Source organism: Winogradskyella sp. A2 (assembly GCF_046762865.1).
Taxonomy (GTDB): Bacteria; Bacteroidota; Bacteroidia; order Flavobacteriales; family Flavobacteriaceae; genus Winogradskyella.
The window spans coordinates 57,547-243,806 of the sequence record NZ_JBKQXM010000006.1 but is presented as its reverse complement, the minus strand read 5'-3'; the positions used below and the strand labels follow the sequence as shown (position 1 = coordinate 243,806).

Genomic DNA, 186,260 nt, shown 5'->3' with positions numbered 1-186,260 from the left:
GACGTTGATGAAACAGACTTAACTATCACTGGTGACGTAACTGACGAGGCTGACAACTGTTCGGCTGGATTGGATGCAATATATGTTGACACTGTAGCTTCTGGATCTTGTGATAACGAATCTATTATAACTCGTACTTGGTCGTTGACTGATGCTTGTGACAATACAACTTCGCTTGTTCAGACTATTACCGTTGTTGATACGACGGCACCAACGTTTACGGTTCCTGCAGATATCACGATTGAATGTGACGTTGATGAAACAGACTTAACTATCACTGGTGACGTAACTGACGAGGCTGACAACTGTTCGGCTGGATTGGATGCAGTATATGTTGACACTGTAGCTTCTGGATCTTGTGATAACGAATCTATTATAACCCGTACTTGGTCGTTGACTGATGCTTGTGACAATACAACTTCGCTTGTTCAGACTATTACGGTAGTTGATACAACAGCACCTACGTTTACGGTTCCTGCAGATATCACGATTGAATGTGACGTTGATGAAACAGACTTAACTATCACTGGTGACGTAACTGACGAGGCTGACAACTGTTCGGCTGGATTGGATGCAGTATATGTTGACGCTGTAGCTTCTGGATCTTGTGATAACGAATCTATTATAACTCGTACTTGGTCGTTGACTGATGCTTGTGACAATACAACTTCGCTTGTTCAGACTATTACCGTTGTTGATACGACAGCACCTACTTTCACAACAACTCTTCCTACAGATATAGATGTAGAATGTGATGAAATTCCAGATGCGGAAGAAATACTAGCTACAGATAATTGTGGTGATGCTAACGTTACATTTGTAGAAGAAATTGTAGATGGAGCATGTATTGGAGATTATATAATAACAAGAACTTGGACAGCTACAGATACATGCGAAAATTCAACTGTACATACACAGATAATTACTGTTCAAGACACTACGCCTCCAGCTTTGGTTACACCATTTGATGAAAATGTAACCGTGGCATGTGACGATATACCAGAAATTCCAGAATTAGTATTTGAAGATGCTTGTTCTAATAATATTGAAGTTTCTTTTGAAGAAGTTTCTACTCAGGCTAATGATTTTGAAGACTATGAAATAATAAGAACTTGGACTGTTGTTGATGATTGTGGAAATGATGCTATTTTCACTCAAAATATAACAGTAGAAATAAGCAATGTTATTAACGCTTTCGATAGCTCAAGATGTGTTTTAGATGCTGAATTTGATTTATTCGATTTATTATCGGGTGATTTCAATATGAATGGTACGTGGAGTGTGGTTTCTGGAAATGCAACAATTAATGGATCTTTATTTGATCCTTCATCAGTTGAAGTTGGTATGTACACATTTATGTATTCAATAACTGAAGGACCATGTCCTAAGGAAGTAGAAGTAAATGTAACCATTGATGATGACTGTGTGGTCTTAGCTTGTGGTAAGGATAATGTTTTGATTTCTAAAACAGTAACAGCTAATGGCGATAATTACAATGAGTTCTTTACTTTAACAGGTGTTGAAGAATGCGGATTCGTAATAGAATTACAAATTTTCAATAGATGGGGAGCAAAAATATTTGAATCTAATAATTACCAAAATGATTGGAATGGTTATTCTCATAACTCATCAGTAGGAAGTTCTGGTAAAGTCCCAACAGGTACTTACTACTACGTAATTAATTTAAGAAATAGTGGATTAGAACCATTTGCTGGTCCTATCTACGTTGCAACAGATAAATAAACTTAACCGATGAAACTGAATAGATTTTTAAGTGTTGTAGTTTTTATACTAGGAATTTCTGCCTCTTTTGGACAGCAGTTACCTCAGTTTACACAATACATGTTTAATACCATCTCCATAAATCCAGCTTATGCCGGAAGTAGAGAAACTTTTAGTGCAGTAGGTTTGCACAGAAGTCAATGGGTTGGTTTAGAAGGTGGTCCTGAGACACAAACGCTTTCCTTACATACGCCATTACGCAATGAACAGGTCGGTTTAGGGCTTTCCTTTATCAATGATAAACTGGGTTATGAAAACTTTTCATATATCTATGGTGATTTTTCATACACTATTCCTACTGGTGTAAATTCTAAATTAGCATTTGGTATTAAAGGTGGGTTTACGCATTATAGCTTGGATGAAGAACTATTAAATGATCCTTCAGTAGTGAATGACCCATTTTTTAACGACGTATCTAATCGTTGGAGTCCTAATGTAGGTGCTGGTATCTACTGGCATTCACAACGTTGGTATCTTGGACTTTCAGCGCCTAGAATCCTGAATACAGACTATAATAATGGTGGAAGTGGTAATATTGATTATGTCGCTTTAGAGCGTATCAGTTATTATTTTACTGGAGGTTATGTTTTTAATCTTAGTGAAACAACTAAATTAAAACCATCGGTATTATTAAAGGCAACAAACGGTGCGCCATTATCTTTTGATATTTCGGCAAACTTTTTGTTTAACGAAACGTTTTGGATAGGTGGAGGTTATAGAATTAACCAATCTGCAGCGGCAATTGGTGGAATCGCTGATTTCCAGGTATCTAAACAATTAAGAATTGGTTACGCCTATGAATATCCAATATCAGACATTAGACCCTATACAAGTGGAACACACGAAGTTCTACTCATGTTTGAGGTCTTTAAGAGTAAACGTATTAAATCACCTAGATACTTCTAAAAGAAACGCATTATGAAAACAAGAATATTAGTTCTCATACTTACAATAAGTTGTTCGTTATCTTTTGCACAAAAGAAGTTAGCAGACAAGTTTTTTGAGAATTTCAATTATTATAAGGCTATTGAATTATATGAAAAAGCCGTTGAAAAAGGCGACATGAGCGCACAGGTCTTAACTAGACTTGGTGATTCATACTATAATAATTCAATATCAGATAAAGCAGCCTATTGGTATGGTGAAGCTTTAAAAGAGCACAAAACCATTGCCCCTGAGTATTTATACAAATATATTCAGTCTTTAAGAAGTATCGGTAATTACGAAGAAGCCGATAAATGGTTTAAAGAATTGAGCGCTGCTCAAAAAGGAGATAGTAGACTAAAAGGTTATAATCCTGACGAAGTTGATATTTATAATATGCTAACTTCTAAATATGAGGTTATCGTTAATGTTGAAAATGTACCGTTTAATTCTGAAAACTCAGATTTTGGTTCATTTATTTATAATGACAAACTTTACTTTGCATCTGCTCGAGATATTGAAAATGAAGTTTACAACTGGAACAAAGAACCATTTTTAGATTTATATCAATTGTCCATAACTGACACTGCTAACGTTAAAACATACGGTTCTGTATCAAAGATATCCTCCATTGATATCAATACAGACTTTCACGAGGCTTCTATCGCTATAACCAATGACGGAAAAACCATTTATTTTACAAGGGATAACGTTACAAAAAGAAATAAACTAGCTTACGATAAAAAAGGAACTGCCCATTTAAAAATATACAAGGCAACACTTGTTGATGAGCAATGGACAGATATTCAAGAGCTTCCTTTTAACGATAAAATTTATTCAACAGGTCATCCTGCTTTGAGTGCAGATAACAAAATATTATATTTTGTCTCTGATCGTGAAGGTGGAATTGGTCAAACAGATATTTATTCTGTTAGCATCAATGAGGACGGAACCTATGGCGAACCAGAAAACTTAGGTGAGATGGTTAACACTGAAGGACGTGAAATGTTCCCTTTTATTGCAAAGGATAATACCTTATACTTCTCATCCGATGGATATTTAAACTTAGGGTTGTTGGATATTTTTAAGTCTAACAAGCTTAAAGGAGACCGTGAAGAACCAGAAAATCTTGGTGCACCATATAATAGTGGTTATGATGATTTTGCATTCTTCATTGATTCTGATACAGAACAAGGTTACTTCTCCTCTAACAGACCAGATGGTAAGGGCGGTGATGATATCTATAGCTTTAATATTACTCAATGTAAACAAGAAATTACAGGTACTGTTTCGGATAGCGATACCGGTACTTTACTTAACGGTGTTAATGTTAGGCTAATAGATGAAACAGGTAAAGTCATTGAAGAATTAAATACTGAAGCAGGTAGTGATTTTACGTTTACCGTGGAGTGTGATCAGTCCTATACTGTTGTTGCCAATAAATTAGACTACAAAGAGGATAAACAAACTATAGCGGTTGATAATACTAATGAAAAAGTAAATCAAGCTGATTTAAAATTAGTGCCTCTTATTATAGATAATCAGATTGTGATCAATCCGATATTCTTTGATTTTGATAAGTGGAATATTAGAACAGATGCACAATATGAACTGGAAAATATTGTTGATGTCCTGAGAAAACACCCAGATATGGTTATTAAGATTGAATCCCACACGGATAGCCGTGGTGGTGACAGATATAACATGAAGCTGTCTGACAGGCGTGCCAAGGCAACCAGAGATTATATTATTTCCAGGGGAATAGGTAAAGATAAGATAGAAAGCGCCATAGGATATGGTGAAACACAATTGCTAAATAAATGTGCTAACAAGGTTGATTGTACCGAAGAAGAACATCAGATTAACAGACGTTCGTACTTTTATATTATAAAAGAATAATTCAACCCTCAAATTATGTTGAAAGAGTAGGCTATATGCCTACTCTTTTTTTTTGTTCAATAGGTACTCAGCTAAAACTTTATACATATATCGATACGACAATTCTCATAACAAAAAAGACAATATTAAACATATATAAGTACGTTCTATAAAGTCTATTAATTAAGATTTAGATCGTCATAATATTGATATACAAATTACTTAACTAGTATAAAGCTACATTAGATTACTAGGAAGTGATAAAATGGATATATTTCTTCAGTTAAAACTATAATCGACTATTATAAATTCAACAAGAGTTTATTCATTATAACTGTTAAGAATAAAAAAAGCCACATTACTGTGGCTTTTAATCTTGCTATTAATCAACTTTTTGAGCGGTTTAGCGCTTTATGAAGATATTAGTAAAATACCATTTACCTTCACTGTTCTTTTCAGCTGAAATATCAAAATCTGTGAAATCTCCTTCTATATTGTCTTTATGACTTGGGCTATTTAACCAAGCACCAACTACTGATTCTGCATTACTAAAACCATATGCAACATTCTCTGAAACTATTGCCGCAGAGGCATTAGCCTGCAAACTTTGTTTTCTTTGAAAAAAGTTATCATGAGACACATTATCAACCTCTATCATATAATCAGTGTGAGTATATGCAACAGCCTTAACTGTTCTATGATCGTTTAATGGATTTAATCCTTCTAATATCCTATGCTGATTAATTAATTCCATTATCTCAATTTCAATCTGCTTTGCTTGTGGTGCTACTGGCACCTCAATAGAATTAATTGTGTCTTCTGCTATATTCTCAGTAGAACATGATGTAAAGCCTAAAAATGTTATTAGAGCCAAGAAAGGCAAGATTTTAGATACTTTCATAAGTAGGTTATTTTAGTTTGGGATTACTAATGTATAAGCCTACTTAGCTAATTTCCGTTAAACAAATGTTAAAATCGACGAATAACATGCATTTCATCGATTTTTATTGCAAAACATCGATGAAACGCATTTAAAATTTGATTTTTTGTGTATTACAGCGAATTTTTAATGCCGTTTATCGATTTTAAAATACGGTTAAGGGCAAAGTCGCTCTATCTTCCAATTGTAGTCTTTTTGGAGTTTATATCTTATCCTATCATGAAGTCGGTTTGGTCTACCTTGCCAAAATTCTAGCTCAATAGGTTTAACAATATAACCACCCCAAAAATCAGGTCGTTCTATTTCCTTGCCTTCATATTGCTCTTCGAGTACCTTTAACTTTTGATCTAACGTATCTCTACTATCTATAGGTTCACTTTGATTGGAAACTATAGCACCTAACTGACTACCACGAGGACGAGATTCAAAATAACCATCACTTAAATTTTCAGAAATCTTTTCTGCCTTTCCCTTAATAATTATTTGGCGTTCTGCTGCATGCCAAAAAAAGGATAAACATACATTAGGATTATTTTTTATCGCCTGTCCTTTTTCGCTATTGTAATTGGTGTAAAAAATAAAACCTTCATAGGTGTATTTTTTTAATAGTACTACTCTACTCTTTGGATATTCATCTAAGCCAATTGTGGAAATTGTCATGGCATTAGCTTCGTCTACATTAAAATGAGTGTCTACTTCAATAAACCAATCTCTAAATAGCTCTAAAGGGTTTTCAGGTACATTTCCTAGTAACAATTCTCCTTTCTCGTAAGATTTTCTGTAGTCGCTTAAGTCTTTTTCCATAGTAATACTAAGATACTTCAATTTTTTATTTCAATAAAACAGATTTGAAGAATGTAAAAATGATTAATTAACATTTCCAAACTCAAAGCAAATTCCATCTTTGGCTAATAATACATTATCAAATACTTCTTCCGCTTCTTTTTTAAACAAAACGTAACCGTTATACCTAGTTGAGTAATGACCTAAAATCAAAGTTTTAACTGATGCCTTTTTAGCAATGGTAGCAGCCTGTTTTGCTGTACTGTGTTTAGTGAGTTCACAAAGATCCTCGTTCTTGTTTAAAAATGTTGATTCGTGATATAAAATATCTGCATTCTTAATTATCGGAATTACATCTTCACTATACTTAGTATCACTGCAATAAGCATAGCTTTTAGGTAGCTTTGGATCTAAAGTAACGGTATTATTTTTAATCAGTTTACCATCTTCATTAATCACATCTGCACCTTGTTTTAATTTTCTATAGTAGGCCTTATCAATTTTTGCTTTTAATGCGGCATCCTTATCTAGTTTACGTTCATTAGGTTTTTCTTTAAATAGAAAACCGTTGGTATAAATACGATGAACGAGTGGAATTGTAAAAACCTCTACTTTATCATCTTCATAGATTAATTCAGATTGTTTTGAACTTAACTCATGAAATATTAATGGATAATTAGTCCAAGAATCTGAAAGTTTCATTTGGAGTGTAATAACTTCTTTTAATCCCTTAGGTGCATAAATATGCAACTCAGTTTCACGGGTTAAAAGTCTGAATGTACTAATAAGCCCTATCAAACCAAAATAGTGATCGCCATGGAGGTGTGAAATAAAAATATGTTTAATTCTGGAAAACTTAATCTTATGTCGTCTCAGTTCTACCTGTGTACCTTCACCACAATCAATAAGAAACATGTGGTTTTTAATTTCCAATACCTGTGAAGTAGGATTTGTATCAGTTCTTGGTGTAGCGCTATGACAACCTAATATGGTGAGTTTCATTAATTAAAATCCTAAATCGCGCTCAATATCCTCCATTTCCATAATGTCGTAAGCCTCTTGCATGGTAGGTACAACAACAATTTCGTCTGGCATTTCATCCAAATCAACTTTATCTGTTACCACAACAAAAGATTTTTTATCACCTCTATGTTGATTGCTTAACCGTAAAAATTCAATAATATCTTCAAGTTCAATTTTTTCAATACTAGAAAGACTGACTATTAAGTGATAATTTTTAAATTTATTATAGCCTTGTTCAATATTATTAACAAGAGTTTTTACTGAAGCTTTTTCTTGAGTTATAATAGTAACATTACCATCTCTATCAATTATCATAATTTACTGCTTAATTTTTGATGCTAACAAATAAATAACTGCCATTCTAATTGCAACTCCATTTTCTACTTGATCCAAGATAATGGCCTGCTTAGAATCTGCAACATCGCTTGTAATCTCTACTCCTCTATTTATTGGACCTGGATGCATAATCACGATATCCTTATTCAAACTATCGAGCAAATCTTTATTTATACCATACTGCTGGGTGTACTCTCTGGTAGAAGGAAAATAACTTATATCCATTCGTTCATTTTGAACTCTTAACATATTGGCAACATCACACCATTCTAGAGCCTTTATTAGGTTTGTTTCAACTATCACTCCAAGCTCATTAATATACTTAGGAATTAAAGTTTTTGGTCCGCAAACCATAACATTGGCACCTTGCAGTTGTAATGCATAAATATTAGACAGTGCTACTCTACTATGCAATATATCACCAACAATTACCACATTCTTACCTCTCACAGCACCAAGTTTTTCTCTTATAGAATACGAATCTAGTAAAGCCTGTGTTGGATGCTCATGTGCTCCATCTCCTGCATTTACGATGCTTGCTTTAACATGCTTTGATAAAAATACACCTGCACCAGGACTAGGATGACGCATTACAACCATATCTACTTTCATGGATAATATGTTGTTAACTGTATCAACCAGGGTTTCTCCTTTTTTAACTGAAGATTGCGATGCTGAAAAATTAATTACATCTGCAGATAGTCTTTTTTCGGCAAGTTCAAACGATAATTTTGTTCGAGTAGAATTTTCAAAGAAAAGATTAGCAATGGTAATATCTCTAAGTGACGGAACTTTTTTAATGGGTCTATTAATAACTTCCTTAAACTGATCTGCAGTCTCAAAAATAAGTTCTATATCCTCTTTGTTGAGATACTTAATGCCTAATAAGTGGTTAACACTTAATTCACTCATAATTTATTTATTAATCAAATACACTGCATCCTCACCCTCATTTTCTACCCAATTCACCTTTACTTTTTGATCATCAATCGCATCAACTTGTCTTCCTTTATAATTAGGTTGTATCGGCAGATGACGGCTAAACCTTCTATCAATAAGGGTAAGTAATTCTATATTGTTTGGTCTACCAAAAGATTGAATGGCCGTTAATGCTGATCTTATACTTCTACCCGTATATAGTACATCATCAACAAAAACCACATTCTTATTTTCAACAATAAAATCTATTTCGGTAGTATTTGCTTCAAGTGGCTTGTCACCTCTTCTAAAGTCATCACGGAAAAATGTAATATCCAAATGACCAAGCTTTATATCCTTAATTTTATAATCTTCCTTTAGCATTTTCGCTAAACGGTCAGCTAAATATTTTCCTCGTGGCTGAATACCTATTAGTACAGTATCAGTAAAATCATTATGGTTTTCAATGAGTTGACAAGCCAATCGGTGTAGTGTAATGCTGACTTCTTTAGAGTTAAGTAAAACTTTTTGACTCATATAATATGCAATCAATGCTGGGATGCAAAGTTAAGTTAAATAATTTGAGAATCAAATTAATGAATCCTCATTAAACAAGATGTAAATTTAGTAGATTAATAATTTTAATCGAATCATAACTTTAATGACATTTATCACAATAAAAGTGCACATCTTATTCTTATATTTAGCGCTTTAAAAACCAAACTAAAATCTACATGAATAGTAAGTATAGTAAATGGCATCATCCCTATAAAATTGATAAGAAGTACGATAAAAAAGTTGCTTATTTTAGTATGGAATTTGGGATACACCAAGCGTTAAAAATTTACTCAGGTGGCCTCGGGTTTTTGGCTGGGTCTCATATGCGTTCAGCAAATGAATTAAAACAAAATGTTATTGGCGTTGGAATGCTCTGGAAATATGGATATTATGACCAATCTCGGAACAAAGACAAAACTCTAAGACCTGATTTTGTTGAAAAAACCTATAATTTTTTAGAAGACACAGGTATTGAGGTATCAATTGAGTTACATGACAATCCAAATGTAAAAGTTAAGGCCTATGTGCTAAAACCAGAAATATTTGGAAGTGTTCCAATCTATCTTCTCAGTACTGACGTTGAAGGTAACGACTTTTTATCAAGGACTATTACCAATAATTTATATGATGCAAATGAAGCAACGCGAATATCTCAAAGTATTGTACTGGGTATAGGAGGCGCCAAGGTTGTGGAAGCTTTAGGTGGAGCTAACATTTATCACCTAAATGAAGGCCATGCCCTACCGGCTTTTTACTATTTAAGAGATAAAGGTGTAAAGAAGAATAGATTTGTATTTACAACGCATACACCAGAAAAAGCAGGCAATGAGGAACGTGATGCAAACTATTTGAATCAATGTGGATTTTTTGGACGAACACTTTCAGCTGAAGAACTTGCAAAAGAGTCTGTTAATGGTGGGAAGATTAATTATACGGTCTCAGCGTTACGTATGGCAAAAAAGGCAAATGCTGTTTCAAAGCTACACGCCAAGGTGTCTCAGGAAATGTGGAAAGGTTTTGACAAAACATGCAAAATCATTCCGATAACCAATGCTCAAAATCAAAACTTTTGGCAAGATAAAAAGCTTAAAAAGGCATGGGAAAACAAAAAAGAAAGTGCTTTTAACAAACGAAAACTAGAACTTAAATCAGAACTTTTTGATGAAGTTTTAAATCAAACGGAAAAGATTTTTGATCCAAAAGTTTTAACTTTAGTTTGGGCTAGACGATTTGCGGGTTATAAACGTGCAGATTTGTTGCTTTACGATATTGAACGTTTTGAGCGATTAATTTCTAATGAGAAATATCCCGTACAAATTATTTGGGCTGGTAAGCCATATCCATTAGATTATTCTGGTATTGAAATCTTTAACAAACTAGTACATTATACTAAGTATAAGCCAAATCTTGCTGTATTAACCGGTTACGAAATGGATTTGTCCAGAAAACTTAAGGAAGGATCTGATGTATGGCTGAATACTCCTAGAATTACCCGTGAAGCTTCTGGCACTAGTGGTATGACAGCTGCCATGAATGGTTCTGTAAATGTTTCTATAAATGATGGATGGATACCTGAGTTCGAAAAGAATAACAAGAACAGTTTTATTTTACCAGAGCAAGACTATAAAATGCCAGTTCATGAACAAGATAAATTAGATGCAGAAAATCTTTATGATATATTAGAAAACAAAGTTATTCCAACCTATTATAGTCAACCTAAAAAGTGGCAGGAAATAGTGTTTAAAGGAATTGATGATGTATTACCAGAGTTTTCTAGCCATCGCATGGCAGATCAGTATTACAAGGAATTATTCAACTAGATTGATCTATAGTTATCAAAATAAAAAAGCCTCTCTTAACGAAAGGCTTTTTTTATGTGATATAAATGTAAGGAATTATTTCTTCCCGTCCATTTTATCTTTAAGTGCTTGTAAAGCGTCGTTTGCATCACCTAAAGTTGGCTTAGCTTCTGCTGCTTGAGCTTCAGCTCTTTTAACAGCCTTCTTAACTATTTTCGCTTCTTCTTCTCTAAATACTGCTGTATGAGAAGCTACAACACGTTTGAATTCTTTATTAAATTCAATGATCTTAAATTCTGCCTCTTCACCTTTTTTAAGTTTAGATCCATCTTCTTTTTCTAAATGACGAGATGGTACAAAGGCAACAATATCTTCATTAAACTTAACAGTAGCACCTTTATCAACAATTTCAGTTAATTCTGATTTGTGAGATGTACCTAAAGCAAATTCTTTTTCGTATTTATCCCAAGGGTTTTCAGTAGTTTGCTTATGACCTAGAGATAATTTACGACCTTCTACGTCTAATTCTAAAACAACAACATCTAAATTATCACCTACATTACAGAATTCTGATGGATGCTTAATTTTCTTAGTCCAAGATAAATCAGAAATGTAAATTAATCCATCAATACCTTCTTCTAATTCAACAAAAACACCAAAGTTTGTAAAGTTACGTACAATACCTGAGTGCTTAGAACCAACAGGATATTTAGTAGTAATGTCTGTCCATGGATCTGGTGTTAATTGCTTAATACCAAGAGACATTTTTCTGTCTTCTCTATCCATTGTTAGGATAACTGCATCGATTTCATCACCTACTGCAACAAAATCTTGAGCTGAACGTAAATGTGTTGACCAAGACATTTCACTAACGTGAACTAATCCCTCTACACCGTCAGCAACCTCAACAAAAGCACCGTAATCTGCAATTACAACAACTTTACCTTTTACTTTGTCACCTACTTTTACTTCTTCTCCTAGAGCTTCCCAAGGATGTTTAGATAATTGCTTAAGACCTAGCTGAATTCTTGATTTGTTTTCATCAAAATCTAAGATTACAACATTAAGTTTTTGGTCTAATTCTACAATTTCATTTGGATGATTTATTCTAGACCACGATAAATCTGTAATGTGGACCAATCCGTCAACTCCACCAAGATCAATAAATACACCATAAGATGTAATGTTTTTCACAACACCTTCTAGTACTTGACCTTTTTCTAATTGGCTAATGATTTCTTTCTTCTGTTCCTCAATATCAGCCTCAATAAGTGCTTTGTGCGAAACAACAATGTTCTTGAATTCGTGGTTAATCTTTACAACCTTAAATTCCATTGTTTTATTTACATACTGATCATAATCTCTAATTGGTTTTACATCAATTTGAGAACCTGGCAAGAATGCTTCTATACCAAATACATCAACGATCATTCCACCTTTTGTTCTGCACTTAACAAAACCGTTTACTATTTCACCAGTATCATGTGCGTTATTTACTCTATCCCATGCTTTAATTACACGAGCTTTTCTGTGAGATAAAACCAATTGACCAGTTGCGTCTTCACGAACGTCAATTAATACCTCAACTTTGTCACCAACTTTTAAATCTGGGTTGTAACGGAACTCATTTAGAGAAATTACACCTTCCGATTTTGCATTGATGTCAATAATAGCATCTCTATCTGTAATGTGAATCACCTCACCTTCAACAACTTCGTCATCTAAAGTGTCAACGAAATTTTCAGATACTAATTTTTCAAATTCTTCTAACTTCTTATCCGCTACTTGCTCAATTCCTTCTTCGTAATTGTGCCAATCGAACTCTTTTAGAAATTTTTCTGGATTTGCTTGAGCTTCAGAGACTACTGGAGCTTCTACTGTAATAGCTTCAGTTGCTTCAACTTCAGCTTTTTTTGTTTTCTTTTCAGCCATTGTGCTGATTAAAATTTGTATTCTGTATCTTTTGAAAGACTGGCGGAAAAGCTACAGAAGCTATTTTGTTTCGTTTATACCCTTTTTTACTTTCCTAATGACCGCCAAAAAGGTCTGCAAAAGTACAATAATATTGTAGTTTTACAAAAACTATTGATTAATTATTTCAATAGAAAGAAATTATAAAAAGCTACTGATAGAAAATCTGTTTGGACCTTCCGAATGGGTCTAATAACTAATAAAAGTTCTAAGGTATTTTTTAATTACTTGGATTAACTATAATTTTAGGATCAATGGTATAGTAGCCTGTTACACCATCAGGATTTAAAATGGCTACTTCAATTTCATATTTATATTCAACTGCTTCTGTAATATCGTCTGCTATTACTTCTAAACCAAGAAAACTAGATAAGCTTCTATCGTTATCAAAAGGAAATTCAACAGCATCATTAGATCCAGGATCCGCAAAAGATTTATTAAACATAGATCCATATAAATCCAAAGTATCTACTGGGACATCAAATACACCTGGATCACTTGGGTTTTCTTCAAAAAAAGAAAGTCTTGAATAGAGTAATCCTTCATTTAAGCCCAATAGCATAGGCTGATCTAAAATAAGTCTTTGTCCAAACTGTAATTCGATTGTAAAATCTGATGCTGAAACACTATTGTCATCACCTAATACAACCAAATCAGTAATATCAGAGCCTGGAGGTCTATTTAAAATATCATCTAGTTGAATTGAAATTTCAGGTCTTATTGTACTTTGAAAAGGCGGATCTTGCGTACCATCATCGTCACCAAAAGAACAAGCTGTTAATAAAAAAATAAATAGGAATAATAAATAAATAGGCTTTTTCATAATCTCAATTTTTCTGATAGCTGGAATTAATTCAAATATAATCGAATTATAAAAAATTTACAATTATCAATTTTTATTTTTTGGTCAAAATAATCTTAAATAAATGTGACCAAAATTAAATTATTGTGTCTTAAAAGTATAACATCAATTTGGTGCTAAAGAACTTATTTTTTGGCAATTAAATTGATATATTTACAGAACTATTAACAAATAAAAATCTTATAATTATGGTAAAGGCAAAATACCAAGATGTACTAGACTTAGGACAACAATTAAATATTCAAGACGGAAAAGTTGAAGAATCTGATGGTAGACTTAAAGTCTGGGGTACCGCATCAACTCAATACGAAAAAAATCTACTTTGGGATAAAATCAAAGAAATAGGTGGTGATAGCCCAAGTGATATTATGGCAGATATTAAAGTTGCTGACGAAACAGTTTATGCAAGGCATACTGTGGCTTCAGGGGAGACTTTAGGTAAAATTGCTAAGCACTATTACGGAGATGCAATGAAATACAAGGAAATTTTCGCTGCTAATTCTGATATATTAAAAAATCCAGATTTGATTTATCCAGATCAAGAATTAATTATACCGAATCTATAATTTAATTATTGAAAATATTAAAAGGTCTTACTTATTCAGTAAGGCCTTTTTTTTATAGCCTTTTCTACAAGTATAAGTATTGTTTCTACCTGTTCTTCTATAGTTAGATCAGAATTATCAATTTCTATGGCATCATCTGCTTTTAATAATGGCGAATCTTTTCTTGTCGAGTCGATTCTGTCTCTAGTAGTTACGTTTTCCAAAACCTCATCATAACTTAAGTTATGACCTCGTTCTAACAATTCTTTAAATCTTCTTTTTGCTCTAGTTTCTGCAGAGGCCGTCATAAATATCTTAAGTTCAGCATCTGGGAATACAACAGTACCTATATCTCTACCATCCATAACAATACCTTTCCCTTCTCCCATCAACTGCTGTTGTTCCACTAATTTTCGCCTTACTTCAGAAAGAGTAGCAACAGGGCTCACAAAACTTGATACTTCTAAGGTTCGTATGTCCGACTCAATATTCTCATTATTGAGATAAACTTCTGCAAATCCTAATTTATCATTAAACTGAAATGAAATATGAATCTCATCTAAACTTTTAACAAGTGCCTTAGAATCTAATTTTTTATTATTTATAAAGTTGTTCTTTAATGCAAAATAAGTTACAGCTCTATACATTGCACCTGTATCAACGTAAATGTAATTAAGCTGATTTGCCAATCGCTTAGCAATTGTGCTCTTTCCTGTAGAAGAGTATCCGTCTATGGCAATAACTATTTTATCCATTAGTCTAAATCTATCTGTAACCCAAAGAAACTCGTATTTGATGCACTGGTATATCTAGCATGCGTGTAGCTAAATCTCATTTTATTCAATTTTATACCCACTCCAACCGAAATACCAGAAAAATTTCTTTGATCAACAATTCTTAATTCTTCAGATCTCCTAAAGTTATAACCTAATCTTAAATTAAAACCGCCTTCAGGGAATAATTCTGCTCCTAAAATTAAATGTCTTAGAGCATTATTGAAAAAACTAACCTCTTCTTGGGTTTGATTACCATCCAAATCTGTTGTTGCCCTTGCCGGATTAGAAATACCAATTGGCCATTCTTGAAGGTTTTCTAAAGTAAGATGCCAACGCAGTGGCACATTTTCTAAAGTTTGGGACATGCCAAAATTAACTTCGAATGGTAATGGTTCATTTTGACCAGCGTAAGTTGTAAATTGAGTTCCTAAATTTCTTACAGTTATGGCAGCATGAAAATCTAAATCTTCATTTATATACATTAAACCTAAATCTACTGCACCTCCAATAGAATTATATTGTTCTAATAATGATGTAATAATTTTGAGATTAGCACCAACATAAAAATCAGTGTAAGGAACATTATAATTATAACCTAAAGATATCGCCGCTTCGTTACCATTAAACGTTCCAGTCGATACACCATTTACGTCATAACCGTCAAAACTCCCATAATTTATATATGTAACTCCAAAATGAAAGGTTTGAACATGTCTATCCCAAGTATAAGCATATGCTGCTGTACCATAACTTATGCCGCCTAAATAGCTGGAATAGTTTACGGCCAACTGATTACTCATTGCACTATTAATAGAAGCAGGATTATAAAGTGCTTCAGTAACATCATGATCAAAGTTGGTTATAATTTTACCGCCTAATGCCGCTTGTCTTGGAGAGGATACTAAATTTAAAAATTGATAAGTAGATTCACCGCCCAATTGGCCAAATAAAGGCAATGCCAAAAGCATTAAAAACGAGCTAATAATCCCTTTTATCATAGATTTTGCAAAATAACTAAATCTATCTTAAAACGAGAGTATGTATTTTTTATTTTTTGGATATAAGAAATTCTATTTTAGAACTAGTTTTTGGCCAACTTTTATAATGTCGCTTTGCAGACCATTTATACGTTTAAGCTTACTAACAGTAGTGCCAGTTTTAAAAGCTATAGTATATAATGAATCTCCTTCCTTAACCACCCAAACATTAGTTGAATTTATATCCTTAGAAAGATCAAAATTTCTAATCTTAAGTCTTTGCCCAACATTAATAATGGATGAAGTAAGTTCATTCTCTTCTTTTAATGTGGCTAACTCAATTTCATATCGCCTTGCAATACTGTATAGGGTTTCACCTTTTTTTACTGTATGGAAATCTGAATTAAAATTATGAATGCTCTTTGAAACAGATTTAATAGCTAGAGGGTTTTTTTTATCTAAATTTCTAACCCAAATTTTCTCACCAGCGCGTACCAACGTAGTTTCAAGACCATTTGCTTCTTTCAATACATTTATTGAAATACTATATTTTTCAGAAATATCCAATAAGGTTTCTCCTTGTTCAACAATATGATAGTTCTCCGGAAAATCTTCACCTTGTGTAATCGAATCCTTAATCTTAATTACAACTTTTTTACTCGTTTCTGAAGATTTTTCTTTGACTAATATTATTTCACCAGTCTCAACATTAAGTTTGGCAGGTTTCCCGTCTAAAACAACATCTTTGTACTTTACATCTTGGCCATATAAAAATATTGCATTTAGCATCAAGAATGATAATACCAAATGAAGTTTACAACTTTTTTGCATTTTTTACCTTCTGATTAGTTATGGCAATATCTATAACATCGCTCATTTCCTTTACATAATGAAAAGTTAAACCTTTTAAATATTCTGGCTTTATCTCATCAATATCGCGTTTATTATCTTCGCACAACAAAATTTCTTTTATTCTGGCACGTTTAGCCGCTAATATTTTCTCTTTTATACCTCCAACTGGTAATACTTTACCTCGTAATGTAATTTCACCAGTCATTGCTAAACTTTTCTTTACTTTTTGCTGGGTATACAAAGATACTAAAGAAGTTAACATTGAAACACCTGCACTAGGCCCATCCTTTGGTGTTGCGCCCTCAGGTACATGGATATGTACATTATACTTGTCAAAAACTTCAGGATTAACATTCAATTTATCTGCATTAGCCTTTATATATTCCATTGCTATTGTTGCAGATTCTTTCATCACCTTACCCAAATTACCCGTTATTGTTAGGTTGCCCTTGCCCTTAGATAAAATTGATTCAATAAACAAAATATCGCCACCTACTCTAGTCCATGCTAGTCCTGTTACAACACCAGCTACATTATTGTTTTCGTATTTATCTCGCTCCAATCTTGGACTACCAAGTACTTCAATAACATCTTCATTTTTAACCTTTACATCATAAGACTCTTCCATTGCAATGTTTTTTGCCGCATAGCGTACCATTTTTGCAATTTGCTTTTCAAGTCCTCTAACACCAGATTCTCTTGTATAACCTTCAACTATTTTTTCTAATTGTGGTTTTGCAATTTTTAATGAATTAGAGTCTAATCCGTGCTCTTTTAATTGCTTTGGTAAAAGATGACGCTTGGCGATTTCAACTTTCTCTTCAATTGTATAACCAGTAACGTTAATTATCTCCATTCTATCTCTCAATGCAGGTTGAATCGTATTTAGGCTATTAGAAGTTGCAATGAACATAACTTTTGAGAGGTCATAGCCCATTTCTAAGAAATTATCATAGAACTCGCTATTTTGCTCTGGATCTAAAACTTCCAACATAGCAGAAGATGGATCTCCTTGATGACCAGATGACAACTTATCTATCTCGTCTAATACAAATACTGGATTTGAAGTACCAGCTTTTTTTAAGCTTTGAATAATTCTACCTGGCATTGCACCAATATATGTCTTTCTATGACCTCTAATCTCTGCTTCATCTCGCAAACCACCTAACGAAATTCTAACATACTCTCTACCCAATGCTTCAGCTATAGATTTACCCAAAGAAGTTTTACCAACTCCAGGAGGTCCATATAGACATAAAATCGGTGATTTCATGTCATTACGTAACTTAAGTACTGCTAAGTATTCAATAATACGTTTTTTAACATCATCTAAGCCAAAATGATCTCGATCTAAAATTTGTTTTGCTCGTTTTAAATCAAATTGATCTTTGCTAAACTCATTCCAAGGTAAATCTAAAAACAGATCTAAATAATTTCTTTGGATTGAATACTCTGCTACCTGAGGATTCATTCTATGCATTTTGGCCAACTCCTTATCAAAGTGCGTTTTTACATTATCATACCACTTTTTGTTCTTGGCACGCGTCTTCATCTCTTCTATTTCCTGACCTGAAGATGCAGCACCACCTAATTCTTCTTGTATGGTTTTAAGCTGCTGATGCAGGAAATATTCGCGCTGTTGTTGGTTCATATCGCTTTGAACCTTACTTTGAATATCATTTTTAAGTTCTAACTTTTGATATTCAATATTCATGAAACGCAATGTTTCAAGTGCACGTTCCTTTAGATCGTTAATCTTAAGTAATTTTTGTTTTTCCTCTACTTTGAGATTCATGTTAGAAGACACAAAATTCACTAAAAACGAACTACTTTCTATATTTTTGATAGCAAAGGTTGCTTCCGTTGGGATATTTGGGCTTTCTTTAATTATTTCGAGTGACAATTCTTTAATAGAATCTATAATTGCAATAAATTCTTTATTATCATTCTCTGGTTTGGTTTGAGGTAAATCTGAAATCGTTGCTGACAAGTAGGGCTTCTCGGCTATTATTTCAGTTATCTGAAATCGTTTTTTACCTTGAATTATTACAGTAGTATTACCATCTGGCATCTTAAGGACTTTTAAAATCCTAGCTACCGTACCTGTTTTATAAACATCTTTTGCTGAAGGATTTTCTACGGCTTCATCCTTTTGTGCAACAACACCAATAACCTTACCTGCTTTGTTGGCATCATTAATTAGCTTAATTGAAGTATCGCGTCCTGCAGTAATAGGGATTACAACACCAGGGAACAATACGGTATTACGTAGGGGTAAAATTGGTAAAGATTCGGGTAATGATTCTTTATTAATAAGTTCCTCATCCTCAGGTGTCATTAAAGGAATTAATTCTGAATTTTCATCAAAATCCTGAAATGACAAACTGTCAAGACTTAAAAAATTAGATTTTTTCATATTATTTATAAGCCATTCTGTCATTAAAAAATTAAGAATAGCATTTCATTAAATGTATTAATAATTAACTTTATGCTGAATATCAAGTAGTTACAAGATATCCAAAGTTATTCACAACTCTATATTTTCAATTGTTGTGCCATTACCTTTATAAAAATTAAAACTTTTTTTAGCTAAACTGTAACACTTAATGAATAGTCTCATCTATATACCAAAGCAATTGTTTTTTTGACATCAACCAATCAAGATATCGAACAGTTACTATTGCAGTGTCAATCTGGAAACCAACGTGCACAGTTGGAAATTTACAACAGATATAACAAGGCAATGTATAATACAGCAATAAGGATTATAAAAGATTCTTATAAAGCTGAGGATATAATGCAAGAGTCTTTCTTAACCGCATTTACAAAACTGAGAACTCTTGAGGACACCAAACTTTTTGGCGCATGGTTAAAACGTATTGTTGTAAATAATAGTATTGCACACTATAATAAATCATCAAGACAAAAAGAAGTTCCTTTAGATACAGTAATGTATAAGGTAGAAGACAACATTGGCATAGAAGAAACTAATCAAAACACTCAGAAAGTAAATGAAATTATGATGGCAATGAAATCCTTAAAACCTAATTATAGTTTAGGGTTGTCACTACATCTTATTGAAGGTTATGATTATGAAGAAATTTGTGAAATAATGAACATTTCTTACGCAAATTGCAGAACACTAATTTCAAGGGCAAAAGAAAGTCTGAGAAAAAAATTGATGCAATCTGTTTAACAAAAATTAGAATTATGCAAAACGACCCAATACATGAGTTATTTGATGAGTTAAAAGGCAATTTTGATATGAAATCGCCTAAACTAGGTCATCAACAGCGATTTCTAGATAAGTTAAATGCGTCTAAGCAGGTAGAAATTGAAACAAAATCAGTCCGTAATCTAAACTGGAAACCATTGATGGCAATTGCAGCATCAATTATAATTTGTCTTAGTGTATTTATAGCACTACCAAATGATCCAGAACTTATGGATTTAGCGAGTGTTTCACCAGAATTATCTAATACACAAGATTTCTTTACCACTACTATTGATAATGAGCTCAAAAAATTGAATATGGAGCGAACTCCATTAACTGAGCAAATTATTGACGATGTGTTAGTACAACTTCAATTATTAGATGATGAATATCAAAATTTAAAAATTGACCTGACTGAGAGTAATGAAGATCAACGTGTTATTTATGCCATGATTTCAAACTTTCAAAATAGAATTGATATCCTAAATACTGTTCTTGAACAAATAGAAAATGTAAAACAACTAAAATCCAACAATGATGAGAACACTAATACAATTTAAATTAGCACTTGCGCTACTATTAATACCCATGACAGTATTGGGAAATACAAGCCCGGAAGTTGCGAAATCAACAAAAGAAAAACAAATCAAAAAAACTTTCAATGTCGATTCTGATGCAACATTAAAAATCAATAACAGTTATGGAAATATTGATATAGTGACGTGGAATGAAAATAGAATAGAATTTGATATTACCATTAAAGTTACAGGTAATAATAGTGAAAAAGTAGAAGATAGATTAAATGATATCGATGTGAAATTTTCAGCTTCTAACGAATGGGTAGCAGCGGAAACTCTATTTGGTAAAAAAAATAAATCTTGGTGGAATTGGGGAAGTAATAACAAACTAAAAGTTGAGATTAACTACCGTGTTAAATTACCAATGACAAATAACGTTAATCTCAATAATGACTATGGATCAATTAACATAGATAAATTAGAGGGAAGAGCTCAAATCAATTGCGACTATGGTAAAATTACAACCAAAGAACTTATGGCAGAAAATAACGTCATAAATTTTGATTACACCAACAACAGTTATTTCGAATATATAAATAGTGGTAAAATTTCAGCCGATTATAGCGGTTTCACTATTGCTAAAACAAAGAATATTGAACTTAATGCAGATTATTCCAAGTCGATTATAGAAGTTTCTGAAAACATCAAATATAATTGTGATTATGGATCTTTAAAAGTTGATAAAGTTAATAATATTGAAGGTAATGCAGATTATCTAACTCTTAGACTTGGGACTGTATTTAAAAACGCTAATTTAAAGGCAGACTATGGTGCAATTAAAATTGAAAGACTAGCGTCTAATGCCAACAACGTAATGATTGAATCAGATTTCGTGGGTATAACAATAGGTTATGACGCTGGATATAACTTTGATTTTGATATAGATTTAGAATATGCTTCCTTAAGAGGTAGTGATGATTTTAACTTCATTAACAAAGTTGTTGATGGATCAGAGAAATATTATAGTGGGTATAATGGCACACAAAATTCTGGCAATAATGTTAAAATAGAATCTGAATACGGTAGCGTTACATTTAAAAAATTATAAACCAATTAAAAATTAAATTATGAAACCATTAAAATCAATCGCATTAATTACTCTACTGCTGAGCACTACTCTATCGTGTGCACAATGGAAAAAGGTAAAAGGTAACGGTGAAATAACGACGATCTCTAGATCAACAAGTTCTTACGACGGAATTAAAGCAGCTGGGCCAATGGATTTTATATTAGTACCTGGCTCTGAAGGTGAAATCTCGATTAAAGGTGACTCAAACCTAATGGACTATATTAAAACAGAGGTAAAAGACAATAAACTTATTGTAAAGGTTAAGGATGGTATAAATCTAAAACCAACAAAAACCGTAATAATTACAATTCCTTATAAAGATATTTCACAAGTTTCACTTGCAGGTTCAGGAGATGTTATGAATGAAGGCACAATCAATGCAGAAGATTTCAAAGTCGCTTTGGCTGGCTCAGGTGATATTGTGTTAAATATATCAACTGAATCTACAGACAGTAGTTTAGCAGGCTCAGGAGATATTGTTTTAAAAGGAAACACTGGAGATCTAGACACAAAAGTTGCTGGTTCTGGTGATTTTGATGGTAGTAGACTTGAGAGCACAAATGTAAATGCTGCTGTTTCAGGCTCAGGTGATATCAGTGTGGTTTGCAACGGAAAATTAAAAGCAAGAGTTTCAGGTTCTGGTGATATTTCTTATAGTGGTAACCCTACTAATAAAGACACTAAAGTATCAGGTTCTGGAGATATTAGCAACTAAGATAAATTCCAACCAAAAAAAGAAGACCACGATTTTATTGTCGTGGTTTTTTTATGTTTAGAATTGTACATATGCCCAAATTATGTCTTGGACAATATCCTCCACATTAGAGCTTGTACTGGTTGCTACAAAAAAATCTCGCATAGCAATAAATATTACATCTCCATTTCTAAAAAAATCCAATACGGTTCCATCACTATCTAATGTAACAGTAATGGAATCACCTTCTTGGGTCCAAGTAAAATCAAAATTTCTGATATCCTCAAAACATTCGACGGTATATTCAAGATCAGATGGGTCATTAGTCGGAGAGCTTACCTCAACCACCATAGATTCTCTGTAAAACAATGTACCAGTACCATCATCATTAAATGAAGCTGTTTCATTTTCAAAACAATCAATCTCCGTTAAATAATCACTTGTTTGTACTCCATCATTATCAATATCCCTAGGTATATCAGATTGCCATACTATAAGTCTCCAATCACCAACAAGATTAAATATTTCAGGTTCACAGTTGCCTAAATCATTAATTAGATCTTGTAGTGTACCATCATCTCCACAAACATTAATCTGGTTTTGAAGTGCTTCGCGATAAATTACACAAGCTGCTTCATATTCTACTGTGATAGCATCCTCAACTTCCGCTAATGCCATTGCCGTTGCCTCAATAGCCATATCACATGCTTCTGAATCATTAACAACACAATCACCTAATTCTTCAATTAAAGTTTGTAAAGTGCCGTCATCACCACATACAATAATTTGATCTTGAAGTGCCAATTTATAACTCTCGCATGTACTCTGATAGTCATCATTGGATGTATTTGAAAATTCTTGGAAAGCAAGTTCTGTAGCTATTATGGCCAATTCACATGAGCTTGGTCCATCTGGTATGCAATCACCAAGTGTTTCTATAATTGCCTGTAACTCTCCTGCTGGATCGCCACAGATTTCAATTTGATCTTGCAATGCATCTTGATAGGTTTGACAAAGTAAATTGTAATCTTCATCGGATGCCGTATTAAAAGCATCAGATGCTTCTAAAGTAGTTTGAATGGCAAGTCCACAAAGATCTATTTCTTCTATCAAATCCCCTTCATAAGGCTCGTTATCACAAGTAATTGCCATAAACAGCCACATGAACGAAAATAATATTAATATTCTCCTTATCATAGCATGATAAAATTAAGAATATTTTTCTAAATAAATTCTATGTATAATTATTCTTCGACTATATAAACATTTTTAATGGTGCTCAATATTGCTAAACCAATAACAAAAAATGTTATTAAAAATAAAATGGAATAACGCATACTACCAGTTATACTGGCTACAAAGCCATATAAAAACATTCCGATAACTATTCCAATTTTCTCAGCAACATCGTAGAAACTAAAATATGATGCAGTATCTTCTGTACCAAGTGGTATCAATTTACTATAAGTTGATCTTGACAAGGCTTGAATCCCTCCCATCACAAGACCTACTGAAGCCGCAGTAATATAAAAATGCGTAGGTGTAGTTACAAAATAAGCAAAGCCACATATGAGAATCCAAATACAAATTACCCAAATAAGGGCTTTAATATTGCCGATTTTTTTGGACAATTTTGCGGTATAATTAGCACCAACGACAGCAATTAATTGTATTAATAAAATACTTATTATTAAACCGGTAGTTGAATCTTGTGTTCCCCAATCTAATTCTTCAACAGCAAAATATGTAGCCGCAATCATTATAGTTTGAACTGCCATACTGTAAATGAAGAATGCAGATAAATATCGTTTTAATACTCTATTTGATTTTAAAGCAACCCAAATTTTCTTTAATTCATTAAAACCAGACATTAATACTGTTTTAGTTACTTTGTGCCCCTCATGAGTTCCAGTTGGTAAATGTTTAAACGTGTACTGTGCAAATAATATCCACCAGAATCCAACTAAAATAAATGCTATACGTGTTGGTTGGCCTTCACTTTCAAAACCAAACCATTCATATTTCAGTATCATCACAAGATTTAAAAGTAACAGGATAACACTGCCAATATATCCCAAGGAAAATCCTTTGGCGCTTACTTTATCCTGTTGTTCTGGGTAGGCTATATCTGGTAGATATGAATTGTAAAAAACCAAACTTCCCCAAAATCCCACTAGGCCAAAAACATAACATAACATACCAAAAACAATATTCTCTAAAGAAAACCAATATAACCCAATACAAGAAACTGCACCTAGGTAACAAAAGAATTTCATGAATGATTCTTTATTACCTACATAATCAGAAATACCAGAAAGAATAGGTGATAAAAATGAAACAATAAGAAAACTAAAGGCTGTGACATAACTTATTAGAGAATCATTATTAAATTCATAACCAAGGAAGGTAACCGTGTCATCTATTATTTTACCAGTTTCTTCATCTTTAATAATTGTTAAGGCACCATAAAATATGGGGAAAACAGCGGATGAAATTACTAATGGATATACTGAATTTGCCCAATCGTAAAATGCCCAGGCATGAAGAAGTTTTTTACTTCCTTTCTTAAGGTCGCTCATAAATGTATATTAAAAAAGCTGTTCCTAGGAACAGCTTCTAATGTAATCAAATATTATGATATCTATCTTAATTAATTGGTCTAAATGATGTTACACCAAATTTTCTAGCCTCAGCTTTAGCCTTTGGTGCTAAAGCCTTTAAATTTTGAATTCTCGAATCATTGCTAGGGTGTGTACTCAAAAACTCTGGTGGTGCTTCTCCACCACTGTTTGCTTTCATACGTTTCCATAATTCTGCAGCTTCATCTGGATTATAACCAGCTATAGCCATTAAATAAAGTCCTATTTTATCAGCCTCAGTCTCGTGTCCTCTGCTAAATGGTAATACCATACCAACTGTAGTTCCTAAGCCATAGGCTTGCATCCACATTTGTTGCTTTTCTGCACTTTCATTTCCAGTGGCAACTGCAACAGCTACACCTCCTGCTTGCTGAAGCATACCTGAACTCATTCTCTGCTGTCCATGATTTGCTAAGGCATGAGCAACCTCATGACCCATTATTGCCGCAACACCTGTTTCGTTTTGAGCAATTGGTAAAATCCCTGTATAAAATGCAATTTTTCCTCCTGGCATACACCAAGCATTGACCTGTTCAGACTCTATAAGTTTGTACTCCCATTTGTAATCTTCTAAATATCCTTGATATCCATTAGCATTTAACCATCGCTCTGCAGCAACAGCAATTCTTTGACCAACTCTAGTGATCATATCCGAATCAGAAGTACCTGTAATTACTTTGTTTTCATTTAATACCTGACTATACTGTGCAAATGCCGCAGGGAATAATTGGTCATTTGACACGAGTGCCATAGTCTTTTTACCAGTAAAAGGATTGGTTGCACATGATACAATTACAGCAATTATGCCTATTGCAAGAAATATTTTTTTAAGTCGCATAGCTAATGGTTTTTATAATGAATACTAATTTACAAAAATGAATTTATCAATTAGACCCACATAATATGAATAGGTCACTAAATTATTTACTAATAATATGTAACTCAGAGAAATTTTTGTCAACAACAAAAGAACTTGTTCCATTTGAAACAAGGTGGTTTAAAGGAATTTTTTCATTGTCTAGCTGAATTTCACCTATTTCAAAAGGTAAACCATGAACTTTTACTTTAAAGGTTTCATATGGTGTTATGAACTTACCTTCCTTATGTTGATTAATAATAAGTTCTTTGCTTCTACCTGTAAGTTTAAATGTTCTAAGACTAAATCTACCCTTTGTATAATCGTAACCATCATTAGCGTCACTATAAAGCTCACTAATCTCCTTACCTTTCTTATAATAAATATCTAAGGTAATTTCTTCAATTTCCTTTTCACCAACGTATTGCTGAATAGGATATTTAGGGATTACTGCACCTTCTTTTATAAATATTGGCATACTATCAATATCTGAATCTACCCACACTTCCTTACCTCCTTTTACAATTTCGTCAGTCCAGTAATCGTACCAATTACCATGTGGTATATACATTCTACGACCCTTAGCATTTGGCTCTAAAATAGGGCATGCTAGTATTTGTTCACCAAAAATAAATTCGTCTGTTCTGTAATGTGTTTGTAAATCATCTTGATCGTAAAGCACCAAAGATTTTAAAATTGGTGTACCGTGATCAGTATATTTCCAAAATGCTGTATATAAATATGGTAAGAGTTGGTATCTTATTTCAATAAATTTTCTAACAATATCCGTAACATCTTCATCAAATGCCCATGGTTCTTGATCGCCATGATCTCCTGAAGAATGGACTCTAAAAAATGGGTGGAATACACCTAATTGTATCCAACGCGTAAACAGTTCACCTTGTGGTTGTTCTGCAAACCCTCCAATATCACTACCAGCAAATGAAAATCCAGACATCGCTAAACGTTGTACCTGTATATTGGCAATCCATAAATGTTCCCAAGTTGCCACATTATCACCAGTCCATGTAGAGGTGTATCGCTGTGTACCAGAATATGCAGCTCTGGTAATTACAAATGGTCGCTTAGGATAAGAATATTTTTTTAAGCCTTGATAGGTTGCTCGAGCCATTTGCATCCCATAAACATTATGTGCTTTTCTGTGGCTACAAGGATTACCTTCATAATCGTGGCGAACATCGTCTGGGAAGGTTTTATTAGGCACCTCCATTACAGCAGGCTCATTCATATCATTCCATACACCCTTAATTCCAATATCCTCAATTAATTCCTTAAAAAGTCCAGACCACCAATCTCTAACCTTTGGATTAGTAAAATCAGGAAAATAACACTCTCCTGGCCAAACTTTCCCTTTCATATAAGGACCATCTGCCCGTTTACAGAAATAATCTTTTTCTAATGCTTCCTTAAATACTGAATATTCCTTATCAATCTTGATTCCCGGATCTATAATAGCAACCGTCTTAAAACCTTGTGCTTTAAGCTCTTTCACCATACCTTTTGGGTCAGGAAAATATTCCTTATTCCAAGTGAAACAACGAAATCCTTCCATGTAATCTATATCTAAATAAATTGCATCGCAAGGAATTTTAAGTTTTCTAAATGTTGAAGTTATTTCTTTTACTTTACTTTCTGGATAATAGCTCCATTTACATTGGTGAAATCCAAGTGCCCATAATGGAGGTAATTGGTGCGGTTTACCTGTTAAATCAGTATAACTTTCAACAACATCATTCATTTTGGGTCCATAAAAGAAGTAATAATTCATTTCACCACCTTGAGCCCAAAAACTTGTGACGTTCCGTCTTTCCTGTGCAAAATCAAATGAAGTTTTAAAAGAGTTGTCAAAGAAAATACCATAAGCCTTATCATGGTGAAGACCTGTATAAAACGGTATAGCTTTGTATATAGGATCAGTATCCTTGCCATAGGCATAAGAATCTGTTACCCAATTGTCATAACGCTTCCCTTTTAGATTTAAATGGTTGGGTTTATCTCCAAGTCCATAATAACTTTCGCCATCATTAGACGTTTTACTCATTTTTACAATATTACCACCATATTGGTAACTCTCCTCCCAATGAAATCCAATTTCATCCTGATTAATTAAAACTCCATCTTTAACATCAAATAAAGAAATCCTTAGACTTTCTTTAGATATTTCACAACGTAATTTTGATGTGATTACTATATAACAATCTTCACTTTCTTCAATTTCAAGTTTGTTATACCCAATACTCGCATATTTAGTTATCGCATATGAAAAATCGTTATCAAAATTACCTACTGTTGTATATCTAAATCTAAGAAGACTGTCTCTAACTACCGTTAATTGTAGAATGACATCATTATCAGTTGAAAAATATAATTTATCAACATCTTTTTCGAAGCCTATTATTTTTGAAGGAAATTGATTCCCTTTATTCTCTAATTCCGTGTTTGTAATCATAGCATGATTTTATTCAAAAACCACGTAAAAAAACGGAAAAATTAGAACTTAAAAAAGTGTATACCCGTCTAATTATATAGAATTGTTAACTATAACGTTTTCGGGCTGTTATTTTAGTTAAAACGCAATTTTTCTAGTAGAAAAATCCGATATTATCGAGAGTATTTTAATACTACAGCACCTAATGGAGGGATATTAATTTCAATTGAGTTATCTCTAAATTGCCAAGCTTCTGCATTTGTAGCTTGCATTTTATTCTTGTACTCACCACTTCCAAAATACTTTTTAAGGTCACTATTAAAAATTTCCTTTAGCTTACCTTTTCGTGGCACTCCCATTTTATAGTTTTCCCTCGGTACTGGTGTCATATTACAAGCTATTACCAAATCATTAACTTCATCATGCCCTTTTCTAATATAGACTAATACTGAATTTTCAGAGTCGTTATAATCAATCCATTCAAATCCTTCTCCTGAAAACTGTTTTTCGAATAATGCTGGCTCGTTTTTATAAAGTGTATTTAAATCTTTAATTAATGCCTGTACACCTTTGTGAGGTGCATATTGTAATAAATGCCAATCTAAACTTTGCTGAAAATTCCATTCCTCACTTTGACCAAACTCAGAACCTTGAAATAATAAATTAGTGCCAGGATGCGTAAACATATAAGAATACAATAACCTTAAATTAGCAAAGCGTTGCCACTCATCACCAGGCATACGACCTAGAATTGATCGTTTGCCATAAACCACTTCATCATGACTTAATGGTAACATAAAGTTCTCTGTAAAAGCATAGGTCATACTAAACGTTAAATCATTTTGATGATGCCTTCTGTAAATAGGCTCCTTAGCAAAATACTGCAATGTATCGTGCATCCAACCCATCATCCATTTCATTCCAAATCCTAAACCACCTAAAAATGTTGGTTTTGATACCATTGGGAATGATGTAGATTCCTCAGCAATAGTTTGAATATCTGGGAATGCACTATATACAGCTTCATTCATTTCTCGCATAAATGAAATGGCCTCTAAGTTCTCTCTTCCTCCAAACATATTTGGTTCCCATTCACCATCTTCCCTACTATAATCTAAAAATAGCATAGAAGCTACAGCATCAACCCTTAAACCATCTGCATGATATTGATCTAACCAAAAAATAGCATTACTGATTAAGAAAGACTTTACTTCGTTTCTTCCATAATTAAAAATTAAACTCTTCCAATCTGGATGATAGCCTCTTCTTTTATCAGGGTGCTCATATAAGGCCGAACCATCAAAAAATCCAAGACCATGCGCATCTTCAGGAAAGTGAGATGGTACCCAATCTAGAATAATACCAATATCATTTTGATGTAACTTATCAACCAATAACTTAAATTCTTCAGGATATCCAAAACGCGATGTTGGTGCAAAGTAACCTGTTAATTGATATCCCCAGGATGGATCATAAGGATATTCCATTATTGGCATTAACTCAACATGAGTAAAATTCATGTCTTTGACATAAGCCACTAAATCATCAGCCAGTTCAGTATAAGATAAAAATCTATTTTCTTCAATTTGCTTTTTCCATGAACCAAGGTGAACCTCATAAACCGAAAATGGTGCGTCTATTGCGTTATGTTCTTTCCGGTTCTTCATCCATTTAGAATCCTTCCATTTATAGTTGTCATCCCAAACAATAGATGCTGTATTTGGCGGATGCTCACAACGCCTTGCATAAGGGTCTGCTTTTTCCGTCTTTATATCATTATGGCTGCTGTGAATTTTGTACTTGTAAGTATTACCTTTATCTATATTAGGTATAAACCCTTCCCAAATACCACTGCCGTCCCAACGCACATTTAGTTTATGGTCACCTTCTAACCAATAATTAAAATCTCCAACAACGGAAACCATTTTTGCACTCGGCGCCCAAACAGCAAAATAGGTCCCTTTAACACCATTAACAGTGGTGATATGAGAACCAAATTTTTCGTATAAGCGATAGTGTTTGCCTGATCTAAATAAATCTATATCAAAATCAGTGAATAAGCTGTGTGCAATAACTTCTGCCATAAAATTAGTGGTTGATAATGTTTGAAATTCCTTTAAGCGGAATCACTGCCCATCTTGGGCGTGAATTAAGCTCATAGCCTAATTCATATACTGCTTTTTCTAGCAATGAATATTTTAATAAAAAGATACGTTCTTGTTGATAGCCTATGTTAATATTTGCATCCTGAATTTCTTGTACATAAGTGCCTAAGAATAAACCTATAAAGTATTGGTATAGAATTTCTCCAGCTTCAAAGAGTTCTTCTTGACTTTGTTTGTAATTATCCAGGTTGTTAAATATTGTCGCATAAATCGCATAATGAAATGATCTAAATAAACCTGCAACATCTTTTAATGGTGGTTGTTTAACTTTTCTATCTCTAATTGTACTCTCTGGCTCACCCTCAAAATCTAAAATATAAAAATCATCGTCTTTAACTAAAATCTGACCTAAATGATAATCGCCATGTACTCTTAGACGCTCTCCTTTTAACTTGGTCCAATCGAACTTTACAAAGCGTTTTCTAATTTCATTCTTCTTCTCTAAAAATTCATTTGCTAATTCCAATGCTAAACCATCTAATTTTTGCAAATTGTTCTCTACAGCATTTAATCTATTTTGAAACTGATAAAGTAGTCTGTTTTTTAACCAAACGGTGTAATCACCGTTAAAACGTGTTGGTGTAAATGAGGTATCTTCGAATTCGGAACCTAAAGCAATATGCATTTCTGCTGTTCGTTTGGCTAAAGTCTGAATTTTGGTAAATATATTAAGTCCTGCCCAATCTATTATTTGAGGTGGAATATCACGAATATCTAAACGTTCAAATAGTTCTGTATGCGGTAATTTATTAACATGGATATTCTTGTATTCTAAATTGCTAAATACCTTATGCAATTCTTTAAGCATATAGTCCCAAGCATCACCTTCGTTAGGTACCATTTCATTCATTAAAGCAATGGTAATATTGGTGTTTTCATGATCTTTAATTTGTACACAACCCAAATAAGCTGGTGTATTTTTAAAGTCCTTTTTTTCAGAAAGAAAACGGCTCATTTCGTAATCTGGATTGCGATCGGCATAAATTCTTCTGAAGAATTTTAAAACATATTTTTCGTTATAAACTATGGATGTATTACTCTGTTCCATACCCATATAACGAGACGACTCGTATTCACAATCTTTAAAGGATGGACTTTTTTTGTACTGAACACGCGTACGATCTTTTGGAATGGCTGTTAAGATACGTTCAAATACTACTTTTCTAAACGCTTCGAGATTTACAGCATCAATAATAAAGCCTTCTTGATTTTGAATACTAATGGGAAGAATCCGATCATCATTAGCAAAATTCGCGTCTGAAACAAAAGCTATTGGTAAAAAATAATGCTGATAAAAGGCCTCATAAAAGTTAACTTCTAGTATTAAACCATAATAAACCTCTTCATTTTGTTGAATACGGAAATACTCAGCAAGCTCTATATATTTTAACTTACTTGATTTACCACCATACCACCGTTGCTTAATGATATAGTTTTCTAGTACATCAGATAGAAATATTTTTAAAAAATCCTCATTCTCCATTAACTCTTCCCACTGTACATCAAAATTGTACAGTGTTTCAAGGTTAACGGTTGTGGATTTCTTTTTAGACATTTTACTTATTTATCTTAAATATATGAAATGGTAAGGTTGGATGCAATTCAACAAAATTCCACTCATTATACCAATTATAACTACTTCCTGTAACTAAATCATTAACCGTTATTTGTTGCCCTTCATGAATCCCTAAATCTCCTAGTGGTAATTGTACTGTACCTTGTTGGGCATAGTATTGATCTAAACTAACAATTATTAATAATTCATCAGTTTTTGAGTCATTCCATTTATAAAATGCAATGAGATTATCATTTTCTATATGGCAAAACTTAATATTGCTAGTCTGTTGTAATGCCTCGTGTTGATGACGAATTGCATTTACTTTAGAAATAATAGCTGTCAACTTGTTGGGAACATTCCAATCGTAATGCTTTACTTCAAACTTTTCAGACATATAATATTCTTCTTTTCCGGGTATAGCTTCATCCAACTGTTGTTCAAACACTGGACCGTAAATTCCAATATTAGAACTTAATGTTGCTGCAAGAACATAACGTTGAATGTACTTAGACTCATTGGCACCTTGTAAATGATATGGATTAATATCTGGTGTATTAGGCCAAAAATTAGGTCGCATATACTCGCGTTGATCCGTTTGCGTCAATTCTATCATATACTCAATCAACTCATGTTTGGTGTTTCTCCAAGTAAAGTATGTATAAGATTGTGTATAGCCTTGCTTAGCTAGCTGCTGCATTACCTTAGGTTTTGTGAATGCCTCAGCTAAGAAAATAACGTCTGGATGCTTCTTTTTAACCTCTGCAATTGCCCAATTCCAAAAATAATATGGCTTTGTATGTGGGTTGTCTACTCTAAAGACATTGACACCACAATCTATCCAATAAAGTAGGATGTCTAAACATTCAATCCAAAGAGATTTATAATTTTTACCTTCCCAGTAAATTGGCAAAATGTCTTGATATTTCTTAGGTGGATTTTCAGCATACTGTACTGTTCCGTCTGGTCGCCATTTAAACCAATCTGGATGTTCAGTCACCCAAGGATGATCTGGTGCAGCCTGCAGTGCATAGTCCATTGCAACCTCAATATTAAGTTCTTTGGCCTTTTTAACTAAGGCTTTAAAATCTTTGAGTGATCCAAGTTGAGGATGAATTTCCTTATGTCCACCATGCTTCGAACCAATTCCCCATGCAGAACCAGCATCACCTTCTTGTGCATCAGTAGTATTGTTTCTACCTTTTCTGTTTACCTCACCAATGGGATGAATAGGTGGAAAATACAAGGTGTCAAATCCCATCTCTGCAACCCTAGGCAACAATCTCTCACAATCTTTAAATGTACCGTGTTGCCCTTCTTTTTCTGATGAAGATCTTGGAAAAAACTCATACCAAGTACTGAATAAAGCTTTCTTTCTATCTACATAAACCTGTAATTCCTTTGATTCATTGGCATTCAATTTTTCCGGATATTTCACAAAAATACCATGTAAGTTATGAGATACGGCCTCTTTGATAGCTTCATCATATTTTGCCTCATTATTAAAACAATCAATACAATACTTAAGGTATTCTTGCTCTTCTTTTGAAGCCTTTTTTAGTAATGGTTTTAGATAAGTAACGCCTTCTAATAACTCAGAATTAACATGTTGATTATCATCAATCTTTCGCTCAATTCCATGTTGCCAATTCAATGGATGATCTACCCATCCCTGAACTTTATAAGTATAAAAACCTTGTTTTTCAACACTGAAAGATGCATTCCATTCATCATTAACATTATGATACATTCTTACCTCACTCCATTTGCGTTCTCTTTCGTGTTTAAAAAGCACTGAAGCTGCAATAATATCGTGCCCATCAACAAGCACATGTGCATCTACATTTACAATTTCATTAACTACACGTTTTATAAAAAACTCTCCACAGTTTAATTGAGGTGAAACTGCATCTATGACAACACGTCTTTGATTTTGCATACTGCTGATTGATTGTTAATTATACGGCGAAATTACTATACATTATCGACAAATAAAAAGATAAACTATAGCGAATTAAACTATAACGTTTGAATTGGATAACTATTTACTATATAAGTTGTTTATCTATTGTATTATGGTACCGGAAGGTATAACAGCATCCTTTTTTACTACAACTATTCCATCCTTAACCAAGTAACTTTTTGTTTCTTTATCCTTTAAATGTTTACCTCCATTAATTCTAACATCATCTCCGATTCTGCAGTTTTTATCTAAGATTACATTTTTAATGAAGCATCGTTCTCCAATTCCCATATAAGTTTTAATGTCCTTATCCTGGACCTCCTCAAGTGATTCATAGTAATCGTTACCCATCATGTAGCAGTTGATTACTGTGGATTCAGTACCTATTCGTGATCGAATACCAATAACAGATCTTTCAATTTTCGCGGCATGGATTATACATCCTTCAGCAATTACCGTCCTATCCAACAAGGTGCCTGATATTTTAGACGTTGGTAATATTCTTGCATTTGTATAAATACGTTGATCGTTATCATAAAGATTAAATTTTGGAATTTCATCCGTTAATCCTAGGTTAGCATCAAAAAAGCTATCAATATTTCCAATATCAGTCCAATACCCTTCAAACTGATAACTCAAGGTTTTATGATTTTTGATAGCCTGAGGAATAATTTCTTTACCAAAATCTACCGTTTCGGGAGATTTCAATAATTCAACTAATAAGTCTCTATTAAAAATATAGATTCCCATTGATGCGAGATAATTTCTACCTGCGTTATTCATATCCTCGCTTACTGGTGAAGTCCAGTCTGGTAATAGCGAAGTGTCTGGTTTTTCTATAAATGAAGAAATGAAGTTGTTTTCATCTGTTTTTAAAATACCAAATGATGTAGCTTCCTTTGCATTTACTGGCTGTGTTGCAATTGAAATTTCAGCACCACTAGCTTCATGCGCTTCTATCATTTCATTAAAATCCATTTGATAAAGTTGATCACCAGACAAGATTAGTGCGTACTCAAAATTGTGTCTTAAAAAATGATGAAGACTTTGTCGTACCGCATCAGCTGTTCCCTGAAACCACTTATCACTTGCAATGGTTTGCTCAGCTGCCAAAACATCAACAAATGCCGAGCTGAAAAAACTAAAGTGATAGGTGTTTTTTATATGCCTATTCAACGAAGCTGAGTTAAACTGCGTTAAAACATACATCCGTTTAATGCTAGAGTTAATACAATTTGAAATAGGAATATCTACCAAACGGTATTTTCCAGCAATTGGCACAGCTGGCTTAGATCTAGTTTCTGTTAATGGGTATAATCTAGACCCTTGGCCACCACCTAAAATAATGCTTAAGACTTTATCATTCATTAGTTGTCTTGTATTAATGATTTGTATATTGATTTAGTTTGTTTTGCGATTGCTTTCCAATCAAAAAATTCTTCGACGCGTTCTCTACCCTTTTTCGCCATTTTTTCTCTTAGATTTCTATCGTCAATAACTTTGTTTACACCGACTGCTAAATCCCTAGAAAACTGATCTGGGTTAACAGGTTCAAAAGGTGCGACATTTTGTTGTTCTAAGTTAATTAATAATCCTGTTTCCCCTTCTACAACCACTTCCTTTATTCCACCAACCGCACTAGCTACTACTGCAGTTTCACAAGCCATAGCTTCTATATTTATAATTCCAAAGGGTTCGTAAATAGATGGACAACAAAATACATCAGCATGAGAATAAAGCTGAATAACATCCTTCTTATCTAACATTTTATCAATCCAAAAGATATTTTTCCTGGTTTTTGATGCTTCTGCTACAGCATCTTCCATTTCTTTCGCTATCTCATTAGTATCTGGTGCTCCTGCACATAATACAATCTGTGTGTCAGGATCAATATATTTTATAGCATTGACTAAATGTATAATTCCTTTTTGTCTCGTAATTCTTCCAACAAACAATACATAAGGTTTCGTTTTATCTATGCTATAGGTTTCTAAAACGTTGGTTTCTTTTACAACCACATACTCCTTTAAATCAATCCCGTTATAAACAACCTCAATCTTGCTTTCATCAACATTAAAATGCTTAATAACGTCATCTTTAGTCTCCTCTGAAACTGCAATTAAACAGTCTGCCATTTCAATAGCGGTTTTCTCAACCCATGATGAAGCATCATACCCTCTTCCCAATTGTTCTCTTTTCCAGGGTCTTAAGGGTTCCAAAGAATGTGTTGTAACAACTAAGGGCGTTCCATAACACAATTTAGCCATTATACCTGCAAAATGCGAATACCAAGTGTGACAATGCACAACATCAGCATCAATCGGATCTGCATTCATATGCAAACCGGTACTTAAGGTCTTAAAAACCGATTTAAGTTTATCGTCACTATCGGCGAACAAACCATCTTCAAATGGGTAGCCTTTAACACTTGGATTCTTCATAGAAGTGTTTTGATCACCAAAAGCTCTTACATCAACCTCTATAAGTTCAGCCAATTCTTTCGCCAAATATTCGACATGTACTCCTGCGCCTCCGTAAACGTATGGCGGAAATTCTCTCGTAAGAAATAATACTTTCATTAATAAAGTGTTCTGTAAGTTATTTGTGAAATTTTAGACTAATGATTCAAGTGTTAATTCGCCATGAATTTACAACTATTTGTAATAATTATGAATTTATTAGACCATATTATTTTCAAGATTAATTTATTAATAAAATACATTTAAAAACTGATTAAAAATATAATTCTGTAGACCTAAAATTGAGAATTAATTAAGCTTAAAAATTTAATATCTCGTTAAAAATTTAATCAATTAATAAGTTCCTTGTAATTTTACTTAAAAAGAAACTATGAAAAAGTACATTATCACATCATTATTCGGTATTTTATTGAGTTGCAACTCAACTGCACAAAAGAAAGAGGAAAACGTAAAGGAAAGCTATGAAGTTACAAAAACAGATACTGAATGGAAAAGTGAACTTTCAGAAATGCAGTATTATGTATTACGCCAAGCAGGTACCGAACGTGCCTTTTCTAGTGCTTTAAATAAAAATTATAAGCCTGGAATTTACCATTGTGCTGGTTGCAATACTCCACTATTTAAAAGTGAGCATAAGTTTGATTCTGGCACAGGATGGCCAAGTTTTGATAGAGAAATAAAGGGTAATGTTGCCTTTTCAACGGATTATAAAATCGGATATGCACGTTCAGAAGAACACTGCGCAACTTGTGGCGGACATTTGGGACATGTATTTAATGATGGCCCTAGCAATACAACTGGCAAACGCCATTGTATAAATGGTGTAGCTCTAAAATTTGTGCCTTCGGAAGATACAGATGAATAATTATTTAGAAAGCACAATAAAGCAATTTGAATATTACAAAAGTTTGGGAGATCAAACGTTTGTGCAACTATCTTATGATGAACTTAAAAAAGAGTTTGTTGCAGATTCAAATTCAATTTCTATAATTGTGAAACATCTGGTTGGGAATATGCTAAGTCGTTGGACAAACTTTTTAACAGAAGATGGTGAAAAGGAATGGCGTGAACGCGATCAAGAATTCGTTGATACTTTTACTAGTAAGCAAGATCTAATTACTTCATGGAATAAAGGGTGGGATTGCTTGTTCAACGCTTTACATCCAATTGATAATAAAAACTTGGATAGAATAATATACATTCGTAATCAAGGCCATGCAATTACAGAAGCCATAAACCGTCAAATGATGCACTATGCCTATCATGTTGGTCAGATCGTTTTTCTAGGAAAGCTCATTCGAGGAAAAGATTGGAAATCCTTGTCAATACCTAAAGGTGAATCGAAAACGTACAATAAAGAAAAATTCGCTCGAGATAAAGGCAAGAGACATTTTACGGAAGACCTTTAATATTACATTTTCGTTTCGTAAATTCGTACCCTCAAAATTCAACTAAAAAATTACTCATGAGTAAATACGACATAATTGTACTAGGAAGTGGTCCAGGTGGCTATGTAACAGCGATTAGAGCATCTCAATTAGGTTTTAAGACTGCGGTAGTAGAAAAAGAAAGCTTAGGTGGTGTTTGTTTAAATTGGGGATGTATCCCAACTAAAGCATTATTAAAATCGGCTCAAGTATTTGAATATCTCAAGCACGCTGAAGATTATGGTCTTAAAGTGAAAGATGCTGAACATGACTTTGATGCAGTTGTAAAACGTAGTAGAGGTGTTGCAGACGGTATGAGTAATGGTGTTAAGTTCTTAATGAAAAAGAACAAAATTGACGTAATTGAAGGATTTGGTAAATTAAAACCAGGTAAGAAAATAGATGTTGATGGCAAAGAATATACTGCTGACAATATTATTATTGCAACTGGTGCCCGCTCAAGAGAATTGCCAAGCTTACCACAAGATGGCAAAAAAGTTATTGGTTATAGGAAGGCGATGACTTTAGATAAGCAACCTAAGAAAATGATCGTTGTAGGTTCTGGTGCCATTGGTGTTGAGTTTGCCTACTTCTACAACTCAATGGGAACTGACGTCACTATTGTAGAATATATGCCAAAAATCGTACCTGTTGAAGATGATGAAGTTTCTAAACAATTGGAACGTAGCTTTAAAAAGTCAGGTATAAAAATAATGACTTCTGCAGAAGTAACATCTGTTGACACTTCTGGGAAAGGCGTAAAAGCTACTGTAAAAACTAAAAAAGGAGAAGAAGTTTTAGAGGCAGATATAGTTTTATCTGCTGTTGGTATAAAATCAAATATTGAGAATATCGGATTAGAAGATGTTGGTATAGCAGTAGATAGAGACAAGATTTTAGTAAATGATTATTACCAAACAAATATACCTGGATATTATGCTATAGGTGATGTAACACCTGGCCAAGCATTGGCCCATGTGGCCTCAGCAGAAGGTATTTTATGTGTTGAAAAAATAGCTGGTCACCATGTTGAAGCATTAGACTACGGAAATGTTCCTGGCTGTACGTATTGTTCACCAGAAATTGCGAGTGTTGGTTTAACAGAGGCCCAAGCAAAAGAGCAAGGGCTAGATGTTAAGATTGGTAAATTCCCATTCTCTGCTTCTGGTAAAGCTAGTGCTGGTGGAAACAAAGAAGGCTTTGTTAAAGTAATTTTTGATGCTAAATATGGTGAATGGTTAGGATGTCATATGATTGGTGCTGGAGTTACAGATATGATCGCAGAAGCGGTATTAGGTAGAAAACTAGAAACTACAGGTCACGAAGTCCTTAAAGCAGTTCACCCTCATCCAACAATGAGTGAAGCTGTAATGGAAGCAGTTGCAGATGCTTATGATGAAGTAATACACTTGTAATTATTTCAGTTAGATAATTTATAAAGCGATTCAAATGAATCGCTTTTTTTATAGCTTATAACCAACACCTAGAAACATGACATTTGGTGAAAGCTCCTCAAAACCAAGTGTGTATTTCATATGTATATCAAGATTGGATGATAAATTATATGCTAAACTTATATCTGCACGGACTTTGAATTTGTTAGAAAAGAAATCAAAAAAGTAATTTAAACTTGGACCAATTAGTAGGTGAAAGTTCTTATTGACATCATATTGCAAATAAATGGGAGCATTCAAAAATTGAAAATCGCTTATACCTATATATAACAATTCCGGTTGAATATGAAGGCTTGAGTCAATTTCAAAATCCGCAAAAAAACCACCATAAAAACCTAATTCTGTATCAGGATATTCACCAAAGTTAATTTCATCTACCTTGAAGAACGTGATATTAACTCCACCTTTAACACCGAACTCTGTTTGTGCTTGAATAGAACTTAAATGGAATATTAAAACGAATATGGAGAGTAAAAACTTATTCATATCCAATTAATAAAAACTTTCAATTGCTAAATCATAACTTTTTAGTCCAAAACCAAGAACAACACCTTTTGCATTTGGTGAAATATAAGAGTGATGTCTAAACTCCTCACGAGCAAATGTGTTGGAAATATGCACTTCCACTACAGGTGTTTCAATACCTTTAATCGCATCACCAATACCAACAGAGGTATGTGTATAAGCAGCTGCGTTTAAAATGATGCCATCATAACTAAAACCTACTTTTTGCAATTTATCAATAATTTCTCCTTCAATGTTAGACTGATAATACTCTAAATTCACATCCCTAAATTTAGACTTCAACTCCTGAAAATAATCTTCAAAAGTTTGAGATCCATATATTTCTGGTTCACGCTTACCAAGTAAATTTAAATTAGGTCCATTAATTATCATCAATTTCTTCATGAAGTAAAGATATTAAAATAAGGATATAAAAAAACCAAAGCAGGTCAGCTTTGGTTTTTTATTATATCAATTAAGATTTAGAAGAAATAGCCTATGCCGATTTGGATTACACTGTTTTTGTATTCTGCACCTTCTGTTTCAAATTCAGTTTCATCTACATCTAAGTTATCTGTTAAACCTAAATTATATCTCGCTGAGAAAAACAACCCACTATCCAACTTATAACCTAAACCGAAGTTTACTCCAAAATCAGTACTTTTCAAGAAATCTTTAATATCCTCTTCTTCATCATCGTATTCATCCTTAGCACTTAAAAGAAATCCTATTTGTGGACCTGCCTCAACGCTTAATCCATTAGTTACATAATATTTTGCCATTAACGGAACATTTAAATAATCAACCTTTACAGAGCCGTCCAACTCATCACCCTCAAAATCTTCTGTATAATCAGATCCCTGTGAAGAATATATCAATTCTGGTTGAAATGAGAATTTTTCAGAAATCTCAATTTCGGCTACTGCGCCAAAATGAAATGATGTTCTACCATCAAAACTATCAACTCTTTCACCTGTTATATCTGAGAAGTTTACACCTGCCTTTGCCCCAAATTTTACTTGGGCCTGCAAGATGGCCGTTCCAAAAAACGCCAATGCCATAAATAAAAAAAGTTTTCTCATAATTATTTAATTTAATGATTACAATTGCAAAACTATCATCGGAAAAAATCAGATGAAATGATATTGGTCAGTATTAAAAAACAAGCATAAAAAAAGAGGGGCAATTTGCCCCTCTTTTTTTTATTATTATATCTAATGACTATAATCCAAATTCTGCACCTAAAGTTAGTGCACTAAAAGTAAAGCCATCATTACTTACATTAGAAAAAGCAAGTACAATATCAATAGCTTCACTTACAGCATAAGAAGCTCTTGGGCGGTAATAAAAGCCACCATCGTTACCATCATTTACACCTATAGCATAACCTAAGTCAGCACCTAATGATATATCATCAGAAACTGCAAAACGACCTGCAGCAGCAATAGGAATAAAACCAGCTGCATCACCATCAAAATCAGATTTAAGTGAAGTATTAGAATAACCAGCAGTTACACCAGCATCAAAAGCTTCTGACACTTCCCATAAAGCAGCAACATCCAATTGAATGTTAAAACTGTATGCTGTATCAGCATCACCAACAGGTATTCCCGCATTTAAACCAGCACTGAAATTCTGTGCACTTAGACTTGCAAAAGCAAATACTGCAAAAACAGCTAAAAATAAATTTTTCATAATTATAAAGTTTTAAAATTGATTAAGGCTAAACTAGTGTATAAAATTTAATTTTTCATGACTTTTGTCATAGTTATTAACAATTTTATAAACATATTTTTATATATTATTGATTTTTAGTTATTTACAAAATATGTTATTAACATTATTCTAGTATTCTTTATAGATTTTTCTTTATTCTCTAAAATTTTTTAAAAATTATAATACTGATTTACAGTAATTTATAAATTATGAATTCTTGCTTTTCTAGCTTTAAATTTCATTTTATAAAATCTGAAATTCAATGACAGCTAAATGTTGCTCGAATTTATTATTTTCAACGTATGAAATGGCAACATGCGCTAACAGATTACCAGCACTACCTTAAAATAGAACGTGGATTATCTCCCAACTCAATTGAGAATTATAGTTATGATATAAAGAAGTTGATAGATTATCTTAACGATAATTCAATGCCCAAAAACCCAATCAATGTTGATAATGATACGATTAAAGAGTTTATCTATTTTATATCAAAATCTATTAATCCTAGATCGCAAGCCAGGCTAATTTCAGGTTTACGTAACTTTTTTGATTATCTAATATTTGAAAATTATAGAACATCAAATCCTCTTGATTTAATTGAATCTCCTAAAATTGGCAGAAAACTACCTGATACGCTTTCTGTTGAGGATATTGATATACTGATAAATTCAATTGATTTAAGTTACCAATATCAAGGTATAAATCTTGGAGAGCGTAACAGAGCCATAATAGAAACTTTATACAGTTGTGGTCTTCGTGTAAGTGAACTCATCGATTTAAAGCTTTCAGACTTGTTCTTTGATGAAGGGTTCATTAAAGTAACAGGCAAAGGCGATAAACAAAGATTTGTTCCCATAGGTAACACAACACAGAAGTTTATAAACATTTGGAAAGACATTAGAAACCATATCAAAGTTCAAACAGATTCTAAGGATGTCTTATTCTTAAATTATAAAGGCAAGAAGCTTACACGTGCCATGGTATTTACAATTATTAAAAAAACAGTAGAAAAGTCAGGATTAAAGAAGAACGTTTCACCTCACACCTTCAGGCATTCTTTTGCTACGCATTTATTAGAAAATGGTGCAGATTTAAGAGCTATACAAATGATGTTGGGTCATGAGAGTATAACTACCACCGAAATATACATGCATGTAGATCGATCTCATTTAAGTGAAGTTTTAAATAAATTTCATCCAAGAAAATAAAAAAAGCGTTCAAAAAATTGAACGCTTTTATTTAATAAATACTTTATTCTTATTTGGCAATATTAACTGCCCTAGTTTCTCTTATTACAGTAACTTTTACCTGTCCTGGATATGTCATGTCCGTTTGTATTTTTTGTGAAATCTCAAAAGACAAGCTTGCTGCTTTATCGTCTGATACTTTTTCACTTTCTACTATGACCCTTAGTTCTCTACCTGCCTGAATTGCATATGCTTTCTTAACACCCGTAAAACCAAATGCAACATCCTCCAAATCTTTGAGTCGTTGTATATACGAATCTAATACTTGACGTCTTGCTCCTGGTCTTGCACCAGAAATAGCATCACAAACTTGAATTATAGGTGAAAGTAAAGTTGTCATCTCTATCTCATCATGGTGTGCTCCTATTGCATTGCACACATCTGGTTTTTCACCATATTTCTCAGCCCACTGCATTCCTAGTATAGCGTGTGGAGTTTCAATATCAGCTTCGGAAGATGGAACTTTCCCAATATCATGCAATAATCCCGCACGTTTTGCTAGTTTAGGATTCAGTCCTAATTCAGCAGCCATAACACCGCAAAGTTTAGCAACTTCTCGTGAGTGTTGCAACAAGTTCTGACCATAAGAAGAACGGTACTTCATACGACCAACCATTTTAATCAATTCTGGATGTAATCCGTGAATACCCAAATCGATAACGGTGCGTTTACCAACTTCTATAATTTCTTGCTCAATCTGCTTTTCTGTCTTTCTAACAATCTCTTCAATTCGTGCTGGATGAATTCTACCATCAGTTACCAATTTGTGTAGAGACAGTCTCGCTATTTCACGTCTAACAGAATCAAAACAAGATAATATGATTGCTTCTGGTGTATCATCAACAATAATTTCTACACCAGTTGCAGATTCAATTGCTCTTATATTTCTTCCTTCTCGACCAATAATTCTACCCTTAACATCATCAGATTCTATATTAAATACAGAGACGCAATTATCAATGGCCTCTTCAGTACCAATTCTCTGAATTGTATTTATGATTATTTTTTTCGCATCTTGCTGAGCAGTGAGTTTAGCCTCTTCTATGCGGTCTTGCACAAATGCCATAGCATCTGTTTTGGCCTCCTCTTTCAAGGATTCTATAAGTTGTCCTTTCGCCTCTTCCGCAGATAGCTGAGAAATAACCTCTAGTTGTTTAATTTGACTCTTATGGGCTTTTTCAACTTCAACTTTCTTCTTCTCTAAAAACTCTAGCCTGAAGTCGTAATCCTTAATCTTATTCTCTAATGATTGATTAGATTTTTTTGCTTTTGATAATTCGTTTGAGATTTGTGATTCTTTATCTCTTATTCGTTTCTCAGCTTCAGCCATTTTTTTGTCTCTAGACAAAATTACCTTCTCATGCTCTGATTTAAGTTCAATAAATTTTTCCTTTGCTTGTAATATCTTGTCTTTCTTTAGCGCTTCGGCATCAGATTTTGCCTGCCTAAGAATGGATTTAGATTCAATTTCTGCATCCTTAATTAATTTTGATGCTTTTCCTTTTCCCAATGATTTGGTAATAATCAAACCTAATATAAATCCTAAAATTACGCCTCCAACAATATATAAAATTGTGTTAGTGTCCATGTTTGTTGTTTAGTTTTAGTGTATAAAAAAGCCTACATCAGTTTTGGATTCTGTATAAACTCCTTAAAAACAAGTTTAGGGCTAACAAGCTGATCAAAAATCTGTCTAAGATACCAAACACGTTTAGCACTAACAGCACGATTTTACAACTTCAACTCACCCTTTTTAAAGAATTAACGTTGAGTTTATCAAAAAATATAACTAATGTAGGCAGTAACCTTTTTATTTTAAAGAACGTACGAGTTAAATATGCGCATTTAACAGTTCATTTAAAGCTTCTAACTTTTGCTGAACTTCTTCATTGACATATTCTTTATCTATTGACTTTTGCTCTACTTGAGCTGCAAATTGCAAAGCACACATTGCTAGTACATCTTGCTTATCTCTTACAGAGTAATTTTGCTCAAACTGACCAATCATAGCTTCAATTTTCTTTGTAGCCTTTCTCAAGCCCTCTTCTTGCTGAGGATTAATGGTTAATGGATAAACCCTGTTAGCAATTGAAAGCTTAATTTTTAATTGATCTGACATTTAGTCTAATTTACAACTTTATTCTGAGAGTTGACTTATACAATGGTCTATATCTCTGATAAGTGCATTTATTTTGAGCTTTGTATCTCGTTTATTTTCGTCACCACCAAGCATTGAATTTGCAATTTTGAGCGTTTCGTATTTCTCGTTCCAAGAAGCTATTTCCTCTTGTTGTTCTATGAGTTTTTGTTGATTCTGTTCTAATTTTTCAGACAGTTTTGCATTAGTTTGCTTTAAAACTTCTTGTTTGTGCAAAACCTTACTGATTTTATTCTCTAAGGTATCAACAATGTCTTCAATTTTACTCATTAAAGTAATTCAATACTGTTGAAACAAAGTTAACATACCAAATTAAAAAACACAATTCTTTTACAATTATTTTTAGCTGAGATAACAATAAAAAAATTAATTCGTTAAGAAAAATAATACCGTATTTGGGTTTGCATTTCCTATTCAAATTAATAAATTAGCCACTATTGAAATTATAATGAGAAATCTTCTGATTCTACTTTTATTGAGCACTTCCTTGTATTCGCAATCAGAATACCCTCAGGATTATTTTAAGAACCCTTTGGATATAACACTTGTACTTTCAGGCACATTTGCTGAATTAAGATCTTCTCACTTCCATGGTGGTTTAGATATAAAAACACAAGGCAAACAAGGATTGAAAGTTTATAGCTCTGCAAAAGGTTATGTGAGTCGTATAAAAATATCGCATTATGGATATGGTAAAGCAATTTATATAACACATCCAAATGGTTATACCACGGTTTATGGGCATTTACAGAAATTTTCAAAGCGATTAGAAGATTACATTAAAATGTGCCAGTATCAAAAAGAGAGTTTTGAAGTTGAAGTATTTCCTGGTCCTGAAGAACTCCTTGTTGATGCCAACGAGGTTATTGCTTTTTCAGGTAATACTGGCGGATCTGGCGGACCTCACCTGCATTTTGAAATTAGAGACAATCAGGAAAGACCAATGAACCCTATGCTTTTTGGTATAGATATTAAAGATACCAAAGCGCCCTTTGTAATAGGTGTTTATGCTTATCCTAAAGATAATGATGCACTTATAAATGGTAAAAACGAGCGTATACCCTTAAGGCTTATCCCAAAAAAAAGTGGTGATTACGAAGTTGAAAAAATTACAGCTCATGGCAACATAGGATTTGGAGTTACAACCTACGATAAACAAGACTTGGCACCCAACAAGAATGGCGTTAGCAATATTCAAACCTTTTTTAATGGTAATAAAAGTTTAGAGATTGATTTTAAGCGTTTCAGCTTCAGTGAAACAAAGCATATTAAGCGATTAATTGATTACGAATACTGGAAAACAAAGAAGTCTAGAATTCAAAAATTATTTATAGAATCAAATAATCCTTTAAGCTTATATAAAGAAACGTATGATAATGGCTATGTGAAAATTGAAGATAGTACATCATCTGTTTACAAAATTAGGATTAGAGACTACAAACAAAATGAAACATGGGTAAATATCCCTATTAGTGGCAAGTATAAAAAACCAAATTCTGAATCAGAGGAAAATATAGATGGAAAATCATTAGTATATAACGATAAGAGCACCGTTTTAAATTCAGGCAACGTGAAGGTGAATTTTTATGAAAATACAGTCTATGATGATGTTTGGATTGATTTTAGCGTAAATTCTGATACCCTTAAATTGGATGAAGATAAAATACCTCTGCAAAAGAACTTCTATATTAATTATGATATAAGTAATTATAAAAGCGAACATCAAGACAAGCTGTTTATTGCTAAGCTTTATGGTTATTATAAAAAGCCTAGCTACGTATATACTACAAGAAAAGGTAATACATTAAGTGCTGGTAGTAAAGTTTTTGGAACTTATACACTTGCGATGGACACTATTGCTCCCACAATTAAACCTGTGAATTTTCAAAACAAAAAATGGCTAAGCAAATATCGTTACCTAAAGGTTAAAATAGATGATGATTTGTCTGGAATTAGTAAATATAGGGCAACAGTGAATGGTAAATGGATACTAATGGAATATGATTATAAAACTAAATCTCTTGTTCATGATTTCAATGATAATATTGTTAAAGACACCAAGAACGATTTAAAAATAATTGTTACAGATAATATTGGAAATAGTTCTACTTTTGAAGCGACCTTTTTTAGGAAATAAATTAATCTGTTTGAAACACTTACATTTAATAACATTTTTCACCCTCTTGATTGGACTTATGTCCTTTTCGCAATCTGCAACGATTAGAGGTGTTATATTAGATGAGAACAACTTTCCTGTCAGTGAAGTAAATATTAAAGCAAGTACTGGTGAAGGTACCGCAACCAATGTCAATGGTTTTTACGAGTTAAAAATTCCATCTGGTCAAGAAATTTCAGTAGAGTTTACACATATTAGCCATAAACGAATTCTTCAAGTATTTAATTTAAAAAATGGCCAGGAAATTGAGTTTAATCCTGTTATGAAGATTGAAGCTGAACAAATAGCCACTGTTGTCTTAACAAGCAATACGAGGCAAAAGGTCAATGGTGTAACTACAATTTCTCCAAAGGTTATTAGAACCATAAAAGGCGCTCAGCCTGGCGTAGAGAATATTCTTAAAACATTACCAGGAGTGAATATCTCAAACGAATTGAGTACACAATATTCTGTTAGAGGTGGCAATTTTGACGAGAACTTAGTATATGTTAACGAAATTGAGGTTTATCGTCCGTTTTTAATACGATCTGGTAACCAAGAAGGGTTAAGTTTTGTTAATACTGATATGGTTGCTAACGTAGATTTTTCTGCCGGTGGTTTTCAATCTAAGTATGGTGACAAATTATCGTCTGTATTAGACATTACATATCGCAATCCGGTTGATTTTGGAGTAAGAGCAGACCTTAGTTTATTAGGGGGAAGTATTGCTGGAGAAACAGTTTCAAAAGATGGGAAATTTTCAGGAATTGCTGGAGTAAGATACAGAGACAATAGTTTAATTTTAAATAATCTTGAAACTGAAGGTAATGTTGAGCCTGTATTTGCTGATGCTCAAACTTATCTTACCTATCGTTTCTCAGATAAGTTTCATCTTAACTTTTTGGGTAACATTTCGTTAAATAAGTATAATTTTCAGCCAGAAAACAGGCAAACTAATTTTGGTACTTTAGAAGAACCTGTTGCTCTTTTAGTGTTTTATGACGGACAAGAAGAGGACGAATACCAAACTTACTTCGGAGCTTTTAAAGCCAATTATTTCGTTAATGATGATCTTACTTTAAAGCTCATTGGTTCTGCTTATCACACTATTGAACAAGAATTCTTCGACATATTTGCACAGTATAGATTGGGTGAAGTAAACACCAATATTGGAGATGATGACTTGGGTGAAGTTGAATTTAGTGAAGGTATTGGATCTCAATTAACACATGCGCGTAACGAATTAGATGCTTTCATTGTTAATGTTGAGCATAGAGGAGATTATAGTATTGATGAAGAAAGCACATTAGAGTGGTCTATTAAGTATACAGATGAAGATATACGTGATCGTCTGGTGGAATACGAAGTAATTGACTCTGCAGGTTTCTCAATAAGACCTCCTAATTTCAGTCAACCAAATTTACAACCTTACGAGCCATTCTCGGGACCTCTTACCGCTTTTGAAAATATAAGAGCGCTTAATAGGGTGAAAATTCAAAGAATTCAAGCATTTGCGCAATACAGTAAGCGAACTACTTGGGGTGACAATGAAGTATTTTATAATGCAGGAGTTAGAGCACATAATTGGACTGTTAGTGGTGAAGGAATAGAATCTAACACACAAACTGTTTTTAGTCCACGTGTTCAATTTGCAATTAAACCGAATTGGGACAAGGATATGCTCTTTAGAGTTGCTGGTGGTCTTTATTATCAACCGCCTTTTTATAGGGAGTTAAGAGATTCTTCTGGGGTTGTACAGCCCAATGTAAAAGCTCAGAAATCATTTCATATAGTGCTTGGCAATGAATATAGTTTCGAAATGTGGGATAGACCATTTAAACTGGTTACGGAAGCATATTACAAAGGTCTTACAGACGTAAATCCTTATACCTTAGAAAATGTAAGGATAAGATATAGAGCGAAAAATAATGCTGAAGCTTATGCTTATGGTTTAGATATGAGGTTAAATGGTGAGTTTGTGCCAGGTACAGAATCTTGGTTTAGCTTTGGATATTTAAAGACAGAAGAGAATATTGATAATCGTGGTTATATTGCGAGACCTACAGACCAAAGACTAAAATTTGGTGCTTTGTTTCAAGATTATGTACCCAACATGCCCGATTTAAAAATGTATTTAAACCTTGTTTACAATACTGGAGTTCCCGGAGGGTCACCTAGTTATGCCGACCCTTATGATTTTCAAATACGCCTTAGGGATTACCGACGTGCTGATTTGGGTATTTCTTATGAAATTGTAAATCCAGAGCGAAAATACAGTAGTAATTGGAAAAAAGCATTTAAACAATTCTCGATTGGTTTTGAAATTTACAACATGTTCAATAACCAAAACACCATTACAAACACATGGGTAAGAGACGTATACAGTAAACGACAATTTGCAATTCCTAATTTCCTTACACCACGAGTATTCAATCTACGTTTATCTGCTAGATTTTAGAATTAACAAAATTCTTCAACACCTCAACAACATAATCCAATTCTTCTTTGGTATTGAATATACTAAAAGAGAAACGTACCGAAGGTTTTATCAAATCGGCTTTGTTTAAGATCGTGCTCAATACATGCGATTGTTGACTGCTACCGCTCTGACATGCACTACCCTTAGAACACGCGATTCCTTTTAAATCCAATTGAAATTGTAACATAGGCGCTTTCTCAGGAGCAATTGGTAAACATATATTTACTAAGGTATATGTACTTTTATTTAAATCTCCACAGCCTCCATTAAAGCTTATCTCAGGAAGTTCCTGTTTAAGTCTACTTATAAAATATGATTTTAAGTCTGAGACATATTTATGTTCTTTTTCTAAGTTAGTATATGCCATCTTCAAGGCTTCATCCATTCCAACAATATTATGGATGGACTCTGTACCTGCTCTATAACCTCGCTCCTGCTCTCCTCCAAAAATCAAAGGTTTTAGACCTGATTCTTTTCTAATAAAACAAAAACCAACACCTTTAGGACCGTGAAATTTATGGGCACTAGCTGCGAGAAAATCTACTGGAATTTGGTCTAAGTCTAATTTAAAATGGCCAACGGACTGAACCGTATCTGTATGAAATAATGCGCCATATGATTTACATAAATTTGCAACCCTATTGATATCAAGTATATTACCAATCTCATTATTTATATGCATTAAACTTACCAATGCCTTTTCACTAGCTTTTAACAACTCCTCCAAATGGTTGTAATTCACAAAACCATTTTCATCAACATCAACAAAACTTAGTTTTACTCCATATTCATTCTTTAACTGCTCAGCTGTATGTAAAACTGCGTGATGTTCAATTTTTGAGATAATAATCTCATTAACTCCTAAATCTCTAACTGCACTGCGTAAGGCCAAATTATCTGCTTCAGTTCCTCCAGAAGTAAATATTATTTCAGATGCAGATACATTGAAGTAGCTCGCAATGTTCTTTCTGCACTGCTCTAAAAGAGCTTTGGATGAGCGACCAAAACTATGTGTAGAAGATGCATTACCAAAGTTTTCCTTTAAAACTTCAGTCATCCTATCTATTACTTCAGGTCTTATGGCAGTTGTTGCTGCATTATCTAAATAAACTGACTTCATGGTGCAAAAATATCGTAAATAAAATTATTTAATTACTTCAGCGTTATAATTTCACAAATCCGTTATTTTTGTTGAAAATTGAATCTATGGCACGTCGTTTTTTTGCTTTCTTTTTATTAGTCTTTTTGTCCACATGTGATGATGGTGACATCATTAATGTTCAATTAGAATTTGATGAGGAATTAGATAGATGTGATAATTTCGAAAATTTTTATTTGCTATATGATACACGGGAAGATCCCAACGAGGCACTAATCCTATCCTTACCAAAACCAGCTTTTGACTATTTATTTACAGATGAAACGCAAGCAAATGAACCACACTCAGTAGAAATAGGATCATCTACTGGAATACGATTCAATTATAGAACCTATAGTAATGTACTAGGCGATGATGTTCTATGCGATGAACTCTCAGACCCTAGTATAGTGGTTATTGATGATTACGAAACAGATGGTGGCACTGTCAAAGTAACTGTTACGATTGTAGATGACGATAATGACGGTATCCCAACAGAAGATGAAGATTTAGATGGTGATGGAGATCCAACAAATGATGATTTTGACAATGATGGTATACCTAACTATTTAGATGAAGATGATGATAATGACAACGTTAAAACAATAAATGAAGATGATAATGATGATGGAGACAATAATCCATTTACCAATCCTAGAAATACTGATGGTGAGGACCAACCAGATTATTTAGATACTGACGATGACAACGATGGAATTTTAACTCGTCTTGAGGATCCTACGGAAGACGAGAATCCATTAAATGATTTTGTACCTAATGAAGAGGGTATGAATGTAAGAAGATTTCTGTATAATCATCCTACTGCAATGGAAGCCTTTCCTGATTCTGGTTTTATAGACAATACGTATACGAGAACCACAACAAGCGTCTTTGTTCTGGAAGATATTGGTTTAGATATCATTGACGCTACTATTATAAACCTTGGTAGTTTTGTTAGCCCTATTGAAAACATAACTACCGAAAATGATTAATTAAGATTTTATATTCTGAAATATCCTTACTTCAGTTGCACCTAAACCATAGGTTTTATAGTCTGCATCGTAAAACTGAACGTTATTATATCGCCTAAAAAGTGTTTCCAGTTCTTGTCGTAATACACCTTCGCCCACACCATGAATAAAAACCAGTTTTGGTATTCTATTCTTTATTGCATGTTCTAAACGTCTTCTTGCTGTATCGATTTGTAAATTCAACATATCAAAATTGGACATACCTTTAGTTGAATCCGTTAAATGATGAATATGAAGGTCTACAGAAATTTTTGGTGCGTGTCTTTGTTTTGATTTTGAGGAAGGTTGCTGCCTCCTTTTTGTTACTTCTTTTTCTTTTTTTATACGCTCTAAATCTGTATTTATAACCGCTTGTCTTAACTTTTTATCTGATGCAGTCACAATTAATTCATGCGATTCAAATTGCAAGTCAAATCCATCCATATCTTCAATAGTTACAGTGGTCCCGGAAACATCAACAACAACACCTTTTATATTATCGTCAATGGTTTCTACATTATCACCAATATTAATCTTCATCTTCCGATTTAATAAATGATTCTTCCTCCTGCTTATCAGATTTACTTGGGATATTTCTAGATGTTCTATAAATGCCAAACATTAGTAATACGATACCACCAATTAACAAGTAAGTATCTTGTTTTTCTTCAGCCTGTGCATAAAGCGCAACTGCCCCACCTATAATAATCGCTAATAAATTTACGATTTTCGAAAAGTTCATCTGCCTTTAGTGTTTTGTTAAGCAAAAATACAGCATAGTACTTTTTTAAGGGTCAAATACCTAAAAGTATTTTTCAATTATTAAATTAGCATGATGCTTTTTATAATAAAAGGAATAGAAGAGTATATGCTTCCATGCATGTGGAAAAAGACGTTCAATGTTGATTGTATGGGTTGTGGTATGCAACGCTCAATTGCCTTAGTTTTTGAAGGGGAATTTGTAGCAGCATTTTATATGTATCCTGCTATTTATACTTTAATAGCGATGTTTACCTTTCTTTTTATTCATTTAAAATTTCACTTTAAAAATGGTCATAAAATTATACTAGGCCTTTTTATTTTAAATATTAGTATTATTGTAATAAGTTTTTTAATCAAAACATTTTAACCTAATAAAAATCAACTCTCATGGAAAAACAAATGTTACCTAATGCAACACTGGCCCTTGTTATGGGTATTTTATCAATAGTTGGCTGTTGTTGTTACGGATTACCAGGAATTATATTTGGAATTGTGGCCATTATTATTGCTGCTAAATCTGAAAAATTATATAAAGAAAATCCAGAAAATTATCTTGGCTACGGTAACGTAAAAGCTGGGAAAATTATGGGCATTATTGGTGTAGCACTTGGAGTCTTATTTGCAGCTTATATGGCTTGGTTCATTGGTCAAGTTGGTTGGGAAGCATTACAAGATCCTGAAATGCTAATGGAAAGAATGGAAGATATGCAGAATCAATAGGATATATTTTATACAAAAAAAGCGACCGATTGGTCGCTTTTTTTATTTCAATTCTTTTTAAACTTCAAACTCTATTAATGTCTTTGTTATAATAGACACACAATCCAGCAATTGATCTTCCGTCATAACCAATGGAGGCGCAAAACGAATAATGTTACCATGCGTTGGTTTTGCCAATAAACCATTATCCCTAAGTTTTAAACAGATATTCCATGCTGTATCACTATCTTCATCGTCATTAATTACAATGGCATTTAATAACCCTCTACCTCTTACGGAGCTAACAATAGTGCTATTCACTATATACTTGTTCATTTCTTCTCTAAAGAGATTTCCAAGATAATCTGCATTTTCAGCAAGTTTTTCTTCTTTTACCACTTCTAGAGCTGCCATAGCTACTGCTGCAGCAACAGGATTACCACCAAAGGTACTGCCATGATTACCTGGTTGAATAACATTCATTATTTCATTGCTCGCCATTACAGCAGAAACAGGATATAAACCACCACTTAATGCTTTTCCTAATACAAGAATATCCGGTTTAACATCAGGTGTTCCCGAACAGTCTTTGTTTTCACAAGTACAGTTGCCACAAGTTGCCAATAATCTACCTGTACGTGCTATACCAGTTTGTACCTCATCCGCAATAAATAGTACATTATATTTATCACATAAAGCCTTTGCTTCTTTTAAATAGTTTTCACTTGGTACATATACACCAGCCTCTCCTTGAATTGGTTCAATTAAAAATCCTGCAACATTCTCATTCGTACTGAGTACGTCCTCTAATTCTTTAAGATTGTCATATTCAATCTTTATAAATCCGTCTGTATATGGTCCAAAATGCTGACGTGCTACTGGATCATTTGAGAATGATATAATTGTTGTTGTTCTTCCATGGAAGTTGTCTTTACATACAATTATATCAGCTTTATTTAAATCAATGCCTTTTACCTCATAAGCCCATTTTCTGCAGACTTTTATTGCAGTTTCTACAGCTTCTGCTCCAGAGTTCATAGGTAGCATTTTATCAAACTTAAAATATTCGGTTGCGTATTTTTCGTAGCGCCCAAGCATGTCATTATAAAATGCTCTTGATGTTAATGTTAAACGCCGTGATTGTTCATTCATAGCATTGACAATCTTTGGGTGACAGTGCCCTTGATTTAATGAAGAATACGCAGATAAAAAATCATAGTACTTTTTACCTTCAACATCCCAGACAAAGACACCTTCGCCTTTACTTAATACTACTGGTAGTGGATGATAATTCTGCGCTCCATACTTGTTTTCTAGTGCCATCGCCTCTTGCGATGAAATTTGGTCTAATACTGCCATTTTAAAAATAATTTAATAAATGAATAAAATATCCATTCCTTATCTACCTTTATCCTTTCGAAGAGTCCGAAAATTCAGCGTGGGAAAGAAATCATCCCTAGAGACCTGCAAATTACTAAATATAAATGTGAATTAAAACTTACTCAGATATTTTCCCAGATAATGAAGAAACCTGTAGTTCCAATCTTTTCATTTCTCTAATTAAAGCTTTTTTATCTATTTGCATCCATGTGTAGAACTTTAACATACTAGATCCCATAAGACTTAGTGAACCGAAAAATCCCCATCGAATTAAATCATTCGTTGCATCTACTTTAAAAAATTGAATAGCACAATATATAAATAGACCAAAAAAGACAAACTGTACTATACTCATCATTATTATAATCCAGCTGTTTTTACCCGAAAAAATACCTGTAACCATCTGCCAAAGATTCTGCTCATCTAAATCATCATAAAATTTCGCTTCTTCTTTTGTTAGTGTGTCCTTAATTAATTTGTCGATGTCTTCCATATTAGTTTTCATAATTTCTATGTTTTAATGTTATTTTTAATTTTTCTCTCGCATGAAATAGCCTTGATTTAGTTGTTCCAACAGAAATATCTAGTATATCACTTATTTGTTTTATGGTGTATGATTCTAAATAAAAAAGCCGAATGACTGCTTTTTGCGCTCTAGGCAAATCATTAATTGCCTTTAATAGCTGTTGTTTTAATTTGTCATTATCAGAAACTACTTGGGTGCTTTTCTGAATTTCTATTTCATAACCAATAGTATTTTTCTGTTTTATGGATTGAACCCTAAGCCAATCCATAGATTTATTGCAAACTATTCTATATGCCCAATATTTAAACTGTCTTGGTTCTTTTAGTGTGTCTATTTTATCAATTATAATTGCCCAACTATCTTGAGCAATATCCTTGGCAACGTCCTTATCTTTTACCAGCCAGTAAGCCTTATTACAAAAGGTTTTGTGCCAACGTTTGACTAAAGATGCCATAGCCTTTCTATCTCCAGCTTTGAATGCCTCTACTAAAGATTCATCTATATTTTGATTAACTTTCAACTAAACATGTTTGTTTTTAAAAGAATCCCTTTTATAAGCTCGCCTCAAGAATTTTACCCATGTCTTGTATTCTGTTTGCTTTTTATGTTCTAAAAAGTAATTTTCAACCTTGTCAAACGCTTCTTCTATTAAAGCATCATGAAGCCAACGAATTGCTAATGCCCACAATAATGAAGCTCTAAATGAAGTTGTCATAATTATTTTATGCGCTATCTCTGTTTTAGTTTCATTAGTACTGGTAATATTTAGTTCGTGTGTTCCATTAAACCCAACTGGTTTAAGAAATTGAAACTTTATAAATTCACCTTCATTAAACTCAACAATCTTATATCTTATAAGCCCATGACCTCCATGAGATCCAATAGTCAAACCGTTTTTAAAACGTATTGCTGGCCAATTCTCATAAGGCCAAATCATATCTTCCTTAGTTGCCAATGTCCTAAATAATTCAGATACCTTTTCTTTTGGTTGGTTTATGGTACGTTTGTGAATATTAACAACTCTCATACTCTAAAGACGAAGAAGATTGGAAAAGGTTCAATTTTATTTTAAACTATTTAAAGATAGTCTAAAATGCCACTATATTTGCACTCTAATTTTCTTATGGATGCCTAGACGAGAGCGCAACAAATTTGTTAAACGCGGACAAATCATTGAAATTTTAATTGAAGATTATGCTTTTGGTGGAAAAGGTATTGGTCGTATACGAAATGAATTTGGGGAATTCATAGTATTTGTTCCCAATTCGCTCCCTGGTCAATTGGTAAAAGCTCAAATAAAAAAATCGAGCAAAAAATATGCTGAAGGAAAATTGCTTGAAATTTTGAAGCCATCGGAAGATGAAATTGATATGTCTTATCAGGATATACCAGGAGCACCTTACATAAATCTACCAATTGAAAAGCAACACCAGTATAAAAAACAGAGCACTTTAGAACTTTTTAAACGTATAGGAAAGGTTACAGCTATTGAAGATAAGTTTGATGAATTAGTTAGTTCACCAAATACCTTTCATTATAGAAATAAAATGGAATACGGTTTTTCAGCCATTGGATATGATAGAGCTTTAAAAACTGATGTAGATGAATTTACGCTAGGATTTAAAAGAAGAGGGCTTTGGTGGTGTGGTGAAAATTTGAATAATGATTCAGGCCTCTTTGATGAAGAAGTTGAGGACAACTTAAAAAATATCCGTGAGTATTGCCAGAAAACCGGATTACCTCCATGGCATGGGCCAAAAAAAGAAGGGTTCTTTCGTTATTTGGTTGTAAGAAAGTCTTATAAGACCAATAGACTTCTTTTTAATTTAGTAACGACATCCCATTGCTTAGAGAATTTTGATTTAGATGAATTCGCCAAATATTTAGTAGAGCTATTTAATGATAGGATTGCTGGCTTATTACATACTATAAATGATGAAATCGGAGATAGAACCATTGCTACAACAGGTTCTATTAATTTAGTGTACGGTGATGATAAAATTGTTGAGGAGCTACTGGGTCTTAACTTTGAAATTAGTATGAAAAGTTTTTTTCAGACCAATCCGAAATGTGCAGAAAAACTATACTCCAAGGTTATTGATTATGCTTTAGAAGACAAAGCCTCTATTGATAACAATATAGTGCTAGATTTATTTTGTGGCACAGGAACAATTGGCCAGATTTTAGCAAGTAAGGCTACTAATGCTCAAATAGTTGGAGTTGACATTGTAGCTTCAGCCATTGAGGACGCTGAGAAAAATGCAAAACGTAATGAAATCCAAGGTCTAAAATTCTATACGGCAGATGTTGGTAAATTTCTAACTGAGCATCCTGAGTATATAAACAAAATCAGAACCATTATACTCGATCCTGCACGTGCTGGTATAGCACCAAAGACCCTTAAAAAAATAATAAACCTCAATGCAGAACGTTTGGTTTATGTATCTTGCAATCCGGCAACACAAGCAAGAGATACAGAGCAGTTGATGTTAGCAGGTTACAAAATTAAAAAGCTAAGTTTAGTGGATCAGTTTCCGCATACATCACACATTGAAACTGTGGTTTTGTTTGAAAAGTAAATATGAAAAGAATACAATTTTTAATACTAAGTTTAGCTACTCTCCTATTTGCATGCGAACGTGATGATATTTGTGCAGCAACTACTACAACAACACCAAGGCTAGTTATAGAATTTTACGATGATATTAATAATGATGATCTAAAAAGCGTATCTAGATTAACAGTTTATGGCGAAGGATTAATTTCAGATCCAGAGGAAAGTACAGATGAGACCTTAGTTTTTAATACCAATACAAATCAAATTTCACTACCATTAATTGTTGGCACTGAAAATGAACTCAATACGAGTAGATTTATATTAGAAAAAGATACCAATTTGAGATTGAACGATAACAATGCTACAAATTCTAACATAGATATCTTAGAAATTTCATATACCACAGAATTTGTATATGTTTCAAGAGCATGTGGATATAAAAGCCAATTTATTGGCCTATCCTTAAATGTTGAAGCAGATAGTGATTTATGGATAAGTAATATTGAAATCGTTGAAACAACAGTACAAGATGAAAACACAGTTCATGTTCGCATCTTCCATTAGATGCATATTAGTTATGCTGTTGATTTCATTCGTAGCAACAGCACAAGGAGAAGAAAAAGAAACAGTAAAAGACACACTGATCTTTAAGCAAAAGTACGGTTTAAGATTGGGTGCAGATATCAGTAAAATTGCTCGAACATTTGTTGATGACAATTATACCGGATTTGAGATTATGGGTGATTATCGCCTAACAAAACGTATTTATTTAGCAGGAGAAATTGGTAATGAAGAACGGACTATTGAAAATGAGGTGTTAAACAATACCACCAAAGGAAGTTATTTTAAAGGTGGAATAGATCTTAATTTCTACAGGAATTGGCTAGATATGGAAAATATGATTTACGCTGGTTTTAGAGCAGGTGCTAGTACATTCAGTCAAACATTAAATAATTATGATATTTACAATATCAATAACCAATACTGGAATGAACAAGTTTCAATAGCAGAAGGTGAAGAATTTAATGGTCTTACAGCTATATGGCTAGAAATTCAAATTGGTATAAAGGCAGAATTGTTCAATAACTTTTATGCTGGATTTAATGTACAGCTCAAGGGACTAATTACCGAAACAGAGCCAAGCAATTTTGAAAACCTATACATTCCAGGATTTAATCGTACATACGATAGTGGAAGTTTTGGTACTGGATTTAACTTTAACCTATCCTATTTAATTCCAATTTTCAAGAAAGACAAAATTGTAGTTCAAGAAAAAGAAGCTGAGGAATAAAGTCGGTTAATTATCCGAAATCACAATCAGGATTTTAAGTCTGCTCATTTTTTTCTATCTTTTCTTTATCAAACCTTGCCTATATGGATAAAGAATCAATCGAAGAGTTACTAGAAAACAAATATTCTGAATTAATTACTTGGCTAGAAAATCAACCTGATGAAAAATGGACTGAAGGGCCAGATGGTAAATGGACAACAGGGCAACAAGCCTTGCATCTATTACAGAGTATAAAACCATTAAACAATGCTTTAAGCTTACCTATGTTTGTCTTAAGATACAAATTCGGAAAAGCCAACAGACCTATTAGAGAATACGACACAATAGTAAATCGTTATCATGAAAGACTTGAGGAATCAAAGGGTAGGACATTCAAAGGCTCTCAGAATATGAAAATTCCAAGTTTGGCAGACAAACATTATATATTAAACAGACTTCAAACTGAAAACAAAAAGCTTCAATACAAGACTAAAAAAATAAGTGACAAAAATTTAGATAATCTTATCTTGCCCCATCCTCTGATGGGTAAAATGCCTATACGAGAATTAATTATGTGGACGGCCTATCATGTTGATCATCATCTCAGCACATTAAAAAATAAATATTCTTAAAAATTATTTACTTAGGTAAGCAATAACGTTTGCTTCTATCCTACTTTGAATATCAGATATATCTCCTTTCACAAAGGGTTCTCCTGTTATATTCTCATATAACTCAATATACCTGTCACTCACTGTAGCAATATATTCATCGGACATAAAAGGCACTGATTGACCTTCTAATCCTTGGAAGCCATTAGAAATCAACCACTGACGAACAAATTCTTTAGATAATTGTTTTTGTTCTTCACCTTTTTCTTGACGCTTTTCATAACCCTCTGCATAGAAATAACGTGATGAGTCTGGAGTATGAATTTCATCAATTAAAACAATTTTACCTTCTTTTGTTTTTCCAAATTCGTATTTAGTATCAACTAAGATCAACCCTCTTTCAGCTGCGATTTCGGTGCCGCGTTGAAATAACTTTCTAGTATAATCTTCAAGTACTCGATAATCTTCTTCAGATACTATGCCACGTTTTAAAATTTCTTCTCTAGATATATCCTCATCATGATCTCCTTTTTCTGCCTTGGTTGCAGGAGTAATAATTGGTTCAGGAAATTTGTCGTTTTCTTTCATTCCTTCCGGCATCTGCACACCACAAAGTGACCGTTTACCTGCCTTATACTCTCTTGCCGCATGACCTGACATATAACCACGTATTACCATTTCTACTTTAAATGGTGTACATAGATGACCAACTGCAACATTAGGATCTGGAGTCGCTACGAGCCAATTTGGCACAAGATCTTCCGTTTCTGTCATCATCTTGGTGGCAATCTGATTTAGTATTTGACCCTTGTAAGGAATACCCTTTGGCATAACAACATCGAAAGCAGATAACCTATCGGTAGCAACCATAACTAATTGCTCATCATTGATATTATATACTTCTCTAACTTTTCCTTTATATACGCTCTTCTGGTTAGGGAAATTAAAATTTGTATCTATTATGGTTTTGCTCATGTCTTAATCTCTATTTTCAATACTCTTATATGCCGCAATCACCTTCTTCACCAACTTATGACGAATAACATCCTTGTCATCTAAATAAATCATCCCAATACCTTCTACATTTTTTAATACAAGCAATGCTTCTTTTAAACCAGAAATTGTGCGTCTCGGTAAATCTACCTGGCCAGGATCACCAGTAAGTAAAAACTTTGCATGTTTTCCCATACGAGTTAAAAACATCTTCATCTGAGCATGCGTTGTGTTTTGGCCCTCATCTAATATCACAAAGGCATTGTCTAAAGTACGACCTCTCATAAATGCCAATGGTGCAATTTGAATTACACCTTTCTCAATGTATGCATCCAATTTTTCATGTGGTATCATATCTCTCAAAGCATCGTACAAAGGTTGCATGTAAGGATCTAATTTCTCTTTTAAATCACCAGGTAAAAACCCTAGATTTTCGCCAGCTTCTACTGCTGGTCGAGTGAGAATAATACGTTTTACTTCTTTATTTTTTAATGCTTGTACAGCTAATGCAACACCAGTATATGTTTTACCAGTACCAGCAGGACCAATGGCAAAGACCATATCGTTTTTACGAATGCTTTCAACTAATTTTCTCTGATTTACAGTTTGCGCCTTAATTAGTCTTCCTCCAACACCATGAACTATTACTTCACCACTCTTTGCAGATGTTGTATAATCATCACTGCTTTGACTAGTTAAAACGCGTTCGATGACATTTTCATCAAGTTTATTATACTTACCGAAATGCTTCATTAACATCATCATTCTGCGATCAAATTCCTCAAGCAAATCTTCATCGCCATAAGCTTTAATTTTATTACCTCTAGCAACAATTTTTAATTTTGGAAAATACTTCTTTAAAAGTTCAATATTAGCATTTTGGGCACCGAAGAATTCTTTGGGAGTAATTTCTTCTAGTTCTAGTATAAGTTCGTTCAAAAGCGTGAAGGATTTAGTATGTTAATCTGTTTTCTTTTATTAGTTTTGTGTTCACACAAATCTAGCAATTTTACTATCAGGTTTCTTAAAAAAATTATCAACAATTAATTCATGGCAATAATCACTTTAACGACTGATTTTGGAGAAAAAGACCACTTTGCCGGAGCAATTAAAGGTGCTATTTATAGCGAACTTTCTAAAACGAAAATTGTAGATATATCGCATTCCGTTTCTCCGTTTAATATTTCTGAGGCTGCATATATTATTTTGAATGCCTATAGCAGTTTCCCTAAAGGAACCATTCATATTATAGGTATAGATTCTGAGTTAAGTCCTGAAAATAAGCATATTGCAATAAAGCTAGATGACCATTACTTTATCTGTGCCAATAATGGAATTATGAGTATGATATGCTCTGAAATAGCACCAGAAAAGATTGTAGAAATTAATATTCACGACAAAACTGAGACCAGTTTTCCGGTGTTAGATATTTTTGTAAAAGTTGCCTGTCATATAGCTAGAGGTGGCACACTTGAGGTTATAGGAAAAGTTATTAACAACATAAAACCAATTAAGAATTTGGTGCCTTTTGTTAATGATGAAAAAAATCAAATTATAGGTAGCGTTATTTATATAGATAACTATGGAAATGTTGTTACCAATATTAAACGCAAATTTTTTGAAAATATCCAAAAAACAAGGTCTTTTGAAATCTCAGCACGGAATCATAAATTTAATAAGATTCACAATAAGTATAGTGATATTGTAAATTTTGACATCGATGAATCTAAACGTAATGATGAAGGCAAAGGTATGGTGGTTTTTAATTCATCGGATTATTTAGAAATTGCTGTCTATAAAAGTAATTGTAGTTCAGTAGGTAGTGCTTCTACCTTAATGGGACTAAAAACCATGGATACTGTTACTGTTAATTTTATTAAATCTTAGGTTGTGTTAGTAAGAATTGTAAAAATGAGTTTTGAGCCTCATAAAATTGATGAATTCTTGACTAATTTTGAGACCAACAAAACAAGAATAAGAGGTTTTATTGGTTGTAACTTTTTAGAGTTGTATAGAGATCAAAACAATACAAACGTCTTTTTTACGTATAGTTATTGGGATTCTGAAGAAGCATTGAACAACTATAGGAACTCCGAACTTTTCAATGCTGTTTGGACCAAAACCAAGGCACTTTTTAATGCCAAACCAGAAGCATGGAGTGTTGATAAGATAGAAAGTTTAAACTAGTTAATTAGATTTAAGAAACTAATGTTAGCAATTTTAAAAAAAGAAATAAATACCTTCTTTGCTTCACCAATCGGTTATTTGGTGATTGGTGTTTTTCTGTTATTAAATGGCTTATTTCTATGGGTATTTAAAGGCAACTTTAATATTTTTAACGTTGGAGAAGCAAGTCTATCATCATTTTTCCTTTTAGCGCCTTGGATCCTAATTTTTCTTGTTCCGGCTGTTACTATGCGTAGTTTTAGTGATGAAAAAAAGCAAGGTACTTTAGAGCTTTTAGTTACTAAACCATTAACCTATTTTCAAATTGTTTTAGGTAAATATTTTGGAGCCTTAGTACTTATAGTATTAGCTGTTTTACCAACTTTGCTATATGTTTATTCAATTTCAGAATTAAGTAACCCTGAAAGAAGTATTGACATGGGAAGTACCATTGGATCATATTTTGGTTTACTTTTTTTAATTAGTGCATATACTTCCATTGGTATATTTTCATCTACACTTTCAGACAATCAAATTGTTGCATTTATAATTGCTGTATTTATTTGTTTCTTTTTTTATTTCGGGTTCGAAGGACTGTCAAATTACACCTTATTTGGCGACTTATTCTATTTAGAAGATTTAGGCATGGCAAGTCACTTTAATAGTATGAGCCGTGGCGTTATTGATACGAGAGACCTAATCTATTTCATTAGCATTTCAATTGCATTTTTATTTTTTACTAAACTCAAAATACAAAACGCATAATTATGATTGTAACTCCAGTTTTAGTCATCTTTATGATAGTAGTTTTTATACTGCTGTTTTTGTTTTTAAACACGGTTGACAGGCGTAAATGGTTGACAGCATTAATAAGTCTTATATTAACACCTTTAGTATATTTCTATGTTTTTTACCCTTTCGTAAACATTATTAGTAATTATCACCACCAGAAATATTTTAATAGTGAAGCTTGGACAGAAAAACCTGCTTTGCGTTATGAGATGATTGACCAAACACTTGATTCTGATACATTAATCGGACTTTCAAAATCTAATGTTGAAGAAATGTTGGGTAAATATGAGTGGTTATCTTGGGATGATGGCAAAAAGGACTATGATGATAATAAGTGGAATTACGGATTAGGAATTGAGCCTGGTGCTTTTAATAAGCAAAAGGAATGTGTAGAGTTACAATTTGAAAATGATAAACTTATTAAGTTATCAACCTATCAAGAAGAAATAACCTTTGAGAAAGAAGATGAATAAAAATATCCGAAATATAGTTGGAGTTTTGCTAGGCTTAATTTTGGTTAATTTTTTAGCTAGTAAAGTTTATCATCGTTTTGATCTCACGAAAGATAAGCGTTATACACTATCAGAAACTTCAAAGGATTTAGTTAAGGATTTAGATGCTCCTTTAATAATTGATATGTTTTTAGAGGGTGATTTCCCTTCTGAATTTAGATTGTTGCAGTCGGAGACTAGACAGATCCTTGAAGAATTCGGTTTAGAATCTAATCAAATATTAATAAATTACATTAATCCAATTGTAGACGAAGCAACGCGTCAACGTAACATTGACGAACTCACCAAATCTGGCTTAGAACCTTTTATAAATACAGATAATAGTTCTGGTAAAGTTACACAGGAGATTATTTTTCCATGGGCATTTGCAAGCTATAAAGATAAAACGGTTAAAATCCCATTACTTAAACGGAGTATAACCAAAAGTTTACCTGAACAGATTACAAATTCTATACAGTCATTAGAATATGCATTTGCAGATGGTTTTAATAAACTCGTTAATCCTAAAAGTAAAAACATTGCGGTTTTAAAAGGAAATGGTGAACTCAATGATATTTACATAGCTGATTTTCTTCAGACGGTAAAACCTTATTATAACCTTGCGCAATTTACTTTAGATAGCGTAACCAGCAATCCACAAGGTACATTAGATAAGTTAAATTCTTACGACTTGATCGTTGTAGCAAAACCGACTGAAAATTTTAGTGAAAACGAAAAGCTAGTGTTAGATCAATATATAATGAATGGCGGTAAAAGTCTTTGGCTAACAGAATCTGTTGTTATGGACAAAGACAGCTTATATAATGAAACAAATTCTAGTGTTTCAATATTAAGAGATTTAAATTTAAATGACTTTTTCTTTAAATATGGTATACGCGTTAACCCAAGTCTTGTAAAGGACTTATTCTCAGCGCCAATTATGTTAGCAATTGGAGAGGGAAGTCAGGCACAACTTCAACCAATTCAATGGCAGTATTCACCTTTAGCTGCATCTAATCCAACCCATCCAATTTCTAAAAATCTTAATCTAGTCAAATTTGACTTTGCGAGTCCAATAGATACTTTAAAAAATAATATCGAAAAAACCATACTTTTAAGAAGCTCCCCAAACACAAAAATTGAAGGTGTCCCAACTCAAATTTCTTTGGCCGAGGTAACCAAAACTCCTGATGGTAATGAATACAAAAACGGAAGTCAAAACTTAGCCATATTGCTTGAAGGCGAGTTTAACTCCGTTTATGACAAACGGATATTACCATTTAAGGTAAAAGATTTTCGAAGCAAAGGAATCCCGTCTAAAATGGTAGTGATATCAGACGGAGATATTATTAAAAACAAGGTAGTACGTAACAGACCACAAGAATTAGGCTTTGATGAAGTAACAGGAAAAACTTTTGGCAACAAAGAATTTTTATTAAATGTTGTAAATTATCTTTTGGATGATACCGGACTTATAAACATAAGGGCCAAAGAAGTTAGTGTTGCCCTTTTAGATTCAGAAAGTATTAAAGAGAATAAAACAAAATGGCAACTCCTAAATATTGCATTACCGTTAGTTTTACTTGGTGTCTTTGGATTTTTATACAACTACTTTAGAAGGAAAAAATACAGCTAGAATTTGTTAATAAGTTTGTTTTATAAAACCCATCTATTAAGATATATTTGTAAGACATTTTATTCTAGATATAAATCATTTTTACATTCATGAAATTTATAGTTTCAAGTACATATTTATTAAAACAACTCCAGGTTTTAGGAGGTGTAATTAACAATAGTAATACTTTACCTATCCTAGATAATTTCTTGTTCGAATTAAGTCAATCAAAATTGACCATTTCTGCAAGTGATTTAGAAACAACAATGTCATCTACTATAGATGTTGAGAGTGATTCTGAAGGAAGTATTGCATTGCCTGCAAGATTATTATTAGATACACTTAAAACATTTCCAGAACAACCATTAACATTTGTGGTTGAAGATAATAGTATAGTAGAAATAAGCTCTAATCATGGTAAATATGCATTGGCTTATGCTGATGGTGCAGAATTTCCGAATGCAGTTACGGTAGAAGATGCAAGCCAAACGACCATAATGGGTGATATTCTTGCCACAGCAATCAGTAAATCTATTTTTGCAGCTGGTAATGATGATTTAAGACCTGTAATGAGTGGTGTATTTTTTCAGTTTTCACAAGACAATTTAACATTTGTTGCTACTGATGCTCATAAACTTGTTAAGTATACTAGAACTGATGTTAGCGCTTCAGAAACGGCTGAATTTATTATGCCTAAAAAACCATTAAATCTTTTAAAAGGTATTTTGGCTGGAAGCGATGATGATGTACTAATAGAATACAATGATTCTAATGCTAGATTCACTTTCGAAAATTCAGTATTAATTTGTCGATTAATAGACGGAAAGTATCCTAATTACGAAGCTGTAATTCCAAAAGAGAATCCTAATAAATTAGTTATAGACCGTACTCAGTTCTTAAACTCAGTAAGACGAGTAAGTATTTTCTCAAATAAAACAACGCACCAAATACGATTAAAAATTGCAGGTGCTGAATTAAATATTTCTGCTGAAGATATTGATTATAGTAATAAAGCAGAAGAACGCTTAAGTTGCGATTATCAAGGTGATGATATGCAAATTGGCTTTAATTCTCGTTTCTTAACAGAAATGATAAACAATTTAAACTCTAATAACGTACAGTTAGAAATGAGTTTACCAAACAGAGCAGGTATTCTAACACCAATTGACGGTTTAGATGAGGGTGAGCATATAACAATGCTTGTGATGCCTGTGATGCTCAACAATTAACCAATTAAAAGATATTGGTTAGAATAGGTGTTAATTAAACTTGACTTGACAAGTCATAAAAAAAGCTCACTGAAAAGTGAGCTTTTTGTTTTCCATTTCTTTAATAACTAACTAACAAAATTAAGAGATAATGGATAGCTAGGTAATTCTCCATTACTAGCTTTTATTGCATTTACAATAGGCATTATAAATGCTAATATTCCGATTAAAATCAGTGTCAATATTCCTAACCCAAATACTATAATTAATGGGATACTTAGTATACAGTATATGATAATGCTTAATTGAAAATTCAAAATTGCTTTTCCATGAGCATCCATACCTTCTACATTATCTTTTTGCGTAGCCCATAGTATTAGAGGAACTATTAAGCCACCAAAACCTGTGATATAAGTCAATAATTGCGACAAATGCGTAATCATTAGCATTTGATTGTCCGTACGTTTAAGCGTATGATAATTTGATTCCATTTTTTGATGATTTTACAATTATATGACGCAAACAAAATTAATATGTTACACTTTTTATATTAATTTTTTACACCCAACTTTTCTAATATAGTGTCCATAAGGCACCATTTAGTTAATGAAGACTGTAGTAAATTAGCACCTACAAACGCCGTAAACCATAGCCAATTTAAATTCACATAAATAGCCAACAATAAGCTAATTAATATAAAAGTTCCTGCTATTCCCCTTACAATTCTATTTTTCATAATTCTATTTTTTATTTATAATTTTTTCGTTCTATTAAATAATACACCAATGGTACTACCAATAAAGTCAAGAAAGTTGAGACTATCGTTCCTCCCATTAATGAAATGGCTAATCCTTGAAAAATAGGATCAAACAAAATCACAAATGCTCCTATAACAACAGTACCTGCAGTTAATAAAATTGGTGTGGTTCGCACAGCACCAGCTTCAATAACGGCTTGTTTTAATGGAATACCTTCTTCTAGTCTCAGATTCACAAAGTCAATAAGTAATACAGAATTACGAACCATAATTCCGGCTAACGCAATCATGCCAATAAATGAGGTTGCAGTAAAGAATGCTCCTAACATCCAGTGCCCTAAGACTATCCCAACTAATGAAAGTGGAATAGCAACCATCATTACAACAGGTGCTTTAAAGTTTTGAAACCAGCCTACGATCAGTATATAGATTATAATAATCACACCTAAAAAAGCAATACCTAGGTCCCTAAACACTTCTAAAGTGATTTGCCACTCCCCATCCCATTTTACAGTATAATCATCTTCAAACTCGGGTTGTTTTATATATAGCTCGTCCATTTTGTATCCTTTTGGTAAATCAATCTCTTGTAATTTATCAGACATTCCTAAAATGGCGTAAACAGGACTCTCCAATTCACCTGCCATATCTGCCATAACATACACCACGCGTTTTTGGTTTTTATGATAAATACTTTTTGGTTTAATACCTTCTTCAATAGTAACTAAATCAACTATCGGAATTAAATTACCATGTTTTGACCTCACTTTTAAGTTGGCAATTTCTCGTAGTGTAGATTTTTCACTTTCATCTAACGCCAAAACCAAACCAACCTGATTAGAAGCGTCTTCATCGTACAAATGGGTAATTGCTCTATTGGATAAGGCCATATTCATGGTATAAGCAATTTGCTGTGGTGCTATACCGTTTAACATGGCTTTTTCTTTGTTTATTTTAAAGTTGAATTCCTTCTGATTAGCTTCAACCATCCAATCGATATCCACAACATCTGTTGTTCGTTTCAAAATCTCCTGAACAGAATCTGCAACTCTTATTTGTTCATTATAATCAGGTCCATAGATTTCAGCAACAATAGTTGACAAGACAGGTGGCCCTGGTGGGACTTCAACCAGCTTTACATTGGCATTATATTTTGAAGCGATATTCTGAATATCTGGACGTAAAAGTTTTGCGATATCATGACTTTGAGCAGATCTATCGTGCTTGTCTATAAGATTCACTTGTATATCTGCCATATTACTACCTCCTCGTAAATCGTAATGACGTACCAAACCATTAAATGTAATAGGTGCGGAAGTGCCAACATAACTTTGATAGTTAACCACTTCAGGCCTTGTTGCCAAATATTGACCTATTTCTTTTGTAACCACAGCAGTACGCTCTAGAGTTGTACCTTCAGGCATATCTATCACCATCTGAAACTCGTTTTTATTGTCAAATGGTAACATCTTAACTGCAACAGACTTTGTGAAGAACAAACCAACCGAACCTAAAAGTAAGAGGAATGTAATTCCTAAAAACAACCATCGTTTCGTTTTATTCTCAATAAGTGGAGTTTCAAATTTTGAATAGAGTTTGAAAATGGCCGAATCTGAAATCCCTGCAGTTTGATCTTGGTCAATAGCCTCACCCTTTTTATCTTTTTCACGCAAGAAAATATAACCCAAATAAGGTGTAATAGTTAGGGCTACAAATAATGACAATAGCATGGCAATTGAAGCTCCGATTGGCATTGGGCTCATGTATGGTCCCATTAACCCAGAAACAAAAGCCATTGGTAAAACAGATGCAATCACTGTAAATGTTGCTAAAATGGTTGGATTACCAACTTCGTTAATGGCATATAAGGCTGCTTGTTTAAATGGTAGGCGTTTCATTTTAAAATGCCTGTGCATATTTTCAGCAATGATAATAGAATCATCTACTACGATTCCCGTCACAAAAACCAAGGCAAAAAGAGTGATACGATTTAAAGTATAATCGAGTAAATAATAACTCAATAACGTTAATGCGAATGTAATCGGTACAGAAAGAAATACTACCAAACCACCACGCCAACCCATGGCTAACATAACCACAATGGTTACCGCTATAATGGCACCAATTAAGTGCATTAATAATTCTGACACTTTCTGTGATGCTGTTTCGCCATAATTTCTCGTGATTTCTACGTGTATATCATCCGGAATTAAAGTCGTTCTTAAGCGATTTACTTTATCAATAATCACCTCTGATATCTTCATAGCATCAGCACCTTTTCGTTTAGCTACTGAAATGGTAACGGCAGGATATTCCGACTTGTACTCTTTGATTTTTTGACTTCCAGAACCAAATCCTAGACTTACATAATTAACAGGAACTTCTGGTCCGTCCAAAACCTTTGCAATCTGGTTTAAATAAATGGGTTGATTTTGAAATACACCAACAACAAGATTTTCTACATCTTCCTGAGTTTTAAGAAATTCGCCTGTTTTCACAAGGAATTCATTATCATTTCTGTCAAAACTACCAGAACTTAATTGCTGATTGTTGGCTTTAATCATTTCTGCTACAGAAAGAAAATCCAGCCCGCTTGATGCTAATTTATTCTTATCTATAACTACACGTAGCTCACGATTTCTACCTCCAATTTTATGTGTAATAGCCACATCATTAACCTTTTCTATTTCGTCAGTTAATTCTTGTGCTATCTGTTTTAACTGGTAATCATCATAATTTTCGCTCCATAACGTTAATCCTAGCATAGGGACATCATCAATAGCACGTGTTTTTACTAATGGAAGTGTAACGCCTTGTGGCATTTGGTCCATATGTTTATTAATTTCATTGTATAGTTTTACGAACGAACGCTCTATATCTTCACCAACATAAAACTGAACAATGACCATCCCTTGTTCTTGCATAGACGTAGAGTACACATACTCTACACCCTTAATATTGGAAATGAGTTTTTCTAATGGTTTTATAACTCTCGATTCTATTTCTGTTGGACTTGCACCAGGATAGCCTACAAATATATCTGCCATTGGAACATCGATCTGTGGTTCTTCTTCTCTTGGAATTAAGAACGAGCTATAAACACCTATAATCATAAAAACAATCATTAAAAGCACTGTAAGCTTTGAGCTTATAAAGCCTTTGGCAATCTTTCCTGCTAAACCTTCTTTCATTTTATATTGCTTTAAATGATATAATTACTGTATACTTATTGTTGCTCCGTTGAAAAGTTTCTCATCAGAAGAAATTATATAAATTTCATCGGTTGTTAATCCTGATAATACTTCCACTTGATCACCATAAGTTTTTCCTAAACGTAACCATCGTAGTAAAGCAGTATTTTGTCGGCTCACAGTGTAAATACCTGAAAGTTGGCCATTAGTGACTATGGCCTTTTTAGGAATTAAAACTGATGCTCCCAAATTTGAAGTGTCATTTTTTGCCTTTGGAAATTGCACTGAAGCAAACATACCCGAGCGCAATTTTTTATCGCTATCTTCTATACTTAACTTTACCAAGAATTGCCCACCTGAATGTGATGAAGACGTGCTCACTTCCGTAACTTTTCCTAAAAACTTTGCATCGATAGAAGACACAACTATATTAACATCTTCTCCCTTGGAAATCTGTGAAATCATAGATTCTGGTACTCTTGCCACAGCTTCAAAATTATTAGGTGATTCAATCGCTAACAAGGGCTTTCCAGGATTTGTCATGGCACCTTCATCAATAAATTTGGCCGTTACAATACCACTAAATGGCGCTTTTATATTGGTGTAGGGAAATTGGGCGTTGATTTCGTTCTTCATTTGCTGAGCAGACTCTAAACGTGCCCTGGCCATTCTATAATTTGCCGTTATATCATCTAATTCCTTTTGAGAAGCACTATTCTGTTTAAACAAGTTGTTAAATCGATTATAGTCTTTTTCAGCAATATTATATGCTGCTGTTGCTTCAGAAATACCAGCAATTACCTGCGCTCTTTTAGCCTCCAAATCATTATTATTTATCGCAATTAAGACTTGTCCTTTAGATACCTTGTCCCCTACTTTCACATTAATGCGCTCAACAAAACCCATTAAACGTGTACTGAGATTTGCACTATTTACAGCTTGGATTGTACCGCTTACCACCAAAGACGTGTTACTTTTATTTGAAGATGACGTTGTAACCTCTACTAATATTGGTTTAGAATCATCTGCTAGTACAGTTTTATGATCTTGCCCGCAACTCAATAATCCAAATATTAATCCTATTGCAAGTACTTTGTATATATATGTTTTCATCATTTTAATTTGTAGTTAAAAATTTTAAATATGCTTTAGTGCTGTTATATTCAAAAATGGTTTGATAATATTCTAATTGTTTCTGTGCATATTGGGTTTCTGCCATTAACAAATCTGTTGTCTTTTCTAATCCTTCCTTGAATCGATTTGTCCTAATCCTCAAGACTTCTTGTGATTGTACTACGGCTAATTGCGATAATTGAATTTTGTTTGAAGCATCTTCGAGCATTCGCTTTGTTCTATTTAGCTCTAGTTTACTTTTAGAAACATATTGTTCGTACTCTAATTTTGACTTCTCAAAAGACGCTTTGGCTTTCTTAGCTTTACCAAAACGTTTAGTACCTTCAAGAATATTCCATTTTAATTCGGCGCCAAATAAATAGCCATCAGCTCCAAATTGAAAAATATTATCATCATACATTTGATAGCTTCCAAAGGCATTTAAAGTTGGTAGAAAGGTCATTTTATCAGACTTGTATAACGTCTCCTTGGCATTTGTAGCTAATTGCATTGCTTTAATATCTGCTCGGTTTTCCGTTACCTCACCAGACGATTCTGACATTATATTATCTAGGCTTAAACTATCAATAGGTTGAAAAACTATATCGGACCGGTCGTTCATTAAAAACGATAAGTAGTTTGAGGCATTTTTAACATTGCTCATAGCTGTTTGCAGTTGGTTTTTAATCTCTGTAACCCTTACTTCTACAAGTAATACATCAGATCGTTGCAAATAACCTTGGTCGAAGCTATTTTTTGCAAGTTGTAAATTTGCATTAGCTGCTTCTAAAGCCTTTTCTAATACAGCAACAGCTTTGTAAGCTAATTGTAATTGCATATAGGAGTTTTCCACTTCAAAACCCACGTAATCCTTTATGCGATTGGTTTGTAAGGCCATGGCTTCCATTTTATATTTAGCCGCTTTTCGTTGGTAGAAACCATCTGCATTAACCAATGGTTGTTGAAACTCAAAAACAGTTACGAAATTTTGAATTTGACTTGGATCATTAAGTACATCTGGATTGAAATCTGACTGTGTAACAATCTCTTGGTTAAGCTTAGATCCAAAGGCCATCAAAGGATTTGTAGTGGCTATGGCGGTATGTGAAACTGAAATATTTGGTAAAAAAATGGCATTGGTTTGTTTATAATCAGCTTTTGCTTCATTAAAAGCTTCGGTAGATATTCTTATCCTCTGATTTGCTTCTGAAACTTTGATCAAAACCTCAGACTTTGAAATTGGTTTTACCTCTTGTGCACTTAGGTTTTTAATAAAACCAATTGCAAAACATATTATGAGATATTTATAAGTATTCATTTCCTTTTTTATTTAAACCAAAATTAAGTTGACTGATAGTTTTACTGCGTAACAAAGGTTACCGAGAGGATTATTATAATAACTGAAATAGCATTTTTACTGGCCTTTAAAAACCATCAAGCAAAAAAAGAGCACCTTATTAGGTGCTCTTCTCACAGAAACAAACATTACTTAATCCTGTGAATAACATTATTAAATTTCTCAAATTGAAACAAAAAAAAGCGCACAAAAAAATTGTGCGCTTTAAAAAACGATAAATAATTTTTTAACTAGTTGCTATTAGTCTTCTTCTTTCCTTTTCCGCCAGTCATAAAATTAACTAACACACCAATTAAAATAACACAAACCAGGCCAAAAACAGATATCATAATAACACCGTTGGTCCAATCATATAATAAAGTTGATAAAGCACTAAACATATTTTTCTCTTTTATTCTGGTTGTAAAATTAAATTATGATAATATCAATAAATATGACATTTGTCACATACCTCTTTTTTTATTATTCTTAAAGTGTTCTTCAAACCATTCAGGTTGTTCGATATCATAGTCAAACATGTAATCAGCTATTTGCTCAATGGTCTCTTCAGAAAACGTTTGTTTAGGCATTACTCCAAAACGTCTTACGGCTCCTCGCATTCTGGCATCATTTTCATTTGGATTATCTATCCAATCTTGAATGGCCTTTTTAAATTCTTCTTTGGTAGTTGTTTTTCTTAGATAATGTTTTTTAACTGCAATCATTGGTGGCCCTATTCTTTCATCATGACTTAAAGTTGGACTATGACATACGTAACAATTGGTTTCCATAAGTTTTTTACCTGGATGTTTGCTAGCAGTCATTTCCTTATCAAATGCAGACAATTCTTTGTTAATAGATTCATTACAACTCAAGGCAAAAATTAATAGCAATCCAATAAAAATTAGCTGTTTCATATTTTAATTATTTATAATTTATTATGCCACCTTTTAAATCGTAGATTTCCTTAAAACCCATAGTTTCGAGCTTTTTTGACGCTTCACCACTTCGTACTCCACTTCTACAATATATATACACAGGTTCATCTTTATTTAACTTATTGAACTCTTCATCAAAGCTATTTGAATTGAAATCAATATTTCTTGCCCCTTTTATATGACCAGAAATAAATTCTTTAGGAGTTCTAACATCTATAAGTTGCACTTGTTTATTATCTACTTGTTCTTTAAACTCTTTAGTTGTAAGCACTTTAACTGTATCATTTTGAGAACCATTGCAGGCAATTAAAGATGTAATCAATGATAGAATAACAAATAATTTCATAAGTAAATATATTATTGTTAAAATTAAGGTATTAACTATTAGCTATAAGTAACGAATGTTACATAAAATGGATCTATCTCCGCTCTAAATAAATGCTTGTATTACGAAGTAACCTACCTTTATTCTAAGTTGAGTAAATTTTAAAAAGAATAGAAAACTTGATCAAGGTATTAAATGTTAATACTTTATGTAAGGCATTTCGTGATTTGTAGTCTTTAGTGGGTATTTACAATACGTTTGACGTAGTTTTTATATTGTTGATTATAAATATGTTACATTATAGGTAACTAATTTAATCACTATTATTATGAAAAACATTGTAATTGGTCTCATTCTAATTTTTAGTTTGAGCATCTACGGACAGCGCAATCCTAACAACGATTATTGGAATAGCTGGCGCTATACACCAAAAAAAGAAATGGCCGCTGAATTTGAGGCTGCCGTTGCCAAAAAAATGCAAAAATTCAATGCTTCTGCAGAAACCGGAATGTTCACCTATAAAATAATTACGGGAAGAAATACTGGGACCTATGAGCGTGTAGAATCTATGAAATATCCTAAGGATTATGACATGGACCGTACAGCAGAGGGTGATTATTGGGACAAAAATGTTTCAAAGTATGTGGAGCGGACCAGTGGGCAGATGCGATGGGATCGTATCAACAATGCCACTACCAACTGGGATCCTGAAAATCCAGGGACACCATCCAAATATCTTGAACGCACCACCTATGACGTAAAGCCAGGAAAAGTTTCACATTTCAGACGTTTTATGAACAGAATCACCAAAATAAGGACGAAAAGAGGAGTTAAAGACACTTTCTTGCTTTTCAGATGTATTAGCGGTGGTAGTGAAAACATGTATGTCATGGTAAGAGGCTGGAACTCATATCAAGACGAAAGAACGTCACAAGACAACGAGAATTCCTGGGAAGATGACTATAACGAAGAATACGGTTGGGGTACTTGGGATCAGGATTTAGATAACTTTAGAAATTCCCTCGAAGCCTGGGGCGAAATGACAGAAACTATGCAATTAGTGCCGTCATTAACAACTGGGATGATGAATTAATTTAAGTATTAATATTAAAAAAAGCCTGTCAATATTGACAGGCTTTTTTTTTACTTTGAAGTGCGTCGAGCATATAAGCCAATATACCGGACCTCTTTTCTTGTATATATAGAGCTTACAAGGTATTAATTGACCGAATAATAATACAGTTTAGATTTATGTTATGCTTTTTATTAATGTAGAAAATGATTTGTGATTTTTTAAATAAAAAGAGTTTGAGTTTACAAAAAAAGTTACTTCCCGATACAGAAAGTAATCTATCAATGTTTATAATACCTTTAGGCTTAAGGGTACCAAATTGATACAATTAGCCTACAAATCAGTCAAACTATAATAAAATTGAATATGTCGATTCTCGTAATGGACTCTTCTTATATTATGTTGATAACATATATTGCTAACCCATTGATTAACCAATTATTAATACCTATTTTTATAGTAGTAACTAATTAGATAATTGTATTTCTAATTCGGTCTGAACCTTATGTATAGATTTGTAACTTTGGTTACTTTTCGGTTCTTTGCTTAAATTAACTTTATAAAGCAAAAACTAAGACGAGCTGGGGATCTTAGCTCGCCTTAGCAAAGGCATTACATAGGGCTTACTAGGGATTAGTTGACCGAATAATGATGCATTTAAAATTATGTTATGCTTGTTATTAATTAAAAATGACTTGTGATTTTTTAATTAAATAGAGAAGAACCATCCAGGTTGTATAGGACTACTTGGAGTTCCCATTTGAAACATTCCAAATAAACCGCTGAATCTGTGGGACAGTTCTTCTCTATTTTAACTGTATAATCCACTTTATTTAACTGTTAATAAGTCTTATTAACGGAATGATAATTCTTAATTTTTAAATAAAAAGAGAGGAACCCTCCTAAATGGTTAGGTCACCTAGGAGTTCCCACTTGTTTATTAACCAATAATTCGCCTATTACCCAATAATTCGCCTTATTGGTGGGTTAGTTCTTCTCTATTTTATTTTATACAACCATATTAAGTGTCTTTTAACAAACTACGTTTATGGAAGCTTGATCAGTGAATTATTAATTAAAAGGAGAAGATATCTCCAAGGTGCCTTAACCATCTTAGAGTTGCCTTTAGTTTAGTCCCAGTAAACCTCTTAATATAGCCTACAGTTCCTCTCAATATAACTTTATCTTAATAATTCAATTATTATATTGCTAATGCCGTGCCAAAATTGAATCAATAGAAGATATATTAATATAAGTACTTGATTTACAGAATTTTATAAAATATGAAAATTTTTACTCCCAAAATAACACTCACGGTATACCGTGAGTATTTTGTTGCAGGAAGTTCTATACACGGATTACCGTTACTTATGGTTTTTGAATATTAAGCTTTTTCATTCGGTCTCTAAGTGTGCTAGGTTTAATATCTAGAATTGCAGCTGCACCATCAGCTCCAGCAATTTTCCACTTTGTTGCAATTAATGTTTGTGTGATATGCTCACGTTGTACATCATCCAAGGTTTTACCTATAGATTTTATAGCTCTCTTTTCTGAATCATCGTTTTTTGTTCCCAAATTAAATGATATATAATCTCCTTGAGAAACGATTACTGAACGTTCAATAAAATTCTCAAGTTCTCTAACGTTTCCAGGCCAATCATAATTCATCATGGCTTGAAGGTCATCTTTTAAAATATGCTTAAGTTCTTTTCGGTATTGATCAGAAAATTTAGTAACAAAATGATTAATCAAAACAGGAATATCTTTCTTGCGTTCTCTTAGAGGTGGTATATTAATTGGAAAAACATTTAACCTAAAATATAAATCTTCTCTAAAATTTCCATTTTCTATTTCTTCCAATAGATTCCTATTGGTAGCAGCTACTATTCTAACATCCACCTTCACGATTTTAGAACCTCCTATCGGTTCAATTTCACCTTCTTGTAATACCCTTAATAGTTTGGGTTGCATTTCTATGGGCAGTTCACCAATCTCATCTAAAAATAGGGTACCACCATTAGCTAACTCAAATTTACCTACCCTATCACAAATTGCACCCGTGAATGATCCTTTTTTATGCCCAAAGAGTTCACTTTCAATTAATTCTCTCGGAATGGCGGCACAATTTATTTTTATGAACGGATTTTCACTCTTAAGACTATTGCTGTGAATGGCCCTAGCAACAATCTCCTTTCCAGTACCTGTTTCACCTTGTAAAAGTACAGTTGCGTCGGTTCCCGCTACCATATCCACTTGATTCAATACTTCAGAAATTTCATCACTAGCATAAATCATGTCTTTATAGTTAAAAGCAAGACCAATTTCTTCTTTCAGGTAAATGTTTTCCTTTTCATATTTATTTTTCAACTCTGTTACCTGATTAAGAGCATCTTTGAGAGCTAATTCATCCTGTTTTTTATTTGTAATATCAAAAACGAGGCCTCCAATATAAATTTCTCCACTAGGTAATTCAATTGGAAATTTGATATCGCGTATCCACATGTCTATGCCATCTCTATTGATAGGAATTTCAATTTCAACCTTCTTTTTGGCTTTTAGTACTTCCATATCGGCTTTATCTAATTCACTTGCCACATGACTGTCTAAAAAATCGTGAGCCGTTGTACCCTTGTATTCATCGGTTGATTTACCAAATAAATCTAACATTCGCTTGTTTCCATATACATGTCTTAACTGCTTATCTTTAATAAATATAAAAGCAGGTATATTTTCCATAAATGCCTTGAATCGTTCTTCACTTTCTTGAAAATTCATTTCTGCTATTTTTCTCTGGGTAACATCCATAATAATTACATCCCATAACATATCTCCATTGTCCATTTTTTCTGGTCTTCCTGTTCCTTCAAGCCATTTATGCTTGCCAGAAGGTGTAATTATTTGCCATTCAAAAAACCATGGTTCAAGTAGCTCTGCAGACTTCTGTATCGATTCGTAAAAAAGTGGAACATAATCAGGATGCACCATATCCCATAAGATATTAACATCTTCAATAACAGTGTTAGCATCAACTTCCCATAATTCGTAACAACTAGAGCTCATATATGGTATAGCATCAGAACCATCAGGTCTAAGCACATATTGAAGGATGGCACCTACAAGATTATTAGAAATATGTTGGAATCGTTTCTCACTTTCTACAAGTGCTAATTGGGCTTCCTTACGCTCCGTAACGTCTATATGAGAAATAGCTACTTGTTTCTTTCTAGTCTTCATCAAGGTCGCACGCATTAAAAACCATTGCTTTTTATCTAGCCCATGGCATGGATATTCATAACTAAACTGCTTTTTATTTCCTTTAATTATCTCTTTTAATCCTTCAAAAACGGCAATGGCATGCTCATCCATGGCATCTGGATCACAAGCATCAAAATAATTAAATTTAGTGTGCCCTATAGCCGAAATATCATTATCATTCCTTTGGCCAAATTCAACCCAGGCATCGTTTACCTTTAATATATTGCCGTTATCATCAATTACGCAAACAATATCCTCAAAAGAATTGAGTAAGGAACTTATACTTCTCTCACTTTCTTTGATTTTCTCTTCTGCAAGTTTTCTGCTTGTAATGTCTTGAGCAATTCCCCGTAATCCAATAATTTCTTTTTTACTATTAAATATGGCTTCTCCCTCGGCATACATCCATTGCCAATCACCTTCATTTTTAATAGTTTTTAGCTCTAGAGTATATGGTTCACCAGTTTTGGCTGTGTTTGCGATGCTAGAATTTAAGAGTTTCCAGCTTTCATGTGTCATGAATTTTGCATGTTCCTCGTATGGTGGTATTGGCTCATTAGGGTCAAAACCATACATTTTGTATAGTTCTTCTGACCACGACACCTCACCAGTTGTAGTATTCAAGTACCAGCTACCTAGCTTGGCAATTTCTTGGGCCTTCTTTAGTTCTATTTCAGCATTTTTTTTATCGGTTATATCCTGAATAGATCCATAAAGCCTTATGACTTTCCCTTTTTTTAAAGTTGTTCTGCCTTTAGTATTAACCCAAATTTCATTGTTCTTTGCAGTGATAAGTTTTACATCTAAATCGTAATGTTGGTTATTTTCTATGGCATTAGTTACTGCATCCCTAATTAGTTGCTGGTGTTCTGGATGATAATATCCAATACCTTCATCCATAGAAGGTAATTCACCACGAGGCAGCTCGTATATATCGAATGTTTCGTTTGTAAATGCAATGGTGTCGTTTTCTAGGTCAATCTCCCAACCACCTACCTTTGCAGCCTCACTTGAATCTTCAAACAATAGATTTAATCTAGTGAGTTCATTTATTAGTCGTTCCCTATCAGTCATATCCCAATTAAAGTTATGCGTCAGCAAGCTTTAATTATCCGAACTAAATCATATATTCTTAAGGAGAGAATACATCATAAGATAGTAATTTTATTAGTAAAAAAAAAGTACATCTTAATAAAATTATAAAGAAGATTAGTGTATATGTTTTACATTGAAATACCTATTTACTTTAATAATTGAATAATATTAGGGCTAATTGTACCAGATGTATCATAATGTTCGTTTTTGATTGATGAAATTTACTTTAAACTAAAGCTTTAGGGTTCCAAACTCCAGTTGTGGTTGTTTCCTTAACATAATCTGAAAAATCTTTTGGTTGTCTCCCTAATACATGCTCAATATCATTAGTAATTTCAGCATTATTAGGGTTACCTAAAACTTCAGTAAACAGATATTCAATTAACCAGACAAAATCAGCTGGTACACCTTGTTGTTTCATTACGTTAACATAAGCTGGTAAAGCAATTGGCGTAAAGGCGATATCTCTCCCAGAAACTTCAGATATTTCTGCAATAACCTCTTTAAAAGTGAGTGCTCTAGGTCCTGTGAGTTGATAGGTTTTACCATTATGTTTGTCATTTAATAATGCAGCAACAGCTACATCAGCAATATCTTCTGTATCAACATAAGGGACTTTGACCTCTGCTTGTGGTAAAGCAACAAATCCTTCAAGTATGGGCTCTAAGAAAAAGCTCTCACTGAAATTTTGATTAAACCAACTCGCACGAACGATTGTAAAATCTAATCCTGAATGCATTACAACCTGTTCACAAAGCTCTGCTTCTCTCTCACCTTTACCAGAAAGTAAAACCATTTTTTTTACACCAGATCTTTTTGCCTGTCTGGTAAGTTCTTCTATCGCTTCTAATGCACCTGGCACAGCCAAATCTGGTTGAAATGTAATGTATACTTTATTCATACCTTGCAGTGATTCTCTCCATGTTTCTGAATGATCCCAGTCAAATGCTGGTGATGCAGATCTAGAACCAATTCTTACGTTGTGTCCTAAGTTTACTAATTTACTTGCGACTTTGCGGCCTGTTTTTCCAGTTCCTCCAATGACTAAAATGTTGTCTTTCATAATATTTAATTTTAATTTATTTTTTTATTAATAAGGTTAGTATAAGCAGAAGGAATGCAATTGCAGAACTTATAGTTCTAATAAGGTGCAAACGATTCCATTTATCTTCAAACCGCTCTCGCAGTTGTTTCAAGTCTTCTATACTTGCTTTGCCCAAATCCGTTTTATCTAAAATCTCATTAAGTGGTACGTTTCCGAAAATGGTAACTAATAACACTCCAAAAAAGTAGATGGCAATGGCAAAAATTAAAAGCCATATTACAGTGTTGGATGCATTTTTATACAAGTACAAATTGATAAGGCCTAAAAAAAATGGACCAAAAAATACAAGTATAAAAAGCGGATTAATAATACTTCTATTCATCTGTTGAAAGGCACTTAAAAAACCGATATCATCTAATTGACCTATTCCTGGAGTTACTGCATTATTCCAAGTAAAACATAATCCAGCCGATAAGCCGAGCAATAAGACAAGTACAATGGTTACAATATGTTGAAGTGTAAAATCCATAATGCTATTTTTTCAGAATTGAACGTTTTGCATATACACATGCATACCAGTATAAACTTGCAACCAGTAGAAATTCAAAGGCTATAATCCAGAAACCTAAAGAGGTAAAAAAGCTATAGTGATTTCCACCATTAGGCATCACAAAAAGCGGTACTGTTATGAGCGCATCTAATGCAACTGCGGTTAGTAATAATACTTGACCAACTTTAAGTCCGTGGGTTTTGTTATCCTTTTTGTAGTAGAAATAACATCCTAACCAAACTAGTGGCATTACTACAACAAACAAAACGATATTGGCCTGTGTGTCTTGATTATCTAAAATTGGAATGGCATAGGAAATTGAATAAAATAGTATAGCGATTGTCCAAATGACTATACCTAATAAAATGGCGCGTTGTGTTTTCATGTCTTTATAAGTTTTAATTACAAGACAAAATTATGAGGAAGACAAATGAGAGGTTTGTCCTAAAAGGATAATGATTTGTTCGAGAAGTTGTTACTTAATCTGGCTTGGACGATAACCAAATTTTTTTTCGAAGGCATTAGAAAAGGAACTCAGACTATCGTAACCCACGTGCCATGCCGCTTCTTGGACTGTTGCTTCTTCATTCCTTATCATTTTATTCGCAAGTGTCAAGCGCTCATTTTGAAGATACTTAAAAACTGGTACTCCAAAGAGTGCTTTAAAATCTCTTTTAAGCTTAAAAGTGTTTAAACCTATTTGTTTTGAAAGTTCAGTTAAGGAAGGTGGGTCATCGATATTATCTAGAAGTATTTTTTTTGCTAAATCTAGCTTTTCGCGTTCTAATGATTTAATTTTTTCCGTTTTCAAAGTTGCTAGTTGACCGAAAAAATGTGAGAGTAAAGCGGTTATCTGGCTTCTAAAAAACATCATTTTAGTCTTGCCTTTATACTTAATATTGAATAAGGAATCAACAATAGACTGCATATCTGGTGTCATAAAAAACGAAGGCCCTTCAACATAATGATCGGAAGGGTTTACCAGCTGATTAAGCATTTCACTGAATAGTTCACCCTCATCATTTGGTAATGCTTCAATGGCATTTATTGATGTGGCAATTACCAAACACTCTAATGGTTTTGATGCCGAAACCGTATGTATGAATTCTACATTATCGTCGGCATAAAATGAAAGTGCTAACCCTTTTGTATAGTTAAACTCTTTCTGCTTATTTCCATACTTTACGGATAAATCTACATTTCCTGATCCATAAAATGCCACAGCAATAATAGGCTCATCAAAGAAACAAGAGTCTATAGTTGTTTCATCTGATTTTGCCTCTTCAACCAAAATGATAAAATCATTAATATTTATGGTATCTCTCGTCATATCACAAATTTAAAAAATATCTCTTTAACCTTTGGCGTCTCTGGAAACCTGAAGTTTCGACCTATTCAAATAATTAAAACTCCATTTAAGACCAAAGAAAGGGCCTAAAAACTCAACTCTTCTAATTATAAATTCATAAATAAAGAAACAAACAATAAAAGTAAATAGTTTGATTGCTAAAAACGATATAAACGCAGGTAAATTCAATGGCAAGATAAGCATTGCCGCAGCATAAAGTACAAACATATGAATGATGTAAACTGGATAAGCAGCCTTACTTAAATAACCGAGTGTTTTACTTGGCTTGTTAAGGTATTTAAAACATAAACCAAAGACTCCAAAAATCCATAAGTTAGATTCTATAGCTGTTAAATATCCTGGTGCCTCCGTATTGAAAACAAGGTAACGAATACCAAATAAAACTGTAGCTAATCCAACGTATAGCCATCTCCATTTCAAAACAGTTTGCCAAAAAGATTTACCTACATACATAAAAAGAAATCCGAAGAAGAATGCGATAAGTCCAATAAAAAACCCATGCCAAGTCTCTGCATACATAGCAAAGAGTTGTGGTTTAACCAATAAAACTTCAGCAATAAAAAATACAAGTATTGTCATCGGTCCAAAAGGATTGTTCATCAACTTAGATAATCTTCTTTTAAACAAACTATTTTCATTTTTCTTGATATAGATAAAAAGCGGTAAGCATAGTAATACATAAACAAAAATGTTTCCTAAGAACCATAAATGTCCAAAATGAGAATAATAGCTTAGAGGCATATTATAATATTCCTGAAACAGAAACATATGTAAGGGTGTTATGGCTACTATTCCAAAAAGAAATGGTAAAAGTATTCTCTTAGAGCGCTCTAAAACTAACTGCATCCAATTTCTCTTACGCATAGCAAAATACAATCCCATACCAGAAACATAGAATAAAATTGGTATGCGCCATACATTGAGCATGGTCATAGGCTTCCATAATCCTTCTAAGAATTCATTACTTCTAATAAAGGCAATGAACATTGCCCAAGGCTGAAATACTATAGCTATATGATAAATAAGCAACAAACCAATAGCAATGACTCGTAACCAATCTATATCGTATCTTCTTTCTGTTGACATTGTAATGTAATGTTAGATTAGGTTAATTACTTTAACATTTCTGCTATAATCGGTCTCGTATTTTGGATGTGACCTAAATCAAATTCCATACCCATAGGCTGTAATTGTTGTTGAAGCATTTCGTAAATTGGTTTTATTTGCTCAAACGGACCCATTACTGTTTCCCTTGGAGTAGCACCAAAATTATTACGCAATGTTTTATCCGCTCCTGCTTCCAATAGTGTATTCAATATATCTACTCTACAGAAAAAAGCAGCGGTGTGAAGTGCTGTAGCCCCATCATTGTTCTTTAGGCTCAAATCTGCACCAGCATCTACGAGTAACTTTGTTATTTCCTTTTTTCCAAAACTAGAGGCCGTGATCAATGGTGTAGAACCACTCATGGCATCCTTTTTATTGAGATCTGTACCGGCATCAATATGTTGTTTAACCTCTTCAATGTTATTAGATAATATTGCAAGCTGTATATCAATGTCTGGCACTTTAGCACTTGATACACTAGTTACTTCGTTGGCAGCAGTTACTTCGGAATTCTGTGTTGAGTTCTTACAGGAAGTACTTAATAAAAGAATTGCTAACGAAAAGTTTACGATTGTTCTTAAAGAATTAATTTTAATTTTTGTCATGATTTGTTATTATTAATTGAAATTGATACCGCAAATATCTTCCTAAGAAACCATGACGCGAAAAAAGAAATACCGAACTGTAAATTCTGATGGATGAATTGAATTTAAAAAAAAAAGAGTTTGGTTTTTCAAGAAATGTTAATTCCCGATACAGAAATTGTCGAAGATATTTCCTAATAAATCATCTTAGTAGTCACTCCTCTAATCTCACCAAAATGGTATAATGCCTGCCCTATATCAATAGCTAATAAATCACCAGACAAGCCAGTTTCTAATTTATAGCTTTCAATTTCATTCTGAATCTCTTTTCGTTTTAAGATTTAAAATTATTCAGTGTTCTTGCATTACAGCTTTGAAATATTCTAATGAAGCGGGTTCAAAAATGAATTTCTGTTCTTTTTGGTTGAAGTAACCCATCGAAACAATTCCAACTAGTTTTCCGCTTTCATCTAGTACAGGACCTCCACTACAACCTCCATATACTCCGTTTGGAACTTCGAGTCTTAAATTGTTATCATCTGTATGTCCTAAAAAACTACCTTTAACACTTACAGGTTTTTCTGCCTTGTATGGGTAACCTAAAAAACGAACTTCATCTCCTTTATCCAAAGGCTTTTCTCTTAAAGAATAAACTACAATATCCTCTGGAATATGTCCTTCAATTTCAAAAATTAACCAATCGCCTTTGGGTGGCATTTCTATTAATTCTTCAGTGTTTTCATTTATAAGTTTCCCCGTTTTAATTTTTTTACTTTTCTGAGATTTAGAGCTTAAATCCCATGATTCTAACTCATCTCCAAAACTGATGGTTGTCATGCTATCAGTTTTTGCAAAAAAAAGTACATGTTTAGCCGTGATTCCAAAAGTTTTACCATCATACTCTAACAAAAACCCACTACCTGCATGAGGATTATTAAATTTTGAGTTTTTAAATTTTACATCACTTACAAGTACTGAATCAATTTGTGCAAAGTATACAGTAGGTGTTATTAACAATAGTAGCAATGATAATTTTTTCATTTATTATTTATTTTAATTTTAATACATCTTCAGCTAAGCATACTCGTTCGACTTATCTTTAGTTATAGTTAAGAGAAAGCTATTTCTAATGGATAATTGATTAACCATATTTAATTTTGAATCAATAGCATTAAAAATTAACAGTCAATAGGAATTACTTCCCGATACAGAAATTAGCAAAAATATTACCAAGGAGATCATCGTTAGTAATCTCTCCTGTAATCTCACCAAAATGGAATAATGCTTGGCGAATATCTATGGCTAATAAATCTCCAGATAAACCTGTTTCTAGGCCAAGTTGTACTTTTTGAATTTCCTCAAAGGCTTTTAATAAGGCATCATAATGACGAGAATTGGTGACTATGGTTTCATCATTCCTCAAAGATCCAGTGTTTATTAAATTGAGAAGTGAATTGGTTAATTGCTCTATACCAAACCCTGTTTTGGCTGATATTAACAATACATCTGCTATAGTATTATTGATTTCTGCCAGTTGGATGTCATCAAGTTTATCAATTTTATTTGCAATAACCAATAGTGGTTTCTGAGGATGTTTATTTCGTATTTTCTCAATTTCTATTCTTACCGATTCTAATTGATCAATATTATTCTGTGCATCAAAAAGGTAAATCACAACCTGTGATTGGTCAATCTTTTCGAAGGTTTTCTTTATTCCGATACTTTCAACAACATCTTGAGTATCTCTTATACCTGCAGTATCAATAAATCTGAAACCGATGCCTCCTATTGAAATTTCATCTTCAATAGTATCTCTGGTCGTCCCTGCTATTTCAGAAACAATGGCTCTGTCTTCATTTAATAGGGCATTCAATAAGGTTGACTTACCAACATTTGGTTCTCCTACAATCGCTACCGGAATACCGTTTTTTATCACATTGCCAACTGCAAAGGAATCTATTAAGCGTTTTAAAACAAAGGTTATTCGCTCTACTAAATCTTTAAACTGAGATCTATCTGCAAATTCAACATCTTCCTCAGCGAAATCTAGTTCTAATTCAATCAATGAAGCAAAATTCAATAATTCCTCTCTTAGTTTCGCGATTTCTGATGAAAAACCACCACGCATCTGTTGCATAGCAATTTTGTGAGAGGCTTCATTATCACTTGAAATTAAATCTGCTACGGCCTCAGCTTGACTTAAGTCTAATTTCCCATTCAAAAATGCACGCAATGTAAATTCGCCTGCAGTAGCCATACGACAACCATTTCTTAAGAATAACTGTATAATTTCTTGCTGAATATACGCTGAGCCATGACATGATACCTCAACAACATCCTCACCAGTGTAAGAATTAGGATTCTTAAAAATTGAGACCAATACTTCATCTATGGTGCGGTTGTCGTCAACTATATGTCCAAGATGAATGGTATGAGTTCTTTGCTTTTCGAGCGATTTGTTATTGGTTACAGATTTAAAATGTGCATTTACAATACTAATAGCATCGTTACCAGATAATCTGACAACAGCGATTGCACCATTTCCAGATGGTGTTGCCAAAGCTACAATCGTATCGTTATGCATAAGAATTCAATTTATTGCAAAAGTATTGCAAATAAAAAGATTCTTCCATAACCCAATGTGGTATTTTATGATTTAATTCACAACCTATATCAATAAATTTTAGTGTTAGTTTATATATTTGCATGGTTAGTAACAGCATATTTATCTACTAGCTGTTCGTTAATTAAAAGAAAAATGATGAAAAGAATTCTTACTTTATTTTTACTGTCATTAGCACTAATAAGTTGTAAACAAGAGCCTAGAACAGATTTTGTAATAAATGGTATTGCAACAGATGTCTACAATGGTTCTAGAGTGTATTTAAAAGATGTGAGCAATCTTGGAAGAGAAGTCTATACAGACACAGCCATTGTTATGGATGGTAAATTTACCTTAAAAGGTAGTGTTGACGAACCAAAGGTGAGGTTTTTAGAGATACAAGGTGTGCAAGGAGAATTTCTCTTTATGTTGGAAAATAGCAAAATTGAAATTGAAATTAATAAGCAATTGATGCTTGATTCTAAGGCTACTGGATCCAAAACCCATAATGACTTGGTGGCGTATCAAAGTGGTATTAAAAAGTTACAAGAGGAAAATAGAACTATGGTTAATGCCTTCATGAAGTATAGAAAAGATAAGGACACTGTAAAACTAGACTCCATGAAAGTAATACTTGAAGATCATGGCCAACGTTTTTTAAAGTTTCCCGCAAAATATATTAAGGAAAATAATAATAGTTATTTCAGTTTAAATTTAGTTGGACTTGAAGCAAACAAGCCAAAATTTGACATTGAAGACTTTTTGGAAGCCTATGATAATTTAACTCCAAATTTAAAGGAGACTCCAATGGGTATAAAAGTAAAGCGGAAATTAGACAGTATAAATGTAGAATACCAAAAAACAGCACACCTGCAAGTTGGTAAAGTTGCACCGAATTTTGAAGCGCCAAAACCAGACGGTACCATCGTTTCGTTAGAAGAACTTAAAGGTAAAGTTACTATCATTGATTTTTGGGCGGCATGGTGTGGTCCATGTAGAAGGGAAAACCCTAATGTGGTTAGGATTTATAATGAATATCACGATGATGGTCTTGAAATTATTGGTGTTTCACTAGATGGTACATCTCGTCAGCAAAATCCTAAACAAGCTTGGTTAGATGCTATTGAAAAAGATAAGCTTACATGGACACAAGTATCACATTTAAAATACTTTAATGATCCAGTTGCGCGCCTCTATGACGTTAATGCTATTCCTGCAACATATATTTTGGACAAAGACGGAAAGATTGTCGCAAAAAATCTTAGAGGTAGACAGTTAGAATCTAAAGTGCAACAGTTGCTTAAGCAATAAGTCTTATAATTTTTAAATCAACCCAGCTTACCAGTTTTATGCATAACAAATAGTATAATAATTGGTATAGCTAATAGGCCTACATGACCTAAATCGGTTTTAAATAAACTTGGCATTAATAAAAGTGTTAATACATAACCACCTACAGCACCACCAAAATGTGCATCGTGCCCGATATTACCAACTCTATTTTTTATACCATAAATAGAATACAATAAATATCCAATACCAAACACATAACCTGGTATTGGAATGGGAATAAAAAACATATATAAGCTCATACTCGGTTCTAACAAAATTGCTGCATATAAAATTCCTGTTACAGCTCCACTAGCTCCTATAGCACTATACCAATACTCGTCTTTATGAAAATATAGAGATAGTAAGTTTCCAAAAACTAAACTGGCAATATAAATTATTACAAAATTGAAATTACCCAACTGGTTTATAACAGTACCAGCAAAGAAATATAGGGTAATCATATTCATTAATAAATGCGTAGTATCGGCATGTAAAAAGCCAGAACTAATCATTCTAATTTGTTCGCCCCTTCTTATATTACCAACATTGAACTTGTACTTTTCAAAAAACAGACGATCATCAAATCCTTTAAAAGACATAATAACGTTTGCCGCAATAATAACAATTGTAACCAATCCTAAATTGTACATAAACTCTATTCTATTAAGTCAAATATAATATATATTTGTGCTTAAAAGCTAACTTACTTTAATGCAACTTATTGCCTATATTTTAATTTACCCATTCCTTTGGTTAATTTCCATCTTACCCTTTCGATTACTGTATATGCTGTCGGATATTGCCTATCTGTTTGTTTATAAAATATTTGGTTATCGCAAGAAAACCGTTATTCCAAACTTAAAATTAGTATTCCCTGAAAAATCGGAAAAGGAAATATTAGAATTAACAAGCTTATTTTACCATCATCTGTGCGATATGATTTTAGAATCTATAAAATCGTTAACCATTTCGGAGAAAGAATTAAAAAAACGTTTTGTTGCTACAAATATTGAACTTATCCATGACCTTGAAGTAAAACAAAAATCCATAATCCTTATGTGTGCTCATTATGGGAGTTGGGAATGGATTTTTATAATTCAAAAATCGATTAACTATAAAGGTTATGCCATATACAAGCGTTTAACCAATAAATATTTCGATAGATTGGTAAAACGCATAAGAGCTAAATACAACACCTATCTTATTACTAATAAACAGGCTATAAAAACATTGACTCAAGCCACAGCTGATGGAGAATTAACGCTTAATGGCTTTATTTCTGACCAATCACCAAAGGTACATAAGGCGTACTATTGGAATAAGTTTATGGGTATAAAAGTACCGATGCATACCGGAGCAGAAATTCTAGCTAAAAAACTCGATATGGCTGTTGTGTTTTTTAGGGTGAAGCGAAAAAAACGTGGTTATTATGAGTTAACCTTTGAAACGATTACCGAAAACCCAAAAGAATACGAAAACTACGAGATTACAGATATTTTCTTTAAAAAGGTAGAAGAACAAATTCTAGAAGCTCCGCAATATTATCTCTGGACCCATAAGCGTTGGAAACACAGAAATAAAGTCCCGTCTAAATTTCAATAGAATCTTTTAATCTAATTCAAACCAAGCATCCACATTGGTTGCAGTGCAAGGTTGGTCAACAAGTGATTTGTGAATAAATTCATTGTTGCATTTTGAATACTCGTAATCCTTTTTCCAAGCCTGATGGTTCTTCGCTAAGTCAATAATACTATCACAAACAAATTCTATTTCAGCATTGGTGGTTGTTGGATGAATAGACATACGAATCCAACCTGGTTTTCTAACTAAATCACCAATAGAAATTTCATTAGTTAATTCATTAGACATTTTCTGATCTACGTGCAATAAGAAATGCCCATAAGTTCCTGCACAACTACAACCACCTCTGGTTTGCACACCAAAGCGGTCATTCAACAACTTTACACCAAGGTTATAATGTAGATCATCAATATAAAATGATATCACGCCTAGGCGATCCTTGTGCTGACCGGCTAGTATATTAATGTTAGAGATAGGTTCTAATTTCTTAAATACAATATCCGTAAGCTCGTGCTCCCTTTGTAACATATTATCTACACCCATTTGCTCTTTAAGATTTACAGAAAGTGCGGCTTTTATAGTTTGAAGAAAGCCTGGTGTGCCACCATCCTCTCTATCTTCAATATTATCAATATACTTATGTTCTCCCCATGGGTTTGTCCAACTTACTGTACCACCTCCTGGGCAATCTGGGACCATGTTTTTATATAGCTTTTTATTAAATATCAAAACGCCAGAGGTTCCTGGCCCACCTAAAAACTTATGTGGTGAGAAGAAAATGGCGTCTAATTGTGCATCCTTTTCTTTAGGGTGCATATTTATGTCAACGTAAGGTGCTGAACAGGCAAAATCCACAAAGCATACGCCTCCATGATTATGCATTAGCTTCGCTATATCGTGATACGGTGTTTGTATACCAGTTACATTAGACCCTCCAATAACTGAAGCTATCTTAAGGGTTCTGTCTTTATATTCTAATAATAATTTTTCTAAGTTTTCTAAACTGAAAAGTCCATTGACATCTGGTGGAACTACTTCAACTTTTGCCATAGTTTCTAACCATGAAGTTTGATTAGAATGATGTTCCATATGAGAAATAAATACTACTGGACGGATTTCATCTGGTATTTCTGTATATTTTCTAAGGTTTTCTGGAACCTTTAATCCCAATATCCTTTGAAATTTATTCACAACGCCCGTCATACCATTGCCAGAAACAATTATAACGTCATCTTCATTAGCATTAACATGACTTTTAATAATATCCTTTGCCTTATGATACGCCTTAGTCATGGCAGTACCTGAAACCGTAGTTTCAGTATGGGTGTTTGCTACAAAAGGTCCAAATTCGTTAAGAAGTTTTTCTTCAATGGGTCTATATAGCCTTCCGGATGCTGTCCAATCTGTATATATTATTTTTTGTTCACCGTATGGAGATATAAAAGTCTGATCTTGCCCAATGATATGTGCCCTAAACCTATTAAAATAAGCTTCTAAATCAGATACTTTATTTGTAACAGTCTCAGAAATCATATGTATAGCAATTCTTTTAGTAGATAAACAAAGATACTAAATATTAGCAATGGCCTTAATCTCAGCAATGAACCTATCCGCTAAAATATCAGCAGAATCTTGAGTTGGTGCCTCAGTATATATTCTAATAATTGGTTCAGTGTTACTTTTACGAAGATGTACCCAACTATCTGCAAAATCTATTTTTACGCCGTCAATTGTCGTTAATTTCTCATGGCTGTAGTTAGACTCCATTGTTTTTAAAATTCCATCTACATCTAATCCAGGTGTTAACTGAATTTTCTTCTTGCTCATAAAATAATTTGGATAAGTAGCACGTAATTCGCTTACTTTCATTTTTTTCTCAGCCAATAAACTTAAAAATAAAGCCACACCAACTAACGCATCCCTTCCATAATGTAATTCAGGATAAATTATACCTCCATTACCTTCTCCACCTATGACAACATTATTTTTTTTCATAAGTTCTACAACATTCACCTCTCCAACCGCACTGGCTTCATATATTCCACCATGTTTTTCTGTAATATCTCTTAGTGCCCTTGTAGAACTCATGTTACTTACAGTGTTCCCAGGGTTTTTACTCAAAACATAATCTGCACAAGCTACCAGTGTGTACTCCTCACCAAACATTTCACCAGTTTCATCCATAAAAGCTAAACGATCAACATCTGGATCTACAACAATACCAAAATCAGCATGTTCCTTTACAACGGCTTTCGCCAAATCTCCCAGATGCTCTTTTAGTGGTTCAGGATTATGAGGAAAATGACCTGTTGGGTCACAATAGAGTTTTACAGCATGTACACCTAATCTTTCCAATAATAAAGGAATAGCAATTCCTCCGGTAGAATTCACGCCATCAACCACTACTTTAAAATTAGCATCCTCAATAGCTTTTTTATTAACCAGAGCTAAATCTAAAACCTCGTCGATATGTAAATCTATATAAGCTTCATTTTTTGTTATTTTCCCTAAGTTATCAACCTCAGAAAAAATCATACTATCAGATTCTGCAATCTCCAAGATTTTTTGTCCTTCAGCACCATTTAAAAACTCTCCTTTTGCGTTTAGTAATTTTAAAGCATTCCATTGTTTAGGATTATGACTTGCTGTTAAAATAATTCCACCATCAGCATGTTCCATTGGTACTGCAACTTCTACTGTTGGTGTAGTTGACAAACCTACATCTACCACATGAATTCCCAATCCTACCAAAGTATTCATCACCAAATTCTGAATCATTTCTCCTGATATTCTGGCATCTCTGCCTACTACAACTTTATAGTTTTCCTTATTACGTTGTTGCTTTAGCCAAGTGCCATAAGCAGCTGCGAATTTTACAGCATCAATTGGCGTTAAATTATCTTCAACCTTACCTCCAATTGTACCACGAATACCTGAAATAGATTTTATTAAAGTCATTTGATTTTGATTTTGAGCAAATATAATATCTAAATCCTATTTTGTTATAATGAATTTGTAAATTCGGAAAATGAATTTTTTAGCTCATATTTATCTTTCTGGTAATAATGAATTAGTTACTATCGGTAATTTTGTTGCCGATGGTATAAGAGGTAAAAAATATATGCAATATCCTGATGAAATTCAGGTTGGTATCCTACTGCACCGTGCTATTGACACTTTCACAGATGCGCACGCAGTCTTTAGAAGAAGTACAAAACGATTACACAAGCCATATGGCCACTACAGCGGTGTTATTATAGATATTTTTTACGATCATTATTTGGCAAAAAATTGGGATCAGTATTCTAATAAGCCTTTGGATATTTATGTAGATAATTTTTACAAAAGCCTTGAAGAAAATTTTGAGATATTACCTCCAAAATTTAAACATCTGACGCCATTTATGATAGAGGGTAATTGGTTACTAAGTTATGCCAAAATTGATGGTATACAATCAGTTTTAAATGGCATGAACCGACGCACTGAGGGTCGTTCTAAAATGAATTTAGCAACCAAAGAACTTAAATTATTCTACAATGAGTTTGAAAATGATTTTACGGAGTTTTTTACTGAATTAATAGCGTTTAGCAACACGAAACTCTTAAAACTTCAAAAAGAATACAAGATATGAGAATACTAGTAAGATCCCTGTTACTTGTTATTATACTACTCACAAGTTGTAAAAACAAAACCAAAACAAAGGAAATTCAATCCTTAGATAGAGGTCTCATTACAGATAATGTAATGGTGGTTAGTGCTAGAGCGGAGGCTTCAAAAATTGGAGTCGAGATATTAAATAAAGGTGGTAATGCCTTTGATGCTATGATGGCAACAGAAATGGCATTGGCTGTTGCTTACCCATACGCTGGTAATCTTGGAGGAGGTGGCTTTTTAGTTTACAGACTTGCAGATGGTACAAAAGGTACATTGGATTACCGAGAAAAGGCACCATTAGGTGCTACTAAAAACATGTATCTAGATGAGGACGGAAATGTTATTAAAGGCAAAAGTACAGTAGGTCCAATGGCCATTGGTATTCCTGGTACAATAGCAGGTGTTTTTAAAGCGCAAGAACGTTTTGGTGCGTTAGATGTTGAAACCATTTTAAAACCTGTTATTGAATTAGCAAACAATGGTTTTGAAATTACCGATAAACAAGCCTCAAGATTTACTGAATACGACAGCATATTAAATAGTGTTAATGGCAAACAGATTTTATTCAATAGAAGTTTAAAAAGTGGTGATTCTATTAAGAATTATGCCTTAGCTACAACCTTGAAGCGTATAGCTGAAAATGGTCGTGATGAATTCTATAAAGGCGAAACTGCAAAAAAATTAGTGGCATTTCTACAATCAAAAGGTAGCCTAATTACAATGGAAGATCTAGATAAGTACGAAGCTATATGGAGAGATCCTATTACGTTTCAATACGATGATTTAACCATAACATCTATGTCTCCGCCTTCTTCTGGCGGTATAATTCTTAACCAGATAATGACAATGCTAGAGTCTTTTGACCTTAAAGACTATGGTCACAACTCTTTAAAATCCATTCAAGTTATTGTTGAAGCTGAGAAACGTGCTTATGCAGATCGAAGCTACTTTTTAGGTGATCCCGATTTCACAGATATTCCTGTTAAGACGCTAACAAGTGATGTATATCTCGAAAATAGAATAAGCGATTTTACTTTTAATAAAGCCACTCAGGTAGATTCCATTTCTCATGGTAACATTATTGGTTATGAAAGCGATGAAACAACCCATTACTCTATCGTAGATCAGTTTGGCAATGCTATTGCAGTTACAACAACTTTAAATGGTGGTTATGGTTCTAAATTATATGCTGATGAACTTGGGTTCTTTCTAAACAATGAAATGGATGATTTTAGTAGTAAACCTGGCGAACCTAATTATTTTGGTTTAATTGGAGCTGAAGCCAATAGCATAGCACCTGAAAAACGTATGCTAAGTTCCATGACACCCACTATAATTGAAAAAGATGGTGAATTCTTTATGTCCTTGGGCACTCCAGGAGGCTCAACAATAATTACATCTGTTTTGCAAACCATTTTAAATGTACATGAATTTGATTTAACTATGCACGAAGCGGTCAATGCGCCTAGATTTCATCATCAATGGTTACCTGATGAAATACGAATGGAGCAAAATTCGTTTGATGAAAATTTGATTGAACAACTTGAAAATAAAGGATACATCATTAACCTAATAAAATCACCAGTAATTGGCAGAGTTGATGGTATTTTAATGCTTGAAGACGGACGACTTGAAGGTGGTGCGGACAAACGTGGTGATGATACTGCTATAGGTTTCTAGTTTTAACATCTTTTTAAAATATCAGCCTTCCTTAAGTTGTATCTTTATGAGCACCAATCACATTTCTTAATCTACAACAAAAATCAACCAAACATGCGATATTTTACAGGCATTCTTGCACTTTTATTTTGTTCAATCAGTTTTTCACAAGGTACTCAACTTTTAAGGCAACCAACATTACACGGAGATGATGTGGTCTTTGTTTATGCAAATGATCTTTGGAAAGCCTCTACAGAAGGTGGAACCGCAATTAGACTCACAAGTGATGAAGGTTACGAATCGAGTCCGCACTACTCAAATGACGGTAAATTGATTGCATTCACCGCACAATATGATGGTAATGTAGATGTCTTCGTAATGCCAGCCGAAGGTGGTGAACCTAAAAGATTAACCTATCATCCAGGTGGTGATTTTGTACAAGGATGGACACCAAATGGTAAAGTACTTTTTAGATCAGGTAGAGAAAGTCAACCAACAATGACCAATAAATTCTTTACAGTTTCTACAAAAGGTGGCTTACCAGAGGCACTAGAAATCCCTAGAGCAGCCTATGGAGAAATGTCTCGAGATGGTAAACATTTAGCTTATACACCAATAACAGGTTGGGATGCTGAATGGCGCAATTATCGCGGTGGTCAAGCAATGCCAATTTGGGTTGTTGATATGAAGACCAAAGAACTCATTAGGACAACACAGCCTACAAAGGAACGACATCTTGATCCGGTTTGGCTCAATGGTATTGTATATTTTATGTCTGAGCGTGACTATACCATGAATATTTGGTCCTTTAATCCAAGTACTAAAGAAGAAAAGCAAATTACCTTTCACAAAAAATTTGATGTCAAGAGCCTAGATTCGAGTAATGATAAAATAGTTTACGAGCAAGGTGGTTATTTACATGTCTATGATCCTAGTACAAACAATACCAACCAACTAAATATCGAGGTTAAGGCCGATTTAACTTTCTACAGAACAAAGTGGGATGAGGTATCTGGAAGAAATTTATCAAACCCTAATTTATCCCCAAAAGGTAAACGCGCTGTTTTTGAATATAGAGGAGAAATTTTTACAGTGCCAAAAGAAAATGGAACTTGGATAAATATTACAAATACACCAGGCGTGGCTGATCGTAGTCCAATCTGGTCGCCCAAAGGTGATAAAATCGCATGGTTTTCTGATAATAGTGGTGAATATAGTCTTGTAATCGCCAACCAAAATGGACAAAATCCTGAAACCATTAAATTACCAAATCCAACATTCTATTTTCAACCAGATTGGTCACCAGATGGTAAATACATCGCCTATACAGATACGCATTATAATGTTTGGATTGTAAATCTAGATGCCAAGAAAACAAAGATAGTTGCTACAGATAGATATGCGCATCCAAATAGAAGTATGAATCCTGTGTGGTCACCTGACAGTAAATGGATTGCGTTTGCAAAGCAACAAGAAAGTCATTTCAAATCTATTTTTACATATAATGTTGAAACAGGAAAAACTATTCAAATTACAGATCCAATTGCAGATGCTATAACGCCTGTTTGGGATGAATCTGGTAAATATATATATACCCTTGCCAGCACCAATTATGGACTTTCTACAGGTTGGTTAGATATGAGCAATTATGATCCAGGCTCTAACCTAACAAGAAGTTTGTATGCAGTTGTTCTTAACTCATCTGATAAGGCACCTAATCTTCCTAAAAATGATATGGAGGAAGCAAAAGCTGAAGATAAGTCTGATGATGATGAAAAAGATAAAAAGGACAAAAAGAAGGATTCTGACGTTACTGTTGTAATTGATGAAAATGGCATCTTTGATAGAGCTGTAGCTTTAAAATTGCCAGCTAGAAATTATGTCGCTTTATTAAAAGGGCCAAAGCATAAGATGTTTATTGCAGAGGCTATACCTAATGAAAATGGTTTAAAAGTTCATTCTTATGATGTAGAAAAAGAAAAACCTTCAGACTTTGCTAAAGGTGTGTCTCAAATGGTAGCATCAAATGACAGAAAATCAATATTACTTCGTCAAAACGGAAATTGGATTTTAACTAGCTCAGCGTCAAAACCAAAACCTGGTGACGATAAGTTAAAAACTAACATGAAAATTAAGTTAGACCCTAAAGCTGAAGCGCATCAGATTTTTAAAGAGGGATGGCGCTACATGCGTGATTTTCTCTATGTAGATAATGTACATGGTGCACCTTGGGATGAAGTATACAAATGGTATTCGCCTTGGATTGACCATGTACGTCATAGAACAGATTTAAACTATGTAGTAGATATTATGAGCGGCGAGGTAGCAGTAGGCCATTCGTATGTGTCCGGCGGTGATTTTCCTGATTTAGACTATGTACCTGTTGGTTTGTTAGGATGTGATTTTAAAATAAGTAATGGTAAATATCAAATCACAAAGATTTTTAATGGTGAACGCTGGAACCCTTCAACCAAAGCGCCATTAGCTCAACCAGGAATAGATGTAAATGAAGGTGACTATATCATTTCTGTAAATGGAAAGTCACTTTCTGGTAATGACAATATCTATGAACACTTAGAACAGACATCAGGACGTGAAATAAATATAACTGTAAGCAGTTCATCAAATGGTAGTAACCCAAAAACCATATTGGTGAAACCAGTTGGTAATGAGCGTAGTCTGCGCAGCATTGAATGGATTGAAGAAAACCGACGACAAGTAGATGAGTTGTCTAATGGCAAATTAGCATATGTCTATGTACCAAATACAGGTGGTGGTGGCTTTACCTCATTCAACAGATATTATTTTTCTCAACAAGATAAAAAGGGAGCAGTCATTGACGAACGTAATAATGGTGGTGGATCGGCAGCAGATTATATGATTGATGTAATGTCTCGCGAATTGTTTGGCTATTTCAATAGTAAAGCAAATGACAACAGACCATGGACCACACCAATGGCTGGTATCTGGGGACCTAAAGTCATGATCATTAACGAACGTGCTGGCTCTGGTGGTGACTTGTTACCATATATGTTTAAAATTAAAGATATTGGCCCTCTAATTGGTACAAGAACTTGGGGAGGATTAGTAGGTACTTGGGATACACCAAGATTTATTGATGGTGGACGTATGGTGGCACCAAGAGGAGGATTTTATGATGTTGATGGTAATTGGGCTGTAGAAGGCGAAGGTGTTGCACCAGATATTGAAGTGATTCAGCATCCAAGAGAAACCACAAAAGGTAATGATCCTCAATTAGAGCGTGCTGTAGAAGAGGCATTGAAATTATTAAAAGGCAATGAGTTTCAGTTAAAACCTGAGCCAAAAGCACCAGTAAGATGGAAACGTCCCGCTGGTTACAAGAACGATAATTAATTCAATATCCAATTAAGATTCGATAAGAGCAAATGTCTTTTGTAGCACAACTCATATCTTCATTCGAGAATCATAGAAATGAAGCTAATGCTATACCAATGCGCGCTTATATGAAACATAAGTTTGCCTTTTTTGGTATAAAATCGATGTTACGAAAATCTTTATTGAGAGAAGTTGTAAATGCAAACAAAGGTGAAGTAAAGTCAAACCTAACTGAAATATCCAAAACGTTATTTAAAAAGCCTGAACGAGAACTTCATTACTGTGCTATGGAGATTTACGCCAGATTCAAAAAACGACATTATATCAAAAGTGACATTATGTTTATTGAGTTTTTAATCACTGAAAATTCGCATTGGGATACGGTAGATTTTATTGCGAAACATATTCTAGGTCAATTCTTGATGGAATTGCCAGAAATGCGAGATGAAGTTATCCAAAAATACTCTACTGACGATAATATGTGGTTGAATCGGTCAGCAATTCTATTTCAACTTGGTTACAAAGAAAAGACGGATTTCAGCATACTTTCAAATCTTGCTATAATGCATAAAGATTCCAACGAATTTTTTATTAAAAAAGCGATTGGTTGGGCTTTAAGAGAATTTGCAAAATACAATAGCTATGCAGTTATTAATTTTGTAGAAAGCACAGATTTAAAACCACTTAGTAAAAGAGAAGCACTTAAACATTTTAGATGAAATATGATGTTGTTGTACTTACGGACAGTCGCTATTTAAAAGATAGTTCAGACCCTTACTACCATAATGTATTCTATGAAGATGCCTTGGTATGTGATGCATTATTATCAGAAGGATTGAAGGTAAATAGAAAAGCCTGGAATGACCCTCTTTTTGATTGGTCAAACACCAAAGCCATCATGTTCCGAACAACATGGGATTATTTTGATGATTTTACCAAATTTTCAAAATGGTTAAAACAAGTTTCTCAAGTTACAACACTCATTAATTCAGAGGCCACCATTCATTGGAATATAGATAAACACTATTTACAAGACCTTAGAAATAAGGGTGTTCATATTGCAGAAACCCTTTTTATTAAACAAGGAACTAAGACTAGCTTAGAAGAGCTACATGAAGAAACAAAATGGAACACAACAGTCTTAAAACCGTGTATATCCGGTGCAGCAAGACATACCTATAAACTTAATGCAGATAATGTGCTGAAACATGAAACTATTTTTCAGGAGTTAATAGCCCACGAGGCTATGATGCTTCAACCATTTCAACACAAAATTGTATCTGAGGGCGAAGTTTCTATGATGGTTTTTAATGGGCAATTTACACATGCAATACTAAAAAAAGCAAAGCCAGGTGATTTTAGAGTACAAGATGATTTTGGCGGAACCGTACATGATTATATACCTACTCAAGCAGAAATTGAATTTGCCATAAGTGCTGTGAATGCTTGTAAAGAACTACCATTATATGCGAGAGTAGATATTTTTAATGATAATGATGGTAAAATAGCATTAGCGGAACTCGAATTAATAGAACCAGAACTTTGGTTTAGAAACAATCCTAATGCGGCAAATGTTTTAGCTAAAGCCACAAAAGAAAAATTATCTTTGCTTTAAATATTTATAATTTTGGCTAAAGCATCACTGACTAAAAGAATCTTTAAAATAATAGGTGGACTCATAATTTTCTTTACTCTGCCTTCCCTACTCTTTTTTGGCTTTATTTATTTAAAATACAATGAAGATTTACCAATTGGTGAAATTGGCAACAAAGCAGATTTACTCGCTACAACTATGCTAAGTAACATGGATTATGAAGCTTATGAAGCTACAGATTATTTAGAGTGGACCTTTAAGGGCAGTCATCATTACAAATGGTATAAAACAGATAATAGATGTGAAGTTTATTGGGATGATTTTAAAGTAGAACTTGATTTGAATAACCACGATGATTCTAAAGTATTTGTCGCAGAACAAGAATATAATGGCATAGAAAAACATGACTATATACATAAAGCAGAATCGTATTTCAATAATGATTCCTTTTGGCTAGTTGCACCATATAAAGTATTTGATAAAGGTGTTGAGCGACAACTTGTAATTACCGAAGATGGTAAACAAGCTTTGCTGGTTACCTATACCAAAGGAGGTTCAACACCTGGTGATTCATATTTATGGCATTTTGATGAAAATGGACTACCAAAAAGTTATCAAATGTGGGTAAATATTCTACCGATTGGTGGGCTTGAGGCCACTTGGGAAAAATGGATCACTACAGAAAGTGGTGCCCAACTTCCAACTTTTCATAAACTATTATTCTTAGGACTGGAAATAGACAACATAAAAGGTACAACCTTAAAGAATTAAATCTTCTGAATCAAAATCAGTGTCTGGAACTTCTTCTTGTTGCTCAATAACTGAGCGGGTATCATGAACCATTCGAGTTTCTTCTAAAATGACATTTGAAACACCTAACATCCAAGCTACCATAAATAAATAGGCAACACGTTTTATTCGAGTTAATACTTTAAGCATGGTAATCAGTGAACAATTCTTGCTCCAAAGTATTCTTTACTGACAGATTATCAGGCGTTTATTTACTACGTTGCCCTACAAACTGCTGACTCTTAAGCTTAAATAGAACATTAAAACTTGTTAAACTACCGTAGCTTCTTGTTATATACTGTTGTAGGTCTATTTTATCCTGCTCATCAAGATTACTAGAGTTAATCTTCTGTTCCATGACTCTGAGCCTATCTCTAACCATAGTGATTTTATGGAAGAACGTATCAATAGGCAATTCCTTTCCTTGCAAGTTAATATCACCAGGTTCCAGTATTAGCTTACCACCTTTCCATTTATCAGCTATTGAAATAACTTCAGAAACATCAGACCATTTCTTAAGTATATTTCGTAGACTTTTTTCAACTTCATAAAAACTTACTGTGTCAACATCATCTTCAGTAGCTTCAATTACATCGAATTCATCGTCAATTTCAAGGGTTTCTAATCCACCTTCTATAAATGTTACCCAATAATGTTTAGAAGTCACATTTGTAACTACGCCTTTACCAAATTCGGTGTGATTAATTCGAGAACCAATTCCTAATAATTTCATATGTCTTTCAATTAGATTTAAAACTTAAAAATAAAAATTATTATGATGAATTGATTAATTATTGCATTAGTTGTAAGGGTTAATTTACAGTATTCAAAATAATTGAATAATGGGAATAAAATTGCCTTTAGGTAATTTGAAAATCTCCTCTAAAATTCTTAATTTTGCATAATTCTTAATTTTAACCTATTTAATTATGAAAAATATATTTTTAACCCTGTTATTTTTAGGATTCTGTATTTTTGCTACAGCTCAAAGCCAACCCAATGTTGGTGACGAATTAGTTATAAAAGAACCTGTGGCACAGAATTATAGGTATGTAAAATTTCCTCGATTAAACATTTTAGCCAAAAAAGGAAAAGTAGCTAATTATAAAAGTGTTTATGGAAATACTGTAATAGTTAAAGAAGTCATGACCAAGGAGGATGGGTCTACATTTGTGCTTCTTCAAAAAAAAGATGGATCTAAGTTCTTTGGATATTTAAAAAATGTCAAAGCTAATTATAACAAATCCATTGAAGCAGGTGAATTAAATCCTTCAAAATAAAAGTAAAAAAATTGCTATATATGGAGGGTGCATTGATATCAATGCACTTTTTTTTGTTTATATAACACCTTTTACAATAAACCTTCACATTAAATTAACAACTAAAAATTGTACCTTTGCAACTTTGCCAATTTATACAATTCTACTAGTTTTATATGACAACATTTGACGATTCTATTGAAGTTAAAGGTGCTCGTGTACACAATCTCAAAAATATTGATGTCACTATACCTAGAGAAAAACTTGTGGTAATTACGGGATTGTCTGGTAGTGGTAAATCGTCTTTGGCTTTTGATACCATTTATGCAGAAGGACAACGCAGGTATATTGAAACCTTTTCGGCATATGCGCGCCAATTTTTAGGAAGTTTAGAGCGACCTGATGTAGATAAAATAGATGGGCTTTCTCCAGTCATTGCAATTGAACAAAAAACAACAAGTAAATCACCACGCTCTACAGTAGGTACAATAACTGAGATTTATGATTTTCTAAGGCTTCTATATGCCAGAGCTGCAGATGCTTTTAGCTATGAAACTGGCGAGAAAATGGTGAGCTACAGCGATGAGCAAATCAAAGAATTAATTCTAGAAGCTTACAAAGGTAAACGCATAAACATTCTTTCGCCTGTAATTCGTTCGCGCAAAGGACACTACAGAGAACTTTTTGAGCAAATTGCAAAACAAGGCTTTGTAAAAGTACGCACAGATGGTGAGATTGTAGACCTTGAAAAAGGTATGAAATTAGACCGCTATGTTACCCACGATATCGAGATTGTAATAGACCGATTAAAAATTGATGATTCCCAAGACAATGAAAAACGTCTTATGGAATCTATCAATACAGCAATGTATCATGGTGACGATGTACTAATGGTAATTGACCAAGAAACAAATGAACCACGCTATTTCAGTAGAAATTTAATGTGCCCTTCATCTGGTATTTCTTATCCTAACCCAGAACCAAATAACTTTTCATTTAATTCACCAAAAGGAGCCTGCCCTAATTGTAATGGAATTGGTGAGAAATTTGTAGTAAATGAAGATAAGTTGGTTCCGGATGAAACATTATCTATTAATAATGGTGCTTTGGCTCCACATGGACCACAGAAAAAAAGTTGGATTTTCAAACAGTTTGATACCATTTCCCAACGCTTTGATTTTTCACTCAATGACCCTTGGAAAGATATTCCCAATGAGGCTAAACAGATGATCTTATATGGAGGAAAAGATAAATTCACTGTTGAGAGTAAGTTGCTAGGAGTTACAAGAGACTATAATATTGATTTTGAAGGTGTCGCGAACTTCATTGAAAGTCAACATAAATCAAATTCTACTTCGTTAGTGCGATGGGCCAAGGAATATATGGACAAAATTGAATGTCCTGCTTGTCAAGGCTCGCGCTTAAGAAAAGAATCTCTCAATTTCAAAGTAGACGGAAAAAGTATTGCAGAGTTGGTTAAAATGGATGTCATTGAGCTGGGAGAATGGCTAGAAAAACTTTCTGAACGTTTATCTGATAAACAGTTGAAAATTTCAACTGAAATATTGAAAGAAATAAAAAACAGGGTTCAATTTTTATTAGATGTTGGTCTTACATATTTATCACTAAACAGAAGTTCTAAATCTCTATCTGGTGGTGAAGCACAGCGTATTAGGCTCGCGACACAAATTGGTTCGCAACTTGTCGGTGTACTATATATTTTAGATGAACCAAGTATAGGTCTACACCAACGCGATAATGAGAAATTGATCAACTCCTTAGCATCACTTAGAGATGTTGGCAACTCAGTTATTGTGGTAGAACACGATAAAGATATGATTGAACGTGCAGATCATGTTATTGATATTGGACCATTTGCAGGCAAACATGGAGGCGAAATTATTAGTGAAGGCACACCAAAAGAACTATTAGAGCATCACACTTTAACGGCTTCTTACTTAAATGGTGAGAAAGAAATTGAAATACCTAAAAAACGAAGAAAAGGAAACAATAAAAAAATAGTTTTAAAAGGTTGTACAGGTAATAACTTAAAGAATGTTGATGTAGAATTTCCGCTTGGTAAAATGATTGGTGTCACTGGTGTTTCTGGTAGTGGCAAATCTACTTTAGTTAACGAAACCCTCTATCCAATTTTAAATGCGCATTTTTTTAATGCAGTTAAAAAACCAATGCCTTATAAATCAATTAAAGGGTTAGAAAATGTTGACAAAGTCATTGATATTAACCAATCTCCAATAGGTCGTACACCTCGCAGCAATCCTGCAACCTATACCAAAACTTTCGATGAAATCAGAAAGCTATTTGCTCAGATACCTGAAGCTATGATTCGTGGTTATAAAGCAGGCCGTTTCAGTTTTAACGTTGCAGGTGGGAGATGTGAAACGTGTCAAGGCGGTGGCCTTAGAGTAATAGAAATGAACTTTCTTCCGGATGTTTATGTAGAATGTGAAACATGTCAAGGAAAACGATTTAACAGAGAAACACTAGAAATAAGGTATAAGGGCAAATCAATAAGTGATGTTTTAAATATGACTATTGAAGAAGCCGTTATATTCTTTGAGCACATACCTAAAATTTACAGAAAATTAAAAACTATTGAGGACGTTGGTCTTGGCTACATTACATTAGGCCAACAAAGTACAACATTATCAGGTGGTGAGGCACAACGGATTAAGTTGGCAACAGAACTTAGTAAAAGAGATACAGGTAATACCTTTTATATTTTAGATGAACCAACAACCGGACTTCATTTCGAAGATATTAGAGTATTGATGAAAGTACTGAATAAACTTGTAGACAAAGGAAATACGGTTTTGATAATTGAGCATAACCTAGACGTAATTAAAACTGTAGATTACATTATTGATATTGGTTACGAAGGTGGTAAAGGTGGTGGGGAAATTGTTGCCAAAGGAACACCAGAGCAAATTATTAAAGACAAAAAGAGCTATACAGCCAAATTCTTAAAAAAAGAACTGATTTAATATTAAGTTTTTTTTACAATTAAACCTGTATAAAGAACAACAATAAAAAGTTATATTAGTAAGTTTTCTAAGAAGAAATAAGAGATATTTTATGAGAAAAGAGCATAAACACAAGAGTTGGAACGAAATAAAAACTAACGATTCATGGGCCATTTTTAAAATTATGGGTGAGTTTGTAAGTGGATACGAAAAACTCAGTAAAATTGGACCTTGTATTTCAATTTTTGGATCTGCAAGAACAAAACCAGATCACAAATATTATCAATTAGCAGTAGATGTTGCTAATAAAATTGTAGAGCATGGATATGGTGTGATTACTGGAGGAGGTCCAGGGATTATGGAAGCAGGTAATAAAGGAGCCTATATCGCTGGTGGTACATCAGTTGGATTAAATATTGAATTACCTTTTGAACAACACGATAATCCGTACATTGACAATGATAAAAGCCTAGACTTCGATTACTTCTTTGTTCGTAAGGTTATGTTTGTAAAATATTCTCAAGGTTTTGTAGTCATGCCAGGAGGTTTCGGAACCTTAGATGAACTCTTTGAGGCCATGACACTTATACAAACGTTAAAGATCGAAACATTCCCAATTATACTAGTAGGAACAGAATTCTGGGGCGGATTGGTAGATTGGATTAAAAACACATTAATTGAAGCTGGCAATATCAGCTCTGAAGATTTAGACCTTTTTCATGTGGTTGATGATGCTGACGATGTTATTGAAATATTAAACGATTTTTATAAAGAATTTAGACTTAGCCCAAATTTCTAGAATTGTCCTTTATTAATTTCACCGCTATGAAAAAGAAAATAATTGGATGTTTGATGCTCACCTGCTTGTTCTGGATGGATGTTGCTGGCCAAGAAACATTTAAAGTAATGTTTTACAACCTGCTCAATTATCCTTTAGAAGATGCAGTGCCAAATCGCGAAGATGATTTAGAATTCATTCTTTCTGATTATCAACCCGATTTATTTTTAGTTTGTGAACTTAACAATGTTACTGGCGCAAACAATGTTTTAAACATGACCAAATCTACGATTTCCACAAGTTTTGAAATGGCTACATATGTATCAAATACTTCAGATGATACTACGGGAGATCAAAATGATTTACAAAATCAATTGTATTACGATAGTTCAAAATTCATTTTAGAAGATGAAATAATTGTACCAACAGATTTGAGGGATTTCAATGTGTATAAACTTAAGGTTAATACAACAGATCAGGCTACAAATCCAATTGAGTTTTATGTTATAGTCTGTCATTTAAAGGCATCAAGCGGAACCCAGAATCAATTGCGACGTTTTAATATGATTGTTGAATTAGACAACTACTTAAGTACATTGCCTTCAGATTCCAATGTTGTTTTAGGAGGTGATTTAAATATTTATACAGCATCAGAACCTGCGTTTCAACTGTTGTTGCAAGACACTAATAATATAACTTTTACCGATCCTGCAAATAGAGTTGGTAGTTGGAATAACAACCCAAATTTTGTTGATGTATTTACGCAATCAACAAGAACACAAACAGGTTTAGGTGGTACAACTGGAGGATTTGATGATAGATTTGATTTTATACTGACATCAGAAAATATGCTGACTACCGCCAATATCACCTACGAGTCAGATTCATATCAGGTATACGGTAATAATGGATTATCTGCATGTTATAATAGTGCTATAAACTCATCTGCATGTGCAATACCCGGTTCTGAGTTTTCATTTGAAATAAGAGATGCTTTGCACAATTTCAGTGATCATTTACCTGTAACATTAAACCTAGAAATAGATGAAAATCTTCTTAGTGTAGAAGAATTAGTTGGTCAATCACAATTTACCTTAGAAAAAAGTATTGTAGATTCGAAGCTTCGAATTTTAGATATATCGACTAAACTTTTTAATACTGACGTGCTCATTTATAATAGTTATGGTAAAATGATAAGAAAAGTTAAACTAGGCTCTAATGTAAATTCTGAAATTAACTGTTCTAATTTGGCAAACGGAATGTACTTATTAACTATCCCAAATTTTGATATTAAACCTCTTAAATTTTTCGTTTCTCATTGATTTATAAAAATTACATAGCATTTTTATTCTTCTGTTTTGCATCATTTTTATTTGGTCAGAATAAAATTGTTGTTGATGCTGTTGTAGATGTTGATACCAAGTCCATTGCAATATCACAAACAATAATTTATACAAATGAATCAACAGATAGATTAAGTGAAATTTATTTGAATGATTGGAATAACAGCTACTCTACCAAAACAACACCGCTTGCAAAACGATTTGAAGAGGAGTTTAGTACCAAATTTCATTTAGCAAAAAGTGAACAACGTGGATTTACCACCATTACATCCTTAACTGATAATTCTAACAATGAATTAGAATTTACCAATTTAGAGAACCATCCAGATATAGTAAAGGTTTCATTAAAGTCTCCTTTAAACCCTGGTGAATCTTACCATTTAAACTTAAAATATAACCTTGTACTTCCAGACGCAACATTTACGGATTATGGTTTTACTAAGAATAAGAACTTTGATCTTAAATACTGGTACTTAACCCCAACCGTCTATAATGGTAAATGGAACTATTACAGTAACAAAGACTTAAATGATTTATTTGTTCCCAAAGCAGATTTAGAACTTAAAATCACACATCCTCTAAATTATAAGGTGAGTTCAGAATTAGATTTAATGCGCTTGGAACTTACTGAAGATAAAAAGTCTCAAATCACTTATCTAAATGGTAAGGATAGGATTGACACCTATTTATCTATAAATAGATTTCCACGTTTTAGTTTTGTGCAAACTGACAATTTTATTGTTCTCTCAAATATCAACGAAAAGGGACTTGCACCAACAGACAAAGCAGTTTTAACAGATAAGATCACTCGGTTTTTAACTGATAATCTAGGGGAATACCCACACAATCAATTATTGGTTACCGAAATTGAATATAACAAGAACCCATTGTACGGTCTTAACCAATTACCTGATTTTTTAAGGCCATTCCCAAAAGAATTTCAATATGAATTGAAGCTTCTGAAAACAGCCTTGAAAAAGTACATTGATAATATATTACTAATAAATCCTCGTAAAGAATATTGGCTAAGTGACGGGCTTCAAATATATTTTCTTATTAAATATGTTGAAGAACACTATCCTGATATGAAATTGATAGGTACTCTTGCAAACATTTGGGGTATTAGAGCTTTTCATGCTGCTGATCTCGACTTTAATTTTCAGTACTTTTTATACTCAATGGAAATTGCAAGAAAAAATAGAGACCAACCTTTGGCAACATCAAAAGACTCTCTTATTAAGTTCAATGCAAATATTGCTAATAAATATAAGGCTGGAATTGGCTTAAATTATCTAGACGAATTTGCAGATGATATTGTTTTAAAACAAAGTATCACCAAATTCCTTAAGGCTAATAAAACCAAAAATACTAGTGTTAGAGATTTCGAAACATTTATTAAAAGTGAAACTTCTAAAGACATTGATTGGTTTTTTAAAGATTATGTTGGCACCAGAAAAAAGATTGATTTTAAAATTAAGGATGTTGAAACAAAAGGAGATTCAATTAAAGTAACCATTAAAAACAAGAGGAATAATACCATGCCCATTTCTCTTTTTAAGCTAAAAAATGATTCTGTTATTGGTAAAACATGGGTAGAGAATATAGTAGGAACTAAAACAATTATAATACCTAAAGATAGTACCGAAAAGTTTGTGCTAGATTATAACAATGTCATACCAGAATTTAATCAAAGAGATAATTATAAGGCAGTCAATGGTTCATTCTTAAATAACAAACCATTTCAATTCAGGCTGTTTAAGGATATTGAAGACCCAGATTATAATCAAATATTTTTTATGCCTTTAGTTGAGTTTAACAATATCTATGACGGACTAACTTTAGGAACCAAAATATACAATAAGACCATTTTAAGAAAACGTCTTAATTATAGATTCTCGCCACAGTATGCATTAAGATCTAAGTCCTTAACTGGTTCTGCTTCTGCATTTTATACACATAATTTAGAAAACCAAAATCTTTTTTCTATTAGTTATAGTCTGTCTGCAGGATACCAATCGTTTGCTCAAGATGCGTTCTTTACCAGAATAAGACCTTCGATTTCGTTCACTTTTAGAAACGATAACGATTTTAGGGCAGATAGACGTGATTTAATAACAGCCAGATACGTAAGTATAACTAGAGATATAGGTGAAGATGCCACAGTAGTAGTTGATGAGCCAGACTACGGCGTTTTTAATTTAAGATATACCCATTCTAATCCAGGAATAATTAATTTTTCAAAATTCAATGCAGATTTTCAACTTGCAGATCAGTTTAGTAAACTTTCTATAAACTATGAGTTTAGAAGACTTACTAAAGGCAATAGAAATATCAATTTTAGGTTCTTCGCAGGTATATTCTTGGATAACAACTCTGATCCTAATTCTGATTATTTCAGTTTTGCATTAGACAGACCTACAGATTATTTGTTTGATTTAAATTATTTAGGTCGTTCTGAGGACGCTGGTTTATTTAGCCAACAAATTATTATTGCAGAAGGCGGTTTTAAGTCAATGCTAGACACTCCCTTTGCAAATCAATGGATGACTACTGCAAATTTGAGTACTTCGATTTGGCGCTATATACAAGCCTACGGCGACATTGGTTTGGTAAAAAACAAATTCAGAAAAGTAAATTTTGTATATGACTCCGGTATCAGGTTAAACCTTGTTGAAGATTATTTTGAATTGTACTTTCCTATTTATTCCAATTTAGGTTGGGAGATTGCCCAGCCAAATTATGGTGAGAAAATTCGTTTTATAATTACTGTTGATCCGCAAGTTCTTTTAGGCTTATTTAGACGTAAATGGTATTAACATATTCTTAGCTTAATGTTAATTTTTTTAATTTTTTTTAAGTATAATTAATATAAACATCTTTTTTTTAAGAATTATTCAATTTTATAACATTTCAATAGGTTGCGTAAAATTTTTAATTTTTTTACCTTTGCATATCTAATTTTAGACCTGAATGAAGACCAACCCAGATATTAAAACAGAAATTACATTCGAAAATTTTAAAGCTGAAGTATTAAATGATTATAAGCTTGCTGTCACGAGTCGTGAATGTAGTCTTCTTGGTCGTAGGGAAGTTTTAACCGGTAAGGCAAAATTTGGAATCTTTGGAGGAGGAAAGGAAATTCCTCAAATAGCATGGGCAAAAGCTTTTGATAATGGTGATTTTAGATCTGGTTATTATAGAGACCAAACTTTTATGATGGCCATAGGAGAATTGACAATTGAGCAATTCTTTGCAGGATTATATGCCAATACGGACATTAAACAAGAGCCAATGTCTGCAGGTCGTCAAATGGGTGGACACTTTACAACTCATAGTTTAGATGAAAAAGGGAACTGGAAAGATTTAACCAAACAAAAAAATTCTAGTGCTGATATCTCACCAACAGCTGGTCAGATGCCAAGACTTTTGGGGTTAGCACAAGCATCTAAAATATACAGAAACGTTAAAGGTATTGATACTACTAATTTTTCAAATCAAGGAAACGAAGTTGCTTGGGGAACAATAGGTAATGCAAGTACAAGTGAAGGTCTGTTTTTTGAAACTGTAAATGCGGCTGGTGTTTTACAAGTACCAATGGTAATAAGTGTTTGGGATGATGACTATGGTATTTCAGTACATGCAAAACACCAAACTACTAAAGAAAACATATCTGAAATTCTCAAAGGATTCCAACGAAATGAAAATGAAGCTGGATATGAGATTTTTCGAGTAAATGGCTGGAATTATCCTGAACTTATTGACGTTTACCAACGTGCAGGTCAAATTGCTCGTAATGAACATGTTCCTGTTTTAATTCATGTTCAAGAGTTAACACAACCACAAGGACATTCTACATCAGGTTCTCATGAGCGCTATAAGGATAATGACAGGTTGACTTGGGAAGTTGAGCACGATTGTAATGCACAAATGAGGAAATGGATGATTAGCAATAATATTGCGTCAGATGAGGAGTTGACTGGTATTGAACGTGGTATTAAAAAGGCTGTAAGGGAAGGAAAAAAGGCAGCATGGTCTGCATTCTTAAAACCTATGATAAAGGAAAAAAGTGAAGTTGTGGGTTTATTAAATCAACTCGCTGCATCAAGTCCCAATAGTGTCTTTATAAATAAACTAAAAGACAGGATAGATTCTTCTGATGAGCCATTGAGACGAGATGTTTTATCAATTGCACGAAAGGCTTTGAGGTATGTTTTATCTGAGGATACCAAGGAAAAAACTGCACTTCAAAACTGGATAAATAGCTATCTAGATACAGTTCAACCTAAATATAGTTCTCATCTTCATAGTGCATCAGATAAAAATGTATTGAAACAAACACCAGTAGAGCCTATTTATGATAGAGATTCAAAAGTTGTTGATGGTCGTATTGTTTTACGTGAAAATTTTGACGCAATCTTTAATAAATATCCAGAAACATTAATTTTTGGAGAAGACTCAGGTTATATTGGAGATGTAAATCAAGGGTTAGAAGGCTTGCAAGAAAAGCATGGAGAACTGAGAGTATCAGATACAGGTATTAGAGAAGCCACAATTGTTGGTCAGGGAATCGGTATGGCAATGCGCGGTTTAAGACCAATTGCGGAAATACAATATCTAGATTATTTGATGTACGCACTTCAAATTATGAGTGATGACTTAGCAACGGTACAGTACAGAACCAAAGGACGTCAAAAAGCACCATTAATTGTTAGAACACGCGGACATAGATTAGAAGGAATATGGCACTCAGGATCTCAAATGGGTGGTATATTAAATCTTATAAGAGGAATTCACGTCCTAGTGCCACGTAATATGACCAAAGCTGCAGGTTTTTACAACATCTTATTAGAAAGTGACGAACCTGCCTTGATTGTAGAATGCCTTAATGGGTACAGATTAAAAGAGAAATTACCAAGCAATATAGGTGAGTTTAAAACACCTGTTGGTGTAGTGGAAACATTGAAAGACGGCGATGACATTACCTTAGTGTCATATGGTTCTACTTTGAGATTGGTCATGGAAGCTACAAGAGAATTGCAAGAAGTTGGGATCGATGCAGAAGTAATTGATGTACAGTCTTTATTGCCTTTTGATCTCAATCATGATATTGTAAAAAGTATAGCTAAAACTAATCGAGTTTTAATTATTGACGAAGACGTTGAAGGTGGTGCCTCTGCATACATTTTGAATGAGATTTTAAACAAGCAAAATGCTTTTCAATATTTGGATAGTCAGCCAAAAACATTGGCATCTAAGCCACATAGACCTGCATATGGTACGGATGGTGATTATTTTTCAAAACCATCGGTTGAAGATATTTTCGAAACAGTTTATGCGATAATGCACGAATTAAATCCAACTAACTATCCCGCATTACGATAAAGTTATATTGATTATAGCAATCCATAAAGCTCTCAATTTTTTGAGAGCTTTATTTTTTCTTATGACATAAATCATAATATATTTAAGGTGTATTAAATAGATTTGAGAAACTATTATTAACAATACTATTCTATGCTAACAAGAGAACTGATAAATTCCTTTAAAAAGAAGTCTGATCTTATCGATTATTTAGAGACTAATAAAGCTTCAGATTTAAACTACGAGAAAGCTTTAGAAAAGCACGAATATGAACAAGAACTATTACCACTACAAGCAGAACTTGTTCAATTTCAAAGATGGGTACAAAAAGAAAATAAAAAAATAGCAATCATTTTTGAAGGAAGGGATGCTTCTGGTAAAGGAGGAACAATTAAACGATTTAAGGAACATCTTAATCCAAGGGCAATGCGTGTTGTTGCCTTAAACAAACCTACTGAAGTAGAAAGAAACCAGTGGTACTTTAATCGCTATATTAAAGAATTACCAAATGCTGGTGAAATTGTTTTCTTTGATAGAAGTTGGTACAACAGAGCTGTTGTAGAACCTGTTATGGGTTTCTGTGATAAAACACAATACGATCGTTTTATGATTCAGGTTCCAGAATTTGAACACATGTTATTTGAATCTGGTACACTTATTATTAAATTTTGGTTTTCCGTTTCTAAGGATGAGCAACAGCGACGTTTTGAGAAACGTTTAAATAACCCTTTAAAAAAGTGGAAATTTAGTCCAGTAGACGAGAAAGGACAAGAACTATGGGATAAATTTACTACTTATAAAAACCAAATGTTCAGTAGAACCCATAACCACTTCAGTCCATGGGTAGTCATAAAATCTAATGACAAAAAACAGGCAAGACTTGAAAGTATTAAATATGTACTGAGCTTGTTTGATTACGAAAATAAGGGAGCAATTTGCAAAAACTTGTTGCCAGACCCTAATATTGTACAACGCTATTTTAGAAACACCATACAACTAGACCGATAATGACTAAGATATATAATATAACAGATAAAGATCTCAACATTCTAAATAGCAGAAAAGGTTTAGAGGCATTATTAAGACAAAGCAAACTCGACATTCAAAAATCTCTTAAAAGTGTGAAATACGAGAAGCGCCTCGAAAAACTTCAAGAGGAAATGTTAATTCTTCAGCAATGGGTTGCCAAAAACAATAAGAAAGTAATTATACTTTTTGAGGGTCGTGACGCCGCAGGCAAAGGTGGAGCTATAAGACGTATTATTCAACACCTGCCCCCAAGAGCAATAAGAGTTGTAGCCTTACCTAAACCAAATCAAACAGAATTAGGGCAATGGTATTTTCAACGTTATATCAACCGATTGCCAAACAATGGTGAGATTGTTTTTTTTGATAGAAGCTGGTACAACAGAGCTGTTGTTGAACCTGTGAATGGTTTTTGCAGTAGAAAAGAGTATGAGGTTTTCATGGGCCAGGTTAATGAATTTGAAAAAATGATTCAAGATTCCGGTATCATTTTTCTAAAGTTATATTTCTCCATAACTAAAAACGAACAAGAAAGACGTTTTAAAGATATCATCAACTCATCTCATAAAAAATGGAAATATAGTGAGGTAGATAAACGTGCATTGACGTTATGGGACGAATATACAAAGTATAAAGAAGCCATGTTTGAAAATACTCAAGTAGCCGCACCTTGGAAAATAATTAAGGCAAATAGAAAAACCAACGCTAGAATCCGAGCTTTTGAATACATTCTTCAAAATATACCTTATGAAATAAAGGATACGGAAAAAATTAAGCCAAAGACATTTAAGACAATAGTACACGGCGAGTAACAACTTCAAGATTATTTATATTCGTTAAGATTCTTTTTATAACTTTAGGTTTTTGATCTTAAGTGTTTCCAGATTTTAATAGATATAGTTTACCTTTATTAATTCTTGTTCTTCAAGGATTGATATTTGCTATACTACTACTTCACCGATATGTCATAAAACGAAATATTTCAGATTTATTTTTAGGTTTAATATTATTACTCACCTGCTATAGTCAAATTTGTTACACAGTTGGTTTCATGGGTTGGTATGATGAATTTAGGACCACCAAAATCAATTATTTTCTTATTAATATTGGAATTGGTTTAGCACCGCTTATTTTTCTGTATGTAAAATCGATAACTACTTCAAATTTCAAGTTTAAGAAATCATATTGGTGGCATTTCTCATTAGCATTAGCCGTAATTATTTATCGTTTTGGCATTTATACCTATGATGCGTTGCAACCAGGTTTTAACGCCACACAAAATGGTGTTTTGAAAATTGAACTAGATGAGACTTATGTGCAATCCATTATGAGTTATATCGAAGCACCATTTATACTTGTTTATCTGGCATTTACATTTCAACTATTCTATAATTATCGAAAAAAAATCATTCAATATTTCTCCAACACTTTTAAACTAGAGCTTAATTGGATACTAAGCTTCTTAATATTGTTTAGTCTTTCATTTTTATATGGTGTCATACAAGATATTGTAGCAGCGCGTTTTATGGATTTAGGTTATGAACAGCGATGGTGGCTTAACCTTTTTGTTGCTTTAGTGACATTATATGTTGGTATCAAGGGGTATTTCACCGATACAACAAAGCTTAATAAGTTAGATTTCACCTTTACGCCTAAAACAATAGGAATTCCTGAATCTAATTCAGATCAAGAAGTAAAGACCATTTCCGAAGAAGATATTAAAAAAGTAACTAGGCTTATGGAAATTGAAAAAGCCTATCTGAATTCTGATCTAAACCTATCAGATTTAGCAAAAATGGCTCATATGAGCAGAGCACAACTATCTGAAACTATAAATTCTGGATTCAACAAAAATTTTAATGATTTTGTAAACGAATACAGAGTAAATGCCTTTAAAGATATGTTGAATAATGACAAGCATAAACAGCTGTCATTAATTGGTATTGCTGAAGAATGCGGTTTTAATAGCAAAGCTACATTCAATCGTGTCTTCAAAAAAATAACCAACTCCTCTCCTACTGAATATCTTAAATCTAAAAGTATTTGAGACGTCTCAAATCGTATTTAAGACACCCAAATACATTTTAAGTCCTTTAGCGAAAACATTCATTGCAAATTTGTACCAACGAACAAAAACACAACAGCAATGAAACGATTATACGCTATTTTAAAATTCCTAATTACACCTGTTATTCAAAAACATTGGATATCAGATCTAGTCTTAGCTATACCACGCGTTCTATGTGGATTATGGTTAACTGCCATGTTTGGTGCAGACAAATTTGGTATGCCATGGACAGCAGAAAGTCAAAATCTAAATCTATTTGAAGTCTCGGCTTGGTTTCCAGAAGATGTGGCTTCCTATGGAGGTATCTTTGCTGTGGCTCCTGTATTCTTTGCATGGATGGGCGCATTCAGTGAAGCCGTAGGTGGTTTATTTCTGATGTTTGGCCTTAAGACCAGAATAGCTTCATTCTTAATTATGTGCACCATGTTAGTGGCTATTTTTATGCAAAAATGGAATCAAGGACTTTGGGGTATGTTACCGGCAATTGGATTCCTATGGGTTGCCATCTATAATCTCATATTAGGTTCTGGTCGTTTTGGTCTGGACTATTTAATCAGTAAAAAATTAAAATAATAAAACAGCTATGAAAACAACACTTTTTACAATATGCATATTCGGTTTGCTATTAACAGGTAATGCTCAAGAACCTTTAAAAATAGAAGACTTCCAAATACTTAATAATACTGCCTGGGAAGGTAAATTGACTTACAAAGATTATCAATCTGGAGAATTAAGTTCTGTTGACGCTACCATGCAGATGAAGATTAAAAAAGACCGAATAATTACTAATATTCAATATACCTACGAACCTAACAAAAATAATTCTTCTTCTGTAAAACTTAAAAAAGGTGGCACTTATTATGGAAATGAGAAACTCATTAGTAACGCTCTCGAAAACAACCAACGCACTTTTGTCACATATTATGAGGGCAAGGATAATGGGAGAAAAGCTGACATCTACATAACCCACATCTTTAGTAAGGACGTTTTAAAAACCATCAAAGAAGTTCAGTACAAATACGATGATAAACGTTTTGTCAGAAACACCTATGAATTCTCAAAAAAACAATAAAGCCATGAAATATTTCAAAAAAACAATAATCTTTTTTATCTCATTTATTCTAACAAGTTGTGTGCAAGAAGTTCATCTAAAGACAGTAACCTTTATGGTAGATATGAATGCGATTGAACAACCAATTGATGTTGGGGTTAGAGGTAATTTTACTACTAATTCATGGAATGAAACGATTTTTCTAACAGATGAAAATAATGATGGTATATATGAAGTGACAGTTTCTGAAGAAACTGCTGTAAATCAAATAGAATTCAAATTTGTAAATGGTGAAAATGAATATGAATTGAAAAATTTTAATAATAGAGTTATCCAATTTGAATACAAGCCAGAAATCATAACATACGAAGCTGTCTTTAATAACCCAGAAGAAAAAATCACAAAAAACTAAACCATGAAAAATTTAACATTATTGCTTTTGCTTGTTGGCTTAACAGGTATTGCACAGGTAAAAGGAAACAAGCTTATTGAAACGAAAACATTCAAAACAGAGACCATAGAACGTATAACTATTAATTTGTATGCAAAAGTAACTATCGACCAATCTGCAACTGAAAATTCTATAACAATTACCACTGATAAAAACTTGTTTGATTTAATCGAAAAAGATGTTGAAGATGGTACTTTAGCTCTAAATCAAAAAGAGTGGATTTCGGCATCCCAAAGTATCCTAATAAAGATAGGAGCTCCAAACATTAAGCGTATAGACCAGGGTACACATGATACAACTAGAATTATAAACATAAATAATGAAAGTCTACAGGTAATGGCACCAATAGGTAATGTAATCATTGAAGGTGAAACGAGGGAGTTACGTTTAGGTGCAGAATTAGCCACTATTGATGCTTCTGAATTAGTAGCTGAAAATGTATATGTAAATCTCTGGAAATACGGTAAAATAACGGTTAATCCTCAAAATAAGTTATGGGCTGATGTATCAAACGATGGAAGATTAATTTATGTAAACACACCTGAATCGATAAGTAAGAAAACTAAAAGTGGCGGTAAAATTATAGCACTTTCTGAAGTTGAAACTCTTAAAAAGCCAGATGCTAAGTTCATTAAATTTAGGATAAAGAATAATTCATTCAATAGGAACCACTTTTACGTAGTAGGTCCAAAACCCGATGGTTCAAAATTCAGTTATGGGTTTCCTATGATGCCTAATTCAAAACGCAAAGAAAACTGGTCTGTTGGAACAAAAGTATATAAAGTAAGTGCACTTGGTTTTAAAAAACTTCTTGTAAAAATCAAAAAAGAAGATGAAGGGAAAATTATTAACCTTTTTTAATTTAAACCTTTTAAAAATCTTAAGGTCTAAATAATATAAAACCACTAAATCCATCAATCAATGCATAAGATTGTTTCCTTATTAATTTTAGCACTTTTATATAATTGTAGCTCTAATGATGACAGTACTACAACTGAAAACCCAGATAATATTGACCTAAGCACCTATTTTAATATTGATTTTGATGCCTTGCCAAATTATCAAAATCAAACAATTCCTTCTTATATAACGCGAGATAACACACCAATTAACAATCCAATTACCGACGAAGGAGCTACTTTAGGACGTATATTGTTCTATGACCAAAATTTATCTACTGACAATACAGTATCATGCGCTAGTTGCCATAAACAAGAACTGGCATTTAGCGACAATGCTAGTGTAAGCATTGGTATAAATGGATTAACTGGCAGGCATTCCATGAGGTTAGTAAATTCTAGATTTGCTGATGAAAATAATTTCTTTTGGGATGAGCATGCTGGTAGTTTAGAAGTACAAACGACAATGCCTATTCAAGATCATATTGAAATGGGTTTTAGTGGAGAAAATGGAGATCTTTCATTCAATGACTTAATTTCAAAATTAGAAAATACTGAATATTATCCTGAGTTATTTAACCTCGCATTTGGTTCCGAAACAATAAATGAAACCAGGATACAACAAGCTCTTGCACAATTTATAAGAAGCATACAATCCTTTGATAGCAAATATGACCAAGGAAGAAGTGTTGCCATTAATGATGGCCAGCCATTTAACAATTATACCGTTGAAGAAAACCAAGGCAAGAATTTATTTTTACAACCGCCTGCATTCAATAATCAAGGTATCAGAATTAATGGTGGTCTAGGTTGTGCAGGTTGTCATCAACCACCAGAATTCAGCATAGACCCTAACTCCTTAAATAATGGAATAATTAGTACTGCAGATCAGTCTGGTTTTGATTTTAACAATACAAGATCACCAAGTCTCAGAGATGTGGTTAAGGCAGATGGTACCAGCAATGGACCATTTATGCATATTGGATTAAGTAATAATCTGGTGACAACTATAAACCATTATAATCAAATAACCGTTGGTAACAATCCTAACTTAGATCCTCGTTTAAGACCAAATGGTATAGGCCAACAGCTAAATATTACTGATACAGAAAGAGATGCTGTAATCGCTTTTATCAATACACTTGCAGGCAACAATGTTTATACTGACGAGAAATGGAGTAATCCATTTAATAATTAATAAGACATCAATTAAAATACAAAGCACTTACCCTGTAGGTGCTTTTTTTATATCTTTAAGTCAAAGATAATTTATGCTGAAAAAATCAGATAAATCAAAATTAAGATCTACAATATTTAGACATTTAGACGGTATAGCCACTGCTCCATCGGCTTATACATTACACAAACATAACATCTTAGAATATCTTCTAAAAAATGAGAGTGTACCACTTATTGACTTAACTAAAAAATTCACGGCTAACGAAGGTTATTTAAATGTAGCTCTCAGAGTTCTGTGTTCTCAAGGATGGCTCATTCAAGAACTTGATAATGTATCAAACAAGGTCATCTATAAAACTAATACCAATAGTAAAATTGCTTTTGAGTTAGTTCCGCTATATGAAGATGTGGTTAATCTTTTAAAATATTCAGATCGATTTGCTGAGGATAAAATGATCAGCGTAGATGCCTTCATTACATTAGAACGAATCTTTAAGAAATTTGAAGGTAATTACGGTTTAACAACTTCGGATGAATCTTCGATTGAGTATCAAATATTGAAGCATATTGAAGGTGTTATAGCGGGTCCAATTATCGTATTATTAGGTGTAAATGGTTTATTTCATAAATACTTTATGGAAGCGTCTTTTACAGCCGAAGAATACCATAGAGATCCTGAAAGTTTCAGAAAAATATTAGATTTTTTAGCTCATTTAGGTTGGTTTAATAAAAAGAAAAACACCTATCAATTCACGGACAAAGGTTTATTTTTTGCTAAGCGTGCTAGTGCTTATGGTGTAACAGTGTCTTATATTCCAACATTTTTACAATTAGATGAACTCATTTTTGGTAACTCTAAAATATTAAAGACCTCAACGCCTAACGAAACGGAAAAACACGTCCATAGGGAAATGAACGTTTGGGGAAGCGGTGGTGCTCATGCAACTTATTTTAAGGTAATAGATAAAGTTATTATAGAATTGTTTAATAGACCTATTGATGAACAACCAAAAGGAATTTTAGACATGGGTTGTGGCAACGGTGCATTTATTGAGCATATTTTTAATGTTATTGATCAACAAACCTTAAGAGGTACAATGTTAGATGAATATCCACTCCTTTTAGTTGGCGCAGACTTTAATAAGGCTGCCTTAAAAGTAACACGAGCAAATCTTATCAAAGCAGATATTTGGGCCAAAGTAATTTGGGGCGATATTGGAAGACCCGACCTGCTGGCTTTAGATTTAAAAGACGACTACAATATTGAACTAAGAGATTTATTAAATGTAAGAACATTTTTAGATCACAACAGAATTTGGAATTCACCAAAGCAAAAACATGATATAATTAGTAAATCTACAGGAGCATTTGCAAGCGATGGCTTAAGATTATCTAATAATGATGTTGAAGCCTCACTATTTGAACATTTGAGCAAATGGAAACCATTTGTGGAAAAATTTGGATTATTAATTATCGAATTACATACCATAAACCCACAGTTTGTAGCAAATAATATTGGTAAAACACCTGCGACAGCATACAATGCAACACATGGCTTTAGTGACCAATATATTTTAGAAGTAGACGTATTTAGATCCATGGCAGAAAAAGCAGGACTTGTACCAGATGATAATCATTTTGCAAGATTTCCAAATAGTGAATTGGCCACGGTTAGTATTAACCTATTAAAAGGAAAAGATTAATGTCAAATAAGGATGAAAATCAATTAATCACTCGAGATTGGTTAGCCATTGAGCGCACCAAACTTGCAAACGAACGGACTTTCCTGGCCTACTTCAGGACCTTTCTTGTCCTTTTGGGCACAGGTGTTACAATTATTAAATTAGATATGTTTTCTGATATAGAATCATTTGGTATAGTACTAGTCAATATTTCGGTGATTATCCTAGCCATTGGCATTTTCAGGCTGTTAAGAGTTAAACGTAAGATACGCAAACACTATAAAGAATAATTTGATAAAAATCATTGTCAAATAATAAATCTCAATTGTTTGGCATGAGCAGAATCGTGTTTGTCGAAATTTGTTGTTATACAATTTTAAGATTTAGAATTTAGCTTAAACTTTAAAGCCAAAAGACATGAAAAAGTTCAAATCTATATTAGTAGTTGGTTTATTTCTGCTATTTAGTTCTTGTATCGTAAAATCTATACAGCCATTTTATCTTAAAGACCACATAAAATTCAATGAAAAACTTTTGGGTAGTTGGACAACAGGAAAAACAAGTACTTGGGAATTTTTATCCTTTAAAGAATCTTGGGAAAAAGATAATGAAGGTGACGTTGAGTTATTGAAAGAAGATAAGGAAGCTTATGAATTATATAAAGATGCTTATGTGGTAAATTACAATAGTTCTGATAAAGAAGCACTATTCCTTGTTATGCCTTTTATGGTTGATGAGCATTTGTTTTTAGATTTCACACCGTTCGACTATGAAGATAGTGGCCTAAATAGTTTGGCCGCACAACATCTATTAAAAACACACAGTGTAACATTTGTAGATTTTCAAGAAGATGGTTCAATCAAACTAAAATGGTTAGATGAATCCGTAGTGAAAAACCTAATAAATGAAAATAAAATTAGGATTAAGCACGAACAAACTGGGATTGATGAGGACTTAGTACTTACTGCTAGTAGTGAGGAGCTTTATAGATTCCTTCAAAAATTTATGGCCTCCAATATTGAAAACAAATGGGATAAGGATGTGATCAAAACTTTAAAACCAAGCAATGCCAAGCCTTAATTTAAATCAAATCATAAAATCTAAAAATGTTCACAGACCACTATTATTTCATAGTATTCTGTGGACATTAGCTTTTGTAATTTTAATATTTGTCTTTACAAAAGGGAAACTTCCTGTTACTATAGACTTTGTTTACACCATCGGATTTCTAATATTAATTGCAATACCAGTATGTATAAATTTTTACTGGCTTATTCCTAAATTTCTCAAAAAGGAATACTATCTAAAATATAGTTTTGGTTTTATTATTACAGGTTTATTATTTGGTTATTTCATTTACAGGTATTTTCAACCAATATTGGATGAATTATTTCCTTCTTATTTTTTCATCTCATATTTAACTAATAACAATTTAATTATTGTTATTTCTATATTCTTAGTAAGCACAACGCTTTTAAAACTTGGTGAAGATTGGTTCTATTTTAACTCCAATGAGAATAAGATTTTAAAACTAAAAAGCCTTCAATTTGAAACACAATTGTCTTCCTTAAGGTCTCAAATAAATCCACATTTTTTATTCAATTCATTAAATGTAATTTATGCACTAGCCTTAGAAAAAAAAGAAGATATTTCTCAAGCTATTATTCAGTTATCTGATATTTTACGTTACGTGATTTATGATTCTGATATGGATCGTGTAAGTCTTAATGAAGAAATTATTCTGCTTAAAAATTATATTGCATTTCAAAATTATAGAGTAAAAACCCCTAATACTACCAAACTCACCATTGAAGTTGAAAATGAAAATTATCAAATTTACCCAATGCTTTTATTGCCACTTTTGGAAAATAGTTATAAACATGGAATTGTTTCTGGCGAAACACAAACACCAATAACAATTAGTGTCAAGCAACAAAATAAAACCTTTTCCTTTTCCATCTCAAATGCAAATCTAAAAACTAATACACTAGAGGATAAGCATTCTGGAGTAGGCATAAACAACCTGAAAAATAATCTTAAATTGGTGTATCCTAACAACCACAAATTAATTATTGACGATAATTCAGACAATTATAAAGTGACTTTAACCTTAACCAATGAAATCTAATACTATTACGTGTATAATTGTAGATGATGAAATTTCCTCTCAAAAGGTTTTACAACATTTCATTGCAGAGGTAAGTACTCTAGAGTTAAAAGCCACTTGTAATAATGCTGGTGAAGCTTTTAAATACCTTCAATTAAATAGCAAAGTTGATTTATTATTTTTAGATATTAATATGCCCAATCAAACTGGTCTAGAATTTTATAAAACACTTAATGATCCACCTAAGGTAATCTTCACTACCGCATATTCGCAATATGCAGTTGAAGGATTTGAAGTAAACGCTATTGATTATTTATTAAAACCCATTTCATTTGAGCGGTTTTTAACAGCTATAAATAAGACCATACGTGCATTAAATATTGATAATGAAACTTCAGAATTCATTATTCTAAAGGAAAACAAATCGTTGCACAAAGTCTTGTTTGGTGATATTCAATATATTGAGGCCTATGGCGACTATGTTAAAATCCATACCAATTTAAAAACCATTGTTACACATAGTACGTTTTCTAATTTCATTAACAATCTGCCAAATCACTTCTTACGTGTTCATAAATCATTTAGCGTTAATCTTAATAAAATGAGCCAAATATCAGGCAATCAAATAACCATAGAAAAACACACGATTCCTATAGGACAAACTTATAAGCAATCTGTTTTAAATGCCTTAAATTTGTAATATGAAGATCGAATCCATTGTAACCATTAAGAAGGAATTAAAACACCTCCCAAAGGAAGATTTATTAGCCCTTTGTTTACGATTAGGCAGATTTAAAAAAGAAAACAAAGCACTCCTCACCTATTTATTATTTGAGTCCCATGATGAAGACGGATATGTAATCAGCGTAAAAAACAGCTTAGATGAACTTTTTGAAACGATGAACACAGATAGTTACTTCTACATGAAAAAAACCATTCGAAAGATTCTAAGACAAATTAGAATATATAGTCGGTATTCTAACAAAAAATCAACTGAAGTAGAACTACTTCTTTATTTCTGTGAACGTCTGAATGAATTATCACCTTCTATACACAGAAATAAAACTCTAAGCAATCTTTATCATAGACAGGTAGCTTCTATGCAAAAGAAAATTACAGCCCTTCATGAAGACCTGCAATATGATTATAATATGCAATTAGAAGAAATTGAAAATTTAAAATAAATCATCTTTTTATAAACTTGACATTTATCATAGTTATTCTGCACCATTATTAAGAACTTTAGATACATTCTAAATTCTGGCGTTATGAAAATTCACAACAAACTTTTATTCTTAATATTTGCACTTGTTTTTAGCTGTGCCACTACTAGCGAAGTCGTTTACGATTATAACCTAGAAATAGATTTTAACCAATATGAAACATACGTATTATGTGTGGACGATTTTTTTGTGGAACACACAAACCATCCTGACTTAGATAATGAAGAAGTTAGAAGAATTATAGGTGATGCAGTTGCTCTAGAAATTGAAAATAAGGGGCATCGTACTAATGTATTAAATCCTCAATTACAAGCCGGATTTAGATTACTAATAAGCGAAGAAACCGCTGAGTTTACTGACTGTGAACACTCAGAAGAGTTAGAATATTGGGAGAGCTGTACAATCCATACCGAAACTTATGAAGAAGAGACATTGGTTGTTTATGTCGCAGATTTTGAAACTAAAAAGGTAATTTGGCATGCTTCTATTGTTTGTGATCTCAAACAATCAGATAAAAAATTGAAACCATACATTAACGAATTAGTAAGAGACCTTTATGATACTTACCCAAAAACTCTTGTAGCTAAGAATCCTGATGAATCAAAAGAATATGATTCGTTTTAATTATTGGCTTGTTTTTTTGCCTTTCGGCTACCTTCATACATTTCGTATTTAACTAAACGCGACTCTAATTTGGCATTAAAAACTTTAATCTTTCTAGATGGTCTAAGACCAACAAATTTGAGTGCCTCTATGTTAGAGGTTATGAGCCAGGCATTTGTATTAGGATATCCATGTTTAAGCGTTGTACCTATATCTCCATAAAATTCTTCAGCGTTAAGATTCTCTAAACGCTCACCATATGGCGGATTAAAAACCATATGCAATTTGTCGGTTCCAGCCTTTTGAGTTTTAAAGAAATCTTCATGCTTTATGGTAATAAACTCATCTAAATGTGCATTTTTGATATTCTCCTTAGCCTTTTTCACAGCCGATGGCGACTTATCATAACCTAAGATTTTATAATGAAAGTCCCTTGTTTTCTTTAATAATGATTCTTCAATTTTTTCAAATAAATCTACATCCCAATCCTCCCAGCGTTCAAATCCAAATTCCTTACGCATAAGGTTAGGTGGAATATTACACGCTATCATCGCTGCTTCTGCTAAAATAGTTCCACTACCACACATCGGATCCATAAAATCAGTTTGTCCATCCCAACCACTCATCATAATCAATCCTGCAGCTAAAACCTCGTTTATTGGCGCAATATTGGTTGCAATTTTGTACCCTCTTCTATGCAAGGATTCTCCAGAAGTATCAAGAGATATCGTACAGCGTTGTCTATCAATATGTACGTTTATTTTTAAATCAGGGAAGCGAAGATCTACATTTGGTCTTGTACCAGTTGTATCTCTAAATCTGTCGACAATAGCATCTTTCGTTTTAAGAGCAGTATATTGTGAATGCGTAAATATACTGTGATGTACTGTTGCATCAACCGAAAGTGATCCATCAGTTTTAAGGTAGTTCTCCCATTTAATTTTTTTAACGTTGTTATATAAATCTTCCTCTCTGGTAACTCTAAAAGAATCGATTGGCTTTAAAATCTTTATAGCAGTTCTAAGTCCAAGATTTGCTTTGTACATAAATCCTTTGTCACCTACAAAACTAACATTACGAACACCTTTCTCTACATGCATAGCACCCAACTGTGTCAATTCTTTTGCCAAAATATCTTCAAAGCCAAATAAAGTTTTGGCAACCATCTTGAAATTATTGTCCATAAGTAACGTCTAATAGATTGCAAAAATACAGTATTTTTGTGCGACATTTATTGATATGAATAAATCCACTGAACAATGGTATGCCTCGTGGTTTGATACACCTTATTACCACATTTTATATAAAGACAGAGATTATTCTGAAGCTCAGGGTTTCATGGATAATCTTACAGATTATCTAAATCTACCTAAACAAAGTAAAATATTAGATTTAGCATGTGGTAAAGGAAGGCATTCTGTATACCTTAATACACTAGGCTATAATGTCACTGGTGTAGATTTATCAGAACAAAGTATTAAACACGCCAAACAATTTGAAAATGATACCTTAAAGTTTAAGGTACATGATATGAGCAAACCCTACCAAGGTAAGTTTGATGCTGTCTTTAACCTCTTTACAAGCTTTGGCTATTTTGACGACGAAAGCTGTAATCTTAATACAATTAAGGCAATAAAATCAGAGCTTAATGAATTTGGTTTTGGAGTTATTGATTTTATGAACACCAATTATGTTACATCCAATTTAGTAGCTCAAGATGTTAAATCGGTTGATGGAATTGATTTTTATCAAAAACGAAGCATTATTGACGGTTATATTATTAAAGATATAAGTTTTGAAGTTGATGGAGAACATTATGAGTTTCAGGAGCGCGTTAAGGCTTTTACACTTGAAGATTTTAAAGAATTATTTGAAAAAGCGGGAGTTCACTTGTTAGATATATTTGGAGATTATAATCTTCAAAAATTTCATCCTAACTCCTCAGAACGTCTCATTATGATTTTTAAGTAAATTGCAGGTATGAATAAGTATCTTTTTCCTATTTATGCTATCATAATCGGAGTTGCAATTGCAATTTTAACCAAAAAGCAAAAAACAATAGGTACAAAACTTTTGTTATCCTTTAGTGGAGCTTTTCTATTGGCGCTTACGCTTTTTGATCTATTACCAGAGGTATATGAACACCTAGAAGCTAAGCGTACCGGACTATTTATTATGTGTGGTATTTTGCTTCAAATTATTTTGGAATTTTTTTCAAAAGGTGCAGAACATGGCCATGTACATATTCATAAAGAAGAAACAAGGTTTCCTTGGTTGTTATTTATAAGTTTATGTATTCATAGTTTTATTGAAGGTTTCCCTATTCATCAGCATAACGATATGGTTTATGGTGTATTTATTCATAAAATACCCATAGCAGCTCTAATCACAGTGTTTTTATTACAATCAAATTATAATAAGATTCAAGTCGTTGGTTTTTTAATCTTCTTCGGCACCATGACACCTTTAGGAACAATAATTTCAAATAACACTTCAATTGCGGCAGAATATGTAGATATTATTAGTGCAGTGGCCATTGGAATCTTTTTACATATTTCTACAACAATTCTATTTGAAACTGGCGAAGGTCACAAATTCAATTTATCAAAGCTTCTTGCCATTGTGTTAGGTGTATTAATTGCATATTTTATTTAATGTTCTCGAAAGAAGAAAGTAGATTACTTCGCCAAGAATTCTGGACAAGCTTCGGAAAATCCTTTCCAAGAAAATGGCTGTTGTATAATACTAAGATTAAAGGCCTATCCTTTAAATTTCATTTTGATACTAAAAAAGCTCTTATAGCACTAGATTTAGAAGATAATTTAGAAAACAGAATAAATTGCTGGGAAAAGCTAGTTGCACTAAAAGGTATACTCCTAAATGAATACTTACCAGATGCTATTTACGAAGAGGAATACTATTTAGATAACGGTAAAGAAATCTCACGTATCTATTTGCCTTTAGAGCAAAAAGTATCCATACACAATAAAAACACATGGCGTGATGTGATGGAATTCTTTAATACCAATATGGTGTTATTTGAAACATTTTTTGAGGAATATCGAGATATTATAAATTCCTAAAATTCTTAAAGACGTTTCGTAGCTCTTAGTTTGAATATAGAAATGCTTATTTTTATATGAAGTTAATTCTTCTAATCTAGCGAAAACAATCGGAAAGTAAATAAACATATTATCATGAAATATAGTATTATAATATTCAGCCTAGCAGGATTATTAATGTCTTGCAATTCATCAGAAAAGACCAAAATTGAACCAAACGAATCACCTTCTACGGTAACTAACAATGATGCTTCATCAAATGATATAGAAAAAGAGTTAATCCCAATAGATTCGGATGAAGCTTTGATTGCTACGGCAGTAATGGCTGCGCCTAAAGCAAGTAGAGACAATTGCAAAGTTATAGGCTATAATATGGCTGGTGAATTTGTTACTCTAAGAGAAGGTAATAATGAATTTATTGTTATCGCAGATGATCCAAAAAAATCTGGATTCAGCGTAGCGTGTTACCATAAAAGTTTAGAACCTTTTATGGCCAGAGGCAGAGAACTTAAAGCCGAGGGTAAAACTGGAACGGAAATTTTTGATATCAGAGGAGAAGAAGCAAAATCAGGGAAATTAAGCATGGGAAAGCCTGGCTCTACTCTTCATATTTATTACGGATCAGGCGAACTTTACGACCCGATAACGTCATTAGTTGAAGGAGCAAAATACCGTTATGTAGTGTACTTACCATTTGCCACTGCAGAATCTACAGGCCTTCCTGAAGCTCCTGTAGCCTCGAATCATCCTTGGATTATGAATCCCGGAACACATAGGGCACACATTATGATTTCGCCGTTAGCAGATGCTAATAATTAGAATTTTAAATATTATGAAGTATATAAGCTCCTTTAGCTTTCTAATAATATTTGTGTTGACTGTAGCTAGCATAAGCGCTCAGGATAGTACAGCAATAGATCGCTATACATTAAAAGAAGGAGATTACAATGGCATAGGCAAATGGTATATGGGTAGAGAAATTGCCTATGTGATGGGCTATCAAGGCATTAATTGGTTAGAACGACCAGAACGCGAAAAAGAAGAACAAACAACTAAGCTCATAAAAAACATGGACATCCAATCTACTGATGTTATAGCAGACATCGGAGCTGGCTCTGGTTACCACGTATATAAAATGGCTCCTTTAACAAAAAAAGGAAAAGTATTTGCCGTTGACATACAGGAAGAAATGCTTACTGCTCTAATGATGAATCCAAAATTCAATAAGTATAATACTATTGAAACTATTCTAGGAAGTGAAAAATCAGTCAACTTGCCAGAAAACACTGTGGATAAGGTTTTGATGGTAGATGTTTATCATGAATTTAGTTATCCATTTGAAATGTTGATGTCGATAAAAAAAGCTTTAAAACCAAATGGAGAAATTTACTTAATTGAATATAGAGGCGAAGACAATACTGTACCTATAAAAAGACTTCACAAAATGACTGAAAACCAAGCAGTCAAAGAATTAAAAGCTTCAGGTTTTAAATTAAAAAAAAACATTAGCAATTTACCATGGCAACATTGCATGGTGTTTATTAAAGAATGAGAAAAATTAAATAACGTGGAAATAGATCATAAAGAAATGGCAAATTGCACCACCTAAAACGAAAAAGTGCCAAATTACATGATTAAAAGGTAGGCGCTGAATTGCATAGAAAATTATTCCAACAGTATAGAAAAGTCCTCCTGCAAATAACCAAAGTACACCGTTTGAACCTAATGCATCCGACAAGTTGGAGAAGTCAAACACTATCAACCAGCCCATTATTAAATAAAGTGATGTAGAAAATACTTCAAACTTACCAGTAAAAAATAGTTTAAGGATTACTCCAAACAAAGCGATTCCCCAAACAGTCCAAAATAAGGTCCAACCTAAACTGTCTGTTAGCTGAATAAGTAATACTGGTGTATAAGTACCTGCAATTAGTAAATAAATACTAATATGATCAATAATTCTAAAGTAATGTTTTCGTTTTTCACTCTCCACAGCGTGATATAAAGTAGATGCTAAAAAAAGTACTATAATAGATATGCCGTAAACAATAACACTGAACAGATGAAATGATTTTGTTTGATCGACACTTAAAATCAACAGCACCAAACCAGCAATTCCAAGACATGCTCCGATACCATGAGACCATGAATTAAGTTGTTCCTCGAGCTTAGTTTGAGCTCTCATTAGCTTTTAGTTTTTGGTTTACCCCATTTATTTACGCATGCATAAAAATCAATTTCAAAGGCAGGTTTTTGCCTATCTAACTGTTCATTCTGAAATGCACGTTGCAAGATGTCTTCAATTAAATAGTCTTCTTTTTCGTCTATCGGACTAAATTCTTTTTTTAATGAAATATCAAAAACCTTAGCGGTATTATTAAACCAAAATGCTCTCCAGCCACTACGTAATTCTTTGATTAAATCAAAGGTCGTTGTACCTGTCTGTCTGTGTATAAGTTTTACTAAGATTTGCCCCTCTGTTTTAGTCAGTTTTTTAAGCTCGGCTGAAAACTCATCCTCAATATATTTTTGTATCACCTTTGAGTAACGTTTTTTCTCTCGCTTTCGCTTTAGTTTTGATAAACGTTCTTGTAATGACTCCAAACGTTCTGCAGCCAGTTTTGCGTAAGGATATACTTTGAGTGTTTTACGGCGTAACACTAAATACCTTATCCTTTCATCTCTACTTTTAAAATTCAGCTCAGGTAAAACGAGTACTTCATCTAAATCTATAGCTGTTCTTGGTATAGAATCACCTTCAATTATAATATATTCAACAACTGTAGAATCTTGTTTTACTGGATCTACTTGAGCCGTTAAAATAGGGTTAAAAAATAAAAATATGATGATTATATATTTCATAAATAAACTCCTTATAAAATCATTCCAAAGAACTCATTTTAGGACATATCAAAATTAATAATTAATACTACCATAAACCCTAAATTCGTATTAATATTATTATTTTTAAACAAAAATTTTTACACATGGCAAAAAAGCAATTATTGACAAAAAAGTCAATGGACTTTTTAGAGAAATATCTAAATAATGCATCACCAACAGGATATGAATGGGATGGGCAAAAACTATGGATGGATTATCTAAAACCTTATGTAGATGAGTTCATTACAGACACCTATGGTTCAGCTGTGGCAGTAATAAATCCAAAGGCAAAATATAAAGTAGTTATTGAAGGACATGCCGATGAGATCTCTTGGTACGTCAATTATATTTCAGATAAAGGTCTTTTATACGTTGTTAGAAATGGTGGTAGTGATCATCAAATCGCGCCAAGTAAAATAGTAAATATTCATACCAAGAAAGGTATTGTAAAGGGAGTATTTGGATGGCCTGCTATACACACAAGAAATAGAGCTAAGGAAGAACCACCAAAACCAGATAACATCTGTATTGATATTGGTGCAAAGGACAAAGCCGAAGTTGAAAAAATGGGAGTTCATGTAGGTTGTGTGATTACCTATCCGGATGAATTTCACATATTAAATGGAGATAAATTTGTCTGCCGTGCTTTAGACAATAGAATGGGTGGATTTATGATTGCTGAAGTGGCTCGTTTATTACATCAAAACAAAAAGAAATTACCATTTGGGCTATACGTAACCAATTCTGTACAAGAAGAAATTGGTTTACGTGGTGCTGAAATGATAACGCAGACGATAAAACCAAATGTTGCTATAGTAACTGATGTTACCCACGATACTACCACACCAATGATAGATCAAAAGAAACAAGGTTATGCTGAGATTGGTAAAGGACCTGTTGTGGCCTATGCACCAGCAGTACAACAAAAACTAAGAGATTTGATTACGGATACAGCAGAGGAAAAGAAAATACCTTTTCAACGTGCAGCCTTGTCTAGAGCAACAGGCACAGATACTGATGCTTTTGCATATAGTAATGGTGGCGTTGCTTCTGCCTTAATTTCTTTGCCATTGAGGTATATGCATACAACCGTAGAAATGGTACATAAAGAAGATGTTGAAAATGTAATTAGATTAATTTACGAATCGCTTCTTAAAATAGAAGATGGTGCAACATTTAGTTATTTTGAATAGAATTATAGCCTCAATTATTTGAGGCTAATTTTATGGATGAGTATATAGACATAGTAACAAAATCTGGTAGGCATACAGGTAAGATAGCGCTTAAATCTGAAGCGCATAAAAATGGTTGGTATCATAACACCATTCATCTTTGGCTATATACATCTAATGGTGAAATTTTGCTTCAACAGCGGTCTCATAAAAAATTGATTTTCCCTTTGCTTTGGGACGTCTCAGTTGCAGGCCATATTGATGCTGGTGAATCATTTATTGAAGCTGCGCTGAGGGAAACAAAAGAAGAAATTGGTTTGGATTTAAATCCAAACGACTTAAAAAAAATTGGTGTTAAACTTCATGAATCCTCGTACGATAACGGGAATATAAGAGACTATGAATTTCACCAAGTATATATAGCTAATTTAAAAACTGAAATAAGTAAGCTAAAACCTCAAGAAGATGAAGTTGAAGCGCTGAAATTGGTTAATTACGACCAATTTGAAGCATTACTTTCACAAAGCGAAGAAAACAGTCATTTTGTTCCAAAAAATAAACCATATTACGAATTTGTACTTAATGCTATTAAAACAACATTAAGTATATGAACTTAGTATTATTTGCTGTTGCACCAGTTCTAGTTATTTTAATATATATTTATCTTCAGGACAAGTACGAGAAGGAACCTGTTGGTTTATTAATCCTAAACTTTATTCTTGGTGCTATAGTTAGTATCATAATTGTTACAATTATTTACCTATTTACAGGTCATTTTATACCAGTTACAGATAAGTACAGTATTTGGCAACAATTTATCCAGGCATTTTTGGTAGTGGGTCTTTCAGAAGAATTTAGCAAATACATAATAGTTAAGTACTTTGCCCAACCTCGCAAAGCATTCAACGAACAATATGATGGTATTGTCTATGCCGTAATGGTCTCCATGGGTTTTGCATGTACGGAGAATGTCCTTTATGTTTTAGAAGGTGGTTATCAAATAGCAGTGTTAAGAGCATTTACTGCTGTACCTGCGCATGCAACTTTTGGTATATTGATGGGTTATTACATGGGAAAAGCTAAATTTTCTAAACACCGTTTGCGACTTAATATTACAGGATTATTATTGGCTGTATTATTTCATGGTGCATATGATTTTTTTCTATTTATCAATTTTATTCCTGGTATTTCTATTGGTGCATTTATATCGCTGATTATCGGTGTATTACTATCAAAAAAAGCAATAGAAACACATCAAAACAATTCGAAATTTAAAACTTAAATAAGTACTAGATAAAACATGATATATTTCATATTTTGGGAATTCTTTAATGTATAATTTAGCACTCTTAAATACGCAATTATGTATAAAATCAAAGTGAATGCTACGCATCAATTTGAAGTTGATGAGAAGCAAATTGAGGCACTAGATTGCATCGAAACTTCGCCAAACAATTTTCACATTTTACAAGAAAATGCCTCAGTAAAATCTAAAATTCTAAAATCTGATTTCAACAACAAAAAGTATACGGTTAAGATTAACAACAATACATATGAAGTTGATATTAAAAACGCTTTAGATCAGCAAATTGAGGATTTAGGTTTTGAAATTGGTGGCTCTAAGAAAGTCAATGAAATCAAGGCACCAATGCCTGGTTTAATTCTAGAAATTAATATAAACGAAGGTCAAGAAGTTAAAGAAGATGATCCTTTACTAATACTAGAAGCTATGAAAATGGAAAACGTTATTAATTCTCCGTGCGATGGCATAGTTAAAACAGTAAGTGTTAATCAAGGTGAAACTGTAGATAAAGACTCACTTCTAATCGAATTCGAATAAGATGAAAAAAATATTAGTTGCCAACCGCGGTGAGATAGCCATACGAGTTATGCGAACCGCTAAACAAATGGGTATAAAAACAGTCGCCGTTTTTTCTGAAGTAGATAGACATGCTCCACATGTTAAATATGCTGGTGAAGCAGTTTGTATTGGTCCAGCACCATCAAGCGAATCGTACTTACGAGGCGATAAAATAATTGAAGTTGCAAAATCTTTAAATGTAGATGCTATACATCCAGGATATGGTTTTTTAAGTGAAAATGCAGACTTCGCAGAACTTTGTGAAGCCAATGATATTATTTTTATTGGTCCTAGATCGAAAGCCATTAAAATGATGGGTGATAAATTGGCCGCCAAAGATGCCGTTAAGGATTACAACATCCCTATGGTTCCAGGTGTAGACCACGCTATTACAGATCCAAAAGAAGCCATTAAGGTTGCAAAAGATATCGGGTTTCCTATTCTTATAAAAGCCGCAGCAGGTGGTGGCGGAAAAGGTATGCGAATCGTGGATAAAGAATCTGACCTTGAATCTCAGATGAATAGAGCCATAAGTGAAGCTAAATCCGCTTTTGGTGATGGTTCTGTATTTATTGAAAAATATGTGACTTCACCAAGACATATCGAAATACAAGTTATGGCAGATATGCATGGTAATTATTTACACTTTTTTGAGCGTGAATGTTCCATACAAAGACGACACCAAAAGGTTGTAGAAGAAGCGCCGTCTTCAATTCTCACGCCTCAGTTAAGAGCAAAAATGGGTCAAGCAGCAATTAATGTTGCAAGATCTTGTGATTATATCGGAGCTGGCACAGTGGAATTCTTAATGGACGCAGACCACAATTTCTATTTCTTGGAAATGAATACGCGACTTCAAGTTGAGCATCCAGTTTCAGAATGGATTACTGGAGTGGATTTGGTTGAATTACAAATCAATGTAGCACGTGGGGAAGAACTTAAAATAAAACAAGCAGATTTAAAAATTAATGGTCATGCAGTAGAGCTGCGTGTTTATGCCGAAGATCCAATGAACGACTTCTTACCAAGTGTTGGCAACTTAGAAGTCTATCAATTACCTACCGGAGAACATGTTCGTGTAGATAACGGTTTTGAAGAAGGTATGGATATTCCAATTTATTATGATCCTATGCTATCAAAGCTTATAACTTATGGAAAAACCAGAAGTGAAGCTATTGAATGGATGATTTATGCTATTGATAACTATCATGTTAAAGGTGTAAGGACCACGTTACCTTTCGGAAGATTTGTTTGTAAGCACGAGGCCTTTAGAAGCGGTAATTTTGATACACATTTTGTAAAAAATTACTACTCACCTAGTATACTCGAAGAGGCTATAAAATCCGAAGCAAAATTGGCAGCGCAGCTAGCACTGAAACAATATTTAGAAGATCAAAAGCTATTAAGAATAGTTGATTAATTTCTTCATCACTAAAAATTAGACAGCAATGGATACCAAAATAAAAGAACTCAATAAAAGAATTGAACTATCAAAGCTTGGTGGTGGTCAATCCAGAATAGACAAACAACACCAAAAGAAAAAACTAACGGCTAGAGAACGTATTCTTTACCTATTAGATGAAGGCTCTTTTGAGGAAATTGGAGCTTTAGTAACACACAGAACAAAAGACTTTGGTATGGAAAATCAAAAGTTTTATGGCGATGGTGTTGTTACTGGCTATGGTACAGTTAATAACCGATTAATCTATGTTTTTGCTCAAGACTTTACAGTTTTTGGTGGGTCTCTGTCGGAAACCCATGCCGAAAAAATCTGTAAGATTATGGATATGGCTGTAAATGTGGGTGCTCCAATAATTGGATTGAATGATTCTGGTGGTGCACGTATCCAAGAAGGTGTACGTTCATTAGGAGGTTATGCAGATATTTTTTACAGAAATGTACAAGCTTCTGGCGTAATTCCTCAAATTTCAGCAATTATGGGGCCTTGTGCAGGTGGTGCTGTGTATTCTCCAGCAATGACTGACTTTACCATTATGGTTCAGGATACGAGCTACATGTTTGTAACTGGACCAAATGTGGTGAAAACAGTAACCAATGAAGAAGTAACGAGCGAAGAATTAGGTGGTGCCAGTGTACATTCCACAAAATCTGGTGTAGCTCATAAAACTTCTGCAAATGATATTGAATGCTTGGAAGATGTAAAGAAACTGCTGAGTTATTTACCACAAAGCAATAGAGAGTTTCCTCATGATATAGAATTTAAACTAGAAGATGAAGTTCGTGAGAGCTTATCAGAAATTGTGCCTGAAAACTCTAATAAGCCTTATGACATGCATCAGGTTATTGAAGGTATTATTGATGAAGATTCTTTCTATGAAATTCATAAAGATTATGCAGAAAACATTATAGTTGGTTTTGCAAGATTAGGAGGTAAATCTGTCGGTATTGTGGCAAATCAACCTATGTTCTTGGCTGGTGTATTAGGCGTTGATAGTTCTAAGAAAGGCGCTCGATTTGTTCGTTTCTGTGATTGTTTTAACATACCACTTCTTGTATTAGAAGATGTACCAGGATTCTTACCTGGAACAGACCAAGAATGGAATGGTATTATTGTTAACGGTGCAAAATTACTGTATGCCTTTAGTGAAGCTACTGTGCCTAGAGTGACCGTAATTACACGTAAAGCTTATGGTGGTGCCTACGATGTTATGAATTCTAAGCATATTGGAGCCGATATGAATTTTGCATGGCCAAATGCAGAGATTGCAGTTATGGGTGCAAAAGGTGCCGCAGAAATTATTTTTAAACGTGAAATTGTTTCGGCTGATGATCCAGAAGAAAAGTGGAAAGAAAAAGAAGCAGAATATGCCGAGTTATTCGCAAACCCATATAGTGCCGCGGAACGTGGTTACATCGATGAAGTAATTTTACCAAAAAATACAAGGCGCAAACTAATTAAAGCATTTAATATGCTAGAAAATAAGGAAGTGAATAAACCTAAACGGAAGCACGGAAATATCCCACTATAACTAATTAATCAATTGTTAATTTAAAGACCTTTTAGACCTTAAAGTTTAAAAGGTCTTTTTATGTTATGATTATTATAAAGTCTATGACCTACACTTTATAATTAGCTTACTTTTGCACAATGCAAAACCAACAGCGCTCACAGTTTGAATTTGTCGTCTTAATGGCTGCGTTAATGTCTATCGTAGCGTTGTCAATAGATGCAGTTCTTCCTGCATTACCTATGATTGGCGAATATTTAAGCGTAACAAGTCCTTTAGATAATCCTAAGTTGATAACTTCTATCTTTTTAGGACTCGGCTTTGGACAATTGATCTTTGGACCGCTTTCAGATAGTTTTGGTAGAAAACCAATAGTCTATGCTGGCTTTATACTTTTTGTTATCGCTTCTATTATTTGCATTACAACAAAAAACTTTGAAATGATGCTATTTGGTAGGGTGTTACAAGGTGTTGGTCTTGCATCACCCAGAACAATGTGTATTGCTATGGTCCGAGATTCCTACGAAGGTGATTATATGGCGAAAATACTATCAATTGTTGTTATGGTTTTTATTCTTGTACCTGTCGTGGCGCCTACGCTCGGACAGTTTTTAATGAATCATTATAACTGGCAGTTTATTTTCACTTTTACATTATTATTTGGAGCTATAGTAATCATATGGTTCTGGTTAAGACAGCCTGAAACCTTAAAAGATAAATATCGAATTCCATACAGACTGACAATTTTCAAAACTGGTACTGTACAATTTTTCAGAATAAAATCTGCGGTAATATACACACTGCTATCAGGTTTTATAACTGGCTCATTTATGGTTTACCTCAGCACCTCGCAACAGATTTTTGAAAAACAATATAATCTTGCTGATGAATTCCCTCTGATTTTTGCGAGCTTAGCAATTTCTGTAGGTCTTGCAACTTTCATGAACAGTCAATTAGTCGTAAAATATGGCATGAAAACCATTGTGCATATTGCAATGGTAAGTTTCATTTTAACGTCTCTCATCTTCTTATTGATGTTCTCTGGTGGTAACAATCCAAGCATTGAAGTGTTAATCGGATTCTTTGCTATTCAATTCTTCACAATTGGATTCTTATTTGGTAATCTACGTGCTTTAGCTATGGAACCTATGGGTCACATAGCTGGAATTGGATCAGCATTGAATGGTTTTATTTCAACAGTAATGGCAGTACCTATAGCAGATTATATTGGTAGTTATATAGAAGATTCTGTACAACCGCTTTTTATTGGTTTTCTAGTGTGTGGTTCAATTTCACTGCTACTATTTTATGCCAACAGTAATTGGGTTTCAAAATTAATTAAAGTTACTTAGAAGATCTCCAAACTCCCCTTACCCTCTCTTAATATTACAGGTGGATTTTCAGAAAGGTCAATTATTGTTGAAGCTTCATTACCACCATAACCTCCATCGATAACAATATCTACCAAGTTGTCCCATTTTTCATGAATAAGCTCTGGATCAGTGGTATATTCAATGATATCGTCTTCATCCCTAATAGAAGTGGAAACTATTGGATGACCTAAGGCAGAAACAAGCGCCAAAGCTATAGAATTATCTGGCACTCTAATTCCAACAGTTTTTCGCTTTTTAAATGGGTTTGGCAAGTTTTTAGAACCTGGCAAAATGAATGTGTAAGCTCCAGGTAATGCTCGTTTTAAAATTTTAAATGTGGTGGTATCAATTTGCTTTACATAATCGCTAAGATTGCTTAAATCTTCACAAACAAAAGAGAAGTTAGACTTTTCTAATTTCACCCCTTTAATTTTGGCTATTCGCTCTAAGGCCTTAATGTTAGTGATATCACAGCCTAATCCATAAACCGTATCTGTTGGGTAAATTACTAATCCCCCTTTTTGCAAGACATCAACAACCTTTTGAATTGCTTTTGGGTTTGGATTTTCAGGATATATTTTAACGTATTCTGCCATTTTCTATCCTCTACGTCTTCTGGTTTGGTTGTTATAATTATCAGGTCTGTTCCTTGCATCATCTCCTCTTCTTCTTGGCATTTCTTTTTCCTTTTCAGCCTTTTGATATTTTAACCACTTTTCGTTTTGATCTCCATTTAACAATGCTTTCAACTGATTGTTTAATTCTTCTTCATCACTTCTTATATGATCTTGTATTGGTTGTAGTTTCTCTCTAACCATTGTCATGGTTTCCCTCATTAACTCTCTATTCTGGGTCGACCTAGCAATTTCCATATTCTGGTTTACCACGATATCCAATCCTTCAAATAAATCCTTGTTTTCAGTCTTGATTTTATTCATTTGAAGATTATGATTCTCAATTTTAGCAACAACAATTGGAGATACGGAATCAGATTTTTTGAGCTTTAACTTTTTTAATGTTTTTTTTGAATCATATTCTAGAATACCAGCAAACTTCTGGGATTCAAATTTTTGAATCTCCCTAGTACCATTACTTTGAGATTGATTGGGATTGCCTCGTCTTCCACCACTGGGTGGCTGCGCATATACACAAGCAAATTGAAAAAATACTAGAAAATAAATTAATGTTTTCATTTTTATGTAAATGGTTTAATACTAAAGATAATGATTATCCTATTATTTCTAGCTTAGCAAAACGAAGTAACAACTTTTTAGTGTCACCATTTTCAAATTTAATTTCAGCTTTTAAATCACCACCAGTACCCTCAATTTTCATTACCTCTCCTCTGCCAAAACGTTGATGGTTTACCACATTGCCAACGATAAGTTTAGTATCGAATAAATTAGTTGAACCATTAGTCTTGCTCACAGGTTTTAACTTTTTAGGCGTACTGATTATAAAATTTTCTGGTTTCTTTTTCTGTGCTTTCTTTTGAAACTTTGGTGATTTAGGTTTTGCAAAACGAACTTTGTTCGGTTCTATGTCTCCAAAAATTGAAGCATCTAACATTGGGTTAAAACGTTGCTCCTTCAATGGTGTTGTAATATTTACAAACTTATCGTCAACTTCTTCAATAAACCTACTGGGTTCTGCATCGATTAATTTTCCCCAACGGTAACGAGATAACGTGTAAGTTAAATAAGCTTGCTTCTCAGCGCGTGTCAATGCTACATAGAATAATCGTCTTTCTTCTTCGAGCTCGCTACGTGTATTCATGCTCATAGCACTAGGGAAGAGATCTTCCTCCATTCCAACTATAAACACATGTGAAAACTCTAATCCTTTTGCCAAATGAATTGTCATCAACGCTACATGATTAGGGTCGCCTTTATCACCATCTAAATCTGTCGCCAATGCTATGTCTTCTAAAAACTCCGCTAAAGAATCACCAGCATCTGCCAGTTCTATTTGACCTTCAACAAAATCTTTGATACCGTTTAATAATTCTTGAACATTATCCATTCGGGTAACACCTTCTGGTGTTCCGTCCTTATTGAGCTCTCTTAATAATCCACTGGTTTTGGTGACATGCTCTGCAAGATCAAAGGCATTTGCGGTTTGATTCATCACCTTATAGCTCTCAATAAGTGTCACAAAATCCCTGAGTTTATTTTTTGTACCATTATTAATATTGATGGAAACCGTATCGATATCCTTCATAACATCATAAATAGTCCTCCCTGTCGCATTCGCCGCAACAACCAGCCTATCTACGGTTGTTTGTCCAATACCTCTTGTAGGATAGTTTATAACTCGTTTTAACGCCTCTTCATCTGACGAATTAAGAATTAACCTTAAATAAGCCGTTACATCTTTTATTTCTTTGCGTTGATAGAAAGACAAGCCACCATAAATTCGATATGGAATATCTCGTTTTCTTAAAGCATCTTCAATTGCACGCGATTGTGCATTTGTTCTATATAAAACAGCAAAATCACTATTAGGTAATTGTTGGTTCATTTTGGTTTCCCAAATGGTATTCGCTACATAGCGGCCTTCATCACCATCTGTCATAGAGCGATGCACAATGACCCTTTCACCCTCTTCATTTGCAGTCCAAACGATTTTGTCTAGTTTTGTCTTGTTGTGTTCAATTACAGAATTAGCGGCACCTACTATCATTTTTGTAGAGCGATAATTCTGCTCTAAACGATAGACATTAACATCATCATAATCCTTCTGAAAATTCAGAATATTATTAATGTTGGCACCACGAAAGGCATATATACTCTGCGCATCATCACCTACCACACAAATATTTTGAAATCGGTCTGAAAGTGCTCTTACAATCAGGTACTGTGAATGATTGGTATCCTGATACTCATCTACTAAAATATACCTGAACTTATTCTGGTATTGTGCCAGCACATTCGGAAATCGTGTCAGTAACTCATTGGTGCGCAACAACAAATCATCAAAATCCATTGCACCTGCCTTAAAGCAACGCTCTACATACTCTGCATAGATTTCGCCCATTCGAGGCCGTCTTGCCATGGCATCGGCTTCAATTAGCTCAGGATTATTAAAATATGCCTTTACAGTGATAAGACTATTTTTATATGATGAAATTCTACTATAAACCTGTTTGGTTTTATAAATATCCTTATCAAGTCCCATTTCCTTGATTATTGAACCTAAAAGTTTTTGCGAATCTTGTGTATCATAAATGGTAAAATTACTTGGAAACCCTAAATGATGACCTTCAAACCGAAGTATCTTAGCAAAGACGGAGTGAAACGTACCCATCCATAAATTCTTGGCCTCACTTTCACCAACTATTTGAGCAATTCTGCCCTTCATCTCACGTGCTGCCTTATTTGTAAAAGTAAGTGCCAAAATATTAAAGGCATCAACACCTTGACTCATTAGATGAGCAATACGATATGTTAAGACCCTCGTTTTTCCAGATCCTGCACCAGCAATAACAATCATAGGGCCATCCTTTTGTAAAGTTGGCGCTAATTGTGCATCATTAAGTTGACTTAAATACTTCTCCAATTGTTATTTTTTAAGAAATGTGAAATTAAGTATTGTATTAGGTTTATCCATGTATTTCAATTAATAATTATAAACAATGTATCAAGATTTTTATTGATCAAATTTCAATATATTAGTGAAAATTTATTCTTAAAACATGAAAGTACTTTTATCCCTGCTCCTTGTCACCTGTTCTATATCATTTGCTCAAAATTCTCTAGAACAAGATATTTTGGACATTGAAGGCAAATTAATTGAATGGCGACACCATTTTCACCAAAATCCTGAGTTATCAAACCGCGAATTTAAAACTGCTGAAAAAATTGCCGAACATTTAAAATTACTGGGGTTAAAAGTTGAAACAAACGTTGCTAAAACTGGAGTTGTAGGACTTCTTGAAGGCGATAATCCTGGTAAAGTTGTAGCATTACGGGCAGACATCGATGCACTACCAGTTACTGAACGCAACAATTTACCATTTAAATCAGAAGTACGAACCACATTTCTTAATACAGAAACAGGTGTAATGCATGCTTGTGGCCATGATACTCATATTGCGATTTTAATGGCCACCGCAGAAGTTTTATCAAAACATAAGGACAAAATAAATGGAACCATAAAGTTTATTTTTCAACCAGCTGAAGAAGGACCACCACCCGGAGAAGAAGGTGGTGCCAAACTTATGATTAAAGAAGGGGTATTAGAAAATCCAAAGGTAGATGCTATTTTTGGCCTTCATATAAATTCTGAAACGCCGGTTGGTACAATAAAATACAAAACTGAAGGAATCATGGCCGCAGTTGAGCGATTTGTTGTTAAAGTAGAAGGTAAACAAACACATGGTTCTCAACCATGGTCTGGTGTAGATCCAGTCCTTATCTCTGCCAAAATCATCGATGGGTTTCAAACTATAATATCTCGAGAATCTCGTTTAATTGAGGCTCCTGCAGTTATAACCGTTGGTAAAATAACAGCTGGTACAAGATTTAATATTATACCAGAGTCAGCAGAAATGATTGGAACCGTAAGAACTTTAGATGAAGATATGCGTCAACTCATAATGAAACGCATGAATGAAATGGCTTCTGATATTGCAAATGCCTATGGCGGTAAAGCAACTATTGAATGGCAAAACAATACTGTAGTTACCTATAACGATCCCGAATTAACAGCTCAAATATTGCCATCGTTGCATACGGTAGCTGGTGAAGAAAATGTACAACTAATGAAAGCTACCACAGGTGGTGAAGACTTCTCATATTTTCAAGAATTAGTTCCTGGTGTTTATTTCTTTTTAGGTGGTATGACTCCTGGTGAAACAGAAGTTTTTCCTCACCACACACCAGATTTTAAAATAGACGATAATGGAATGCTATTAGGCGTTAGAGCATTTACTCAGATTACCTTAGACTATTTAAATAATTAAAAATAATGAATGCGGCATTAGAATATCTTGGCGCGATCCCTTGGTGGCTATGGATTGTTATTATTTTGGCTATTGTAGCCATTAGAGATGTATTTTTTCAACGTAAACATACCGTAAGTCACAACTTTCCGATTATTGGTCATTTAAGATACCTGCTTGAAAGTATTGGTCCTGAAATGCGCCAATATTTTGTTGCGAATAACAGGGAAGAATTACCATTCAATCGAATTGAAAGAAGTTGGATATATGCTTCAGCCAAAAAAGAAAATAACTACGAAGGTTTTGGTACTGACCGAGACATCTACGCACACCAGCATATTTTCATCAATAATGCTATGATGCCGTACCAAATTGATAAGGATCATCCCAATGCTATTGATAAAACCTTTGTGCCTTGTGCCAAAGTAATGGGAATCTATAATAAAAGAAGAAAACCATACAGACCAGCATCAATTATTAATGTCTCTGCAATGAGTTTTGGCTCTTTATCTGCTAAGGCTGTAGAATCCCTAAATAAAGGTGTGAAAATTGCCAATGCTTATCACAACACTGGTGAAGGTGGTCTTTCACCTTATCACAGCAATGGTGGTGATGTTATTTTTCATTTTGGGACAGGTTATTTTGGTGTCCGTTCTGATGATGGTGGTTTTGCAATGGAGAAATTGATTAAGCTTGTTGAAGACAATCCATTTATCCGTGCTATTGAAGTAAAACTATCCCAAGGTGCTAAACCTGGGAAGGGTGGTGTATTGCCAGGAAAGAAAATATCAAAAGAAATTGCCAAAATAAGAGGCGTTGAAGTAGGTAAAGATGTATTGTCACCTCCAAATCACAAAGCATTTTCTAATGTCCCTGAACTTGTTGATTTTGTTGAAGCTATTGCTGAAGCTACTGGATTACCCGTAGGTATAAAAGCTGCTATTGGAAAACTTGAACAATGGGAAGAACTTGCACAGATCATGAAAACCAAAAATCAAGGTCCGGACTTTATTACTGTTGATGGTGGTGAAGGAGGTACAGGTGCCGCACCACCTAGTTTTGCAGACCATGTATCTTTACCCTGGGTATATGGCTTCAGTGATATTTATAAACTTTTTCAAAATTATGGATTAACAGAGCGCATTGTATTTATTGGTAGTGGTAAACTAGGTTTCCCCGCAAAAGCCGCTATGGCATTTGCTATGGGAGTAGATTGTATAAATGTTGCCCGAGAAGCTATGATGAGTATTGGTTGTATACAAGCACAGATTTGCCATACTAATCGTTGCCCTACAGGTATCGCAACACAAAACAAATGGTTACAAAACGGTATTAACGTGCCGCTTAAATCAGAGCGACTAGCCCAATACTTTAATACATTTAAAAAAGAGGTCATTGAAATTTCACATGCTTCAGGTTATGAGCATCCTTGTCAATTTGATATGGATGATATAGAAATGAATGTAGATGACCACCATTTAAGCAAAGAATTTGATCAAACCTTTAAATATGAAAAAACACCTGTTGAGTTTAATGGTATGAAAAGTTTAAAAGAATGTCAGTATCTTGGCGGTAATTATTCCAACAACTAAAAACAATAAATTTAAATGGATATAGATAAACTCTTAGAGGTTGCCTTAAGTCTTTTACCAGCAATTATTGTCGCTGTAATTGCCTATTATTTCTTTAAGCAACATGTTGAAAATGAAAATAGCCGAAGACGGTTTATGCTTCAAAAAAGCATGCAAAAAGAAGCCTTTCCATTAAGGCTTCAAGCGTATGAACGTATGGTACTTTTTTTAGAACGGATTTCACCTTCAAAATTACTTACTAGAACTAATCCAAATACTTCAAATAAAGAAGATTACGAATCTTTACTTATAGCGACAATTGAACAAGAATTTGAACATAATATATCACAACAAATCTATGTTAGTGATGAATGTTGGAACGTTATTAGAGGTGCAAAAAACGCCACAATTCAACTGATACGCAAAGCTACAATGAAGGAAAAAACAGATACAGCTAATAAACTAAGAGAAGTTGTTTTGACCGAATTAATGGACAAGCAAGCACCTAGTAATACTGCACTAGCATTTATTAAAGAAGAGGTTGGTGAAATGTGGTAGACCTACCATTAATTTAACTTGACTTTTTTAAAACACCAGAGTGTTTCTGTTTGGCATAGTCAAAGCCTTGTTGCCACCATTTTTCCATTAGTCGCTTACTAAAAATCAAAGAGTTTTCCGTTAGCGAGGTTGGTGTGTAATACAGATTCAACTTTACACCTCTGTTCTTAGCTGCTAATTTTCCTATTACAATATCATTTCGCTCCACTTGATTGAGCAAGTGTCCAAACAAACTAATCATTAAAGAAAACGGGTTTTTACCTAACACTTTCTGCCTATTCATGGTCTCAGCCTCCAAAACCACTGCATCAACTTCTGTAGCACCGCGTAAAATCGCTTCTCTTATCGGAATAACGCTTCCTAAGCCTCCATCTGCATATTCGTGCCCATTGACAACCGCCAAAGACATGAAGGGAATATAATTACATGAAATCCATATCCAATTACAAAATTCCTCATAAGTACAATCTTTAATTGACTTATACTCTACTCTATTCATAGAAAGATTAGAAACCGTAACCACAACATCATGTCGAATCTCTTTAATTTTATTGAACTCGTCTTCGGTAAAATTCCTCCTAATATTGCGCTTAAGTGCTTTACTTTCTCCAAATGTCCGTTTCAAACGGATAAATTGCCATAACGAGTTGATGAAATCTATGGACACATATTCCCTATTACCCTTTTTACGTTGCACAAAAGGACTTATACTAAAAATATCTTGCTGTTGCACATTAGTGAAGATACCGTACAATTTTTCAATTTTTCCTACAGCCAAATGAGGTACTAGAAGACTACCAGTAGAAGTTCCCAGAAACATGTCGTACTCTCTCCCTTCTTCTTGCATGAGATATTGAGCTACACCACCTGCAAATGCACCTTTACTACCACCACCTGAAATAACTAAAGCACGCATTAATCTTTATTTTCTTCTAGTTGTTGACTAAGTTCTTTTGCAAACTTAACTAATCTCCAATTATGATGAGACTTAGCGTTTTCAAGATTGCTTTTACACATATCATCACAGCCTTTTATAAGCTTTAAATATTGAAAAGCGTTTATTCGCAAATCAGCATTATGTTTTTCTTCTGTATATCCTAATAGTTCAGCATAAAGCTCTTGATTGCTCTCAGCTTGGTAATATGGTGTATTAAGGTTCAAAATAATCCATAACAATCGTACATTTTTATCATTAAACCCATCTATAAATCTGGTTTTGGACAAATACTTTGCACGTTCTAAAGGAAAATTAACCCATAAATTATACAATGCTCTTTCAATTGTTATGTATGACTGGTCGTCTAACAAAGATTCGTAGGCTTCTTTTAAATCTTTTGGAATAATGGTAAGATGTTGCGCAATCGCCTGCCTTACCTTTAAACCACTTTTAAATGTATCATTTGTAACCAATTCCGGAGCCTGCGAAATCACCTTAATCTTGGCTTCATCAGAAACATCGTATTTTAAATATTCAGAACACTTTGCAGATTTTGCCTGGCAATCTACCATAAGATACTCTTGAATAAAAGTAGATTTTGCCTTTAACAAATCAATAGCTTTATATGCAGGAAACTTCTCATCGACAATCCAAGTATTAACAAAAGAGTTAAGATTAATTTTGGCTAAAACTTCTACCTCTCTAATAAAATCAGAGGTTTGTGCCGTACCATACGCATGTTTATTGAGATAATTCTTCACTGCCTGTTTAAATACTTGATCACCTACTTTTTCCCTTAAAGCAAAAAGCACCCATGCACCACGCTGATAAAAGGTTAAACTACTCGATTTTGGATTTAAAAGCGATGTACCCTGACCTGCTATATCTTGCCGACCCAAATCTACGGCAGATTCATAAAGCTTAAAATGATAATAGTCATCTCCAAAAATGTCACGCTCAGCCAATAAAGCATAATAAGTAGAAAATCCTTCTTGCAACCAGTGATGTTCTCCTGAAGTTGCAGTCACTAAATTGCCAAACCACTGGTGTGCTAGTTCATGAGCATTAACATTAATATAATTTTTGTCATTAAAGCCAATAGAATCTACTACAAAGGCATCCGAAAAAATAGTACAACTGGTATTTTCCATACCTGCGTATAAGAAGTCATGCACAGGTACTTGCTTGTAATTCTGCCAAGGATAGGCAAATCCTATTTCATCCTCCAAAAAATCGAACATACGTTTACTATAGCGATAGGTTGGCTCTACCTTTAACGAATCTTCTGGATAAAAATAATATTCTAAAGGGATTCCGCTATTAGAGGTTTCTGTTTTGTTGTTGTATTTACCAATTGCAAATGCACAAAGATAGCTAGACATGGCTCTATCCATTTGATATGACCATTGATTCCATCCGGTTTGACCCTCCTTTTTAGCTATCAATTTTCCATTCGATATCACATTATAATCTTTTGGAACCTCAAAATTAAAACTGAATACAATCTTTTCATTCACATCATCGAAACTAGGTAACCAATTACTAGTATATTTTCCCTGACCTTGTGTCCAAATATTCCATTCTTCATCACGGTTTAAGAAATACAAGGCTTTCTTTGGCTTTACATAATATCGAATCCGTATTTCATTTTCTATAGATGGACTAAAAGGTTGTTTTACAACAACTTTATTGTCTTTATAAACAAAGGAAGCCTGTTGATTATTCAAATAAACATCTTGAATATTTAAATTTCTGGCATCGATAAAAATTGAATCTATTGACTTGACAACATCAAACCTGTAGGCTACCAGACCAGTCACCATACCAGAATCTGGAATAATTTTTACTTTCGCCAAACCCTGAGTGAAATCAACATACTCAATTTGTTGCCCATAACATATGACATGACTTAAGATTGTAAAAATTATGAGAATTCTTTTCATTGTTTGAAACTATACAAGGATAACGCCAAAGTACGAATTTTAGTCATTTTCCATAACAATTGCGATTCCTTTTTACACGTAAAATGAGTAAATTCGCAACTATGAGTGTGAATCTGCAAACTCCAATAGACTACCTCAAAGGTGTTGGCCCCAATCGGGCGGATTTACTACGCTCAGAACTTGGTATTCATACCTATCAAGACCTCATCAACCTATTTCCCAATCGCTATATAGACCGTACAAAGTATTATAAGATCAATGAGCTTCAGCGTAATAATGCTGAAGTGCAAGTTATTGGTACTATTGTAGGATTTAGAGAAGTTGCACAAAAGCGAGGTAAACGCCTTGTTGCAGACTTTAAGGACGAAAATGGAATGATGGAACTGGTTTGGTTTAGAGGACAAAAATGGATTAGAGAAAGTCTTAAAACCGGCGTGCCTTATGTCATTTTTGGTAAAACCAATTGGTATAATGGTAAATTTAGCATGCCGCATCCTGAATTGGAATTATTGGATGAACATGAAAAGAATTTACGTTCTGCCATGCAAGCCATATATCCTTCTACAGAAAAATTATCTAATAAAGGAATTACTAATCGCGTAGTTACCAAAATAATGCAACAGCTTTTTCTGGAAACGAAGGGACAATTTGTAGAGACATTATCCAATTCTATTCTGGGTGAATTAAAATTAATTACGAAATCTGAAGCTCTTTTTAATATACATTTTCCGAAATCTCCAGAGCTACTTTCAAGATCGCAATTCCGATTAAAATTTGAAGAATTATTTTACATTCAGTTGCAATTAATTCTGAAAAACCTCATTCATAAATCAAAAATCAAAGGCTTCAAATTTGAAAAAGTTGGCGACTATTTCAATACCTTTTATAAAGACCATTTACCATTTGAATTAACCAATGCACAGAAACGTGTTTTGAAAGAAATCAGAGCAGATTTAGGTAGTAATGCGCAAATGAACCGACTATTGCAAGGTGATGTGGGTTCTGGGAAGACCATAGTTGCTTTTATGTCAATGCTCATGGGGCTTGATAACGGTTTTCAATGTTGTTTAATGGCTCCGACTGAAATTTTGTCAGTCCAACACTACAATGGATTAAGTGAATTATGTAATAAACTGAAAATCAGTATTTCATTACTTACTGGTTCAAGTAAAACTTCAGAAAGAAAGGAAATTCATGAAAATCTAGAAAATGGGAGTTTACAGATCTTAGTTGGTACTCATGCCCTACTCGAAGACAAGGTAAAATTCAAAAATTTAGGACTCGCAATTATTGACGAACAGCATCGTTTTGGCGTCGCACAAAGATCAAAATTGTGGCATAAAAATGAGTTTCCTCCTAATGTACTGGTCATGACTGCAACCCCAATTCCAAGAACCTTAGCCATGTCTGTTTATGGCGACTTGGATATTTCGATTATTGACGAATTACCATCTGGTAGAAAACCGATAAAAACGGTTCATCGGTATGATAATAATAGACTTAATGTTTTTAAATTCATTAAAGATGAAATCGCAAAAGGCAGACAGGTATATGTGGTTTATCCTTTAATTCAAGAAAGTGAAAAAATGGATTATAAGGATTTAATGGATGGCTACGAAAGTATCTCTCGTGAGTTTCCTTTGCCCCAATATCAAATTTCCATAGTTCACGGTAAAATGAAAGCAAGCGATAAAGATTATGAAATGCAGCGCTTCGCTAAAGGTGAAACCAATATTATGGTTGCTACTACAGTAATAGAAGTTGGTGTTAACGTACCTAACGCCTCAGTAATGGTTATTGAAAGTGCAGAGCGGTTTGGTTTATCCCAGTTACACCAACTTCGTGGTCGCGTTGGTCGTGGTGCAGAACAGAGTTATTGCATCCTTATGACCAGTCACAAACTCAGTAACGACAGTAAAACCAGACTCGAAACCATGGTACGGTCTAATGACGGATTTGAAATTGCCGAAGTAGATTTAAGGCTTCGTGGTCCAGGTGATATTATGGGAACACAACAAAGTGGTGTATTAAATCTCAGAATTGCGGATATCGTTAAGGACAGGGCTATTTTAGAACAAGCTCGGTTTATGGCTAAAAACACATTGAAAATCGATCCTAGTTTGGCATTGCCAGAAAACAAGGCGATTCTTTACACATATCGTCATATGAGTAAGTACAGAAATATCTGGAATTATATCAGTTAAACGAATTGGTATTAAATGAAACAACCTCTATTTCATAAACAAAAAAAGGCCTGGTACCAACTACAACCAGGCCTTCCAAAACAGTAACTAAACGTGTTTTGATGATGAATATGTTATATTATAATGCGCCTAATTCCTTAAGTGCTTTTTCAGATCTTGTTTTATCTCTTTCAGATGGCTTTAAGGCCAATGCCTTTTTATAATGTTTTATTGCTGTTTTTGTATTGCCTTTTGCTTTATAGGCTGCTGCAACACTATTGTGCCAAGTCGGATTCTTAGGGTCGCTTTTTAAATTCATATTGTAATATTTTAACGCCCTATCATGATCTTCAATACTCAACATATAATTACCCATTCTATTTAATTGATTGGCATTTGCCATGGTTGAAGCTTCATCCATTGTAGTACCAAAACCTTCCTTATCACCTTTTTTCATAAGGATCTGCGCTTTTGTCGCTAAGCCATTAACGGTTTTTTCGCTAAAGAAATTACCTTCTAGCGCACCATTAATCCAAGCAAGCGCTTCATCTAAATCGCCACCATTGTTCAAAGCAAAATTTGCAGCTTGTTCCCAATTTTGACGTGTAAATCCTTTTTGTCCTTTAAGCTGAGAACGCAATTGATCCATGACTATATTGGTAACATCTACTTCAATTTTAAACGGAATGGCCTTTTTTTCCCATTTCAATGAAGCTACAGCAGAATTTGCACTCACCTCATCAAAACTATAGGTCAATAATTCAGTATGTGGAGTTTCTACTAGCTTTACATCAACTTTTAAAGCATCTTTTGCTGGGTCGTAAAAGTAACTTCCCCAAGCTTCTGTATCTTTTGATAGGATGATTGTTGCATTCTCAATATCCTTAACATTAATATGAAGTCCATATGTACCTGCCGCTACAGTTTTCCCACCTATACTAACGTCGTTAGTAAATGAAATGGTAGTGTTTTCGTTGGCACCAGCACGCCAAGGTGCTTCAGTTGATGTTCCAAATCCAAGATTGTTGAGGCCAAACGGTACTAGTTTTCCCCAAATTTCTCTCTCATTGACACTAGGCCTAGAATAGGTTATGGTAATGTCCGTTGTTCCTACGCGTTGCATCACAGAAGCCATCTGACTTCCTCGCGGTGTAAATAATTGTGCACTTGCTGTTAAAGAAAAACACAGCACTAAACACATTAATAGTGAAGTAATTGTTGCTCTCATTTTTATTTGATTTTGTTTAGTAGTACTACCAAATTACTCGGATTATAAAAGCAACGCTGTTATGGACATGTTAAAAAGAACTTACACTTTGTTAATTATCATAAAATTAAGACACAAAATGGCAACGACATAGGCAATGTGTGTTTGAAAATTAATTTATCTTAGTCCAAACAAACCAACTTACATGCTCACCAAATTAGGCCAAAAATTTACGGATTCCTTCACCAAATATATGCCGAGCGCCTATGTATTTGCACTATTACTAACCTTACTCTCAGGATTACTAGCCTTGATTTTTACGAGTTCTAAACCAATTACAATCCTAGAAGGTTGGTACGATGGTTTCTGGAAGCTCCTCTCCTTTGGTATGCAAATCGTATTAATCGTTATTACAGCTTATAGTATCGCACAAGCGCCACCAATAAAAAAAGGCATTGATTGGTTATCTAAAAAAATTACCAAGCCAATTCAGGTTTATATTATCGTAATGGTATTTGGTATTCTGATTTCTCTGATTAGTTTCGGTATGGTAGTAGTCACCTCAATTCTGGCAAGAGAATTAGCCTTAAGAATAAAAGGTATGCACTATCCCTTTTTGATAGCCTGCGTATATTTTTCAGGTAATGCATGGGTATGTGGCTTGTCTAGCTCCATTCCATTACTATTAAATACAGAGAATAATTTTCTAATCGTTGACAATATTCTAACAGATACTATTTCTACAGGATATAGTTTAGGCTCCACCTTAAACGCACTAATGATTTTGTTGTTTGTGGTCGTAGCACCACTAATCATTTGGTTATTAATACCTAAAACATCAGATGGCAAAGAATTAAAGGATTTGATAGTAGAAAAAACAGACTCAGAATCAACCATTAAAAATGAAGCCTTATCCTATAAATTACCCTATAAAGCCATATCTGATGCCTTAAATAATGCTGGGTGGTTGCAACTAAGTGTTGCTCTATTTGGTTTAATTTACATAGTGTATCACTTCGCTACTAAAGGTTTTGATCTTAATTTCAATATTATGATCTTCATTTTTATCGTGGCAGGCTTATTTCTTCATATCACACCTATGCGCTACAGTATTGCTATGAAACGTGCTAGCAGTAATATTTCTGGTATTTTGTTTCAGTATCCTTTTTATGCAGGTATTATGGGCATTATGATGGCTTCTGGATTAGGTGTGAAAATTAGTGAGGTCCTGGCTTCAGTGGCAACGCCAAATTCCTACGCCTTTATTTCGTATATAACAGGTGGTGTTGTAAATTTTGCCATACCATCTGCTGGAGGAGAATTTGCGGTTATAGGACCAAGTATCATTACTATGGTACAAGAATTAGGTGTTGGTCTTTCACCAAGTGAAATTAATGCTATGGTAGCAAGAGCCTCTTTATCTGTTGCCTATGGTGAAAGCTTAAGCAACTTATTACAACCTTTCTTTTTATTATTGGTATTTCCTGTAATGGGTAAAGGGATTAAAATACAAGCGAGAGATGTGGTTGGCTATTTGTTTGTTCCTTTTGTGGTGTTGTTTGTGATACAGGCCTTGATGGTAACATTTGTGCCGCTTTAAAAATCGTCAATTTCAAAACATTACTCCTCCAATAAATCAGAAACAAAGCCTTCAAATTCGGTTTTAAACTCGGTGTATTTTTCACCTGTTGCTGGTCCATTAAAGCCAGTATGTATTTTACGTACGTTTCCCGTTTTATCAATAAAAATAGAGGTTGGGTAGGACAATACATGGTTGAGCATTGGTAGTTTTTCTTGGGCTTTTTCTTTATCTGAAGAGCCATATTGCGCCAAGAGTATTGGGTAATCGATTCCTATCCTAGATTTTAATCGATTAATTCTATTAAATGCAATCTCTTTGGTTTTTGCATATTCAAAGGCTAAGGCAACAATCTCAATATCCTTATCCTTGTTATTGTTGTAGAAATAAGCATAATACTTACTTTCATCCAAACAGTTTGGGCACCAGGTACCCATTATTTGTACAATAACCACCTTGTCCTTAAATCTATCGTCCTTAAGGCTTACCATTTCACCTTTTGTATTCGGAAAGGTAAAATCTATGCTATCATAACCTTCCTTTAAAAAAGTGAGGTCGTTGGCACTTGGTAGTTCGTAATTGTCATTGCGTTTGGCTACAAAAGGTTCTTTCCAGTGGTTACCAGAATAGAAATTACCTTCCATGGTTGAGTCCGTCACCTTGGCCGTAAATAAAAAGGCATGTGCACCATCAAAAGTAGAGAGTTTCATGGTATCACCATCCATAACACCCTCAAGATAACGATAGTCTCCTGTTGTGGTTCTAAATGTTCCTGTGACCTTATCACCATCCTGCTTAAAAATACCTTTGGCTATATATTCATCCTCAGTTATTCCTTGGCTAAACACCGTTTCCCAAATACCAGATACATTTTGTGAAGCTTCAGATGTACCTATAAATCGGTTGTTATTGTTAAATTCAGCAGTGAATGGTACAACACGGTCTAAACTTTCTTTTATAAAGCTTCCTTTGAGATGGTTACCTTCAAAAACACCGGCAAAATACCCTTCAAAAACTGGTGCCATGATAAAAATAGAATCGTTTCGATAGGTTACCTCATCGATTTCTATAACTTCTTCGGCATTATATATTTTCAAGGTTTGTGGTGATGTGACTTCAAAATTAAACGGTAATTCCTCATTGTCTTGCACTTCTAAAACCGCTCTGTAGGTTCCTAATGTTAGTGTTTTCTGGTCACTTTTATTTTGGCAAGCGCAAAAAACTAAAGCAACAATTAGTACTAAAATGTATCTCATTTAAAAATGGCTTTGTATAAAGTTCGAAATAACAACAAATACCTTACATAAAAAAGCGCAATCAAATTTCATTCAATATTGGGATTTGCTATCTTTGGCATCTTAAATAGGATTGAGATTTATGAAAATTTCATATAACTGGCTTAAACAGTTTATAAAGATAGATTGGGATGCCGAGAAAACTGGAGAATTACTTACAGATCTTGGATTAGAAATTGAAGGTATTGAAGCTTATGAGTCTGTAAAAGGTGGGCTTAAAGGTATTGTTGTTGGTGAGGTTTTAACTTGTAAGCAACACCCAAATGCAGACCGTCTTAAGTTAACTACTGTTGATATTGGTGAAGATGCACCTCTACAAATTGTTTGTGGTGCTCCTAATGTGGCTAAGGGACAAAAAGTACCAGTAGCTACTATTGGCACGACCTTATATTCTGCTGAAGGTGAAGCATGGAAAATTAAGAAGGGTAAGATACGTGGTGAGGAAAGCCATGGAATGATATGTGCTGAGGATGAACTTGGTCTTGGTGAATCTCATGATGGTATAATGGTCTTAGATAAGCACTTCAAAGTTGGTACTGAGGCGTCTAAAGTATTTAAAATTGAAAACGACCAAGTCTTCGAAATTGGATTAACACCTAATCGTGCGGATGCAATGAGTCATTATGGCGTGGCCAGAGACTTAAAAGCAGGTTTATTACAGAAAGAAGTTGCTTTAGAGTTAATTACACCGTCGGTGAGTTCTTATCATGTAGATGCACGTTCGCTTAAAATAGATGTTGATGTTAAGGACAAAGAAAAATGTCCGCGCTACTGCGGTGTAACGATTTCTGGTGTTAAGGTTGAAACGTCACCAAGCTGGTTGCAACATCGTTTAAAATCTATTGGTTTATCACCAATTAATAACATCGTTGATATAACAAATTACGTTTTGCATGAGTTAGGGCAACCCTTACATGCATTTGACGCTCAAAAAATAGCTGGCAACAAGGTTGTAGTAAAGACCTGTAAAGCTGGCACAAAGTTTACCACTTTAGATGAAGTTGTAAGAGAACTACATGAGGATGATTTAATGATCTGTGATGGTGATAAACCAATGTGCATTGCAGGCGTGTTTGGTGGTATTGATTCTGGTGTTTCTGAAAACACCAGAGATATATTTTTGGAGAGTGCTTATTTTAATCCTGTAAGTATTCGCAAAACTGCGAAGCGTCACGGACTAAATACGGATGCATCCTTCCGTTTTGAGCGTGGTATTGATCCTAATATTACAGAATACGCCTTAAAACGTGCAGCACTTCTTATTGCTGAGGTTGCTGGTGGCGAAATCACAAGCGATGTATCTGATTCGTATCCGATAAAGATTGAAGATTACCAAGTTAGATTAAGTTTTGATAATGCCAAAAAACTAATTGGTGAGGAGATTCCGCGCGAAACCATTAAAAGTATTTTAACGTCTTTAGATATCAAGGTAAATAACGTAACTGAAGCTGGTTTAGGATTAACTGTACCTGCTTATAGAAACGATGTACAGCGCGAAGCTGATATCATTGAGGAGATTTTGCGTGTTTATGGTTATAACAATGTTGGTACTACTGAGAAGTTAAATGCTTCGATATCTAATTCGACACGATTTGAAGATTATAAGCTTCAGAATATTATTGGTAACCAATTAGCATCTCAAGGGTTCTTTGAGATTATGACCAATTCCTTAACCACACCAAATTACACAGAACTGAGCGAACAGCTAAAATCAGAACATAATGTAGAGATGCTTAATCCACTGAGCAATGATTTGAGTATAATGCGACAGTCTTTATTATTTTCTGGTTTAGAATCTACAGCGCATAACATTAATAGAAAACGAGGTGATCTTAAATTGTTTGAATTTGGCAAGTCGTATCATCAATATAGCGAGTCTAGAGAAGAATACAAACACCTTTCACTTTTTGTTACAGGAAATAAAACGCAAGACCGCTGGAATTCAACGGCAATTCCAAGTGATTTCTTTTATTTAAAAGGAATTGTTGAATCTGTTTTAGAACGTCTTGGTTTAAACCGATTAAAATCGGTCCCAGTAAAATCTGATGTATTTAGTGAAGGTATGACACTATCTTTAGGCAAGAAGAAGCTAGTAGATTTTGGTTTGGTAAAGAAATCAGTTCTAAAAACCTTTGGCATTTCACAACAAGTACTTTTTGCCGATGTGAATTGGGACAATGTTTTAGAGATGACTAAACATAACAGTATTAAATTTAAAGCCATACCAAAATATCCTGAGGTAAGACGTGACTTTGCTTTGCTTATAGATAGTTCAGTATCATTTGAAGATATATACACAACCGCAAAGCAAACTGAAAAGCAATTGCTTAAAAATGTGAACTTGTTTGATGTCTACGAGGGCAAGAATTTATCACAAGGCAAAAAGAGTTATGCGGTGAGTTTTACACTTCAAGATGAAAATAAAACATTAACCGATAAGCAAATAGACAAGATTATGTCTAAGCTACAATCTAATTTTGAAGGTAAGCTAGGCGCAGAGTTGAGATAATATGAGATTTAAACTTATTTTCATCATTTCAATTTTTGTTTTAGGGATTTCTGTGTCAGAAGCACAGAATCTCAATACTCAAATTGATTTTTCAAAGCCAAAACCAGAAACTATCTGGGAAATGGCTAAATACGATACTGAATATACTTTTAAAAGTGTTACCCATGCTTTTACTAGACCTTTGAGTTGGGAAAAAAAAGACTTTACAAAATTTATTGTTCTTGTTGGTAGTACGGCCGCTCTAACATATATCGATGAACCTATAAGGGATTTTGCACAGAACCAAAAAGATGGTTTTCCTGGTGTTGTAAGAGATTTTGGCTGGTACTTTGGTAGTCCTCAAAATTATTTTATTGCAAATGCTGGTTTATACAGTTTTGGATTATTTACCAAAAATGAAAACATAAGAAGAGTCAGTGTTTTAATTATATCTTCTTCTTTAACCACAGGCTTAATACAAACCTTTACGAAGAATGCCGTTGGAAGAGCAAGACCAGAAACTGGAGAAGGACACTTAACTTTTAAACCTTTTGCTAATGATTCTGGATACAGATCCTTTCCGTCTGGACATACTATCCTATCAGTTACAATGGCACATTCAATTGCAAAACAATTTGAAAACCCTTGGGTAAAGGCTGGTATTTATACAATTGGTGCAATTCCACCTATATCAAGATTAATTGATGATGCACATTGGTTTACTGATATTGCATTTAGTACCGTACTAAGTATTTTTGTGGTAGATGCCATTGATAAATTTTTATTTGATGAGAAGATTTATGATTATCCTGTAAAGGAAAAGAGAATTACCTGGAATCTAAGTATTGGTCCAAATAAAATAGGTTTTGTAGGTACTTTCTAATTACTTATTATTTATCATTTTATTCACAAATAACATATCAATATTCTTTACTTTTAACTATATTTTAAAAAAACTAAAATGGCAAATATTACATTAGGTGGCAATCCTGCTAATACCGTCGGTACACTACCAGCAAAAGGCACAAAAGCTCCAGATTTTAATTTAACTGCTAAGGATATGAGTGAAAAAACACTCGCTGATTATTCAGGATCTAAATTGGTATTAAATATTTTCCCAAGTGTTGATACTGGTGTTTGTGCACAATCGATAAGAACATTTAACGAAAAAGCAAGCAGTTTAGATAATACTAAGGTGTTGTGTATCTCAAAGGATTTACCATTTGCAATGGCTCGTTTTTGTGGTGCTGAAGGATTAGACAATGTCATAACCTTATCAGACTACAAAACCGGAAATTTTGGAACAGAGTATGGTGTTACATTTAAAGACAGTGCATTCGAAACGCTTTTATCGCGTTCTGTTGTGGTTATAGATACTGATGGAACCGTTTTATACACAGAGCAAGTACCAGAAACTGGTGAAGAACCAAATTATGAAGCGGCACTGAATGCTTTAAGCTAAAATGTGGCCAAAATTTAATGGATAAAAAAAAGGAACCATTTTTAATTAACAGACTTAAAAGTGTGGGCTATGCCTTTAAGGGCATGCTCATACTTATAAGAACGGAGTCTAGTATTCAATTACAGGTTTTTATTGCCATTGTGGTAACGATAGCAGGTTTTTACTTTGATATTTCAAAAACCGAATGGATGGTACAAATTACTATGATTGGATTGGTAATGAGTATTGAAGGTATTAATACTGCCATAGAGTACATAGCAGACTTTGTACATCCTGAACATCATAAAAAAATTGGTTTAATTAAAGATATTGCTGCAGGCGCTGTTTTTATTGCTTCAGTTATTGCTGTAATTATTGCTGGCTTTATTTATATTCCTAAGTTTCTTTAATACCAAAAGCACTAGGATAAGCGTTACATATTCGTATTTTTGTTTTACCCTTATTCTCAAGAGTTTTCAATGGTGCAAATCAAGTCTTTATTTATTGTAATAATGCTTTTGTTCTCAATTCAGCATTTTATGAATTGTGGTCCATCCATAATAGACCAAAGTCATAAAACGGATGAGCCAAAGTTATATGTACAACATGCATTATTTCAAGATATTTCAATAGACAAGTCGTTAGTTTTAGGAAAATTCAATTATAAGATTGATCCAAGATTTACAAAAGTTGATACACAACATGCAACTAAAGAAATTTATCTAAATAAGCAGGTTTATGAAGCCTTTATGAAAATGCATGAAGCAGCGCAAAAAGAAGGCATAGATTTAAAAATTATTTCAGGCACACGGAATTTTAATGAACAGAAAGTTATTTGGGAACGCAAATGGTTAAAATATAAGGATTTAGAACCTAAAGAACGTGCTCAAAAAATACTAGAGTACAGTTCAATGCCGTCAACATCTAGGCATCATTGGGGAACAGATTTAGATTTGAATAGTCTTAATAATTCGTATTTTAACAGCGGAAAAGGATTTGAAACCTATGAATGGTTAAAAACCTATGCGAATGATTATGGATTTTATCAAGTTTATACAGTTAAATCAAATAAACGAACTGGGTACAACCTAGAGAAATGGCATTGGTCTTATTTGCCTTTGGCAAGCCAATATTTAAGTTTTTATAATTCGCATATCAGCTTTAATGATATAAAAGGGTTTAAAGGCGATACACTGGCTAGTACAATGCAGATGATAAGTGATTATGTTAATGGTTTGTCTGACGTAGCAATCTATTACAACAACAAATAAGTCTTCCATTAGTTTGGAATTGATATATGGCTAAAAGAACGACTAAAAAGAAAAGTACAGCAAAAACCAAATCGAAGGTTTCCTTAAAAAAACCTTCGTTGAAGTTATCCAATCAGCAAAAACTGGTTTTTGGTAGTTTGTTGATAATATTGGGTGTACTCCTGTTTATTTCCTTTTTATCATTCATCTTCACTGGTAAAGAAGACCAAAGTGTATTATCTAATTTTCCTGAAAGAACAGAGGACTATAAAAATTGGGCAAGTCAATTAGGTGCTTGGGTAAGTGAACTATTCATATCAAAAGGATTTGGAATACCTTCTTTTATATTTTCTGGATTGGTTTTCCTCTCTGGTGTTTATGTTACGTTGAATTTAAAGAAGGACAGACTTAGAAAACATTGGATTTGGGGAATATTAATTGCTATATGGCTTTCGATATTATTTGGATTCTTTACCCATAAATATGATATTCTAGGAGGTACAATAGGATTTGAAATAAATCAGTTTTTACAAGATTATATTGGCAAAATAGGTACAGTACTATTATTGCTATTTGGGTTAATCACTTATCTAGCGATTAGATTTAAAGTAACTGGAGATACTTTTGTCAACATCTTTAAAAATGCTAAACGGAACATAAAAGAAGATTTAAGTACGGGAGTAGATACAACTTCAATTGCAGTAGATAATAGTTTAACAGAGGAAGCAGAATCTATTAAATCAGCATTTGAGATTCCACTTGAAAAACCAGAACCTACAATTTCAAATTATTCCAAACCAAAATCTAACTCAGAGGACGTAAAAATTGAAGTTGAGACTCCTAAGAAAAAGGAAATAGAAACTCCAGAGCTCCAAGTTGAAGTCGAAGCAATAGCTGAAGAGAAATCAGAAACGGATAATCTTTCAGATAAATTAGTTGAAGATTTTGGTCAATTCGATCCTACCCTAGAATTAGGAAAATATCAATTCCCACCTTTAGATCTTTTGAAAAAGTATGATAACGAAGGAATTTCTATAGACCAAGAGGAATTAGAGGAAAACAAAAATAGAATTGTAGAAACATTAAGTAATTACAAAATTGGCATTAGCAGTATTAAGGCTACAATCGGTCCTACTGTTACCCTTTATGAAATTGTACCAGATGCTGGAATTAGGATTTCTAAAATCAAAAATTTAGAAGATGATATAGCCCTTTCCTTAGCAGCTCTTGGTATTAGAATTATTGCACCAATCCCAGGAAAAGGTACTATTGGTATTGAAGTACCAAATAAAAACGCAACAATAGTTTCAATGCGAAGTGTTATAGCGTCACAGAAGTTTCAGCAATCTAAAATGCAATTGCCAATTGCTTTTGGTAAAACCATTAGTAATGAAACCTTTGTCGTAGACTTAGCAAAAATGCCACACTTATTAATGGCTGGTGCGACGGGACAAGGTAAATCGGTTGGTTTAAATGCAGTATTAACGTCATTGTTATATAAGAAGCATCCAGCCGAAGTAAAATTTGTTCTGGTTGATCCTAAAAAAGTAGAGTTGACCTTATTCAATAAAATAGAACGTCATTATTTGGCAAAACTACCAGATAGTGAAGAAGCTATTATTACAGATAATACTAAGGTAATTAATACACTTAACTCGCTATGTATTGAAATGGACAATCGCTACGAAATGCTGAAAAATGCATTTTGTAGAAATATTGCAGAATATAATGCCAAGTTTAAAGCAAGAAAGTTAAATCCTAATGACGGTCATCAGTTCTTACCGTACATTGTATTAGTAGTAGATGAATTTGCTGACTTAATAATGACGGCTGGTAAAGAAGTAGAAACTCCTATTGCAAGACTAGCACAGTTAGCTAGAGCAATTGGTATTCATCTTATTATTGCAACACAACGTCCTTCGGTTAACGTTATTACTGGTATTATAAAAGCAAACTTCCCAGCAAGAATTGCGTTTAGGGTAACTAGTAAAATAGATTCGAGAACTATTTTAGATGGTTCTGGTGCAGATCAGTTAATAGGTCGTGGGGATATGCTTTACACACAAGGAAATGATTTAATTCGTTTACAATGTGCATTTGTTGATACTCCAGAAGTAGAAAAAATTACTGAATTTATTGGATCTCAAAAAGCTTATCCAGACGCACATTTATTACCTGAATATATTGGTGAAGAGGGTGGCACAAATCTTGATATAGATATTGCAGATAGAGATAAGTTGTTTAGAGAAGCAGCAGAAATTATAGTCATAGCACAGCAAGGCTCAGCTTCATTACTGCAACGTAAGTTAAAATTAGGATATAATAGAGCAGGTAGAATAATAGATCAGTTAGAAGCAGCAGGAATTGTAGGGAATTTTGAAGGTAGCAAAGCAAGACAAGTTTTAGTAACAGATTTAGTAGCTTTGGATCAGTTATTAGAAAACGAAAATCAATAGAAAAGTAGACATATAAATAGCATGAAAAAGTTAGTTTTAATATTAAGTTTAGCAATTGGATTTACAGGTTTAGCACAGAATGATGCTAATGCAGAAGTGTTACTTAGTGAAGTAAGCGAGAAGATTAAAGCATACAAAAATATTAGCTTAGACTTTAAGTATGAGCTTAATAACCTAAGTGAAAATATAAATCAAGAAACACGTGGTGATGTTGTCATTGAGGGCGAAAAATATAAACTTAATATTTTAGGAATTACTCGTATATACGATGGCAATACGCTTTACACCATAAGTCCTGAAGATGAAGAAGTAACCATTTCATCTGAGAACACTGATGAAGAAGGAACTATTACTCCAAGTAAAATGCTTTCTTTTTACGAAGATGGATATACCTTTAAAATGGATATAATTCAAAATGTACGAGGTAGAAAAATTCAATATGTAAAGCTGAATCCTATTGATACAAATTCAGAAATAAAAAATATTCTCTTGGGTATTGACGCAACAACAAAGCACATTTACAACCTTATAGAGAATGGTAAAAACGGTACAAAAACTACATTAACCGTTAATTCTTTTAAAACAGATGAGCCTATCTCAAAAACCTTATTTACATTTGATGAAAGTAAATACAGTGATTACTTCATCAATAAGATTGATTAAGGTTTAAATAGCAATTTGTGAAAATATTAGATAGGTACATACTTATCACATTTCTTAGAACGTTTTTTAGCGTTTTTATCATATTCATGTTCATCTTTGTACTGCAAGGGCTTTGGCTATATATATCAGAGCTAGCAGGAAAAGATTTGGATATTTCTGTTACTGCTAAGTTTATTCTTTACTATATGCCAAGGCTTGTTCCTTTGGTGGTTCCTTTAACCATTTTACTAACCTCTATTATGGTATTTGGTAATTTTGCCGAAAACTATGAGTTTGCAGCGATGAAATCTACTGGTATTTCATTGCAACGTGCCATGCGAAGCTTAAGCGTTTTTATTGTAATCCTTGGAGTAGCGTGTTTTTTCTTCGCAAATAATGTTATCCCTTGGGGAGAATATCATTTCTATAATCTACGCAAGAATATTGCAAAAGTAAAACCAGCACTTGCTATTGCCGAAGGTCAGTTTAATGAAATTGGAAATATCAACATTAAGGTTGATAAAAAAACTGGTGACAGAGGACAATATCTAGAAGGTGTTATAATACATGAAAAAAGTAACACCAGAGCTGGCAATCATAAAGTTATAGTCTCAGAGAATGGCGAATTAAAAAGTAGTCCAGATTCTAATGTCTTGCAGTTAGAATTGTTAAACGGCAACTATTATGAAGAAATAATAGATAAAAAAAACAGTAGAGACGAAAAGAAACCACACGCCAGAAGTTATTTTGAAAGCTATTTAATTAATGTTGATTTAGAAATTTTAAATACTGAGGACCTTGATGAAAAAAGTCAAAGCGATCGATATAGTATGTTAGATGTTAAACAACTTAATAGGGCAATAGACACCTTAGATAAGGAGCGAAATGATGATTTAAAAGCACTTTCTAATACTTTATATAATAGATCTACATATACCGCCTTAAATTTAAATATGGATAAAAGCGCAAAAGACTCGCTTTATACTGGTGAACTTTTGGATTTGTTCAATCTTCAAAATAAGCTACAAATTATTAACCTAGCTACAAATTCTGCCAATAGTACCAATCAAATTATTGAATCTAATAGACGGAATTTTGCAACTAAAAAAATATGGTACAACAAACATATTACAGCACTACATGACAAGTTTGTTCTTGCAATAGCTTGTATAATCCTATTTTTTGTTGGTGCGCCATTAGGTGCACTAATTCGTAAAGGAGGATTAGGATTACCAATGGTTGTTGCAATTGCATTATTCCTTACTTATCATTTCTTTGGGATTTTTGCAATTAATAGTGCCGAAAAAGGCAGTTTGAATCCGGTTATAGGATCATGGTTATCTACTACTATAATGTTGCCACTGAGTATTTACCTAACAACTCGTGCTACTAACGACAAAGGCGTGTTCCAATTTGATCCTATTCTTGTTCCGTTGAGACAATTGTTCACTTCAAAAAGCCCTATTAGTTTGTCAGAGAGCGAAACCAAAGAGTATAACTATTATAAAAAGTATTCATTAGAAGAATTGGTAAAGATAATTAAGAGTCAAGGTGAATATGACCTAGATAAAAGACCAAAGGAAATTGCGCTTCATAATATATTGAATCGCAATATCTCACTTGAAAATTTAAAGACTGAAGGGTTAGAAATACCTGAAAAGCTCATAAAAGCAAAATCTATTTTAAAAGATTATAAAGATTACTCTATGACTAGTCTAGTTAGTTTCTCTATTGGTGGTATATTATTGATTCTACACTTTGTTTTTAGAAATAATAAACTCCCAGAATTTGCGGAAGCATCATTAAGTTTAAGCATTATTGCATTTATATTTTTGGCAATATATGCTGTAGTATCTGCCATTGTTTATTCAAACTTTTACAAAACAATTAACGAGGATAAAAAACGTATTAACCCAATTTGGTTCTTTGTTACACTTCCACTCTATCCTTTAAAATATGTATTTCTAAAAAATAGAATAGAACAGCACTTCTATCTTAGCTGTATCAGTAACATAAAATAAACTTATCTTTGCCAAATAAATTGATTGCTATGAGTACTACTGCAAAAACAAGAACCTCTCTTAACACAATTGAAGAAGCCATTGAAGACATTCGTCAAGGCAAGGTAATTATTGTTGTTGATGATGAAAATAGGGAAAATGAGGGTGATTTCTTGGCTGCAGCAGACAAGGTAACTCCCCATATGATAAATTTTATGGCGACTCATGGTCGCGGTTTAATTTGTGCGCCTTTGACAGAGAACAGATGTGAGGAACTTGAGCTGAACATGATGGTGAGAAACAATACCGATCCCATGGAAACGGCGTTTACAGTATCAGTAGACTTAAGAGGTAATGGTGTTAGTACTGGAATTTCTGCAAATGACCGAGCAAAGACAATTAAAGCGCTTGTAAATAATGAAACTAAAGCATTTGAACTAGGTAGGCCAGGTCATATATTTCCGTTAGTTGCTAAAGAAGGTGGTGTATTAAGAAGAACTGGACATACTGAAGCCGCAATTGATTTTGCCAGACTAGCAGGATTTTCTCCTGCAGGTGTCATTGTTGAAATTATGAACGAAGATGGTAGCATGGCGCGCTTGCCACAATTAATGGAAGTTGCTGACAAATTCAATCTTAAAATTGTTTCAATTGAAGACTTGGTAGCCTATAGAATGGAATACGATTCCTTAATTGAAAAAAAGGAAGATTTTGATATTGAAACCCGATTTGGAAAATATAGGCTTCGCGCTTATTTACAAACCACAAACAACCAAATACATATTGCACTTACCAAAGGCAATTGGAAATCTGACGAACCTGTTTTAACACGTGTTAATGCTACTCTAGTAAATAACGATATTCTTGGTACATTGACCAATAATGCTGATAAACAACTAGACGACATGTTTAACGTTATTAATAACGAAGGTAAAGGTGCCATTATCTTTATTAATCAGCAGGCAGAGTCTATGAACCTGCTAACCAGGCTTTCAATTCTCAAAGAAAACCAAGTCGAAGGAAAATTAGTTAAAGCACCAAGTATTGGTATGGACAGTAAAGATTTTGGTATTGGCGCTCAAATTCTTCACGATTTAAAGATTAGCAAGCTGAAACTTATCTCAAATAGTCTTCAAACCAAACGTGTTGGTATGATTGGTTATGGTTTAGAAATTGTGGATTATGTTAATTATTAATCTATAATAATCTTTTTAGTAACGCTTCTTCCTGCTGCGTTTAATTTCAAAATATATAAACCAGACTTTAGCTTTTCTACATTTAAATAAGTCACGTTATTGGTTTTGCTCAAAACATTTTGACCTAAAGGATTATAAAGTTCTGCCCTATCAACAGTCTCTATAGATCTAATATTAATAATATTAAACGCAGGATTAGGGTAGATATCAAATTTATCTGCAAAGATATCTTCCGTACTCAAACTATTTTGATAAACCCTAACATAATCAATAACCATATTACTTTCTACAAAATTTGGGTCAATTGCACCTGACACACCGCCCATTGCAATATTTAAAAGTAAATATTGATCCGCATCAAAAGGCCAAGTACTTGAATCCTTCACCGCAGGATTATATGTGTAAAATCCAACATCGTCAATTAAAAAGGTTATTTGATTTGGAGACCAATTCATGGAATATACATGAAAATTATTGGCTACATCAGGAAGAATATAGGATTGGAAGTTTTCAGTCGCTCCAAAACTAGAAGGTGTATGTATTGCACTACTCACGTGGTTAGTTGCACCTAGTCCATGCTCCATGATATCTAGTTCACCACATGCAGGCCAACCGGTAGTTCCGAAACCTTGAGTTTGCCAATAGGCCCCAGTTTCAGTGATATTTTTGCCCAGTGTCCAAATTGCAGGCCAAGTTCCTTCTCCAAAAGGTAATTTGGCTCTTACATCTACTCTGCCATATGTAAATGCAAATTTAGAGTTTAAACGTGCAGAGGTATAGTTTAAGGTTACACCATCTTGTGTGAAACTCTCGGCCTTAGCAACAATATTTAAATTCCCGTTTTCTAGATACGAATTATCCAGCCTATCTGTATAATGTTGTTGTTCTCCATTAAACCATTGCCCACCATTTGGACCAATTGTCTGGTGATACCATTTTGTAGCGTCTAAGGCTTCAGGATTTGTACTATCAAATTCATCTGCCCAGACTAAATCTGTGTAAATCACATCCAGAGCATGAGGATCTCCAGGACCTGAACCATCATCGATATCATCTATAATATAAGTTCCTGAGGTCGCCACACCTCCATCAATAAAAATCACTACTCGAGAATAACTCCCTGTAGCATTAACATTAGTACTAGTGCCACTTATAGTAGCATTTGCAAAATCAAAAAGAATATCATTGTCCCAACCTGAAGAAGAAGCTGTTTGCTGTACTTCAACGTCAGGGTCAGTGCCATTCTCTAATTTTATTAGAATAGTATGTGTATTTGGATCGAATTGATAAAAGTCTAAAGTAATTTGTTGTTCAGCACTTAAATTTATTGGCTGGATTAAGTCAATATAAAAGCCTTGCCATATATCGCTTCCATCATTAAAAAACTGTCCGGCTTCATCATTAGGATTTTGTGGATCTACTGTTAACGCAAAACCACTACCACCAAATCCAATAAAATTGTCTTGACTATCTGCAAAATCTATTGGCATCTGCTGCCCAATTGTAAATTGAAAACTAAACAATACAAATAGTGAACTTAAGTAATTCTTAATCATAAATCAATTTTTTATGAAAGATACAAAACAAAGTAGTCTGATAAAAAAAACTACCTATACATTAACTATACAGGCTATATCCTAACTTAAATAGAAGTAACTGAACGTATTATCTCAGCCATTTTATGAGCACGATCTTGCACTTCTTGTTCTGACCAAGACAATTTAACCAGACAAGAAATATTGCGAGCAATGTAGGCATCTGACTGCTCAAAAGTTTTAGTTTCAAGATACTTTAAACCTTGTTTTACCTCTTGTGAAATTGGAAATAACGATTTTAATTCTTTGAGGTGATCCCATTTTCTGATATAATGCCAATTATTATCGTAGTAGTGAAAACAAACATCTATACCGTTTTCCTTAAAGACTTTTGAAACGTTCCTAGCATCTTCTAGATTTGGTAAGTAGAAATTTAAAAACGCATAACTTTCTTCTCCACCCTCAGGTACTGTTCTAAAAGTTACGTTTGGTAATTTAGATAATGCTTCCCTTAAAATGGAATAGTTCTTTTTCTGAATTGCTATAAACTCTGGCAAACGTCTTACTTGTGCTAAACCAACAGCGGCATTTAACTCTGAAATTCTAAAATTATAGCCTAGAAATGGATGTGTTTCAGCGCCTCTATCATTGCCAACATGGTCATGACCATGATCACTATAATGATCAGCATGGCGATAATAGTCAGCATTATTTGTTACAATAGCGCCGCCTTCACCACATGTAATCGTTTTTACAAAATCAAATGAAAAACAACCAATATCTGCAATACTTCCTAAAGGTTTATTTTTATAAGTACCTCCTATTGCCTGACAAGCATCCTCAACAAAAATTAAATTATTAGCATCACAAATAGATTTAAGTGCATCCATATTGCCCATACTGCCACACATTTGAACCACCATAACTGCCTTTGTTTTTGCTGTGATAGCAGCTTCTACAGCTTTAGGGTCTAATGTTAATGTATCATCTATATCAACCAATACTGGTATTGCACCGAGCATCATAATAGCCTCAAAACTAGCAACAAAAGTAAATGTTGGCATAATCACCTCATCTCCCGCTCCTACTCCGGCTGAAGCTAATGCAACCGAAACTGCAGCCGTACCAGACGAGACTAATTGTACGTATTTACTTTGAAATGCATTTTGAAGTTCAGTCTCCAATTCTTTAGCCTTCCAGTGGCCTTTTCGCATACCATCAAAACCGTAGCGCATCAAAACACCGTTGTCTAAAACATCATTAACCTCTTTACGTTCTAAATCACTAAATAATTCAAATCCTGGCATAAATTGGAAACTTTAATAGTTTAAAAATTCAAAAGCAAATATAAGTCTTTACCAAAGCTTTTTAAGATAAACTTATTACAATTCTACTACAGTACTTGAGATTGGTTTTCTGACTTTTTTTAGTGAAGCAAACATATCATCTTCTGCTCTAAAACCTACAGGTAGAAGCAATACAGATTTTAAACCATGTTGGTCTAAATTCAAGACCTTATCTAACTCATCCGGAATAAATCCTTCCATAGGGCAACTATCAATTTCTTCTACAGCACATACTGTCATTAGATTTCCAAGGGCAATATAGGCTTGTTTTTCAGCCCAATCTAACTTCTTAGCCTCAGGCATAGTTTCTATTGTAGATTTTAATTGAGCCTTGAAGGGATCTAAAACTTCATCTGCCGTATTTCTAATAGATTTAATGGTTTCAAAGTGTTCATCAACATCATTTGTATCAATTTCATTCTGAATGCACAAAACTAGCAATTGTGAAGCATCAGCAACTTGTCTCTGACCATAAGCAACTGGTACTAACTTCTCCCTTAATTCCTTATCACTAATAATAACCATTTTTAAGGTTTGAAGTCCATAGGATAAAGCTGTTAGGTTAAAAGCCTGCTTGAGAGTATCAATTTGACTATCTGAAAGTTGTTGAGTAGTATCAAATTTTTTTGTGGCGTAGCGCCAATTTAATCTTTCTATTATTGACATTGCATTTCTTTTTTTGCAAAGATACGTACAACGTATTAAAAACTTATCTTAATTTTTTGATTGCTTAGACTCTCTCTTTTCTTGTCGTTCTAATTTTTTGAAATAGCCTTTAAACAAGAAATTATGTTTTAATGCTTCCATGTTTTCATTAAACTTGGCTGTACCTTCATCAATATTATTTAATGTTGATTTTAAACTATTTACCAAGGAGGTATCGTTGACAATATAATTGTACGCACCATTGCTATTTCTAGCATCTTCAATGAGTTGATTTGCCTGAGCTATAACTTTTTCTATTTCAAGACTAGAGTTCTCTAAATTTCCTACCACATTTTTGAGTTTTTCGCCAGATACGGTATCATTCATAATCATACCTAATACACTGTCATCATTTGTTTTCAATGAAGCAATAATATCTTTCAATTCATTAATAGTCTGTGATGCACGGTAACTTGCTGTTTTCAAATTCTTAACTGATGATTTTAAATCTTGAGCCATAACAGTATCATTTAATAATAATCCAACTGTACCCTTTCCATGCAACATTGCTGAAGTCACATCTAATAAATCGGCTGTTAAAATTGCCGCGTTTTCTGAGCCAACACTAAGTGTGCTCAATATATCATCTGCCCCAATTTTGCTAAACGATTCTATTGTATCTCCATTATTTATTAATTCAGCAAATCCTCTACCAGGTACAATGTTTACAATCATATTACCTACCAAACCATCTGAACCTATTGTAGCAATGGCATTCTTTTTAATGTGAGAAATTATACGTTCTTGAATGTTCATATCTACTTTGATGGTAGAATCGTTTATCATACTTATATCTCGTACCGTACCAATATTAATACCTGAATATCTGACGTTATTTCCACGTTGTAAACCATTGACATTCTGAAAATATGAGCTAATCGTGAAGGTTTTTTTAAACATATTTTGTCGTTGCCCAATAAGATAAATAGCTACAACAAAAATGATTGTACCCAATATAACAAATAACCCTAGTCTTGCTTTTTGTGTTTTTGTACGTCTCATAACTAATGTTTAAAAAATGCTTTAATTTTTGGATCTTCATTTGATATCAACTGGTTAAATGTACCAACAGCGTAATCCACTCCATCAATTAACAGAATCATTCTATCCGAAATTGCTCTAGCACAGTCTACATCGTGTGTAATAATTAATGATGATGTATTGTACTTGTTCTGTATCTCCTGCATTAAAAGAATTATTTCTTTAGCAGTAATTGGGTCTAATCCACTAGTAGGCTCATCATACAAGATAATCTTAGGTCTTAAGATTAATGTTCTAGCCAACGCTATACGTCGTTTCATACCTCCGGATAATTCTGAAGGCATTAAATCAATTGCACTCAATAAACCTACATTTTCTAAAGCTTCATTTACCAATAGATCGGTATCAATATCTTCTCCAAATTTTGTAGTGTGTCGTCGTAATGGAAACTCCAAATTTTCTTTTACTGTCATTGAATCATAAAGTGCGCTACCTTGAAACAAAAAGCCAATATCTGCTCGTAATGTATCCATTGCGCTTTGATCTAATTTTGTGATATCCTTATCCATTACACGTATTTTTCCGCTATCTGCCTCCATTAATCCAACCAGACATTTAATCATTACAGACTTTCCAGAACCAGATTTTCCCATAATTACAAGATTCTCGCCTTGGTATAATTCCATATTAAAACCATTCAAAACATGATTATCTCCAAAACTTTTTCGCAAACCTTTAATTTGAAGAACTATTTTTTTAGGTGCTATTTCTGGTTTTTCTATCATAGATCATAAAAAATATCTGTTACAAAAACTGCAATAAAATCAATAATAAAAAGTAGTAACGATGTAAGTACTACCGCTGTGTTTGCCGCCTTACCTACACCTTCAGTTCCCTTTTTACAATTAAACCCCTTAAAACAACCAACAATACCAATTGCCAAACCAAAAAAGAACGATTTAATCGTTGCAGGAATAATATCGCCGAATTCAAGTGCATCAAATACCTTATTAAAATAAAGCATAAATGATACATCGCCTTTCAGGTTTTCAACTAAATAAGAACCAAAAAGAGCAATGGCATCACCAAAAAGAACCAATAAAGGCAGCATCAACGTCACTGCAAGTACTCTAGTAACTACTAAGTATTTAAATGGGTTTGTACCTGATACTTCCATGGCATCAATCTGTTCAGTAACTCGCATTGAACCTAATTCAGCACCAATACTACTACCTATTCTACCCGCACAAACTAATGCTGTAATAATTGGACCAACCTCCCTGACAATCGAAATACCTACCATTGAAGGCATCCAAGATTCGGCACCAAATTCCATTAACGTAGGACGTGTCTGAAGAGTCAATACCAACCCGATAATAAATCCGGTAATACCAACCAACAACAAGGATCTATTCCCCATTTGATAACACTGACGTAAAAACTCTTTCATTTCAAATGGTCGCCTAAACATTTCAGTAAAAAATCGTTTAGTGAAATAAGCGATATCTCCAGTTTCGATAAAGAATTTAATTAGTCTGGATTTTATTTGTTGTAATCCACTCATTTTGCCTGAGGTTCTTAATCAAATGTATAGTATTCCTAAAGCTTTTAAAATGATTATGGTCATGTGTGTGATTGAATAAATCTATAGCTTCAATGATGCTACGTTACTAAAATTGGATCTATTTATATTCATTTGAACATTGCATAACTGATATTGATCATTGTGATATTGCCAATAATATTGGACATTTATTTTCAACAAAATTTTAAAATCATGAAAGCAAATCAAGAAATCCATTTTGTGGATAAGGTTATAACTGCACTTAGAAAATCTGCTGTGGAGCTAGAGGAGTTTCAAGTTCAAGCTGCATTAGGAAAGGCTGATGCCCAAGATAAATATGAAGAGATTAAGAAAAAATTCAATCATTTCATCCATGATAGTGAATATAAAATTAAAGGCATTAAGCAAAAAATAGAAGAAGTTAATACTATGTTTGATGAACTTCAAGTTCAATTAGCTTTAGGCAAAGCCGAAACAAAAGATGCATTTAAAAAACAGAAAAAAGAATTATTAGCCAAGCTTCATAAAATTGAAGTTAAAATAAAAACTAACGAAACTTTAAACCGTATATATGCCTTGGCACTTATCGAAATTGAACAGTTTAAAATTCAACTAGAAATATTAGAACAAAAATTCAATACTGAAAAGGTCAAGGCTGAAGAATCTTTTGAAAAAGGAAAACATGACTTCAACTCATTTATAGAACGTCTTAAGGGCAAATATGGAAAGAAAAAAGAAGTTACTCAATTTGAACATTTTCAAAATGAAATAACGGAAGCTTTTGATCACTTTAAAAGAGCATTTTCAAAACCAGTTTAAGATTATCAAAATAAAAAAGCACAATTCAAAAATTGTGCTTTTTTAGTATCAGGTATCATAGTCTCCTTTCCTAATATTCATTACCATTCCAAATCCTAGAATAACGGCAAGTGTAAAACTCGTCATTCCTAAGATAGAGATACCTTTCCAAAGTGGTGAAATTTCAAAAATTATAAATAAGGATGCCCCAACTATTAATGCCACCATAATAAATGCTGTTATCAACTGTTTGGTAATTCTTTGCAATGTATGTACCATAGGATCCATACCTTTATGCGTTATATCTACTTTTACTTCACCAGAGTTTATTTTTCTAATCGCATTCTTTAAATCTGCTGGAAATTCTTCTAAGTAATTAGTGAATTCTATCACTGAATTTGCAACTTTTTTACCCATTAAAATTGGATTGTAATTTTGGGTTGCACTTTTTCTAAGATATGGTTTCACAATACTAAACTGTTCTAAATCAGGATTAAGTTTACTAATTACCCCTTCTAGTGTCACCAATGATCTCGCAAATAAGAAGAAATATGTCGGTACTCTTAGACCATGACCCATTATTATATCCTTTAATTCTAATAATATGGTACTCAGTTCATTTTCATGTGTATCGCGTACATAATACTTTTCTAAAAATTCATTTATATCATATTCCAAATGTCTCATATCCTTTACAGAAGTATTATTAGACAATTGTTGCAAGGTCTGAATTAATCGTTTAACATCTTTCTCTGTTATGGCTAAGAATAGTCTACCAAAAATTGAAATATCTCTCGGCAGCATACTACCCATCATACCAAAATCTAGATAACAAATATGACCATTTGGCAGTACTACAAGATTACCTGGGTGTGGATCTGCATGGAAAAATCCATATTCAAAGATTTGTTTAAAATAACTGATGGCTAATCTTCTACCAATGATTTTTATATCATACTCTTTTTCAGTAAGTATGTCTACCTCATCAATTTTAATCCCTTCAATAAATTCTAGTGCCAACACTCTAGATGTTGTGAACTTAGGATATACCTTAGGTGCATTTGCAAATTGATCTAAGCATGTATCTGCTTCAATATTATTATAAAAGCGCTGAACATTAATAGATTCATTTATAAAATCAATTTCCTTAGTTATGGAATCTTCAAAATTTCTAACCAAACCAACAGGATCAAAGCTTTTTATAGAAGGCACACGATTCTCTAAAACCTCAGCAATTTTATACATCACTTTTATGTCTTCTCTTATAATTTCTTCTATACCAGACCGTTGAACTTTTAGAGCAACTCGTTTACCAGAATGCAAAGTGACTTTATGCACCTGCGCCATTGAAGCAGATGCAAATGGTTTAGGGTCAAACCATGCAAAAAGATTATTAACATCGTTTTTCAATTCAGTCTCCACAACTCTTCTTGCCTCTTCCTCTGACATAGGTGGTACATTATCTTGAAGTTTCTCTAACTCAAATGTCAATTCTAGTGGAACCAAATCTGGTCTATTACTTAAAATCTGTCCAAACTTTACAAATGTTGGCCCCAATTCTTCACATACTAATCGCATTTTAGCCCACTTGCTATATTGCAAAGCGTGCTTACGAGATTTCTTTGGTACAAGTTTTTGAAGAAATGCATATTTCTTTTTCTCTTCAAGATATTGCACCAAATCTTCAAATCCATATTTAAGTAACACCTTAAGGATTTGATTGTATCTAGATATAGATCTAAAGTTTTTTCCTAAACCAGATAAAATGCCCATTTTACTTTTGTTCCAAATGATTTATGCGTGCTTCGAGAAGTGCTACTGTTGCATCTAACTTTTCAAGTTTTTCATTTAATGCTTTGATTTCATCGAGATGTGCAACATTTATTTTCTTATAAAAACTTACTACTTGTGATTCGATCTTTTCATTGAGTTGCTCTTTAAGTTCTTGAACTTTGGCAATGATATGTTCAACAAATTCCATTTCATTACCATTTTCGTCTAATTGACGCTCAGTCATAAACTTATTGATGTTATCCTTTCCTTTTTCAGAAATATCACCAAGTTTATCTAAAATCTGTGCATCTCTAGCCATGACATATAAACTTGAACTTAAGGTAAGCAACTCTATTATGGTCTTGGTTTTCATAATTAATGTATTGAAGTGAACTTCCTTAAATGTATCACATTAGGACAAGGTCTAAAATGACGATAATCATTTATAATGATTGAATTATATAATACATTTAGACATGTATAACTTTTAAGTCACAACACATGAAAACAAGAAATATTAAAGAAGTAATGACCAAAAATGTGGTTTGTATTTCACCAGATCAATTTCTTTTAGATGTTAAACATATTTACGAAAAAAAAGAGTTTCATCACCACATACCAGTAGTTGAAAACGATAAACTTGTAGGTATGGTAAGCCTTGTTGATTTCATGTATCATATTTCTGGTGCAGGATTAAGTGACAACCACCAAGTTTATAAAACATTGAAGGTAAAGGATATTATGTCTCCGAATCCATTTTATGTTAATACAGATGCAACAGTAAAGGAAGTAGCTACCGTATTAAAGGAAGGTAGATTTAGAGCCATTCCTGTACTAGACGACAATAAAGTGATAGGTATTGTGTCTACAGCAGATATAATAAAGCATTTTTTAGATTTAGCTGAAGCCGAATGAAGCGTCAAATCACTTTTGAAAAACTAGTATAACTGTCAGTTTGATAGTTCTGTCAATTCATTTTCAGAGGCAATGCCTTTTTCCCATTGGTTTAAATTATAAAAAGTAGTCTCTGCAATATTGGTCAATGCCTCATGCGTTAAATAAGCGTGATGTCCTGTAATAAGTACATTCGGATAGGCATTTAATTGAATCAACATAGAATCATCTGGTATTTCAGATGATCTATCTTTAAAAAATACACCTCTTTCATTTTCGTAAACATCAATACCCAGTGCACCTATATTATCTTTCTTTAAAGCATCAATAATATCTTCAGTTTTAATCACGGCGCCTCTAGCTGTATTTATAATGATCACATTAGTTTTCATTAATGAAATGAGATCTTCATTAATCATATAATGCGTTTCCGTGTTTAGTGGAAGATGTATTGAAATCACATCAGATTGTTCGCATAACTCAGTTAGTGAAGTATATCTTAATTGATAGTTTTTAATTAAGTTTTCGTCTTGCTGAATATCGTGACCTAGTAAATTACAACCAAATCCATACATAATTTTGGCCATGGCTGATCCAATTTTTCCAGTACCAATAATACCTACAGTTTTATTATTGAGATCAACTCCGACTAAACCATCAAGATTAAAATTATAGACTTTAACTCTTTTGTTAGATTCTATTAATTTTCTATTCAGAGCAAGTAATAAACTAACTGCATGTTCAGCAATAGCATATGGTGAGTAGCCTGGAACGTTTGCAACTTTTATCCCTAATCTTGATGCCGTTTTCAGATTTACATTATCATGACCAACAGATCGCAACGCGATATATTTTACACCAAATTCTTTAAGTTTTTCAATAGTTATAAAGCAAGCCTCATCAGCAGAAAATATGGATACCGCATCAAAACCTATTGCCTTTATTGCAGTTTTAGAGTTTAGCAAGTCCTCTATAAATGTAATTTGATGCTTTTTTCCGTTAGCTTTTTCTAAAAAAGGGATTTCAAAAGCTTTAGCACTGTAGATCAAAACTTTCATCTTATGATTCATTAGATTTAATATTCTAAAACTAGGCATCTTATGAGTTAGTAGAAATGATATTGCTCACTTTAACCAAAGTTAAAAGCATTGACTAATAATTAATAAAGAAATAATGAATCCGTATTTACCATTTCTTTTTTATAATTTAACTATCTAAAAAATAGATTACCATGACACACGAGTTAATGAAAATTATTCATCAGGCGCGTATTAATCAACAAATAGAAATTAAATGCGTATTAGCGACTGTTGTACATTTAGAAGGCTCTTCATACAGAAAACCAGGTGTTAGAATGTTAATTTCTGAAAATGGAGATATGACAGGTGCAGTGAGTGGTGGTTGCGTTGAATATGAAATTAAAAGACGTGCTTCTTCAGTATTTATTGATGGAAAACCCAAAGTGATCTCTTATGATGGTCGTTATCGTTTAGGCTGTGAAGGTATATTGCATATATTAATTGAACCATTTATCATTTCGGATTCATTATTAACATGTTTTAAGGATGTTTTGAACAAGCGTGAATCTTATAGCATAAATTCATACTTTAAAATAGGAGATGAAATAACTGGTCAATTTGGTAGTACTATTAATTTAGGAATTAAAAATTTCTCCTTTAAAGAAGTTTTTAATTATGAGAATAAAGAAGATTTAGAAGTTTTTTCTCAAAACTTAGAACCGTGTTTTAAACTCTTAATTATTGGCGGTGAACATGATGCCGTAAAATTATGTGAAATGGCGAGCTTATTAGGCTGGGAAGTGGATGTTATTACCTCTGTAAAAGATCCTAAGGAATTAAGAGATTTTCCAGGCGCAAAATCTGTTGATTCTCAAGATCCAGAACTTCTAGATATTAATATTGATAGAAATACTGCCGTTGTATTGATGACGCATAACTATGCCAGAGATTTAAAGTTTTTATTAAGATTACAATTAGCAGAAATTATATATTTAGGCGTATTAGGATCTTCCAAGAGACGTGAACAATTAAAAAATGATTTGTTAAACTATTCTGCCAACCTAAATATTGATTTTCTAGAATCAATTTATAGTCCATCTGGTTTAAATATTGGTGCTATCACTCCTGAAGAGATTGCCTTGTCAATATTATCAGAAATTATGGCCGTAACGCGGCATAAGGAAGCAGTTTCTTTGAGAGAAATAAAACATAGAATAAATAAATAATAATAACCATTGCAAACCGCCATACTAATACTAGCAGCCGGGAATTCAAAAAGAATGGGCACTCCAAAGCAACTTTTAAAAATTGGACAAACCACAATGCTAGGAAAGGTTATTAATAATAGCTTAGAATCTCGCGCAAATAGCATAAACGTAGTATTAGGTGCTAATGCAAAAATGATAATTCCTAAGTTGCCTGAATCTGTTAATACCATGATGAATGAAAAATTTGAGAATGGATTGAGCTCTAGCATCAACATAGGTGTAAAGAATCTGTTAGACTTTGATTCTATTTTAATAGCACTTGGAGACCAACCATTTGTCAATGCAAATTATTTTAATGAAATGATTAAAGTAAGTGCTAAAAATCCAGATAAAATTGTTGCTTCTAATTATATTAAGTACAATGGTGTACCTGCCATCTTCCCAAAGAAATATTATTCTAAGCTTTTAGAACTAAGTGGAGACCAAGGTGCTAAAAAAATATTGAATTCTAATTTTAATCCGGTTATTGTTCTGAAAACACCCGTTAATCTTGTTGATGTGGATACACCACATGATTATGAAAATATCAACAAAAATAAATTAGGTTTTAAATGATAAGATTTCAGAATAAACCTCATTTGTTTAGTATAAAACTTACTGCAATTTGGGCAGTTAGTGAAAGTGGTCTTGGTGGCTTGTTACATGCCGTAAAACTACCTTTTAGCGGATTATTATTAGGAAGCTTTGCGGTATTAATTGTAACCTATTTAGCATACATAAGTCCTAACAAATTCAATTCTATTTTAAAGGCAACCTTATTGGTAGTATTAATTAAAGTTACGGCAAGCCCGCATTCACCACCAATGGCATACATTGCGGTTTTATTTCAAGGGTTATTAGGTGCATGTATTTACGCTACTTTTGGTGTTAATAAGGTTAGTACCACAATGTTCGGAGCAATTGCTTTGTTAGAATCAGCATTTCAAAAAATTCTAACCTTAACCATAATTTTTGGAATTGGATTATGGGAATCAATTAAAGAATTCTTCAATGGAATTCAGGATAAATTAAATATGGATTGGATCTCGGATTTACCATGGGTGTTTCTAGGTCTATATGCATTAATTTACCTGATAATTGGTATAGTAATTGGCTTAATTGCTATTAGATTACCAAACCGTATTTATGAAAACGCAAAAAAAATCAATATTTCAGAAATCAAATTTAATGACAATGGATTAAGTAAACGTAAGCACAAGAAAAGGAGAATTTATCTAATTGGATTTTTACTACTCTTTTCAGTTCTGGTATTTGTGTTTTCTGGCTCTTTAAATAGCGCACTTTATATAGTATTGAGAACAATGGGTGCTATAATTTTTTTCCTATTTATTTTTAATCCCATATTTAAAATTTTAATTCAGAAATGGGCCAAAAAGAAAAAAGAATCACAAAATGAAACTCTAAATAACATAATAGAGTTAATGCCTTCAATTAGAAGAAATGTCACTGCTGCTAATAGTCTTTCTTTAAATGAAAAAAACATTTGGAAAAGAGCTAAGTCATTTACAATAAACTGGTTAAGCCTTTCCCTTTATTACGATTTTGATGATAATGCACAAATCTAAAATTTATATACTTTCAGACAAAAAAGGAATTGGTAAAACCACCAGCCTTCAAAAATGGGTAAAAATCAATCCTCAACTCAAAGGGTTTTTAACTCCTATAGTAAATGGCAAAAGAATGTTTCAAATTATTGAAACTAATAATTATCTACCAATGGAAACAGAATCAAAGGAACTTGCAATTGGTAGATATTTATTCAATAAAAAAAGTTTTGAAACTGTAACTCAAATGGCCCTCAAATTATCTTCAGGTAATAGTAACCAAACTATTATTATTGATGAGATAGGACCATTAGAAATTAATAAAAATCAAGGGTTTCACTATCTAGTTCTTAAACTAACAGAAATAGCTACTAATAATCCAAAGCTATTATTTGTAGTGAGAGAATCTTGTTTACAGGATTTTATTACAAAATATAAACTGAAAAACTTTGAGGTTATTAACTTGAAAGATTTTAATCACAAGTTTCTCGCTAACAATTAGTTTATTGTTAATGTTGAAAGATTTATACATATCTATTCTAATATTTTTTAACTTTAACTAAATATCAAAATCTATGGCAAACTATAGTTTAAAAGTAAATGGAAAGGTCTACAACATTACTTCAGATGATGATACTCCTTTATTATGGGTACTTCGAGATGAGATCAATTTAGTTGGTACAAAATACGGATGCGGTATTGGTCAATGCGGCACTTGTACTGTACATGTTAATGGTGTTGCTACAAGAAGTTGTTTGTTGCCAGCTTCGAGACTTGAGGGTTCTGAAATTACAACAATAGAAGGACTGGAAACTGATAAATTACATCCTGTCCAAGAGGCATGGAAAGAATTAGATGTACCGCAATGTGGTTATTGTCAAGCTGGTCAAATTATGACAGCTACGTCATTTTTGAAACAAAATCCTAGTCCTAACAAAGATGAAATTAGAAATGCGATGAATGCGAATTTGTGTAGATGTGCTAGTTACAATAGAATAGAAAAAGCAGTTGCTTTAGCTGCAAAAAAAATGTCTTAAGCTAAATTATTATGAAAACTAACGATAAAATTACATTTAGCAGACGAAATTTCATTCGTACTTCTGCATTAGCCAGTGGTGGTCTCTTAATTGGATTTAACTTTTTTAATTCTTGTAAAGAAGCTACTGTGCCTCCTGTTGATATTTCAAAATTAGATTTTAAAGATTTTAATGCTTTTATAAAAATAGCAGAGAATGGTTATGTCACTATTTTTTCACCTAACCCAGAAATTGGTCAGGGCGTAAAAACCTCTATGCCTATGATAATCGCTGAAGAATTAGATGTACCATGGGATCATGTGAGTGTAGAACAAGGAGCTTTAGATACTAAAAATTTTCAGCGCCAGGTAGCTGGTGGTAGCCAATCAATAAGATTTGGCTGGGATGCCCTGAGACAAACGGGTGCAACTGCTAAGCAAATGTTGGTTAATGCCGCGGCAGCGAAATGGGGTGTAGATGCAAGTACTTGCACAGCATTTAATGGTATCATTAAAAATTCAAATGGTGAAAAATTGGGATATGGTGATGTTGTAAATGAAGCAGCACTATTAGAAGTACCTGAAAATGTTACGCTAAAATCTCCAAAAGATTATAAGATTATTGGGAAGGATGCTATCAATGTAGACATAGATAAAATAATTACCGGTAAACCTTTATTTGGATCTGATTATGTTGCTGAAGGTATGCTAATTGCATCGGTAAGTAGACCTCCAGCATTTGGACAGAAGTTAATTTCTTTTGACGATACTGAGGCAAAATCCATAAATGGTGTTCAACGAGTTGTTAAGTTTGGTGATAAAGTTGCCGTATTGGCAACCAATACCTGGGCCTCAATGAAAGGAAAGAAAGCTCTTGATATGAATTGGTCCACGAGTAGTAATTTAGAAAGTAGCAGTCAACATAATGAAGAGTTGGATTCAATATTAAATAGCAACAATCTAGATGTTAGACGTGAAGATGGCAATATTAATAAGGCATTTGCTGAAGCAGACCAAATCATTGAGCGAACTTACGAATCACCTTTTCTACCACATAATTGCATGGAACCAATGAACTTCTATGCAAATGTAACTGATGATAAAGTTCATTTAGTAGGACCTATACAAACACCTGCCGGTACTGCCCATAGAGTAGCAAATTTAATAAACAGAAATCCTGAGGAAGTTCATTTAGAAATGACTAGAATGGGTGGTGGTTTTGGAAGACGATTATATGGTGATTTTGTCCTTGAAGCAGCAGAAATATCAAACATTACAAAAATGCCTGTTAAGGTTGTGTACTCCCGAGAGGACGATATGGGTGCTGGGATTTATAGACCTGCCATTAAATATAGAATAAAAGCATCAATAAAAAATAATCAAGTCACTGGTTATCATTTAAAAGAAGCAGCTATAAACTCAAACATGTATGGACTTATACCTAATTTCTTTCCAGCTGGAGCAATTGCAAACTACAAGGTAGAAACAGGTAATTTCCAGAGTAATATAACTACAGGTGCATGGCGTGCTCCGTATACTAATTTCCTAGCCTTTGCAGAACAAAGTTTTTTTGACGAAATAGCGGATGCTGTAAACAAAGATCCTGTTCAATTAAGACTTGATTTACTGCAAAATGTAAAAGACGGTGAAGACAAGTCTATTGAATACTCTGCTAAACGAATGGCGGATACGATAAAACTAGCTGCTAAAAAAGGTAATTGGGGAAAATCTAATGTTAACACGTATCAAGGATTTGCAGCATATTACAGTCATAATACTCATGTAGCTGAAGTTGTTGATATAACATTAAATAACGGACGTCCAATTATAGAAAAAGTAACTGTCGCAGTAGATTGTGGTATAGTAATTAACCCAACAGGGGCCAAAAATCAAATAGAAGGCGGTGTAATTGATGGAATAGGGCACGCAATGTATGGTGATTTCAGTTTTAAAAACGGTAAACCTCAAGATCTTAATTTTGGTTCTTACCGTCTCATAAGCATGAAGGATACTCCAATTGTAGAGACTCATTTTGTTGAAAATGATCTATCTCCAACCGGACTTGGAGAACCAGGTCTTCCTCCAGCAGGCGGTGCATTAGCAAATGCTATAAAGGCCGCAACAGGACAGATTTTGCTAAAACAGCCATTTATTAAATCCATTAAAAATCGGAAAACAGATTTGACCGTTTAGTGTAACAAAGATTAGTTAGAATTCATCAATACGGTGAAAAATTATAATTTTCCTTTAGAAGGTTAATTGCTCTTTTAGAAATCATCATATGTTTAAAAACTTAAAAGTAATAGAGTTGGCCAGCGTTTTGGCTGGTCCTTTAACAGGTACTTTCTTTGCTGAGTTAGGTGCAAAAGTTATTAAAGTTGAAAATAAACTTACTAATGGTGATGTTACGAGAACATGGAAACTTCCAACTGAACACAAAGAAAAAGCCATTTCTGCTTATTATAGTGCCGCAAATTTTTCTAAAGAAAGCCTATTGCTTAATGTAAAAGATAGTTTAGATTATGAGATTTTAATTAATCATATAAAGGATGCCGACATTGTAATATCTAACTATAAACCAATCACTTCCAGAAAACTTAAATTGGGTTATGATGATTTAAAACAATACAATCCATCACTCATTTATGCAGAACTTACAGGTTTTGGTGGTGACGAATCGAGACCTGCATTTGATGTTGTACTACAGGCTGAAACCGGATTTATGTTTATGAATGGTGAACCAAATAGAAACCCAGTAAAAATGCCTGTTGCTTTAATTGATGTACTTGCCGCTCACCACTTAAAAGAAGCTATTCTCTGCGCAATCATTAACAAGTTAAATACTGGTGAAGGAAAACATATTAAAGTTTCACTTTATGAAAGTGCTTTAGCGTCCTTGGCCAATCAAGCTACTAATTGGTTAATGGAAGGGCATATTCCCCAACCTATGGGTACCCAGCATCCTAACATTGCACCTTATGGAGATATGTATACTACAAAAGATGGTCAATTACTTGTTTTGGCCGTTGGTTCCGAAAAGCAATTTGAAAATTTATGTTCACTTTTAAGCATTGAATATGATGAGTTCAGAACGAATGACCAACGATTATCAAAAAGAGAGGCATTGAACAGTAAAATAAATGAATGTATAATCCAAAAAACATCAAATTACTGGGTTTCTGAACTTGAACAAAGAAACATTCCTTATGGTATTGTAAAAAACATGCAAGACGTTTTTAAAGATAAGAAGTCTGAAAAGATGCTACTTAAGCAAGTTATTGAAGGCATGGAAACGGTTAGAGTAAAAACTGCACTTATTTAGCAATTAATCAAAAGGCCACCCTTTAGTGCAACAAAACTTGTGTTTTTATAATTCTTTTGAAGGATTATAAAAAATAACCCCTTCAAAATCAAATGATTAAAAGGGGTTTTGCGGAGAAAGAGGGATTCGAACCCCCGGAGGTGTGACCCTCGCCAGTTTTCAAGACTGGTGCATTCGACCACTCTGCCATTTCTCCAATAGCGGATGCAAATATAAAACGCTTTTTCATGTAGCCAAAGATTTTTCTTCAGTTTTTTAATTCTTGTCTGTAAACCTATCCAATAGTAAATAAAAATTAGCAACATTTGGCAAAGCATTGTATTTTCGGCACAATAAATGATTGTAAAATCGTTATTACAGAAACTGAAACATATGAAAAACTATTTTTTTACATTAGTCTTTTTATTTAGCCTTTTTAGCTCAGCTCAAAATAATACTATCTCATCTAGTGAAAAATTAGTGTATACAGCATCCTATAATATGTCTGGGATACTGACTGATATAGCACAAGTAAAAATGGAAACCAGTGAGGTTAAAACCTCAAAAAGTACTTTACTACGCTTAAAATGTACTGCTGCAACCTATAAGAAATGGGATAACTTTTTTAAAATTAGAGACTTGTACGAAAGCTATGTGAACCCAAAAACATTGACGCCTTATTTATACAAAAGAGACATAAGCGAGGGCGGCTATTATAAGTTTATGCAATACAAATACAGTCATAAACCTCAAACGGTTCAGAGTATTAGAAAGAAAAAAAGACGTGACGGAACAATCTGGGAAGTTAAAAAGAATGTGAAAATTGGCCCTTCAGCAAAGGACTTAGTAACAACCTTATACAGTATAAGAAATCTAGATATCCATAAGGCGAGTTTAGGTGACCAGTCAAATTTTACTGTTTTATTTGATAATGAAGAAACAGTAATAACCGTGCGTTATGTATCAAAGGAAACAATAAATACAAATATTGGAAGAAAAGAATGCTACAAATTGGCAATTTCTATGAAAAGTGGCGATGTGCTACAAGGCAGTAATTCAAATTTAATTTGGTTAACTGCAGATCAAAATAAAATCCCAGTTTATGCGAAATTCAAAATACCTGTTGGGAATGGTGAGCTAAAAATTGATTCAGCGTCTGGCTTAAAATATTAAAAAATGAAAAAAGTATTTATTATTCTTGGTTTTATATCTGCTATTTTGGCAACGGTTCTTGCCGTTACTCCATTATCTAACCTTGCTATTATACCTATTATAGTTGCATTATTATGTGGATTAATGGTCTTATTTATATCTAAAAAACAACATACAAAGACAAAAACTATTCAATACATATTTCTATTGGTAATCATTTCTCTTGGAATAACTATTTACAAGGGAATATTCAATAAAGCGGAACTGGGCAATACTGATCAACTAGAACAAAGAGCTGAAGAAAATCTTGAAGATTCTAAAGAAATACTCGAAGACCTAGAAATTGATGAAGAATTATAATTGCAACCCATTTTCCTTTAATATTTATTCAACTTTTTGATTTATTTTTGTCCAAATCAGTTAGTTACTCATGAAATTACTTTATGCCTCAGTTTTAGTCCTTGTTGGTTCTTGTTCAACTCTGCGACATAGTGATAAAATTGAAAATCTTAAGAACAGCATTTTATATAATGACGAGGTAATTGTTAATCAATATTTAAGTACAATTACAGAAGAAGAACTAAAACTTCATGTCAGAGAAGTTTCGGATGATAAATATGAAGGGCGTATGACCGGTGAAGCTGGGCACAATGAAGTCTGCGATTATCTGAGATCTTATTATAAAGAGCAAAATATTAAAGCTCCAAAATCACATCCTGATTATTATCAAATAGTTCCTAAAGATGTTTTACCAGAAAACGTAAATACATCTCAAAATGTTATCGCTTATATTGAAGGATCTCAATTTCCTGAAGAATATGTTTACATTTCTGCACATTCAGACCATGAAGGAATAATCGATGGTCAAATATATAACGGAGCAGATGATAATGGATCAGGTACTGCCGCTGTATTAGAAATGGCAGAAGCATTTAAGCAGGCTGCAATTGATGGGAATGGACCTAAACGTAGTATTGTTTTTCTTCACGTTACGGCTGAAGAAATAGGACTACACGGCTCTAGATATTATACTAATAATCCCATATTCCCAATTGAAAACACAGTTTCAACTTTAAATATTGATATGATAG

The 186,260-nt window shown here is 33.4% G+C and carries 173 protein-coding genes, 1 tRNA gene and 1 other RNA gene (1 of these 175 running past the window's edge); 96 read left to right on the top strand and 79 right to left on the bottom strand.

Going from position 1 to position 186,260, the window contains the following annotated elements; translation table 11 throughout:
* The 3 genes from ACFWV9_RS13130 to ACFWV9_RS13120 all read left to right on the top strand — a co-directional run.
* The coding region (locus ACFWV9_RS13130; protein WP_411895687.1) for a gliding motility-associated C-terminal domain-containing protein at window positions 1–1,743 on the top strand (1,743 nt) is incomplete at its 5' end.
* 9 nt (window positions 1,744–1,752) lie between these two features.
* Entirely contained in the window at window positions 1,753–2,688 is a 936-nt protein-coding gene (locus ACFWV9_RS13125; protein WP_411895686.1) for a type IX secretion system membrane protein PorP/SprF, read from the top strand.
* 12 nt (window positions 2,689–2,700) lie between these two features.
* Window positions 2,701–4,605 (top strand): OmpA family protein, encoded by a 1,905-nt coding sequence (locus tag ACFWV9_RS13120; protein WP_411895685.1) that lies wholly within the window; start codon window positions 2,701–2,703, stop codon window positions 4,603–4,605.
* A gap of 382 nt (window positions 4,606–4,987) precedes the next feature.
* Here ACFWV9_RS13120 and ACFWV9_RS13115 read toward each other — a convergent pair whose 3' ends face one another.
* The 6 genes from ACFWV9_RS13115 to pyrR form a co-directional block, all read right to left on the bottom strand.
* Window positions 4,988–5,485, bottom strand: coding sequence for a CAP domain-containing protein (locus tag ACFWV9_RS13115; RefSeq protein ID WP_411895684.1), 498 nt, complete (start codon window positions 5,483–5,485; stop codon window positions 4,988–4,990).
* Window positions 5,486–5,680: 195 nt separating this feature from the next.
* Window positions 5,681–6,328, bottom strand: coding sequence for a pyridoxamine 5'-phosphate oxidase (pdxH, locus tag ACFWV9_RS13110; RefSeq protein WP_411895683.1), 648 nt, complete (start codon window positions 6,326–6,328; stop codon window positions 5,681–5,683).
* 63 nt (window positions 6,329–6,391) lie between these two features.
* The gene (locus ACFWV9_RS13105; RefSeq protein ID WP_411895682.1) at window positions 6,392–7,309 is read right to left on the bottom strand and encodes a ribonuclease Z; all 918 of its coding nucleotides are present in this window, start codon (window positions 7,307–7,309) and stop codon (window positions 6,392–6,394) included.
* A 3-nt stretch (window positions 7,310–7,312) separates the two neighbouring features.
* Window positions 7,313–7,645: a ribonuclease Z gene (locus tag ACFWV9_RS13100; protein WP_411895681.1), complete on the bottom strand. Its 333-nt coding sequence runs from the start codon at window positions 7,643–7,645 to the stop codon at window positions 7,313–7,315.
* A gap of 3 nt (window positions 7,646–7,648) precedes the next feature.
* Window positions 7,649–8,578 (bottom strand): aspartate carbamoyltransferase catalytic subunit, encoded by a 930-nt coding sequence (locus tag ACFWV9_RS13095; RefSeq protein ID WP_411895680.1) that lies wholly within the window; start codon window positions 8,576–8,578, stop codon window positions 7,649–7,651.
* A 3-nt stretch (window positions 8,579–8,581) separates the two neighbouring features.
* The gene (gene pyrR, locus ACFWV9_RS13090; RefSeq protein WP_411895679.1) at window positions 8,582–9,121 is read right to left on the bottom strand and encodes a bifunctional pyr operon transcriptional regulator/uracil phosphoribosyltransferase PyrR; all 540 of its coding nucleotides are present in this window, start codon (window positions 9,119–9,121) and stop codon (window positions 8,582–8,584) included.
* Between the two features lie 197 nt (window positions 9,122–9,318).
* Between pyrR and glgP the strand changes: the two genes are divergently transcribed.
* The gene (glgP, locus tag ACFWV9_RS13085) at window positions 9,319–10,962 is read left to right on the top strand and encodes an alpha-glucan family phosphorylase (RefSeq protein ID WP_411895678.1); all 1,644 of its coding nucleotides are present in this window, start codon (window positions 9,319–9,321) and stop codon (window positions 10,960–10,962) included.
* Window positions 10,963–11,037: 75 nt separating this feature from the next.
* Here glgP and rpsA read toward each other — a convergent pair whose 3' ends face one another.
* Window positions 11,038–12,873 (bottom strand): 30S ribosomal protein S1, encoded by a 1,836-nt coding sequence (gene rpsA / locus ACFWV9_RS13080; protein WP_411895677.1) that lies wholly within the window; start codon window positions 12,871–12,873, stop codon window positions 11,038–11,040.
* Between the two features lie 259 nt (window positions 12,874–13,132).
* Window positions 13,133–13,735, bottom strand: coding sequence for a hypothetical protein (locus ACFWV9_RS13075; protein ID WP_411895676.1), 603 nt, complete (start codon window positions 13,733–13,735; stop codon window positions 13,133–13,135).
* A 227-nt stretch (window positions 13,736–13,962) separates the two neighbouring features.
* On the opposite strand from ACFWV9_RS13075, the gene ACFWV9_RS13070 reads away from it, so the two are divergent.
* Window positions 13,963–14,340: a LysM peptidoglycan-binding domain-containing protein gene (locus tag ACFWV9_RS13070; RefSeq protein WP_411895675.1), complete on the top strand. Its 378-nt coding sequence runs from the start codon at window positions 13,963–13,965 to the stop codon at window positions 14,338–14,340.
* Between the two features lie 35 nt (window positions 14,341–14,375).
* Here ACFWV9_RS13070 and cmk read toward each other — a convergent pair whose 3' ends face one another.
* From cmk to lon, 4 genes are all read right to left on the bottom strand, one after another.
* Complete coding sequence (gene cmk / locus ACFWV9_RS13065) at window positions 14,376–15,074, bottom strand: (d)CMP kinase (RefSeq protein WP_411895674.1); 699 nt, start codon at window positions 15,072–15,074, stop codon at window positions 14,376–14,378.
* Entirely contained in the window at window positions 15,074–16,093 is a 1,020-nt protein-coding gene (porQ, locus tag ACFWV9_RS13060; RefSeq protein WP_411895673.1) for a type IX secretion system protein PorQ, read from the bottom strand. Before porQ ends, cmk begins: the two co-directional genes overlap by 1 nt.
* Window positions 16,094–16,165: 72 nt before the next feature.
* Window positions 16,166–16,903 (bottom strand): LysM peptidoglycan-binding domain-containing protein, encoded by a 738-nt coding sequence (locus ACFWV9_RS13055; RefSeq protein WP_411895672.1) that lies wholly within the window; start codon window positions 16,901–16,903, stop codon window positions 16,166–16,168.
* A complete protein-coding gene (gene lon / locus ACFWV9_RS13050; RefSeq protein ID WP_411895671.1) occupies window positions 16,887–19,340 on the bottom strand; it encodes an endopeptidase La in 2,454 nt (817 codons plus the stop codon). Before lon ends, ACFWV9_RS13055 begins: the two co-directional genes overlap by 17 nt.
* Before the next feature lie 228 nt (window positions 19,341–19,568).
* Here lon and ACFWV9_RS13045 point away from each other — a divergent pair, with 228 nt between their 5' ends.
* Genes ACFWV9_RS13045 through ACFWV9_RS13030 form a run of 4 tightly spaced genes read left to right on the top strand, consistent with a single transcriptional unit; the run spans window position 19,569 to window position 22,500 of the window.
* Entirely contained in the window at window positions 19,569–20,120 is a 552-nt protein-coding gene (locus ACFWV9_RS13045) for an RNA polymerase sigma factor (RefSeq protein WP_411895670.1), read from the top strand.
* 14 nt (window positions 20,121–20,134) lie between these two features.
* Window positions 20,135–20,698 (top strand): hypothetical protein, encoded by a 564-nt coding sequence (locus tag ACFWV9_RS13040; protein ID WP_411895669.1) that lies wholly within the window; start codon window positions 20,135–20,137, stop codon window positions 20,696–20,698.
* Window positions 20,676–21,764, top strand: a complete 1,089-nt coding sequence (locus ACFWV9_RS13035) for a hypothetical protein (RefSeq protein WP_411895668.1) — start codon at window positions 20,676–20,678, stop codon at window positions 21,762–21,764. Before ACFWV9_RS13040 ends, ACFWV9_RS13035 begins: the two co-directional genes overlap by 23 nt.
* Window positions 21,765–21,783: 19 nt before the next feature.
* Entirely contained in the window at window positions 21,784–22,500 is a 717-nt protein-coding gene (locus tag ACFWV9_RS13030; protein ID WP_411895667.1) for a head GIN domain-containing protein, read from the top strand.
* Window positions 22,501–22,557: 57 nt separating this feature from the next.
* On the opposite strand, the gene ACFWV9_RS13025 is transcribed toward ACFWV9_RS13030, so the two are convergent.
* The 9 genes from ACFWV9_RS13025 to glgA form a co-directional block, all read right to left on the bottom strand.
* Entirely contained in the window at window positions 22,558–23,676 is a 1,119-nt protein-coding gene (locus tag ACFWV9_RS13025) for a hypothetical protein (RefSeq protein ID WP_411895666.1), read from the bottom strand.
* A 47-nt stretch (window positions 23,677–23,723) separates the two neighbouring features.
* Window positions 23,724–25,058, bottom strand: coding sequence for an MFS transporter (locus ACFWV9_RS13020; RefSeq protein WP_411895665.1), 1,335 nt, complete (start codon window positions 25,056–25,058; stop codon window positions 23,724–23,726).
* A 67-nt stretch (window positions 25,059–25,125) separates the two neighbouring features.
* Window positions 25,126–25,956, bottom strand: coding sequence for a M48 family metallopeptidase (locus ACFWV9_RS13015; RefSeq protein ID WP_411895664.1), 831 nt, complete (start codon window positions 25,954–25,956; stop codon window positions 25,126–25,128).
* A gap of 82 nt (window positions 25,957–26,038) precedes the next feature.
* Window positions 26,039–28,444: a glycoside hydrolase family 31 protein gene (locus ACFWV9_RS13010; RefSeq protein ID WP_411895663.1), complete on the bottom strand. Its 2,406-nt coding sequence runs from the start codon at window positions 28,442–28,444 to the stop codon at window positions 26,039–26,041.
* Between the two features lie 152 nt (window positions 28,445–28,596).
* Window positions 28,597–30,507: a 1,4-alpha-glucan branching protein GlgB gene (glgB, locus tag ACFWV9_RS13005; protein ID WP_411895662.1), complete on the bottom strand. Its 1,911-nt coding sequence runs from the start codon at window positions 30,505–30,507 to the stop codon at window positions 28,597–28,599.
* 4 nt (window positions 30,508–30,511) lie between these two features.
* Window positions 30,512–32,143, bottom strand: a complete 1,632-nt coding sequence (locus ACFWV9_RS13000; protein WP_411895661.1) for a trehalose synthase — start codon at window positions 32,141–32,143, stop codon at window positions 30,512–30,514.
* A 1-nt stretch (window position 32,144) separates the two neighbouring features.
* Window positions 32,145–34,082 (bottom strand): alpha-1,4-glucan--maltose-1-phosphate maltosyltransferase, encoded by a 1,938-nt coding sequence (locus tag ACFWV9_RS12995; protein WP_411895660.1) that lies wholly within the window; start codon window positions 34,080–34,082, stop codon window positions 32,145–32,147.
* A gap of 126 nt (window positions 34,083–34,208) precedes the next feature.
* Window positions 34,209–35,474, bottom strand: coding sequence for a glucose-1-phosphate adenylyltransferase (locus ACFWV9_RS12990; protein WP_411895659.1), 1,266 nt, complete (start codon window positions 35,472–35,474; stop codon window positions 34,209–34,211).
* Window positions 35,474–36,685, bottom strand: a complete 1,212-nt coding sequence (gene glgA, locus ACFWV9_RS12985; RefSeq protein WP_411895658.1) for a glycogen synthase — start codon at window positions 36,683–36,685, stop codon at window positions 35,474–35,476. The genes ACFWV9_RS12990 and glgA overlap by 1 nt, the downstream gene beginning before the upstream one ends.
* A 271-nt stretch (window positions 36,686–36,956) precedes the next feature.
* Between glgA and msrB the strand changes: the two genes are divergently transcribed.
* Genes msrB through lpdA form a run of 3 tightly spaced genes read left to right on the top strand, consistent with a single transcriptional unit; the run spans window position 36,957 to window position 39,428 of the window.
* Window positions 36,957–37,451, top strand: coding sequence for a peptide-methionine (R)-S-oxide reductase MsrB (msrB, locus tag ACFWV9_RS12980; protein ID WP_411895657.1), 495 nt, complete (start codon window positions 36,957–36,959; stop codon window positions 37,449–37,451).
* Window positions 37,444–37,995, top strand: a complete 552-nt coding sequence (locus tag ACFWV9_RS12975) for a DUF1572 family protein (protein ID WP_411895656.1) — start codon at window positions 37,444–37,446, stop codon at window positions 37,993–37,995. Before msrB ends, ACFWV9_RS12975 begins: the two co-directional genes overlap by 8 nt.
* 56 nt (window positions 37,996–38,051) lie before the next feature.
* Window positions 38,052–39,428: a dihydrolipoyl dehydrogenase gene (gene lpdA, locus ACFWV9_RS12970; protein ID WP_411895655.1), complete on the top strand. Its 1,377-nt coding sequence runs from the start codon at window positions 38,052–38,054 to the stop codon at window positions 39,426–39,428.
* Between the two features lie 48 nt (window positions 39,429–39,476).
* Here the strand turns inward: lpdA and ACFWV9_RS12965 are convergent, their stop codons facing one another.
* From ACFWV9_RS12965 to ACFWV9_RS12950, 4 genes are all read right to left on the bottom strand, one after another.
* Window positions 39,477–39,953, bottom strand: coding sequence for a hypothetical protein (locus ACFWV9_RS12965; RefSeq protein ID WP_411895654.1), 477 nt, complete (start codon window positions 39,951–39,953; stop codon window positions 39,477–39,479).
* 6 nt (window positions 39,954–39,959) lie between these two features.
* A complete protein-coding gene (aroQ, locus tag ACFWV9_RS12960; protein ID WP_411895653.1) occupies window positions 39,960–40,376 on the bottom strand; it encodes a type II 3-dehydroquinate dehydratase in 417 nt (138 codons plus the stop codon).
* 77 nt (window positions 40,377–40,453) lie between these two features.
* Window positions 40,454–41,053, bottom strand: coding sequence for a porin family protein (locus ACFWV9_RS12955; protein WP_411895652.1), 600 nt, complete (start codon window positions 41,051–41,053; stop codon window positions 40,454–40,456).
* Between the two features lie 139 nt (window positions 41,054–41,192).
* A complete protein-coding gene (locus ACFWV9_RS12950; RefSeq protein WP_411895651.1) occupies window positions 41,193–41,666 on the bottom strand; it encodes a hypothetical protein in 474 nt (157 codons plus the stop codon).
* Window positions 41,667–41,989: 323 nt separating this feature from the next.
* Here ACFWV9_RS12950 and xerD point away from each other — a divergent pair, with 323 nt between their 5' ends.
* A complete protein-coding gene (xerD, locus tag ACFWV9_RS12945; protein WP_411895650.1) occupies window positions 41,990–42,898 on the top strand; it encodes a site-specific tyrosine recombinase XerD in 909 nt (302 codons plus the stop codon).
* Between the two features lie 49 nt (window positions 42,899–42,947).
* Here the strand turns inward: xerD and rny are convergent, their stop codons facing one another.
* The 4 genes from rny to ACFWV9_RS12925 form a co-directional block, all read right to left on the bottom strand.
* Window positions 42,948–44,525 (bottom strand): ribonuclease Y, encoded by a 1,578-nt coding sequence (gene rny, locus ACFWV9_RS12940; RefSeq protein ID WP_411895649.1) that lies wholly within the window; start codon window positions 44,523–44,525, stop codon window positions 42,948–42,950.
* A 56-nt stretch (window positions 44,526–44,581) separates the two neighbouring features.
* Window positions 44,582–44,710, bottom strand: a non-coding RNA gene (gene ssrS, locus ACFWV9_RS12935) — 6S RNA.
* 58 nt (window positions 44,711–44,768) lie between these two features.
* Window positions 44,769–45,056, bottom strand: coding sequence for a cell division protein ZapA (locus ACFWV9_RS12930; protein WP_411895648.1), 288 nt, complete (start codon window positions 45,054–45,056; stop codon window positions 44,769–44,771).
* 18 nt (window positions 45,057–45,074) lie between these two features.
* Window positions 45,075–45,365: a hypothetical protein gene (locus ACFWV9_RS12925; protein ID WP_411895647.1), complete on the bottom strand. Its 291-nt coding sequence runs from the start codon at window positions 45,363–45,365 to the stop codon at window positions 45,075–45,077.
* A gap of 178 nt (window positions 45,366–45,543) precedes the next feature.
* Between ACFWV9_RS12925 and ACFWV9_RS12920 the strand changes: the two genes are divergently transcribed.
* Together ACFWV9_RS12920 and ACFWV9_RS12915 are read left to right on the top strand one after the other, a co-directional pair.
* Window positions 45,544–47,232, top strand: coding sequence for a M23 family metallopeptidase (locus ACFWV9_RS12920; RefSeq protein WP_411895646.1), 1,689 nt, complete (start codon window positions 45,544–45,546; stop codon window positions 47,230–47,232).
* 58 nt (window positions 47,233–47,290) lie between these two features.
* The gene (locus tag ACFWV9_RS12915) at window positions 47,291–49,708 is read left to right on the top strand and encodes a carboxypeptidase-like regulatory domain-containing protein (RefSeq protein ID WP_411895689.1); all 2,418 of its coding nucleotides are present in this window, start codon (window positions 47,291–47,293) and stop codon (window positions 49,706–49,708) included.
* On the opposite strand, the gene ACFWV9_RS12910 is transcribed toward ACFWV9_RS12915, so the two are convergent.
* Window positions 49,698–50,849: a cysteine desulfurase family protein gene (locus tag ACFWV9_RS12910; RefSeq protein WP_411895645.1), complete on the bottom strand. Its 1,152-nt coding sequence runs from the start codon at window positions 50,847–50,849 to the stop codon at window positions 49,698–49,700. The two genes, ACFWV9_RS12915 and ACFWV9_RS12910, sit on opposite strands and share 11 nt — an antisense overlap.
* A gap of 86 nt (window positions 50,850–50,935) precedes the next feature.
* Between ACFWV9_RS12910 and ACFWV9_RS12905 the strand changes: the two genes are divergently transcribed.
* Window positions 50,936–51,859, top strand: coding sequence for a hypothetical protein (locus ACFWV9_RS12905; protein ID WP_411895644.1), 924 nt, complete (start codon window positions 50,936–50,938; stop codon window positions 51,857–51,859).
* On the opposite strand, the gene ACFWV9_RS12900 is transcribed toward ACFWV9_RS12905, so the two are convergent.
* Both ACFWV9_RS12900 and ACFWV9_RS12895 read right to left on the bottom strand, forming a co-directional pair.
* Window positions 51,860–52,417, bottom strand: a complete 558-nt coding sequence (locus tag ACFWV9_RS12900) for a Smr/MutS family protein (protein ID WP_411895643.1) — start codon at window positions 52,415–52,417, stop codon at window positions 51,860–51,862. It abuts the gene before it with no gap.
* The gene (locus tag ACFWV9_RS12895; RefSeq protein ID WP_411895642.1) at window positions 52,407–52,619 is read right to left on the bottom strand and encodes a hypothetical protein; all 213 of its coding nucleotides are present in this window, start codon (window positions 52,617–52,619) and stop codon (window positions 52,407–52,409) included. The genes ACFWV9_RS12900 and ACFWV9_RS12895 overlap by 11 nt, the downstream gene beginning before the upstream one ends.
* Window positions 52,620–52,712: 93 nt before the next feature.
* On the opposite strand from ACFWV9_RS12895, the gene ACFWV9_RS12890 reads away from it, so the two are divergent.
* The gene (locus tag ACFWV9_RS12890; RefSeq protein WP_411895641.1) at window positions 52,713–53,006 is read left to right on the top strand and encodes a DUF2752 domain-containing protein; all 294 of its coding nucleotides are present in this window, start codon (window positions 52,713–52,715) and stop codon (window positions 53,004–53,006) included.
* A 20-nt stretch (window positions 53,007–53,026) separates the two neighbouring features.
* The gene (locus ACFWV9_RS12885) at window positions 53,027–53,359 is read left to right on the top strand and encodes a CCC motif membrane protein (protein ID WP_411895640.1); all 333 of its coding nucleotides are present in this window, start codon (window positions 53,027–53,029) and stop codon (window positions 53,357–53,359) included.
* Window positions 53,360–53,416: 57 nt separating this feature from the next.
* Here the strand turns inward: ACFWV9_RS12885 and rocD are convergent, their stop codons facing one another.
* The 4 genes from rocD to ACFWV9_RS12865 all read right to left on the bottom strand — a co-directional run bounded on the left by rocD (window position 53,417) and on the right by ACFWV9_RS12865 (window position 56,271).
* Entirely contained in the window at window positions 53,417–54,697 is a 1,281-nt protein-coding gene (rocD, locus tag ACFWV9_RS12880) for an ornithine--oxo-acid transaminase (RefSeq protein ID WP_411895639.1), read from the bottom strand.
* 139 nt (window positions 54,698–54,836) lie between these two features.
* The gene (locus tag ACFWV9_RS12875; RefSeq protein WP_411895638.1) at window positions 54,837–55,223 is read right to left on the bottom strand and encodes a DUF6768 family protein; all 387 of its coding nucleotides are present in this window, start codon (window positions 55,221–55,223) and stop codon (window positions 54,837–54,839) included.
* Entirely contained in the window at window positions 55,213–55,764 is a 552-nt protein-coding gene (locus ACFWV9_RS12870; RefSeq protein WP_411895637.1) for an RNA polymerase sigma factor, read from the bottom strand. Before ACFWV9_RS12870 ends, ACFWV9_RS12875 begins: the two co-directional genes overlap by 11 nt.
* A complete protein-coding gene (locus ACFWV9_RS12865) occupies window positions 55,765–56,271 on the bottom strand; it encodes a hypothetical protein (protein ID WP_411895636.1) in 507 nt (168 codons plus the stop codon).
* Window positions 56,272–56,371: 100 nt separating this feature from the next.
* Here ACFWV9_RS12865 and rlmD point away from each other — a divergent pair, with 100 nt between their 5' ends.
* From rlmD to ACFWV9_RS12845, 4 genes are all read left to right on the top strand, one after another.
* Complete coding sequence (gene rlmD, locus ACFWV9_RS12860) at window positions 56,372–57,823, top strand: 23S rRNA (uracil(1939)-C(5))-methyltransferase RlmD (protein WP_411895635.1); 1,452 nt, start codon at window positions 56,372–56,374, stop codon at window positions 57,821–57,823.
* A 2-nt stretch (window positions 57,824–57,825) separates the two neighbouring features.
* A complete protein-coding gene (locus tag ACFWV9_RS12855) occupies window positions 57,826–58,365 on the top strand; it encodes a DUF6452 family protein (protein WP_411895634.1) in 540 nt (179 codons plus the stop codon).
* Complete coding sequence (locus ACFWV9_RS12850; RefSeq protein ID WP_411895633.1) at window positions 58,331–59,092, top strand: DUF6048 family protein; 762 nt, start codon at window positions 58,331–58,333, stop codon at window positions 59,090–59,092. Before ACFWV9_RS12855 ends, ACFWV9_RS12850 begins: the two co-directional genes overlap by 35 nt.
* 83 nt (window positions 59,093–59,175) lie before the next feature.
* Complete coding sequence (locus ACFWV9_RS12845) at window positions 59,176–59,703, top strand: DinB family protein (RefSeq protein ID WP_411895632.1); 528 nt, start codon at window positions 59,176–59,178, stop codon at window positions 59,701–59,703.
* Window positions 59,704–59,706: 3 nt separating this feature from the next.
* Here ACFWV9_RS12845 and ACFWV9_RS12840 read toward each other — a convergent pair whose 3' ends face one another.
* Complete coding sequence (locus tag ACFWV9_RS12840; protein ID WP_411895631.1) at window positions 59,707–60,657, bottom strand: phosphoribosylaminoimidazolesuccinocarboxamide synthase; 951 nt, start codon at window positions 60,655–60,657, stop codon at window positions 59,707–59,709.
* 3 nt (window positions 60,658–60,660) lie between these two features.
* Complete coding sequence (locus ACFWV9_RS12835; RefSeq protein WP_411895630.1) at window positions 60,661–61,614, bottom strand: PhoH family protein; 954 nt, start codon at window positions 61,612–61,614, stop codon at window positions 60,661–60,663.
* 111 nt (window positions 61,615–61,725) lie between these two features.
* Here ACFWV9_RS12835 and ACFWV9_RS12830 point away from each other — a divergent pair, with 111 nt between their 5' ends.
* The 6 genes from ACFWV9_RS12830 (at window position 61,726) to dnaN (ending at window position 66,968) form a co-directional block, all read left to right on the top strand.
* Window positions 61,726–62,562, top strand: coding sequence for an S-adenosyl-l-methionine hydroxide adenosyltransferase family protein (locus ACFWV9_RS12830; RefSeq protein ID WP_411895629.1), 837 nt, complete (start codon window positions 61,726–61,728; stop codon window positions 62,560–62,562).
* A 3-nt stretch (window positions 62,563–62,565) separates the two neighbouring features.
* Window positions 62,566–62,862: a putative quinol monooxygenase gene (locus ACFWV9_RS12825; protein ID WP_411895628.1), complete on the top strand. Its 297-nt coding sequence runs from the start codon at window positions 62,566–62,568 to the stop codon at window positions 62,860–62,862.
* A gap of 21 nt (window positions 62,863–62,883) precedes the next feature.
* Window positions 62,884–63,606 carry a gliding motility-associated ABC transporter permease subunit GldF gene (gene gldF, locus ACFWV9_RS12820; protein ID WP_411895627.1) on the top strand — a complete coding sequence of 241 codons (723 nt, stop codon included), beginning with the start codon at window positions 62,884–62,886 and terminating at the stop codon, window positions 63,604–63,606.
* A 2-nt stretch (window positions 63,607–63,608) separates the two neighbouring features.
* A complete protein-coding gene (locus tag ACFWV9_RS12815) occupies window positions 63,609–64,106 on the top strand; it encodes a hypothetical protein (protein ID WP_411895626.1) in 498 nt (165 codons plus the stop codon).
* A complete protein-coding gene (gldG, locus tag ACFWV9_RS12810; protein WP_411895625.1) occupies window positions 64,099–65,760 on the top strand; it encodes a gliding motility-associated ABC transporter substrate-binding protein GldG in 1,662 nt (553 codons plus the stop codon). Before ACFWV9_RS12815 ends, gldG begins: the two co-directional genes overlap by 8 nt.
* 89 nt (window positions 65,761–65,849) lie before the next feature.
* Window positions 65,850–66,968: a DNA polymerase III subunit beta gene (gene dnaN / locus ACFWV9_RS12805; protein ID WP_411895624.1), complete on the top strand. Its 1,119-nt coding sequence runs from the start codon at window positions 65,850–65,852 to the stop codon at window positions 66,966–66,968.
* Window positions 66,969–67,075: 107 nt separating this feature from the next.
* Here the strand turns inward: dnaN and ACFWV9_RS12800 are convergent, their stop codons facing one another.
* The 7 genes from ACFWV9_RS12800 to ACFWV9_RS12770 all read right to left on the bottom strand — a co-directional run bounded on the left by ACFWV9_RS12800 (window position 67,076) and on the right by ACFWV9_RS12770 (window position 74,628).
* Window positions 67,076–67,438 (bottom strand): DUF4870 domain-containing protein, encoded by a 363-nt coding sequence (locus tag ACFWV9_RS12800; protein ID WP_411895623.1) that lies wholly within the window; start codon window positions 67,436–67,438, stop codon window positions 67,076–67,078.
* Window positions 67,439–67,497: 59 nt separating this feature from the next.
* Window positions 67,498–67,683, bottom strand: coding sequence for a DUF2892 domain-containing protein (locus ACFWV9_RS12795; RefSeq protein WP_411895622.1), 186 nt, complete (start codon window positions 67,681–67,683; stop codon window positions 67,498–67,500).
* A gap of 11 nt (window positions 67,684–67,694) precedes the next feature.
* Complete coding sequence (locus ACFWV9_RS12790; protein ID WP_411895621.1) at window positions 67,695–70,895, bottom strand: efflux RND transporter permease subunit; 3,201 nt, start codon at window positions 70,893–70,895, stop codon at window positions 67,695–67,697.
* Between the two features lie 24 nt (window positions 70,896–70,919).
* A complete protein-coding gene (locus tag ACFWV9_RS12785) occupies window positions 70,920–72,008 on the bottom strand; it encodes an efflux RND transporter periplasmic adaptor subunit (protein ID WP_411895620.1) in 1,089 nt (362 codons plus the stop codon).
* A gap of 4 nt (window positions 72,009–72,012) precedes the next feature.
* A complete protein-coding gene (locus tag ACFWV9_RS12780; protein ID WP_411895619.1) occupies window positions 72,013–73,326 on the bottom strand; it encodes a TolC family protein in 1,314 nt (437 codons plus the stop codon).
* A gap of 482 nt (window positions 73,327–73,808) precedes the next feature.
* Entirely contained in the window at window positions 73,809–74,261 is a 453-nt protein-coding gene (locus ACFWV9_RS12775) for a c-type cytochrome (RefSeq protein ID WP_411895618.1), read from the bottom strand.
* 7 nt (window positions 74,262–74,268) lie between these two features.
* A complete protein-coding gene (locus ACFWV9_RS12770) occupies window positions 74,269–74,628 on the bottom strand; it encodes a rhodanese-like domain-containing protein (protein WP_411895617.1) in 360 nt (119 codons plus the stop codon).
* Window positions 74,629–74,935: 307 nt separating this feature from the next.
* Here ACFWV9_RS12770 and ACFWV9_RS12765 point away from each other — a divergent pair, with 307 nt between their 5' ends.
* A complete protein-coding gene (locus ACFWV9_RS12765) occupies window positions 74,936–75,700 on the top strand; it encodes a hypothetical protein (RefSeq protein WP_411895616.1) in 765 nt (254 codons plus the stop codon).
* Window positions 75,701–77,047: 1,347 nt separating this feature from the next.
* On the opposite strand, the gene ACFWV9_RS12760 is transcribed toward ACFWV9_RS12765, so the two are convergent.
* From ACFWV9_RS12760 to mnmE, 9 genes are all read right to left on the bottom strand, one after another.
* The gene (locus tag ACFWV9_RS12760; RefSeq protein ID WP_411895615.1) at window positions 77,048–80,035 is read right to left on the bottom strand and encodes a sigma 54-interacting transcriptional regulator; all 2,988 of its coding nucleotides are present in this window, start codon (window positions 80,033–80,035) and stop codon (window positions 77,048–77,050) included.
* Between the two features lie 220 nt (window positions 80,036–80,255).
* Window positions 80,256–81,092 carry an NAD(P)H-binding protein gene (locus ACFWV9_RS12755; protein ID WP_411895614.1) on the bottom strand — a complete coding sequence of 279 codons (837 nt, stop codon included), beginning with the start codon at window positions 81,090–81,092 and terminating at the stop codon, window positions 80,256–80,258.
* A gap of 16 nt (window positions 81,093–81,108) precedes the next feature.
* Complete coding sequence (locus tag ACFWV9_RS12750; RefSeq protein WP_411895613.1) at window positions 81,109–81,603, bottom strand: DUF1772 domain-containing protein; 495 nt, start codon at window positions 81,601–81,603, stop codon at window positions 81,109–81,111.
* Between the two features lie 4 nt (window positions 81,604–81,607).
* Window positions 81,608–82,009 (bottom strand): DUF5367 family protein, encoded by a 402-nt coding sequence (locus ACFWV9_RS12745; RefSeq protein ID WP_411895612.1) that lies wholly within the window; start codon window positions 82,007–82,009, stop codon window positions 81,608–81,610.
* A gap of 90 nt (window positions 82,010–82,099) precedes the next feature.
* Window positions 82,100–82,954: a helix-turn-helix domain-containing protein gene (locus ACFWV9_RS12740; protein WP_411895611.1), complete on the bottom strand. Its 855-nt coding sequence runs from the start codon at window positions 82,952–82,954 to the stop codon at window positions 82,100–82,102.
* A gap of 24 nt (window positions 82,955–82,978) precedes the next feature.
* Window positions 82,979–84,079: an acyltransferase family protein gene (locus ACFWV9_RS12735; protein WP_411895610.1), complete on the bottom strand. Its 1,101-nt coding sequence runs from the start codon at window positions 84,077–84,079 to the stop codon at window positions 82,979–82,981.
* A 26-nt stretch (window positions 84,080–84,105) separates the two neighbouring features.
* Window positions 84,106–84,705, bottom strand: a complete 600-nt coding sequence (locus ACFWV9_RS12730) for an ankyrin repeat domain-containing protein (protein ID WP_411895609.1) — start codon at window positions 84,703–84,705, stop codon at window positions 84,106–84,108.
* Window positions 84,706–85,035: 330 nt separating this feature from the next.
* Complete coding sequence (locus ACFWV9_RS12725) at window positions 85,036–85,725, bottom strand: serine protease (RefSeq protein ID WP_411895608.1); 690 nt, start codon at window positions 85,723–85,725, stop codon at window positions 85,036–85,038.
* Window positions 85,726–85,879: 154 nt separating this feature from the next.
* Entirely contained in the window at window positions 85,880–87,268 is a 1,389-nt protein-coding gene (gene mnmE / locus ACFWV9_RS12720; protein ID WP_411895607.1) for a tRNA uridine-5-carboxymethylaminomethyl(34) synthesis GTPase MnmE, read from the bottom strand.
* A gap of 174 nt (window positions 87,269–87,442) precedes the next feature.
* Here mnmE and ACFWV9_RS12715 point away from each other — a divergent pair, with 174 nt between their 5' ends.
* Entirely contained in the window at window positions 87,443–88,597 is a 1,155-nt protein-coding gene (locus ACFWV9_RS12715; protein WP_411895606.1) for a redoxin domain-containing protein, read from the top strand.
* A gap of 17 nt (window positions 88,598–88,614) precedes the next feature.
* Here ACFWV9_RS12715 and ACFWV9_RS12710 read toward each other — a convergent pair whose 3' ends face one another.
* Window positions 88,615–89,268: a rhomboid family intramembrane serine protease gene (locus ACFWV9_RS12710; RefSeq protein WP_411895605.1), complete on the bottom strand. Its 654-nt coding sequence runs from the start codon at window positions 89,266–89,268 to the stop codon at window positions 88,615–88,617.
* A gap of 61 nt (window positions 89,269–89,329) precedes the next feature.
* On the opposite strand from ACFWV9_RS12710, the gene ACFWV9_RS12705 reads away from it, so the two are divergent.
* Window positions 89,330–90,220 carry a lysophospholipid acyltransferase family protein gene (locus ACFWV9_RS12705; protein ID WP_411895604.1) on the top strand — a complete coding sequence of 297 codons (891 nt, stop codon included), beginning with the start codon at window positions 89,330–89,332 and terminating at the stop codon, window positions 90,218–90,220.
* 6 nt (window positions 90,221–90,226) lie between these two features.
* On the opposite strand, the gene ACFWV9_RS12700 is transcribed toward ACFWV9_RS12705, so the two are convergent.
* Together ACFWV9_RS12700 and glmM are read right to left on the bottom strand one after the other, a co-directional pair.
* Window positions 90,227–91,732, bottom strand: coding sequence for an aminotransferase class V-fold PLP-dependent enzyme (locus ACFWV9_RS12700; RefSeq protein WP_411895603.1), 1,506 nt, complete (start codon window positions 91,730–91,732; stop codon window positions 90,227–90,229).
* Window positions 91,733–91,768: 36 nt separating this feature from the next.
* Window positions 91,769–93,157 carry a phosphoglucosamine mutase gene (gene glmM, locus ACFWV9_RS12695; protein WP_411895602.1) on the bottom strand — a complete coding sequence of 463 codons (1,389 nt, stop codon included), beginning with the start codon at window positions 93,155–93,157 and terminating at the stop codon, window positions 91,769–91,771.
* Window positions 93,158–93,227: 70 nt separating this feature from the next.
* Here glmM and ACFWV9_RS12690 point away from each other — a divergent pair, with 70 nt between their 5' ends.
* The 6 genes from ACFWV9_RS12690 (at window position 93,228) to ACFWV9_RS12665 (ending at window position 101,234) form a co-directional block, all read left to right on the top strand.
* Window positions 93,228–93,830, top strand: coding sequence for an ACP phosphodiesterase (locus ACFWV9_RS12690; RefSeq protein WP_411895601.1), 603 nt, complete (start codon window positions 93,228–93,230; stop codon window positions 93,828–93,830).
* Window positions 93,827–95,533, top strand: a complete 1,707-nt coding sequence (gene ggt / locus ACFWV9_RS12685) for a gamma-glutamyltransferase (RefSeq protein WP_411895600.1) — start codon at window positions 93,827–93,829, stop codon at window positions 95,531–95,533. Before ACFWV9_RS12690 ends, ggt begins: the two co-directional genes overlap by 4 nt.
* 93 nt (window positions 95,534–95,626) lie before the next feature.
* Entirely contained in the window at window positions 95,627–98,887 is a 3,261-nt protein-coding gene (locus ACFWV9_RS12680) for a PDZ domain-containing protein (protein WP_411895599.1), read from the top strand.
* Window positions 98,888–98,919: 32 nt separating this feature from the next.
* Window positions 98,920–99,588 carry a DNA alkylation repair protein gene (locus tag ACFWV9_RS12675; protein WP_411895598.1) on the top strand — a complete coding sequence of 223 codons (669 nt, stop codon included), beginning with the start codon at window positions 98,920–98,922 and terminating at the stop codon, window positions 99,586–99,588.
* A complete protein-coding gene (locus ACFWV9_RS12670) occupies window positions 99,585–100,484 on the top strand; it encodes an ATP-grasp domain-containing protein (protein WP_411895597.1) in 900 nt (299 codons plus the stop codon). Before ACFWV9_RS12675 ends, ACFWV9_RS12670 begins: the two co-directional genes overlap by 4 nt.
* 12 nt (window positions 100,485–100,496) lie before the next feature.
* Complete coding sequence (locus ACFWV9_RS12665) at window positions 100,497–101,234, top strand: hypothetical protein (RefSeq protein ID WP_411895596.1); 738 nt, start codon at window positions 100,497–100,499, stop codon at window positions 101,232–101,234.
* Here the strand turns inward: ACFWV9_RS12665 and ACFWV9_RS12660 are convergent.
* Window positions 101,223–101,402, bottom strand: a complete 180-nt coding sequence (locus ACFWV9_RS12660; RefSeq protein ID WP_411895595.1) for a hypothetical protein — start codon at window positions 101,400–101,402, stop codon at window positions 101,223–101,225. The genes ACFWV9_RS12665 and ACFWV9_RS12660 overlap by 12 nt on opposite strands.
* 58 nt (window positions 101,403–101,460) lie before the next feature.
* Window positions 101,461–101,985: a hypothetical protein gene (locus tag ACFWV9_RS12655; RefSeq protein ID WP_411895594.1), complete on the bottom strand. Its 525-nt coding sequence runs from the start codon at window positions 101,983–101,985 to the stop codon at window positions 101,461–101,463.
* A gap of 196 nt (window positions 101,986–102,181) precedes the next feature.
* Between ACFWV9_RS12655 and ACFWV9_RS12650 the strand changes: the two genes are divergently transcribed.
* From ACFWV9_RS12650 to ACFWV9_RS12550, 21 genes are all read left to right on the top strand, one after another.
* Window positions 102,182–102,532, top strand: a complete 351-nt coding sequence (locus ACFWV9_RS12650) for a hypothetical protein (RefSeq protein ID WP_411895593.1) — start codon at window positions 102,182–102,184, stop codon at window positions 102,530–102,532.
* A 155-nt stretch (window positions 102,533–102,687) separates the two neighbouring features.
* Complete coding sequence (gene uvrA / locus ACFWV9_RS12645) at window positions 102,688–105,516, top strand: excinuclease ABC subunit UvrA (RefSeq protein ID WP_411895592.1); 2,829 nt, start codon at window positions 102,688–102,690, stop codon at window positions 105,514–105,516.
* A gap of 91 nt (window positions 105,517–105,607) precedes the next feature.
* Complete coding sequence (locus ACFWV9_RS12640) at window positions 105,608–106,294, top strand: TIGR00730 family Rossman fold protein (RefSeq protein ID WP_411895591.1); 687 nt, start codon at window positions 105,608–105,610, stop codon at window positions 106,292–106,294.
* A gap of 26 nt (window positions 106,295–106,320) precedes the next feature.
* A complete protein-coding gene (locus ACFWV9_RS12635) occupies window positions 106,321–107,595 on the top strand; it encodes a T9SS type A sorting domain-containing protein (protein ID WP_411895590.1) in 1,275 nt (424 codons plus the stop codon).
* The gene (locus tag ACFWV9_RS12630; RefSeq protein WP_411895589.1) at window positions 107,592–110,432 is read left to right on the top strand and encodes a metalloprotease; all 2,841 of its coding nucleotides are present in this window, start codon (window positions 107,592–107,594) and stop codon (window positions 110,430–110,432) included. The genes ACFWV9_RS12635 and ACFWV9_RS12630 overlap by 4 nt, the downstream gene beginning before the upstream one ends.
* A 154-nt stretch (window positions 110,433–110,586) precedes the next feature.
* The gene (locus ACFWV9_RS12625; RefSeq protein ID WP_411895588.1) at window positions 110,587–112,998 is read left to right on the top strand and encodes a thiamine pyrophosphate-dependent enzyme; all 2,412 of its coding nucleotides are present in this window, start codon (window positions 110,587–110,589) and stop codon (window positions 112,996–112,998) included.
* 132 nt (window positions 112,999–113,130) lie between these two features.
* The gene (gene ppk2, locus ACFWV9_RS12620; RefSeq protein WP_411895587.1) at window positions 113,131–113,985 is read left to right on the top strand and encodes a polyphosphate kinase 2; all 855 of its coding nucleotides are present in this window, start codon (window positions 113,131–113,133) and stop codon (window positions 113,983–113,985) included.
* Entirely contained in the window at window positions 113,985–114,815 is an 831-nt protein-coding gene (gene ppk2, locus ACFWV9_RS12615; protein WP_411895586.1) for a polyphosphate kinase 2, read from the top strand. Before ppk2 (ACFWV9_RS12620) ends, ppk2 (ACFWV9_RS12615) begins: the two co-directional genes overlap by 1 nt.
* A gap of 239 nt (window positions 114,816–115,054) precedes the next feature.
* On the top strand, window positions 115,055–116,050 hold the full coding sequence (locus ACFWV9_RS12610) for a helix-turn-helix domain-containing protein (protein ID WP_411895585.1): 996 nt from the start codon (window positions 115,055–115,057) through the stop codon (window positions 116,048–116,050).
* Between the two features lie 99 nt (window positions 116,051–116,149).
* Window positions 116,150–116,644: a DoxX family protein gene (locus tag ACFWV9_RS12605; RefSeq protein WP_411895584.1), complete on the top strand. Its 495-nt coding sequence runs from the start codon at window positions 116,150–116,152 to the stop codon at window positions 116,642–116,644.
* Window positions 116,645–116,654: 10 nt separating this feature from the next.
* Complete coding sequence (locus tag ACFWV9_RS12600; protein WP_411895583.1) at window positions 116,655–117,143, top strand: hypothetical protein; 489 nt, start codon at window positions 116,655–116,657, stop codon at window positions 117,141–117,143.
* 4 nt (window positions 117,144–117,147) lie between these two features.
* Window positions 117,148–117,534, top strand: coding sequence for a hypothetical protein (locus tag ACFWV9_RS12595; protein WP_411895582.1), 387 nt, complete (start codon window positions 117,148–117,150; stop codon window positions 117,532–117,534).
* 3 nt (window positions 117,535–117,537) lie between these two features.
* The gene (locus tag ACFWV9_RS12590) at window positions 117,538–118,434 is read left to right on the top strand and encodes a GIN domain-containing protein (protein ID WP_411895581.1); all 897 of its coding nucleotides are present in this window, start codon (window positions 117,538–117,540) and stop codon (window positions 118,432–118,434) included.
* A 60-nt stretch (window positions 118,435–118,494) separates the two neighbouring features.
* A complete protein-coding gene (locus tag ACFWV9_RS12585) occupies window positions 118,495–119,670 on the top strand; it encodes a cytochrome-c peroxidase (protein WP_411895580.1) in 1,176 nt (391 codons plus the stop codon).
* Window positions 119,671–119,743: 73 nt separating this feature from the next.
* Window positions 119,744–121,354 carry a class I SAM-dependent methyltransferase gene (locus ACFWV9_RS12580; RefSeq protein ID WP_411895579.1) on the top strand — a complete coding sequence of 537 codons (1,611 nt, stop codon included), beginning with the start codon at window positions 119,744–119,746 and terminating at the stop codon, window positions 121,352–121,354.
* Window positions 121,354–121,623: a YidH family protein gene (locus tag ACFWV9_RS12575; RefSeq protein WP_411895578.1), complete on the top strand. Its 270-nt coding sequence runs from the start codon at window positions 121,354–121,356 to the stop codon at window positions 121,621–121,623. The genes ACFWV9_RS12580 and ACFWV9_RS12575 overlap by 1 nt, the downstream gene beginning before the upstream one ends.
* A gap of 127 nt (window positions 121,624–121,750) precedes the next feature.
* Window positions 121,751–122,413: a hypothetical protein gene (locus ACFWV9_RS12570; RefSeq protein WP_411895577.1), complete on the top strand. Its 663-nt coding sequence runs from the start codon at window positions 121,751–121,753 to the stop codon at window positions 122,411–122,413.
* Window positions 122,400–123,461, top strand: coding sequence for a sensor histidine kinase (locus tag ACFWV9_RS12565; RefSeq protein ID WP_411895576.1), 1,062 nt, complete (start codon window positions 122,400–122,402; stop codon window positions 123,459–123,461). Before ACFWV9_RS12570 ends, ACFWV9_RS12565 begins: the two co-directional genes overlap by 14 nt.
* Window positions 123,451–124,140, top strand: a complete 690-nt coding sequence (locus tag ACFWV9_RS12560; protein WP_411895575.1) for a LytR/AlgR family response regulator transcription factor — start codon at window positions 123,451–123,453, stop codon at window positions 124,138–124,140. Before ACFWV9_RS12565 ends, ACFWV9_RS12560 begins: the two co-directional genes overlap by 11 nt.
* A 1-nt stretch (window position 124,141) precedes the next feature.
* The gene (locus ACFWV9_RS12555; protein WP_411895574.1) at window positions 124,142–124,624 is read left to right on the top strand and encodes a hypothetical protein; all 483 of its coding nucleotides are present in this window, start codon (window positions 124,142–124,144) and stop codon (window positions 124,622–124,624) included.
* 84 nt (window positions 124,625–124,708) lie between these two features.
* Window positions 124,709–125,287: a DUF4136 domain-containing protein gene (locus ACFWV9_RS12550; RefSeq protein WP_411895573.1), complete on the top strand. Its 579-nt coding sequence runs from the start codon at window positions 124,709–124,711 to the stop codon at window positions 125,285–125,287.
* Here ACFWV9_RS12550 and ACFWV9_RS12545 read toward each other — a convergent pair.
* Window positions 125,284–126,450 carry a THUMP domain-containing class I SAM-dependent RNA methyltransferase gene (locus ACFWV9_RS12545; protein ID WP_411895572.1) on the bottom strand — a complete coding sequence of 389 codons (1,167 nt, stop codon included), beginning with the start codon at window positions 126,448–126,450 and terminating at the stop codon, window positions 125,284–125,286. The two genes, ACFWV9_RS12550 and ACFWV9_RS12545, sit on opposite strands and share 4 nt — an antisense overlap.
* Window positions 126,451–126,505: 55 nt before the next feature.
* On the opposite strand from ACFWV9_RS12545, the gene ACFWV9_RS12540 reads away from it, so the two are divergent.
* From ACFWV9_RS12540 to ACFWV9_RS12520, 5 genes are all read left to right on the top strand, one after another.
* Window positions 126,506–127,237, top strand: coding sequence for a class I SAM-dependent methyltransferase (locus ACFWV9_RS12540; RefSeq protein ID WP_411895571.1), 732 nt, complete (start codon window positions 126,506–126,508; stop codon window positions 127,235–127,237).
* A gap of 9 nt (window positions 127,238–127,246) precedes the next feature.
* Entirely contained in the window at window positions 127,247–127,921 is a 675-nt protein-coding gene (locus tag ACFWV9_RS12535) for a ZIP family metal transporter (RefSeq protein ID WP_411895570.1), read from the top strand.
* A complete protein-coding gene (locus tag ACFWV9_RS12530; protein WP_411895569.1) occupies window positions 127,921–128,349 on the top strand; it encodes a DUF4268 domain-containing protein in 429 nt (142 codons plus the stop codon). The genes ACFWV9_RS12535 and ACFWV9_RS12530 overlap by 1 nt, the downstream gene beginning before the upstream one ends.
* Before the next feature lie 114 nt (window positions 128,350–128,463).
* Entirely contained in the window at window positions 128,464–129,147 is a 684-nt protein-coding gene (locus tag ACFWV9_RS12525; protein ID WP_411895568.1) for a hypothetical protein, read from the top strand.
* A 13-nt stretch (window positions 129,148–129,160) separates the two neighbouring features.
* Complete coding sequence (locus ACFWV9_RS12520) at window positions 129,161–129,880, top strand: class I SAM-dependent methyltransferase (RefSeq protein ID WP_411895567.1); 720 nt, start codon at window positions 129,161–129,163, stop codon at window positions 129,878–129,880.
* Between the two features lie 6 nt (window positions 129,881–129,886).
* Here the strand turns inward: ACFWV9_RS12520 and trhA are convergent, their stop codons facing one another.
* Together trhA and ACFWV9_RS12510 are read right to left on the bottom strand one after the other, a co-directional pair.
* Complete coding sequence (trhA, locus tag ACFWV9_RS12515) at window positions 129,887–130,513, bottom strand: PAQR family membrane homeostasis protein TrhA (protein WP_411895566.1); 627 nt, start codon at window positions 130,511–130,513, stop codon at window positions 129,887–129,889.
* On the bottom strand, window positions 130,513–131,190 hold the full coding sequence (locus ACFWV9_RS12510; protein WP_411895565.1) for a DUF4294 domain-containing protein: 678 nt from the start codon (window positions 131,188–131,190) through the stop codon (window positions 130,513–130,515). The genes trhA and ACFWV9_RS12510 overlap by 1 nt, the downstream gene beginning before the upstream one ends.
* Before the next feature lie 125 nt (window positions 131,191–131,315).
* On the opposite strand from ACFWV9_RS12510, the gene ACFWV9_RS12505 reads away from it, so the two are divergent.
* The 7 genes from ACFWV9_RS12505 to ACFWV9_RS12475 all read left to right on the top strand — a co-directional run bounded on the left by ACFWV9_RS12505 (window position 131,316) and on the right by ACFWV9_RS12475 (window position 138,565).
* Window positions 131,316–132,404 (top strand): M42 family metallopeptidase, encoded by a 1,089-nt coding sequence (locus tag ACFWV9_RS12505; protein WP_411895564.1) that lies wholly within the window; start codon window positions 131,316–131,318, stop codon window positions 132,402–132,404.
* Between the two features lie 32 nt (window positions 132,405–132,436).
* The gene (locus ACFWV9_RS12500) at window positions 132,437–132,994 is read left to right on the top strand and encodes an NUDIX hydrolase (RefSeq protein WP_411895563.1); all 558 of its coding nucleotides are present in this window, start codon (window positions 132,437–132,439) and stop codon (window positions 132,992–132,994) included.
* The gene (locus ACFWV9_RS12495; protein ID WP_411895562.1) at window positions 132,991–133,665 is read left to right on the top strand and encodes a PrsW family intramembrane metalloprotease; all 675 of its coding nucleotides are present in this window, start codon (window positions 132,991–132,993) and stop codon (window positions 133,663–133,665) included. Before ACFWV9_RS12500 ends, ACFWV9_RS12495 begins: the two co-directional genes overlap by 4 nt.
* Before the next feature lie 81 nt (window positions 133,666–133,746).
* Window positions 133,747–134,223, top strand: a complete 477-nt coding sequence (locus ACFWV9_RS12490; RefSeq protein WP_411895561.1) for a biotin/lipoyl-containing protein — start codon at window positions 133,747–133,749, stop codon at window positions 134,221–134,223.
* Between the two features lies 1 nt (window position 134,224).
* Window positions 134,225–135,664: an acetyl-CoA carboxylase biotin carboxylase subunit gene (accC, locus tag ACFWV9_RS12485; RefSeq protein WP_411895560.1), complete on the top strand. Its 1,440-nt coding sequence runs from the start codon at window positions 134,225–134,227 to the stop codon at window positions 135,662–135,664.
* A gap of 28 nt (window positions 135,665–135,692) precedes the next feature.
* Window positions 135,693–137,234 (top strand): acyl-CoA carboxylase subunit beta, encoded by a 1,542-nt coding sequence (locus ACFWV9_RS12480; RefSeq protein WP_411895559.1) that lies wholly within the window; start codon window positions 135,693–135,695, stop codon window positions 137,232–137,234.
* 119 nt (window positions 137,235–137,353) lie between these two features.
* Window positions 137,354–138,565, top strand: a complete 1,212-nt coding sequence (locus ACFWV9_RS12475; RefSeq protein ID WP_411895558.1) for a multidrug effflux MFS transporter — start codon at window positions 137,354–137,356, stop codon at window positions 138,563–138,565.
* On the opposite strand, the gene ACFWV9_RS12470 is transcribed toward ACFWV9_RS12475, so the two are convergent.
* From ACFWV9_RS12470 to ACFWV9_RS12460, 3 genes are read right to left on the bottom strand one after another with little or no spacing between them, the layout of a single operon-like run.
* The gene (locus tag ACFWV9_RS12470) at window positions 138,562–139,182 is read right to left on the bottom strand and encodes an L-threonylcarbamoyladenylate synthase (RefSeq protein ID WP_411895557.1); all 621 of its coding nucleotides are present in this window, start codon (window positions 139,180–139,182) and stop codon (window positions 138,562–138,564) included. The two genes, ACFWV9_RS12475 and ACFWV9_RS12470, sit on opposite strands and share 4 nt — an antisense overlap.
* 3 nt (window positions 139,183–139,185) lie before the next feature.
* Window positions 139,186–139,779 (bottom strand): hypothetical protein, encoded by a 594-nt coding sequence (locus ACFWV9_RS12465; protein WP_411895556.1) that lies wholly within the window; start codon window positions 139,777–139,779, stop codon window positions 139,186–139,188.
* 34 nt (window positions 139,780–139,813) lie between these two features.
* Window positions 139,814–142,144: an ATP-dependent helicase gene (locus tag ACFWV9_RS12460; RefSeq protein WP_411895555.1), complete on the bottom strand. Its 2,331-nt coding sequence runs from the start codon at window positions 142,142–142,144 to the stop codon at window positions 139,814–139,816.
* Window positions 142,145–142,280: 136 nt separating this feature from the next.
* Here ACFWV9_RS12460 and ACFWV9_RS12455 point away from each other — a divergent pair, with 136 nt between their 5' ends.
* From ACFWV9_RS12455 to ACFWV9_RS12445, 3 genes are read left to right on the top strand one after another with little or no spacing between them, the layout of a single operon-like run.
* Window positions 142,281–143,549 (top strand): amidohydrolase, encoded by a 1,269-nt coding sequence (locus ACFWV9_RS12455; RefSeq protein WP_411895554.1) that lies wholly within the window; start codon window positions 142,281–142,283, stop codon window positions 143,547–143,549.
* Between the two features lie 5 nt (window positions 143,550–143,554).
* Window positions 143,555–145,120: an FMN-binding glutamate synthase family protein gene (locus ACFWV9_RS12450; protein ID WP_411895553.1), complete on the top strand. Its 1,566-nt coding sequence runs from the start codon at window positions 143,555–143,557 to the stop codon at window positions 145,118–145,120.
* 15 nt (window positions 145,121–145,135) lie between these two features.
* Complete coding sequence (locus ACFWV9_RS12445) at window positions 145,136–145,657, top strand: hypothetical protein (RefSeq protein ID WP_411895552.1); 522 nt, start codon at window positions 145,136–145,138, stop codon at window positions 145,655–145,657.
* Between the two features lie 13 nt (window positions 145,658–145,670).
* On the opposite strand, the gene ACFWV9_RS12440 is transcribed toward ACFWV9_RS12445, so the two are convergent.
* Window positions 145,671–146,573 carry a patatin family protein gene (locus tag ACFWV9_RS12440; RefSeq protein ID WP_411895551.1) on the bottom strand — a complete coding sequence of 301 codons (903 nt, stop codon included), beginning with the start codon at window positions 146,571–146,573 and terminating at the stop codon, window positions 145,671–145,673.
* Window positions 146,573–148,537: a M1 family metallopeptidase gene (locus ACFWV9_RS12435; protein WP_411895550.1), complete on the bottom strand. Its 1,965-nt coding sequence runs from the start codon at window positions 148,535–148,537 to the stop codon at window positions 146,573–146,575. Before ACFWV9_RS12435 ends, ACFWV9_RS12440 begins: the two co-directional genes overlap by 1 nt.
* 101 nt (window positions 148,538–148,638) lie before the next feature.
* Here ACFWV9_RS12435 and recG point away from each other — a divergent pair, with 101 nt between their 5' ends.
* Window positions 148,639–150,741, top strand: a complete 2,103-nt coding sequence (gene recG / locus ACFWV9_RS12430) for an ATP-dependent DNA helicase RecG (RefSeq protein ID WP_411895549.1) — start codon at window positions 148,639–148,641, stop codon at window positions 150,739–150,741.
* Window positions 150,742–150,859: 118 nt separating this feature from the next.
* On the opposite strand, the gene ACFWV9_RS12425 is transcribed toward recG, so the two are convergent.
* Window positions 150,860–151,948: a DUF2911 domain-containing protein gene (locus tag ACFWV9_RS12425; RefSeq protein ID WP_411895548.1), complete on the bottom strand. Its 1,089-nt coding sequence runs from the start codon at window positions 151,946–151,948 to the stop codon at window positions 150,860–150,862.
* A 184-nt stretch (window positions 151,949–152,132) separates the two neighbouring features.
* Here ACFWV9_RS12425 and ACFWV9_RS12420 point away from each other — a divergent pair, with 184 nt between their 5' ends.
* Window positions 152,133–153,527, top strand: coding sequence for a short-chain fatty acid transporter (locus ACFWV9_RS12420; RefSeq protein ID WP_411895547.1), 1,395 nt, complete (start codon window positions 152,133–152,135; stop codon window positions 153,525–153,527).
* Window positions 153,528–153,547: 20 nt separating this feature from the next.
* Here the strand turns inward: ACFWV9_RS12420 and ACFWV9_RS12415 are convergent, their stop codons facing one another.
* A complete protein-coding gene (locus ACFWV9_RS12415) occupies window positions 153,548–154,762 on the bottom strand; it encodes a peroxiredoxin family protein (RefSeq protein WP_411895546.1) in 1,215 nt (404 codons plus the stop codon).
* Window positions 154,763–154,883: 121 nt separating this feature from the next.
* On the opposite strand from ACFWV9_RS12415, the gene pheT reads away from it, so the two are divergent.
* The 9 genes from pheT (at window position 154,884) to ribB (ending at window position 166,274) form a co-directional block, all read left to right on the top strand.
* The gene (pheT, locus tag ACFWV9_RS12410; RefSeq protein WP_411895545.1) at window positions 154,884–157,310 is read left to right on the top strand and encodes a phenylalanine--tRNA ligase subunit beta; all 2,427 of its coding nucleotides are present in this window, start codon (window positions 154,884–154,886) and stop codon (window positions 157,308–157,310) included.
* 1 nt (window position 157,311) lies between these two features.
* Window positions 157,312–158,172, top strand: coding sequence for a phosphatase PAP2 family protein (locus tag ACFWV9_RS12405; protein WP_411895544.1), 861 nt, complete (start codon window positions 157,312–157,314; stop codon window positions 158,170–158,172).
* A gap of 78 nt (window positions 158,173–158,250) precedes the next feature.
* Window positions 158,251–158,751: a thiol peroxidase gene (gene tpx / locus ACFWV9_RS12400; protein WP_411895543.1), complete on the top strand. Its 501-nt coding sequence runs from the start codon at window positions 158,251–158,253 to the stop codon at window positions 158,749–158,751.
* A gap of 17 nt (window positions 158,752–158,768) precedes the next feature.
* Window positions 158,769–159,140: a diacylglycerol kinase gene (locus ACFWV9_RS12395; protein ID WP_411895542.1), complete on the top strand. Its 372-nt coding sequence runs from the start codon at window positions 158,769–158,771 to the stop codon at window positions 159,138–159,140.
* A 129-nt stretch (window positions 159,141–159,269) separates the two neighbouring features.
* On the top strand, window positions 159,270–160,001 hold the full coding sequence (locus ACFWV9_RS12390; RefSeq protein WP_411895541.1) for a M15 family metallopeptidase: 732 nt from the start codon (window positions 159,270–159,272) through the stop codon (window positions 159,999–160,001).
* Between the two features lie 26 nt (window positions 160,002–160,027).
* A complete protein-coding gene (locus tag ACFWV9_RS12385; protein WP_411895540.1) occupies window positions 160,028–162,436 on the top strand; it encodes a DNA translocase FtsK 4TM domain-containing protein in 2,409 nt (802 codons plus the stop codon).
* A 21-nt stretch (window positions 162,437–162,457) separates the two neighbouring features.
* Entirely contained in the window at window positions 162,458–163,099 is a 642-nt protein-coding gene (locus tag ACFWV9_RS12380; protein ID WP_411895539.1) for a LolA family protein, read from the top strand.
* A gap of 17 nt (window positions 163,100–163,116) precedes the next feature.
* Window positions 163,117–165,099 (top strand): LptF/LptG family permease, encoded by a 1,983-nt coding sequence (locus tag ACFWV9_RS12375; RefSeq protein WP_411895538.1) that lies wholly within the window; start codon window positions 163,117–163,119, stop codon window positions 165,097–165,099.
* Between the two features lie 29 nt (window positions 165,100–165,128).
* Complete coding sequence (gene ribB / locus ACFWV9_RS12370) at window positions 165,129–166,274, top strand: 3,4-dihydroxy-2-butanone-4-phosphate synthase (RefSeq protein WP_411895537.1); 1,146 nt, start codon at window positions 165,129–165,131, stop codon at window positions 166,272–166,274.
* Here ribB and ACFWV9_RS12365 read toward each other — a convergent pair.
* The 6 genes from ACFWV9_RS12365 to ACFWV9_RS12340 form a co-directional block, all read right to left on the bottom strand.
* Complete coding sequence (locus ACFWV9_RS12365; protein ID WP_411895536.1) at window positions 166,271–167,830, bottom strand: family 16 glycosylhydrolase; 1,560 nt, start codon at window positions 167,828–167,830, stop codon at window positions 166,271–166,273. The two genes, ribB and ACFWV9_RS12365, sit on opposite strands and share 4 nt — an antisense overlap.
* Before the next feature lie 86 nt (window positions 167,831–167,916).
* Window positions 167,917–169,116 (bottom strand): DegT/DnrJ/EryC1/StrS family aminotransferase, encoded by a 1,200-nt coding sequence (locus ACFWV9_RS12360; protein WP_411895535.1) that lies wholly within the window; start codon window positions 169,114–169,116, stop codon window positions 167,917–167,919.
* Window positions 169,117–169,191: 75 nt separating this feature from the next.
* On the bottom strand, window positions 169,192–169,821 hold the full coding sequence (locus tag ACFWV9_RS12355; protein ID WP_411895534.1) for an NAD(P)H-dependent oxidoreductase: 630 nt from the start codon (window positions 169,819–169,821) through the stop codon (window positions 169,192–169,194).
* Between the two features lie 48 nt (window positions 169,822–169,869).
* On the bottom strand, window positions 169,870–170,862 hold the full coding sequence (locus ACFWV9_RS12350) for an MlaD family protein (RefSeq protein ID WP_411895533.1): 993 nt from the start codon (window positions 170,860–170,862) through the stop codon (window positions 169,870–169,872).
* A 2-nt stretch (window positions 170,863–170,864) separates the two neighbouring features.
* The gene (locus ACFWV9_RS12345) at window positions 170,865–171,626 is read right to left on the bottom strand and encodes an ABC transporter ATP-binding protein (protein WP_411895532.1); all 762 of its coding nucleotides are present in this window, start codon (window positions 171,624–171,626) and stop codon (window positions 170,865–170,867) included.
* Window positions 171,623–172,405, bottom strand: coding sequence for an MlaE family ABC transporter permease (locus ACFWV9_RS12340; protein ID WP_411895531.1), 783 nt, complete (start codon window positions 172,403–172,405; stop codon window positions 171,623–171,625). Before ACFWV9_RS12340 ends, ACFWV9_RS12345 begins: the two co-directional genes overlap by 4 nt.
* A gap of 213 nt (window positions 172,406–172,618) precedes the next feature.
* Between ACFWV9_RS12340 and ACFWV9_RS12335 the strand changes: the two genes are divergently transcribed.
* Window positions 172,619–173,224: a hypothetical protein gene (locus ACFWV9_RS12335; RefSeq protein WP_411895530.1), complete on the top strand. Its 606-nt coding sequence runs from the start codon at window positions 172,619–172,621 to the stop codon at window positions 173,222–173,224.
* 48 nt (window positions 173,225–173,272) lie between these two features.
* Here ACFWV9_RS12335 and ACFWV9_RS12330 read toward each other — a convergent pair whose 3' ends face one another.
* Together ACFWV9_RS12330 and ACFWV9_RS12325 are read right to left on the bottom strand one after the other, a co-directional pair.
* On the bottom strand, window positions 173,273–174,976 hold the full coding sequence (locus ACFWV9_RS12330) for an ABC1 kinase family protein (protein WP_411895529.1): 1,704 nt from the start codon (window positions 174,974–174,976) through the stop codon (window positions 173,273–173,275).
* Window position 174,977: 1 nt separating this feature from the next.
* Entirely contained in the window at window positions 174,978–175,349 is a 372-nt protein-coding gene (locus ACFWV9_RS12325; RefSeq protein ID WP_411895528.1) for a hypothetical protein, read from the bottom strand.
* Window positions 175,350–175,477: 128 nt separating this feature from the next.
* Here ACFWV9_RS12325 and ACFWV9_RS12320 point away from each other — a divergent pair, with 128 nt between their 5' ends.
* Window positions 175,478–175,891, top strand: coding sequence for an HPP family protein (locus tag ACFWV9_RS12320; protein WP_411895527.1), 414 nt, complete (start codon window positions 175,478–175,480; stop codon window positions 175,889–175,891).
* 35 nt (window positions 175,892–175,926) lie between these two features.
* Here the strand turns inward: ACFWV9_RS12320 and ACFWV9_RS12315 are convergent, their stop codons facing one another.
* The gene (locus ACFWV9_RS12315; RefSeq protein ID WP_411895526.1) at window positions 175,927–176,928 is read right to left on the bottom strand and encodes a 2-hydroxyacid dehydrogenase; all 1,002 of its coding nucleotides are present in this window, start codon (window positions 176,926–176,928) and stop codon (window positions 175,927–175,929) included.
* A gap of 173 nt (window positions 176,929–177,101) precedes the next feature.
* On the opposite strand from ACFWV9_RS12315, the gene ACFWV9_RS12310 reads away from it, so the two are divergent.
* The 7 genes from ACFWV9_RS12310 to ACFWV9_RS12280 all read left to right on the top strand — a co-directional run bounded on the left by ACFWV9_RS12310 (window position 177,102) and on the right by ACFWV9_RS12280 (window position 184,038).
* Entirely contained in the window at window positions 177,102–178,115 is a 1,014-nt protein-coding gene (locus tag ACFWV9_RS12310; RefSeq protein WP_411895525.1) for an XdhC family protein, read from the top strand.
* A 9-nt stretch (window positions 178,116–178,124) separates the two neighbouring features.
* The gene (locus tag ACFWV9_RS12305; RefSeq protein WP_411895524.1) at window positions 178,125–178,712 is read left to right on the top strand and encodes a nucleotidyltransferase family protein; all 588 of its coding nucleotides are present in this window, start codon (window positions 178,125–178,127) and stop codon (window positions 178,710–178,712) included.
* Window positions 178,709–179,722, top strand: coding sequence for a hypothetical protein (locus ACFWV9_RS12300; RefSeq protein ID WP_411895523.1), 1,014 nt, complete (start codon window positions 178,709–178,711; stop codon window positions 179,720–179,722). The genes ACFWV9_RS12305 and ACFWV9_RS12300 overlap by 4 nt, the downstream gene beginning before the upstream one ends.
* On the top strand, window positions 179,709–180,203 hold the full coding sequence (locus tag ACFWV9_RS12295) for a nucleoside-triphosphatase (protein WP_411895522.1): 495 nt from the start codon (window positions 179,709–179,711) through the stop codon (window positions 180,201–180,203). The genes ACFWV9_RS12300 and ACFWV9_RS12295 overlap by 14 nt, the downstream gene beginning before the upstream one ends.
* 73 nt (window positions 180,204–180,276) lie before the next feature.
* Entirely contained in the window at window positions 180,277–180,738 is a 462-nt protein-coding gene (locus tag ACFWV9_RS12290) for a (2Fe-2S)-binding protein (protein ID WP_411895521.1), read from the top strand.
* 11 nt (window positions 180,739–180,749) lie between these two features.
* On the top strand, window positions 180,750–182,909 hold the full coding sequence (locus ACFWV9_RS12285) for a molybdopterin cofactor-binding domain-containing protein (RefSeq protein WP_411895520.1): 2,160 nt from the start codon (window positions 180,750–180,752) through the stop codon (window positions 182,907–182,909).
* Window positions 182,910–182,997: 88 nt separating this feature from the next.
* The gene (locus ACFWV9_RS12280; protein ID WP_411895519.1) at window positions 182,998–184,038 is read left to right on the top strand and encodes a CaiB/BaiF CoA transferase family protein; all 1,041 of its coding nucleotides are present in this window, start codon (window positions 182,998–183,000) and stop codon (window positions 184,036–184,038) included.
* A gap of 111 nt (window positions 184,039–184,149) precedes the next feature.
* Here the strand turns inward: ACFWV9_RS12280 and ACFWV9_RS12275 are convergent.
* Window positions 184,150–184,234 (bottom strand) — tRNA-Ser (locus ACFWV9_RS12275).
* Between the two features lie 176 nt (window positions 184,235–184,410).
* On the opposite strand from ACFWV9_RS12275, the gene ACFWV9_RS12270 reads away from it, so the two are divergent.
* From ACFWV9_RS12270 to ACFWV9_RS12260, 3 genes are all read left to right on the top strand, one after another.
* Complete coding sequence (locus ACFWV9_RS12270) at window positions 184,411–185,190, top strand: DUF3108 domain-containing protein (RefSeq protein ID WP_411895518.1); 780 nt, start codon at window positions 184,411–184,413, stop codon at window positions 185,188–185,190.
* Between the two features lie 3 nt (window positions 185,191–185,193).
* Window positions 185,194–185,529, top strand: a complete 336-nt coding sequence (locus tag ACFWV9_RS12265; protein ID WP_411895517.1) for an FUSC family protein — start codon at window positions 185,194–185,196, stop codon at window positions 185,527–185,529.
* A 70-nt stretch (window positions 185,530–185,599) separates the two neighbouring features.
* On the top strand, window positions 185,600–186,260 hold the 5' portion of the coding sequence (locus tag ACFWV9_RS12260) for a M28 family metallopeptidase (RefSeq protein WP_411895516.1). 371 nt of this gene lie beyond the right edge of the window; only the first 661 of its 1,032 coding nucleotides appear in the window; the start codon lies at window positions 185,600–185,602; its stop codon lies off the right edge, out of view.

Excerpts from the sequence above, each read along its gene's own strand:
- ACFWV9_RS13125 (WP_411895686.1), top strand. The coding sequence starts at position 1,753 with ATGAAACTGAATAGATTTTTAAGTGTTGTAGTTTTTATACTAGGAATT.
- ACFWV9_RS13120 (WP_411895685.1), top strand. The coding sequence starts at position 2,701 with ATGAAAACAAGAATATTAGTTCTCATACTTACAATAAGTTGTTCGTTA.
- ACFWV9_RS13115 (WP_411895684.1), bottom strand. The coding sequence starts at position 5,485 with ATGAAAGTATCTAAAATCTTGCCTTTCTTGGCTCTAATAACATTTTTA.
- pdxH (WP_411895683.1), bottom strand. The coding sequence starts at position 6,328 with ATGGAAAAAGACTTAAGCGACTACAGAAAATCTTACGAGAAAGGAGAA.
- ACFWV9_RS13105 (WP_411895682.1), bottom strand. The coding sequence starts at position 7,309 with ATGAAACTCACCATATTAGGTTGTCATAGCGCTACACCAAGAACTGAT.
- ACFWV9_RS13100 (WP_411895681.1), bottom strand. The coding sequence starts at position 7,645 with ATGATAATTGATAGAGATGGTAATGTTACTATTATAACTCAAGAAAAA.
- ACFWV9_RS13095 (WP_411895680.1), bottom strand. The coding sequence starts at position 8,578 with ATGAGTGAATTAAGTGTTAACCACTTATTAGGCATTAAGTATCTCAAC.
- pyrR (WP_411895679.1), bottom strand. The coding sequence starts at position 9,121 with ATGAGTCAAAAAGTTTTACTTAACTCTAAAGAAGTCAGCATTACACTA.
- glgP (WP_411895678.1), top strand. The coding sequence starts at position 9,319 with ATGAATAGTAAGTATAGTAAATGGCATCATCCCTATAAAATTGATAAG.
- rpsA (WP_411895677.1), bottom strand. The coding sequence starts at position 12,873 with ATGGCTGAAAAGAAAACAAAAAAAGCTGAAGTTGAAGCAACTGAAGCT.
- ACFWV9_RS13075 (WP_411895676.1), bottom strand. The coding sequence starts at position 13,735 with ATGAAAAAGCCTATTTATTTATTATTCCTATTTATTTTTTTATTAACA.
- ACFWV9_RS13070 (WP_411895675.1), top strand. The coding sequence starts at position 13,963 with ATGGTAAAGGCAAAATACCAAGATGTACTAGACTTAGGACAACAATTA.
- cmk (WP_411895674.1), bottom strand. The coding sequence starts at position 15,074 with ATGGATAAAATAGTTATTGCCATAGACGGATACTCTTCTACAGGAAAG.
- porQ (WP_411895673.1), bottom strand. The coding sequence starts at position 16,093 with ATGATAAAAGGGATTATTAGCTCGTTTTTAATGCTTTTGGCATTGCCT.
- ACFWV9_RS13055 (WP_411895672.1), bottom strand. The coding sequence starts at position 16,903 with ATGCAAAAAAGTTGTAAACTTCATTTGGTATTATCATTCTTGATGCTA.
- lon (WP_411895671.1), bottom strand. The coding sequence starts at position 19,340 with ATGAAAAAATCTAATTTTTTAAGTCTTGACAGTTTGTCATTTCAGGAT.
- ACFWV9_RS13040 (WP_411895669.1), top strand. The coding sequence starts at position 20,135 with ATGCAAAACGACCCAATACATGAGTTATTTGATGAGTTAAAAGGCAAT.
- ACFWV9_RS13035 (WP_411895668.1), top strand. The coding sequence starts at position 20,676 with ATGAGAACACTAATACAATTTAAATTAGCACTTGCGCTACTATTAATA.
- ACFWV9_RS13030 (WP_411895667.1), top strand. The coding sequence starts at position 21,784 with ATGAAACCATTAAAATCAATCGCATTAATTACTCTACTGCTGAGCACT.
- ACFWV9_RS13025 (WP_411895666.1), bottom strand. The coding sequence starts at position 23,676 with ATGATAAGGAGAATATTAATATTATTTTCGTTCATGTGGCTGTTTATG.
- ACFWV9_RS13020 (WP_411895665.1), bottom strand. The coding sequence starts at position 25,058 with ATGAGCGACCTTAAGAAAGGAAGTAAAAAACTTCTTCATGCCTGGGCA.
- ACFWV9_RS13015 (WP_411895664.1), bottom strand. The coding sequence starts at position 25,956 with ATGCGACTTAAAAAAATATTTCTTGCAATAGGCATAATTGCTGTAATT.
- ACFWV9_RS13010 (WP_411895663.1), bottom strand. The coding sequence starts at position 28,444 with ATGATTACAAACACGGAATTAGAGAATAAAGGGAATCAATTTCCTTCA.
- glgB (WP_411895662.1), bottom strand. The coding sequence starts at position 30,507 with ATGGCAGAAGTTATTGCACACAGCTTATTCACTGATTTTGATATAGAT.
- ACFWV9_RS13000 (WP_411895661.1), bottom strand. The coding sequence starts at position 32,143 with ATGTCTAAAAAGAAATCCACAACCGTTAACCTTGAAACACTGTACAAT.
- ACFWV9_RS12995 (WP_411895660.1), bottom strand. The coding sequence starts at position 34,082 with ATGCAAAATCAAAGACGTGTTGTCATAGATGCAGTTTCACCTCAATTA.
- ACFWV9_RS12990 (WP_411895659.1), bottom strand. The coding sequence starts at position 35,474 with ATGAATGATAAAGTCTTAAGCATTATTTTAGGTGGTGGCCAAGGGTCT.
- glgA (WP_411895658.1), bottom strand. The coding sequence starts at position 36,685 with ATGAAAGTATTATTTCTTACGAGAGAATTTCCGCCATACGTTTACGGA.
- msrB (WP_411895657.1), top strand. The coding sequence starts at position 36,957 with ATGAAAAAGTACATTATCACATCATTATTCGGTATTTTATTGAGTTGC.
- ACFWV9_RS12975 (WP_411895656.1), top strand. The coding sequence starts at position 37,444 with ATGAATAATTATTTAGAAAGCACAATAAAGCAATTTGAATATTACAAA.
- lpdA (WP_411895655.1), top strand. The coding sequence starts at position 38,052 with ATGAGTAAATACGACATAATTGTACTAGGAAGTGGTCCAGGTGGCTAT.
- ACFWV9_RS12965 (WP_411895654.1), bottom strand. The coding sequence starts at position 39,953 with ATGAATAAGTTTTTACTCTCCATATTCGTTTTAATATTCCATTTAAGT.
- aroQ (WP_411895653.1), bottom strand. The coding sequence starts at position 40,376 with ATGAAGAAATTGATGATAATTAATGGACCTAATTTAAATTTACTTGGT.
- ACFWV9_RS12955 (WP_411895652.1), bottom strand. The coding sequence starts at position 41,053 with ATGAGAAAACTTTTTTTATTTATGGCATTGGCGTTTTTTGGAACGGCC.
- ACFWV9_RS12950 (WP_411895651.1), bottom strand. The coding sequence starts at position 41,666 with ATGAAAAATTTATTTTTAGCTGTTTTTGCAGTATTTGCTTTTGCAAGT.
- xerD (WP_411895650.1), top strand. The coding sequence starts at position 41,990 with ATGAAATGGCAACATGCGCTAACAGATTACCAGCACTACCTTAAAATA.
- rny (WP_411895649.1), bottom strand. The coding sequence starts at position 44,525 with ATGGACACTAACACAATTTTATATATTGTTGGAGGCGTAATTTTAGGA.
- ACFWV9_RS12930 (WP_411895648.1), bottom strand. The coding sequence starts at position 45,056 with ATGTCAGATCAATTAAAAATTAAGCTTTCAATTGCTAACAGGGTTTAT.
- ACFWV9_RS12925 (WP_411895647.1), bottom strand. The coding sequence starts at position 45,365 with ATGAGTAAAATTGAAGACATTGTTGATACCTTAGAGAATAAAATCAGT.
- ACFWV9_RS12920 (WP_411895646.1), top strand. The coding sequence starts at position 45,544 with ATGAGAAATCTTCTGATTCTACTTTTATTGAGCACTTCCTTGTATTCG.
- ACFWV9_RS12915 (WP_411895689.1), top strand. The coding sequence starts at position 47,291 with ATGTCCTTTTCGCAATCTGCAACGATTAGAGGTGTTATATTAGATGAG.
- ACFWV9_RS12910 (WP_411895645.1), bottom strand. The coding sequence starts at position 50,849 with ATGAAGTCAGTTTATTTAGATAATGCAGCAACAACTGCCATAAGACCT.
- ACFWV9_RS12905 (WP_411895644.1), top strand. The coding sequence starts at position 50,936 with ATGGCACGTCGTTTTTTTGCTTTCTTTTTATTAGTCTTTTTGTCCACA.
- ACFWV9_RS12900 (WP_411895643.1), bottom strand. The coding sequence starts at position 52,417 with ATGAAGATTAATATTGGTGATAATGTAGAAACCATTGACGATAATATA.
- ACFWV9_RS12895 (WP_411895642.1), bottom strand. The coding sequence starts at position 52,619 with ATGAACTTTTCGAAAATCGTAAATTTATTAGCGATTATTATAGGTGGG.
- ACFWV9_RS12890 (WP_411895641.1), top strand. The coding sequence starts at position 52,713 with ATGCTTTTTATAATAAAAGGAATAGAAGAGTATATGCTTCCATGCATG.
- ACFWV9_RS12885 (WP_411895640.1), top strand. The coding sequence starts at position 53,027 with ATGGAAAAACAAATGTTACCTAATGCAACACTGGCCCTTGTTATGGGT.
- rocD (WP_411895639.1), bottom strand. The coding sequence starts at position 54,697 with ATGGCAGTATTAGACCAAATTTCATCGCAAGAGGCGATGGCACTAGAA.
- ACFWV9_RS12875 (WP_411895638.1), bottom strand. The coding sequence starts at position 55,223 with ATGAAAACTAATATGGAAGACATCGACAAATTAATTAAGGACACACTA.
- ACFWV9_RS12865 (WP_411895636.1), bottom strand. The coding sequence starts at position 56,271 with ATGAGAGTTGTTAATATTCACAAACGTACCATAAACCAACCAAAAGAA.
- rlmD (WP_411895635.1), top strand. The coding sequence starts at position 56,372 with ATGCCTAGACGAGAGCGCAACAAATTTGTTAAACGCGGACAAATCATT.
- ACFWV9_RS12855 (WP_411895634.1), top strand. The coding sequence starts at position 57,826 with ATGAAAAGAATACAATTTTTAATACTAAGTTTAGCTACTCTCCTATTT.
- ACFWV9_RS12850 (WP_411895633.1), top strand. The coding sequence starts at position 58,331 with ATGAAAACACAGTTCATGTTCGCATCTTCCATTAGATGCATATTAGTT.
- ACFWV9_RS12845 (WP_411895632.1), top strand. The coding sequence starts at position 59,176 with ATGGATAAAGAATCAATCGAAGAGTTACTAGAAAACAAATATTCTGAA.
- ACFWV9_RS12840 (WP_411895631.1), bottom strand. The coding sequence starts at position 60,657 with ATGAGCAAAACCATAATAGATACAAATTTTAATTTCCCTAACCAGAAG.
- ACFWV9_RS12830 (WP_411895629.1), top strand. The coding sequence starts at position 61,726 with ATGGCAATAATCACTTTAACGACTGATTTTGGAGAAAAAGACCACTTT.
- gldF (WP_411895627.1), top strand. The coding sequence starts at position 62,884 with ATGTTAGCAATTTTAAAAAAAGAAATAAATACCTTCTTTGCTTCACCA.
- ACFWV9_RS12815 (WP_411895626.1), top strand. The coding sequence starts at position 63,609 with ATGATTGTAACTCCAGTTTTAGTCATCTTTATGATAGTAGTTTTTATA.
- gldG (WP_411895625.1), top strand. The coding sequence starts at position 64,099 with ATGAATAAAAATATCCGAAATATAGTTGGAGTTTTGCTAGGCTTAATT.
- dnaN (WP_411895624.1), top strand. The coding sequence starts at position 65,850 with ATGAAATTTATAGTTTCAAGTACATATTTATTAAAACAACTCCAGGTT.
- ACFWV9_RS12800 (WP_411895623.1), bottom strand. The coding sequence starts at position 67,438 with ATGGAATCAAATTATCATACGCTTAAACGTACGGACAATCAAATGCTA.
- ACFWV9_RS12795 (WP_411895622.1), bottom strand. The coding sequence starts at position 67,683 with ATGAAAAATAGAATTGTAAGGGGAATAGCAGGAACTTTTATATTAATT.
- ACFWV9_RS12790 (WP_411895621.1), bottom strand. The coding sequence starts at position 70,895 with ATGAAAGAAGGTTTAGCAGGAAAGATTGCCAAAGGCTTTATAAGCTCA.
- ACFWV9_RS12785 (WP_411895620.1), bottom strand. The coding sequence starts at position 72,008 with ATGAAAACATATATATACAAAGTACTTGCAATAGGATTAATATTTGGA.
- ACFWV9_RS12780 (WP_411895619.1), bottom strand. The coding sequence starts at position 73,326 with ATGAATACTTATAAATATCTCATAATATGTTTTGCAATTGGTTTTATT.
- ACFWV9_RS12775 (WP_411895618.1), bottom strand. The coding sequence starts at position 74,261 with ATGAAACAGCTAATTTTTATTGGATTGCTATTAATTTTTGCCTTGAGT.
- ACFWV9_RS12770 (WP_411895617.1), bottom strand. The coding sequence starts at position 74,628 with ATGAAATTATTTGTTATTCTATCATTGATTACATCTTTAATTGCCTGC.
- ACFWV9_RS12765 (WP_411895616.1), top strand. The coding sequence starts at position 74,936 with ATGAAAAACATTGTAATTGGTCTCATTCTAATTTTTAGTTTGAGCATC.
- ACFWV9_RS12755 (WP_411895614.1), bottom strand. The coding sequence starts at position 81,092 with ATGAAAGACAACATTTTAGTCATTGGAGGAACTGGAAAAACAGGCCGC.
- ACFWV9_RS12750 (WP_411895613.1), bottom strand. The coding sequence starts at position 81,603 with ATGGATTTTACACTTCAACATATTGTAACCATTGTACTTGTCTTATTG.
- ACFWV9_RS12745 (WP_411895612.1), bottom strand. The coding sequence starts at position 82,009 with ATGAAAACACAACGCGCCATTTTATTAGGTATAGTCATTTGGACAATC.
- ACFWV9_RS12740 (WP_411895611.1), bottom strand. The coding sequence starts at position 82,954 with ATGACGAGAGATACCATAAATATTAATGATTTTATCATTTTGGTTGAA.
- ACFWV9_RS12735 (WP_411895610.1), bottom strand. The coding sequence starts at position 84,079 with ATGTCAACAGAAAGAAGATACGATATAGATTGGTTACGAGTCATTGCT.
- ACFWV9_RS12730 (WP_411895609.1), bottom strand. The coding sequence starts at position 84,705 with ATGACAAAAATTAAAATTAATTCTTTAAGAACAATCGTAAACTTTTCG.
- ACFWV9_RS12725 (WP_411895608.1), bottom strand. The coding sequence starts at position 85,725 with ATGAAAAAATTATCATTGCTACTATTGTTAATAACACCTACTGTATAC.
- mnmE (WP_411895607.1), bottom strand. The coding sequence starts at position 87,268 with ATGCATAACGATACGATTGTAGCTTTGGCAACACCATCTGGAAATGGT.
- ACFWV9_RS12715 (WP_411895606.1), top strand. The coding sequence starts at position 87,443 with ATGATGAAAAGAATTCTTACTTTATTTTTACTGTCATTAGCACTAATA.
- ACFWV9_RS12710 (WP_411895605.1), bottom strand. The coding sequence starts at position 89,268 with ATGTACAATTTAGGATTGGTTACAATTGTTATTATTGCGGCAAACGTT.
- ACFWV9_RS12705 (WP_411895604.1), top strand. The coding sequence starts at position 89,330 with ATGCAACTTATTGCCTATATTTTAATTTACCCATTCCTTTGGTTAATT.
- ACFWV9_RS12700 (WP_411895603.1), bottom strand. The coding sequence starts at position 91,732 with ATGATTTCTGAGACTGTTACAAATAAAGTATCTGATTTAGAAGCTTAT.
- glmM (WP_411895602.1), bottom strand. The coding sequence starts at position 93,157 with ATGACTTTAATAAAATCTATTTCAGGTATTCGTGGTACAATTGGAGGT.
- ACFWV9_RS12690 (WP_411895601.1), top strand. The coding sequence starts at position 93,228 with ATGAATTTTTTAGCTCATATTTATCTTTCTGGTAATAATGAATTAGTT.
- ggt (WP_411895600.1), top strand. The coding sequence starts at position 93,827 with ATGAGAATACTAGTAAGATCCCTGTTACTTGTTATTATACTACTCACA.
- ACFWV9_RS12680 (WP_411895599.1), top strand. The coding sequence starts at position 95,627 with ATGCGATATTTTACAGGCATTCTTGCACTTTTATTTTGTTCAATCAGT.
- ACFWV9_RS12675 (WP_411895598.1), top strand. The coding sequence starts at position 98,920 with ATGTCTTTTGTAGCACAACTCATATCTTCATTCGAGAATCATAGAAAT.
- ACFWV9_RS12670 (WP_411895597.1), top strand. The coding sequence starts at position 99,585 with ATGAAATATGATGTTGTTGTACTTACGGACAGTCGCTATTTAAAAGAT.
- ACFWV9_RS12660 (WP_411895595.1), bottom strand. The coding sequence starts at position 101,402 with ATGCTTAAAGTATTAACTCGAATAAAACGTGTTGCCTATTTATTTATG.
- ACFWV9_RS12655 (WP_411895594.1), bottom strand. The coding sequence starts at position 101,985 with ATGAAATTATTAGGAATTGGTTCTCGAATTAATCACACCGAATTTGGT.
- ACFWV9_RS12650 (WP_411895593.1), top strand. The coding sequence starts at position 102,182 with ATGAAAAATATATTTTTAACCCTGTTATTTTTAGGATTCTGTATTTTT.
- uvrA (WP_411895592.1), top strand. The coding sequence starts at position 102,688 with ATGACAACATTTGACGATTCTATTGAAGTTAAAGGTGCTCGTGTACAC.
- ACFWV9_RS12640 (WP_411895591.1), top strand. The coding sequence starts at position 105,608 with ATGAGAAAAGAGCATAAACACAAGAGTTGGAACGAAATAAAAACTAAC.
- ACFWV9_RS12635 (WP_411895590.1), top strand. The coding sequence starts at position 106,321 with ATGAAAAAGAAAATAATTGGATGTTTGATGCTCACCTGCTTGTTCTGG.
- ACFWV9_RS12625 (WP_411895588.1), top strand. The coding sequence starts at position 110,587 with ATGAAGACCAACCCAGATATTAAAACAGAAATTACATTCGAAAATTTT.
- ppk2 (WP_411895587.1), top strand. The coding sequence starts at position 113,131 with ATGCTAACAAGAGAACTGATAAATTCCTTTAAAAAGAAGTCTGATCTT.
- ppk2 (WP_411895586.1), top strand. The coding sequence starts at position 113,985 with ATGACTAAGATATATAATATAACAGATAAAGATCTCAACATTCTAAAT.
- ACFWV9_RS12610 (WP_411895585.1), top strand. The coding sequence starts at position 115,055 with ATGGGTTGGTATGATGAATTTAGGACCACCAAAATCAATTATTTTCTT.
- ACFWV9_RS12605 (WP_411895584.1), top strand. The coding sequence starts at position 116,150 with ATGAAACGATTATACGCTATTTTAAAATTCCTAATTACACCTGTTATT.
- ACFWV9_RS12600 (WP_411895583.1), top strand. The coding sequence starts at position 116,655 with ATGAAAACAACACTTTTTACAATATGCATATTCGGTTTGCTATTAACA.
- ACFWV9_RS12595 (WP_411895582.1), top strand. The coding sequence starts at position 117,148 with ATGAAATATTTCAAAAAAACAATAATCTTTTTTATCTCATTTATTCTA.
- ACFWV9_RS12590 (WP_411895581.1), top strand. The coding sequence starts at position 117,538 with ATGAAAAATTTAACATTATTGCTTTTGCTTGTTGGCTTAACAGGTATT.
- ACFWV9_RS12585 (WP_411895580.1), top strand. The coding sequence starts at position 118,495 with ATGCATAAGATTGTTTCCTTATTAATTTTAGCACTTTTATATAATTGT.
- ACFWV9_RS12580 (WP_411895579.1), top strand. The coding sequence starts at position 119,744 with ATGCTGAAAAAATCAGATAAATCAAAATTAAGATCTACAATATTTAGA.
- ACFWV9_RS12575 (WP_411895578.1), top strand. The coding sequence starts at position 121,354 with ATGTCAAATAAGGATGAAAATCAATTAATCACTCGAGATTGGTTAGCC.
- ACFWV9_RS12570 (WP_411895577.1), top strand. The coding sequence starts at position 121,751 with ATGAAAAAGTTCAAATCTATATTAGTAGTTGGTTTATTTCTGCTATTT.
- ACFWV9_RS12565 (WP_411895576.1), top strand. The coding sequence starts at position 122,400 with ATGCCAAGCCTTAATTTAAATCAAATCATAAAATCTAAAAATGTTCAC.
- ACFWV9_RS12560 (WP_411895575.1), top strand. The coding sequence starts at position 123,451 with ATGAAATCTAATACTATTACGTGTATAATTGTAGATGATGAAATTTCC.
- ACFWV9_RS12555 (WP_411895574.1), top strand. The coding sequence starts at position 124,142 with ATGAAGATCGAATCCATTGTAACCATTAAGAAGGAATTAAAACACCTC.
- ACFWV9_RS12550 (WP_411895573.1), top strand. The coding sequence starts at position 124,709 with ATGAAAATTCACAACAAACTTTTATTCTTAATATTTGCACTTGTTTTT.
- ACFWV9_RS12545 (WP_411895572.1), bottom strand. The coding sequence starts at position 126,450 with ATGGACAATAATTTCAAGATGGTTGCCAAAACTTTATTTGGCTTTGAA.
- ACFWV9_RS12540 (WP_411895571.1), top strand. The coding sequence starts at position 126,506 with ATGAATAAATCCACTGAACAATGGTATGCCTCGTGGTTTGATACACCT.
- ACFWV9_RS12535 (WP_411895570.1), top strand. The coding sequence starts at position 127,247 with ATGAATAAGTATCTTTTTCCTATTTATGCTATCATAATCGGAGTTGCA.
- ACFWV9_RS12530 (WP_411895569.1), top strand. The coding sequence starts at position 127,921 with ATGTTCTCGAAAGAAGAAAGTAGATTACTTCGCCAAGAATTCTGGACA.
- ACFWV9_RS12525 (WP_411895568.1), top strand. The coding sequence starts at position 128,464 with ATGAAATATAGTATTATAATATTCAGCCTAGCAGGATTATTAATGTCT.
- ACFWV9_RS12520 (WP_411895567.1), top strand. The coding sequence starts at position 129,161 with ATGAAGTATATAAGCTCCTTTAGCTTTCTAATAATATTTGTGTTGACT.
- trhA (WP_411895566.1), bottom strand. The coding sequence starts at position 130,513 with ATGAGAGCTCAAACTAAGCTCGAGGAACAACTTAATTCATGGTCTCAT.
- ACFWV9_RS12510 (WP_411895565.1), bottom strand. The coding sequence starts at position 131,190 with ATGAAATATATAATCATCATATTTTTATTTTTTAACCCTATTTTAACG.
- ACFWV9_RS12505 (WP_411895564.1), top strand. The coding sequence starts at position 131,316 with ATGGCAAAAAAGCAATTATTGACAAAAAAGTCAATGGACTTTTTAGAG.
- ACFWV9_RS12500 (WP_411895563.1), top strand. The coding sequence starts at position 132,437 with ATGGATGAGTATATAGACATAGTAACAAAATCTGGTAGGCATACAGGT.
- ACFWV9_RS12495 (WP_411895562.1), top strand. The coding sequence starts at position 132,991 with ATGAACTTAGTATTATTTGCTGTTGCACCAGTTCTAGTTATTTTAATA.
- ACFWV9_RS12490 (WP_411895561.1), top strand. The coding sequence starts at position 133,747 with ATGTATAAAATCAAAGTGAATGCTACGCATCAATTTGAAGTTGATGAG.
- accC (WP_411895560.1), top strand. The coding sequence starts at position 134,225 with ATGAAAAAAATATTAGTTGCCAACCGCGGTGAGATAGCCATACGAGTT.
- ACFWV9_RS12480 (WP_411895559.1), top strand. The coding sequence starts at position 135,693 with ATGGATACCAAAATAAAAGAACTCAATAAAAGAATTGAACTATCAAAG.
- ACFWV9_RS12475 (WP_411895558.1), top strand. The coding sequence starts at position 137,354 with ATGCAAAACCAACAGCGCTCACAGTTTGAATTTGTCGTCTTAATGGCT.
- ACFWV9_RS12470 (WP_411895557.1), bottom strand. The coding sequence starts at position 139,182 with ATGGCAGAATACGTTAAAATATATCCTGAAAATCCAAACCCAAAAGCA.
- ACFWV9_RS12465 (WP_411895556.1), bottom strand. The coding sequence starts at position 139,779 with ATGAAAACATTAATTTATTTTCTAGTATTTTTTCAATTTGCTTGTGTA.
- ACFWV9_RS12455 (WP_411895554.1), top strand. The coding sequence starts at position 142,281 with ATGAAAGTACTTTTATCCCTGCTCCTTGTCACCTGTTCTATATCATTT.
- ACFWV9_RS12450 (WP_411895553.1), top strand. The coding sequence starts at position 143,555 with ATGAATGCGGCATTAGAATATCTTGGCGCGATCCCTTGGTGGCTATGG.
- ACFWV9_RS12445 (WP_411895552.1), top strand. The coding sequence starts at position 145,136 with ATGGATATAGATAAACTCTTAGAGGTTGCCTTAAGTCTTTTACCAGCA.
- ACFWV9_RS12440 (WP_411895551.1), bottom strand. The coding sequence starts at position 146,573 with ATGCGTGCTTTAGTTATTTCAGGTGGTGGTAGTAAAGGTGCATTTGCA.
- ACFWV9_RS12435 (WP_411895550.1), bottom strand. The coding sequence starts at position 148,537 with ATGAAAAGAATTCTCATAATTTTTACAATCTTAAGTCATGTCATATGT.
- recG (WP_411895549.1), top strand. The coding sequence starts at position 148,639 with ATGAGTGTGAATCTGCAAACTCCAATAGACTACCTCAAAGGTGTTGGC.
- ACFWV9_RS12425 (WP_411895548.1), bottom strand. The coding sequence starts at position 151,948 with ATGAGAGCAACAATTACTTCACTATTAATGTGTTTAGTGCTGTGTTTT.
- ACFWV9_RS12420 (WP_411895547.1), top strand. The coding sequence starts at position 152,133 with ATGCTCACCAAATTAGGCCAAAAATTTACGGATTCCTTCACCAAATAT.
- ACFWV9_RS12415 (WP_411895546.1), bottom strand. The coding sequence starts at position 154,762 with ATGAGATACATTTTAGTACTAATTGTTGCTTTAGTTTTTTGCGCTTGC.
- pheT (WP_411895545.1), top strand. The coding sequence starts at position 154,884 with ATGAAAATTTCATATAACTGGCTTAAACAGTTTATAAAGATAGATTGG.
- ACFWV9_RS12405 (WP_411895544.1), top strand. The coding sequence starts at position 157,312 with ATGAGATTTAAACTTATTTTCATCATTTCAATTTTTGTTTTAGGGATT.
- tpx (WP_411895543.1), top strand. The coding sequence starts at position 158,251 with ATGGCAAATATTACATTAGGTGGCAATCCTGCTAATACCGTCGGTACA.
- ACFWV9_RS12395 (WP_411895542.1), top strand. The coding sequence starts at position 158,769 with ATGGATAAAAAAAAGGAACCATTTTTAATTAACAGACTTAAAAGTGTG.
- ACFWV9_RS12390 (WP_411895541.1), top strand. The coding sequence starts at position 159,270 with ATGAATTGTGGTCCATCCATAATAGACCAAAGTCATAAAACGGATGAG.
- ACFWV9_RS12385 (WP_411895540.1), top strand. The coding sequence starts at position 160,028 with ATGGCTAAAAGAACGACTAAAAAGAAAAGTACAGCAAAAACCAAATCG.
- ACFWV9_RS12380 (WP_411895539.1), top strand. The coding sequence starts at position 162,458 with ATGAAAAAGTTAGTTTTAATATTAAGTTTAGCAATTGGATTTACAGGT.
- ribB (WP_411895537.1), top strand. The coding sequence starts at position 165,129 with ATGAGTACTACTGCAAAAACAAGAACCTCTCTTAACACAATTGAAGAA.
- ACFWV9_RS12365 (WP_411895536.1), bottom strand. The coding sequence starts at position 167,830 with ATGATTAAGAATTACTTAAGTTCACTATTTGTATTGTTTAGTTTTCAA.
- ACFWV9_RS12360 (WP_411895535.1), bottom strand. The coding sequence starts at position 169,116 with ATGCCAGGATTTGAATTATTTAGTGATTTAGAACGTAAAGAGGTTAAT.
- ACFWV9_RS12355 (WP_411895534.1), bottom strand. The coding sequence starts at position 169,821 with ATGTCAATAATAGAAAGATTAAATTGGCGCTACGCCACAAAAAAATTT.
- ACFWV9_RS12350 (WP_411895533.1), bottom strand. The coding sequence starts at position 170,862 with ATGAGACGTACAAAAACACAAAAAGCAAGACTAGGGTTATTTGTTATA.
- ACFWV9_RS12345 (WP_411895532.1), bottom strand. The coding sequence starts at position 171,626 with ATGATAGAAAAACCAGAAATAGCACCTAAAAAAATAGTTCTTCAAATT.
- ACFWV9_RS12340 (WP_411895531.1), bottom strand. The coding sequence starts at position 172,405 with ATGAGTGGATTACAACAAATAAAATCCAGACTAATTAAATTCTTTATC.
- ACFWV9_RS12335 (WP_411895530.1), top strand. The coding sequence starts at position 172,619 with ATGAAAGCAAATCAAGAAATCCATTTTGTGGATAAGGTTATAACTGCA.
- ACFWV9_RS12330 (WP_411895529.1), bottom strand. The coding sequence starts at position 174,976 with ATGGGCATTTTATCTGGTTTAGGAAAAAACTTTAGATCTATATCTAGA.
- ACFWV9_RS12325 (WP_411895528.1), bottom strand. The coding sequence starts at position 175,349 with ATGAAAACCAAGACCATAATAGAGTTGCTTACCTTAAGTTCAAGTTTA.
- ACFWV9_RS12320 (WP_411895527.1), top strand. The coding sequence starts at position 175,478 with ATGAAAACAAGAAATATTAAAGAAGTAATGACCAAAAATGTGGTTTGT.
- ACFWV9_RS12315 (WP_411895526.1), bottom strand. The coding sequence starts at position 176,928 with ATGAAAGTTTTGATCTACAGTGCTAAAGCTTTTGAAATCCCTTTTTTA.
- ACFWV9_RS12310 (WP_411895525.1), top strand. The coding sequence starts at position 177,102 with ATGACACACGAGTTAATGAAAATTATTCATCAGGCGCGTATTAATCAA.
- ACFWV9_RS12300 (WP_411895523.1), top strand. The coding sequence starts at position 178,709 with ATGATAAGATTTCAGAATAAACCTCATTTGTTTAGTATAAAACTTACT.
- ACFWV9_RS12295 (WP_411895522.1), top strand. The coding sequence starts at position 179,709 with ATGCACAAATCTAAAATTTATATACTTTCAGACAAAAAAGGAATTGGT.
- ACFWV9_RS12290 (WP_411895521.1), top strand. The coding sequence starts at position 180,277 with ATGGCAAACTATAGTTTAAAAGTAAATGGAAAGGTCTACAACATTACT.
- ACFWV9_RS12285 (WP_411895520.1), top strand. The coding sequence starts at position 180,750 with ATGAAAACTAACGATAAAATTACATTTAGCAGACGAAATTTCATTCGT.
- ACFWV9_RS12280 (WP_411895519.1), top strand. The coding sequence starts at position 182,998 with ATGTTTAAAAACTTAAAAGTAATAGAGTTGGCCAGCGTTTTGGCTGGT.
- ACFWV9_RS12270 (WP_411895518.1), top strand. The coding sequence starts at position 184,411 with ATGAAAAACTATTTTTTTACATTAGTCTTTTTATTTAGCCTTTTTAGC.
- ACFWV9_RS12265 (WP_411895517.1), top strand. The coding sequence starts at position 185,194 with ATGAAAAAAGTATTTATTATTCTTGGTTTTATATCTGCTATTTTGGCA.